General features: G+C 44.2%; 190 protein-coding genes (1 of these 190 cut by a window edge). 115 read left to right on the top strand and 75 right to left on the bottom strand.

What is annotated here, in order from left to right; translation table 11 throughout:
* Positions 1-394 precede the first annotated feature (394 nt).
* Positions 395-1,144 carry an acetolactate decarboxylase gene (locus tag WG943_RS00005; RefSeq protein WP_340405950.1) on the bottom strand — a complete coding sequence of 250 codons (750 nt, stop codon included), beginning with the start codon at positions 1,142-1,144 and terminating at the stop codon, positions 395-397.
* Positions 1,145-1,174: 30 nt separating this feature from the next.
* Positions 1,175-2,503, bottom strand: a complete 1,329-nt coding sequence (locus tag WG943_RS00010) for a type IX secretion system plug protein (protein ID WP_340405951.1) — start codon at positions 2,501-2,503, stop codon at positions 1,175-1,177.
* Between the two features lie 155 nt (positions 2,504-2,658).
* On the opposite strand from WG943_RS00010, the gene WG943_RS00015 reads away from it, so the two are divergent.
* Positions 2,659-3,528 carry an SDR family oxidoreductase gene (locus tag WG943_RS00015; RefSeq protein ID WP_340405953.1) on the top strand — a complete coding sequence of 290 codons (870 nt, stop codon included), beginning with the start codon at positions 2,659-2,661 and terminating at the stop codon, positions 3,526-3,528.
* A 1-nt stretch (position 3,529) separates the two neighbouring features.
* On the opposite strand, the gene WG943_RS00020 is transcribed toward WG943_RS00015, so the two are convergent.
* The 3 genes from WG943_RS00020 to WG943_RS00030 all read right to left on the bottom strand — a co-directional run bounded on the left by WG943_RS00020 (position 3,530) and on the right by WG943_RS00030 (position 6,858).
* Positions 3,530-3,982 carry an OsmC family protein gene (locus WG943_RS00020; RefSeq protein ID WP_340405954.1) on the bottom strand — a complete coding sequence of 151 codons (453 nt, stop codon included), beginning with the start codon at positions 3,980-3,982 and terminating at the stop codon, positions 3,530-3,532.
* A gap of 139 nt (positions 3,983-4,121) precedes the next feature.
* On the bottom strand, positions 4,122-5,477 hold the full coding sequence (locus WG943_RS00025; RefSeq protein ID WP_340405955.1) for a sensor histidine kinase: 1,356 nt from the start codon (positions 5,475-5,477) through the stop codon (positions 4,122-4,124).
* The gene (locus WG943_RS00030; protein ID WP_340405956.1) at positions 5,467-6,858 is read right to left on the bottom strand and encodes a sigma-54-dependent transcriptional regulator; all 1,392 of its coding nucleotides are present in this window, start codon (positions 6,856-6,858) and stop codon (positions 5,467-5,469) included. Before WG943_RS00030 ends, WG943_RS00025 begins: the two co-directional genes overlap by 11 nt.
* Before the next feature lie 403 nt (positions 6,859-7,261).
* Between WG943_RS00030 and WG943_RS00035 the strand changes: the two genes are divergently transcribed.
* A complete protein-coding gene (locus WG943_RS00035; protein ID WP_340405957.1) occupies positions 7,262-9,679 on the top strand; it encodes an ABC transporter permease in 2,418 nt (805 codons plus the stop codon).
* Between the two features lie 33 nt (positions 9,680-9,712).
* Positions 9,713-11,110 carry a S41 family peptidase gene (locus WG943_RS00040; protein ID WP_340405958.1) on the top strand — a complete coding sequence of 466 codons (1,398 nt, stop codon included), beginning with the start codon at positions 9,713-9,715 and terminating at the stop codon, positions 11,108-11,110.
* Positions 11,111-11,230: 120 nt separating this feature from the next.
* Here the strand turns inward: WG943_RS00040 and WG943_RS00045 are convergent, their stop codons facing one another.
* Positions 11,231-11,389: a hypothetical protein gene (locus WG943_RS00045; protein ID WP_340405959.1), complete on the bottom strand. Its 159-nt coding sequence runs from the start codon at positions 11,387-11,389 to the stop codon at positions 11,231-11,233.
* Between the two features lie 296 nt (positions 11,390-11,685).
* Between WG943_RS00045 and WG943_RS00050 the strand changes: the two genes are divergently transcribed.
* The gene (locus WG943_RS00050) at positions 11,686-13,284 is read left to right on the top strand and encodes an alpha-amylase family glycosyl hydrolase (protein ID WP_340405961.1); all 1,599 of its coding nucleotides are present in this window, start codon (positions 11,686-11,688) and stop codon (positions 13,282-13,284) included.
* Between the two features lie 45 nt (positions 13,285-13,329).
* Complete coding sequence (locus tag WG943_RS00055) at positions 13,330-14,082, top strand: DUF2490 domain-containing protein (protein ID WP_340405962.1); 753 nt, start codon at positions 13,330-13,332, stop codon at positions 14,080-14,082.
* 90 nt (positions 14,083-14,172) lie between these two features.
* Here the strand turns inward: WG943_RS00055 and WG943_RS00060 are convergent, their stop codons facing one another.
* Entirely contained in the window at positions 14,173-16,107 is a 1,935-nt protein-coding gene (locus WG943_RS00060) for an ABC-F family ATP-binding cassette domain-containing protein (protein ID WP_340405963.1), read from the bottom strand.
* A 265-nt stretch (positions 16,108-16,372) separates the two neighbouring features.
* Here WG943_RS00060 and WG943_RS00065 point away from each other — a divergent pair, with 265 nt between their 5' ends.
* The 3 genes from WG943_RS00065 to WG943_RS00075 all read left to right on the top strand — a co-directional run bounded on the left by WG943_RS00065 (position 16,373) and on the right by WG943_RS00075 (position 22,345).
* A complete protein-coding gene (locus WG943_RS00065) occupies positions 16,373-16,930 on the top strand; it encodes a 2'-5' RNA ligase family protein (protein ID WP_340405964.1) in 558 nt (185 codons plus the stop codon).
* A gap of 399 nt (positions 16,931-17,329) precedes the next feature.
* On the top strand, positions 17,330-19,543 hold the full coding sequence (locus tag WG943_RS00070; RefSeq protein ID WP_340405965.1) for a catalase: 2,214 nt from the start codon (positions 17,330-17,332) through the stop codon (positions 19,541-19,543).
* 204 nt (positions 19,544-19,747) lie between these two features.
* Positions 19,748-22,345: a M1 family metallopeptidase gene (locus tag WG943_RS00075; protein ID WP_340405966.1), complete on the top strand. Its 2,598-nt coding sequence runs from the start codon at positions 19,748-19,750 to the stop codon at positions 22,343-22,345.
* A gap of 61 nt (positions 22,346-22,406) precedes the next feature.
* Here WG943_RS00075 and WG943_RS00080 read toward each other — a convergent pair whose 3' ends face one another.
* The 5 genes from WG943_RS00080 to WG943_RS00100 form a co-directional block, all read right to left on the bottom strand.
* On the bottom strand, positions 22,407-22,967 hold the full coding sequence (locus WG943_RS00080; protein WP_340405967.1) for a hypothetical protein: 561 nt from the start codon (positions 22,965-22,967) through the stop codon (positions 22,407-22,409).
* 64 nt (positions 22,968-23,031) lie between these two features.
* On the bottom strand, positions 23,032-24,294 hold the full coding sequence (locus WG943_RS00085; RefSeq protein WP_340405969.1) for an outer membrane beta-barrel protein: 1,263 nt from the start codon (positions 24,292-24,294) through the stop codon (positions 23,032-23,034).
* A gap of 144 nt (positions 24,295-24,438) precedes the next feature.
* Positions 24,439-25,410 carry a deoxyhypusine synthase family protein gene (locus WG943_RS00090; protein WP_340405971.1) on the bottom strand — a complete coding sequence of 324 codons (972 nt, stop codon included), beginning with the start codon at positions 25,408-25,410 and terminating at the stop codon, positions 24,439-24,441.
* A gap of 234 nt (positions 25,411-25,644) precedes the next feature.
* Positions 25,645-26,187, bottom strand: coding sequence for an ATP-dependent protease subunit HslV (hslV, locus tag WG943_RS00095; protein WP_219878331.1), 543 nt, complete (start codon positions 26,185-26,187; stop codon positions 25,645-25,647).
* A 197-nt stretch (positions 26,188-26,384) separates the two neighbouring features.
* Complete coding sequence (locus WG943_RS00100; protein ID WP_340405974.1) at positions 26,385-27,323, bottom strand: TolB family protein; 939 nt, start codon at positions 27,321-27,323, stop codon at positions 26,385-26,387.
* Between the two features lie 271 nt (positions 27,324-27,594).
* On the opposite strand from WG943_RS00100, the gene WG943_RS00105 reads away from it, so the two are divergent.
* The 7 genes from WG943_RS00105 (at position 27,595) to WG943_RS00135 (ending at position 32,293) form a co-directional block, all read left to right on the top strand.
* Positions 27,595-28,182, top strand: a complete 588-nt coding sequence (locus WG943_RS00105; RefSeq protein ID WP_340405975.1) for a hypothetical protein — start codon at positions 27,595-27,597, stop codon at positions 28,180-28,182.
* Positions 28,183-28,417: 235 nt separating this feature from the next.
* A complete protein-coding gene (locus tag WG943_RS00110; RefSeq protein ID WP_340405977.1) occupies positions 28,418-29,233 on the top strand; it encodes a metallophosphoesterase family protein in 816 nt (271 codons plus the stop codon).
* Position 29,234: 1 nt separating this feature from the next.
* A complete protein-coding gene (locus WG943_RS00115; protein WP_340405978.1) occupies positions 29,235-29,843 on the top strand; it encodes a hypothetical protein in 609 nt (202 codons plus the stop codon).
* A gap of 309 nt (positions 29,844-30,152) precedes the next feature.
* Entirely contained in the window at positions 30,153-30,500 is a 348-nt protein-coding gene (locus WG943_RS00120) for a hypothetical protein (RefSeq protein WP_340405980.1), read from the top strand.
* Between the two features lie 333 nt (positions 30,501-30,833).
* The gene (locus WG943_RS00125) at positions 30,834-31,262 is read left to right on the top strand and encodes a DoxX family protein (RefSeq protein ID WP_340405981.1); all 429 of its coding nucleotides are present in this window, start codon (positions 30,834-30,836) and stop codon (positions 31,260-31,262) included.
* Positions 31,237-31,467 carry a DUF4287 domain-containing protein gene (locus tag WG943_RS00130; protein WP_340405982.1) on the top strand — a complete coding sequence of 77 codons (231 nt, stop codon included), beginning with the start codon at positions 31,237-31,239 and terminating at the stop codon, positions 31,465-31,467. The genes WG943_RS00125 and WG943_RS00130 overlap by 26 nt, the downstream gene beginning before the upstream one ends.
* 427 nt (positions 31,468-31,894) lie before the next feature.
* Entirely contained in the window at positions 31,895-32,293 is a 399-nt protein-coding gene (locus WG943_RS00135) for a hypothetical protein (RefSeq protein ID WP_340405983.1), read from the top strand.
* Positions 32,294-32,575: 282 nt separating this feature from the next.
* On the opposite strand, the gene WG943_RS00140 is transcribed toward WG943_RS00135, so the two are convergent.
* Entirely contained in the window at positions 32,576-34,273 is a 1,698-nt protein-coding gene (locus WG943_RS00140; protein ID WP_340405985.1) for a pyruvate dehydrogenase complex dihydrolipoamide acetyltransferase, read from the bottom strand.
* A gap of 87 nt (positions 34,274-34,360) precedes the next feature.
* Entirely contained in the window at positions 34,361-35,020 is a 660-nt protein-coding gene (locus WG943_RS00145; protein WP_340405986.1) for a histidine phosphatase family protein, read from the bottom strand.
* Between the two features lie 57 nt (positions 35,021-35,077).
* Between WG943_RS00145 and WG943_RS00150 the strand changes: the two genes are divergently transcribed.
* The 8 genes from WG943_RS00150 (at position 35,078) to WG943_RS00185 (ending at position 43,208) form a co-directional block, all read left to right on the top strand.
* Positions 35,078-35,500, top strand: coding sequence for a hotdog fold thioesterase (locus tag WG943_RS00150; RefSeq protein ID WP_340405987.1), 423 nt, complete (start codon positions 35,078-35,080; stop codon positions 35,498-35,500).
* Positions 35,501-35,682: 182 nt separating this feature from the next.
* A complete protein-coding gene (locus WG943_RS00155; protein ID WP_340405988.1) occupies positions 35,683-36,864 on the top strand; it encodes an isochorismate synthase in 1,182 nt (393 codons plus the stop codon).
* A 178-nt stretch (positions 36,865-37,042) separates the two neighbouring features.
* Complete coding sequence (gene menD, locus WG943_RS00160; RefSeq protein WP_340405990.1) at positions 37,043-38,743, top strand: 2-succinyl-5-enolpyruvyl-6-hydroxy-3-cyclohexene-1-carboxylic-acid synthase; 1,701 nt, start codon at positions 37,043-37,045, stop codon at positions 38,741-38,743.
* 209 nt (positions 38,744-38,952) lie between these two features.
* Complete coding sequence (locus WG943_RS00165) at positions 38,953-39,408, top strand: DoxX family protein (RefSeq protein ID WP_340405992.1); 456 nt, start codon at positions 38,953-38,955, stop codon at positions 39,406-39,408.
* Between the two features lie 267 nt (positions 39,409-39,675).
* Complete coding sequence (locus WG943_RS00170; protein ID WP_340405993.1) at positions 39,676-40,788, top strand: AMP-binding protein; 1,113 nt, start codon at positions 39,676-39,678, stop codon at positions 40,786-40,788.
* 152 nt (positions 40,789-40,940) lie between these two features.
* Positions 40,941-41,714: an SMP-30/gluconolactonase/LRE family protein gene (locus WG943_RS00175; protein WP_340405994.1), complete on the top strand. Its 774-nt coding sequence runs from the start codon at positions 40,941-40,943 to the stop codon at positions 41,712-41,714.
* A 103-nt stretch (positions 41,715-41,817) separates the two neighbouring features.
* Complete coding sequence (locus WG943_RS00180) at positions 41,818-42,756, top strand: DUF1835 domain-containing protein (protein WP_340405996.1); 939 nt, start codon at positions 41,818-41,820, stop codon at positions 42,754-42,756.
* A gap of 41 nt (positions 42,757-42,797) precedes the next feature.
* Complete coding sequence (locus WG943_RS00185) at positions 42,798-43,208, top strand: hypothetical protein (RefSeq protein WP_340405998.1); 411 nt, start codon at positions 42,798-42,800, stop codon at positions 43,206-43,208.
* Between the two features lie 149 nt (positions 43,209-43,357).
* Here the strand turns inward: WG943_RS00185 and hutG are convergent, their stop codons facing one another.
* From hutG to hutU, 3 genes are all read right to left on the bottom strand, one after another.
* Positions 43,358-44,335, bottom strand: a complete 978-nt coding sequence (gene hutG, locus WG943_RS00190) for a formimidoylglutamase (RefSeq protein ID WP_340406000.1) — start codon at positions 44,333-44,335, stop codon at positions 43,358-43,360.
* 82 nt (positions 44,336-44,417) lie between these two features.
* Positions 44,418-45,689 (bottom strand): imidazolonepropionase, encoded by a 1,272-nt coding sequence (hutI, locus tag WG943_RS00195; RefSeq protein WP_340406001.1) that lies wholly within the window; start codon positions 45,687-45,689, stop codon positions 44,418-44,420.
* Between the two features lie 164 nt (positions 45,690-45,853).
* Positions 45,854-47,566: a urocanate hydratase gene (gene hutU, locus WG943_RS00200; RefSeq protein ID WP_340406003.1), complete on the bottom strand. Its 1,713-nt coding sequence runs from the start codon at positions 47,564-47,566 to the stop codon at positions 45,854-45,856.
* A 122-nt stretch (positions 47,567-47,688) separates the two neighbouring features.
* On the opposite strand from hutU, the gene WG943_RS00205 reads away from it, so the two are divergent.
* Complete coding sequence (locus tag WG943_RS00205) at positions 47,689-48,315, top strand: class I SAM-dependent methyltransferase (RefSeq protein WP_340406004.1); 627 nt, start codon at positions 47,689-47,691, stop codon at positions 48,313-48,315.
* Between the two features lie 78 nt (positions 48,316-48,393).
* Here WG943_RS00205 and WG943_RS00210 read toward each other — a convergent pair whose 3' ends face one another.
* Genes WG943_RS00210 through WG943_RS00225 form a run of 4 tightly spaced genes read right to left on the bottom strand, consistent with a single transcriptional unit; the run spans position 48,394 to position 51,513 of the window.
* A complete protein-coding gene (locus WG943_RS00210; RefSeq protein WP_340406005.1) occupies positions 48,394-49,452 on the bottom strand; it encodes an NAD(P)-dependent alcohol dehydrogenase in 1,059 nt (352 codons plus the stop codon).
* 50 nt (positions 49,453-49,502) lie between these two features.
* Positions 49,503-50,420: an SMP-30/gluconolactonase/LRE family protein gene (locus tag WG943_RS00215; protein ID WP_340406006.1), complete on the bottom strand. Its 918-nt coding sequence runs from the start codon at positions 50,418-50,420 to the stop codon at positions 49,503-49,505.
* A gap of 9 nt (positions 50,421-50,429) precedes the next feature.
* Complete coding sequence (locus WG943_RS00220; RefSeq protein WP_340406008.1) at positions 50,430-51,050, bottom strand: 3-keto-disaccharide hydrolase; 621 nt, start codon at positions 51,048-51,050, stop codon at positions 50,430-50,432.
* A 19-nt stretch (positions 51,051-51,069) separates the two neighbouring features.
* Positions 51,070-51,513 (bottom strand): c-type cytochrome, encoded by a 444-nt coding sequence (locus WG943_RS00225; RefSeq protein ID WP_340406009.1) that lies wholly within the window; start codon positions 51,511-51,513, stop codon positions 51,070-51,072.
* 231 nt (positions 51,514-51,744) lie between these two features.
* Between WG943_RS00225 and WG943_RS00230 the strand changes: the two genes are divergently transcribed.
* On the top strand, positions 51,745-54,192 hold the full coding sequence (locus WG943_RS00230) for a zinc-dependent metalloprotease (protein WP_340406010.1): 2,448 nt from the start codon (positions 51,745-51,747) through the stop codon (positions 54,190-54,192).
* A 391-nt stretch (positions 54,193-54,583) separates the two neighbouring features.
* On the top strand, positions 54,584-55,927 hold the full coding sequence (gene brnQ / locus WG943_RS00235; RefSeq protein WP_340406011.1) for a branched-chain amino acid transport system II carrier protein: 1,344 nt from the start codon (positions 54,584-54,586) through the stop codon (positions 55,925-55,927).
* Positions 55,928-56,000: 73 nt separating this feature from the next.
* Here the strand turns inward: brnQ and WG943_RS00240 are convergent, their stop codons facing one another.
* From WG943_RS00240 to WG943_RS00250, 3 genes are all read right to left on the bottom strand, one after another.
* A complete protein-coding gene (locus WG943_RS00240; protein WP_340406012.1) occupies positions 56,001-56,264 on the bottom strand; it encodes a hypothetical protein in 264 nt (87 codons plus the stop codon).
* 220 nt (positions 56,265-56,484) lie between these two features.
* On the bottom strand, positions 56,485-57,213 hold the full coding sequence (locus WG943_RS00245; protein WP_340406013.1) for a LytR/AlgR family response regulator transcription factor: 729 nt from the start codon (positions 57,211-57,213) through the stop codon (positions 56,485-56,487).
* A 3-nt stretch (positions 57,214-57,216) separates the two neighbouring features.
* The gene (locus tag WG943_RS00250) at positions 57,217-58,383 is read right to left on the bottom strand and encodes a sensor histidine kinase (protein ID WP_340406015.1); all 1,167 of its coding nucleotides are present in this window, start codon (positions 58,381-58,383) and stop codon (positions 57,217-57,219) included.
* Positions 58,384-58,645: 262 nt separating this feature from the next.
* On the opposite strand from WG943_RS00250, the gene WG943_RS00255 reads away from it, so the two are divergent.
* From WG943_RS00255 to WG943_RS00265, 3 genes are all read left to right on the top strand, one after another.
* Positions 58,646-58,978 (top strand): hypothetical protein, encoded by a 333-nt coding sequence (locus WG943_RS00255; protein WP_340406016.1) that lies wholly within the window; start codon positions 58,646-58,648, stop codon positions 58,976-58,978.
* Positions 58,979-59,151: 173 nt separating this feature from the next.
* Positions 59,152-60,120, top strand: coding sequence for a 23S rRNA pseudouridine(2604) synthase RluF (gene rluF, locus WG943_RS00260; protein WP_340406018.1), 969 nt, complete (start codon positions 59,152-59,154; stop codon positions 60,118-60,120).
* A 264-nt stretch (positions 60,121-60,384) separates the two neighbouring features.
* Entirely contained in the window at positions 60,385-61,404 is a 1,020-nt protein-coding gene (locus WG943_RS00265; RefSeq protein ID WP_340406019.1) for a S4 domain-containing protein, read from the top strand.
* 180 nt (positions 61,405-61,584) lie between these two features.
* Here WG943_RS00265 and WG943_RS00270 read toward each other — a convergent pair whose 3' ends face one another.
* The 3 genes from WG943_RS00270 to WG943_RS00280 form a co-directional block, all read right to left on the bottom strand.
* Positions 61,585-62,058 carry an SRPBCC family protein gene (locus tag WG943_RS00270; protein WP_340406020.1) on the bottom strand — a complete coding sequence of 158 codons (474 nt, stop codon included), beginning with the start codon at positions 62,056-62,058 and terminating at the stop codon, positions 61,585-61,587.
* A gap of 96 nt (positions 62,059-62,154) precedes the next feature.
* A complete protein-coding gene (locus WG943_RS00275) occupies positions 62,155-63,009 on the bottom strand; it encodes a pirin family protein (protein ID WP_340406533.1) in 855 nt (284 codons plus the stop codon).
* Between the two features lie 255 nt (positions 63,010-63,264).
* Positions 63,265-64,467: a hypothetical protein gene (locus WG943_RS00280; protein ID WP_340406022.1), complete on the bottom strand. Its 1,203-nt coding sequence runs from the start codon at positions 64,465-64,467 to the stop codon at positions 63,265-63,267.
* 221 nt (positions 64,468-64,688) lie between these two features.
* Here WG943_RS00280 and WG943_RS00285 point away from each other — a divergent pair, with 221 nt between their 5' ends.
* Positions 64,689-65,750: a PA0069 family radical SAM protein gene (locus tag WG943_RS00285; RefSeq protein WP_340406023.1), complete on the top strand. Its 1,062-nt coding sequence runs from the start codon at positions 64,689-64,691 to the stop codon at positions 65,748-65,750.
* Positions 65,751-65,811: 61 nt separating this feature from the next.
* On the opposite strand, the gene WG943_RS00290 is transcribed toward WG943_RS00285, so the two are convergent.
* Complete coding sequence (locus WG943_RS00290; protein ID WP_340406025.1) at positions 65,812-66,693, bottom strand: manganese catalase family protein; 882 nt, start codon at positions 66,691-66,693, stop codon at positions 65,812-65,814.
* A 272-nt stretch (positions 66,694-66,965) separates the two neighbouring features.
* Between WG943_RS00290 and WG943_RS00295 the strand changes: the two genes are divergently transcribed.
* On the top strand, positions 66,966-67,757 hold the full coding sequence (locus WG943_RS00295; protein WP_340406026.1) for an FRG domain-containing protein: 792 nt from the start codon (positions 66,966-66,968) through the stop codon (positions 67,755-67,757).
* Between the two features lie 91 nt (positions 67,758-67,848).
* Positions 67,849-68,949, top strand: a complete 1,101-nt coding sequence (locus WG943_RS00300; RefSeq protein WP_340406027.1) for a hypothetical protein — start codon at positions 67,849-67,851, stop codon at positions 68,947-68,949.
* A gap of 98 nt (positions 68,950-69,047) precedes the next feature.
* Here WG943_RS00300 and WG943_RS00305 read toward each other — a convergent pair whose 3' ends face one another.
* Complete coding sequence (locus WG943_RS00305) at positions 69,048-69,422, bottom strand: DUF2116 family Zn-ribbon domain-containing protein (protein ID WP_340406028.1); 375 nt, start codon at positions 69,420-69,422, stop codon at positions 69,048-69,050.
* A gap of 52 nt (positions 69,423-69,474) precedes the next feature.
* On the opposite strand from WG943_RS00305, the gene WG943_RS00310 reads away from it, so the two are divergent.
* The 19 genes from WG943_RS00310 to WG943_RS00400 all read left to right on the top strand — a co-directional run bounded on the left by WG943_RS00310 (position 69,475) and on the right by WG943_RS00400 (position 81,012).
* Complete coding sequence (locus WG943_RS00310) at positions 69,475-70,923, top strand: tyrosine-type recombinase/integrase (RefSeq protein ID WP_340406029.1); 1,449 nt, start codon at positions 69,475-69,477, stop codon at positions 70,921-70,923.
* 168 nt (positions 70,924-71,091) lie between these two features.
* Positions 71,092-71,502 (top strand): ankyrin repeat domain-containing protein, encoded by a 411-nt coding sequence (locus tag WG943_RS00315; RefSeq protein WP_340406030.1) that lies wholly within the window; start codon positions 71,092-71,094, stop codon positions 71,500-71,502.
* Between the two features lie 56 nt (positions 71,503-71,558).
* Positions 71,559-72,059: a hypothetical protein gene (locus WG943_RS00320; RefSeq protein WP_340406032.1), complete on the top strand. Its 501-nt coding sequence runs from the start codon at positions 71,559-71,561 to the stop codon at positions 72,057-72,059.
* A gap of 87 nt (positions 72,060-72,146) precedes the next feature.
* Complete coding sequence (locus tag WG943_RS00325; protein WP_340406034.1) at positions 72,147-72,596, top strand: DUF4844 domain-containing protein; 450 nt, start codon at positions 72,147-72,149, stop codon at positions 72,594-72,596.
* Between the two features lie 97 nt (positions 72,597-72,693).
* Complete coding sequence (locus tag WG943_RS00330; RefSeq protein ID WP_340406036.1) at positions 72,694-73,488, top strand: hypothetical protein; 795 nt, start codon at positions 72,694-72,696, stop codon at positions 73,486-73,488.
* A gap of 151 nt (positions 73,489-73,639) precedes the next feature.
* Positions 73,640-74,023 carry a hypothetical protein gene (locus WG943_RS00335; RefSeq protein WP_340406037.1) on the top strand — a complete coding sequence of 128 codons (384 nt, stop codon included), beginning with the start codon at positions 73,640-73,642 and terminating at the stop codon, positions 74,021-74,023.
* Positions 74,024-74,145: 122 nt separating this feature from the next.
* On the top strand, positions 74,146-74,508 hold the full coding sequence (locus WG943_RS00340) for a hypothetical protein (RefSeq protein WP_340406038.1): 363 nt from the start codon (positions 74,146-74,148) through the stop codon (positions 74,506-74,508).
* A gap of 128 nt (positions 74,509-74,636) precedes the next feature.
* On the top strand, positions 74,637-75,158 hold the full coding sequence (locus WG943_RS00345; protein ID WP_340406040.1) for a hypothetical protein: 522 nt from the start codon (positions 74,637-74,639) through the stop codon (positions 75,156-75,158).
* A 70-nt stretch (positions 75,159-75,228) separates the two neighbouring features.
* A complete protein-coding gene (locus WG943_RS00350) occupies positions 75,229-75,519 on the top strand; it encodes a hypothetical protein (RefSeq protein ID WP_340406042.1) in 291 nt (96 codons plus the stop codon).
* Positions 75,520-75,600: 81 nt separating this feature from the next.
* Positions 75,601-76,068, top strand: a complete 468-nt coding sequence (locus tag WG943_RS00355; protein ID WP_340406044.1) for a hypothetical protein — start codon at positions 75,601-75,603, stop codon at positions 76,066-76,068.
* A 147-nt stretch (positions 76,069-76,215) separates the two neighbouring features.
* On the top strand, positions 76,216-76,464 hold the full coding sequence (locus tag WG943_RS00360) for a hypothetical protein (RefSeq protein WP_340406045.1): 249 nt from the start codon (positions 76,216-76,218) through the stop codon (positions 76,462-76,464).
* A 10-nt stretch (positions 76,465-76,474) separates the two neighbouring features.
* A complete protein-coding gene (locus tag WG943_RS00365) occupies positions 76,475-76,666 on the top strand; it encodes a hypothetical protein (RefSeq protein WP_340406047.1) in 192 nt (63 codons plus the stop codon).
* A 245-nt stretch (positions 76,667-76,911) separates the two neighbouring features.
* Positions 76,912-77,244: a hypothetical protein gene (locus WG943_RS00370; protein WP_340406048.1), complete on the top strand. Its 333-nt coding sequence runs from the start codon at positions 76,912-76,914 to the stop codon at positions 77,242-77,244.
* 7 nt (positions 77,245-77,251) lie between these two features.
* The gene (locus WG943_RS00375; protein ID WP_340406050.1) at positions 77,252-77,584 is read left to right on the top strand and encodes a hypothetical protein; all 333 of its coding nucleotides are present in this window, start codon (positions 77,252-77,254) and stop codon (positions 77,582-77,584) included.
* Between the two features lie 109 nt (positions 77,585-77,693).
* The gene (locus WG943_RS00380) at positions 77,694-78,311 is read left to right on the top strand and encodes a hypothetical protein (protein ID WP_340406052.1); all 618 of its coding nucleotides are present in this window, start codon (positions 77,694-77,696) and stop codon (positions 78,309-78,311) included.
* Between the two features lie 197 nt (positions 78,312-78,508).
* Positions 78,509-78,928, top strand: a complete 420-nt coding sequence (locus WG943_RS00385; RefSeq protein ID WP_340406534.1) for a DUF2867 domain-containing protein — start codon at positions 78,509-78,511, stop codon at positions 78,926-78,928.
* Between the two features lie 202 nt (positions 78,929-79,130).
* Positions 79,131-79,631: a cysteine hydrolase family protein gene (locus WG943_RS00390; protein WP_340406054.1), complete on the top strand. Its 501-nt coding sequence runs from the start codon at positions 79,131-79,133 to the stop codon at positions 79,629-79,631.
* 67 nt (positions 79,632-79,698) lie between these two features.
* Positions 79,699-80,028 (top strand): hypothetical protein, encoded by a 330-nt coding sequence (locus WG943_RS00395; protein ID WP_340406055.1) that lies wholly within the window; start codon positions 79,699-79,701, stop codon positions 80,026-80,028.
* Between the two features lie 618 nt (positions 80,029-80,646).
* Positions 80,647-81,012: a ribosomal maturation YjgA family protein gene (locus WG943_RS00400; RefSeq protein ID WP_340406535.1), complete on the top strand. Its 366-nt coding sequence runs from the start codon at positions 80,647-80,649 to the stop codon at positions 81,010-81,012.
* Positions 81,013-81,150: 138 nt separating this feature from the next.
* On the opposite strand, the gene WG943_RS00405 is transcribed toward WG943_RS00400, so the two are convergent.
* Genes WG943_RS00405 through WG943_RS00415 form a run of 3 tightly spaced genes read right to left on the bottom strand, consistent with a single transcriptional unit; the run spans position 81,151 to position 84,857 of the window.
* On the bottom strand, positions 81,151-82,431 hold the full coding sequence (locus WG943_RS00405; protein WP_340406056.1) for a DUF885 domain-containing protein: 1,281 nt from the start codon (positions 82,429-82,431) through the stop codon (positions 81,151-81,153).
* A gap of 28 nt (positions 82,432-82,459) precedes the next feature.
* Positions 82,460-83,857, bottom strand: coding sequence for an alpha/beta hydrolase family protein (locus WG943_RS00410; protein WP_340406058.1), 1,398 nt, complete (start codon positions 83,855-83,857; stop codon positions 82,460-82,462).
* Positions 83,858-83,915: 58 nt separating this feature from the next.
* The gene (locus WG943_RS00415; protein ID WP_340406060.1) at positions 83,916-84,857 is read right to left on the bottom strand and encodes an AraC family transcriptional regulator; all 942 of its coding nucleotides are present in this window, start codon (positions 84,855-84,857) and stop codon (positions 83,916-83,918) included.
* A 218-nt stretch (positions 84,858-85,075) separates the two neighbouring features.
* Between WG943_RS00415 and WG943_RS00420 the strand changes: the two genes are divergently transcribed.
* The 3 genes from WG943_RS00420 to WG943_RS00430 all read left to right on the top strand — a co-directional run bounded on the left by WG943_RS00420 (position 85,076) and on the right by WG943_RS00430 (position 88,376).
* Entirely contained in the window at positions 85,076-85,969 is an 894-nt protein-coding gene (locus tag WG943_RS00420; protein ID WP_340406061.1) for a transglutaminase, read from the top strand.
* A 197-nt stretch (positions 85,970-86,166) separates the two neighbouring features.
* Positions 86,167-86,805, top strand: coding sequence for a YczE/YyaS/YitT family protein (locus tag WG943_RS00425; RefSeq protein ID WP_340406062.1), 639 nt, complete (start codon positions 86,167-86,169; stop codon positions 86,803-86,805).
* A 107-nt stretch (positions 86,806-86,912) separates the two neighbouring features.
* Positions 86,913-88,376, top strand: coding sequence for an aminoacyl-histidine dipeptidase (locus tag WG943_RS00430; protein ID WP_340406064.1), 1,464 nt, complete (start codon positions 86,913-86,915; stop codon positions 88,374-88,376).
* Positions 88,377-88,448: 72 nt separating this feature from the next.
* On the opposite strand, the gene glgP is transcribed toward WG943_RS00430, so the two are convergent.
* Positions 88,449-90,101, bottom strand: a complete 1,653-nt coding sequence (gene glgP, locus WG943_RS00435) for an alpha-glucan family phosphorylase (protein ID WP_340406065.1) — start codon at positions 90,099-90,101, stop codon at positions 88,449-88,451.
* Positions 90,102-90,381: 280 nt separating this feature from the next.
* Positions 90,382-90,651: a hypothetical protein gene (locus WG943_RS00440; RefSeq protein WP_340406067.1), complete on the bottom strand. Its 270-nt coding sequence runs from the start codon at positions 90,649-90,651 to the stop codon at positions 90,382-90,384.
* Positions 90,652-91,179: 528 nt separating this feature from the next.
* On the opposite strand from WG943_RS00440, the gene WG943_RS00445 reads away from it, so the two are divergent.
* The 15 genes from WG943_RS00445 to WG943_RS00515 all read left to right on the top strand — a co-directional run bounded on the left by WG943_RS00445 (position 91,180) and on the right by WG943_RS00515 (position 112,640).
* A complete protein-coding gene (locus WG943_RS00445; RefSeq protein ID WP_340406069.1) occupies positions 91,180-92,076 on the top strand; it encodes an EboA domain-containing protein in 897 nt (298 codons plus the stop codon).
* A 52-nt stretch (positions 92,077-92,128) separates the two neighbouring features.
* Positions 92,129-93,070 carry a TatD family hydrolase gene (locus WG943_RS00450; protein WP_340406070.1) on the top strand — a complete coding sequence of 314 codons (942 nt, stop codon included), beginning with the start codon at positions 92,129-92,131 and terminating at the stop codon, positions 93,068-93,070.
* Positions 93,071-93,073: 3 nt separating this feature from the next.
* A complete protein-coding gene (gene eboC / locus WG943_RS00455) occupies positions 93,074-93,982 on the top strand; it encodes a UbiA-like protein EboC (protein WP_340406071.1) in 909 nt (302 codons plus the stop codon).
* Positions 93,983-94,083: 101 nt separating this feature from the next.
* Positions 94,084-95,271: a 3-dehydroquinate synthase gene (locus WG943_RS00460; RefSeq protein ID WP_340406072.1), complete on the top strand. Its 1,188-nt coding sequence runs from the start codon at positions 94,084-94,086 to the stop codon at positions 95,269-95,271.
* A 133-nt stretch (positions 95,272-95,404) separates the two neighbouring features.
* Positions 95,405-96,685 carry a metabolite traffic protein EboE gene (gene eboE / locus WG943_RS00465; protein WP_340406073.1) on the top strand — a complete coding sequence of 427 codons (1,281 nt, stop codon included), beginning with the start codon at positions 95,405-95,407 and terminating at the stop codon, positions 96,683-96,685.
* Entirely contained in the window at positions 96,630-98,033 is a 1,404-nt protein-coding gene (locus WG943_RS00470) for an alkaline phosphatase family protein (protein WP_340406074.1), read from the top strand. Before eboE ends, WG943_RS00470 begins: the two co-directional genes overlap by 56 nt.
* 267 nt (positions 98,034-98,300) lie before the next feature.
* Positions 98,301-100,133 carry a glycoside hydrolase family 15 protein gene (locus WG943_RS00475; protein WP_340406075.1) on the top strand — a complete coding sequence of 611 codons (1,833 nt, stop codon included), beginning with the start codon at positions 98,301-98,303 and terminating at the stop codon, positions 100,131-100,133.
* Positions 100,134-100,178: 45 nt separating this feature from the next.
* Positions 100,179-100,454, top strand: a complete 276-nt coding sequence (locus WG943_RS00480) for an SDR family oxidoreductase (protein ID WP_340406077.1) — start codon at positions 100,179-100,181, stop codon at positions 100,452-100,454.
* A 119-nt stretch (positions 100,455-100,573) separates the two neighbouring features.
* A complete protein-coding gene (locus WG943_RS00485) occupies positions 100,574-101,005 on the top strand; it encodes an HYC_CC_PP family protein (RefSeq protein ID WP_340406079.1) in 432 nt (143 codons plus the stop codon).
* Positions 101,006-101,101: 96 nt separating this feature from the next.
* Positions 101,102-104,893 (top strand): efflux RND transporter permease subunit, encoded by a 3,792-nt coding sequence (locus tag WG943_RS00490; protein WP_340406080.1) that lies wholly within the window; start codon positions 101,102-101,104, stop codon positions 104,891-104,893.
* Positions 104,894-105,067: 174 nt separating this feature from the next.
* Entirely contained in the window at positions 105,068-106,534 is a 1,467-nt protein-coding gene (locus WG943_RS00495; RefSeq protein WP_340406081.1) for a TolC family protein, read from the top strand.
* Complete coding sequence (locus WG943_RS00500; protein WP_340406082.1) at positions 106,518-108,284, top strand: efflux RND transporter periplasmic adaptor subunit; 1,767 nt, start codon at positions 106,518-106,520, stop codon at positions 108,282-108,284. The genes WG943_RS00495 and WG943_RS00500 overlap by 17 nt, the downstream gene beginning before the upstream one ends.
* Positions 108,285-108,674: 390 nt before the next feature.
* Entirely contained in the window at positions 108,675-109,298 is a 624-nt protein-coding gene (locus WG943_RS00505; protein ID WP_340406083.1) for a DUF3347 domain-containing protein, read from the top strand.
* 299 nt (positions 109,299-109,597) lie between these two features.
* Complete coding sequence (locus WG943_RS00510) at positions 109,598-112,021, top strand: TonB-dependent receptor domain-containing protein (RefSeq protein ID WP_340406084.1); 2,424 nt, start codon at positions 109,598-109,600, stop codon at positions 112,019-112,021.
* 163 nt (positions 112,022-112,184) lie between these two features.
* Positions 112,185-112,640, top strand: coding sequence for a DMT family transporter (locus WG943_RS00515; RefSeq protein WP_340406085.1), 456 nt, complete (start codon positions 112,185-112,187; stop codon positions 112,638-112,640).
* 13 nt (positions 112,641-112,653) lie between these two features.
* Here the strand turns inward: WG943_RS00515 and WG943_RS00520 are convergent, their stop codons facing one another.
* Positions 112,654-112,875 (bottom strand): hypothetical protein, encoded by a 222-nt coding sequence (locus tag WG943_RS00520; RefSeq protein WP_340406086.1) that lies wholly within the window; start codon positions 112,873-112,875, stop codon positions 112,654-112,656.
* 237 nt (positions 112,876-113,112) lie between these two features.
* Between WG943_RS00520 and WG943_RS00525 the strand changes: the two genes are divergently transcribed.
* The 5 genes from WG943_RS00525 (at position 113,113) to WG943_RS00545 (ending at position 117,908) form a co-directional block, all read left to right on the top strand.
* A complete protein-coding gene (locus tag WG943_RS00525; protein WP_340406087.1) occupies positions 113,113-113,742 on the top strand; it encodes a hypothetical protein in 630 nt (209 codons plus the stop codon).
* A gap of 259 nt (positions 113,743-114,001) precedes the next feature.
* On the top strand, positions 114,002-115,537 hold the full coding sequence (locus WG943_RS00530; RefSeq protein WP_340406089.1) for a TlpA family protein disulfide reductase: 1,536 nt from the start codon (positions 114,002-114,004) through the stop codon (positions 115,535-115,537).
* A 190-nt stretch (positions 115,538-115,727) separates the two neighbouring features.
* Positions 115,728-116,543: a hypothetical protein gene (locus tag WG943_RS00535; protein ID WP_340406091.1), complete on the top strand. Its 816-nt coding sequence runs from the start codon at positions 115,728-115,730 to the stop codon at positions 116,541-116,543.
* Positions 116,544-116,620: 77 nt separating this feature from the next.
* The gene (locus WG943_RS00540) at positions 116,621-116,947 is read left to right on the top strand and encodes a hypothetical protein (protein ID WP_340406092.1); all 327 of its coding nucleotides are present in this window, start codon (positions 116,621-116,623) and stop codon (positions 116,945-116,947) included.
* Positions 116,948-117,032: 85 nt separating this feature from the next.
* Positions 117,033-117,908 (top strand): NmrA family NAD(P)-binding protein, encoded by an 876-nt coding sequence (locus WG943_RS00545; protein ID WP_340406093.1) that lies wholly within the window; start codon positions 117,033-117,035, stop codon positions 117,906-117,908.
* Between the two features lie 250 nt (positions 117,909-118,158).
* Here the strand turns inward: WG943_RS00545 and WG943_RS00550 are convergent, their stop codons facing one another.
* Positions 118,159-118,638, bottom strand: a complete 480-nt coding sequence (locus WG943_RS00550; RefSeq protein WP_340406095.1) for a vitamin K epoxide reductase family protein — start codon at positions 118,636-118,638, stop codon at positions 118,159-118,161.
* Between the two features lie 164 nt (positions 118,639-118,802).
* On the opposite strand from WG943_RS00550, the gene WG943_RS00555 reads away from it, so the two are divergent.
* From WG943_RS00555 to WG943_RS00585, 7 genes are all read left to right on the top strand, one after another.
* Positions 118,803-119,831, top strand: a complete 1,029-nt coding sequence (locus tag WG943_RS00555) for an SDR family oxidoreductase (protein WP_340406097.1) — start codon at positions 118,803-118,805, stop codon at positions 119,829-119,831.
* Positions 119,832-120,148: 317 nt separating this feature from the next.
* The gene (locus tag WG943_RS00560) at positions 120,149-120,595 is read left to right on the top strand and encodes a hypothetical protein (RefSeq protein WP_340406099.1); all 447 of its coding nucleotides are present in this window, start codon (positions 120,149-120,151) and stop codon (positions 120,593-120,595) included.
* Positions 120,596-120,784: 189 nt separating this feature from the next.
* Complete coding sequence (locus tag WG943_RS00565) at positions 120,785-121,246, top strand: GbsR/MarR family transcriptional regulator (protein ID WP_340406101.1); 462 nt, start codon at positions 120,785-120,787, stop codon at positions 121,244-121,246.
* Positions 121,247-121,322: 76 nt separating this feature from the next.
* Positions 121,323-122,678, top strand: coding sequence for a TolC family protein (locus tag WG943_RS00570; RefSeq protein WP_340406103.1), 1,356 nt, complete (start codon positions 121,323-121,325; stop codon positions 122,676-122,678).
* 20 nt (positions 122,679-122,698) lie between these two features.
* A complete protein-coding gene (locus tag WG943_RS00575) occupies positions 122,699-123,754 on the top strand; it encodes an efflux RND transporter periplasmic adaptor subunit (protein WP_340406104.1) in 1,056 nt (351 codons plus the stop codon).
* 28 nt (positions 123,755-123,782) lie between these two features.
* Positions 123,783-126,962 (top strand): efflux RND transporter permease subunit, encoded by a 3,180-nt coding sequence (locus tag WG943_RS00580; RefSeq protein WP_340406105.1) that lies wholly within the window; start codon positions 123,783-123,785, stop codon positions 126,960-126,962.
* A gap of 85 nt (positions 126,963-127,047) precedes the next feature.
* Positions 127,048-127,311: an acyl carrier protein gene (locus tag WG943_RS00585; protein WP_340406106.1), complete on the top strand. Its 264-nt coding sequence runs from the start codon at positions 127,048-127,050 to the stop codon at positions 127,309-127,311.
* Between the two features lie 86 nt (positions 127,312-127,397).
* Here the strand turns inward: WG943_RS00585 and WG943_RS00590 are convergent, their stop codons facing one another.
* The 7 genes from WG943_RS00590 to WG943_RS00620 form a co-directional block, all read right to left on the bottom strand.
* Positions 127,398-128,372: a GDP-L-fucose synthase family protein gene (locus WG943_RS00590; RefSeq protein ID WP_340406108.1), complete on the bottom strand. Its 975-nt coding sequence runs from the start codon at positions 128,370-128,372 to the stop codon at positions 127,398-127,400.
* A 123-nt stretch (positions 128,373-128,495) separates the two neighbouring features.
* The gene (locus tag WG943_RS00595) at positions 128,496-129,788 is read right to left on the bottom strand and encodes a WcaI family glycosyltransferase (RefSeq protein ID WP_340406110.1); all 1,293 of its coding nucleotides are present in this window, start codon (positions 129,786-129,788) and stop codon (positions 128,496-128,498) included.
* Positions 129,789-130,167: 379 nt separating this feature from the next.
* Positions 130,168-131,064, bottom strand: coding sequence for a glycosyltransferase family 2 protein (locus WG943_RS00600; protein ID WP_340406111.1), 897 nt, complete (start codon positions 131,062-131,064; stop codon positions 130,168-130,170).
* A 10-nt stretch (positions 131,065-131,074) separates the two neighbouring features.
* A complete protein-coding gene (locus WG943_RS00605; protein ID WP_340406112.1) occupies positions 131,075-131,650 on the bottom strand; it encodes a DapH/DapD/GlmU-related protein in 576 nt (191 codons plus the stop codon).
* A gap of 50 nt (positions 131,651-131,700) precedes the next feature.
* On the bottom strand, positions 131,701-132,948 hold the full coding sequence (locus WG943_RS00610) for a glycosyltransferase (protein ID WP_340406114.1): 1,248 nt from the start codon (positions 132,946-132,948) through the stop codon (positions 131,701-131,703).
* A gap of 39 nt (positions 132,949-132,987) precedes the next feature.
* A complete protein-coding gene (asnB, locus tag WG943_RS00615; RefSeq protein WP_340406116.1) occupies positions 132,988-134,796 on the bottom strand; it encodes an asparagine synthase (glutamine-hydrolyzing) in 1,809 nt (602 codons plus the stop codon).
* Positions 134,797-134,889: 93 nt separating this feature from the next.
* Positions 134,890-136,110 (bottom strand): glycosyltransferase, encoded by a 1,221-nt coding sequence (locus WG943_RS00620; protein WP_340406117.1) that lies wholly within the window; start codon positions 136,108-136,110, stop codon positions 134,890-134,892.
* A 284-nt stretch (positions 136,111-136,394) separates the two neighbouring features.
* Here WG943_RS00620 and WG943_RS00625 point away from each other — a divergent pair, with 284 nt between their 5' ends.
* Positions 136,395-137,342 carry a glycosyltransferase family 2 protein gene (locus WG943_RS00625; RefSeq protein ID WP_340406119.1) on the top strand — a complete coding sequence of 316 codons (948 nt, stop codon included), beginning with the start codon at positions 136,395-136,397 and terminating at the stop codon, positions 137,340-137,342.
* Between the two features lie 246 nt (positions 137,343-137,588).
* Here the strand turns inward: WG943_RS00625 and WG943_RS00630 are convergent, their stop codons facing one another.
* The 17 genes from WG943_RS00630 to WG943_RS00710 form a co-directional block, all read right to left on the bottom strand.
* On the bottom strand, positions 137,589-138,953 hold the full coding sequence (locus WG943_RS00630; protein WP_340406120.1) for a hypothetical protein: 1,365 nt from the start codon (positions 138,951-138,953) through the stop codon (positions 137,589-137,591).
* Positions 138,950-140,191 carry a glycosyltransferase family 4 protein gene (locus WG943_RS00635; RefSeq protein ID WP_340406122.1) on the bottom strand — a complete coding sequence of 414 codons (1,242 nt, stop codon included), beginning with the start codon at positions 140,189-140,191 and terminating at the stop codon, positions 138,950-138,952. Before WG943_RS00635 ends, WG943_RS00630 begins: the two co-directional genes overlap by 4 nt.
* A 5-nt stretch (positions 140,192-140,196) precedes the next feature.
* Entirely contained in the window at positions 140,197-141,234 is a 1,038-nt protein-coding gene (locus tag WG943_RS00640; RefSeq protein ID WP_340406123.1) for a glycosyltransferase family 4 protein, read from the bottom strand.
* A 47-nt stretch (positions 141,235-141,281) separates the two neighbouring features.
* Positions 141,282-142,460 (bottom strand): hypothetical protein, encoded by a 1,179-nt coding sequence (locus WG943_RS00645; RefSeq protein WP_340406124.1) that lies wholly within the window; start codon positions 142,458-142,460, stop codon positions 141,282-141,284.
* Between the two features lie 90 nt (positions 142,461-142,550).
* The gene (locus WG943_RS00650) at positions 142,551-144,938 is read right to left on the bottom strand and encodes a GumC family protein (RefSeq protein WP_340406125.1); all 2,388 of its coding nucleotides are present in this window, start codon (positions 144,936-144,938) and stop codon (positions 142,551-142,553) included.
* A gap of 21 nt (positions 144,939-144,959) precedes the next feature.
* Positions 144,960-145,748 (bottom strand): polysaccharide biosynthesis/export family protein, encoded by a 789-nt coding sequence (locus WG943_RS00655; protein ID WP_340406126.1) that lies wholly within the window; start codon positions 145,746-145,748, stop codon positions 144,960-144,962.
* A gap of 407 nt (positions 145,749-146,155) precedes the next feature.
* Positions 146,156-147,256 carry a phytase gene (locus WG943_RS00660; RefSeq protein ID WP_340406128.1) on the bottom strand — a complete coding sequence of 367 codons (1,101 nt, stop codon included), beginning with the start codon at positions 147,254-147,256 and terminating at the stop codon, positions 146,156-146,158.
* A 55-nt stretch (positions 147,257-147,311) separates the two neighbouring features.
* Positions 147,312-148,358 carry a glycosyltransferase family 2 protein gene (locus WG943_RS00665; protein ID WP_340406129.1) on the bottom strand — a complete coding sequence of 349 codons (1,047 nt, stop codon included), beginning with the start codon at positions 148,356-148,358 and terminating at the stop codon, positions 147,312-147,314.
* Positions 148,343-149,524, bottom strand: coding sequence for a glycosyltransferase family 4 protein (locus tag WG943_RS00670; RefSeq protein WP_340406131.1), 1,182 nt, complete (start codon positions 149,522-149,524; stop codon positions 148,343-148,345). The genes WG943_RS00665 and WG943_RS00670 overlap by 16 nt, the downstream gene beginning before the upstream one ends.
* Positions 149,525-149,687: 163 nt before the next feature.
* Complete coding sequence (locus WG943_RS00675) at positions 149,688-150,446, bottom strand: hypothetical protein (RefSeq protein ID WP_340406133.1); 759 nt, start codon at positions 150,444-150,446, stop codon at positions 149,688-149,690.
* A 50-nt stretch (positions 150,447-150,496) separates the two neighbouring features.
* On the bottom strand, positions 150,497-151,372 hold the full coding sequence (locus WG943_RS00680) for a hypothetical protein (RefSeq protein ID WP_340406135.1): 876 nt from the start codon (positions 151,370-151,372) through the stop codon (positions 150,497-150,499).
* Between the two features lie 81 nt (positions 151,373-151,453).
* Positions 151,454-153,286 carry a hypothetical protein gene (locus WG943_RS00685; RefSeq protein WP_340406136.1) on the bottom strand — a complete coding sequence of 611 codons (1,833 nt, stop codon included), beginning with the start codon at positions 153,284-153,286 and terminating at the stop codon, positions 151,454-151,456.
* Positions 153,287-153,498: 212 nt separating this feature from the next.
* A complete protein-coding gene (locus WG943_RS00690) occupies positions 153,499-156,489 on the bottom strand; it encodes a LamG-like jellyroll fold domain-containing protein (RefSeq protein ID WP_340406138.1) in 2,991 nt (996 codons plus the stop codon).
* A 62-nt stretch (positions 156,490-156,551) separates the two neighbouring features.
* Entirely contained in the window at positions 156,552-157,460 is a 909-nt protein-coding gene (locus WG943_RS00695) for a hypothetical protein (RefSeq protein ID WP_340406140.1), read from the bottom strand.
* A 62-nt stretch (positions 157,461-157,522) separates the two neighbouring features.
* Positions 157,523-159,325 carry an ABC transporter ATP-binding protein gene (locus tag WG943_RS00700; RefSeq protein ID WP_340406141.1) on the bottom strand — a complete coding sequence of 601 codons (1,803 nt, stop codon included), beginning with the start codon at positions 159,323-159,325 and terminating at the stop codon, positions 157,523-157,525.
* A gap of 630 nt (positions 159,326-159,955) precedes the next feature.
* Complete coding sequence (locus WG943_RS00705) at positions 159,956-163,930, bottom strand: malectin domain-containing carbohydrate-binding protein (protein ID WP_340406142.1); 3,975 nt, start codon at positions 163,928-163,930, stop codon at positions 159,956-159,958.
* 14 nt (positions 163,931-163,944) lie between these two features.
* Positions 163,945-164,901: a hypothetical protein gene (locus WG943_RS00710; protein ID WP_340406144.1), complete on the bottom strand. Its 957-nt coding sequence runs from the start codon at positions 164,899-164,901 to the stop codon at positions 163,945-163,947.
* A gap of 907 nt (positions 164,902-165,808) precedes the next feature.
* Here WG943_RS00710 and WG943_RS00715 point away from each other — a divergent pair.
* The 5 genes from WG943_RS00715 (at position 165,809) to WG943_RS00730 (ending at position 169,535) form a co-directional block, all read left to right on the top strand.
* Positions 165,809-166,102 (top strand): PID-CTERM protein-sorting domain-containing protein, encoded by a 294-nt coding sequence (locus tag WG943_RS00715; protein ID WP_340406146.1) that lies wholly within the window; start codon positions 165,809-165,811, stop codon positions 166,100-166,102.
* Between the two features lie 44 nt (positions 166,103-166,146).
* On the top strand, positions 166,147-166,677 hold the full coding sequence (gene xrtX / locus WG943_RS00720) for an exosortase X (RefSeq protein WP_340406147.1): 531 nt from the start codon (positions 166,147-166,149) through the stop codon (positions 166,675-166,677).
* Positions 166,640-167,125: an XrtX-associated membrane protein gene (locus WG943_RS21210; protein WP_445323615.1), complete on the top strand. Its 486-nt coding sequence runs from the start codon at positions 166,640-166,642 to the stop codon at positions 167,123-167,125. The genes xrtX and WG943_RS21210 overlap by 38 nt, the downstream gene beginning before the upstream one ends.
* 394 nt (positions 167,126-167,519) lie before the next feature.
* The gene (locus WG943_RS00725) at positions 167,520-168,911 is read left to right on the top strand and encodes an undecaprenyl-phosphate glucose phosphotransferase (RefSeq protein WP_340406148.1); all 1,392 of its coding nucleotides are present in this window, start codon (positions 167,520-167,522) and stop codon (positions 168,909-168,911) included.
* A 57-nt stretch (positions 168,912-168,968) separates the two neighbouring features.
* Positions 168,969-169,535 carry a DUF4126 family protein gene (locus WG943_RS00730; RefSeq protein ID WP_340406150.1) on the top strand — a complete coding sequence of 189 codons (567 nt, stop codon included), beginning with the start codon at positions 168,969-168,971 and terminating at the stop codon, positions 169,533-169,535.
* A 64-nt stretch (positions 169,536-169,599) separates the two neighbouring features.
* Here WG943_RS00730 and WG943_RS00735 read toward each other — a convergent pair whose 3' ends face one another.
* From WG943_RS00735 to WG943_RS00750, 4 genes are all read right to left on the bottom strand, one after another.
* Positions 169,600-170,670 (bottom strand): fatty acid desaturase family protein, encoded by a 1,071-nt coding sequence (locus tag WG943_RS00735; protein WP_340406151.1) that lies wholly within the window; start codon positions 170,668-170,670, stop codon positions 169,600-169,602.
* 218 nt (positions 170,671-170,888) lie between these two features.
* The gene (locus WG943_RS00740) at positions 170,889-171,638 is read right to left on the bottom strand and encodes a metallophosphoesterase family protein (RefSeq protein ID WP_340406152.1); all 750 of its coding nucleotides are present in this window, start codon (positions 171,636-171,638) and stop codon (positions 170,889-170,891) included.
* A 3-nt stretch (positions 171,639-171,641) separates the two neighbouring features.
* Complete coding sequence (locus WG943_RS00745) at positions 171,642-172,397, bottom strand: nucleotidyltransferase (protein WP_340406153.1); 756 nt, start codon at positions 172,395-172,397, stop codon at positions 171,642-171,644.
* 232 nt (positions 172,398-172,629) lie between these two features.
* Positions 172,630-173,961: a glycoside hydrolase family 2 TIM barrel-domain containing protein gene (locus WG943_RS00750; RefSeq protein ID WP_340406155.1), complete on the bottom strand. Its 1,332-nt coding sequence runs from the start codon at positions 173,959-173,961 to the stop codon at positions 172,630-172,632.
* A gap of 193 nt (positions 173,962-174,154) precedes the next feature.
* On the opposite strand from WG943_RS00750, the gene WG943_RS00755 reads away from it, so the two are divergent.
* The gene (locus WG943_RS00755; RefSeq protein ID WP_340406157.1) at positions 174,155-175,978 is read left to right on the top strand and encodes a glycosyltransferase family 2 protein; all 1,824 of its coding nucleotides are present in this window, start codon (positions 174,155-174,157) and stop codon (positions 175,976-175,978) included.
* A gap of 80 nt (positions 175,979-176,058) precedes the next feature.
* Positions 176,059-176,997 carry a hypothetical protein gene (locus tag WG943_RS00760; protein ID WP_340406158.1) on the top strand — a complete coding sequence of 313 codons (939 nt, stop codon included), beginning with the start codon at positions 176,059-176,061 and terminating at the stop codon, positions 176,995-176,997.
* 44 nt (positions 176,998-177,041) lie between these two features.
* Here the strand turns inward: WG943_RS00760 and WG943_RS00765 are convergent, their stop codons facing one another.
* Together WG943_RS00765 and WG943_RS00770 are read right to left on the bottom strand one after the other, a co-directional pair.
* Positions 177,042-177,971 (bottom strand): glycoside hydrolase family 25 protein, encoded by a 930-nt coding sequence (locus tag WG943_RS00765; protein ID WP_340406159.1) that lies wholly within the window; start codon positions 177,969-177,971, stop codon positions 177,042-177,044.
* 2 nt (positions 177,972-177,973) lie between these two features.
* A complete protein-coding gene (locus WG943_RS00770) occupies positions 177,974-179,083 on the bottom strand; it encodes an alanine racemase (RefSeq protein ID WP_340406160.1) in 1,110 nt (369 codons plus the stop codon).
* Between the two features lie 136 nt (positions 179,084-179,219).
* Here WG943_RS00770 and WG943_RS00775 point away from each other — a divergent pair, with 136 nt between their 5' ends.
* Positions 179,220-179,756 carry a CopD family protein gene (locus tag WG943_RS00775; RefSeq protein WP_340406536.1) on the top strand — a complete coding sequence of 179 codons (537 nt, stop codon included), beginning with the start codon at positions 179,220-179,222 and terminating at the stop codon, positions 179,754-179,756.
* A gap of 211 nt (positions 179,757-179,967) precedes the next feature.
* On the opposite strand, the gene WG943_RS00780 is transcribed toward WG943_RS00775, so the two are convergent.
* Complete coding sequence (locus WG943_RS00780; RefSeq protein ID WP_340406161.1) at positions 179,968-180,192, bottom strand: hypothetical protein; 225 nt, start codon at positions 180,190-180,192, stop codon at positions 179,968-179,970.
* 295 nt (positions 180,193-180,487) lie between these two features.
* Between WG943_RS00780 and WG943_RS00785 the strand changes: the two genes are divergently transcribed.
* Entirely contained in the window at positions 180,488-181,126 is a 639-nt protein-coding gene (locus WG943_RS00785; protein WP_340406163.1) for a hypothetical protein, read from the top strand.
* A 133-nt stretch (positions 181,127-181,259) separates the two neighbouring features.
* On the opposite strand, the gene WG943_RS00790 is transcribed toward WG943_RS00785, so the two are convergent.
* The 3 genes from WG943_RS00790 to WG943_RS00800 form a co-directional block, all read right to left on the bottom strand.
* A complete protein-coding gene (locus WG943_RS00790; protein ID WP_340406165.1) occupies positions 181,260-182,171 on the bottom strand; it encodes an AEC family transporter in 912 nt (303 codons plus the stop codon).
* Positions 182,172-182,411: 240 nt separating this feature from the next.
* Positions 182,412-183,992 carry a T9SS type A sorting domain-containing protein gene (locus WG943_RS00795; RefSeq protein ID WP_340406166.1) on the bottom strand — a complete coding sequence of 527 codons (1,581 nt, stop codon included), beginning with the start codon at positions 183,990-183,992 and terminating at the stop codon, positions 182,412-182,414.
* A gap of 272 nt (positions 183,993-184,264) precedes the next feature.
* Positions 184,265-186,043, bottom strand: coding sequence for an aminopeptidase P family protein (locus WG943_RS00800; protein ID WP_340406168.1), 1,779 nt, complete (start codon positions 186,041-186,043; stop codon positions 184,265-184,267).
* 295 nt (positions 186,044-186,338) lie between these two features.
* Between WG943_RS00800 and WG943_RS00805 the strand changes: the two genes are divergently transcribed.
* From WG943_RS00805 to WG943_RS00825, 5 genes are all read left to right on the top strand, one after another.
* On the top strand, positions 186,339-188,885 hold the full coding sequence (locus WG943_RS00805) for an ATP-binding protein (protein ID WP_340406170.1): 2,547 nt from the start codon (positions 186,339-186,341) through the stop codon (positions 188,883-188,885).
* An 89-nt stretch (positions 188,886-188,974) separates the two neighbouring features.
* Positions 188,975-189,343, top strand: coding sequence for a response regulator transcription factor (locus tag WG943_RS00810; protein WP_340406172.1), 369 nt, complete (start codon positions 188,975-188,977; stop codon positions 189,341-189,343).
* Complete coding sequence (locus WG943_RS00815; protein ID WP_340406174.1) at positions 189,340-190,569, top strand: YaiO family outer membrane beta-barrel protein; 1,230 nt, start codon at positions 189,340-189,342, stop codon at positions 190,567-190,569. Before WG943_RS00810 ends, WG943_RS00815 begins: the two co-directional genes overlap by 4 nt.
* Complete coding sequence (locus WG943_RS00820; RefSeq protein ID WP_340406176.1) at positions 190,569-191,663, top strand: HEAT repeat domain-containing protein; 1,095 nt, start codon at positions 190,569-190,571, stop codon at positions 191,661-191,663. The genes WG943_RS00815 and WG943_RS00820 overlap by 1 nt, the downstream gene beginning before the upstream one ends.
* Positions 191,660-193,099 (top strand): glycosyltransferase family 2 protein, encoded by a 1,440-nt coding sequence (locus WG943_RS00825; RefSeq protein WP_340406177.1) that lies wholly within the window; start codon positions 191,660-191,662, stop codon positions 193,097-193,099. The genes WG943_RS00820 and WG943_RS00825 overlap by 4 nt, the downstream gene beginning before the upstream one ends.
* Positions 193,100-193,174: 75 nt before the next feature.
* Here the strand turns inward: WG943_RS00825 and WG943_RS00830 are convergent, their stop codons facing one another.
* On the bottom strand, positions 193,175-193,777 hold the full coding sequence (locus tag WG943_RS00830; protein WP_340406179.1) for a short chain dehydrogenase: 603 nt from the start codon (positions 193,775-193,777) through the stop codon (positions 193,175-193,177).
* 95 nt (positions 193,778-193,872) lie between these two features.
* Positions 193,873-194,982, bottom strand: coding sequence for an OmpA family protein (locus tag WG943_RS00835; protein WP_340406181.1), 1,110 nt, complete (start codon positions 194,980-194,982; stop codon positions 193,873-193,875).
* Between the two features lie 261 nt (positions 194,983-195,243).
* On the opposite strand from WG943_RS00835, the gene WG943_RS00840 reads away from it, so the two are divergent.
* The 18 genes from WG943_RS00840 to WG943_RS00925 all read left to right on the top strand — a co-directional run bounded on the left by WG943_RS00840 (position 195,244) and on the right by WG943_RS00925 (position 220,431).
* Positions 195,244-196,491: an efflux RND transporter periplasmic adaptor subunit gene (locus WG943_RS00840; protein WP_340406182.1), complete on the top strand. Its 1,248-nt coding sequence runs from the start codon at positions 195,244-195,246 to the stop codon at positions 196,489-196,491.
* Between the two features lie 12 nt (positions 196,492-196,503).
* Positions 196,504-197,964 carry a TolC family protein gene (locus tag WG943_RS00845; protein ID WP_340406183.1) on the top strand — a complete coding sequence of 487 codons (1,461 nt, stop codon included), beginning with the start codon at positions 196,504-196,506 and terminating at the stop codon, positions 197,962-197,964.
* Positions 197,965-198,067: 103 nt separating this feature from the next.
* Positions 198,068-198,766, top strand: coding sequence for an ABC transporter ATP-binding protein (locus tag WG943_RS00850; RefSeq protein ID WP_340406185.1), 699 nt, complete (start codon positions 198,068-198,070; stop codon positions 198,764-198,766).
* A gap of 4 nt (positions 198,767-198,770) precedes the next feature.
* A complete protein-coding gene (locus WG943_RS00855; RefSeq protein WP_340406187.1) occupies positions 198,771-200,018 on the top strand; it encodes an ABC transporter permease in 1,248 nt (415 codons plus the stop codon).
* Positions 200,015-201,196: an ABC transporter permease gene (locus WG943_RS00860; protein WP_340406188.1), complete on the top strand. Its 1,182-nt coding sequence runs from the start codon at positions 200,015-200,017 to the stop codon at positions 201,194-201,196. The genes WG943_RS00855 and WG943_RS00860 overlap by 4 nt, the downstream gene beginning before the upstream one ends.
* Before the next feature lie 63 nt (positions 201,197-201,259).
* The gene (locus WG943_RS00865; RefSeq protein WP_340406190.1) at positions 201,260-202,642 is read left to right on the top strand and encodes a sigma-54-dependent transcriptional regulator; all 1,383 of its coding nucleotides are present in this window, start codon (positions 201,260-201,262) and stop codon (positions 202,640-202,642) included.
* The gene (locus WG943_RS00870) at positions 202,626-203,933 is read left to right on the top strand and encodes a sensor histidine kinase (protein WP_340406192.1); all 1,308 of its coding nucleotides are present in this window, start codon (positions 202,626-202,628) and stop codon (positions 203,931-203,933) included. Before WG943_RS00865 ends, WG943_RS00870 begins: the two co-directional genes overlap by 17 nt.
* Before the next feature lie 326 nt (positions 203,934-204,259).
* On the top strand, positions 204,260-204,469 hold the full coding sequence (locus WG943_RS00875; protein WP_340406193.1) for a hypothetical protein: 210 nt from the start codon (positions 204,260-204,262) through the stop codon (positions 204,467-204,469).
* A 355-nt stretch (positions 204,470-204,824) separates the two neighbouring features.
* Positions 204,825-205,595 carry a polysaccharide biosynthesis/export family protein gene (locus tag WG943_RS00880; RefSeq protein WP_340406194.1) on the top strand — a complete coding sequence of 257 codons (771 nt, stop codon included), beginning with the start codon at positions 204,825-204,827 and terminating at the stop codon, positions 205,593-205,595.
* The gene (locus WG943_RS00885; RefSeq protein WP_340406196.1) at positions 205,592-207,967 is read left to right on the top strand and encodes a GumC family protein; all 2,376 of its coding nucleotides are present in this window, start codon (positions 205,592-205,594) and stop codon (positions 207,965-207,967) included. The genes WG943_RS00880 and WG943_RS00885 overlap by 4 nt, the downstream gene beginning before the upstream one ends.
* 92 nt (positions 207,968-208,059) lie before the next feature.
* Positions 208,060-209,595, top strand: coding sequence for a lipopolysaccharide biosynthesis protein (locus WG943_RS00890; protein ID WP_340406197.1), 1,536 nt, complete (start codon positions 208,060-208,062; stop codon positions 209,593-209,595).
* Between the two features lie 4 nt (positions 209,596-209,599).
* Positions 209,600-210,838 carry a glycosyltransferase family 4 protein gene (locus WG943_RS00895; RefSeq protein WP_340406199.1) on the top strand — a complete coding sequence of 413 codons (1,239 nt, stop codon included), beginning with the start codon at positions 209,600-209,602 and terminating at the stop codon, positions 210,836-210,838.
* A complete protein-coding gene (locus tag WG943_RS00900; RefSeq protein ID WP_340406200.1) occupies positions 210,828-212,147 on the top strand; it encodes an O-antigen ligase family protein in 1,320 nt (439 codons plus the stop codon). The genes WG943_RS00895 and WG943_RS00900 overlap by 11 nt, the downstream gene beginning before the upstream one ends.
* 40 nt (positions 212,148-212,187) lie before the next feature.
* Positions 212,188-213,123 carry a nucleotide-diphospho-sugar transferase gene (locus WG943_RS00905; RefSeq protein WP_340406201.1) on the top strand — a complete coding sequence of 312 codons (936 nt, stop codon included), beginning with the start codon at positions 212,188-212,190 and terminating at the stop codon, positions 213,121-213,123.
* A 14-nt stretch (positions 213,124-213,137) separates the two neighbouring features.
* Positions 213,138-214,385 (top strand): glycosyltransferase family 4 protein, encoded by a 1,248-nt coding sequence (locus WG943_RS00910; RefSeq protein ID WP_340406202.1) that lies wholly within the window; start codon positions 213,138-213,140, stop codon positions 214,383-214,385.
* An 11-nt stretch (positions 214,386-214,396) separates the two neighbouring features.
* Positions 214,397-215,236, top strand: a complete 840-nt coding sequence (locus tag WG943_RS00915; RefSeq protein WP_340406203.1) for a glycosyltransferase family 2 protein — start codon at positions 214,397-214,399, stop codon at positions 215,234-215,236.
* The gene (locus tag WG943_RS00920; protein WP_340406204.1) at positions 215,233-216,498 is read left to right on the top strand and encodes a glycosyl hydrolase; all 1,266 of its coding nucleotides are present in this window, start codon (positions 215,233-215,235) and stop codon (positions 216,496-216,498) included. The genes WG943_RS00915 and WG943_RS00920 overlap by 4 nt, the downstream gene beginning before the upstream one ends.
* A 522-nt stretch (positions 216,499-217,020) precedes the next feature.
* Positions 217,021-220,431, top strand: coding sequence for a PA14 domain-containing protein (locus WG943_RS00925; RefSeq protein WP_340406205.1), 3,411 nt, complete (start codon positions 217,021-217,023; stop codon positions 220,429-220,431).
* A 114-nt stretch (positions 220,432-220,545) separates the two neighbouring features.
* Here WG943_RS00925 and WG943_RS00930 read toward each other — a convergent pair whose 3' ends face one another.
* Both WG943_RS00930 and WG943_RS00935 read right to left on the bottom strand, forming a co-directional pair.
* Complete coding sequence (locus tag WG943_RS00930) at positions 220,546-221,541, bottom strand: PorP/SprF family type IX secretion system membrane protein (RefSeq protein ID WP_340406207.1); 996 nt, start codon at positions 221,539-221,541, stop codon at positions 220,546-220,548.
* A 5-nt stretch (positions 221,542-221,546) separates the two neighbouring features.
* Positions 221,547-227,375: an Ig-like domain-containing protein gene (locus WG943_RS00935; protein ID WP_340406209.1), complete on the bottom strand. Its 5,829-nt coding sequence runs from the start codon at positions 227,373-227,375 to the stop codon at positions 221,547-221,549.
* Positions 227,376-228,264: 889 nt separating this feature from the next.
* Between WG943_RS00935 and WG943_RS00940 the strand changes: the two genes are divergently transcribed.
* Positions 228,265-230,163, top strand: coding sequence for an Ig-like domain-containing protein (locus WG943_RS00940; protein ID WP_340406211.1), 1,899 nt, complete (start codon positions 228,265-228,267; stop codon positions 230,161-230,163).
* 92 nt (positions 230,164-230,255) lie between these two features.
* On the opposite strand, the gene WG943_RS00945 is transcribed toward WG943_RS00940, so the two are convergent.
* Positions 230,256-230,686, bottom strand: partial view of a PQQ-dependent sugar dehydrogenase gene (locus WG943_RS00945; RefSeq protein WP_340406212.1) — the 3' portion only. It continues 3,109 nt past the right edge of the window; the window shows 431 of its 3,540 coding nt (coding positions 3,110-3,540); its start codon lies beyond the right edge, outside the window — the gene reads right to left on this strand; the stop codon is at positions 230,256-230,258.

Raw genomic sequence — 230,686 nt, forward strand, 5'->3', positions numbered from 1 at the left:
TAAATGGCTACAGCACCTTACACACCTCCAAATAGTTCCTATCCGGATCTTGCAGCGGGAAGTATTTAAATAACTCATCTTCTCCTAAAGTACCCACCTCTACTCCTCCTTCGCCTAGCACCTACCTGGCAAATGCAGCGTTATAAGTTTTAAAGATTGTGTAATTTATGTGGTAATCTTGCTCATAAGTAGAGCATGCGGAGTTTCTAACAGCCTTATACTGGTTAGTCACCTGTATCTAATGCAACCAACGTACCCTTTACATCTTCCTCAACAGGCTTAAGCTCCAGATTCTCCTGATACAATACTTTGGCAGTTGCTATATCAGATACAAGCACTATAACGGTATCTATTCCTTCTAGAAATAGGAATGCTGGCTTCCATTATCTATAAGTTATTCAGACTGTTCCGGAAGGTAAAGCTTAATAACGCCGCTTCTCAGCTTCACTTCATCCAGGTGGCCCATTTTTGTTTTATCTGCTGTGATCAGGTGCATGTGCAGGTAAGTGTCGTGGTGCGTGAATACGGCCTTATGCTCAGTTGAGAAGAAACCTACAATCTCTACCTGCTCATTATCCAACTGGTAGTTTACCTGCCCCTGGTGCGCCTCATCCGGAGAGCTTACTTTTGTACCTTCCGGTAGGTTTACAATATGTATAGTGGCGCTTTGTATTTCGCCTTTCAACCTGAAGGCAAAAGGACGCTGGCTATTCTGCGTAACCTGATCAAGGTAATTTTCGAGTTGCTTTATACTTTGTATACTATCAGGTAAGGCCTGCTCGTGCCACTGCGGAACATTACCATACACAAAAAACGGTGCCTTTGCCTGCTGCACCTCCTCCACTTTCATGGTTGAGTCTGTTAATACTGTAGATTGGTATACTTTACCATCTGCAACCAACAGTTCTCCGGCCAGATACTCCATTGGCCCTAAACCATAAAGATGTTCTTTCGGCTGTATAGTGTCCAAAGCGATGGTGCCTTGCAGTTCACCCTTCCACATCACATTTCGCATAGCTCCGGTTACTTGCACTGGAGTTGCAGTAGCTACTGCCGTTTCTGCGTGCTGATCAGAAGTAGAGCAACTGATAAAGCCAAGGATGCCAGCTAACCCAAGCAGCTGCATGACTTGTTTATTTATCATAGTCTTCCAAAGTATAAGTCAATAATTTGATTACCTCCTGTTAAAGTAAAGCTCCTCATACCCTATTAACAGATCAGCTCTTGTGCCTGGTGGGCGGTAGTAAATAAGTATATCGTAAATGTTCTCAGTAGCGAAGTGGCTGCCTTCAAAATAGCTTTCGTCGGTAGGGGCTGTGGCGTTTGGCTTTAGCGTATAATAATAGTTGTAGTAGCCCTGCTTCAGTAGTATTCTACCGCTATACTTTCCTTCTTCGGAGTTGTAGCGCATCAACGATTCCGGACCCGGCTTCCAATTATTCAGTGCACCTGTAATGTATACCGCACCTGGTGCTTCAGCTGGGGCATTCAGTTCAAAATCAACTACTGCATAATCGCCATTTACTTCACCGCTGCCGTATTGCCTGTTGCCAAAAATACGCATGCCGTTAATATCGGGCTCTTGGCTATACACAGTTGCCTGGCGGCTTTTACCGGGCTCCAGGTCTACAGTAATTGGGTTCGTTTGCAGATTAATGTTTTGCACTCCAATACCGTTAAAATTTAAGCTACGGGTATCAAAAGCTCTAAACTCAGAAAGCCCTTTAAAAAGGTCTTTCGGCTCAAAGAACACGTACTCCAGGCGGCGTTGCGCATCGTGTACAAAAGTTGGTTTGGTGATGGTTTTGGCATTGTCCCAGCGGTAATTCTGGCGAAGTATAGCCTTTACTTCCACGGCAGGGTTCACGATTGGATAATCTTTGTAGAACACGTTAAACTCTACCGGCTGCCTTGCCTCACGGCCACCCGGCCCAAGCGGGGCTCCGAGTTTAGCAGTTACTACAACAGTGTTCTGAAACACCAGCAATCGTTGCGTAAGTAACAGTTTGCCTCCCTCCTCTTGCACCACTAGCAAGTAGTTACCACTAAGCTTTACCCGCGGAACCCTAAAACGGTAATGTACATAGGGCACACGCGTATTTACAGAGTTCTGCACATCGGTTATAAAGAACTCATTAAAGTCGTTTAAGTACTGCGTTTCATTTAAGTTAGAGGGTGTCCAGTTGGCATTGCAGTGCACCAGTTTTACCAGCAGGCGCTGCGGACCAGCGTTTAACCTGTCAAATTCGAGTATCAACGGAAACTCCTGCGAAATTGAAGTTACCGGAGGGTTAAGCACCTGATCTGCATCTCCGGTTGCCAGGTAGGCCTGCACCGAATTTATACTTTCGTGGTACACATAGTCTTCGTAGCGCAATGCAGCCTGTGCTGTTGTGCCAGTCCCGCTGCTTTGCGCCTGCTCCTCCAATGGCACACAGGCAGTAAGGCTGCAACTGAAAAGTATTGCTAACAGGTACTTTGCTCTCAATCTTTTAATTATCATTTTTTAAAACGTTTTCAGCTCTTCTAAGCTGATTTATGTAGATATGGTGTATTGGATAAATAAGTAAGTTAACGCCTGTAAAAAGGTATCAGACATATAAAGAAAATAATTTTCCGGCAATTATCTTTATTACCACAAGCATAAGTACTAAAACTATGGAAAAGATATTGCTGGCAGGTGCTACCGGAAACCTGGGCAAACATTACCTGCAGGCACTTAAACAACAGGGTTATAGCGTAAGGGTTTTAGCCCGATCAAATGATAAAGCACAGGCCCTCTCTCCCATTCCAGACGAAATTTTTATCTCTGATGCCACTCAGGCTCATACTTTGGTTGGGTGCTGCGAGGGTGTAGATGCCGTGATATCTGCTATGGGTAAAAGCATTAGTCTGAAAGATAAAAGTAAGGCTAGTTTCTATGATGTGGATTTTGTGGCTAACTATAACCTGCTAAAGGAGGCGAAGCGAAGCAATGTAAAAAAGTTTATTTATACTTCGGCATTTGGTGCAGCAGCGCACACAAACCTGGCATACTTTAAAGCACACGCCAACTTTACAGAGGCGCTTAAAGCTTCGGGTTTGGCCTATACAATTCTGGAGCCCACAGCACTTTTTTCTGCTTTTGATGAAGTGGTGAGTATGGCGGGTAAAGGCATGATAGGTATTTTAGGCACTGGCAAAAAACCAACGAACCCGGTATACGAAGGCGACCTGGCGAAGGTGGCTGTGCAAAGTATCTATAGCCAATCTCAGGTTGTACCAATAGGTGGGCCAAAAATATACAGTAGACTAGAGCTAGTGCAGTTGTCTTGCAAAGCGGCTGGTTATACCGGTAAAATTCCCTCAGTACCTTTTGGTGTTGTAAAAGCAGTACTGCCTCTTTTAAAACCTTTCAATCGCAATCTGTATGACAAGGCAGCTTTTCTTGTAGCAGTTTCGGAGATAGACTGTGTTGCCCCAACATTGGGTACGCATACATTAGAAGCATACTTAAACCTGGTGCCACAACAGGCTACTAAAGTATAAGTTATACTTCATCAACCAGGTGTGTTTTTACTTGAATACCGGCAACCAACGATTTTTGTACCGGGCATCGGTTGGATATATCCTTTAAGCGTTTGCGTTGCTCAGGGCTTAAATCGCCGTAAAGACTTAGGTGCTTCGTAACCTGAGATAGCCTTGCTTTTTCATCTTCGCATTGCTCGCAGTCGGTGGCATGCACCCGTTCGTGGCGCAGCTTAACTTCGGCTTTCTCGAGTGGCCAGCCTTTGCGCTGCGCATACATGTGTAAGGTAATCACGGTGCAGGCTCCCAGTCCGCTAAGTATAAAATCGTATGGGTCTGCTCCGGGTTTCAGGCCCTGAGAAACACCCGATTCATCAATGGTCATGGTATCTGAACCGGCTATAATTTTAGCCACCATAGGGGCACTGCTTTCTGCTGTTACCGTTACAAAACCCTCTGCTTCTAATACGCTCATAGTTCTAATCAATTTTAAGATTAACGTATAAGTGAAATAAGCTGTAAAGGTTTTATGGGAGCCGGAAAGAAAGGTAATATGGGAATGCAACAACTAGCGCCTTGACATTTAAAAGGTAATCACAACCTGTTAAACATAATTAGAACCGAAGTATAAACCTCGTGCCTTTGCCCAGCTCCGACTGCACAGAAATAGAGCCTTTGTGCAGGCGCATAATTTGCCTTGATAAACTGAGGCCAATACCTGATCCGGTTTTTTTAGTAGAATAAAACGGAATGAATATTTTTGAAAGCGCTTCCGCAGTCATTCCGTGGCCGTTGTCTATTACCTCTATGCTGATGCGGCTGCGTTCATCTAAAAAAGCTCTGAGAATAATTACAGGCTCTGTTTGATCCTGCACAGCTTCGGATGCGTTTTTTATCAGGTTGATCAGCACCTGCTCAATCATACTTCTGTCAGCGGAGAGCAGCAGCCTTTCTTGTGGCACCTCTACTTTTAATTTCACGTGCTTTTGCGCCAGCTGCTCCCGCATCAGGGTTTTCATCTCGTGCAGCATCTCGTTTACGCTGAACATGCTGATCTGCGGCATTGAAATAGCTGTCAGGTTTCTGAAGTCGTTTACAAACTTAATAAGGCCATCAGAGCGCCGGCTGATGGTATGCAGGCATTGTCCTACATCAGCGAGCTCACTCCTTAGCATGGTTATTTCATCTGCCTCGGTGTCGGTGTAGCTATGCAACTCTTCGTAAGCGCTGGCAGAAAGCGAGGCTATAGGCGTAACAGAATTCATGATCTCATGTGTTAGCACTTTTATCAGAGTATGCCAGGCTTCCATTTCCTTTTCTTCCAGCTCACCTTGTATGTTTTGCAACGATGCCAGTCTTATCCTATCACCAAGTATAGATAGCTCTATCACATGGACAGAAAGATTTACCTGGTCGGCACCATGTTTTAAAGGTACCAGTATTTTACTGTTATGCTCCAGTTGCCTTAAGCCCTGCGCCAGTTCCGGGCTCTCCCTCTCCAGTGCCTGTACATGTTGCAGTTGCCCCACCTTTAGTAGCTTTTTGGCGGCATGGTTCAGCAGCATAACAGTACCGTCTGGTTTATAGCTGATAATACCAATGCCAATGTGCTGCACAATCATCTCGAAGTATTGCAGATGCGCCTCTTTCTCGGCACGAACCTCCCTAAACTTATTCATTACCTCATTTAGCTTTAAGGCCAGTTCACGCTGCCGCTTATCCTCTTGCTGTACTTTAAAAAGCTCCGTAAAATCATCATACTTTATAGAGTTTAAAAAGCGTAGAAACTGCTTGTTCGTGCGGTCTTGCAAAAACACAAACAGCCATACCTGAACAAGTATAGCAACTCCCAAGCCAATGGTGGTAAAACGATAATCAGGATTGAAATTAATGCGAGCAAAGAGATAGATTGTAACCGCCAGCAGAAGCACTCGCAGCAAAACCTGAAGCCGGTAGTGGTTAAAGTTCATACTTTTCCAGTCTGCGGTAAAGGGCACCTCTGGAGAGGCCTAGCTCTTTTGCTGCCTTCGAGATATTACCTTCGTGCTTTTGCATGGCCCGGTGCACTGCCTCCCGTTCCAGCTCGTCCAAGTCCAGGCTGTGTGCCTGTAGTTGTGCCGGCGCGTCTGTTAGCTCTGTTTCAGTCAGGAAAAAGAAATCTTCAGCTTCCAGTTCCCGGTTATCACTCATGATAGAGGCGCGCTCCAGGGCGTGCTGCAACTCCCGGATATTTCCTGGCCAGTTATAGCGCTTCAGGCGATCTTCGGCTGATGAGCCCAATCGTTTTACCGGCTGCTTATACTTATGTGCGTAGGTAGCCAAAAAATGCGCTGCAAATACAGGTATATCTTCGAGTCGGTTGCGCAGAGGGGGCAAGTTTAATTCTACGGTGTTAATGCGATACAGCAGGTCCTGGCGAAACTCATTACGCTGTACCATCTCCTTAAGTGGCATATTCGTAGCACAAATCAGGCGCACGTTTACAGGTATGGGTTTGTTTGTGCCTACACGTATAACCTCACGCCGTTGCAGTACCGTTAGCAGTTTTGCCTGCATGGCCAACGACAAATTGCCGATCTCATCCAGAAACAAAGTACCGCCGTTGGCTGCCTCTATTCTACCTATCCTGTCTTCTTTGGCATCGGTAAAGGCTCCCTTTTTATGCCCGAAAAGCTCACTTTCGAACAAGGATTCTGTTACGGCTCCCATGTCTACTGTCACAAAAACCTTATCGGCGCGGCCAGACCGTTGGTGTATGGCTCGGGCAATTACCTCTTTGCCGGTACCGTTCTCGCCTAGCAGCAACACATCGGCATCTGTTTTGGCCACTTTATCGATAATTGAAAAAAGCTGCAGCATGGCTGGGCTTTGTCCCTGAATTACATCTAATTGTGTGGTGTTTACCTGGCTGGCTAGCGTTCGGTTTACTTCTTTTAAGTGGCTTACTTCGTTGTAAGAGTTGCGCAGCTTAGAGGCAGCCGATAAAGTGGCTACCAGTTTTTCGTTTTGCCAAGGCTTAAGTACAAAATCAGTAGCACCTTCTTTTAAGGCTCTTACAGCCATTTCCACGTCGCCGTAAGCTGTTATCATAATCACTACCGCCGATGGGTCGTAACTTAGTATCTCCTTTAGCCAATAGAAGCCTTCCTGTCCGCTGGTAATATCCTGGCTAAAGTTCATGTCCAGCATAATCAGGTCGAACTCTTCATTGTTCATCAGGAAAGGAATCTTTTTCGGGTTCTTTTCCATCACCACCTCTTTGGCATACTTCTTTAGCAGCATCTTTGCCGAGAAAAGTATATCCTCGTTATCATCTATGACCAGAATGCGGCCCAGGTTCTTTTCTTCCATAGTTCGGGTGTTAATGGTTAAGTATATCGAAAATACTATGCCAGACATATAGTACACTAAATATAGCTTATTTAGGAGAAAAGTGTACTGTTTGATGTCCAACTATGGACACTTTTTGTCCGCACATGGACAACTTAGTATAGAGGTGGTTGCCATAACCTGCATAAAAACCACATTTATACTTTTGGCACAGCACTTGGCAAGTATAAAGTCAGATCAACTCCTATTATCTAACTAAACCTGACCATTAGTACAACCTAAAACTATGAAAGAAAATCTAATCGGCACCTACAAGACTATAGTGCCAATTTATGTGCACACTCCTATTTTAAAGGTAGATTTTATGGCTGTTAGGCAAAGTAGCTGCAGCTCACTATTTTTAAATTTCTAAAAAGAAGAGTTTATGTTTAAGATGTACTTCCTTACCGCTTCGCGATCATTGCTTAGGAACAAAAGCTACAGCCTGCTTAATGTCGCCGGCCTTACCTTAGGGGTTACCTGCAGCATCCTGCTCTTCCTGGTTATAAAGTATGAACTTAGCTATGATACCTTTCATAGCAAAGCAGACAAAATATACAGAACTATAACCATATCAAATTACCGCGAAGGCGAAGAAAGAGGCGCTGCTGCCCATTACCCACTGGCAGACCTGCTTCGCAGCAATAATAACCTGGGCTTCGAAAACCTTACACAAATAAGTGGAGAGGAAGGCGGACAGATAAATGTGCTGGGTAACGACGGCAACGTTGTGAAACGCTTTAGAGAAGAGGCTCCCATAGGTTTTGTTGAACCGGAGTTCTTCGATGTCTTCGACTTTGATACAGGTGACACAAATCCGTCTGAAAGTCTTTCTGAGCCAAACAATGTGTTACTAACAGAAAGTATAGCCCGAAAGTATTTCGATGATGAAAACCCGCTGGGCCGCCTTATCAAATTCAACAACATCCTGACCTTAAAAGTAACCGGGGTTATTCCGGATATACCGAGCAACTCAGATTTTCCTTTCGGTATTTTTATCTCTTATAAGTCAACTGAGGCTTACTCACCTTATGGTGATGCCAAGTCGTGGGGTACCCTCTCTACCACACATCAAGTGTACCTGGTGTTGCCGGATGGAATGACGCCAGAAGATGCCACTACAAATCTAAACGCTATTGTAAAGAAGCACATCCCGGAAAAAAACCCAAACCTGCAGGAAGAAACTTACAGCCTGCAGCCATTGGACGACATCCATTTTGATGCCGAGCTAAGCAACTTCAGCAACCGAACCGTAGCCCGTGAGGTGATCTGGTCGATGGCCTTGGTGGGCATATTTTTAGTACTGGTGGCCTGTATTAACTTTATAAACCTAGCTACGGCACAAGCTATAAAAAGAGCACGCGAGGTGGGAGTACGTAAAGTAATGGGCAGCAGCCAGGTACAGCTGATGCTACAGTTCCTGGGCGAAACATTTTTGATTAGCTTAATGGCAACGCTGCTATCGATTATACTTACAGAACTGGCACTACCCTACCTTAACGAGTTGCTTGAACTTGAAATTTCTTTCTCCATATTTAGCGATTCTGCCCTTCTGTTATTCCTGATGGTGCAGCTGCTGCTGGTAACTTTGTTCGCCGGCCTTTACCCTGCACTTATCATGGCTCGCTTTCAGCCGATAGCAGCATTAAAAAGCCGCATCAACACCCAGAAAGTTGCAGGACTGTCATTAAGAAGTGCTTTGGTGGTGCTGCAGTTCACCATTTGCCAGGTACTGATAATCTGCACCATACTTGTAAATGAACAAATGGAGTTCTTTAAAAGCAAGTCGCTTGGCTTTAACAAAGATGCTGTGGTAACGGTATTTTTACCTACAGGCGAGGGTAAAAAATTAGTACCGTTGCGCCAGGAATTGGCAAACCACCCGGCAGTGAAAAAGGTTAGCCTTGCCTCGTCGCCACCTTCGGCCAACTTTACCTGGACGGGTAACTTTAAGTTTAACAACTCTAGTGAAGATGTGCCTTTCCATGCAAACTATAAAATGGCCGATGAAAACTATATTGGACTATATGACATGAAGCTGTTAGCAGGACGCACCTACAAAGACAGTGATTCGGTTGCCTACATCATTAACGAAACTATGCGCCACAAGCTAGGTATAGAAAGTCCGGCTGATGCAATAAACAAGACAATTGCGCTGGGTCGTGGAGAGGTTAAAGGTTATATTATCGGAGTAGTAGAAGACTTTCACCAAAACTCCCTGCGCGACCCAATAGACCCTTCCATTATACTATCAAACCCAAACAACTACTGGTTTTTATCCGCAAAGATTGATATGGCCCGAAAGCAGGAAGCGCTGCAGCACCTGGAAAAAGTATGGAACAAGGCTTACCCGGATGATGTGTTCAACTATGAGTTCTTAGACGAAACCATTGCACGATTCTACCAGGATGAAGCACGCCAGAGTAAACTCTTCAAGATATTCTCTGTGATCGCCATTTTTATAGGCTGCCTCGGATTATATGGTTTGGTTGCATTTATGGCTGCGCAGCGAACAAAAGAAGTGGGTATTCGCAAGGTGCTGGGTGCCTCTATGTTCAACATCACGGTGCTGTTTTCTAAAGAGTTTGTGAAGCTGGTTCTGATTGCATTTATACTTGCCGTGCCGGTGGCTTACTACCTCATGAGCCTGTGGTTACAGGATTTTACCTATCGCATAACCCTGCAATACTGGCCGTTTATACTTGCAGGTGTAGTAACACTTATCATTGCCATTATCACCATGAGCTCGCAAGCAATTAAAGCCTCGTTAACCAACCCAGTTGTTTCGCTTAAAAGTGAGTAATTCAAACGTTAAAATAAAACCACTCCACAAACTATGAAATTACCTTTAATACTACTTTTCTTCCTGCTAACTAATGCTGTATTGGCACAGGATTGCGATTGCGCTACAGAGTTTGAATTTGTGAAATCATACTACGAGCAAAATAGCCCGGCATTTCCTAAAATCAAAAGCGACTCTAAAGCTCACAACAATTATCAGCAACAGGTAAAACAGCTTAGTAAAGCCATCGCCAAAGAAAAATCTGAAGATCGCTGTATTTTATACTTAGAGCAGTATGTAGAACTATTAAAAGACCATCACAGTGGCATCGGCCCTAACCTGAAGCGGCAGGATATTGACTTTTCAAATGAAGATCAGATGAAAAGTTTTAAAGCTGGCAAAACCTTTCAGTCATTCCGAAAAGTACCGGTTGACACGCTTAAGATTCAGGCAGCGCTCAGCACAAAAAACCCGGAAGATGTAGAAGGTATTTACACAAACAGCAGCGGCCTGAACATTGGCATCATCAAAAACAAAAAAGGCAGCTATATTGGCGTTGTACTTAGTAAAACAAGGCTTTTAGAAGTGGGCCATGTACTACTGGAGCTAAAGAAAAAAGATACCAGTACCTACGAAGGTGTTTACCACTTAGGGCTACTAGGCTATAATTTTCAGCACTATTATAAGGAAGTGGAGGTAAAAGAAGGACGCATACCCCAATTTGGATTTTACAAGCAAGACTTTGTAAGCCAGCAACATAAGAAACCTTACGAATTCAAGGAAATTGATTCTCAAACGAACTACATCAGGTTAAGCTCTTTTGATGGAGGTTTGAAAAAGGAATTAAATGCGTTTTACGAAGCAATAGCAGATAAACTGAATAGTACACCATACCTTGTTATTGATCTAAGAGACAATGGCGGAGGCGATGAGCAATGCTACTATAACCTGCTTCCATACCTATACACAAAGCCGCTGGTAATTGATAACGCAGACGTGTGGGTGTCGCCGGAGAACATTAAGCGCTACGAAGAACTGGCAAAAGGCACCTCTACGCCGTTGATCCAGAGAATGAAACAGGCGCAACCTTATACTTTTATTCCGCAGGTTGAAAGCGCCATTAACACCTGGGAGCTTGACAGTACAACTGCTTACCCAAAAAAAGTAGCTGTTTTGTTTAACAGAAATACCGCCAGCTCGGCAGAAGGCATGATTATGTATGCCAAACAAAGCGATAAAGTTGTTACAATCGGAGAAAACTCTGGGGGCTATTTAGGATATGGCAATGTAATGCAGGCAAGCACACCCTGTGGCAAGTATATTTTAGGTTGCACCACAACCAAATATCTAAATAAGTCCAAGTATGAGTATATAGGAATAGAACCAATGTATAAACCTGCGGATAAACAAGATTGGGTAACTTATGCGCAGTCACTTTTTCTAAACCTATAAGTTTAGCTGCATCTTAAGCGAAGCTTATTAACGAGACTACCTGATTCAAAATAGTGAAATCCAGTAAGGCCATACATTTAAGTATGGCCTTACTGGATTTACGCAAAGAAAAAGTATGGCTTAGTATCTTCCTTTCGGAGCAGAATCAGACAGAAACGTGGATTTATACTTCGGCTGACTTGCGATTTTATCATAAGCAGGGCATGAACCTCGCTGGCAGGATACAGTGGCAGAGGCAAGAATAATTAAGCCAAATACTTTAACTAAAGTTGATTTCATGATTATCTAAGGTTGGTTGTTTAAATCTAAATCCTGCTTTTATGGTGCTTGCATGCTGTACACCATTTATAAAGCAAATAAGCTTTTGTATGGCAATATCAATAAATAAGCCCTCTGGGTAAGCAGGGTGCAAATATATATTTATTTTAATATATTGCATTACCCATATTAAAAATAAATTTAATCCTACCTAATTAACTGAACAGATAAGTACTGCCACAACATCTGCCATACATTCATATCCTGAACTGCCTTGCACCGTAAACACAGAATTACAAAAACAAAAATGCATAGCTATGGCGCAGGACAAGTACTTATGGTGGCAAAAGGGAATTATATATCAAATTTATCCACGCTCTTTTCAAGATAGTAACGGCGATGGAGTAGGCGATCTGAAGGGGATCATCACAAGGTTAGATTACTTGAAGTGGTTGGGCGTAAACGCAGTCTGGATATCTCCGATCTACCCATCTCCTATGGCAGATTTTGGATACGATATCTCCGACTATTGTGGCATTCATACGTTGTTCGGTAACATGGCTGATTTTGACCAGTTGCTAACCGAAGTGCACAGCCGCGACATGAAACTTATACTTGACCTGGTGCCTAACCATACTTCTGATCAGCATCCCTGGTTCCTGGAGTCACGCTCATCCAAAGACAACCCAAAGCGAGATTGGTATATCTGGCGCGACGCTAAAGAAGACGGCAGCGAACCCAACAATTGGCTGTCAGTGTTTGGCGGCAGTGGCTGGGAATGGGATGAAAAAACGCAACAATACTATTACCATGCATTTTTAAAAGAACAGCCCGACCTTAACTGGCGCAACCCGGAGGTACAGAAAGCTATGTTTGATGTCATGCACTTTTGGCTGGATAAAGGCGTAGACGGATTTAGGGTAGATGTGATGTGGCACATGGTTAAAGATGATCAGCTACGCGACAACCCTCCCAACCCAAATTATAAGCAACACGAATCTACTTACGAGCAGTTAATACCTGCTTTCTCTACTGACCAGCCTGAAGTGCACGACTTGGTAGAGAAAATGCGTGACATTACCAACTCATATGAGGAGCGTGTGCTGATAGGTGAAATCTACTTACCAATTCATAGGCTTGTAACTTACTATGGCCACAACAACAACGGCGCTCACTTGCCCTTTAATTTTATGCTGATTAACATAGATTGGGATGCAGAGCACATCAAATCAAAAGTGGACGAATATGAAGGTGCACTACCTGAAGGTGGTTGGCCTAACTGGGTAATCGGAAACCACGACCAGCCCCGCATAACCAGCCGGGTAGGCACCTCGCAAGCAAAAGTAGCCGGAATGCTGCTGCTAACCCTGCGTGGCACCCCCACTATGTACTACGGAGATGAGTTGGGCATGCGCGATGTGCCAATACCCCCAGACGAAGTACAAGACCCACAGGGGCTGAACATGCCTGACAAAGACCTTAGCCGCGACCCCGCCCGGACGCCCATGCAATGGGACGATTCTGAAAACGCTGGCTTCACATCCGGCAAGCCCTGGTTAAGAATTGCCGACTCATACCGAAAAAGAAATGTAAAAGTACAACAGGAAGATGAGGAATCGATGCTGCTGTACTATCGTAAGTTAATCACGCTTCGCCAAAAGGAGCCTGCCCTGCATGTAGGTGATTATGTACCTGTACAGGCAAAGCCTCCATTACTGGCATATATCAGGCAGCACGAAAATAAGCGAATCTTGATCGTGCTCAACCTGAGCCATAAACCCTGCGTGTTCAGGCCGCAATACCAAAATTACAAGGGTACAATTGTATTAAGTACAGCCCCTGAAAGAGAAAACAGAAAAGTAGAAGGCAATATCAGCCTTTCCGGTGACGAAGGTATTGTGGTTGCGCTTGAGTAGCTTGTAAGTATAAGGTACTGCTTAGTATACTTATCCAATGTGTCTATGACTCTAAACCGGAAATATTTTTGGTTTATCCTGCTGCTCTGGTTGTTTTACCCGTGGCATTTTACACATGCCCAACAAAAAGAGGTCACAAATGAGTTTGCTGTCTGGAAGGGATTTTTCTTGAACACGCGCATTGCTGCCCGTAACTCAATTTTTACGGACCTGCATCACATTAGCGGCTCCTTTGCCGTTGCCAGGGCAGGACTAACGCAACACCTTCCGCATGGCGTGGATGTTACAGCTGGCTATGCCCGCTTATGGTTAACCGTACCCGGATCTGGTTCTGATGCCTTGGATAGAAACGAGCACAGGCCCTGGATGCAGGTTGCTGTACTAGGTAAAATTGGCTCTAACATTAACCTCGGTACAAGGATACGCTACGACCTGCGGTTCCGGCAACGCGTAGAGGCTGCGGAATTGCTGCCAAAGTATGATCTTACGCACAGAGTACGCTTACAAGAAACTCTACGCCTCAACTTCCCTGGTTTTAAAACAGAATGGATGCTCCCCTACCTGGTTTTAAGCAACGAGATACTCCTGAACTTCGGGGAAAATGTTAGCTACAACACCTTTGACCAAAACCGCCTGAGTCTGATGCTGGGGTTAGAGCACAATTTTTTGCGCCTGCAAACCGGCTATATGCATCGCTTTGTACAGTCTGCTTCTGTGCCAAATCGCTACACCAACAATCATAACTTAACTGTATGGCTGTTTTATACTTTAGACATAAGAAAGAAGACAAAAGAGTAATGCCCTATATTTTATACTTTAAAGCCTGCTTAAAACTAAAAGAGCACCTGCAGTGCGTCAGGTGCTCTTTTAGTTTATACTTTAAGTTAGCTACTCTGCCAGTTTTGCCTCTAGGTCTTCTATTTCCAGCATCAGTTCTTCCCATTTCTCCTGGGCTTTGTCAAGCTCTGCCTTCACCTTCTCAAACTTGGCCGTTACCTCTTGCAGCAGCTCCACGTCGCTGTATACTTTTGGGTCAGCAAGTTCGTTTTCGTGAGTGGCAAGTTTGGTTTCCAGTTGATGTACCTTTTGCTCTACATCGCTTAGCTGTTTGTTTACCTGCTTTAGCTGGTTGTTTAGCTGGTTATATTCGCTTTTTTCGCGCTGCTGCTTTGGCTGGTTTTGCTTTGCCTGTGGTGCAACGGCATTTGCCAGCTGTTTTGCCTCTTTCTCACGCTTCTCCTGGAATTGCTCATACTCATGGTAGGTGCCCGGATACTCCTTCAGTTGGTAGTCCTCGATGTACCAGATCTTGGTAGCCACATTCTCTACAAAGTAACGGTCGTGGGAGATGATGATAAATGTGCCTTCATACTGCTCCAGCGCCTGAATGAGAATATTTACCGACTGCATATCCAGGTGGTTGGTAGGCTCGTCGAGCATCAGGAAATTAGCCTCAGAGATTAGCGTTTTTGCCAGTGCTACACGCGACTTCTCCCCACCAGACAGCACTTTAATCTTTTTGAATACATCATCGCCGGTAAACAGAAACGAGCCCAACAGCGTGCGCAACTCCATTTCAGTTTTTTTGGAACCGGCCTGCTGCATCTCCTGCAGCATCTCGTTTTCTACGTTAAGCGACTCCAGCTGGTGCTGCGCATAGAACGACATAATAACGTTATGCCCCAGCTCATGTTTGCCTTTAATAGGCTCAGTGCCGGCAATAATGCGCAGCAGCGTGGATTTACCTTTACCATTACCACCAATTAAAGCGATCTTATCGCCGCGCTCCACATGCACGTTTGTATCTCTAAAGATCACTTTGTCATCGTAGGCTTTGCTCATGTGCTCGAGGCGCAGAATATGGCGGCCCGGTTGTACATTAAACTTAAAGCTGAAATTTACTTTAGCAGCATCTGGCGCTACATCTTCGATGCGCTCCAACCTATCAAGCTGCTTCATGCGGCTTTGCGCCTGCTTTGCTTTGGTGGCCTTTGCCTTAAAACGCTCAATAAAGCGCTCTGTCTGGCGGATCTGGGCTTGTTGGTTTTCGTAAGCACCTTTCTGAATTTCGTTGCGTAGTGCCTTTTCCTCTACATAAAAACTGTAGTTGCCAGGGTACACATTCAGCTTTGCACCGGATACCTCTACTGTAACGTTTGTTGTGCGATCCAGGAACTCGCGGTCATGCGATACAATTACAACAGCCCCTTCGAAGCGCTCCAGGTACGTTTCCAGCCATTTGATGGAAGGTAAGTCAAGGTGGTTGGTAGGTTCGTCAAGCAGTAATAATGATGGCTTCTGTAACAGGATCTTTGCCAGCATCACACGCATGCGCCAACCTCCTGAGAAAGAAGCCAGCGGTTGCTGCAACTCTTCTGTCGTAAAGCCCAGTCCTTCGAGTATAGCCTCCGCCTCGGCCTGCATGGTATAGCCTCCAAGCGCCTCAAAACGCTCCTGCAGGCTTGCAAGCTTCTCCACCAGGTTATCATGAAAGTTATTTTCAAACTCCACCAGCACCTTGTCGATCTCCTTCTGCAAACTCATTGCCTCATCAAAAGCCTGCATAGCCACCGAAAGTATACTTTCATGCGTTTCGTAGCTCAGCAGGTCCTGGTTCAGGAAACCAATGGTAGTATCCTTGCTCATCTGAATACTTCCGCCATCTGGCCTGTACTCTCCTACAATAATGCGCAGCAGCGTAGATTTACCGGTACCGTTAAGCCCTATCAGGCCAATTTTATCTTTGGGTTTTATATGCAGGTTGGCATCCTCGTACATAGGGCGGCTGCCAAAATGAAAGTTCAGGTTATTAATGGAGATCATGTGCTTAGGCAATAAGTAAGGTACAAAGGTACTTAATTTTGCATGTGAGTTAAAAACATAAGCAGCTTAGATAAAGTGCTTTCATATACTGTCGTATTCAAATAAGGCCACACATACCTGCAATACCATAACTTTAAGTGCTGCAAGAAGTATACTCCTTTCTAATTTAATTACAGCCAAAAACTTATCCTGTATTGAATTAAACATTTACTTTGCAGGATCGTTTTTCTTTTGATATGCTACAGGTCCTAAAAGCCTTACCCCTATGATTGCAATTGCTTCGCTTTTAGACAAAAAAACTACTGAACGCGTAAATGAGCTCACAGAATATTTGGAGACAAAATTCGGGCTCAACAACGTAAAACTCACTCCTTACCCTCACTTAACCATCTTAACTGCGGAGGTTGTGGACATGGAAGAGCTGAAGCAGTACCTGGAAACTACTTGTCTCGAAACAGAAAAATTTAAAGTACGCACCACAGGCTTAGGTATTTTTCCCGGTGAAAAACCTGTAGTGTACATACCTGTACTGAGAACGCCGCCCCTAAATCGCCTACATGAGCGGCTGCATGCTGCTGTTTCGGAGATGAGCTCTGAGATGGGCATTTACTATAACACCAACATGTGGCTGCCCCACATTACCCTGGCCCTCGGCGACACCAGCCCTGAAGTACTTGGTCCTTTGCTTAGCTACCTGTGCCAGTATAATTTTGATTGGGAGATTACTATAGATAACCTGATCATACTGCAGAAGTGCGGCGACTATTATCTGAAAGAAGAAGAGTTCAGGTTTGGGCGCGGTGAACGTGAATTGATCAGTTAAACGTTACTATTACCGATTCTTCTGCGGCAAAAGTATACTTCCCAGTTCATCCTAAGTTTAATTTGCTACTCATTCATATCTTTAAAGTACAATATCAGCAAATTTATTTTATAGCTATCTGTATAAAATGCTTATAGAATTATTACCCTCTTTGTAGTAATTTATACCATATTCTCTGCTCCTCTTGCTACACCTGTACAGTTTGGGTTGTCATTCCTCATAAGTAAAGATCAATTTTAATACATTTTTAATGTAGCAGAAAGTATAAAAAATTCAACTAATAGCTTTTTGTGGTCGTAATATTTTGGACTTATACATAGTTACAAAGCAGGTTTTTCGAAAGCCAGCTAACACCACTAGGTATGTTAATCAACAACTATATACCGCCATCAAGAAGCCATGCAAGAAAAAGAAAACAACCCCAAAAAATCAAACCAGCCAAACAGGAAGGTAGATGAGAACAGTAAAGATAAGCAGCTGGAACAATTCAGAAACGATAACTCTGAGCAGTACTTAACCACCGACCAGGGTGTTCGCATCAATCACACCGACGACTCGCTTAAAGCTGGATCACGTGGGCCAACCCTGCTAGAGGATTTTCACTTCCGGGAGAAGATGACGCACTTCGACCATGAGTCGATGCCGGAACGCGTGGTGCATGCCAGAGGATCAGGGGCACACGGTTACTTCCAGCCTTACGACGACTCATTAAAAGAATTTACAAGAGCGAAATTTCTGACAGACCCGAACACAAAGACTCCGGTTTTTGTAAGATTTTCAACAGTTGTAGGCTCCAGAGGCTCAGCGGATACTGTACGTGACGTGCGTGGGTTTGCTACCAAATTTTATACAGAAGAAGGTAACTACGATCTGGTTGGGAATAACATGCCGGTGTTCTTTATACAAGACGCTAACAAATTTGCAGACCTGGTGCACGCTATCAAACCCATGCCAGACAGTGAAATGCCCCAGGCATCTGCTGCACACGATACCTTCTGGGATTTTGCCTCGCTGATGCCGGAGATCAACCACATGATTATGTGGGTATTATCTGACAGAGCTATTCCGAGAAGCTTCAGAATGATGGATGGGTTTGGGGTTCATACATTCCGTTTTGTGAACGAGGCAGGAAAAGGCACTTTTGTTAAATTCCACTGGAAGCCAAAACTTGGCGTGCACTCGCTTGTTTGGGACGAAGCACAAAAACTTGCTGGTAAAGACCCAGACTGGCTGCGCCGTGATCTTTGGGAGGCTATAGAAATGGGTGATTACCCTGAGTTTGAACTTAACGTGCAGCTGGTACCGGAAGAGGATGAATTTAAGTTTGACTTCGACCTGCTGGATGCAACCAAAATCATACCTGAGGAACTGGTACCCCTAAAGCCTGTCGGGATGATGACGCTTAACCGAAACCCTGACAATTTTTATGCAGAAACAGAGCAAGTGGCTTTTCACCCAGGCAACCTGGTGCCAGGTATAGATGTGACTAATGATACGCTGCTGCAGGGCCGCCTGTTCTCTTATATTGATACACAGATTAACCGATTTAGCAGCGCCAACTTTGCTGAGCTGCCAATTAACAGGCCTGTGGTGCCAGTTCATAATAACCAGGGAGCCGGATTTATGCGCTATACTATCGGCAAAGGCAAAGTAAATTATTGGCCAAACTCCTTAGGTGGTGGCTGCCCCATGATGGCACCTGAAAATAGGGGCGCTTATGTACACTACATGGAGAAAGTAGAAGGCCATAAGATACGTGCCCGCAGCGAAAGCTTTAACGACCACTACAGCCAGGCTACGCTGTTCTGGAACTCAATCACAGAGGTAGAGCAGAAACATATTGTAGATGCTGCTCATTTTGAGCTTGGTAAAGTAGAATCAAAAGAAATACGCCAGCGTATGGTAGGCCATTTCTCAAAAATAGATATAAACCTTGCCAGAATGGTGGCTGCCGGCATTGGCATAGAAGTACCTGAAAACTTTGACCAGAGATCTACGGGTAATTTTGAAGACAATGAGGCCAGCAGAAAGATGAAAAAAGGCAAATCAGTTGATGATACTGCTTTTGTAAGTATGGAACGCCGTGATAAGATAGAAACCGCTAAATCCAGAAAAGTAGCTATCCTGATTGAAAACGGATTTGATTACAACGAGGTGATGCAGGTAAAACAAGCAATTGAGGATGCCGGAGCACATGCCAAAATTGTTTCCAAGTACTTAGGTATGCGCAAAGGCATTAACGGGGAGACAGTTGAGGTGGATAAGAGCCATGTATCAACAGGCTCTATCATGTATGATGCTATTTATATTCCGGATGGCAAAGGAAGTATAGAGGCTTTAATGAAAGAAGGAGATGCACTGCACTTTATTAATGAAGCTTTTAAACATCATAAATCAATTGCGACATCTGGTAACGGTATCATGCTACTTCAAAAAACATCAATCGGCGGCTTTGTATTTGCCGACCCAACATCACGCGATGTAAAAGAGCATAAAGGCGTAGTAACTGCCGGAAACGATGCCGATGCAGATGAATTTGCAACCAAGTTTATAGAAGCGATTAAAAAGCACCGCCACTGGAACCGTGAGGAAAAAATGTCGGTACCTGCTTAAGCATTTCATATTTTAAAGTATAAAAAAGGCGGCTGAAGTATACTTCAACCGCCTTTTTTCATGCTCATCAAAAACTATTAAGCCACCTCTTCATCAGCTATGAGTACAGAAGAGGGTATAATCTAAGTTTAATTAGTGCCCTGAATCTCCCCTACCATTTGTTCCCGTCAATGCTTATCTTTACTTAAGTACAAAGCAAAATTCATGAAATTATCTAATACATTCTCCCTTAAAACCGGAGCATTGTCCATAGCGCTTTTTACGGCTGTGTCGTGCAGCCAAACGGCTACCCAATCGAATGTACTACCCGTAGAAACCGGCGTATCTCAGCGGCTGGCAGAGCACAGAAAGCAGGTGCTGAGCAATATAAATTACAACCTGCACCTTACCATACCCGCACAAAAAAATCAGCCTATTGCCGCCACTGAGGTTATTACACTAACACTACACCAAAACGAGCACCCCTTACAACTGGATTTTAAAGAGCAGGAAGTCAACCTTAAAAGTATAAAAGTAAACGGCAAAACAACACCCATTAATTTCCAGAACGAACATATCCTGATCGATAATAAGTACCTGAAAGAAGGCGAAAATAAACTTGAAATAGACTTTACTGCCGGCAATCTTTCCCTTAACCGTAACGAGGACTACCTCTATACTTTGCTGGTGCCAGACAGAGCCAGAACTGTTTTCCCGGTGTTCGACCAACCAGACTTGAAAGCTACTTTCACGTTGGCCCTAAGTATACCCCGCACTTGGAAAGCAGTAGCCAATGCACCGCTTCAGGATATAGTGGCAAAAGGCGACCAGAAAGTTTACCGCTTCCAAGAATCCGATAAGATCAGTAGCTACCTCTTCTCTTTTGTAGCCGGAGACTTTGACTTAATTACGCGCACTGAGGCGGGTAGGCCCATGAACTTTTACCACCGCGAAACCGACAGCAGTAAGATCAACCTAAGTATAGATCCCATTTTTAAAATCCATGCCGATGCTTTGGCTTTTATGGAGGACTATACGCAGATACCTTACCCTTTCCAGAAATTTGATTTTGTGGCCATACCCGATTTCCAGTACGGCGGTATGGAGCATGTGGGAGCCATTGATTATAAAGCCTCTACCCTCTTTCTCGACGAAGGTGCCACAAAAGACCAACGAGTATCACGCTCTAACCTGATTGCTCATGAAACTGCCCATATGTGGTTTGGCGATCTGGTTACAATGCGCTGGTTTAACGACGTGTGGATGAAGGAGGTATTTGCCAATTTTATGGCTGATAAGGTATCGCAGGTAACGTTGGCAGACGCTAACTATGACCTTAAGTTTTTACTTGATCATTTTCCAGCTGCCTATGGCGTAGACCGCACCACCGGTGCCAACCCCATACGCCAGCAACTGGACAACCTACAGGATGCCGGCAGCATGTACGGCAACATCATCTACCACAAAGCTCCAATTATGATGCGCCAGCTGGAGCGGCTTATTGGTGAGAAGGCGTTTAAAGAAGGAATAAGAGAATACCTAAAAACCTATGCGAACAGCAACGCCACCTGGCCGGAGCTGATCGAGATACTGGACAAGCGTACACCAGCCGACCTGCAGTCCTGGAACCAGGTTTGGGTAAACGAGTCTGGCAGACCTGTAATCGATTACAAGCTGGAGACAGACAACCGCAGGATTACCAATTTCACCATCTCCCAAAAAGGCGAAGACGGCTCAGACAGGCTGTGGCCACAATTTTTCGAAGTGGCGCTGGTGTACAAGGATCGCGTTGAAGAGCTGACAGTAAACATGGACGCGCCTCAGGTAACGTTAAAAGCAGCTATAGGAAAGCAGCATCCTGATTTTATACTTTTCAATTCCTCTGGGCAAGGGTATGGCTTGTTTCCGATTAACGGGCAAAACCTTTCAGCTGTTCCCCTATTAAAAGATCCTGTTATGCGGGCCAGTGCTTACATCAACATTTACGAGAACATGCTGAGCGGCCGTGGAGTTGATCCTAGTCTTGTATTGGCTTTTACGTTATTAGAATCTGAAAGAGAAACAGAAGAACTTAACCTGAAGCTTTTGACAGGCTATACAAGTTATATTTTTTGGAAATTTATAACCCCTGAACTCAGAAATAAGATGGCACCTGCGTTTGAGAAAAAGCTTTGGGATAACATAAATGCTCAAGAAAAATCTAATGCAAAAAAGCTGCTTTTTAAAGCTTACCAAGATATAGCCCTAACTCCAGATGCAATACAACGTTTATACAAAGTATGGCAAACGCAACAGGCACCTGCAGGTATAACACTCACAGAAGATGATTACACGTCGCTGGCACTTGCACTAGCTCTGCGAGATTACCCGAAAGGCAATAGTATATTAAGCGAGCAACTAAAGCGCATTAAAAACCCTGATCGACAAAAAAGACTGCAGTTTCTGATGCCAGCTTTATCGGCTGAGGTGGAAGTACGAGACGCATTTTTTGAGTCGCTTGCCCAGGAACAGAACCGTGAGAAGGAGGCTTGGGTAACTACTGCACTTGGTTACCTGCACCACCCGCTCCGCAGCCACACCTCTGAAAAATACCTGCAGCAAAGCCTGGAACTACTAGAAGAGATTCAGCTAACCGGCGACATCTTTTTCCCGGCTAATTGGTTAAATGCCACATTTAGTGCTTACCAAACACCAACTGCCGCAGCAACCGTGCGTAATTTTATAGAGGCAAACCCTAATTATAATCCAAAACTACGCGGTAAAATATTACAAGCGGCAGATAACCTGTTTCGGGCTGTGAAGCTGTTGAAAAATAATCAATAAAAGAAAAGAGGCTGCCAATTGTGTTAATTGGTAGCCTCTTTTGATTCGATCAATTTATACTTTAAAAGGTGTAGCCAAACAACAACGTAACAGAATTTCTGGCACTTTTAAGGCCAGTAAACGGAGACAGCCCGTTGCCTCTTTCCATTTTAATTTCTGCGTTGAACTTGCTTAAAGCGACACCTGCACCCAGCAACAGCGCCTGCTCATGCTTCCTGAATTCAGACAAGGGTTTTTGGGTTTTAGTACTCTCTGATGCATAAAATTTACGGTACACATGCTGGCTGCTATTATCAGATACCATCAGGTTATTAGCTACACCAGCTGTAATGTAAGGGCTTAATTTGGTATCGGCTAGTTTGTACCTTAAAGAAGCGTTTATGCCCAGGTAGCCCAGTTTAAATTCAGTATCTGTTGATGTATAGTTTTGGCTGGAATTGCTGCTTTTGCTAGTATAGCTGTCTTCTGCTGTAAAGTTTCTGTACACTAAATCGCCTTGTATTGCCCATTTGCCTCGTGCACGTGGCAAAGTTGCCAATAACGATATTCCGGTAGTTATACCTACGCTATTAAAATCAGCATTGGTAAGACCTTCAAATTCATGCTGATTAATTTTAGACACTTAAAAATCCAATAGCACAAGAGTCCCTATAAATGAAGCAATTAGTAAATTACTCAATCAAATATTATCTCAAGCTGTACCCTAATTTAAGGCCTAACATACTTTTAGTTGAGCTAAGCATATGATAGCTAGATACTCCATTTCCGAGTTCATATCTCAATTCAGCCGTCATTTTCTTATAATTTAAACCTACACCTGCTACTATAGCCTGCTCATATGTTCTAATATCTTCTAAGGCTTTACCTTCCGCATCTGGATAATCTGAATAGAATCGTCTTTGGGTTGTTTTCTTATTTGTATATGAAATTCCAAAATTATTCGCGATTCCAATATTCAAATAAGGTTTCAAAGATGCAGCAATATCTAATTTATATCTAATCATAGTATTTAAACCAATACTTGTCATGGAGATTTCACTATGAGATCTTTTGAAATTTTCAGAGGAGAAAATATATTCATAATCGCCTTCAACATGGTAAGATTTCCAAAGGAGCTCATTGTAGACAGACCATTGGTTGTGCAACCTAGGTAATTTCACATCAATTGAAATACCAGCTGCTTGCCCTGAACCAATAAATTTATTCTGGCTAAGCTCATCGAAACCTCTGCCCTTGAACTGCATACTAGTATAAGATCCTCCTGCTAAAATGCCTAATGATGTGATAAACTTTTGACTTTTAGCTGAATATCCTGTTTCATTTCCACTTTTACATTGATTGTAAGATAAAACCAGATTTTGCAGTGATTTAAAGGAAAGATGAGTGTTTTCGATTATACCTGCTCCCTGGCTACAATCTTGCATAATTTCTAAAAGGGAAGTTTTGTAAATTGGTATGTCTAATAGCATTACATTACCTCCTACATTACGTTTTACTTTTCGTAAAATAAGTTCTTGAGGCATATCACTTCCACGCTGAATAAAGAAGTGCTCTTTATTACTTTTGTCTTTGAGATATAACAAATTAAGATAACCCTTTACAATTACCCGTAATAATACAGTATCTACAACAATGACCGGTTCAGCATCAATTTTAATCTCACTAATATTGACAGGTGACTTATCAATGGGCAAAAGATAGCGTTCAAACCAATCCCCAGTAGAAAGTCTTAAGCTTTTCACATCTAGAATATTTATTTTAGAAATATTTGTACCTTCAGCGTTCTCTGAAACCAAGAAAGTTTTTGGGTTTTTACTCCAGTTTCTATCATTAAGAAAGGTGTGAACAGTATCATTATGCTGTGTCACATAATATCCCTTGACAAACTTGGTTTGCCCCACAGACAGAAAGGAAACAAAGAGTAATAAAAGTGTAAAAGTTGTTTTCATATAAGAGTTTAAATAATAAATATGGCAAATATAGTATTTATCACTATAAACACACAATCAATCTACTACTAGAAGTAGCCATAAAAAAACAAAAGCCCGGTAAGCAATGTTACCGGGCTTTTGTTTTATACTCTAAGCGGATTATTACATATCCAGCACCAGAGCGAATATAAGTGGCGCCACAATGGTAGCATCCGATTCGATCATATACTTAGGCGTATCCTTGCCTAATTTGCCCCAGGTTATTTTCTCGTTTGGCACTGCGCCAGAGTATGAACCGTAGCTGGTTGTGGAGTCAGATATCTGGGCGAAGTAACCCCAAAGCGGAACACCGTCGCGCTGCAGGTCCTGGTGCAGCATTGGCACTACACATATCGGGAAGTCACCGGCAATACCACCACCAATCTGGAAGAAACCGATTGTAGATTCTTCTTTAGCTGTATTGGTATACCACTCAGCTAGCTCCATCATGTACTGGATACCAGTTTTTACCGTGTGCACATTCTTCACATCGCCGCTGATCACGTGGCCTGCATAAATGTTACCCAGCGTTGAGTCTTCCCAGCCTGGGCAAATAATCGGAAGGTTCTTTTTAGCAGCCTCCAGCATCCAGCTGTTTTTCGGGTCGATCTGGTAGTATTGCTCCAGGTCGCCACTTAAAAGTATCTGGTAAAAGAACTCATGCGGAAAGTATGATTCACCTGCTTTATCTGCTTTCTCCCAATACTTAAGAACCGTGTGCTCCAAACGACGCATGGCCTCCTCTTCCGGAATGCAAGTATCTGTTACACGGTTCAGGTGGCGGCTAAGTAGCTCTTCTTCGTCGGCGGCAGAAAGCTCACGGTAGTGCGGCACACGCTCATAAAAATCGTGGGCAACCAGGTTAAAGATGTCCTCTTCCAGGTTAGCTCCTGTACACGAAATAGCGTGGATCTTATCCTGGCGGATCATCTCTGCTAAGATAATACCCATCTCTGCTGTAGACATGGCACCAGCCAGCGTTACCAGCATTTTACCCCCGTTGTTGAGGTGTGTTTTGTATCCTTCGGCGGCATCAATCAGCGATGCGGCATTAAAGTGCTTGTAGTGTTTCTTTAAGAAATTTGATACTTCCATTTTAACTAGCTTTAATGAAGCCAATACTGCCACAAACAGCAGTTTGAGCGGCAAAGGTAAGACTTATTTTGATATTGGTTAATCGTTGTTTGGATACTGTTTTAAGTAACCGAATATCATTATTCGTTATTCACCCAGATAAGGTTAATTTGATGCAGCTAAATCAGTCTTTATAAAGCATAAAGCAGAAAAACTAGCTAGCTGTGCACAACAAATAACCTATTGAGAACACGACTATTTAGCCGGCGTTTCGATGATCAGGTTGTGGTTCGTATAGATACATATATCGGCGGCGATGTTCAGGGACTCGCGCACCATTTCTTCTGCCGATAAGTGCGGGGCATGCTTTTTAAGTGCCAAAGCGGCAGCATGCGCATACATACTTCCTGATCCAATGGCAGCAATCTGGTTGTCCGGCTCCAGCACATCCCCAGTTCCAGAAATGATTAGTAGTTCATCTTTGTTGGCGACCACCATCATAGCTTCGAGCTTACGCAGGTACTGGTCTTTGCGCCAGTCTTTAGCCAACTCTATGGCAGCGCGTTTCATGTTGCTTTGGTAAGCATTCAGCTTCTCCTCAAAGCGCTCCAGCAACGTAAAAGCATCGGCAGTAGAGCCAGCAAAACCGGTTACAATCTTTCCATCCAGTAGCTTACGGATTTTTTTCACGTTACTTTTGGCAATGTGCTTGTCCATGGTGGCTTGCCCGTCGGCACCCAGAGCTACTTCTCCGTTATGAAAAATACCGCAAACGGTGGTTGATCTTATTTTAGTCATCTGTTTTTGTACTTGGTCAGGTTAAACATACGCAGGCACAGTTATACTTGCTGCACTTGTGCTTTGTAAAGCTACAGTATCTTCAAACAAAAAGCCAAAGCTATACTTTACGCCAAATTGTCTGCCTACTGCTGCGCCTGAAACTATAGTATGCCTATCTGAAATATCCCTGCACCTATACTTTTGCTCAATGAGGTCTAAAGAATCGAGTTCTTCTTCAGTAAGAGGTTAATATCCTTCATACTTACCCGATAGATATTCGACTGCCCATTCATTACTTCCTGAGCAGCTTCACCAGGTACCTCCTTCCTGAAACTTGCAAAGTATAGGTAACGCCCGTCAGTAGAAAAATGCGGCGTAAAGTCGAAGGCGGCGCTGTTAAGTGAAATGCCCAGGTTTACAGGCGCAGTCCAGGTGTTGTCTTTTAAACGGTAAGATAGGTATATGTCACCCTCGCCCAAGCCACCTTCTCTATCCCATGCTGCCCAAGCCATGTACTTGCCATTCGCAGAGAAAGCGATGTCTCCTTCAAACGCTGAAGAATTAACTGATTCCGGTGCAAGTTCCAGATCGCCGGCAATGCCGTTTTGGTACCTTGCCCTGTAAATATCGGAACTACCTATACCGCTTTTCCGGCCAGAGTTAAAGTATAAGTATCCGTCCTTCCGAAGCTCCGGCCCCAGTTCATCGCCTTTGCTATTAATTTTATCGCCTGTAACCGGTACAGGTGCTCCCCAATCTCCGTTCACCAGCTGCGAGTACCATATATCCAGATCTTTTTTGCCTGTTGTGCCATCTGTAGTGCGGTTAGTGATAAAAAACAATGTTTTCCCGTCCGGGCTCAAGGCCGGGTCAGAATCATTGTAGCGAGCATCAGAAAAAGAAACGGGTACAGGCTCTGACCATTGGCCCTTAGTAAGATGGCTGACCATGATTTTCATACCTTCGAATCCTTGGTGGGCTCTTACAAAGTACATAGTTCTGCCATTGCGGGTAACCAGTGGGTTAAACTCGTTTTGGGAGGTTGAGATAACGTTTTCTGCTACTAATGCTAACCTGGTATGCCCTTTTTGTTGTGCAGATGCTGCAAAGCACAAGACACAGCAGAAAGCTGTGCTGAGAAATACTTTTTTCATAGTTGTAGATTTAGGATCAAAGCAAATGTAGCAAATACATTAACTACGCAGTTGCATATTTAGACAGTCTGCAGCCGCTGCGTCATATACATCAACAACACTACTATAAGCAGGTAACTTCAGGTCATCTCAAACTGCAGCTAAACACGTCTATACAGGGTATTACTTTTACTTAGTGCCCCAATCACGGTATCAGCATATTTAAAATTTGTTTCTTAACTAACGTGCAACCATTTGCTCGTATATAGCATCTAATCTATAAATGCACCTTATGATGAAAACAGGTATAAATTTAACTAAGCTTTTATACTTTTTGGTCCTGCTGTTTTGCTTTAGCTCCTGCGAAAAAGACACAATACGCCTCACGAAATACACTGAAGAGTGGCTACAGACAAAAACAGACACAAAGCTTAACTTCACCAGCCATACCGGAGAAAAAGAAGAGTTAACTGTAACCGTAAAAACAGGCACACATATCCGATCGAACTTATCCGGCGACAGAAAGTATGAATACTACCTGTTAACCTATACCGGTAAGCAAAGCGACTTGGGCCTGATATTAGCAGCTGAGGATAAGTATGTAGACATCATGAACATCGGGCAAACAGAGTTTAACACGAACTTTGTCTCCATTACTACAGGTAAAACTGCTGCAGAGGAGGTGCTGCTTACTTACGATGTTGAAGCTGAATTTATTAACAACCTGGAATTGAATGGCGTTACCTACAATAAGCTGCTGCGTTTAAAATTTAACCTGCCACCCTCCAGACCTGACAAGATAAAAGAGGTATACTATGCTAAGAACCATGGGCTCGTATACTTCCAGACGACAGATGGGCAGTACTGGAGTTTAGATTAAACCCTGGTGCTTTTGCCTATCTTTTTAAAACCATACCGTTGCCTGCTTGTTTAAGTGGATAACTTAACAAAACCGAGATTACGTATTAGTAAGAACAACACTTGTAGTACCAATTATATAGAAGTAGAAAATATACTTGCTTAGCTTCTAGTAGCAGTGTCAAGATGTAGTACGATTACCGCAGACATTACTTGTCTGGTTTATTTTGCTTAACCGCCACCCCCATACTAAAACTATGAAAAAGACGAATTTAATTTCGTTACTGATACTTATTTTACTGGGCACAACTTCCTGCGAAGAGTTATTTGAGTATCACCCAAACCAGATCAGGCTCGAAAGCGACGAGCGCGACCTGACGGCTAAAAACCTTGTCCGCCTACAGAAACAAAACCCTGGCGATACGCTACGCATACTTGTAATGGGCGACACACAGCGCTTTTACGACGATGCCGTTGAATTTGTAAAGCAGGCCAACACGTTTGAAAACATCGACTTTGTAATACACCAAGGCGATATTTCTGACTTTGGCATGACGCAGGAGCACAAATGGGTGCATGATATTATGGAGCACCTGAAATGGCCCTACCTTACAGTTGTAGGTAACCACGACCTGCTGGCCAATGGCAGCAAAGTATACCAGAAAATGTATGGCCCGCTAAACTACTCCTTTACCTACGGCCACACTAAGTTTGTTTTTGTTGATACTAATAGCCGCGAATATGGCTTTGATGGCAGTGTGCCGGACATCAACTGGTTAAGAAAGGAAGTGTACCAGCGCGAAGATGAAGACTTTACCCAGGCTATTGTGGTATCGCATGTGCCTCCCTACGATGCTGATTTTGACGGCAACCTGGAAGATGCGTATCAGAATGTGCTGGAGTCAAGTAAGAAAGTAAAGCTTAGTTTGTTCGGCCATATTCATAACTGGCATTCAAATCATGTATACGACAACCATATTTTATACCACGGCACCACCACTGTTAAAAAAAGAGGGTTTACTTATTTAAAAGTATGGGCAGATGGCTTCGACATTCAGATGATAAATTATTAAGATGAAGCACCTTTATTCGCTCACACTTTTTATACTATTGTTGGCTGCCTTTCCCCCTGCCCTTGCCCAGGAGCCACTCCCTGATTCTGCCATTGTAGTTCCTGCTACTTCACCTTATCATGTAAAGGCGCAGTTTGCGGGCGGCATTGGTTTTGTCTCTGCTGGTGTTGGTCGCAGTTTTTTTCAGGATAAGCTGGAAACAGACCTATTCCTGGGTTACCTCCCCGAGAGTATAGGCGGCGACAGGATAGTGACATCTGCCATCAAAGCAACTTACCGCCCTATAAAACCCTTGCCTTTAAAAACTATAGACTGGCAACCGCTGCGCGTGGGATTTTTGGTAAGTTATACTTTCGGAAGCGACTACTTTACCAAAGAACCCGGCGACAAATACCCTAAAAACTACTATGGCTTCCCGACTGCTTTACACGGCAGCCTGCTGCTTGGCGGCCAGGTAGACCTGACCCGTGTAAAAAAACTACAGAAGTTCTCTGCATACTACGAATTCGGCTCCAGTTTAGAATACATTATCTCCTACATCCAAAACCCAAAGTATCTAGGACCGGGCAAGATATTCAACCTGGCACTAGGGCTTAGGATGAAGTTGTAATATTGGAAGTATATATGTATGTCTCTTTATTTAACATAAAGTCTACACCATTCAGGCCGGTTTTAGAGGTATAAATATACATTTAAGCACAGCCACTAATTACCCACAATTGCTTTGAACAACAATTAACATAAACCTAAAGTATAAACAACTTTAATTTAAAATATTTCAGGATAAAATCGGGCCTAAAAGAATTGTTGATATGTGTTTATCATTGAATCTGGTAACTAACTAATAATAAATTATGAAAATTTATCGGTAATATCTAAGGTTGGATTAACAGCAGGGTTTCTTTTCTTTATTCATGCTTTGATTCCATTTAGCCACGCTTGGCCACTTGTTTGGCCAGGTTTTGCAGGAATATTTTTACTTATGTTATTAAAAAACAAAGGAAAATTAAAATATTTTTCTTATACATTAAAATCTTTATTTAAAACCAGTTCACTATCAGCAGTCATCTTCTTTGTCTTTACCCTTGCGGTTTTATATGTAATAGGTTTTCCAGAGATGAACAAAGTTTCTGATTTGCTGGGTGCTGTTGGTCCCATAATTATTAATAGTTCTTTGATTTTCGGCCTCTTATTAGCTTCAGGGTTAGGAATAATTACTGCAATGATTAGTGGTAGTATTCTTTATCCTTTTATAAGAAATAGATAAAGAATTATTTCTCCAGAGAATATCCTATCTAATAACAACAGTATTGGCACAAGGTGAAGAACGTGCCTACTCGTGCGTATCACAAAAGTGGGTAACAATTTGTAAAAACAATGCTTGAACTTTTGCCAACTCGAAAGTCTATGCTCGCTTGCAACACCTGAATGTGCTACGACAACCAATCTCTCTAGCTCGCACTTTTTTATATACGACATTGAATCGTTAGAGAAGGCAATAGTTAGAATTAGTCGCAAACTCCCCTTATAAACGTCATAATCATACCCTATAAAATGTAAATTTAAGAGTTTAATTTGTAATAAATAAACTCTTAAAAATATGACACTAGTTAGGAAGAATAAAGTTACCTATTGGACGGCAACCGGAATAATATTTCTGTTTGAAGGCGTAATGCCCGCTCTGACTTCACACACAGACCTAGCCATAGAAGGCATTAGGCACTTAGGCTATCCCAGTTATTTTGGAGTAATGCTAACTGTGTTTAAAGTGGCAGGTGCCATAGTTCTTATTCTACCCTTCGTAAAAGGGAAACTGAAAGAGTGGGCATATGCTGGATTCGCCTTTACAACGATTGCGGCCTTTATTAGCCATTGGGTCGTAGATGGCTTTAGCGGCCAAACGCTATTACCTCTTTTAATCTTAGCAATACTAATTACTTCTTACATTCACTATCTTAAATTAGAGACTTTATATCATCGCCAATCTTTAAAGTCAGAGAAATATGTCATATCAAGCCTACCTCAATAATATAAAGGAGAAGACTGGAAAGCGGCCTGAAGATTTTAAAAATCTTGCAGAACAAAAAGGTTATACCCAAAATGGACAGCTTACCTCAGGAACTAAAGCAGGTGATATTATAAAATGGCTAAAGGAGGATTTTGACCTTGGACACGGCCATTCGATGGCAATTTATGCTTTACTTAAAGGTACAAAGAATGAAGAAAGTAAATAACTTCTAGACCTGTTATTAGCAGCAGTTGTGTTTATTAAGCATACTAAAAAGTGAGGCGCCAGAATTTTATCTTCAACTCTCCTCTAGAAGCTGATTTGAACTTCAGTTAAAAAACAATTAAACAATGCACCAACAGCTTTCAGTCATTAAAAAGGCAGGAAGCGGCTTTTGCGTACTTACGGGAAAGGCCGATGAAGGGCATCTGCTTTATTCAATGGATGTTGGCATGATTCACATTGAGTAATTTAAACAGTCTAAAGGGCATACAAAAAGTATAAGATCACGATTTTTAAGTTACATAACTGTCTGAAATATAATTGCATGAAAAAATGCTTAATGACAGCACTGCTGCGGCTACGTCTTGCAAACTGCTATACCTGCCCATAAGCGGTCTTTTAAACAGATAATCCTAAATACAGTCAGGGAAATGACATTAGATGATTTTAAAGCGGACTTGAGAAATTGGAAATTTTCCAGTTATAAAGCAATCAACTTTTCGATTGGGATCTCTGCATTACTCATATACGAATTAATCGGAAGACCATTTTACCGCCCATACATTTATGCCAATAACATAAACGATTTTCACATTGCAGATACTTTAGGAAATACTTTTGGTACTCTGACCACAATATTTTTCTTAGTTGCAATTTTATCAAATGACCCCTCAAAAGGAAATTACTTAATAAAACTTGGAACATTTAGCGTTGTAGTTTTTGAGCTTGCCCATCCATTATTAGGTAAACCAATTGATATTTGGGATATAGGAGCAACAATTCTGACAGGTATGTTTAGTTACTTAATTTACAACCTAATCTTTAGATAGCGGCAGCACCAAATAAAAAGCTCTTTGCTTAAGGATACTGAGATTAAGGCCAATTGATAAACAATTTGTAAGAAATAGAAAATAGCCGCTAACAACATAGAATAGAAAAGCTACAGCCATAGGTTTTTCAGGCTAAGCCTCTCTTTGTTGACTTACTCATCAGGGGATCGTTATTTGGTCCTTTCGTACAGCTTCTATCATTCTAAATAACATTTTCTCTTAAACAAAAATGCCTCTCCGTTGCTGGAGAGGCATTTCCCATACTTTATACTTTATTGAAACTTAAACCAATATTCTCACCGGGTTCTCCAGCATGTTCTTAAACGTTTGCAGGAAGGCAGAACCCACGGCTCCGTCAACCACGCGGTGATCGCAGCTAAGCGTTACCTTCATCATGTTACCGATCTGGATGTTGCCGTTCTTCACAACAGGAATCTGCTTAATACCACCTACTGCCATGATGCAGGCATCTGGCGGGTTGATGATGGCCGTAAACTCCTCGATACCGAACATGCCCAGGTTAGAGATGGTAAACGTATTTCCTTCCCAGTCAGATGGCTGCAGTTTTTTGCTCTTCGCTTTGCCACCCAGGTCTTTAACCTCAGCAGCAATAGCAGAAAGCGACTTGTAGTCTGCGTTGCGCACAACCGGTACCAGCAGGCCTTCTTCTACCGCCACGGCTACACCAATGTTAATGTGCTTGTTGTAACGGATCTTATCACCCAACCACGACGAGTTAACCGCAGGGTGCTGGCGAAGTGCCGCAGCAGCAGCCTTAATTACCAGGTCGTTAAACGATACCTTAACCGGAGATACTTCATTTATACTTGCACGCGCCTCCATGGCCTTGTCCATGTCAATTTCCATGGTCAGGTAGAAGTGCGGAGCAGAGAATTTACTTTCGGCCAGACGGCGGGCAATTACCTTACGCATTTGCGATACAGCTACTTCTTCGTAAGAATCAGAAGGAGCACCTGGTATGGCCTGTGCAGCAGCTGGTGCAGCCTGAGGGGCAGCAGCCTGCTGTGGAGCGGCAGATGGCTTAAAGTTCTCGATGTCGCGCTGTACGATGCGGCCACCCTCGCCGGTACCTTTTACCTGGCTCAAGTTAATGCCTTTCTCACTCGCCATTTTCTTAGCCAGTGGTGAAGCCTTTATACGGCCATTGCTTTCGGCAGCTCCGGCTTCAGCACCTTCGGCAGGTACTTTGGTTTCTTCTACTTTATCAGCAGTTACTTCCTCCACACCGGCTTCAACAGCTTCTTCAGTCTCTGTGGCTTCTTGTTTACCAGCGTCAGAACCTTCTAAAAGAGCTTTATAATCAGCGCCTTCTTCACCGATAACAGCAATAACAGCATCAACTGCTACAGATTCGCCTTCTTTCACGCCAGTATAAAGCAACGTACCGTCTTCATACGACTCAAGCTCCATGGTTGCCTTGTCGGTTTCCACTTCAGCCAGCACGTCACCAGACTTTACTTTGTCGCCTTCTTTCTTCAGCCAGCTTACAAGCACACCTTCTGTCATGGTGTCGCTCATTTTTGGCATGCGAATAACGTTAGCCTTAATGTTGCTGGTATCTACAGTAGTTTTTTTAGCCGGAGCATCAGCTTTGGCAGCTGCTGGCTTGGCTTCTTCTTTCTTTTCTTCTTTTGCTGCTGGTTTGGTTTCTTCAGCTTTTTCTTCTTTTGCTGCAGGAGCACCACCTTTAATTTCGCTAAGCAGGCCGGAGATATCCTCTCCTTCTTTACCGATAATAGCGATCACAGCGTCTACGGGTACAGATTCACCTTTTTTCGGACCGATGTAAAGAAGCGTGCCATCATCATATGATTCCAGTTCCATGGTTGCCTTATCGGTTTCCACTTCGGCCAGTATATCGCCGGAACTTACTTTATCACCTTCTTTTTTCAGCCAAGATGCAATCACCCCCTCAGTCATTGTGTCGCTCATCTTAGGCATCTTTATTACTTCAGCCATAGTATCGTGTTGTTTAGTCGCCTAATTAGGTCAATTCTTATCCGCCCAAAATTAGACCGAAAAATATTTTATTCAAACTATATGCGGCTAATTTGTTCGTAGCTTCTGTAAGCTATCCGGTTCCGGCGTTTTCTCTTTCAGGTGCGTTACATCGCAGTACTTTTTAACTACAAACATACTGCCCGTAAAATCGAGCTGGTACAGGCACAGGTTTTGGTGCAGAAACTGGTCCATGCAGCGCAGCGGGTAATGCAACAAATTGCTTAAAAGTATGCGCATGGCGCGGCCGTGCATGCAAATAAGTATGTTTTTCTCATCGGGCCGGCTCAGCATCAGGTCAATAAAAGGGCGCTGACGTGCCGTAACTAATTCTGGGCTCTCCCCTCCTTCTATGCACACATGCGTTTCGCCATTGTTCCAGGTTTGCAGTACGTGGTAGTAATAGGCATCTTCTTCCGGTGTGATGCGCTGGCCTTCGCGGTTGCCCCAGTTTATTTCGTTTAGCCCTGCGTGCTTCTCATGTGGTATCCCGAGGTTGATAAACTCCTGCACGGATTGTATGCTGCGCTTAAGCGTAGAAGTATAAATTTTATCAAAGGGGATGTCTTTATACTTTTGAAAAAACATAGCTGCCTGCTGCTGCCCTACCTCATTTAAATTAGAATCTACACCGCTGCCCTGCACAATGCCCTGCTGGTTATAGTCTGTTTGCCCGTGGCGGATTATGTATACTTTCTTAATACTCAAAATTCTTCTACTTTTGCCTACTTAGTTTTTAAAGTGCGAATTTAGACATCGCAGCTTATGCACAAAAATCCTATTACGTTAGATACCCTGAATGAGTGGCGAAAAAATACCATGGTAGAGCACCTGGGTATTGAGCTGACTGAATTTGGGGAAGGCTACATCTGCGGCAAAATGCCCGTAGACCATCGTACCCACCAGCCCATGGGCCTACTGCACGGAGGTGCCTCTGTGGCCCTGGCCGAAACGCTGGCAAGCATAGGCGCTTTCCTGCACGTTGACCAAACAACAAAGGCCTGCGTTGGTTTAGAAATCAATGCCAACCACATACGCAGTATACGTGAGGGTTGGGTATACGCCCGGGCAACCGCTATACATATTGGCAGAACCACGCAAGTATGGGAAACCAAAATCACTACCGAAACCGGAGAACCTGTGTGCATTAGCCGCATGACGGTGGCAGTGATAGACAAACCTCGTTGATGGTTTCTGAATTTTTATCTTCAGCTGATAGGTTTTATACCAGGCATAAATTTTAAATGTTGATTTGATCTTTTGAAGCGCTGTATAAGTTTGTCATCGCCCTACTCCCTTTAATGGAGAATGATAAGCGAGGAAATCCAGCAAAATTAGCTCAACACGGCATTATACATAAAAGATTAACCATGGGTGCAGAAACCCGAGAATATACTTTAGAGAACATCTTTCAGGCAGCCATCGCACAAAACAGAGCGGTGGCTGTTTGGCGATTGCCGCTAACAGAGCAGGTCCAGGCTTGTGTATCGCTGCAGCAGGAGTTTACCACGGGCAGTAAGCCTAACCTGGAGCAAAGCCCTTTTGGATTTCTATTTTGCCCCTTTCATACCTCAGGGCAGGAGCAGCAACTGTTTATCAAAGGAGATCTGTGTTTTGATGCCACAACTGGCACATTAACCACCGCCACGGATGCGCCGGCAGATGCAGCACAAAATTATAAAGATGCTCTTCAGAGTATAACCTCCTCCTTTTCAGGCTGGCACAGTTCAGACGCGACACAAGCCTCTTATCAAACGGAAGCTGGTTTTAAAGGTGCCGTAGAAAAAGCGGTAGCAGCCTTTACCAGCGAAGAAATGGAGAAAGTGGTGCTTTCGCGTAATTACAGCGAGACCCTGCCAAACTCTTTTTCTCCTGTTGCTGCTTTTGAAGCCATGCTGCAAGCCTACCCGAACGCTTTTGTGTCGCTGGTTTCGGTGCCGGGTATAGGCACCTGGATGGGGGCATCGCCGGAAGTATTGGTAAGTATAAACGAAGAGCAGATTTTTAAGACTGTAGCGCTTGCCGGCACACAACCAGCTGTAGAAAACGTGGCCGATGCCATCTGGCGGCAAAAAGAGATCGAGGAACAGGGCATGGTGGAGCGTTATATCCTGAGTTGCTTTAAAAGCCTGCGCCTGCGCGAGTACACCGAGGTTGGCCCCCGTACAGTAATTGCCGGAAACCTGATGCACCTACGCACCGATTTTAAGGTAGATTTGAAAGAAGTAGATTTCCCGACGCTGGGCACAGACATGCTGCACCTGCTGCACCCTACCTCTGCTGTTTGCGGCTTGCCTAAAGAACCAGCCCTGCAATTTATACTTGCCCACGAAAGCTATAACCGCAGCTACTACAGCGGCTACCTGGGGCCTGTAAACAGTACCGCTGGCACCCATATCTTCGTAAACCTACGCTGCATGCAACTGCGCAACCAAGAAGCCATACTTTACGCCGGAGCCGGCATTACCGCCGAATCCAACCCGGAGAAGGAGTGGCATGAAACGCAGCACAAAATGCAGACAATGCGAAGGATATTGGCTAATTTTGGATGAGTGACTGAGTGAATGAATAATCTGCTCATGCTGTCATTTCGAACGCGCTGAGAAATCTGGTGCTTTTTGCAATATTTCAGATTTATCACTGCGTTCGAAATGACAAAAAGTCTTTAACAATACCCACAATTCATTCCTAAATTCACTCACACACTCATTTACTCATTGAATTAAGCCCATGATCATCCAACCTGTTGTAAATATTGCTGAAATCTGCGCCAAAAAAGGTGTTGAGAACGTGGTACTGTCGCCAGGATCGAGGTGCGCGCCGCTCACTATAGCTTTTGCACGGCATGGTGGCTTTAATGTGCGAACAGTGAGTGATGAACGTGCAGCAGCCTTTATTGCTTTAGGCATGGCGCTTACAACAGGCAAGCCAACGGTGTTGGTGTGTACATCAGGTACGGCAGCTTTAAACTATGCTCCTGCAGTGGCAGAGGCTTTTTTCCAGCACGTACCACTGCTTATACTTACCGCCGATCGCCCTAACGAATGGATTGACCAGCTGGATGGGCAAACAATTAGGCAACAAAATGTTTATGGGCAGCACATCAAACAAAGCTATACTTTCCCGCTTGATTTTAGCCACCCGGACGCTGTTTGGTTTAGCGAACGAATGCTATCGGAGGCATTGAATACAGCTGTTGCTTTTCCTGCTGGTCCGGTACATGTGAATGTGCCTTTGCGCGAGCCCTTTTACCCAGCCCCTGACGAGGAGCTGAAGTATGACTCACAGGTAAAAATAATTGAAGAGGAGGAGCAGGAATTTATACTTTCTCAGAACGCATCTCTAAAACTGCAGGGAGAGATTCTAAAGTATAGCCGCATACTTGTGGTTGCTGGCCAGGGAAAGTATGATCTGCATCAACAAAAAGGCTTATATGCGTTTACTCAGTCAACAGGTGCGGTTTTTGTGGGCGATACGATCAGCAACATTCACCAAATGCCGGGTGCTGTGCGATACCAGGACGTTTTTCTGGCCTGCCCTGACGCGGAGAAGCTGCAGCAACTACAACCAGACCTGCTAATTACGTTTGGTAACTCCATCATATCTAAAAGCCTGAAACTATACTTACGCAAGTATAAACCGCAGGCACATTGGCATGTTCAGCAAGATGGCCAGGTAGCCGATACATTTAAGTCGCTTACCAAAGTGATTAGGTGTACGCCGCAAAGCTTTTTCTTCGCTTTATCAGGCAGCACCAAAACAAAAAGCGCTTTCCGAAATGCCTGGTTAGGAATGAATGAGAAAGCCGGTGCTTTTTTAGAAACCTATACTTCCGGGGCCGTATACAGCGAGTTAAGTGTGGTAGCTAAGGTACTGCTCCAGTTGCCTAACAAAAGCAACCTGCATCTGGCTAATAGCATGGCGGTGCGCTATGCCAACATCATCGGCTTAAAACCTGATCAGGAAGTGGAGGTATTTGCCAATCGGGGTACCAGCGGCATAGACGGCAGCACCAGCACCGCAGTTGGCTGCGCCCTTACCAGTACAAAAATCAACACCCTGCTTACCGGCGACATGGCCTTTTTCTACGACCGCAACGGCTTATGGCATAATTACCTGCCTCAGAACCTGCGCATCGTACTGCTAAACAACCACGCCGGTGGCATTTTTAGGTTGATAGACGGACCAAAGCAGCAACCGGAATTAGAGCCATACTTTGAAACCACCCAAGCACTAAATGCTGAGAATACGGCCAATGATTTTAAAATGAAGTATACAGCTGTGCGCACTTTAGAGGAGTTAGAGAAAGCGCTTCCGGCTTTTTTTGCAGCAGAGGCAGGTGCAGGCATACTTGAGGTGTTTACTGATAGTCCTGATAATGCGGAGGTATTTGAGAAGTATAGAAGAGCCGTTAGAAGTATAGCGTTTTAGACTACTGCCCCCTCAAAGCATCATTAAAAATTGATCAACTAGCGCCAGCATTCAGCTGCTGACGTAGGGTGCGTGCGAGTTTTTAGATTCGCTTGTGCTGCAGCACCGGGTCCAACCTCCCCAAACTCATCCCCAAATCTACGTCCAAATTATAGTTAAAAACGTTTAACATAATGTTAATCAATTGTATAACTAAACAATTTTCAGCCATGAACTTAACTCACGATATGAACCGCGTAGAACGCTGGGCTGATACACACCATCCTATTTGGGTTGATTTTATTAGAATGGGGCTGGGAATATTTTTATTTGCAAAGGGCATCATGTTTCTAAGCGATACGCCTGCTTTATTCGAAATACTGCGCAAAAGCCAGTTCCCGTGGGTATCTATAGGCTTAGCGCATTACGTAGGATTTGCACATTTGGTAGGGGGCTTGTTTATTGCCATTGGCTTGATTACAAGGGTAGCTATACTTTTCCAGTTGCCGATACTGCTGGGTGCCGTTTTCTTTATTAATCCAGAAAGAGGTTTCTACTCAGAAAACACAGAACTGTGGTCGTCCATTATCGTGCTGGTGCTGCTGATTGTATTCCTGATTTATGGCTCTGGCAAGTTCTCTGTAGACCGTCTTATCCGCAAGCCGAAAAAAGACTGGCTCTACTAGCTCTTTTGCTACCCATGAGGTAGGTTAGCACAGCCTTGCAGGCATAGAAAATCTGTGTGCCTATACTTTCTGATTACTTTCTGATCCTGCCAAAGAACAAGTTCGATACTTGTAAGCCTTTAATATTATTTATACATTCTAAACCCGCTTTGTTTGTTTTAGAGATTCTTCTCTCCCATTTTTGCAGCAGATCGTAAGATTCTAATTTAAATTGAGTTTTACCTCCGTTATGGCGCTTAATGCCATGCGATATATGCTGTGTAACACATGACTGAAGATTTCCTGCTGCTGAACGGTAAAAAGTTTTACTACGACGAAATTGCCAATTACTCTTTCCGAAACAGTATACCCCTGAACGGTTATGAAACGAAAACGCTGGAGTTTTGCCGTAGCTGGCTAAATGGTATTCAGGAATTTCCGATTCAAACGTCCGGCTCTACGGGCACTCCCAAAACCATAATATTGTCGCGGGCCCAACTAGAAGCAAGCGCACGCCGTACCATCAGCCTGCTAAACTTGCAAGAGGGTGATTTGATGCTGGTTTGCCTGAACACAGAATATATTGCCGGTATGATGATGCTGGCCCGTGGTTTTATGGCAGACCTGCAGATGGTGATCGTGGAGCCAATCGGCAACCCATTTACGTTGGTAAACCGCGACGATAAAATAGCTTTCGCTTCTTTTGTGCCGATGCAGCTGCAAACGATTCTGCAAGAGATGCCGGAGGCTTTACCGCAGCTAAATAACATGAAAGGCATTCTGGTTGGAGGAGCACCGGTAAGCCCTAACTTGCAGCGAGAATTACAAAGCATACAGGCACCAGTTTACCATACCTACGGCATGACAGAAACTGCCTCGCACATAGCCCTGCGCCGCCTTAACGGTACGGAGGCTGCCGATTATTACCAAGTGCTGGAGGGTATAAAAGTTGGCTTAGATAAACGTGGCTGCCTTACCATAAAAGGTGATGTTACGGACAATGAATTACTGGTAACCAATGATATTGTAGAGTTACTCACGAAAACACGATTTAAATGGATTGGGCGTGTAGACAATGTGATAAACTCTGGCGGCGTAAAAGTACAGGTCGAGAAAGTAGAGTTGGCAATAGCAGAGGCTTTTGTTGATTTAACAGACTCTCCCCGCTTCTTTATAGCACCGCAACCCGACGAATTATTAGGAGAGAAAGTAGTGCTGATTATGGAAGGTGCAGCTTTTTCTGCTGAAGACGAAACATTGCTGATAGAGCGCCTGCGCAATAAGCTGCCTAAATTTGAGGTACCAAAGGAAGTTTACTACAGCCCCTCTTTCTCCGAAACAGCCACCGGTAAGTTATCGCGCCAGCGCACACTGCAGAAGCTTGGTCTCTTCACGGAATAAGACGAAAGTATAACACAGGCAGGGCATACACCCGTACAAAGTATAAATCAAAAGAATATTCTATGAGATCTATACTTACGAGTGTGTGCTCTTTTTTATGCCTGGTTTTATTAAGTAACTGCAGCGGAGGCTTGTTCTCCTCCAAAGTTCCTGTGCAGCTACAAGAAGCCTGGGCTACAGACAACACCCTCCGCACCCCAGAATCTGCCTTATTTGATCCGGCACGAAACGTAATTTATGTGTCTAACATCAACCAAAATTCTTCTTCAAAAAAAGACGGCGATGGCTTTATATCCACGCTTACTCCTGCAGGCAAGATAAACAACCTGTATTGGATAACCGGCCTTAACGACCCTAAAGGTCTGGCGCTGCACAACAACGTGCTCTATGTGGCAGATCTGGATGAAATTGTAGCCATCTCTACACAATCCGGTGCTGTGCTGGGGCGCTATAAGGCAGACGGGGCAACGTTTTTAAACGATGTGGCTGTTGATGAGAGTGGCAAAGTATATGTAACTGATTCGGCCCAGAAACGCATTTATCAACTAAGGAACGGCCGCGTTACCACTTGGCTGAAGAACACAGAACGCGACAGGCCCAACGGTATTTATGTAGATGGTAACCGCATGGTTGTGGGGTTTAATGGAGATGTCAGCTTTTTGGACCCTGAAACCCAAAGGTGGAGCAACTGGACCACAGGTATAAAATCTGCTGATGGTATTGCCAAAATTGATGAAGGCTTCCTGGTGTCCAGTTGGCAGGGCGAAGTATACTTTGTGAACCCTGAAGGCAAAAATTGGCGCATCCTGGATACCAGCGAACAAAACATAAATGCTGCAGATATCAGCTACTCCGACAGGTTAGGCCTATTGTTTGTGCCCACATTTAAAGATAATCGTGTAGTAGCTTATAGACTAAACCGCTAAGAAAAACGTTTTAAAGATTCCGCTATAATGTTAAAGCAAGGCAGCTGCACATAACTTATGTGGCAGCTGCCTTTTATATTAGAGCATATTTGCCTGTAAAACTATGAAAAAGCTTCCCTCTCTGCACATTCTTAACGGCGATGCCACATTACCAGTATTTGAGAAGGCAAACTTTCCGGGCCAGGTGCTGGTCTGGCGTGAGGTTCTCTCCGAAGGGCCTGCCATTGGCATTATACCTGAGCACGAATTCTGGCAGCACCGGCAAAAGTATATCTGCGAAACTTACCAGGAAAGTACAGAAAACTATAAGCAGAAAGCGCTGAGTGCGCTTTCAAAGCTTGACAATGCACATGCTTTTTTTGAGGTTATACTTTGGTTCGACTCAGACCTGATGTGCCAGGTAAATCTGCTCTACCTGCTGCAGAAGCTAAGCCAGGTTAAACCAGCTGTTGTATCGGTATGCACGCCGGAGGCAGGAAAAAGTATAGGTTATTTAACATCTGAAGAATTGCACCGGATTTTTGAGAACCGCCAGATGCAGACGCAGGAGCAACTTCAGCAGGCAAAGCAACTTTGGCAACTTTATGCAAGTCCAGACCCTTTACAATTACAAAATTACCTGCTCCAGCACAAGCTGCTGTTGCCAGACACAGGAGATGCCTTGCACCTGCACCTCAGGCGTTTCCCGGATTGTACCTCTGGCCTTAGCCACCCCGAAACCGTACTTCTGGAGCTGATAGAAAGCGGTGCAGACACATTTGAATTGATGATGCAGCGGTTTTGGAAAAAGGAACCCGGTTATGGCTTCGGCGACTCGCAGCTACAGCACATCCTGGAACGTTTACAACCCGATTTAATCTCAAAAGCACCAAACCTGCAGCTCACAAAGCTTGCACAGCAGATTTTAAGAGGCAATGCCGCCTTTACTCCTGTACCAAAGTGGCTGGGAGGCACACAAGTAAAGCCTGGCACCAAATGGTGTTACAGTAAAAAGAAAGAACAGCTGGTAATTCAAGAAAATCTGGCCCCAAATATGCAGTAACAGATGCTATACTTATACTTTAAATTGAAAGGAGAAGGAAGATGATGAAAAAGTATGCATTAGGCCTAGGTGCAGGGTTATCCTTAGTGGCTTTAGCTTTAACAACTCAGGCACAGCATCAGAAAATAAACCCTCCGGCACAGGAGCATATATTGGTTACAGCAGACAAGGCAGCAGGCAATGAAAGTAGTAAAGAGACGTTATCAGGCATCCATTTGCTGCCCGCCGCTAAGGGCACTTTCCAGTTGGATTTCTCGCAGGAACTGGACGAGGATGCCACGCTGGAGATAAAAAACCCCGCCGGAAAGGTAGTTTTTAAGAAACCTGTTATTATAGCCGGCAATAAAACAAACTGGAGCTATAACGTAGGCAAACTGAAACCCGATACCTACCTGATAGAAGTGAAAACAAGCGACACTACCTACTGGACAAAGTTTAAAATTTGTAAATAACTTAAAAAAGCCGCCTTCAAAGTATAAACAGGGCGGCTTTTACCTTACTAATGTTATTTCGGACGCTGGTAAGAAATCTGAAATATTATGGTCCTGTAAAATGCTCCAGATTTCTCGAAGTACCTTAAACAACAGGTTCACACCTATTGCTACTGCGCCTTACTCCAGCTGCTTACTACCTGGTAAAGTATAGCCGCACCTAACTTCGCTGTTCTGTTGTCAATATCAAGAGCCGGGTTAAGTTCTGCTATATCTATACTTAACAATTTGCCGCTTTTTGCTACAGTTTTTAATAGCGCCAGTACTACCTCTGGCTGTAAACCAAGGGCATTAACGGCACTTACACCAGGCGCATAGCCAGCAGCGAACACGTCCAGGTCTACGGTTATGTAAACTTTATCAACTGCATCTAAAAACCTATTAAGCTGAGCGGTTAACTGTGGCAGGTTATGTGGCTGTACATCTTCTGCAAAAGTATAATCAACGCGTAACCTATCTGCAGTCTGAAAAAGGATGCGTGTGTTACCGTACTCCTGTAAACCTATTACTTTATACTTTAAGGCATCCCCATGGGCATGGCTTCTATCGGCAATCTGTAAGAAAGGCGTACCAGAACTTGGTTGCTGCGCATAGTTTCTGAGGTCGAAATGGGCATCAAAATTTAGGATACCTAAGGTTTTACCAGCTACTGCACGCTCTAAACCAAGGTAGTGGCCATAGGCTATTTCATGTCCGCCGCCGAGCACCAGTGGCCTGTAACCATGCTTTAATAGTAAAGCTACTTTCCTGCCTAACTGCTCCTGCGCCTCCTCCAGGTGTTGGTTGGTGCAGATCACATCGCCGGCATCAAATAAATGCACATGTTGTGGCAAATGATGCGCAAAAGAAGCCATGGCTGAGCGCAAGGCAGCAGGTCCGGTGGCGGCTCCTACCCTGCCCATGTTCCGGTTCACGCCTTCGTCGCTGCAAAAACCTAAAAAGGCAAAAGCCACCTCTCCTTGTTCTACACCAGGTATGGGTTCAGAAAGGTTTAAGAATTGAATAGCCTGGTGCCAGCGCACACCCTGAGCTCCATCCAGAGAATCGGTGCGGCCAACCCAGGCGTTTTTTGTGGAGGGTTTATACATTTAATCAACTTCCAATAAAACTGCTTAAACAGTTAACACTTACCATGATTTTAGATCCAGAGCTTCAAAATTAGCTAGAGTACTATTGATCATTTAAATCCCCGTTAATTACAGGTTTCCCGCTTTTCCATATTTTACTTGGTCTAAGTTTACCCTGAAAGTATAAAATCTCTTTATAGTCCTGTGTCGGAAAGGCGATCATATCTGCATTATACCCAGCTGCAAGCTGACCTCTGTCGGTCAGGTTTAAAGCCCGGGCTGCACGTGTTGTAATGCCTGCCAGTGTCTCTGCTGTTGTTAGTTTTTCGGAGGCTCCAAGTAAAGCAGCCTGCAATAACAGGTCACCCATTGGTGCGGAGCCTGGGTTCCAATCGGTGGCGATGGCCAGGCAGAGCCCTCCGTCCAACATTTTTCGGGCAGGAGCATAATGCATACCCAAACCCAGTGAGGCACCTGGTAAAACGGTAGCCACTACTCCTGCAGTTCTTAGTAACTCGATTTCGGGCTCTTCGCTTGCCTCTAGGTGGTCGGCACTTACGGCACCAACAGCTGCCGCCACTTTGCTTCCTCCGGTGCTAAACTGGTCTGCGTGAACGGTTATATCAAATCCCATTTTTTTTGCGGCCAGCAAATATTCTGCGGAGTCATCTTCTGTGAAAGCCGTATCCTCCACAAAAATATCTACACGGTTTGCCAGGTTCTGTTCTTTAAGAGTGGGTAGGAGTTCGTTTAAAACAGTTTGCAAATAGGCCTTGGAATCGGTAAACTCTGGTGGGCGCATGTGGGCAGCCAGGCAAGTTGGGATAAGGTCTATGGCGTGATGTTTATTCACCAACTGTATGGCTTCCAACATCTTTATCTCTTCATCCACACTCAGGCCATAGCCACTCTTTACTTCGCAGGTAGTTACGCCTTCTTGCAAATGGCGGTCGCAGCGCTGCTTTAAAAGCTCAACGAGCTCAATTACAGTGGCCTCTCTTGTTTTGCGAACGCTGTCCAGTATACCGCCTCCGCTTTTGGCAATATCCAAGTATGACTTACCAGCTACACGCATGGCATAATCGTTGGCCCTGGAACCGGCAAAGCAGATATGGGTATGGGCATCAATCAAACCAGGCATAAGCACCAGCGGCTCCTCTATTACTTCTACTGCGTAATCGTACTGTTCGGCCTCCTGTGTTAGCTTAATGTAGTCATCAACCCTGATAATCTCCCCGTTGCTTATCAACACACCGGCATCCTCCAGCACCTTCAATTCCTCATCTGCTATGGCTCCACTTTCAGGTAGTTCTGCCATCGTCAGGATCTGAGAGAATGGGCCGAGTAATGTATAGGTTGATGCTGAGGTTTCCATAGATTAATGTATTATATCCTTTAATGTTGATACTGAATTTATATTATTCTTAGTCTATAGCTACTGCCCTTCCTCTGACAAGTTGTGACCTGCCTAGGGAAGGGCAGTAGCTGTAAAGTTTATACTTTGCCTATCCCATGTTTCAAGGTAGAAAAAAGAGAAAGCTAAATCTTCAGCCCGAATTTCTCTGCGTTTTGCTGAGCAGTTTCGTAACCTGCGTCGGCGTGCCGGAAAATGCCCATAGCCGGATCGTTGTGCAGCACACGGCTCAGGCAACGATCGGCACGCTCTGTACCATCTGCTAATATAACCATGCCTGCATGCTGCGAGTAGCCAATACCCACACCGCCGCCATGATGAAACGATACCCAGGTGGCGCCACCCGCTGTATTCGACATCAGGTTAAGCAATGGCCAATCCGAAACGGCGTCAGAGCCATCCAGCATCCCTTCAGTTTCGCGGTAAGGAGAGGCAACGGAACCGCAGTCGAGGTGGTCGCGGCCAATAACGATTGGTGCTTTTACTTTGCCCTCACGCACCAGCTGGTTAAACATTAGTCCTGCCTTTTCACGCTCACCCATACCAAGCCAGCAAATGCGGCACGGGAGCCCTTGAAAAGCAACTTTCTCCTCTGCTTCATCCAGCCACTTAATCATATGCTCGTTTTCCGGGAAAAGTTCTTTTAAGGCCGCGTCGGTTACACGAATATCCTCTGGGTCGCCGGAAAGGGCAGCCCAACGGAAAGGTCCTTTGCCTTCGCAGAACAGCGGACGCATGTACTCCGGAACAAAGCCAGGTATGTTAAAGGCATCCTTCTCACCACCTTGTTGTGCAAACTCGCGCAGGTTATTGCCATAGTCGAAGGTGCGGCTGCCGCGGCGCTGCAACTCCAGCATAAAGCCAACGTGGCGAGCCATACTTTTCAGGGATAAGGCTTTATACCCCTGCGGATCTTTTTCTCTTAAAGCTTTGGCTTCTTCCAGGGTCAGGTTATTTGGGACATAACCATTTATCGGATCGTGGGCAGAAGTCTGGTCGGTAAGAATCTCCGGAGTGATATTATCCTGTATGAGTTTTTCCAGCACATCGCCGATATCACCAACTAGACCAACAGAAATGGCTTCTCCTTTTTCTTTCGCCTCCAGCACCCAAGCCTTTGCCTCTTCGTAGTCGTAGGTCATTTTATCGATGTAGCGGGTTTCAAGGCGCTTCTTAATACGCTCCGGATCAACATCCACACCTAAAAAAGTAGCGCCTGCAATGGTAGCCGCCAATGGTTGAGCGCCACCCATACCGCCAAGTCCGCCGGTTACGAGCAGCTTGTGGCGCAGGTCATCGTTAAAATGAATTCTTCCGCAGGCGGCAAAAGTTTCGTATGTGCCCTGCAAAATGCCTTGTGTACCAATGTAGATCCAACTGCCCGCCGTCATCTGCCCATACATCATCAATCCACGCTCCCGCAGTTCGTTAAAATGCTCCCAGGTTGCCCAATGCGGTACTAAGTTAGAGTTGGCGATCAGCACACGCGGGGCCTCAGTATGCGTGCGCACTTTACCCACCGGCTTCCCCGACTGTACCAGCAAACTCTCATCCTCCTCCAGGTTTAGCAGCACCTCGATTATTTTCTGAGCATCTGCCACAGTACGTGCTGCCTGGCCAATACCACCGTATACTACCAGCCGGCTGGGGTCTTCTGCCACCTCGTCGGTCAGGTTGTTAAGGAACATGCGCAACGCAGCCTCTGACTGCCAGTTTTTAGCATTAAGCACGGGTCCGGTTGGTGGAATGTAGGTGGGATGGTTGGCGTATTTTTGGATAAACTCGCTAACCGAAAGGCCGGAGCGTTGTGCTGTTGCTGATGGGGCTGATATATTCATAGTTGTTGGTTTATACTTTGGTAAAAATTAAATATGCAACAAAAATATAGAAATCGGCAGGAAAAGCTGTATAAATTAGCCTCCGAAGCAATACACTGGAACGCTATTACAACATATAAGACATGTTTCATATACCCTTAACCTCTCTTGCTACGCACTTTGGTGCCATCGATATCTACTTCTTCGACCAGTTGTTGAAAGGCAGAATTACGAAAGGCATGAAACTGCTGGATGCAGGCTGTGGCAGCGGCAGAAATATACAATACCTAATGCAGGCTGGAGTAAAAGTATACGGAGCAGATGCCTCAGAAGAAGCTATCGCAAAGGTTAAAAGTATGGCATCAGAACTAGCTCCCACGCTTTCTCCTAAAAACTTTGCTGTAGCTGACCTGGCTTCACTGCCCTTTGCCAATGCAACCTTTGATGTGGTATTGTGCAGTGCTGTACTGCATTTCGCGAAAAGTGAGGATCATTTTAAAAGTATGACACAGGAACTCTGGCGTGTACTGAAACCGGGAGGCATGCTCTTCTGCCGCTTCAGCACAACTATTTGCATGGAAGGCAAGCTACAGCAGGTAGGGAACAGGCTCTTTCAAATGCCGCACGGGCCCATCTGGTTTCTAGCTGATGAAGCACTTATCTCTGAGCTAATTTCTGATTGGAGAGCTGAAAAACTGGAACCACTTAAAACAGTGCTGGTGGAGCAGGAAAGAAGTATGACCACGTTAGTGCTGCGGAAAGTGGAGTAGCTTTGATTGTAGAATCGGGTCCAGCCAGCCCCTGCCCCTCCTTGTCCACGCAGGGGCTGGGGGTGGCTGGACTCGTTTCTACTGGGAATTCTGATTTAGGGTAGCCATATCTATAACGAATCTATACTTCACATCACCTTTCAGCATGCGCTCATAGGCTTCGTTTACATAGTCAATTGGTATAACCTCTACATCAGAAAGTATGTTATGGGTGGCGCAGTAGTCCAGCATTTCCTGGGTTTCAGCGATGCCGCCAATAAGCGAACCTACAATGCGGCGGCGCTTAAACAACAGGTTACCGGCCATAATTTCTGCTGGAGCTGGTGGTGCGCCTAAAAGTATCATGGTGCCGTCGCGCTTTAGCATCTGCAAAAACGTGTTATAATCGTGCGGAGCAGACACCGTGTTGATAATAAAGTCAAATGTGTTCGTGAGTCTTTTGACCGTTTCTTGCTCCCGGGTGTTGGCAAAATTATGGGCTCCCAGTTCTTGTGCATCTTTCGCTTTTTCAGGGGACCTGCTCAGTACCGTAACATCGGCCCCTTTGGAGGCAGCAATCTTAACAGCCATATGCCCTAAACCTCCTAAACCCACAACGCCAACTTTATGGCCCTCTCCTATTTTCCATTCACGTATGGGTGAGTAGGTAGTAATACCGGCGCAAAGCAGTGGCGCAACACGAGAAAGGTCCATGTTTAGCGGCACCCGCAGCACGTACTGCTCGTCCACTACAATATTGCTTGAGTAGCCGCCTTGTGTTGGATTTATGCCATCTTTACCTATACCTCCGTATGTTGCTACAAAGCCGTTTTCACAGTACTGCTCCAAACCATCGCGGCAGCTGTGGCAGTGGCGGCAAGAATCTACAAAGCAGCCCACGCCAGCCAGGTCGCCTTCTTTAAACTTTTTAACATTGGAGCCAACTGCAGCTACACGTCCAACAATCTCATGCCCCGGCACAGAAGGGTATATAATATCACCCCACTCTCCTTTTACATGGTGCAGGTCCGAATGGCAGATGCCGCAGTAAAGAATCTCTATCTTCACATCGGTTGACCCAACCTCTCGGCGCTCAAAACTAAATGGTTTTAAATCTGAAGTGGGATCGTAAGCAGCATATCCTTTTGCTTGTATCATAGCTTTAATTAGTTAATAGTATAGTTTGTAAAGATATTTTATACGTTAAATTATCTCCTGAAATTTTCCGGATTGCCTTTGTAAATGTTTGCCGGAACACCGCTTACATCTGGTTTAACAGCAAACAATCCCCCGCTTTCCGGATACTTTTCCAGCTTCTCCTCACTCAGCAACTCCCTACCCGATGTAATGTAGAGTGTTTCCAGGCTTGGGCCTCCAAAGGCACATGAAGTTGTATTGATTGCTGGCACTTTTACTTTTTGCAATTGTTCACCAGTACTTGGGTTATACTTTGCCACAGCTGCTCCGCCGTGCAGTGCAATCCACAGATTTCCATCTGCATCTAAGGTCATACCGTCTGGCGAGCCTTCGTCTTTTGGTATGGTGATAATCGTTTTTTCGGTGCTGATACTACCCGTAGCATCGTCGTAATCAAAGGACTTTACCTGCTGGGTTTTGGTATCTGTAAAGTACATCGTTTTCTTATCCAAAGACCAGACAATGCCATTCGAAATAGTTAAGCCGCTTAGTTTGTGATGAATATTACCATCAAGGTCCAGCATGTATAAATCAGCGGCACCTTCTTCAGAATCCAAAGCCATGGTCCCTACCCAAAAACGACCGTAAGGATCGCATTTTCCGTCGTTAAAGCGTATGCCAGTATCTTTTATAGGATTGGTAACAAACGTGAGTTTACCAGTAGAAGTATCGATGTAATGAATGCCGTTTTGTAAAGCTACCAACGCTCCGCCTCCCGCTACTGGTACTACAGTGCCAATGCGCTCCCCCACTTCCCATACTTTGTCTTCTTTTGTTTTGGGGTTGTAAAGGTGCAGCACCTTCCCTTCTATATCCACCCAATACAGCCTTTGCTCAGTGGGGTGCCAAAGTGCCCCCTCTCCAAGCTTAGCTTTGGCATCTAATTCTAAAGTGGCAATAAGTTGTTTAGCTGAGTTGGTATGTGGCATTGGCTTTTATTAGCTGCTGATTTCTTTGATTAGGATGTTTCTGAACCACACTTCATCTTCGTGGTCTTGCAAGGCAATTTTACCGGATTTGTATGTGCCATACCTTGGTATGTTGGCGAATTTGCTATTTGCGATCAGTGCTTTCCAGCTAGTATCCCAAAGTGTGGCAGAGAGTATGGTTTGGCTGTTTAGTAGTATAATTAGGTGACCGTTGTCGCAAATGAGTTCTGTGCTGTTCCATTCGCCAGCTGGTTTAACGGCTCCCTCCTCTGCGGCAATCAGGTCGTATAAGTCTCCGGCCTTGCGCTTCGGTAGTTGCGCGTCCGGGTGGCGTTCATTGTCAAGTAACTGAATCTCCGGGCCAGACATCCAGCTATATTTATACTGCGCTGCGTCTTCCTGCACATAAAACAAAAGGCCGCTGTTGCCACCTCTGCTTATCTTCCAGTCCAGTTTTAAGTGAAAGTTACCGAAGCTCTGGTCAGTTACAAGGTCTCCTCTGTCGTTTGCTGTGGGTACAAAACGGATAGCACCTGCCTCTGCTCGCCACGCTTTTCCAACAGTATCTTTCCCGTAGCGGTGCCACCCTTGTAAAGATGAACCGTCAAACAGAGATTTCCAGTCGCTCATCCAGTATACTTTTTTGTACTTACTGTTTCAGCGACATTATATACTTTGCCATTTCACGGGCGTCTTCTTTGCCAATATTGGGATGGGGTGTCATAGGAACTTGTCCCCAAACGCCGGAGCCACCTTCGATAATCTTACCAGCCAAATAATCATAGGTCTTGTCAGTGTTATCATACTTGTTGGCTACATCTGCATACGCAGGCCCCACCAGTTTTTCGTTTTCGCGGTGGCAGGCAAGGCAGTCTGACTGCGCTATAAGTTTTGCGCCTTTTGCAAACTCTGATACCGGCTCAGCTGCACCACCGGTGGCATCAGCACCTGTTTTTGTTTGCGCTACAGGTCCGGTTACCTGTGTTGTATCTGGCTCATAGCCACTTTCATAGTATCGTTCATGCTCTGACTTTTCGCCACCGCAGGCCAATAAAAGCAAACTACAGCCGAGTATAGCAATTGCATTTCTCATAATTTAAAGCGTTTGTTAAAGACATAGGTTATACCAATGAAGGTACGTTGTGGGATGTATGTGGTTATGTTTACAGCAGGTAGTATGAGTGCTGAATGCAGAATGGCAGTAAGTATGAGATCACGAAGTATAAAAGCAGCCATTGTAGTAGAAGTAACAGCATGACTGGCTTACAAGTCAGCACATTTGCTTATCTTACATCATCAACCTAAACTAACCTTACCATAAAACATGAAATTACCCCTGCTTAAAAGCTTTTGGCTTTTACTCTTACTCTTCTCATCAAGTATAGCCGTAGCGCAAAAGCTGCCAAGTATTGCCTCTAAAACCGAGGGCATGAAACGCTATCCCGGCTACTTTACTTTTTACTACGACGATGCCAGCGGCAAAATTTGGCTCGAGATAGACAAGCTGAACCAGGAGTTTCTGTATGTGAACTCACTACCGGCCGGCCTTGGCTCTAATGACATTGGACTGGACCGTGGGCAATTAGGCAACACCAGAGTTGTATACTTTAACAGACAGGGGCCAAAGGTAATGCTGGTGCAGCCAAACCTCTCCTACCGTGCTACTTCTGACAACCCTAATGAGCGCCGAGCGGTTGAGGAATCCTTCGCACAGTCCATACTTTGGGGATTTAAGGCAGAGGCTGCTGATGGTAACAACATTTTAGTAGATGCTACAGATTTCCTGCTGCGAGACGCACACGATGTAGTTGGAAGTATAAAGCGCAGCCGCCAAGGCAGCTATAAGCTCGACGCCAGCCGCTCTGCCTTATACTTGCCGCGCACCAAAAACTTCCCGAAAAACTCCGAGTTTGAAGCTACCTTAACTTTTACAGGCGGCGAGGATGCCGGACGTTATGTGCGAGAGGTGGCACCGGATGCCAATTCCCTTACCCTGCGCCAGCACCACTCTTTTATCGAGCTGCCAGATAATGATTATCAGCCACGCAAAATGGACCCGCGTGCCGGTTATTTCGGTATCTCCTACTTCGACTACTCTACTCCTGTTGATGAAAGTATAGATAAACGCTTTATTGCCCGCCACCGCCTCCAGAAAAAGAACCCAACTGCCAAAGTATCCGAAGCCGTAAAACCTATTATTTATTATGTAGACAACGGTGCTCCAGAGCCAATCCGGACCGCTTTAGTAGAAGGTGCCCGCTGGTGGAACCAAGCCTTTGAAGCTGCAGGATATAAAGACGCTTTCCAGGTAGAGGTATTGCCTGATACAGCGGACCCGATGGATGTGCGCTATAATATTATTCAATGGGTACACCGCAGCACACGAGGATGGTCGTACGGTGCCTCAGTTACAGACCCACGTACCGGCGAAATTATTAAAGGGCATGTATCTTTAGGATCGTTGCGCGTGCGCCAGGATTTTATGATTGCCGAAGGTTTGCTGGCTCCTTACCAAAACGGAAAACCGGCTAGTAAAGCGATGATGGATATGGCACTGGCGCGAATTCGTCAGCTATCGGCGCACGAGGTAGGGCATACTTTGGGCATCATGCACAACTATGCCGCCAGTTCCAACAGCAACGCCTCTGTGATGGACTACCCGCACCCAATGGCGAAACTTGACCGAGCCGGCAACATAGACTTAAGCAAAGCCTACGAAACCGGCATTGGTTCCTGGGACAAAGTAGCAGTTACGTATGGCTACCAAGACTTCCCGAAGGGTGCCAACGAGCAAAAAGGTTTAAACGAGATTCTGCAGCAAGGCGCAAAGCAGGGGCTATTGTTTATTTCTGACAGAGATGCCAGAGCAGCTGGCGGTGCGCATCCGGTTGCCCACCTGTGGGATAACGGCCAGAATGCTGCCGAGGAGCTAACCAATGTGCTAAAAGTCCGTGAGGAGGCATTAAAGAACTTCTCTGAAGAAAACATAAAACCAGGTGCAGCCATGAGTACCCTGGAGGATGTGCTGGTGCCGATCTATAATTATCACCGATACCAGACTGAGGCCACTGCCAAGCTGATCGGTGGCCTGAACTATACCTATGCTACACGCGGCGACCAGCAGGTAGTAACAGAGCCCGTTGCGAAAAGAGAGCAGCAAAAAGCATTAGATGCTATGTTGCAGACAATCTCACCGGAGGTGCTTACTTTACCCGAAGACATCATCAAACTTATACCACCACGTGCTCCAGGTTTGGGTAATAACCGTGAGTTGTTTACCAAGCGCACCGGCCTTACCTTCGACCCGTTAGCTGCAGCAGAAGCTTCTGCCGACTTTACACTTTCTTTCCTGCTACACCCGGAGCGTGCCTCCCGTTTAGTAGAGTTGAATGCACGCCATAACAGCCTTGGTTTGCAGGATGTAACACAACTGCTGCTAGAGAAAACCTGGAAGAGCCGCCGCGAAAAAGGTTTGCAGGAACAGGTACAGATGCAAACAGAGCAATTGGTACTGACACACCTGCTGGCGCTGGCTCATAACGAAGGTGCCTCTTACCAGGCAAGAGCCATTGCTACTGCAGCCCTGCAGCAGATTAAAGACCATGCAACCCGCAGACACAACGACAGAAGCAGCAGTACATATCAGGCTCACCTGGCCTTTGCTTTGGACCGCCTCAACCGCCCTGTAACTGAAGACCTGAAACCGAGCCGCCCACTGGATTTACCACCCGGTGCTCCGATAGGAAGCGGTGAAGTACTCGGGTGCGAATAATCAATATAAAGTATAAGAGCCCCTGCCAGAGCAATTTTGGCAGGGGCTCTTATACTTTACGCTTACCAGTAATGCTCAATAAATATCCTATCCCGCGCTTGCACTGGGTTATTACTAAGGATACGGTAACTATTTAGTGTCTAATGTATACTTGTAATTACCATTTTTACACTTAAAAATTATCCGGAACGATACCAGTGCTGTAGCATAAGGCTTTAAAATCTACTCCGAATAGTTAAAGACATTCTTGCTATATTTTAAATGTATAATTAGTCAGATTAAACTACTAAAACAGTAAGCTAACAAAACATCAAGTTTAGCTTGTAACTTGAGCCTGCTAATACTTACTTGCAGTTAAGTAATTAGATTATCATCAGTCAGCTTAATTTTTGTGAACACACCTACCCTTTCTTTTAAAGAAACCTTCTTTATTGGTTTAATGCTATTTGCCATCTTCTTCGGAGCAGGCAATTTAATTTTTCCGTTGTCGCTGGGCCAGGCGGCAGGCACTAATTTATTACCTGCTATTATGGGTTTCCTGATGACGGGAGTAGGGCTTCCACTTTTAGGTGTGATTGCCATTGGTATCTCCAAAAACGAAGATGTGCAGTCTATCTCGGCCAAAGTACACCCTGTTTTCGGGCTGCTATTTCCTGTAATTATTTACCTGACCATTGGGCCTTTGTTTGCGGTGCCAAGAACAGGAACAGTATCTTTTGAGATCGGGATAGCTCCCTTTCTGTCAGAGGGACTGAGAACAAGCGGCTGGGGCATGATACTTTATTCGGCAGTGTTCTTTCTTGTTACTTATCTGTTAGCCTTAAATCCAGGAAAAGTAGTAGACCGAATCGGAAAAATCCTTACACCGGTGTTGCTGGTAATACTAGCTATACTTTTAGTTAAAAGTGTAGTAGATCCGTTAGGTAACGTTCAAGTTCCGCTTAGCTCATATGAGAGTGCGCCTTTCTTTAAAGGCTTTCAGGAAGGCTACCTGACCATGGATACCATTGGATCTTTTGTATTTGGTTTGATTGTGATAAATGCCATACGCGCTAAGGGGGTGCAGCAAACAAAGCAGATAGCCAAAGTATGCGCTACGGCGGGCATAGTGGCTGCTACCGGACTGGCTATTGTTTATATTGGGTTAGCTTATGCAGGCGCAACCAGCGTAGAAACGCTGGGCCACTTGGAGAACGGCGGACTTATCATCACCAATGTGTCTAACCAACACTTTGGCCTGTGGGGCAACACGATTTTAGGTATAGCTATAACATTTGCCTGCCTTACAACCAGCATTGGCTTAGTAGTAGCCTGTGCCACCTTCTTTAATAAGTTGCGCCCGTCCATCTCTTACAGAACCTATGTACTGGTGTTAACTATAGTAAGTGCTGTCATCTCAAATGTTGGCTTAACCCAGATCATCTCTTTTTCTATTCCGGTGCTTGTTGCTATATACCCGATCGTTATTGTACTTATTATACTTACTCTGTTTGGCTCTGCGCTAAAAAAGAGACATGCTGTTTATACTTGGGCAGTCCTGTTTACTGGTATCATAAGTATTTTTGATGGTATAGCAGCAGCAGGATTTGAACTAAGCATTACCGCCTATCTTGCCGAATATCTTCCGCTGTTCAGCCTGGGTATGGGCTGGCTGGCTCCTGCTATTACCGGTGGCCTGATTGGGTTTGGCTTATCTTTAAAGAAAAAAAAGACATACGCCTTAAACAAAGCCTAACAGGTATACTTTGTAAAAAGGCGAGGCAGGTATTTTTTAACACCTGCCTCGCCTTTTTACATATTGTTATACTTTATTTTAATTGATCTAACAGTTCCTCTACCTGAATATAACTTAGATAAGGCTCTAGAATGGCAACTTTGTTTGCGTCGGTTTTAAATGTGCTTATAACCTCAGCGTGCTGCCCGGTCCAGCGCTCTACAAACACGTTGTGCAAAGAGTAAAGGGTAACAGTCCACCCGTTATAGATGCGCTGCCCAAGTATAATCCCGTCTTTGTTTAAAGTATCTGTTTGGCTCCGTAATGGCAGCCTATCAAACATCGAAAATTCCAGCATACTAACTTTATAAAAGTAGGCTTATTGGTAAGGATTGAGGCAGTAAAATAGTTTCAAATACAGCTAACTCAAAGTTGGTTGTATTTCTGCCAACATACACATCAGCTAGTTACTTTTAAGTAGTTATACTTTAATAAGCAGTGAAACGGACAAAACAAGTATGATTTTATAAACTTTAAGATAATGCAATAACTGCCTTCTGTGATCTTAAAACTGGTATTCAAAGCTTAACTTTCAGGCACAGATTCTTTCGCAGTTCCCGCTCTACATCATTTTTATAGTACCGCCCTACCGGTAGTTCTTTACCGGCAATTTCTACGTGGCTCTGCGAGAAAGAATCTATTTTATCCTGGGATACAACAAAAGACCGATGTATGCGCAGGAAATTATCTTCAGGTAGCATTTCTTCCAGAGAACTAATGGTTTGCTTGGCGATGATCTGCTTAGAGGGCGTTACAATTCTGACATAATCCTTCAGGCTTTCGATATATAAAATGTCGCTCAGGATCACCTTTACCATTTTGCGGTCTACTCTAAAGTATAAAAACCGATCGTTGGCAGGAGCTATTGGTTCCGTTGCAGCAGTTGCAGGCGCCTCAACACGGTATACTTTCTGCACAGCCTTCAGGAAGCGTTCGAGCGATATTGGTTTTAGCAGGTAGTCTACCACGTCCAGATCGTAGCCATCGAGGGCATACTCGCGGTAAGCGGTGGTAAAAATTACCTTAGGCGGGTTGTGCAACGACTTTACAAAATCAGTACCCAGCAACTGAGGCATCTTAATGTCCAGGAACATCAGATCTACAGTTTGCTGCTGCAGCACCTGGAATGCGGCAATGGCATTGCTGCACTTCCCTACCACCTCCAACATCGGCATAGCAGCAATATGAGATTGCAGTACGGCCAGGGCAGGCGGTTCATCATCAACAAGCAGGCAACGTATTTTCATAGTTTATATAGGTACAGCTGGTGCTGCATTGGTGTAAGGTAGTATAATTGGTTCCTCTTCGGTAGCCTGAACAGGCATAGTCACCTTCTCCAGATTAAGGCTTAAGGATACCATAAAAATTTCATGCTCATGCAGCAGCTTTAATTTGTGCTGACCCGGATAAAGCAGCTGAAGCCGTTTCTGCACATTTTTTAGGCCAATGCCGTGTTTGCCAGGTGCCGGTGCCTGCGCTTCCGGCACGGCGTTCAGCACTTTAAAACGTAGCTTGTTCTCGAGCACATGCAGTTCTATGCTAATCCAGGCCTGGTCTAGTTTTTCGCTGGCGCCATGCTTAAAACTGTTCTCCAGAAAAGGTATGAGCAAGAGCGGTGCTATCAGTTTTCCATCAGGGTTTCCTGTTATGGAGAACGACAGATCCAGCCTGTCGCCGTAACGCAGCTTTTCCAGTTCAATGTAGTTCTTTATAAATCTGATCTCCTTCTCCAGGCTTACCAACGGCACATTACATTCGTACAGCATAAAGCGCAGCAAACCTGATAGTTTTACCACTACCTCCGGCGCTTTAACAGACTGTTCCAGCGTTAGCGAATACAGGTTATTCAGTGTATTAAACAGGAAATGCGGGTGCACTTGCGATTTAAGAATTTGCAGCTCTGCTTTAAGCTTCTCCGACTCCAACAGCTGGTTCTGCCTTTCTTTCGTGTACCAGTGCTTGGCCAGTTTTATTGCTCCAGCAAATCCTGTTATCGTTAAACCGCCCCGCAGGCCACCCATCAGCGCATAATAAAAGGCAGCCATCGAGGTCATCTGCCTGTATGGCCCCACAACATTAAGTGAAACCAGCGCACATGTGGTACCCATTCCCAAAATAGCTAATACTAAGCCAGCTATAAAGTAGGCATACCTGCCCTTCAGGAGAAAGCGCGGGATAAGCAAGTACATAAATGTATAGCTTAGCAGAACCTGTGCTGGCAAAAAAGATAGAGTATCGAAAAAGGCAAGGCGGTAAGCATCCAGATCCAGATTAACGGAAGTAATGTTAGGGCTTGCGGGCTTAGAACCGTAAATAAGTGCAGAGAAGGCGGCAAAGGCAAGCCAGAAGGCTACATGTCGCGCCACGCGATGCCTTAGTTTATCCGAGAATATAAAGTCTGAATCTTGCAGCTGCATAGGCTTTGAGAATACACTTCTACTGTTATACCTAGGTTAATTTACGCAATTAACTCTAGCAATAGTATACTCCTATCTTGATTATAGACAAACGACAAAAAACCGTAGACTAACTGCAACAGAAAACCAGCAATGGCGGCTGTCAACCTGATGCTGTTGAGTGCATGCTGCAAATTTGATCTAAGCGAAAACTCGAGCACGCTTAAAAACAGCTGTCTATCTTTCCGCAACTAATTTATCTGATACACAACAAACTAGAACTATGAAAAAGATGATCATCAAAACCTCGGCCTGCCTTGCATTAACACTGGGTTCATACTTTACGGCCAATTCCCAAAGCATGGAGGCAGCCAAAGAACCGTACTGGGTAACAGAAACAAACGCTAAGCTAAAAAACTACACTATTGTGCGGTTTTACAACACACAACACCAGTTGGTGTATGAAGAAAGGCTAGATGGCGTGCACCTTGATGCAACGCGTAAAAGAACAAAACGCATGCTAAGTAAAGCGCTTCAGGGTGTTATGCAAAACAATATTTTGGCAAGTCAATACTTTAGATCACACCAACCAAAGAAACGCATTGCCTCTACCTAATGCAGCCTTACATTAGCCCCGGTTCTTTTAAAGCCGGGGCTTTTTTGTGTGTTTTGCATCTGAGCCTGCACTGAAAATAGGTAAATAAGCAGCTTTACCGTACTTTTGAAAGTATAAGTATAACATAGAAGCTGGCAGTCTTACCTATAAAGTATGCCAGCCGCAGCACCAACATGGAACCAATCAGACTAAATAAATTTATAAGTGATGCTGGCTACTGCTCCCGCCGTGAAGCAGACAAACTAATTGAGCAGGGCCGCGTGATGGTGAATAACAAACGCCCCGAGGTCGGCGCCAAAGTTACAGCCAAAGACAAGGTTCGCGTGGACGGTAATTTACTGGAAGTTGATGCTGTAGAACCTGTTTACCTGCTGCTGAACAAACCTGCCGGCATCGAAACCACTACTGATACCTCGCAGCGCGATAACATCATCAGATTTGTAAATTATCCGGAGCGTATTTTCCCGGTTGGCCGCCTTGACAAAGATTCAGAAGGCCTAATCATACTTACAAACGATGGCGACATTGTAAACAAGATACTGCGGGCCGGCAACAAGCACGAAAAAGAATATATTGTAACGGTAGATAAGCCCATTAACCACAGCTTTGTAGAAAGAATGAGTGGCGGTGTGGCTATACTTGGGGTAAACACCAAGAAGTGCTTTGTAGAGCAGCTGGGGGCAAACAAGTTCAGGATTATACTTACACAGGGCATGAACCGCCAGATACGCCGCATGTGCGAAACTCTTGGTTACGAAGTACAAACGCTGCAGCGCACACGCATTATGCACCTGTCGCTGGCTAAGATTCCGTTGGGCCAATGGCGCAACATGACCGATGCTGAAGCTGCAGAACTGCAGCGCCTGGTGGCAACATCTACTAAAACTGAAGAAGGATCGGTAAGTAAAAAACGCATGGAGGCTCCTGCTCCAACTAAAAGTAACAAACCTAAGCCACGTAGCGGCGCTGCTTCGGCTGGTAAAACTGGGGGTCGTTCTGGGGGTGCTGCAAAGAGCGGAGCAAAAGGCAACTTTGGCGGAAAAAGCAGTAAACCCAAAAGTGGTACAACCAGTAACAGTGGATCTCGGGGAGCATCTAAAGGAACACCTAAAGGTGGCGGAAGCAAAGGCAGAAGACGATAGCAATCAAGTCTCTCCTACCTATAAGTAGAAGTATTGTTTCGCTTCTCTTAGATTGTAGTTTGTGGCTCAAAAATGAGAGGCTGTAACGGCGCTGCCGTTCTTTCTATAGTATATAGATGAGCAGTTACTACTCTTAACTCCATTCTTAATTGTTAATTCGTAATTTATTATTCCCATCCTTTTCCTGTAATTTTGGCAAATCATTTACTACAGGCGTAAGTATAGGCAACGTATAAACCACAAGCAGCAACGCCATAACAAACCATGGAACCAAAGCGACTAAATAAATTTATAAGCGATACCGGCTTTTGCTCACGCCGTGAGGCAGACAGGCTGATTGAAGAAGGCAGGGTAACCGTAAACGGTAAAGAGCCGGAAGCAGGTATAAAAGTTACGCCGAAAGATAAAGTAAGGATTGACGACCAGTTGCTGAGCGTACGCGACGAAGCGCCTGTTTACCTCGTTCTGAATAAGCCTTCCGGGCTATCGGCTACAGCAGACATGGAGGTGCGCGATAATGTGGTAAGAGCCATTAATCACCCGGCTTCGCTGCTACCTGTAGGTAAACTAGATAGAGAAGATGAAGGGGTGCTGTTTCTGAGTAACGACAGCGACTTTGTAAGAAAGCTGACGAAAATGGATACCAGGCTGGAGAAGGAACTAATCGTGACCGTTAACAAGCCTATCTCATCAGACTTTATAGCAAAGCTTAGTGAGTCATGTGCCTCTTTTGAAGAGGGTACTCCTAAAAAGGCTGTCATAAATAAAGAAGCTACCACGCGGTTCAGAATTGTGCTGGAGCCAGGTATGAACCATACCCTGAAGAAGACTTGTGAGGCATTAGGCTACAAAGTTACTTTTATGCAGCGTGTACGAGTAAATAACATTACGCTTACTAAACTGCAGAAAGGCCATTGGCGCACATTAACATCACAGGAGATAGAAGCCCTGAAACAAATCTCCTCTTCAAAAGCTGTTACGGCCCCTGCTAAAAGCAAACAAGACTACAAGGGCAATACTTCAGGCCTGAACAGAGCCGCCACAGAGAAAGGCGCTTATCAAAAACCAGGTAAGTTGGGAGGAGCAACAGAAACTGCCGGAGCAGGAAAAAGGATTGGTAAATCGAGGCCGGCAACAGCAGGATCCGGTAAAGGTACAAGAGGCGGAGCAAAAGGACCAACTGGTCGTGGTGGTGCTGCCGGAAAACCAGGCGCATCCAGAGGAGGAAGCAAGCCGGCAGCCGGCGGCAGAGGCGCTGCTCCTAAAAGATCATCTAAACGATAAGCAGAAGTATAGCTGCCACAACAACAAAGCCCCCGCAAGTATAAACCTGCGGGGGCTTTGCATTAGGTACTGTACATTTATACTACCTTATCGCTTACCGCTTTAAGTAAACTCCTAAACATGCGGTTGCTGTCAGGCTAAGTTGAGTGCCTCCATTTTTTAGCTTGATGTACAATTTATCTAAAGTTTATCCTGAAGCTTGCTTTCAAAAACAGCTTCGCACTCTTTCTGTTCTTGTTGCTGGTCTAATAGCGGAATACCGGTTTCGCAGTAGCCCTTTAGCATAAACAAGTGCCTCGCCCAATGATAGTTACAGGTAGCATAAAATTCATCCTCTGATACATAGCCGGTGTGCTTAAAATCAAGGCAGGTATAATTCCCCCTATCAGATAAGCTAAAGGTGGCACGTGTACCGGTCCAGGCATCATCATGATTCAGGCATTCCCATTCCACAAAAGTATCAGGCTTAAGCGCCACTACCTTCATGTAGTTTGTTGCATGTCCCTGTAAGTAAAACTCATTTACAAAACCTACTTCTGCCTTAACCTTACAATCTGCTATCCACCATTTAGAAAGTCCTTTCTGTGATGTTAGTGCATCATAAACTGTTTTCCGGTCTGCAGGAATAAGTACCTGGTGATAAACGTTTGCCATACTGTCAAGCTATTGTTATATTTTGAAGATACACGGAAAGAGGGACAAAATTTTATCCTTAGCTAAATAAAGTTAAACCAAGGCGGATTTAGTTGCTCACCCTGCCCAACTACCCATTTTACCTGCCTGATAATCTCGGAAAGCCTCGTGAATTTCCTGCTCCGTGTTCATCACAAACGGACCATGTGACACTACTGGCTCATTAAATGGTTTGGCGTGACCTAACAAAATATAGCTGTCTTCTGTAGCTTCTACTTTAAGTTCTTCGCCTTCATTAGCAAACTCCACTAGGTTAAGCTTTTGTACATTTTCACCGTTGACTTTTACGGTACCGCGCACAACGTAAAAAAAGATGTTTCTTTCAGGTGCTATACTTGTGGTAAAAGTACCTCCTTGCTGCAGCTCTATACTTGCCATGTGTATATCGCTAAGCGATGGTATAGGGCCTCTAATGTTGCCCCAATCACCAGACACTGCATTTACCTTAACTTTGCCGCTATCTTGGGTAGCTACCGGAATTTTATCTTTCTGCAACCCAATGTAATTTGGCTTAGTCATTTTATACTTTGCGGGCAAGTTAAACCACAGCTGCAGAATCTCCATTTGCCCTCCCTCCTGCTTAAATTTTTCAGAAGATACTTCGGCATGTATTAATCCTGAGCCTGCCGTCATCCACTGCACACCGCCTGCTTCTATTACATCTTTACCGCCTCCGGTATCCTGGTGCATAATGTCTCCGTCAAGTATAAAGGTTAGCGTTTCGAAACCACGGTGCGGGTGCGGCCCGAAAGGCAACCCTTGGTTATTAGGCTTATACACCTGCGGCCCATGATGATTCAGGAACAGGAACGGATCAATGTAATTAACTGACTGTGTGGGAAGCGCCCTGTAGGTTACAAGATCTGCAATGGGTGCGCTTATAGCTTTATGTACTTTTTTGATCTTTCTCAGCATATCATTTTGTTTAATGTAGCTACATTAATTATACAACATTTAACCTTAATGGCAAAGAAAAGTTTAAACTGCCATTAAACAAGGATATACTTTTTGAAGGTAATCACCTACAAACATGACACTTTATTTGTCAGTTGGTTTTGTTTATACTTGATTGATTTTGCGCGTGCACATGCTATTCTTACCAACTGCCAAAATTATACTTTAGCTTGTGTTAGCAAGTATCAAAAAGCTGGATTCCTGCCTATCTGCTTAGAGCTGGCGCGTTAGTTTTCTGCCAAAACCACCAATGCCTACCGTTAAATAATGCATGCCGCCGCCAAATCCATCATACTTTTTATAGAACTGGGGGCTGTTAAACGCATAGCGAAGGCGCACAAACCAGAAAGACTCCTCCGGCCCCTGCGATACCATTCTTACCTTACCTGAACGCCCCATTTTAAGATCCAGGTTGGCTCCCAAGGTGTAGGTTGTAGTAAACTTCAAGCCCAGGTCCTCGTAGTCAGGGTTCTTTTCTACCACGCCAGTGGGTGGTGTTATATCCATACCGGCGATACCGGCAAAGGGAGCTAGTTTGATACGCTGCTCATCTACCAGCACATAGCCTATACTTGCCTCCGGCAGAAATACAGTGGCTCGCTCATCTTTCTCCCAAACACCTGATTTAAAAGGAAGTGCCTCTTTGGTGCTGTTAAAACCAATGTAGTCGCGCAGGTAAAGCACCCAGTTCTTATATGATACATCAAAGGCCACTCCAATAGGTACATTTGTATTAAACTTATCTTTTAGCTCGCCGGAGAAAATGCCCACACCAGAAAAAAACTCAAAGCCAAAGCCCCATTTGGCCGGCTTAAGTTCGTAACGAACGTACTGCTTCGTAAAATTGGCGTAAGGGCTTACAGGATAGCGCTGCAGAAACGACGTAGCCATGTGGTTCAGGGTATCCTGCGGTACCAGTTTGTACTCGTCTCCGGCAATGGTGTTGAACAGGTGCATCTCCAGGAAATCTTTTTGCTCCTGTGGCAGCTTGGTCTGTGCAATGTTAGAGGCCATTAGCACTGCAGAGGAGCGTGTTCTTTCTAACATCTTATCGAATAACATATCGCGCTGCGGCACCACTTTCCTGTAAATAGCTCCCACCTCCTCATCAGAAAAATCTTTTGCATCTTGTAACAAACGCTGGTAATCCTCTGTCCAGTACATGATCAGCCAGCGTTCACCGGGGTACAGGGCAAGGTAATCCTTATCTTCTAATCGCTGCAGGCTGTCGCTTATAACTTTCACCGTTGTAAAGTCTTTATCCAGAAACTTATCCAGCAACATGCTTCTGCCTTTATTTATGATTTCGCGTTTGCTCTCATCAAAAGAGACAGCATTTTGCAGCACCTCTTTTTGCTGCGCCACCAGCATTGGTGATAGAAGCAAAAACAAAAGCAGAAAGTATACATTCTTCATAACGTAATATTAATTAAGCTTACAAATATAGCTGATGTTCAAGTCTTAACCTGCAATACTTGTCTGATTAGAGGTTGCATAAAGTTGATTTCTGACACAGCACCAGAAACCTTGTACTTTAAAAAGCTCTACCGGACAATTACCTGCTTTCACAAAGTCCTACCTACTAAAACTAAATATATTAGCCAAAACTAATTAACTTAGCAAAAGTATTACTTGATATGAAAGCAGAAGATTATCTAAAAGGTCGTGGTGCACAGTATAATCCGGCAAACCCATACTTAAAGCAAGAGTATGTAGCAGAGCACATCGAGGGTCTGGATGAGGCAATGGTTTCCAACTCTAAAACGGAGTTCCTGGTGGAGCACCCTAAGAAGATCGTAAACAAAGTGGAGAGCCCCGATATTGGCTTGAGCTACTCGCTTAACCCCTATCAAGGCTGCGAGCACGGCTGCATTTACTGCTATGCCCGCAACACTCACCAGTACTGGGGCTACGGTGCCGGGCTGGATTTTGAGCGAAAGATAATTGTAAAGGAAAATGCGCCACAAGTATTGGCAAAACAACTCGAGAACCCAAACTGGCAAGTTATGCCACTCATGCTGGCCGGCAACACCGACTGCTACCAACCTATAGAGGCTAAAAAGAAACTTACACGCCAGATTCTGGAAGTGCTGCTGCAGTACCGCCATCCGGTTAGTATCATCACTAAAAATGCCCTCATCCTCCGAGACCTGGACCTGCTCACTCAACTTAATAAACTGGACCTGCTGCACGTGAACATAAGCATTACCACTTTAAATGAAAAGCTGCGCCAGAAGCTGGAACTCCGCACTGCATCAGGTACAAAACGCCTGGAGGTGGTGCGCCAGTTAAGTGCCGCAGGCATACCGGTAAATGTGATGGTTGCACCCGTTATTCCAGGCTTAAATGACTCAGAGATACCGCAGATTATAAAGCAGGCTGCCGAGGCTGGCGCACAGCATGCCGCTTATACTATTGTCAGGTTAAACGGAAGTATAGGGCCCATTTTTGAAGATTGGATACAGCAGGCTTTTCCGGACAGTGCAGCCAAGGTGCTTAACCAGATTGCCGACTGCCATGGTGGTAGCCTGAGCGATAGCCGTTTTGGCACGCGCATGCGCGGTGAGGGAAAGTTTGCAGAGGCTATTGCGAAGCTATTTAAGATGAGCAAACAAAAGTATATGGCCGGAAGAAGTATAAAACCCTTTAACTACAGCCACTTCTGCACCAGGGTAGGCAAACAGATGGAGTTGTTTTAGCTGGCACAAAAGAAAAGCGAAAGTAAAACTACCTCCGCTTTTCTACACTTAATCAACTAAACTACATTTTACTCTTTATCTTGTTAATCATGCCGGCTTGTCCGTTCAATTGCTCTACCTGTGCATGCCCCTTTGGGTTTGGTGGGGCCAGGTTTGGCAGGTCGCCCTGTGGCAAACCAAGATCTACTCTAAACTCCCCTTTGCCATCCATAGATTTGCCTTTGCCCCAGCGTGAGTTTCGCATCTCATCTACTGATCCGTCATCGTCGTTAACTTTAGTAGATACAAAAGCATAGTTATACTCGTGGTTCTCCTGAGACTGCGGGAATGAGTTCGGGATAGGGTGTACGCCCTTTAAACCACCCAGTTCTTCCAGCACAGCCAGCCACTGGTTCTGGTGCATGGTATCACGGGCAATCAGGAAGGATAGCATGTCTTTCATACCTGGGTCATCGGTTGCCTCCCATAACCTGGTTGCCAGCACACGGCCAGTAGACTCTGCCATAACATTAGCATACATATCGGCGGCAAGATTGCCACTACCTACCACCCACGATCCGTTAAATGGTACTCCGTTACTGTCTACGGCCATAGCTGCCAAACCCGATGAAAGCACGTGCCTTGGGTTCATGCCTCCCATCACGGCTCCAATAACCTTATCTTTTGCCATCTCCTCCTGCAGCGATACCGGTGCCCCCTCCAGGTTAAGTGCAACTGCTGTTGCCAGCACCTCTATATGCGAAATCTCCTCAGTGCCTGTTTCCATCAGCATGTCGCGGTATTTCTTGGGTCCGCGGCTGCCCCAGGCCTGGAACAGGTATTGCAAGCATACTCTTATCTCTCCTTCTACGCCTCCTATTGCTTGCTGCAGCATATTGGCAAAAGCAGGATTTGGTTTCTCTACACGTACTTTGTACTGTAGTCTGCTATCATGATAAAACATAAGTTTGTTTTTAAAGATTGAACATATATAGGATTTACGGAAGGGCAAAGTGCTTGTTATAAATTAAATTATAATCTATATACATTAAACACTATTTCTATTTATATATAAAGATTTTATATATTTAACCTAGAAACGTGCTGCTGCCACTGTTGAAGCAGTTTGGCATGTTTCTTCGGCAGCAAGCTGCTAAACTTAAAGCTGTTGTTTTAGTATATGCAAAACACGCTACAGCCAGCACCACAGTTGCATAAATCACTTTCAAATTGCTTATGACCAACGAAAACGACATTGTAGTAGAAAACTGGGCAGAGCTACAGAATGCCTTATTCGACCATAGCTGGGACAGCAAAATTGAGCGTTTCCGTTCTTCGTTTGTATACCGCGGTGCTTCTAACCCCGACTTTGATCTGTGCACCAGCATTATGCGCATTGGCAGCAAGTACGAAGAACTGGAGCCTCACCTGTTGCGAAACTTCCGGAAGTATGCCCATACCAGCGCCACCTCCGGCAACTCTGTCTGGAACTGGTTAGCACTGGCACAGCACCACGGCCTGCCTACCCGCCTGTTAGACTGGACCTATTCGCCTTATGTAGCCCTGCACTTTGCCACCGAGAACTTAAACAGATACGACGAAGACGGCTGCGTTTGGTGCGTAAACTATGTGAAATCGAGGGAGTTTCTGCCGCCGCCACTCATGAAGGCCCTGGAAGAAGAAGGCTCTAATGTGTTTACACCGGAAGTGCTGGAGCCGGTGGCACCATCATTTAAGGCGCTTAAAAGCTTTCAGGAAGATGAGTACGTGATGTTTCTGGAGCCGCCCTCCCTGGATGCACGCATCGTGCACCAGTATGCGCTCTTCTCGATGATGTCTGATGTAAAAACAGAGCTGAGCCAGTGGCTGCAAAGGCATCCGGACCTATACTTTCGGGTGGTTATACCGGCTAAACTAAAGTGGGAAGTACGTGATAAACTGGATCAGGCCAATATTACAGAACGTGTACTTTTTCCGGGTTTAACAGGGCTGAGTCAATGGCTGAAGCGGCATTACACCCATAACTGAAATTTTAACTAAGAAATCCGGTAAACAAGCGACATTGTGTAGAGAAACCGCTATATTAAGGGTATAAATTATACTTACACGTTTACCCTTGATGAAGCCGCGACGACTGCACCTGAATACACCCTTGGCCCGCTTAAAAAATTACAGCACAAAATTTAAAGCACAGGATTTAATTAAAAGCTATACGTTACAGGCTGCTGCCATACTTTGCGGTCTGCTACTGCATACGTCCTGCGCACAGGAGCGCGAAGCCGCCTCTGCCCCACTACCCGACCAGCAACCAGTAGTGCTAGATAGCGCTGCAGCACCAGCCGATACACAGGCCACTGCCAGCACTGCCCCTGTTGCTGCCCCGGAAGTGGCACCTGCCGATACAGGTTACAGCTATCCCGGACCAAAGCCATTACCGGGAGCTATACTTCCAAACAAGCGTATACTTGCCTACTATGGCAACCCCTTATCTAAACGTATGGGTATATTAGGCGAGTATCCTGAAGATGAAATGCTGGCTAAACTGGATGCCGAAATCGCCAATTGGGCCAAAGCTGACTCGCTAACGCCTATACAGCCTGCCCTGCATGCTATTGTGGTAACTGCACAGGGTCACCCAAGCGCCGGAGGCAAGTATCGCCTGCGCATGACCGATAAGATGATAGAAGGGGTGCTGGCCATGGCAGCCAAACGCGATGCCATCGTATTTTTAGATGTTCAGGTTGGCCACAGCACCTTACAGGAAGAGCTGCCAAGGCTGGAGCAGTTTCTGAAATTGCCGCAGGTGCACCTGGGCATTGATGCAGAGTTCTCAATGAAAGACGGCAGCGTGCCTGGCCGTAAGATCGGCACATTTGATGCAGAGGATATTAATTACGCTACCCAGTATCTCTCTGATCTTGCCAAAACCAATGGACTACCACCAAAGCTACTCATTGTGCACCGCTTTACGCAAGGCATGATTAAGAACTCCGATAACATCATACTTAGACCGGAAGTACAGGTTGTAATGCACATGGACGGCTGGGGACCTCCTGCCCTTAAAAAAGACACCTTCCGGCGCTATATTAAAAACGAACCGGTACAGTTTACTGGCTTCAAAATATTCTATAAAAACGACACTAAAAATAACTCCCGCTTGATGACACCGGAAGAGGTACTGGCGCTGCAACCTACGCCTATGTATATTCAGTATCAGTAGGATTTTTGAAAGAGTGGTTGCATTGGTGACTGCCATTGGTGCTGCACTTGGTTGTGCATGCTAAAGTGCCCCGCCTAAAGTATAGGCGGGGCACTTTTTTATTTCTCCATATAAGGTTGCCAGTTCACAATCAGCACCTTCTCCTCGGGCAGCAGCAAATAGCCGTAGTCGTAGCAGAAGTGGTAGGTGTTGCCTTTGCTGGTGCGGTAGAGGTGGGTGAAGTGGCGGAAGTCGAAGCCGGCCATTTCCAGCAGCTGTTTGTAGGTGGTGGTCTTTCCCTGTGGGCTCGCCTGCCTTAATATAGTACGGTTGCGGCGCAGTGCGGCGTTAACGCCCTGGATGAGCTGCTCTCCCGCATTCTGACGCCTTTTCTGGTTGTGAACCTGCGCTCTGCATTGATCAGAGCAGAACTGCTTGTCGGCTCTCCCGCTCAGGGCTTTGCCGCACTGCGGGCAAGGTTTGGTCTCATTCATTTGCTACCCGTTTTTAAGGTTTACTATTAACTGGACGTAAACCTGACTACCTATGCTGTATCGTAATATGCCTGTGCTTTACCTGAACACGTTAGAGCACAAAGGAAAACAGTTTATCAGATTATGGTACAAGCCAGACTACCGAATCAACAAAAAGCTGAAGGAGAGTGACTTGGTTAAGTACAGCAAGACCTACAAGTGCTTTGTGGCACACAAGTCACCGGAGGCGATCGAACTGTTGCACAGGCACTTTCAGGGAGTGGCGCTGGTGGATGTGCGCTACCTGAACAGGCTAAAGCGGCTAAGGCCGGCGCTAGGGGCTGTGGTCACATCCGGAAGCCCACGGTTCGAGCCACTGGGGAAGCTGCCCGAACTCCCGGTCATGCGCCTGCAGCCGCTCGAGCACGAGGGAAAGATTTGCATACAGATCTCCTTCCCCTTTAACGAGCATATCTATAAGGTGCTTAAACACAGCGACTGTTGCCGATGGTTAGAGGGGCCGCGTTGTTTCGCAATAGGCTCCTCTTCAGGTGATTTGCACCAAATGCTCGACCAGGTGCAGGGAACGGCCCTGGTGTGGCTCTGCAATACACTTAAAATCAACGACATGTCCGTCATGCGCAGGCTTTGGGAGCAGACATATGTGAAAGCCGAAGGCTACATCACCTGCCCGCTGCCTTACCTGGAGAAGCTGTTCCTGCTGAACTATTCACTTAACACCATCCGGACCTATCACAGTTTACTGCTCCGTTTTATTAACGGGCACAAATCGGTGGTCCTGGAGCAGATCAATGCCTTTTCAGTGGAGGAGATCAACGCCTATCACCGGCAGATGGTGCAGGCAGGCACCTATTCCTACTCCTTTGTGAACCAGAGTATAAACGCTGTCAAGTTCTACTTCCATCGCATACTGGGCAGGCACACCATGGACCTGAGCCACGTGGAGCGGCCCGAGAAAGCCGACAGGCTGCCCACCGTGCTCAGCAGGCAGGAGGTAGGCAGGATACTATCGGCCACCGAGAACCTGAAGCACCGATGCCTGTTGCAGCTGCTCTACGCCGGGGGGCTGCGCATTGGGGAGGTTATCAACTTGAGGCTCACGGACGTGCAGTCAGATAGGAACCTGCTGCTCATACGCGGGGGTAAGGGCAAAAAGGACCGTACCACGCTGCTCTCGCAGAGACTGCTCGAGAGCCTCAGGGCATATTATAAGGAATACAGACCGAAGGTGTGGCTCTTTGAGGGACAATACGGCGGCCAGTACACCACCGACAGCATTCGCAACGTGTTTAGGGACTGCGTGAAAAAGGCCGGTTTGCAGAAGAAGGTAACGCCCCACTCACTGCGCCACTCCTTTGCCACGCACTTGCTCGAGCAGGTAACTAACCTACGCTACATCCAGTCGCTGCTGGGGCACAAGAGCAGCAAGACCACTGAGATCTATACCCACATCACCAGCCACGGACTGGAAAGTATTATCAGCCCGCTTGATAATTTATAGGAATGTTATATATTAGCTCTGAAATGTATAAAGGATGAAACTGAACCCAGAATGGAAGGTTGAAGACCGCAAAAAAGCAGTATCAGCACACTCCAGCTAAAGGGCCAATAACCGGAACTACTCCTTATACACTATAGTTAGCACATATTGCAGTTATAGAAAATAAAAATGAAGAAGAACCCTGCTTTTGATGAGTTGATTTCTTGTATTGTGAATAAGAATAATCAAGAGTTTGCGTCTATATTAGCATCAACATCAATAGACTTAAATACTAAAGGTGAAAAAGGTTTAACCCTTCTACATTTTGCAGCAATACACTTTGCTGTTGAGATTGGTCAGCTACTCATTTCTAAAGGTGCTGATATTAATGCGAAAGATAATTTTGGGAATAATGCTTTGTGGAGAGCTACTTTTGAATCTAAAGGCAGAGGGGAGTTCATAAAGTTGCTTCTAAAGAACGGTGCGGACAGGTATGAAAAAAACGTAAGTGGTATAAGTCCACTTGACTTAGCAAATACTATAAGCAACTATAATGTAAAGCAGTATTTTGAGAACAACACTGGTGCTAACCACACCTAAACTTTAGCTACGCCATAGTTTAGCCCAGTACGTTGGCAGGTATAAGAACTAATAGAATGATTCAGCTAAACGACCCAAAGTGGAAAGAGCTTAAAGGTGGATACCAAACACCTTATGACGCTTCCATTGCCCTAAGTAGACTTGAAGAAACGAATAGCTCTGAAGAAGTAGATGATATACTTGCAGAGCTTTGGGACGAATTGCATCATCAGGGAGATGTTGGTTTAGCTTCTTATTTTGCTGTTCCACATCTAATCAGAATAGCTAGAGACAAAGGTATAATTATTTCAAATGTACTGGGTCTAATAGCGGTCATTGAAATTCAAAGGCACAAGAAGAATCCTCAAATACCTAAAGAATATCTGGAGTCATATTTAAATTCCTTAAATGAAATACCTGAACTCGTAGATTCAGCAAAGAGTAGAGAATGGGACTTGGAATTTACAGCAGCAGCCTTGTCAGCGTTAGCAGCATCAAAAGGACAAATAAAGATAGCTCAAGCTGTGCTGAACTTTGACGATGAAGATGTGCTGGATGAATTTCTTGAAAATTACTAAGAATTAAATCTGCCAACACGGCACAGGCAGTATGTTCGGCTAAGGCCTCACCCATTGCCTGTACAAGTCCGTTGGCAAACATTTAGAATGAATAAATATCTACTAATCTTACTTATCAGCCTCTCCTTCTCCGCATGTGGGCAGACAGTAATAAAGACACCTGAAAACGCTATGTCAAAATTCGAAGAATTTAAAAACAAGGAAAAGTTTGTAGAAGAAAACTCATTCTTCTATCCCGGCATAGCAGACCCTAAAATGCGGCCCGTATTAACAGAGAAAATTAATAAAGCTGCAGACGATTTCAAAGCTGTAGCGGAGAGCCAAAATCCAACAGATAAAGAATATCAGGACAAGATAGAATTAGGTCTTTCAAGATTTTCTGATGTATACATGGACTTGGATACCGAAGATAGAGAAAGGGTATGTACTTACTTCGAAGAACTGATGGATATAGTGGGGTTAGAGAGTTCTGGCGGACATTTGATGAAGTTCATGTATGGGTTTAGCCTTCCAGAGTCATCAGGGACAGAAGAATAAAAACACTTGCCAACAAAGTTCAGCCTGTATGCTCGGCTTCGCCTCGCCCATCGGCTGCACGAGTAACGTTGGTGGCAATTTAGATAAACCCTAAGCTATGACACAAATAATACTTGAAGGGAAATTACTGTTGTATTCTGCTACGGGGACTGAAGGAGGATATTTATCTTTCCAAGACAAGAAATTTACAAATTTAACTTCACCTACTTATGGAATTAGTAATAACTGCATTGTATGGGACAAAGATGATTTATTAAAACAAGGCGTTACATCAAATGCAGAAGTTCTATTAGACGGCAATTGGATAGAATTTCCTGACCCAATTTGGAAAGACAAGGACTTTGAAATTTCTTCTCTTCATTGTGGTGAACTAAATGGAGACTTGAATGCAGATAAACGGCTATCTGAGAAGTACGAATTCAAAATTAAGTACTCAGTAGAAAGACTTGATGAAGCTTATGGTGAAGGCAATTGGAAAATAGATAGAAAGCTACCAAATGTGATATTAAAAGATGGCACACATTTACATTTTGGAGATTCACCAACAACAATACCTTCAAGACCTTATGGTATTCCAAAAGATGGGAAGACTAGAGTTTCAGTTACTTGGAAAGACAATACCATAGAACACAGAAAACTATCTGATGACCTTTTGGTTGAACAGTCAGATTACAAAGGGCTATATATGCTAAAAGAGGGAGATATACTAAAAGTAATGCACCCTAAAACAAAGGATATAATTTGTGAAGGTCAGATAGACCAGATTCCTTTAAAAATATTTAGCCAAACAATAAAAGGACACTTTGACCAAGTTAATAAAAGTGTTAATGGAAACTGTAATTGGGAAATGTACTTTGTTGAAAATTATTTAGCAGAGCTACACAGGAAATAATATAACTGCCACCAACAGTGTATAGCCAAGAGCCTTCCGCTGAAGCTCCAGGCTCTCGGCTATACCAGCGTTGTGTGCTACTATCTTTAAAAAAGCATCATCATTACTTAAAAAGAAATCAGGCTCTGATTCCCCAAAAAATTAACTATAAATGAGACCCGTAGAGTTTGATAGCTTTGCAGAAGATGTTGAAAATGCATTAGCGACAGTTATCAATGAATACAATTATCAAATAATAGCTAAAGACAAAAGCAGCTTTGTTTGTAAGAACAACAATAACTCAATTCATATCTTTTATGAAGGCAGCTCCATTCAGTTTAACATCATAAATAGCAAAGGAGAAGAATATCATGTTTATGAACTATTAAACTTAAAAGGATTTTCTTCATTGGTTCCAGTAGAACCAACAGTTAAACCAGATGAAAACTTCCTGAAAAATATAAAAGACAAACAGGAATTCTATATTGCTGATTTAAAATGGATTAAGACAATAAGCCAAATAATAAGCTTTTATAAAATCCTGTCAGTAGATTGAACAAGAGTTGGGAAATATAGCACCACACAACAAGGTTCATAGTTTAGGCTGCGGTTATACCTTGCCCACACTATGCACAAGACGTTGGCAGTAGTTGAGTAAATTAACTAAAGTCTTTACACATGATAAGTGATTTCTTCGCATACGATATAGCAACAAGTACACTGAAATACACTTCTGAAGGTTCTGCTTATTCAATTCATGTTCAGAATCTTGTTGCTGCTCAATTTTATCCAGAATATAGCTTGATAATAACGACAACACAAGACGGAGAAAAGGAAGAATTGCGTGGTTATTCAACATCAGGAGAGATGATATTTAAACAACCTGCACCTGAACATTATAAGTTCTGGTACTTAGGAAATGACTTAAGAATAGCCTTTACCGAGAAAGATGAATTTGCAGAGAAATCAGGAAGAAGTGGTTGGTGGTTTAAGATAAACCCATTGGACGGAGGATTAGAAAAAGACTGCTGGGCTTATTGAAGAACAAATGTTAACAGTGAATTAGAACAAATTCTGCCAACAAAGTATAGCAGTAAGGCTTGCTGACGCGGCGCCTATGCTACACTAGCACGTTGTACAACATCTATAAATCAAAATAAACTTGCTACATGAAAACAGTTTTAACAGTCACAATCATTGTTTTCTTCGGCTTAACGACCTGCTATGGTCAAGCTAACAGTATTGATTTTTCAAAGTTCCGCTTGAGTGGGTTAGAATACTACTCCAGCAAGCAGGCAATATCAAAAAAGTTTGGTAAACCCAAAAGAGTTGTAGAGCCAGATTATGAATGCGGTTTTTACTCGGAAAGAGAACAAGGGAATAAATACTACCAATTGGACTATGAACATCTTAAGTTCATTGGTAATGATAAGGAGCTGTATGGAATAGAGACAATGGAGTTTAGCTCAAATGGGGACAAAATTTTAGAATACGGGCAATGGGAGCTGAGTGCAAAAACCACTATAAAAGACTTCGTCAAGGTTTTTGGCAAATCAGCATTAGACAAGCCATACAAGCACAATAATGGAGAAACAAGTATTACACTTTTTGCAAAGGGTGCTGACAACGGGATAACTTTCTTTTTTAACTCAGGGCATTTGGTTAGAATTGAACACTTCTCTCCTTGCTAAGAAAGCCATTGTACAACAAAACCTAAAGCACACTTAGGCGTGCCTTAGCTAAATCCGTTGTAACAAATCAATGATAACTAAAAATCCATACTGCAATTTTGAACCTGACCAAGCCAACATCAAGCAACTAAGCTGCGAAGCTTGGAGGTTAACAGAAATTAAAGCTTTAAAAAACGAGAAGTGGATTGGCGGACATTTTAAACTAACAATTTTTAAATGCAGCAAATGTGAGAACTACTGGAAGATAGGTGAAGAATTTGACTCGCACCATGGATATTATAAAGAGGCAATAAAACTAAATGAATTTATGCAGCTAAATGGTGAAGAAATCAGTTTTTCAATAGGTGAATTGCAAAAATGAACTAGTTACAACCACACCCATAAGCCAGCTTCGCCGCCTTATGGCCAAGTCCGTTGGCGGTAATTTGACCAAACTTAAAAAATGAGAAAGATTATTTTATTAGGTGGTATATTTCTTTTTGGAGCGTTGGTTCCTTTTATTCCTTCAATGACTGTGGTGGAATTGTTCTTTCTCTTAATCCCATTTGTCATGGTTTTTTTGATGACCTTATTATATTTGGTAATAACCTTATTCAATAAAAATCTGAACAGTCGCAAAGCTCTTTTTATTTTTTCAGTTCTCCCGGTTTTTATTATAGCCCAATTTTCATCTGGATTTACAATTGACAAGGTTCAACGATTTCGGAGTGATGGGATAATTGCGGATATTGAACAGGTAAAAAATCGGACAGGTAAGTTTCCCGAAAGCTATAGAACATCATTAGGAATTAAATACCAAAAAAAATCGGATCAGGATTCATATCAAATTAGTTATTCAAGAGGATTTATGGTCTTAGAAAAATATAGGTCGAATGAAGGTAAATGGGAGAGTTATGGCTGGAATGACTAAAGAAAACTACCGCCAACAAAATATAAAATCAATGCTCAAACCTGTCTCTAAAAGAACTCTGTGCTCGTTTGCTTAGCAGATTGTCCTGCGGACAATCACGCTCGCCAGCTCGCACTGTTTTTATACGAGACGTTAGCGGGAATTAAAATGACGAAAGATAAACTAAGAGCAGCAATAAAGTTTGCTACTTCAAATGAGCAGGCATTGAAGGAGTCGGCTTATGCAGGTTGTTATTACTGTTTAAGAACTTATCCGTCATCAGAAGTTACACAGTTTTTGGAAGTAGAGAGAACCGCTTTATGCCCAAAGTGTGGAATTGATAGTGTACTTCCATCTAACTCTCCATACGAACTAACAGTTGACACTTTAAAAGAACTCAATAAGTTTTGGTTTTAAACACAAAAGAATGACTGACTTAAAAACTTTTGTTTCGGAAACAATTCAGCAAGTAGTAGAAGGTGTTAAAGAAGCTGGGCAATATCTTAAAGAGAATATTGACTATGAAAGAGATGGCTTTGTGCAGGTTGGCGACGGCACATTGAGTAATATTGAATTTGACATTTCTGTTACATCCACTGAATCATCTAAAACAGAATGAAGAGCTGGTGTTATGATTAAGGTTGTAGATTTTGGAGTAAAAGGTGCAGACAATAAAGAAGCAGTTTCTATGAACAAAATTAGATTTGCTGTATCAGTTAGTCTACCTAAAAGTGCTAACAAAAAGTTTGATTTCTAGAAAAATAAAACCCGCTAACCAAGTGCATAATTTAGGTTTCGGCAATGCCTCCCCCATATTATGGCACAAATCCGTTGGCGGTAATTTAGATAAACTTGGTGAAACCAATGTTAGAAACTGATTCTCTTAAAATCAAAATAGAGAGTATTAAAAAAACGATTGAAGTGTTGGTATCACCCTTGTGCGAAGAAAAATTTTCCGTCATTTGGTACGGTGCTTATGATATAGACCCAAAGCATCTTGTATACTGGATCTGTGTACAATCAGATAGGATGAAGCAGGAGCTTAAAAGTAATCTTTCTCTTATCAAAAATTTAAGAAAGACTCTGGAAGCACAAGATTATCCCATAGCCTCCAGGGAATTTGTTGTGTTTGGTTTTGAATCCCAAGAGACCGTAGATAGGGAGTCAAATGGGCATTGGTGGCACCATTTCAAGTGATTGATTTATGAATTTCAACGACAGAACAGAGTTTTTAGAGTACTTAAGAAACAACCCAGAAGATGGCTCGGCTTTCGAAGGAATTGAAATTAATAAACCATATGATTTGGGGTTTAAAGACTTTGATAATCTCCAGCGTATTTACATCACCTTTGACAAGTATGAAAATTTTTGTTTGTTCTTTCATCCAGAGACAAAGGAACTACTCTTAGGAGATGTGAACACCGGAGGTCATGCTGCAAGATGTAGAGTTGTTAAAATAGAAAGAGACACTATTTTTTCAAGTCCAGATTCTGTGAAGAAGTGGTATGACAGATGGGCTTGGGAAATGTGGAAGTAAAACAACTGCCAACCCAGTGCAGCATTAACCTTCGCTACGCTTCGGCTTTTTCTGCACCAATCCGTTAGCGGTTATTGCATACACGTACCCCACTTCATAAAGGCAGAAAATGTCAATAAATAAGATCCATCACATAGCAGGCCTGACAATAACAGCTTTTGTAGGAATTCATTTATTTAATCACCTGGTGAGCATTGGGGGTGCTGATAAGCATGTTGAAATGATGCATACTCTTCGGCCCTTTTATCGGAACATTTTTGTAGAATCAATTTTATTATTTGCCTTTTTTGTCCAAATTGTTTCAGGCCTAAAACTTTTTAAAGAAAACAGAAAATCAGCAACTTCGCAATTTGATAAACTACAACTCTGGACAGGACTTTATCTGGCGATTTTTTTCATTATCCATTTAAGTGCTGTTTTTAGTGGACGACATTTTTTGCATCTAGACACCAACTTTTATTTTGGAGTAGCAGGATTAAATTCGCTTCCTTTCAACTTGTTTTTTATACCCTATTACGGCCTTGCCATCGTTTCATTTTTCGGGCACATAGCATCAATTCATAGTAAAAAAATGAAACAGTCAATTTTTGGTTTGTCTCCAAACAAACAATCGTTCGCAATCTTAACTTTTGGAATTATTCTGACCATTGTAATATTTTACGGACTTACAAATCATTTTCAAGGAGTTACGATCCCAAAAGAATACGAAGTTTTAATCGGAAAATAAAAAAACGAACCATTAGTGGTCATTGAAATCGACCTTATTCAATATACAGAAGAACATATGAAACGCAATGGTCAGGTATGCAGCATTCCTGCTAAATCAATCTTAAAAAAAGACTCTAAGTTGTATGACTATACTGACAGTTACCAAAGTTTTTTTTCCGACACTGAAGGGGAAATTGACTCAACAAAAATTGGGATATTGTTTTTTCAGGCAAGTCTAAATTGGGGAATACACTATTCGCAATAAGAAACAAAATTGTTGGTTTGTTTGGTTTAAAAACATCAGGACAAACAAGTAACAAGCAGAAACTGCTGGACAATTTTAAATGCGTGCCAGGGGATCAACTTGGCCTTTTTAAAGTATATGACAAAACAGAAAATGAAGTTGTATTAGGCGAAGATGACAAACATTTAGATTTCAGGGTTTCATTATTTTTGGACAAACTTCTGGACGACGCAGACAAAAAAAGTTTGACGATAACAACGACAGTAAAATTCAATAACTTCTTCGGGCGCGTTTATTTTTTGATCGTGAGGCCTTTTCATAAACTTATTGTTCAGGCAATGTTAAAAGGCATTCTTAAGCGAATCGAAAATGAAAAGGCAACCAACCGCTAACAAGGGGTTGATAGTATGCCCGGGTTATATGCAGCCGGTTCATTCTACTTTTTAATTACTTTAATGCTGTCCGAGGGTGAAGGGCAATTAACCGGGCACAACTCAAACCCACAACCGTAAGCTGCAAGCGAACAAGCGACAGTGAGATAGACAATGAAATAGAAAATTGAGTTAATACATAAAAAGAAAAGAAGGACATTCCATGCAGAAAAAGTCTTTAGTGGTAATTGACATTCAAAATGATATTACCAAAAACTACAAAGGAATCATTGACAATGTTAATCGGTCAATAGATTGGGCAGTGGAAAATGAGATTCATGTTGTTTACATAAGACATTATAACTTATCTGACGGCACAAGGACTTTCAAACCTAATACTCGTGGGTCTGAATTAGTTTCGGACATGAAATTAGTTTCCAAAAACATTTTTGAAAAGTCCAAAGGCAACGCATTGACCAGCGAAGATTTTGCTGACTTTATCAAGAAAAATGAAATAAGTGAATTTTACATTACAGGAGCAGACGCCATTGCCTGCGTGAAATCAACTGTATATAATATGTGCAAGGAAAACTACAAAGTTACAGTCTTGTCAGATTGTATTACGAGTTATGACAATAGGAAAATTGACGAAATGCTAGACTATTACGAGAAGAAAGGAAGTGAAGTATTCACACTTGAGGAATTAAAAAAATCCAGCAGCTAACAAGGTGTATAGTGCATTGCTTTCGGAATACGCACTATAAACAAACCATTGTAAGCATTAATAAAGAATGGACTTTCTAATAGAAGATGGCTACTATTTGTCTGATGGCCACGAACATATTAATTGGCATGCAGGACTTAAATTTGAAAGTATAAACTACATTGCTTTTTGGTTTAAGAAAAATAATGTCGTCAACTATGCTGCTAAAGATGGAATAGCAGTATTCGATAAAAGTGAATTTGCATCTGAAGGAGAATATGAACTTATAGGTGATAAGGTTAAGGTCTATATTAACAGAGGAAACAAGTTCGAAGTAAAGCGAACATTTATTGTCATTCAAAAAGGACAAGTAATGGATGAAAACGACGAGATCTACGATTATAAATACTGGAACTAGAAAGCCAGCACTCAACAATAGCTAAACCACACCAAGGCGTGTTTTAGTCTAAGACTGTTGTGCGTCATAAAGATTAAAATTATAAGGATGGATAAGAGAATTGCAATTAAAATAATGTTGTGTCTAGTCGTAGCTATAACGATTTTTCACATGGCTATTCTTTTCAAGGTTATTCCCTATGAAATTACATGGGGTGGTAGATTAAAGAGTGATTCTGAGATGTATGTGTTCGAATCAATATCTTTAGCAATTAATTTCTTTTTGGGTTTCGTTCTTTTAATAAAAGGAAAGTATGTGAAGCAGATTTTACCCCTGAAAATTGTGAACATTGTTTTATGGGCATTTCTGATATTGTTTATCTTAAACACTATTGGAAACATTGTAGCGAAGACAAACTTTGAGAAATACTTTGCAATTATAACGCTCTCTTTCTCTATTCTGATTTGGATTATTCTGAATAAAAGCAATAAGCCACGAAGGCACAACAACACCTATAGTGCATAAACGTACCCTGGTCCAGACGTTAGCAGTCTAACCCCTATCAAAATGGCTCAGCGCCTCCAAAAATTTAAAAAGATAAAGTACAGAAGTATTTATGCTGTTACAGTAGTTGTGTTTATGATTCTCGGTATTTCCTCGAGAGTGTTTTCAGCTCATTTACCATTTTTCATAGCAAATAATGCTGGCGACATACTTTGGGCTGGTATGCTTTACTTTGTTTTTAGGGGCTTGTTTATAAGCAGAACTTTAGGCTGGGCCTTGGTTGCTAGCTTAGTCTTTAGCTTTTTAATTGAGTTCAGTCAGCTGTACCAGGCAGATTGGTTAAACAGTATCAGAAGTACAACTTTAGGTGCCCTGGTTTTAGGCAAGGGATTCTTGGCCGTAGATCTGCTCCGGTACAGTTTTGGGGTAGCTTTAGCCTATTTTGCAGACATACTTATAATAAAGCATTCCCCGGACACTCCACACACAATAAACAGTTAGCCTCACAAGCTGGACCTGCTAAACCATTTCATTATAACCTTCAGGAGAGACTATTTCTAGAATCTGAAGAATGCTGCAAAGCTCTCTTTAACCGGAATAATGAAGGGGTCCAATATTTAAAAAGCTCAAAAGTATGGGCTATACACCCCACTCCTCTCCTAGCACCTGCAACGGCAAAGGACCATACTTTAGATATGCCTCATGAAAGGCTCTAATGTCAAAACCCTGCTGTTGCTTTTCCTGCTGCAGTTTTTTAAGTATAAAGTTCTCTCCTACCTTATAAGTATGCACCTGCACCGGCCACCGAAGCATACGGTCAATTTCTCGCTGGGCAATATCATCCTGGTTAGGGATGTGCTTTTTCCAAAAGGCAAGGGCTTGCTCTTTTGTCCAGCCGTCGTAGTTCAGGCCCACATCCATTACCACCCGCGCCGAGCGAACCAGGTCCCACTCCAGCTTTCCCAGGTAGTCGTAAGGGGTTTTGTAAAGGCCCAGCTCCTGCCCTAGTTCTTCGGTATAGGCTGCCCAGCCTTCCGAGTAGGCAAAGTACCAGAACAGGTTGCCAAGAGGGTTCTGCCCGTTCAGCTGCCGCCGCCTCTCCGACTGGTAATGATGCCCCGGCACGCCCTCGTGCAGCAACAGGAAATCCATGGAGCGGGTGTTGTGGCGCTGTTGGTAAAAGTTATACAGGAAAGTAGTGTTGTGCGCAGCATAAATACCCGGCGGAGAATCTTTATCTACATTTTGGATTTCGGAAAAGTATAAACTGCGGATATCAGAAGTAGTGAACAGCTTTGGCATATGCTGCTGCACTGTTTTATACTTTTGCTTATAACTACTTTCAATTTCTTTCTCTCTTGTAAGTATAAATCTACTGTTGTTAAGATGCTCGTAAAAGCCGGTGCTGTCGTGGGCATAACCTAATTGCGCCTGCACCTGCCGTATTTGCTGCTGCACTTTTATCACTTCCTGTAAGCCAAAAGCCTTTAGCTCTTCCGGCGTTAGGGGCAAGCTTAGGTACTCCTGCAGCCAATACGTATAGATTTCCTTGCCAAGTGGCTGGTAAAGTATACCCTCTTGGGTTGGCGGCTGTGTAGCTACTTGCTTATATTTTTGCTGCAGTGCGATGCGGCGCAGGTTCAGGTCGAGTTCATAGAGCAATTGCCTGTAGTATAGTTTATACTTACCTGTTAGCCGCTCCGGGTTTATACTTTCTGCAGCTGCAGCTGTTTGCCTGAACAGCTTCTCTTGCCTTGCTAGCTCCTGCTCACCTTTTATACTTTGGAGCCGATCTACATAACTAAGTGCAGGCCCAGGCATCTGCAGAGAACGATATGCTGAGGCAAAATCGCGCATGATGGAAAGCAAACGTTCTTCCTCTGTAGGGGCAGGCTGGCTGCTACCTAATAGTATCAGCAAGGGCAAATACAGAACGTATAAAAAAAATTTATTTGCTTCCAAAGTTCTGATTGTTTCTTATTTCTTTAATCCAGCTATCGACCATCTCTACCAGTTCCTGGTTAAAGTTGTTTTGTACATAAGCTCCAAACTGACCGCTTTGCTGCAGGCGCAACAGGTTCTGCATAGTGCCTACTTTTATAAAACCATGGTCGGTGCCGGGCAAAAATTTGTAAGTAGCCGAGCCGGGATGCATTAAGTTAATACTATTTACCAGCAACTGAGAGTTGTTGGGGCTTATAGAGGCAATATCAGCTTCACCGTAAATTACCAGCACATTGGTACTGGCATCGCGCCAAGCCATATTATAGGGTACTTCCTGTATACTTTGCATAAAAGTATAGTGTCGGCCAAAAACCTGGTCATTGCCGTCGTAATCAAAGTTCTGCTCAAAGTATGGCTTATAAGAAGGGTTCTTAGATAACTCCTCCGGCGTCTTCTTCAGGACCATGAACTCATAAGTAAGCGGCCCCAGAACTTTCATGTCCTGGTCTATTTGTACCGGGTCTGTGCCTACTGCTGCTCGTTGCTCTCTAAAAACATCCAGCATGTATTCATACCACGGCTTGCCGGCCACTCCATAAGCAATAATACCTTTTACTTTAGAATCAGAAGCTATAACAGGGGCTGTATTGGCCCCAAGCGAGTGCCCGAACAAGTATACATTTTCCGCATCTACAAAGTCGTAGGTCTTTAGTTTTTTAAGTGCAGCCGAGAAGGCAGCCAACTCTTCCGGAAAAGCAATTTGAGTGCAGGGAGCGCTGCCCTGGCTGTCGCCGGAACCGGGTTTATCCATTTTAAATACCGCATACCCTTTCGCTACCAAACCATCCATCAGCTTGCGCTGCGGGTCGTTTGGCTGCAGGTTATCAATGGAATTACAGCCATAGCCCTGCAGAAAGAACACTGCCGGGTACCTGCCTTTGCCTTTAGGTCGTTTTGCAATAAGGCGGGTATAGCCATGTTCTGTTTTCACCTCATCATACACAAGCTCAGCATTTGGGTCTGTTTCGCGGGGCATTTCCCTTACCTTCTCCTTCAGTGTTATACTTTTACCGTTTCGGATGATTTGCAGCGTTACAGCCTCGCCGGTTTTAAAGGTGCGAGCTTTGGCTACTACATCGTTATGCGTTTTGATGTCAGTATCGTTGATCTTCAGAATTACATCATTGGGCTGTAGCTTTAGTGCAGCGGCAGTGCTGTTGGGAATTACAGCGGCCACTACTCCTCCTGCCGTAGATTTCATTTTATAAACAGATGCCAGCGAGTCGGAAACCGGGGCAATCTGCACGCCCAGGAAAGGGCGGCGCTTCAGGTTCTGAGCCTGAGCTTGAAGTAACAAGCCACAAGTAAAGGCTGCTACAATCAGTAAATTAATCTTTTTCATAGGTAGTTCTGTAGTTTGGCAAACTAAAGATAAGTATAATGCAGCGTGTGCACCGGTATTAAATTGCTAATTTCTGATAATTGAGCTGGTAAACAGATGGTGCCTTGCCCGTGGCTTTCCTGAAAAGTTTACTAAAAGCCTGCACCTCTCTAAAACCACAGGCCACTGCCACTTCTGCTATGGTTAAACCGCCTACCTGCAGTAGTTCCTGTGCCAGCTGTAGGCGTAGATGCAGCAGGTACTGGTAAGGCGATTTGCCAAAGGTAGCTTTAAACTGCCTCAGAAAATGGTACTCCGACAGGCTGGCCACCTCGGCTAACTGTGCCAGGTTTAGGGGCTCGGAAATGTTATCGTGCAGGTAATCGCGGGTGTTAAGCAGGCGCCGGAGCAGTTCCTCGCGGGTAGTTTTTTTACGGGCTGGTACCAGGTGCACGTACTGCTGGTTAGTAGACTGCAACTGGCAAAGTTCTTCGGCCAGGTTCAGGAACAACTCTTCGGTCTGGGCAGTTTCGGTAAACAGATCTTCCTGCAGCAGGTAGCGCAGGTAATCCAGTTTAGGCTTTAAGGTAAGTTTACTTGCCTCAAACACATGTTCAAATACTTCCGGTGCACTGGCATTAATCTCTTCCAGATCAAGCAATTTATCTGTTTGCTGCTGCAGTGTTCCCCACACTTGTGTCACCAGCTCAGAGTTCAGATACAGGCAAAGGCCCTCTACTGTACTAGCTTCATTTACCTCTACTTTGCAGGCGCTGCCGTGGCCAACAACCAACAACTTGCCATCAGTAACAGTATGGCGGCGGCCGTTCACACTATAGCGTTCTCTCCCTGATACAACATACTTCAGGGCATAGCCGTGCTGGTTTATTGTTTCCCCGGAATAAGATTTAAAGAAAGAATGGTAGATATGAGAAGTATCTGCTGGCACAGGCACTGCTGTCTGCCCTTCAACGAGCCGCGAAAAGCTGGGTACAACTGGCCCTGTAGTATTAATTTTCATAGTTAGGTATAAAGTAGCGGTTACTGCCCTTATGCAGACTCTTAAATTTATCTGTTTTTAGCCACTAAAGAAATAATCTGAAAATAATTTAAAATTTATGTAACTTAAAGGAGCAAAAAGGCCTGCCTTTTGCGTTACAATTTAACAGAGCGTTAATGCCAGTCAAATCAGCCGGCATTCTTATTACCAGGCGCCAGAATCTTCTAACTTGAGATCCTATGACGCGATTTTTCCGACCTACTGAATTGCTGAACTTCGCTATACGGTTCATACAGATCATTATTGTATTTCCGATGGCTGGTTTACTTAGCTTCTACATACCGCCCTACAACTCCATGGACTACGAGCTGCACTTTTTACTGTGCCTGATGTTCGCAGCCGCCGTTTCGGTTATTGTTACCAAGATCAGCCGCAAGCTTATCGTGCTTATGTTTATAGGTATGCTGGGCGTAATGGCTTTTAATAAAACCTTTAAAGACCAGACACTCGAAGGCGTTTACAACGATTATAACGCCATGCTGGTGAACATGACCAGCAATCCGCACAAAGTGTCTTACTTTAAGCCGGTAAGAGGTACTTATTTTCAGGACCAGCGCGTGAAAAGCGCCATGCAGCCTACACACCCTAAAGTAAGGGCCTTTGCCGTAGAAAACTCTACCCGCTATTTCCACGACGAGTATTACCGCAAGTTTGGTAAGGCAACCCGTTACTTCTCCCTGTTTAAGCACGTGCGCATGAACTGGAAATATGTAAACGACCCGCTGGGCATGGACTACTACTCACCTCCTACCGAAAGTATGGGCCTGCTAGCCGGCGACTGCGATGATTATGCTATACTTCTGGCATCATCTGTAATGGCAATTGGCGGTGAGGCGCGTATTGTCATATCTCCAACGCATATGTATACAGAAGTTAAGGTAGGCACCACAGACGATATTGATCAGGTTAGCTTTGCCATCAGAACCCTGTTCCCGGACGAGGTAAACGGCGGTAAGATCCACTTCCACGAAACAGGCGGCGACCTTTGGGTTAACTTCGACTATACGGCCAGCTACCCGGGTGGCCCGTTCCTGGAGCCGGAACTTTACAGCGTGATTACATTTAACAAATAAAAGAAAAGGCACTTCTGCTTAAGCCCTTCTGCCCCGGTAGAGGGCTTTTTGTTTTATAATTGGCTGCATCTGGTATACTTCGCAAAAAAGAACAATCCTCATTTCTTTCTGCTTTTGATTTTGTAATCTTGCGCCAACCTGCACAAAAGGTGTTTATATTTGTTATGGGTTGATACTGCCCAAACTTTTTACTTGAGATGAGAGATTGGATTATTCGCTATACGTTCTTCTTTATGGGTCTGCTCTTGTTTGGCTTGGGCAACGCGCTGGCATTTAAAGTAAAGTACCTGGGCCTGCACCCTTGGGAGGTATTGAATGTGGCTTTCTGGCAGAAGTTCGGTTTAACGGTAGGTAGCTGGAGCGTGATTACAGGTTTGTTCCTGGTGGGCGTATCGTGGTTCATGCACCGCAAGTACATCAGCATCGGCACATTCCTAAACGCCCTGCTCATTGGTCCTTTCATGGATTTTTTCCTGTGGCTGGATATTTTGCCTGATAAAACCGGCAGCTGGATAGACTATACATATCTGCTTATGGCCATTGTAATTGGCGGTATTGCCGGAGGCATGTATGTGGCTGGTGGCATAGGAGCCGGCCCGCGCGATGGCTTTATGCTTACCATCTCCGACAGAACAAAGTTATCGGTAAGCAAGGCCCGCATTATGGTAGAATCGGTGGTACTGGTGATTGGTTGGCTAATGGGCGGACCAGTCTTCGTTGTTACCTTTTTCTATACTTTGCTCTTCAGTCCGATCTTCCAGTACACGCTAAAATTCTTCGTGAACATGCGGGAAAAGCTAAGTCCTGCGCCTGCCACCCAGAAAGCTAAAGTATAAACCTTGTACTTTGGATGCCGGATATTCCTGCTAAACTTACTATATTTAACTAAATTGATAGAAACAGGGCCGCTACAAAGTATAAATAGCCCTAAACCATACAAACTATGAGCACAGAAGTGAGAAACCTGGAGCCAAAGAAGCTCTGGAACAATTTTGCAGATCTGAACGCTGTACCACGTCCTTCTAAAAAAGAAGAGCGCGTAATTAAATTTATCAAAGAGTTTGGCGAGGGCCTTGGCCTGGAAACTCACGTGGACGAAGTTGGCAATGTGATCATCAAGAAACCAGCCAGCAAAGGCATGGAAAACCGGCAGACGGTTGCTATCCAAAGCCATTTGGACATGGTGCACCAGAAAAACGCCGACACCAATTTCGACTTTGATACGCAAGGCATTGAGATGTACGTGGACGGTGACTGGGTAAGAGCCAAAGGCACTACCCTGGGCGCTGATAACGGCATGGGGGTGGCCTCTATCATGACGCTGCTGGCCTCTACCGACATTGCTCACCCTCCTATCGAAGCGCTTTTTACCATTGATGAAGAAACGGGCATGACTGGCGCTATGGGCCTGAAAGGCGGTTTGCTGGAAGCGAGTATCATGCTGAACCTGGATACGGAAGACGACCGTGAACTGACCATAGGTTGTGCCGGTGGCATAGATGTAACCGCTACAGGCAAGTATGAGCAGGCAGCAGCACCAGCTGGTGCTAAAGGCTACAGGCTAAGTATAAAAGGCTTAACCGGCGGCCACTCCGGCATGGATATTCACCGTGGCCGTGGTAATGCCAACAAGCTGATGAACCGTGTGCTGTCGCTGGCGGTAGAGCAGTTTAATGTGCGTGTGGGAACCATAGACGGAGGCGGTTTGCGTAACGCTATTCCACGCGAAAGTTTTGCTGAAGTTGCCGTTCCTGCTGAAAAGGAAAACGACTTCAAAGCTTTTTTAGAAGAGCAAAAGACCCTACTTACAAATGAACACAGCACGACAGACCCTAACCTGCAGGTTATGCTTGAAAGTATAGATACGCCGGCACAGGTGGCTGCAGCAGACTTCACAGGTAAGCTGGTACGCGCCCTATATGCCTGCCCGAACGGCATTTACCGCATGAGCCCCGACATCGAAAGCCTGGTGCAGACATCGAATAACGTGGCGCGTGTGCTGGTAAAAGATGGCGAGTTTACCATACTTTGCTTAACCCGCAGCTCCGTAGATTCTGAGAAAATGGATTTGGCCCGCGCCATTAAATCTGCATTAGAGTTAGCTGGTGCCGATGTGAAGTTCAGTGGCTCTTACCCTGGCTGGATGCCAAAACCGGATGCTACCATCGTGAAGCTGATGAGTGACCTGTACCGTTCTAAATTTAACGATGAGCCACACGTAAACGCCTGCCACGCCGGCTTAGAGTGCGGTATACTGGGTGCTAATTACCCGAGCATGGAAATGATCTCCTTCGGCCCAAACATTACCGGCGCACACTCCCCAGACGAGAAAGTACAGATAAGCTCGGTGCAGAAGTACTGGGATTTCCTGCTGGATACACTGGCCAAAACACCTGAGAAAGTATAATTATACTTTAGATACAAAAACGCCGCTCAAGTATAAACCTGAGCGGCGTTTTTATTTTGCACCTACTGATGTTTAGTAATTATACATCTTTTCATAATATTCATGCGCCATTCTGTCGGCATCAAAGCCAGGAATTACATCGCGCATACTTTGTTTTACAATCTGCAGCCACTTGTCAGGGTTACTGTAGTAAGTTGTAATAATCTCCTGCTCTAGTATTCGCATCATGTTCTCGTGGTCGATGTCGTCCTGTACGTGGTCTGGTAACGTGGTATCTACTATCGGAATAATAAAGCTGTTTTCGCCGTGGCGGGAGAATTCTGGAATCCATCCATCCTGAATAGAGAAATTTACCGATCCGTTCATGGCAGCCGTCATGCCGCTGGTGCCGGATGCTTCTCGTGGGCGCCGTGGTGTGTTCAGCCATATATCAGAGCCCTGCTTTAAGAGGCGCGATAGCTGTAATTCGTATCCGGTAAGTACAGCAACATTGTCTCGTTTATAAGACATCTTGATCAGTTTATTAAATATCTGTACGGCACCGTGGTCAAATGGGTAAGGTTTACCAGCCCAAATAATCTGAACCGGAAAATCAGGATTACTAATCAGCCTGAAGAACCTTTCTGCATCTCGTAATAACAAATCGGCACGTTTATAAGCCGCAAAACGCCTTGCCCACACAATAGTTAGCACTTCCGGCCTGAACAGCTTGCCCGCCTGGTTCGCCACCACGTCAAAAAGCTGCTTTTTCATCTCACTTTTTCGTTTCCGCAGTGTGTTGTCATCATCACTGTTCAAGGCTTCCTGCATGGTTTTATCCATCCAGTAAGGTACGTTCTGCGCATTGGTGATGGCCTTTATCTCACACACTCCCTCGTTGTCGTACCACATCGTGCGTGCTACTTCGCCGTGCAACTGCGAAACTCCGTTTGATACTTTTGACAGGCGCAATGCCGCCAGCGTATGATTGAACATCAGGGCGTGCATGCCTGTAATGCGCCTAGCTTCCTCCAAAGGTATGCCGTTAAAGAAGCCCATCTGGTCAAGTAAATGAATATCGTGTTCTTCGTTTCCGGCTTTTTCTGGTGTGTGGGTAGTAAATACCATGTGCCTGCGCACATCCTCCACATTCCGGAACTGTTTGTACAAGTGGAAAGCCAGCGGCAAAGCATGGCCCTCGTTCATATGATAAATATCGGCGCCACCTAATGCCTCTACTACCTTTGCACCGCCAATACCTAACACAATGCTCTGCGCAATGCGGGCCATGGGTTCCGGGTCGTACAAGCGCTGGGTTATTGTCTGAGCCAGGTGGTCGTTTTCGGGTACCTCGGTGGTTAAGAAATACATCGGAACAGTACCGAATATCTCTGGCTTAAGCACCATGGCTCTAACCAGAACAGGATGATCATTTACTTCAACTTCAACTGTTATACCACTATACTCCAAGTAATTATAGTACTTCTTCTGGAAGAGCACGCGCATTGTCTGGTCTTCGCTCCGTTCCTGGTCATAGTAGCCAAACTTCCAGAGCATCCCGATACCAATCATATCCTGCCGCAGATCAAAGGCGCTGCGCATATGAGAGCCAGCCAGAAAACCCAAGCCGCCAGAGTATGTTTTTAGTGCCTGATGTATGGCAAACTCCATACTAAAGTAAGCCACTTTTTTTGTATACCTTTTGTCTATGTCGTGTGGGTGCGACCACCGGTTATATTGCGTCATAATCCGTAAGTGTTTAGTGATGGCATTAGTTTAATATTGTGCTTTTCTACAGTAAACCAATACCTGTCGCAAAATCCTATTTAGTTGTCTACCAGACTTCAGAATAGTTAATTGCATAATACAAGGCTACGCCATTTATACTTAACTTGATACAGTTTTGCCTTATAATTAACGTAAGCATGGCCTCAATTATAAATCAATACCATTCTAAAACAAAAAACCGCAGCGGCCTGATACGTAAGCCGCTGCGGTTTCTAGCACGAATAATATAAGTAGTTGCCTACTTAAGTTCTTCGTAAAGCTTTTTAGATTTTACGCTAAGTGAAAACCAATCGTAGTTGTTGCGGAGCATCTGGAAATTAGATCCCTCCACTACACCATTTATTCCTTTTTCTTCTAACTGTTGGGCAAGCACATTGTCTCTGATTACAAAGCTATCTACAACCAACCCCTCTTTTAAAAAAGAGCATTTCATACCATTGCCCTCGTTCTTGTACAATAAAACGTGGCTTTCACCTAATCCTTCTTTAAGTCTATCTAATTCTTTCATAGTTACTAAAGTTACAACCTTAACACGCTTACTAAAAGCGTATAGTTCAAATTAAAAACAGATAATTTAAAAAATAATCTAGAATTGGGTAAATGGCATTATTTTTTGGGTAAAAATAATTTTTAAGCTAATTTACAGATATCCCTACGCTGTTTATGCTCATTTTTCCTACATCTGCTTAGATGTCTATCTACTTATGTTTCTAGTCTCAACGCTTCCTATATCAAGCATTTATACTTTTCAGACAAGCAGATGCAGTCAGACCATCTCATTAAAACCAAATAAAACAGTGCAATTTAAGTAAACCCAATCCACTACCTTTTCGTAAAAGCCTAAAGTTATTATTGCATTGCTATATAGTATTCAACTTTTGGCCCTAACGATTCACATATCAATGCACCAGAACCAAAGTTTAAGCACGGAACATACCGGCTGTAAGCTATGGCATGGCTGCACCACATATCTTTGTTTAGCCCAAAGCTGAGTATTAAACCGGAACTGAATAGTCAAACCTAAACTTCACCCGTTTTGTACCAGGCAGACATTAACCAAGCCCATTCCTTTTTAAGGGATTTGATTAGCCGAGTTATCTCCACACAAGGTTTGGAGTGGCTTGACCAAAAAGTAACATTGCTTTCTGGGGAGGCAGCTCAGGCTAAAGACCTTTACCTTTCGTTTAGTGCAGCCCCACGCTTTGTTGGCAAAGCGAAGTTAGAGCTAACGGAGCAGGACTTACAAAAGGCAGAGAGTATCAGAGCTGGTTTTAACCCTTCTAACTGGACTGCTGCACAAGCTGCACGCACAATACTTATACTTTCTGTACAGCACCAGAACCCTGAAGTATATCTGCAAACCATAGAAAAGCTGTTTAACACAGCTGATATGGGTGAACTGGTGGCTTTATATGCTGCTCTTCCGTTGATACCACACCCTGAACAATTTAAGAAAAGAGCAGCTGAGGGTGTGCGTACTAACATGGGAGATGTTTTTGAGGCTGTAGCTCTGAATAACCCCTACCCTGCCGACCACATGGAAGAAGATGCCTGGAACCAGATGGTGCTGAAAACCCTGTTTGTAGGCAAACCTATCTACCGCATCTATGGCATCGAAAAACGCGTTAACCCAAAACTGGCGCGCATGCTGAGCGACTACGCCCACGAACGCTGGGCAGCAGGCCGCACCGTATCCCCGGAACTATGGCGTTCTGTTGGACCATATTTAGACGATGCACTGCTACAGGATATCAAGAAGCTATTTGCACAACCCAACGAGCTAGAAAGAGAAGCGGCGGCCCTTGCCTGCACCCAAAGCACTTTTGCTCCTGCACAGGAACTTCTTAATGAGTACGCTACACTAAAAGAGCGGGTAAGCCGCGGCGAAATTACCTGGGACCTGATCGGGAACAGACTTTTGCAGATGAACTAACTAATCCAATTATAATCTATCATCAACTTTTACACTTACAACCTTTAGCCTTATGAACCCACACAACCTGATGCTGATCGATCCGCATATTCACATGACTTCCCGCACCACAGACGACTACCAGCGCATGCGCGAGGCAGGCATTGTGGCAATTATAGAACCTGCTTTCTGGTTGGGCCAGCCCCGCACCGAAGTAGGCTCATTTAAAGATTACTTCAGCAGCCTGGTTGGTTGGGAGCGTTTCAGAGCAAGTCAGTTTGGCATCAAGCACTATTGCACCATCGGCCTTAACTCTAAGGAGGCAAATAACGAAGCGCTTGCCGAGCAGGTAATGGAGCTACTGCCGCTATTCGTGTGCAAAGAAGGCGTGGTAGGCATTGGCGAGATCGGTTATGATGACCAGACTCCTGCCGAAGATCGCTTCTTCAGAGCGCAACTGGATCTTGCTCGTGAGGTAGGCCTGCCAGTACAGATACACACGCCGCACCGCGATAAGAAAGCAGGCACGATAACAAGTATGGAAGTATGCCTGGAGCATGGTATTGCCCCACATATGGTTATTGTAGACCACAACAACGAAGAAACCGTACGCGATGTGTTGGACCGTGGCTTTTGGGCTGCCTTTACTATTTACCCTAACTCTAAAATGGGCAATGAGCGTATGGTGGAGGTTGTAAAACAGTATGGCTCTGAGAGAATTATTGTAAACAGCTCCGCAGATTGGGGTGTATCAGATCCGCTTTCGGTACCTAAAACAGCTTCTTTAATGCTGGAGAAAGGCATCAGCATAGAAGATGTACGCAAAGTATGCTACCAGAACGCCCTGGATGCCTTTGGCCAGAGCGGACAGATGAGTGAGTCGGATTGGCTGACACCAGCTACTGTAGACCAACGTGAGAAATTCTCTGACAACTCTATACTTCGTGGCGGACAGACACCTGTGGTAGGCGAGATAAAAGCCAACAATGTGCTGGAGTCTAACATCGTACGATAAAGCATGATGACACTAGGAGCATACCTGAGGCTAATGCGCCCGGCAAACATTGTAACTGCTGTGGCAGATATCATGATGGGTTTTGCCGCATCGGGTGCATTAGCCTCTATTACTTTATGGGAGAATAGCTTTATGCCAGAATACCTGCAGCCGCTAGGTTGGCTGGTACTGGCAACTATTGGCCTCTATGGTGGCGGGGTGGTGTTTAACGATGTGTTTGATGCCGAACTGGATAAAGTGGAGCGCCCTGAAAGGCCCATACCAAGTGGCAAAGCAAGTATAGCCGGTGCAAGCATACTGGGAGCCATACTTTTGGCTGGTGGTTTACTGGCAGCCTGGCAGGTATCACGTATAAGTGCAGCCATAGCTGTAGCCATTGCCCTGCTAGCCCTGCTTTACGACTGGAAAGGGAAACACAATACATTGTTAGGACCTGTAAACATGGGTGCCTGCCGTGGCGGCAATTTGCTGCTAGGCGTTAGTGCCATACCGGCTATGGTAGAAAGCCTTTGGTTTATTGCTCTTATACCGATCGTTTACATTGCCGCTATCACCATGGTAAGCCGCGGTGAAGTGCACGGAGGTAACACGGCTGCCCTAAAAGCCGCACTACTAATGTATTTGATGGTGTTTATCGGCATCTTCAGCCTTGGTTTGCTCCCGCAGTTTAACCTGCTGTACAGTATTCCGTTCCTGCTGCTGTTTGCTTACCTGATCTTTCCGCCACTGGTGCGCGCTATGCCTGCCAGAGAACCTAAACTGATTATTAAAGCTGTAAAAGCCGGCATACTTTCCCTTATTGTAATGAATGCAAGTATAGCAGCTGGCTTTGCCGGCTGGCAGTATGGCCTGATGGTGCTGCTGCTTTTACCGGTATCTATTTACATTGCCCGAAACTTTAGCGTAACTTAAATGAAGTACCTTTTTAAAGCATCTTGCCTCATTTTCCGCAAGATCAACTCTTACCTACAACTTTAGCTTATACTTCCAATTACCTTTAAATAACACCCCTTATGCACAACACAATAGAACAGGAGTTTACAGTAAAGTTTAGGTATGGGGTATACTTTACACAAAGCCTTTTTGCAAGCGATAACAACTTGCTTACTGATATACTAACACAAAATCATACGTCAGGCTCACTGGCTAAAGTACTTTTTGTGGTAGATAGTGGCGTAGCCAATGCAAACCCGGAGCTGCTGCATCAAATAAACGATTACGCTACCAACCAGGCGCAAAGTATAAACCTGGTGGCTGAACCATTGCTGATTCCTGGTGGTGAAGAATGTAAAAACAACCCGATCTACCTGCAGCAGATACTACAGGCGGTAAATGAGTTTGGCGTTTGCAGACATTCTTACTTAGTAGCTATCGGCGGTGGCGCTATCTTGGACCTGGCTGGTTTTGCTGCTACCATAGCACATCGTGGCATCCGCCACATCCGAATCCCAACTACTGTGCTGTCGCAAAACGACTCCGGTGTGGGTGTAAAGAACAGCATCAACGCCTTTGGCAAGAAGAATTTTATTGGCACGTTTGCCCCTCCGATTGCGGTAATAAACGACAGCAAATTTCTGCTTACCCTGGAAGACAGAGATTGGAGAGCCGGTATATCTGAAGCTGTAAAAGTAGCCTTAATAAAAGATGCCGCCTTCTATCAAAGTATAAAAGAAGATGCCCTTAAACTGGCAAACCGAGACTTGGAGGCAATGCAACGCCTGATTCACCGCTGCGCTGAGTTGCACGTGCAACACATCGGCGGTGCCGACCCGTTCGAAACAGGCTCTTCTCGCCCGTTGGACTTTGGGCATTGGGCAGCTCACAAACTAGAGCAATTAAGCAACTATAACCTGCGCCACGGAGAAGCAGTAGCAATTGGCATTGCACTTGATGTTACGTATTCATACCTGAAGGGTATGATTACACAGGAAGAGTGCCACGACATCCTAGACCTACTGCAGACACTAGGCTTTGAACTCTATACTCCTGAGCTACTCGACCAGCAAGACCCTTTCAGCCAGCTATCCATCGTGAATGGCTTACGGGAGTTTCAGGAGCACCTGGGCGGACAACTTACTATTATGCTGTTGAACAAGATCGGGGAAGGCCAGGAAGTACACGAAATAGATGACCTGCTTTTATTAAAAGCCATACAGCAATTACATGTAAATCATCAGCCGCAGGTACTAGCACAAGCGTAAGTATATGACTGAGGACTATGTGACAAAAGATAAAAGGCTTTAATAGTTATGTTGATGATAAAATCAAAGTCTTTTGTAAAGTGGTCCATCATCAAAATATTAAAAATCTCACCTTATATCACCTTAAACAAGCATGCAGTTAGCTAAAGGATACCACCTCACGTATTGCACCAACATCCACCCCGGTGAAACATGGGAGGAGGTATTCCTTTCGCTAAAGCAATACCTGCCACCGCTTAAAAAAGAACTATCTCCTGATAAACCTTTCGGTATCGGACTGCGCCTGTCTAACCAGGCAAGCGAAGAGATTCTGCTCAACAACAAGCTACAAGAGTTTAAAGAATGGCTGCAGCAGGAAGATTTGTACGTTTTTACGATGAACGGTTTCCCGTACGGTGGTTTTCATCATCAGGAGGTAAAAGATAAGGTGCACCAACCCGACTGGACCACACCCGAAAGAGTTTCCTATACTATTCGCCTGGCAACTATTCTTGCTGAGTTACTGCCAAACGGTATGGAAGGAGGTATTTCCACATCACCTCTATCGTACAAACCCTGGCTTTTGGAAGCCGATAAATCTAAAATGGACTCTGTTTATACTACTTGCACAAATAACCTGCTACAGGTAGTGGAAGCATTGCTGGAGCTTAAACAGAAGAAAAACAAAACCATTCACCTGGATCTGGAGCCAGAGCCGGATGGATTATTGGAAAACTCGAAAGAAGTAATAAATTATTACCAGGAGTGGCTGTTACCATTAGGGGCAAAAAAGCTACTGCAAAGTAAGCAGCTACACACACAGGAGGCAGTTGAGGCTATTTACACACACCTGCAGCTTTGCTACGATGTTTGCCATTTTGCTTTAGCTTATGAAAGGCCTGCTGAGGCATTCGCAAAACTAAAGCACGCCAACATCCGAATTGGTAAAATTCAGTTAAGTGCCGCGCTTAAAACAAACCTGCCAACTGACGTGGAGGTACGTAGCGAAATAGCAGAAACCTTAGCCACTTTAGCCGAATCTACTTACCTGCACCAGGTTGTAGAACGCAGCAGCGATGGCGAAATAACACAATATCCGGATCTAACATTTGCGCTGCAGCATATCAGAAAACCAAATGCCGTAGAGTGGCGCACACACTTCCATGTTCCACTATTTACAGAAGAGTATAACGGTTTGCAATCTACACAGCAAGATGTGGCAGCAGTATTACAGCTCTTACAGGAGCAACCGGTAACGCAGCACCTCGAGGTAGAAACGTATACCTGGGAGGTGCTTCCAGAAGAAATCAAAACAGACCTATCAGAATCCATCTACAGAGAAATGGAGTGGGTTCTGCAAAGTATAAACCACGCACAAGATGCAGAAGACAGTAGTACTGAACGTAGTCGGTCTTACCAAATCACTAATCGGTAAAAACACTCCTTTTTTGGCTAAATGGGCAGCACAGGCACAGCAGGCAAGTATAAAACCTGCCATACCGGCTGTAACTTGTACTGCCCAGAGCACTTATTTAACCGGCAAATGGCCGAGCGAGCACGGCATTGTATCCAATGGCTGGTACTTTAGAGATGAAGATGAGGTAAAGCTGTGGCGACAATCGAACAAATTGGTGCAGGCACCCAAAGTATGGGAAGTTGCCAAAGCAGCCAACCCGAACTTTACTGTAGCCAACATGGGCTGGTGGTACAATATGAACACCACTGCCGACTATACGTTAACACCGCGCCCGCAATACCTGGCCGACGGTCGCAAACTACCCGACTGCTATACCCAACCTGCCGACCTGCGTGATACGCTGCAGGCAAAGCTGGGTACTTTCCCGCTGTTCAATTACTGGGGTCCGAAAACAAGTATAAAGTCGAGCAAGTGGATTGCAGATGCTTCTAAGATAACCGACGATCTGTACAACCCCACGCTTACGCTCATCTACCTGCCCCATTTAGATTACAACCTGCAGCGCCTGGGCCCATCGGACCCGCGCATTGCCAAAGACCTGCAGGAAATTGATGCTGTAGTAGGTGATCTAATCTCATTTTATGAAGCGAAGGGCGCGCAGGTAATGGTATTGTCGGAGTATGGCATTTCGGATGTAAACCAGCCGGTGCACCTGAACCGTGTGCTGCGCCAGCATGGCTATATTCAAGTTCGCAACGAACGCGGCACCGAATTACTCGACACTGCCATGAGCACAGCCTTTGCCGTAGCAGACCACCAGGTGGCGCATGTGTACATCCACGACAAATCTAAAATAGCTGAGGTACAAGCGCTGCTGCAACAGCAGAACGGTGTAGCCGAGGTATTGGCCGGCGAAGAACGCGATAAGTATAACCTGGCCCATGAACGTTGCGGAGAATTAGTGGTAGTAGCCAAGCCTAATGCCTGGTTTACCTATTACTTCTGGCTAGATGATAAAAAAGCGCCGGACTATGCCCGCATGGTGGACATCCATAAAAAGCCTGGTTACGACCCGGTAGAGATGTTCATCAACCCGAAGATTAAATTTCCGGTGCCATTGGTAGTGGGAAAGCTTCTAAAGAAAAAGCTAGGATTCAGAACAGTTCTTGATATCATTCCGCTGGATGCCACCTTGATAAAAGGCTCTCATGGCGTGCTGCCCGAGGATAAAAATGAATGGCCGGTGCTGCTCACAAAGTATAAACGGGAGTTGCCAACTGAAGTGCAGGCTATAGATGTGTTCCATCTTATACTTGCTCACCTGCAGGCAGAAGTACCAAAAGCAAAGGCAATGGAAAACGTATAAGAGGCTGTTTTGATTTTATTGTTGGAAGCGAAAAGGTGGGTTTCCGGGTTTTGGCGAGGCTCCTTTTGAGTGGCATAGCAGCGCTATGGCGCGAAAAAGAGGAGAAGCCAGGTTCCGAGAAATTCCCTTTGCAGCCCAATGAATAAATTCAAAACAGCCTCTAAGAAACGTTTTGCGCTGATACTTTATGATCAGCATTGTCTCGTGCCATAAACAATAATCCCCTTGAGCCGTTTTGTATAGAGCCTGTTACGCACGCGATCTCATATGAAACGAACCTATCAGCCTATCGAAAACTATGGATTGATTGGAAACCTGCACACCGTAGCGCTGGTTTCCAAAGCAGGTTCCTTGGATTATCTCCCCTTTACACATTTCGACTCTCCTTCCATCTTTGCAGCCTTGCTCGACAAAGATAATGGCGGTTATTGGAGCATTGCACCTACAGCCAAAGGCGTACATTACAAACAATTATACTTACCTGATACAGGTGTACTGCTCACGCGATTTTTTACCGACAGCGGAATGGCCGAACTGACAGACTTTATGCCTGTAAAAAAGAAGGAGCAGAATTGTGCTGTGGTCCGCATTCTTAAGATCATAAAAGGCCAGATAGAGTTCGATATGGACTGCCTGCCTCGGTTCGACTACGCACGTGCCAAGCATGAGGCCACCAGGGGGAAAGATGATATCTTTTTCCAGAGTAAAGGCCAGGACGGATACCAGTTCAGGTTTATGAGCAACCAAAATGTCAGGCTTCGCAAAGGTGACGTGCATGGCAAATGGACCTTAAAGCAAGGCGAATCTGCTGTGTTCGCCATAGAAGCTGTGCCGCAGGACGAAAGTATGTTTGAGCGTAAAGACCTGGAACATTATTCAGAGGAGGCGTTTGAGGCTACTGTAACTTTTTGGCGGGATTGGATAGAGCAAAGTACGTACAAAGGCCGCTGGCGGGAGATCGTACACCGTTCGGTCATCACCCTAAAAATGATGACATCACTGGAACACGGCTCCACCATTGCAGCAGCCACCTTTAGCCTACCCGAAACCATTGGCGGAGACCGTAACTGGGACTATCGCTATACCTGGATCAGGGATGCAGCCTTTACGATGTATGCCTTTCTCAGGCTTGGCTTTACAGAAGAGTCCAGGGCCTTTCTAGCCTGGCTGATGGAGCGCTGTAAAGACATGAAAACCGCATCCGACCTGCAGCTTATGTACGCCGTGGATGGCAAAACAATGTTGGAAGAAACAGAACTGAAGCACCTGGAAGGGTACATGGGTTCAAGGCCCGTACGCATCGGCAATGCTGCCTACAAGCAGTTTCAGCTGGATATTTACGGCGAACTGATAGACACCATTTACCTCTACAACAAGCATGGCAAACCAATTACCTACGAGTTCTGGAAAAACGTTTGCCTGTTCGTGGATTACGTTATAGAAAACTGGGAACGGAAAGACCATGGTATCTGGGAAGTACGCCACGATAAAAAAGAGTTTCTGTACTCGAAAATGATGTGCTGGGTAGCGCTGGACAGGGCCATACTTATAGCCCGTGACCGCTCTTTCCCGGCCCCGCTGGATGAGTGGCAGCAGGTGCGCGACAAGATATACAAAGAGATATTTGAGAATTACTGGAGTGAAGAACGGCAGGCGTTTGTGCAGTACAAAGGATCACAAGTGCTGGATGCCTCTGTACTTTTAATGACGCTGGTGCGCATTTTAAGCCCTGCCGAACCCAGATGGAAAGCTACGCTGAAAGCTATAGAAGACCACTTATTATCAGACTCGCTGGTTTACCGGTACCTGCAGAAAGACGGCGCTACAGATGGATTTGACAGCGATGAAGGTACTTTTAGCCTTTGCTCGTTCTGGTACATCGAAAGCCTTGCCAAAAGCGGTGAGGTAGAAAAGGCCCGGCTTCACTTTGAAAAGATGCTAGGGTATGCCAATCACCTGGGTTTATACTCAGAGCAGATCGGTTTAAAAGGAGAACAGCTTGGCAATTTTCCCCAGGCTTTCACGCACTTGGCCCTTATCAGCGCCGCCTATCAACTTAACCGGGACCTGTCTGGTGACAGAGATCACCGCAAACCATAAGTATGAGCATACAAGAAGACAAAAGACTGGAAGACAAAGTAGCCGTTGATACAGGAGCAAGTTCGGGTATTGGCCAAGTATAAAATCAGGGTGAATGCCATCTCACCCGGAGCTATTAAAACAGACATCAACAAAAAAGAATGGGAAAGTGAAGAAGGCCTTAAAATGACGCTTTCTCAGATACCTTATGGCCGCATTGGCGAACCCGAGGATATCGCCAAAGTTGCCACGTGGCTGGTTACAGATGACGCTGATTATATTACGGGCACTACCATTTACGTAGACGGAGGCATGACACTTTTCCCATCATTTAACGAATAGTACATGACAAAAGCAGCACATATTAAGCGCTTAAGGAGTAATACTGTAAAACTTTTTGTTAATTGTGTAAGTTTACTTGCCTCGTGCCGTATACCTTTGCAACAAGTATAACCCAAAACATGAAGTTTTACCGCCAGATCATATTGCTAACCCTTACGCTGCTTGTGCTCGTTTCTTCGACGGGTATGGCGGTGGGCATGCATATTTGTGGCGGCGAACTGCGCGATATTACTTTCTTCGGTATTGAGGCTGATTGCCCGATGGAGAAAGAAAAGGAGGTTGTACCTCCCTGCCATGCTCCTAAACAGGCCGCTGACGACGAAGCCTGCTGCGAAGACCACCAGGTTATTGCAGAGCGGTTGGATGTAGCTGCCAAACACAAAGCCTTGTCGTTTAACAAACTGCAGGACCTCCAGCTGATGGCTGTGATAAAGGCAGTTGTACTTCAGTTTTATACTTCTGATGCAGACCCGGAGCCGCGCTACGCGCTTTACGAGTCTCCCCCGCTGGTCCGCGACATAACGGTGTTGGTGCAGTCCTTCCTGCTATAAATTCCGCTTTTTTCGATGTATACCTGCCTCTGCGGCTGGTATAGTTTGCTGCTGTCTTTTCAGTAGCTATACTTCTTGTATTCAATCGAATAAAGCATGTTAAACAGCATTATAAAATTTTTCCTGGAGCAGAAGCTGGTTACGGTTTTACTGCTTTTACTTATAGTTGGCTGGGGTATTGTAGTGGCTCCCTTCAACTGGAACGTAAATTTTCTGCCCCGCGATCCGGTGCCTGTAGACGCCATACCGGATATAGGTGAGAACCAGCAGATCATCTTTACAGAATGGATGGGACGTTCTCCGCAGGACGTGGAAGACCAGATCACCTATCCGCTTACTACTTCTTTGTTGGGGATGCCGGGTGTAAAAACCATTCGCTCTACCTCCATGTTCGGTTTTTCGAGCATCTACGTCATCTTTGACGAGGATACCGAATACTACTGGAGCCGCTCCCGCATACTGGAGAAATTAAACTCCCTGCCAAACGACCTTTTGCCCGATGAAGTAACGCCAAAGCTCGGTCCGGATGCCACCGCGCTGGGGCAGGTATACTGGTATACTTTGGAGGGCCGCGACGAGAACGGCAAACCAGCCGGCGGTTGGGACCTGCACGAGCTGCGCACCATCCAGGACTATTATGTACGGTATGCTTTGTCTGGTGCCGAGGGCGTAGCGGAAGTAGCTTCTGTGGGTGGTTATATAAAGGAGTACCAGGTAGACCTTGACCCTATTGCCATGAAGGCCAACAACATCTCGATGATGGAGGTGATGACGGCCCTGAAGAATAGTAACCAAGATGTAGGCGCCAATACCGTCGAGATAAACCAGGTAGAGTACCTGGTGCGTGGTCTGGGCTATGTTAAAGACTTATCTGACATTGAAGATGCCGTTGTAAAAGTAACCTCCAACGTACCAATCCGCATCCGCGACATTGCACGCGTAAACATTGGCCCCGCCGACAGATCGATGCTGGGCATACTGGACAAAGGCGGTGCTGAGGCTGTGGGAGGTGTGGTAATTGCCCGCTATGGCGACAACCCATTAGCCGTGATCGGCAACGTGAAAGAGAAGCTGGACGAGATTGCTGCCGGTTTACCAAGTAAAAAACTTGACGACGGACGCACCTCCAAAGTTACCGTAGTGCCTTTCTACGACCGTACACAACTGATCAACGAAACGCTGGGCACGCTCAACTCAGCTATTATACTTCAGATCCTGATCACCATTATCGTGATCATCGTGATGGTGTACAACCTGCGTGCTTCCCTGCTGATATCGGCTCTGTTGCCATTGGCGGTGCTGATGACGTTTATCATGATGAAGTACTTCAGCGTAGATGCCAACATTGTAGCCTTATCGGGTATTGCCATTGCGATTGGTACGATGGTGGATCTGGGCATTATTCTCAACGAAAACATCCTGCGGCACATGGAAGAGGCTCCTCCGGGGCAATCGCTGCTAAAAACGGTGTACAATGCCACTACCGAGGTTGCCACGGCCATACTTACAGCAGTTTCCACGACTATTGTCAGCTTTTTGCCGGTGTTTACGCTGGAGGCTGCAGAGGGTAAATTATTCGGTCCGCTGGCCTTTACCAAAACCTTTGCGTTAGTGGCTTCACTTATCTTCACTATTCTTATCATGCCGGCATTTGCCCATACGGTGTTTGGGCTAAGGTCGAGAAACGTAGCCTGGACCAAGGTGATGAATATCGTATTACTGGTCATCGGATTTATAGCCTTGTTTATACTTCCGCTGGCAGGTGTTACGCTTATACTTGTAGCCATCAATAACCTGCTTAACTACTACCAACCAGAAAAGTATGGCCGATACCATACGTTGGCCATGGTGGGCATTGCGGTTGTGGCGGTTAGCTGGCTGCTGGCATCGGAATGGGTACCGTTGGGTGTATCAGTTAGTTTGATCGTTAACTTCCTGTTCATCCTGCTTATCATTGGATTGGTGCTGGGCACCTTCTCCCTGTTTATTCGGGCTTACCCGCGTATATTAATGTGGTGCCTTGCCAACAAGGGTAAATTCATGACCATCCCTGCTTTTATTATGTTGCTGGGGCTGCTCATCTGGGTTGGCTTTAACAGCGTGTTCGGTTGGGTGGCCAATGGCTTTGATAAGACCGGCTATAACATCAGAACATCCTCTCCCTGGAGAGGGCTGGTGCATACTTTCCCGGGTATGGGCGAAGAGTTTATGCCTTCCCTGGATGAAGGTGCTTTCCTGCTGATGCCTACTTCGATGCCGCACTCTGGCGTAGAGGCCAATAAGCGCATTGTGCAGCAGCTGGATATGATGATCACGGCCATACCTGAGGTTGAAATGACCGTAGGCAAAGCCGGCCGTGCCGAAACGGCCCTCGACCCTGCCCCTATGTCGATGTATGAAAACGTGATCCAGTACAAGTCAGAGTATAAGACAGATGCCAATGGTAAAAAACTCCGCTTTAAAGTAGATGATGACGGAGAGTTTGTACGGGATGCAAGCGGTGAGTTGATCGAAGACAAAAGGGGGGAATACTACCGCCAATGGCGCGACCACATCAGAACACCGAATGATATCTGGGACGAGATCGTGAAAGCAGCCAACATACCGGGTGTTACTTCAGCCCCTAAGCTACAGCCAATCGAAACACGACTCGTGATGCTGCAAACCGGTATGCGTGCCCCAATGGGTGTAAAAGTATACGGCCCCGACCTGAAAACCATTGAGGACTTTAGCCTGCAGCTGGAGCGGCTTTTAAAAGAAGTGCCTTCGGTTAAACCTGAGGCCGTATTTGCCGACAGATCGCTGGGTAAACCCTACATGGAGATTGAGCTGAATCGCAAAGCCATGGCACGCTATGGTTTAAATGTGGTCGATGTACAGGAATATATTGAGGTGGCGATGGGAGGTATGGCGCTGACCACGACAGTAGAAGGCCGTGAACGCTACTCTATTCGTGCCCGCTATGCCCGTGAGTACCGAAACGACCCGGAATCTGTTGACCGCATTATGATCACTACGGCAGGTGGCGCACAAATTCCTTTAGGCGAAATTGCAGAAGTAGTATACCGCCCCGGCCCGATGATGATCCGTGGTGAGAACTCCTTCCTAACGGGTTATGTGCTACTGGACAAGCGAGATGGTTTTGCAGAGGTATCTGTTGTGGAGGATGCGCAGCGTTATCTAAGCCAGAAGATAGAAACAGGTGAGTTGGTAGTACCAGCTGGCGTGAGCTACAAATTCTCGGGCAACTACGAGAACCAGGTACGCGCCGAGAAGCGCCTGGCAATTGTTATTCCGCTGGCTTTGCTGATCATCTTCCTGATCTTATACTTCCAGTTCCGTTCCGTTTCTACTACCCTGTTTATTTTCACGGCCATTGCCATGGCGTTCTCAGGTGGTTTTATGATGTTGTGGCTATACGGACAGGACTGGTTCTTTAATTTCTCGTTTGGCGACACCAACATGCGGGAGTTGTTCCAGATGCGCGGTTTTAACCTCAGTGTGGCTGTTTGGGTGGGCTTTATTGCGCTATTCGGTATTGCTACTGACGATGGTGTAGTAATGGGCACTTACCTGAAGCAGAGCTTTGACAAGCTGACGCCGGAATCAAGACAGGAAGTACGAAATGCAGTACTGCAGGCCGGTATGCGCCGCGTGCGTCCGTGTTTAATGACAACAGCCACTACCCTGCTGGCGCTGCTGCCTGTGCTTACCTCCTCAGGCCGTGGCTCTGACATTATGATACCAATGGCTATCCCAACCTTTGGCGGTATGACGGTAGCCCTGATCACACTCTTTATTGTTCCCGTGCTCTACAGCTGGCGGGAAGAGTTGAAAGTTAAGAAGTATCGAAATGAGCAAAATATATCCCAAACAGATGAAATCTAAGAGAGAAAGACCTTTGCCATGTGCACTTTACGACGGTCCACTGTCCGAGCGTTCAGCGAGTTTGGAGCGTCCCCGAATCAAGTTCGGGATGTACCACTTGATTTTTTGTCCCGAAAGCCTTCGGGGGCCCAGCCGGCGAGGCAAAAGCTGGCAGAAACGAAAAGCAGAGATATAATGAAACATTTTATAAGTAGCATTCTACTCCTCCTTCTATCCCCTATCATACTACAGGCACAAACCCTGGATGATTACCTGATAGAAGCAGGACAAAACAGCCCACAACTCAAGGCCCGCTATGCGGAGTACGAAGCTGCATTGCAACGCGTGCCCCAGGTGGGTGCTTTACCGGACCCGGAGGCTAATTTTAACTTCTTTTTGAAACCCATGGAGCGCTTTATGGGAGAGCAGATCGGCGAGGCCTCTGTGATGCAGATGTTTCCGTGGGTCGGCTCGCTGGGCGCAGCTAAGGACGAAGCCTATTACATGGCCCAGATGAAACTGGCTACTTTCAACGAAGTCAAGATCAACCTCTACCATAGCGTCCATACTTTCTGGGTGAACATCTACCGCATAGAAAAAGAGGCAGAGCTGCTGGAGAGAGAGCTGGAGTTAACCAAAGCTCTGGAAAGAATTGCGCTGGCAAAGTATAAATCAGCTCCAGCCGGCAATGCTTCCGGTGCCTCCAGACAAAGTACGCCAGCTCGTACAAGTATGGGCAGCACCACTGCCACAGGCAGTGGCTCTTCGGCCATGGATGGCATGGGCGGTAACGCAACTGGCAGCACTCCCGCCAGTACAGGTAATAGCAGCATGAGCGGCGGCAGTATGGCTTCTACATCGATGGCAGGTTCGGGTACTTCCATGGTTGATGTTATCCTGATACGGATGCAGGTAAAGGACCTGGAGAACAGGCTACAGCTGCTCCGCGATTCAAAAACGCCACAGGTAATCGCCTTTAACAATATCCTGAACAGAGAGCAGAATGCAGCGGTACAAGTGCCCGACACACTTCTGCCAACGGAGTTGCCAGCGTCGCTTTCACTGATACAGGACTCTATCCGACAGAACCACCCCATGCTTAAAATGTATGAGTGGGACGAGAAAGCAAGAGAAGCACAGTACCGCATGGCACAGCTGATGGGCAGACCAATGATCGGCATAGGCTTGAACTATATGGTATTCAGACCCCGTATGGACGAATCTTCTCAGATGACAATGGGTGGTGAGAACATGGTAATGCCGATGGTATCTGTAACGCTGCCGATTTACCGGGGAAAGTATAACGCAGCCAAACGCGAAGCCGAGTTATCTAAAAAAGCGGCGACTTACCAGAAAGAGGCAACCGAAAAGCAGTTGTTTTCTGAGCTGAGCCAGCTGCTGTACGAGTACCAGCGCACTACCAGCACCTTAAATTTGTTACAGGATCAGATACAACTGAACGAGCAGGCAATCCGCTTACTTACCACCAACTATTCTGTGGCAGGTGCCGGCATTGAAGATATTTTGAGGCAGCGGCAAAGTATACTTAGCTACAAGCAGCAGCAATTGCAGGCCATTGTAGACCAGCAGTCTGCGGTGCACAACATCAGCCGCTTAATGAACACCCATATTTACACCGTATCTCATGACACCACGAAATAAAAGAACCTTAAAATACTTGGCAGTAGCCCTGGGCGGCCTGCTGCTTGGCTGGCTGCTTTTCGGAGGAAGAACCACTGAAGAAGCACACGACCATGCCGGTACAGAGGCTGGCGTGACGGAGTACACCTGCTCCATGCACCCGCAGATCCGCCAGAACGAGCCGGGCAAATGTCCGCTATGCGGCATGGACCTGATACCTGTATCGGCGGCTGGTAGCTCAGGCGAAGCAAGCCCTTATGTGCTGGAAATGACACCGGAGGCTATTGCCCTTGCCAACATCCAGACTACTGCGGTTCAACCTGCCAATGCCGGGAACGAACTTACGCTATCCGGTACCGTGCAGCTGAACGAGCAAAAAGTATCTTCTATTACAGCCAAGTTTCCGGGACGTATCGAAAGGCTGTATGTAAACTTTACGGGCCAGGAAGTACGCAGAGGCGAAAGGCTTGCATCGGTATACGCTCCGGACCTGATCTCGGCGCAGCGTGAGCTGCAGGAGGCGTCTAAGTCCAGAGACCTGATGCCGGAACTGTACCAGGCTGCCAGAACAAAACTAAGGCTCTGGAACCTGTCTAACAACCAGATACAACGCATTGAAAATGCGAATGAGCTGATCACCAACTTTGATATTTACTCTGATGCGGCAGGTGTGGTAACCCAGCGGAGTGTAGCTGTTGGCGATTACGTAAGTACCGGAACAGTTATGTTTGAAGTGGCAAACCTGTCGTCGGTTTGGGTGGTGCTGGATGCGTATGAAACAGACCTTGCCTGGGTAAAAGAGGGCTCGACGGTTAACTTTACCGTACCGGGTATTCCGGGCAAAGAGTTTACAGCAAAGGTTGCATTTGTTACGCCGGTGCTGGATGCCAGCACGCGTGCCGTGCAGGTGCGTGCCGAGGTTGCCAACCCGGGTAATCAGTTAAAACCAGGTATGTTTGCCAACGCAAGTATAAAAACTGCAGCACAGACTAAAACCAGCAGCAGTGCCCTAGCGGTGCCACGCACTGCCGTACTCTGGACCGGCAAACGCTCTGTGGTTTACGTTAAGCTTGACCAAGAAACACCAGCCTTTGAAATGCGCGAAGTAACACTGGGGCCACGTTTGGGGGATTCGTACCTGGTAGAAGGAGGCCTGAGTGCAGGCGAACAGGTGGTAACCAACGGTGTTTTTGCCGTGGACGGTGCAGCCCAGTTAAGCGGAAACTATAGCATGATGTCGGCTCCGGCAACTAAGACTATGGAGGTACCTGCAGCCTTTCAAGAGCAGCTAAATAATGCATTAGAAAGCTATTATACGATGAAAGATGCTTTAGTAGCTTCTGATGCAGCAGCAGCCAGCAAAGCAGCGGCGAGTTTCACAATGGTGTTAAATAAGGTAGATATGAGCCAGCTGGATGGCAGCACTCATGCCAAATGGATGCAGTTACTACCTACTATGGAATCAAGTGCAGCAGCTATCCAAAAAGAAAAGGCAGTAGAGAAACAGCGTAAGAGCTTCGAAACCATATCCATTCACCTGATTGATGCTATCGAAACCTTTGGCATTACAGAAGATGCTGTATACAAGCAATGGTGCCCAATGGCTAATAATGACCAGGGCGCTTTCTGGCTAAGCGATCAAAAAGAAATTCGTAACCCATACTTTGGCCAGACAATGCTAACTTGCGGCGAAGTAAAGCAAACTTATCGCAAAGGCCAGCGTGTGGCAGATGCAAAAGAGCCGGTACCGGCAAGGGAGCATGTGCATTAGCAGGATGGGATGAGGTACACAGGTGTAAACACTGCCCCTCTGAGAGGAATTTGGGAAGACATCATCACCTGCCCTTTAAATATAACTTTGGATTCCCACAGCTTAACTGTCATCCTGAAATGATCTTGGTAGAAAAGGGTTTAAGCATCTGATAATCAGAGTTAAAATAAATATGTTAACTATTTCAACCTAGTTAAAAACTTAGGTACGGGCTTCAAACCCGCACCAAAAAAGAGAGCAAAGACGGATGAAAGATTGTTGCAGAACCGGAGACGAGGAGCCGGAACCAAAGTATAAAATATGGCTGAAACGGCTAGTATATGCCGCCATTGGGGCTATAGTAACTTTAATAACAGTGAATCAAATAAATTACTAATAATAACTACACACATGAAAAAAACAATTTTCGCAGCAGCTGTAATCGCAGCTTTTACTTTCTCGGCTTGCTCTGAGAACAAAACAGAAAACACAGAGGCAACGGAGCAGCAAGAAGATATGGCCCATGCTGAGGCTAGTCAGGCAGACGGAACAGTTGTAGTAGAAACACCGGATTTCGCTAATGTAGCAGAGCCAGTAAAAACACAGGTAGCGCAGTTGGTAGACCAGTATATGAAACTGACAGAAGCCTTAGTAGCCTCTGATGCCGCTGCTGCAAAAACTGCCGCCAACGAAGTACTTACAGTTGCCAAAGCTATGCCAATTGCAACGCTTACCACCGATGAGAAAGCTTATGCAGAAGAACACACAGCCGTAGTGGTGGATCGTGCAGGCAAAATTGCTGGTTCAGAAGACCTGGCCGTGCAGCGCGAAAACCTGGAGTCACTTTCTGAGTCTATTTTTTCTATGGCAAAGGCTTTTGATGCAGCCGATGGTACTTTATACTATCAATATTGCCCTATGGCATTTAACAACAAAGGTGCTTACTGGGTGAGCAACAACGAAGAAATCCGTAACCCATACTTTGGCGATGCCATGCTTTCTTGTGGAAGCAACAAAGAAGTGTATAAAAAGTAAAAGACAATTTAGTTGTTTGTATAAAGCGGGTAACCAATAGGTTATCCGCTTTTTTTATTTACCTCTCCCCCATCTTAAATATTTTATGCTACCCAGGCAACCATTACTACCCTTCCTCCATCTATTCCACTGTAGTCCCTTTAGCGACTGCATTTCCTATCTCGGCCAGGGTCCGGCCGGATTAAGCGACAAAAAACAGGAGTTAGTCTAAAATTACCAACAGTACCTTGCATTACAAAGTACTATAGCTAAATTTGTAGCACAAGATTACCGAATATTACACGAACCAAAATAAAACTATGAAAAAAGTTTATCTCCTATTCTCATTATTACTGTTGCTAGGCAGCAGAACCTTGTTGGCCCAATCCGAGGGATTTTTGACTGGCGCTGTTTTAGATGAAAAACAGCAGCCGGCGGGTTTTGTAAACGTTGCTGTTTTGGATGCAACTACTGCCAAAGTGGTTACCGGTGCCATTGCAGACATGGATGGCAACTTCCTGATCAAGGCACCGGCGGCGGGCAAGTACCTACTAAAGATCAGTGGCCTGGGCTATACCGAATTTCAGAGCTCTGCCTTTGAGGTGAGCGGCCCAAGCTTTTCTAAAGACTTTGGTAAGCTGCAGGTAAAATCCGATACAAAAGTGCTGGCAGAAGTCCAGGTGCAGGCTATGCGCCCTACCGTTACCACACACCCTGATAAAATGGTGGTAAGCGTAGAAGGTACGGCTCTTTCTAGTGGCAGCACTGCCTACGAAGTGCTCGAAAAATCTCCAGGAGTATGGATAGATCAGGATGGCAACATACAGCTAAACGGTAAGGCTGGTGTACAGGTCATGATCAACGGCAAGCAGTCTTTCCTATCCGGTAAGGAACTTCAGAACCTGCTGCAGGGCATGACAGCCGAAAACATTAAAGACCTGGAAATTATCACAAACCCATCTTCCAAGTATGATGCAGAAGGCGCATCTGGCATCATCAACATCAACTTAAAAAAGGCAGTGGTGATCGGTATGAACGGAAATATTTACGCCAATTACCAGTATAACAGGTTAAGTACCTACAATACAGGCGCCGAACTACATCATAAAACAGGTAGATGGAACTCCTTTGGCAGCGTAGATCTGGCTCGCCGTATGACGTACCGTGATGCGGAGATGGCACGAATCTTTGTAACTGAAAACGGCATTAAGAGCAAGTTAGACCAAACTGGTTATGAGGAGTCTGAGCGCTTACAACCTTCTCTGAGATTTGGTACAGACTACGACTTAAACGACAGACACAGCGTGGGTTTAATGGCACGTTTAAACTTTGGAGAAAACAGCGGCAGTTTCGCCTCAGACTCTTACCTCAGAAACGGCAAAGATGAGTATATTCAGGCAGAAAACATTACTGAAGAAGCCTACAAGAACGGTACTTTTAACCTCCATTACATCGGCAAACTCGATACCCTAGGCACTAGTTTATCAGCAGACGTGGACTATGTAAATATTAGCAGCACGACAAATGCTTTTATAAATAACATATCTGAACGCCTTGATCGCAGTGAGCCTGCCAAGTATGAATTTCTGCAAAGCGATAACCCTATTGCCTATAACATTTACTCGGCAAAAGTAGATTTTGGCAAAACGATAGGCAAAGCAAAAGTAGAACTGGGTGCAAAGGCAAGCTATGTAAAATCTGATAACGAGCTACAGTTTTTTGAAGTAGCAGATGGCCAGCGCATCAATGACCCTAAAAGAAGCAACCACTTTGTATACGAAGAAAATATCTATGCCGCATACGCCAATGTTTCCACCTCATTAAGCAAAAACCTGACAATGCAGGCTGGCCTTCGTGCAGAGCAGACAATATCTACAGGGCTACTGGTAACTAAAAACGAAAAGAATGATCGTAACTACCTGGATTTTTTTCCGAGTATATTTTTGCAGCAAAAAGTAAGCGACAACTACCAGATAGGCTACAAGTACAGCCGCCGCATAAACAGACCAGGCTATTTTTCGCTAAATCCTTTTATCTTTTACATCGACCCTTATACTTATGCCAAAGGCAATCCCGATCTTAAGCCACAGTATGTAAATTCTGTTGAGCTAACTCAAACGTTTAAGCAGCAATACAACCTGATACTGGGATATGCGCACACAAAAGACTTTATGGCAGAGGTGCCGGAGCAGAACCCAGAGGATAATACCACTGTTTTTCAGCAGCGAAACGTCAAAAACCTAAAAAGTGCCACTGCAACTTTGGTAGTCCCAATTACAGCTTCTAATAAGTGGCAAATCAACAATAACCTTGTTACCATGTATCAAGAGTACACCACTTTATCTAAAGGAGATGTAATTGTATTAGATAAGGTAACAGCTATCGTGCAAAGTAACCATAGCATTATGCTTCCGAAAAATGTAAAGCTGGAGTTAAATGGTGGGTATCAAAGCCCTGCGGTTTTCGGACTTTACGAGATACAAGACCAGTGGTGGATAGATGCCGGCGTAAAGTATAGTATGCTGGATGATAAACTATCGATCGGATTAAATGCTACCGATATTCTGAAAGGCCGCAAAATGGAAATAGAGACCAACCTGAACGGTAATGTAAATGGCATAGACCAGTACCGCGGTTCTCGCAGCCTAAGATTTAATATACGCTACAGCTTTAATAAAGGCAGCAAGTTTGAAGCTAAAAAGCGCAACAACAACCTGGAAGAACTTAACAGAACCGGCAACTAATAACAGAATAGATAGATGTGAAAAGGCAGCGACTGTTGGTCGCTGTCTTTTTTTGTTTATGTCTTACCTCCTCTTTTAGCAGCACAAGATTTCAATTGCACGCCAAAGCGCTTTTAAATCAGATTTTAGGTTTAACTTTATACTTTGATAAGTGATCTTATTTATGCCTCAAACCAACCTGAACTGGATCCTGTTTTTACCTTTACTGGCCGGAGTTGCCGTAGCAGTGCAAACCTCTTTAAACGGGCAGTTAAGAATTTTAGTAAGTAGTCCGCTACTGGCTGCCCTAATCTCTTTCCTGATCGGTTCGCTTGTACTAACCTTGCTGGTGATAATTACGCGGCAGCAGGTACCTTCTGTAAACCAACTGGCAATTACAGATTGGTACAAGTTTACCGGTGGTATATTGGGGGCGTTTTTTATAGTGGTAATGATTGTATCGGTGCAGCGAATGAGTTTAGCCAACCTACTGGCTATGGTGGTGGCTGGGCAGTTAATCACAGCCCTGTTGCTGGATCATTTCGGGCTGCTGGGCGTTAAGCAGAGTTCTGTTACGCTTACCCGTGCCTTAGGTGCAATTGCCCTGATTATCGGAACCTACCTGATCAACAAAAAGTAATACACAGCTTCTCTTACGGGTTGTAGGTAGACCGGTCGTTTGGCCGCACCAAAAGCCATACTAATAAGCCAAGCGGCCACGCCAGCAACGCTACAATAATAGCCACCAGCAACCCTGGCTTGCCTCGCCTTTCGGCATCCTTATAAGACCAGATAATGCTCCAGATGTAAATAACGAGTACTATAAGGCCTACTATTATCCCAAATATTCCTAATCCAACAGCAAGATCTTCCATAGTATAAAGTGTAACTACTAAATATAATATTAACGAACCATAGTGTTTTTAGTTGAAAACCAACAACCTACAGCAGTATGTTAACTTAGCCACTGTACTTACAGCCAACGTGCATTCGCCGATAACTACAGCCAGGTACTGCAAAAGTATAGCCGGAATGACAGGGTATACTGCTAACATCTGCCAGCCCCACTCGTACCTTTATCATACCCTATAGTATAGAAAGGAAAAAGAATTATGTCGATAAAAGATATATTTAACAAAGTAAAAAAAGAGGTAAAGGTGGTGCAAGGCGAGGAAACCAAAGACAAGCTTTACACTAACGAAAACACCTTTGCTGATGAGCAAATTGCCAAACAGGAGTTTGAACGCGCAAAAACGAAGCTGTTTGATGTGAACAGGTGGTCTGAGTTGAACGGTATTAACTCCACTTTTAAGCTTTACAACCGCCGTGGCCAACCCAGCAGTACTCCTATGCCAGAAGTAGGCTTTTACATCGAAATCATTTTACCAGCTTCTACGATAGATAACTGGGTGCAGATTTCAGACATTACTATTTCTGATAACCTGGCTGAGTTTACTGTTCACCCCAGCGAGAAGCCCAAGCAACTAACTGAAGATGAAGAAGAAGTAGAGCATTTTTTTATAAAAGAAGCTAGCAGTACGTTTAGAGTTGCCCGCGATGGAAATAGGCTGATTGGCTACGAGATTGGAAAAAACGAAGGTATAAACAACCAGGGCGAGGAAGCAGGCAGCCGTGCCATACTTAACACATTAGTAGCAGAGGGAGGCTGGGCACTATTTCAGGAAATGCAATGGGATAAGTTAACCAAATACCTTGTGCACCTAGAAGAAGTTGAAGAATAATTTAATGTGCAGCTTAATCTAACAAAGCACCTTATTAAAGGTGCTTTGTTTTTATATTCAATTTGGTATATTTAACATAAGTAAACATACGTATAGTCGCCAGATTTGGAGGTATAAAAGTATGTTATTACGTTTATCCAGTAGTTAGGCATAATTGCTATACCATCAGCTTGTTCAAACCTCATGTAAATAATTATTTCATTCCAGCGGATCTTGGAGGGAGGTCTGCCAAGTTCAAATCAAAATAGTGATGTCTAAAATGATGAAAACAAATCTCCTTGGCATAATCAGCCTTATGTTCTTGCTAGCATGTAACCAGCCTGTTAGCAGGGTAACGGATACAACTGCTATAGAAGCAGGTACAACAAATATAGTGGCAGGTACAGCTACATTAACAGGCAGCATAACAATTCCGAACGACACCAGCAAGGATAGCATTTATGTAAATGTGTTTATTCCACATCCAATCACAGGAGGGTATGGTCAATATAAAGCGCTTGTAGATCAGTCGGGGAAGTTCTCTGTTGATGTTGATGTTGAAACCGCTGTTTCACTGATTGCCTTAAACTCAAGCTTAAATCCATACAAGCCCCTTTATGCTAAATTGACAAGCGGTGGTGTTACCAATCTCGACATTACTTATACTTCCGATTTTGAAGTGGAAAATATTGACATTACGCCTGCTAATATGACTCAGCATGATATGATCCAAGGCTTAGCGTTCATACCTAAAATGTCTTCTGGTAGGCGTGATAAGGCACCGGAGCCTTTGTATAATAAAAGCACAAATTATTTTCTGAATCATACGAAGACTGTTTTGTCAGAAAGACTTGAGATTTTAAATAAGGATACATTACTGTCAAAGGAATTGAAAGAAGTGCTGTCCAAAGATTTTCTGCTAAACATGTATGTAGAGCATGTCTTTGATTATGATAAAGAAATGATTGAAAATTATGGAAACATAACTGGCGACAGAAGCAATAAACCTGATCTGCAAAAGATTGACAGAACCTATTATCGCTTCCTGAAAGAATTTAAGCTCAACGATCCACAATATCTGCAAGCCTTCGAATTTTCTAATTTTCAAAAAGAGATTCTCCAAAATGAAATAATAGGTCTCCCTGAGATAGCAGAAAGCGATATTCCCTCCTGGCTGGCAAGTGTGAAGGTTATTTTATCGGATTTAGTCGGATTTAACCATGACCCGTACTACGATGTTCTAGCAGCCAATGCTTATGCCAGGCAGCTGACTGAGGAAGTAAGACCGCTAACCGAAAAGCAAAAAGAGCATATAAGAGATTATTGGAAAAACGGCGAGATTGCAAAGATTCTGTTTCGAAAAAACCAGCAGGTTGTAGAATTAGACAAATTCAAATCACCTGCTGTTGTCATTGACATCTCATCCGTTTCGGCCGACAAAGTAATTGAAACAATTGTCGCCAAACACAAGAACAAGGTTGTTTTAATTGACCTTTGGGCAACATGGTGTGGTCCCTGCCTGAAAGCAATGAATGAATTCAGAAGTACAAAGGGTGAATTTCATGATAAGGATGTTGTATTTGTGTATTTAACAGACACGTCCTCCCCTCGGGAGCGATGGGAAGAGAAAATTAAGGGAATAGGCAGTGAGCATTATTACCTGACAGACGCTCAGTGGGAGTACACCATGAACCAGTTTGAGTTCGAGGCTATCCCGGCATATCTACTATACAACAAAGAAGGGGTACTCATCAATAAATTCACTGCCTTTCCTGGAAAAGACGAAGTGAAAGGGATGATTAACGGCCTGCTGTAAATCGAGCTATTGCGAATTGATAATGATCTAAGAAATAAGAAATACTGTGCCTAACCAAGCACATGAGTAAAGCTGCGGCTGAAAGCCTCGCTCACCTCATGTACGAATACCGTTCACTTAATTATTAATGAAGCATATATACCTATTCATATTATGTTCTGCGCTTATTCTGGGATGTAAGTCTATGAAAATGCCTGAGGACAAGGAGTACCAGATGGTTGATTACGTTACGGTTGGTCAGCAATTTTCAAGCATTGAAACTCCCTATATTATCGACTTAAAAAAGGGAAACAAACGATTAGTGTTCATTGGTTGTAGCCATACCCGTGATACAACGTCCACCGAGTTCACCACAATAGAAAAGTATTTTAAAGAGCTTCAGCCTCAAATCACCTTCAATGAAGGCGGGCAAATACCTGCAGCGGTAAATTTTCAGTCCAGAAACGACGCAATTGCCAAGAAAGGTGAAACTGGATTGCTCAAATACTTATCTGATAAAGCAAACATTCAGATGTTGAACGGCGACATATCAGACAGCCTTGAGTTTACCCTTACTCTTAAAGAACACCCTAAGGACGACCTGTTTCTCTACTACATGATAGAAAGGCTCGTCGTACCATATTTAAACAATGCTTATGGCAATAAACCATTTAATGAACTTTACAGCCTGGTAATTGAATCTTGGTTTATTAAGCCTGGGTTTCCACTCAGTGAAGAAGAGAAGAGTATAGCCTATTTCAAGAAACTGTATCAAGAGAAAATGGGCCGCCCTTTTGTCTTGGAAATCAATGAAGATAACTTTGAGAAGTTCGATTACATGAACGGCGGCGATTGCAATTTTTGCGCTATCGGACGAACTTCTAAAAAGGCAAGAGATATAGTACTTCTGGAAAAGATTGATCAAGCTTTTAATCACTATGATCGGGTGATGGTAACCTTTGGTCACGGACATGCAATGGCAATAGAACCAGCACTAAAGCAAATCATTGAAAAAGCTAGAAAATAAATAAGTGTAACAAGACCTATAGTGCATAAACGCACTATAGCAAAACCGTTTATAAAAAATTAACAAAGTATCTGAATGTGATTAGAGAATTAAACTGGCAAGCTGTAACAGAACAAGAAAGGAATAAGGCAATCAATGAGCTGAAAAGTATGATCTTAAACAGCGGCGGGTATATTATAAATTCTATTTTTTTCTCAGATCTAGCTTTAAGCCTTACTATTGAAATTGAAGAAAAGGATATTTTTATACTGCACTCAAAGTTCAACGAGTTTATGACGATTTCAGCACTAGGGTTAGAAAACTTAAATGATAACTCAGATAAGCAATGGTGGATATTTCTGAATGTAACTTTTAACCAAGGCAAAGGAAATTTAAAAGTTGAAGTACCAGAAGTTCCAGGATAAAACAAAACAGGCTATAACCACACCCTTACTTTAGCTTTGCCAACAGAAGCCAAACGCCTCACCCACTACACCATTCAAACTTTATATGCAAAACATACTCATAACAGGCGCAACAGGTAATGTAGGGATAGAGGTAATTAAAAGCTTAAGTAAAATGCAAGGAGCGTATCGCGTTGTTGCTGGTCTTAGAGAAGCAAAGTCTGATAACAGCTTATTTAGGCAACTTGATACCCATACAACATACTTTAATTTTGCTGATGAGTATAGTATAAAAAAAGCATTCCAAGGGTGTGATATTATCTTTCTACTTCGTCCGCCTCAGCTATCTGATGTAGAAAAATACTTTGCACCCCTTGTAAAAATTGCAATAGCTGAGCGTGTGAAGCACATCGTTTTTCTATCAGTACAGGGAGCAGAAACCAGTTCTCTAATTCCGCATCATAAAATTGAAAAGCTAATTGTGCAAAGCGGAATCAACTATACTTTTCTGAGGCCTGCCTATTTTATGCAGAATTTTACGACCACGTTAAAACACGACCTGGTTTACAAGAATAGAATTTGTCTACCTGCAGGAGAGGCCAAATTCAATTTAATAGATGTAGCAGATGTTGGATTAGTAGCAGCCCATATTTTGGCTTCGCCGGAAGCGCACATAAACAAAGCGTACGACCTAACCAATAAGGAACAGCTGAACTTCAGAGAAATGGCATATATCCTCAGCCATGTACTAGAACGAAATACAGCATACATTAGCCCTAACCTGTTATCTTTCTATATCTCAAAAATACAAGAAGGTATCTCTTCTCAATATATCTTAGTCATGATAATGCTGCACTTCCTGCCGCGCTTTCAAAAACCACCTCAACTATCAGATTGGGTAGAGAAACTTACCTCCAAAAAGCCTAGCAGTTTTGTCGAATTTGTAGAAAAGCACAAAGATTTGCTGCAGCCACATCTGTAGTATATAAAGAGCATTCGTCCATGACACAGCTCGTCTTCCACCTGTTTTAAAATGAACTCGGCCAAAGTATAAAAAAAGCATGTGCACAGAAAAATTTTAGAGATTTATCCCTGAGTTAAATACTCTTGAATAACATAAATAAAAACGTATAAAGCACTGTATTAAGGAGATTATAAAACTTGTACAATGCACAAGACAGCAGCAGTCTCAGCAGCATTAATAACAAGTATAACTAACCTGCATCATCTTATTATCCTCGTCTTTTAAACAACCTGCTTAGTGGTACTAAAGCGGCAAAGTTAATTACGGCACCGGCAATACAGTAAATGCAGGCTTTCTTCTGCACAGCCGTCATGTTTACCATATACTGCGCCGCACCGGCTGCCTGACCTAGTACCACCCCTCCCATTGCCACATCAAGCACTCTGGATTGTTTTTTAAATCGTATGGCTGCCATGGCTAACGCCATGGTGGCGGTATACCCTGCTAAGCTAATCACACCATCAGGTAGGCCAAGTATAACCGCATCTTTAGCAGTATTTACTTTATGTGTGTCAAACACCTTTCCCGGTAAATCTGGTAGCTGCTTTATCTTACCCATCTGGAAAAGGGAAATCAAACTGAAATCTAATAACCCCAGTGCCGCCAGTGCCGCAATATCGCGTCGGTATTCCGTAGCTTCACTACTGTCTCTTCTAATTTTGTTAATAATGCTTCTATCTGTTTTCATAGCGTTCGTGTTTTGGTTTTAAAGCCTACGCTACAATATGCACGGGTGTTGTTGCTGTGCTCTGTTGCTTAAAACAAAGGTGCCAAACAGGTATTTTATAAACTTACTATAATGCACAGGCGTAACAAGAGCTAAGAATAAACTGACAATCATACAGATAAACTATGGAAACGACACACAACCCTAGTAAAGGCGTAGTGGTGATAACCGGGGCATCAGCTGGCTTAGGCAGATCTTGTGCCCGTAAGTTTGCCGAGGCAGGCTACGATGTAGGCCTGCTTGCCCGGGGTATCGATGGCTTGGAGGGCGCTAAAAAAGAAGTGCTGCAGTTAGGACGGAAAGCCGTGTATGTACAGGTAGATGTAGCCGATGCACAGGCTGTTGAAGATGCTGCGACTAAAATTGAAAATGAACTAGGCGAAATAGATGTTTGGGTAAACAATGCCATGAACAGTGTCTTCAGTCCCATAAAAGAGATGCAGCCAGAAGAGTATAAGCGGGTAACAGAAGTAACGTACCTGGGCCAGGTATACGGCACGCTCTCAGCTCTTAAAAGGATGCTGCCACGCAACAAAGGCGCTATAATTCTGGTAGGTTCTGCACTGGCTTATCGGGGTATTCCGTTACAGTCGGCTTATTGTGGCGCAAAACATGCCATACAGGGTTTTTTTGACTCGCTTAGGTCGGAACTGATGCACGATAACAGTAAGGTAAGAACATGCATGGTACAGTTACCCGCCATGAACACCACACAATTCGGTTTTGTAAAAACCCGCCTCCCTAACAAACCTAAGCCGATGGGTAAAATTTACCAGCCTGAGGTAGCAGCCGATGCCATACTTTTTGCAGCCGAGCACGACCGCCGCGAAATTTATGTAGGCTATCCTACCGTACAAGCCATTGTAGGAGATAAAATTGCCCCAGAACTAGGCGATTATGTACTTGCTAAAACTGCTTTCGAAGGCCAGCAAACCAATGTACCAGAAGACCTTAACCGGAAACACAACCTTTGGGAGCCTGTTCCAGGAGACCATGGGGCACATGGTGGTTTCGATGCAGAGGCAACTTACTCAAGTCCGCAACTTTGGGCTAGTAAAAATAAATTTAAAATATTGACTGGTGCCCTTAGTCTTGGCGGTGTTGTACTGGGTGCCCTTGCTGCCCAAAAGTGGCTAAACAATAACGAAGACTAAGTAATCTCTTATTTTTTGTGCTATACTTTAATTAAAGTATAGCACAAAATTTGAACACTCAACATCTAGTAAGTAAAACAGTACTATAGCTATATCTTTTGCAGCTTATTTCACACTAAACACCCTTACGGGGGTAGGTAACAACTTTTTAAACTGACTTTAGATCATTACGTGCACCAATGGCATTTAAAAAAAGTTTAAAACCCTATAGTGCAGTAATTTACAATAATAATTTATACATTTGAAATTGCTTATTAGATAAGGATTTTAGATATATACTTAGTGCAAACTATACTTTTAGTTTATTGTAGCTTACTATGAAAAATGAATTAGATTATCTCCTGTACGGCTTTGATACATCTAAAAAGCTCTTGTATAGCAAATGGACTAAGCCCATAGAAAGCCAGCAGTACAGAAAAGGGCTGCAACATCTGATACAGGTAATTCACGATCATGAGCTCACACTCTGGATACACGAAAGCATTCGTTTAAACGATCTCAGCATCGACGACATTAAATGGACAACTGAAGTACTGGCTTTAATTCTTTCTCAAAGCCGCCTCAAGCACATTGGCATTGTACGTCCGCAGGGTTCTACCTCACCTTTACCCGGCTTATCACTCAGAGAAAAAGCTTATCGCATTTATGGCAAGAGCGTAGGCATAGAGTTTTTTGATACCACAGAAGAAGCCAAAGCCTGGATAATGCCCCAACTGCTGCACTATAAACTGCCTCATCTTTCCTGCACTGTAAGCCCGGACTAACTTAGCTTCAGTATTTCAGCTATGGTTTGGATAGAGGAGGTATACACAGAAACAATATATCCTATTTTCATTATATTTGAGCTCATATTATGTATGCCAAAATTCTAGTTCTGTAAATTTTGAACCAAAAGAACTATTCCATACATTTGCATTGTTCTTACTACAGAACACATTAATATTAGGTACAGAATGAATTTATCAGAACAGAAGAAAGCTTTAATAGAGCGCATAGGCATTATGCAGGAAAAAGCAGGGATACAGCCCGTAGCTGGCCGTATTGTTGGTTTGCTGTATGTATCTGATAGACCTGAGCTTACTTTTGACGAAATCCGTGAAACACTGTGCATCAGCAAAAGCGCTACAAGCAACGCTCTTAACCTGCTGCAGCAACTTAACCGCTTAGATTATATAACCTTCAGCGGCGATCGTAAGCGTTACTTTAGGTTGAAGCTTAGCAGATGGCGCGATTTGATAACAAAGGAGATCGACTCTATCACCGACTTCGCAAATACACTGCAGGAAGTAGTAGCAGAGCGTACCAAGGATACCCCAGAGTATAATCAGAGCATTTCAGATTTGGCAGACTTTCTAAAGTACCTGCACGTTGAACTACCAAAGTTGCTGCAGCGTTGGGAAGAAAGCCGTAAATAATTTTTTTAGCCAATTGGTTCTCAAAATACAGAACTAAACAGAAGTAATTAAACTTATATAAATTAAAGTATAAACCGTGATTAAAAAAAGCATACTTGTTGGCATGATGGCGCTTCTGCTCTCCCCGGCTTTCGCACAAAGCCAGCCGGAAGCAAAGGAACTGAACCTGCAGCAGGCCATTAACTACGCGTTGGATAACAACGAGTCTATCAAGAAGGCGTCATACGATGAACTTGGCTCTAAATACCAGGTAAACGAAGCCCGTAGCGCAGGCTTACCGCAGGTTGATGTTAAAGGTTCGGCGGTAAGAACACTGGAAAAATCCATGATTGCGTTACCTGCAGACTTTAACCCGGAGGGAACAGGTCCTTTAATTAGGCCAGTAGGTACAGATAACGTGATCCAAGCTGGTGTCTCTGTCTCGCAACTGCTATTTAACAAGTCATACTTTGTGGGGCTTAAGGCAGTAAAAAGTGCAGAAGACCTGTACCGCATCCGCAAGGAAATGGCTGTTGAAGATGTAATCTATAATGTTGGCAGCGCCTATTATCAGATACTGCAAACTCAGGAGCAATTCCAGAGCATTAACGCTAACCTGCAAAAGCTGGAGCAATTGGAGAAAATCCTGACGCTTCAATACAAAAACGACCTGGTGAAAAAGGTGGATGTTAACCGCATTAAGGTGAACAAGATAAACCTCGAAAGCCAGAAACAAACATTGCAGACGGCTTATGAGCAACAGCATAATGTACTGAAGTTTTTCATGGGCATGCCGTTGGAGCAACCAATTACACTTGCCGGCTCTTCTGATGAGCAATTAATTACAACGCAGCCTGGTCTGGCCGGTGCAGATGTAGCATCTACAGAGCGGGCACAGTTCAAGATTCTGAACAAACAAAAGGAATTGAAATCTCTTGAGATCGAAAACATCAGAGCTGGTTATTATCCTTCCCTCGCTGCCTTTGGCAATTACAATTATCAGTCGCAGTATGATGGCAAAATGATTGGTAACTCGGAAGCCATGTGGTTCCCGAACTCTCAGGTTGGTGTGCAGTTAAACATACCGGTGTTTGATGGTTTACGCAAGAAAGCACAGGTGCAGCAGCGCGAAATTGAGATGCGAAAACTGGACGTGGACATACAGCAGTACAACAAAAATACACAGGTAGAACTTAACAACGCTGTTAGCCAGCTGGGTAATAGTCAGGGTAATATATCAGCCCAAGAAAAGAACGTGGAGCTTGCACAGGAGGTGTATGATACAACAAACCAGCTTTACAAAGAGGGTTTAGCACCGCTTAGCGACCTGCTTAATGCTGAAACAGCACTGCGCGAGGCCATGACTAACCTAAACAACGAGAAACTTAAATACCAGATAGCACAACTCAACTATCTGAAAGCTAAAGGAGAATTAGAATCACTAACTAAATAAGACACACATCAAATATTAAAATGAAGAAGATACTATATATCGTAGTTGTGCTGATTGTTTTGGGTGCCATTGGGTATAAGCTAATGGCCAACAAAGAGCAGATGGCAGCAAACGCAGCGGTTGCAGAAATCAAAAGCGATGCCATTCCAGTAGTGATCACAGAAGTAAAAAAAGAAAAACTTGATAAGTCATTCACAGCACAAGGCAACTTTGCCCCTATCCAGAGCCTGACGCTTTTATCGGAAACACAAGGCCAAATACAGCGTGTGCTAAAGCGCAAAGGCGATAAAGTTAAAGCCGGTGAACTGCTGGTACAGGTAGAGAGCAATACTATGGCCGCTGACCTGGCAACAGCTCAGACAAACGCCGAAAAAGCAAAGCGCGACCTAGAGCGTTTCGAGAACCTGGCTGCCGGTGAAGCTATTACACAAAGACAACTGGAAGACGCACGCCTGGCTGCTAAGTCTACGCAGGCACAGCTGGTGGCTGCCCGTCAGCGCTTAAATAAAACACGTGTAACAGCTCCGATTAGTGGCGAGATCAATGAGATTTATGTAGAAGTTGGCTCATTCCTGAACCCAGGCACTAAGCTCTACGACATCGTGAACGTGGACAAGCTGAAGCTGCAAGTTAAGGCTTCTGAAAGCGAAGTGCTCCTGATTGAGAAAGGCGATAAAGTAAAAGTGAAAGCTGATGCTGGCGCTGGCCAGGAGTATGAAGGCATAGTTACTGCCATTGCCGCAAAAGCCGACCCTACACTGAAATTTGATGTAGAGGTGGAAGTTAAAAACGCCGCTAACAACAACTTGAGAGCCGGTATGTATGGCACTGCCTTCTTCGAGGTAGCTGACCAACGTGATGCCATGCTGTTGCCACGTGAGGCCATTGTAGGTAGCATTCAGAACCCAAGCATATATGTTGCAAATAACGGTGTTGCCAACATGCGCAAAGTAAAAGTAGGCGTGGTGACGCAAGATAAAGTAGAGATACTGGATGGGGTGCAGCCGGGAGACAAAGTGGTACAGAGCGGCCAGATCAACCTGCGCGAAGGCATTAAGGTGTCTGTACTGAAATAATAGTTTCTGATAAAGAGAAAGTATAGAAATGAATATAACCAAATTATCGATACAGCGATCAACCCTGGTGGTGGTGGTATTTACCGTCCTCACACTACTCGGGATTGTCAGCTACCAATCGCTTAACTATGAGCTTTTACCGAAGTTCAGCCCGCCGGTACTTACGGTAAGTACTATTTACCCGGGTGCTTCGCCAAACGAGGTAGAGAACTCGGTTACAAAAGAGATTGAAGACGCTCTCTCCTCGCTGGAGAACGTGAAGGAAATTAACAGTACCTCCCTGGAGAGCTTTTCAATCATCACGATCCAGCTGAACCAGGGAACAGATGTAGACTTAAGTTTGCAGGATGCGCAGCGTAAGATCAACACAATCTTATCAAAACTTCCGGAAGATGCGGATGCACCAACCCTGAACAAGTTTGACTTCGATGACCTGCCGATTATTAAAATGGGTGCCACAGCCAATATGTCGGCTACGGAGTTCTATGACCTGATCGATAAAAAGATCAAGCCTGAGCTTTCAAGAGTGCCAGGTATGGCTGCCATTAAAGTATTGGGTGGTCAGGAGCGCGAGATCAAGGTAAATATCGACGCAAACAAGCTGGAGGCATACAACCTGTCTATCCTGCAAGTGCAGCAAAAGATACGTAACTCAAACTTAGACTTCCCAACAGGTAAGATAAAGCAGGAAAGCGGCCAGACCCAGATTCGTTTGGCCGGTAAGTTCCAGTCGCTGGACCAGTTGCGTAACCTAATCGTACGCGAAGACCAGAATGGTATTGTGCGTTTGTCTGACGTGGCCGAAGTACAGGATACGCAGAAGGACGTGGAAGTATTGACCCGAGTAAACCAGAAAGCCTCTGTAGGTATTACCATACAGAAGCAGTCTGATGCCAACGCCGTGGAAGTAAGCCGCCTGACGAAAGAAGCGCTTGCCAAACTGGAGAAAACCTATGCTGACCAAGGTCTGAACTTTGAGATCGCCAGCGACTCCTCTGACTTTACTTTAGAGGCAGCCGACTCGGTAATGCACGACTTGGTGATTGCGGTTATACTTGTGGCCGTAGTAATGCTGTTGTTCCTGCACTCGCTGCGCAATGCCGTGATTGTAATGATCTCTATCCCGGCTTCCTTGGTGGCTACCTTTATTGCCATGTTCGTGTTGGGCTACTCGCTTAACCTGATGTCCTTGCTGGCACTCTCGCTGGTGGTAGGTATTCTGGTGGATGACGCCATTGTGGTGATTGAGAACATTCACCGCCACATGGAGATGGGCAAAAAGCCTGCACAGGCTGCTTACGATGGTATCCGTGAGATTATGGCTACGGTAACATCTATCACACTAGTAATTGTGGTGGTGTTTATTCCGATTGCTCTTTCTACAGGTCTTGTATCGGACATTCTGCGTCAGTTTGCCGTGGTAGTGGCCGTATCTACAATGATTTCTCTGTTCGTAGCATTTACGCTGATTCCGTTGCTGGCCAGCCGTTTCTCGCGCCTGGAACATATCTCGGATAAGAACATATTCGGAAGATTTATACTTTCATTTGAGCGCTTCCTGGATAGAATCATCGATGGTTTTACTGCTGCGCTGCAGTGGGCATTTAACCATAAGTTTATCACATTAGCCTTAACGTTTGTGCTCCTGGTTGCTTCATTCATGCTGGTGCCGTTCGGCTTTATCGGTTCAGAGTTTATACCTGCCGGCGACCGCGGTGAAGTAAGCTTGCAGCTCGAGTTGCCGAAGAACGCGACGGTGGAGCAGACCAATTTTGCTACGAAGCAGGTGGAGGCATACCTGCAAACTAAGCCTGAAGTTAAGAGAATATTTACTACAGTAGGAACCACGTCATCGTCTCAGCAAGGTCAGAACACAGCCTACAAATCGGATGTGTCGGTTACGCTGGTAGATGTTAAGGAGCGTAGCTTCAGTACTGACCAGTTTAGCCGTCAGGCCAAAGCCGATATCGAAAGCAAGTTTCCGGATGTGGAAGTAACGCCTGTGCCGGTAGGTCTGGTTGGTAACTCGCAGGCTCCGATCCAGATTATCGTTTCTGGCTCTAACCTGGATTCTGTGATGACGTTTGCCGAGCAGCTGATGAGGATTACAGAAGGCGTACAGGGTACAGCCGACGTAGACATGTCTGTGGAAGGCGGTAACCCTGAGATTGAGGTAGTGGTTGATCGTGATAAAATGGCGAACGTAGGCCTGTCGTTGGAGAACGTGGGTGCCAGCATGCAGCTTGCCTTTAGCGGTAACTCCGATGTTACCTTCCGTTCAGGCACTGAGGACTATGACATCAACATCCGTCTGGATGAGTTTGACCGCCGCAGTGTAACCGACATCGGTAACCTGTCTTTTGTGAACAACCAGGGCAAACTGGTGCGCCTGGCGCAGTTCGCGGATATACGCCAGGCTACTGGCCCGTCGCAGCTGGAGCGTTACAACCGTGTAACTTCAGTTAAAGTAGAGTCGCAGGTAATCGGCCGCCCGTCTGGATCGGTGGGTGCCGACATTCAGGCAAAAGTGGCAGCAATTGATATTCCAGCAGGTGTAAGCATTGAGTATGGCGGTAACCTGAAAAACCAGAGCGAAGGCTTCGGTACGCTAGGTATTGCCTTGCTGGCCTCGATCATTTTCGTGTACCTGATTATGGTGGCGCTGTATGATTCTTACGTGTATCCGCTGGTGGTACTGTTCTCTATCCCGCTGGCGATTATCGGTGCCTTACTGGCCCTGGCGCTGGCTGCTCAGTCGCTGAGCATCTTCTCTATACTTGGTATCATTATGATGATTGGTCTGGTAGCAAAGAACGCGATTATGGTGGTGGACTTTACGAACAAGCTGAAAGACGAAGGCGTGGAAGTGAAGGAAGCCCTGACAGAAGCAGTTCGTATCCGTTTCCGCCCGATCCTGATGACAACGCTGGCCATGGTGATTGGTATGTTGCCGATCGCGCTGGCAGGTGGCTCCGTAGCCGCAACCAAAAATGGTCTGGCCTGGGCCCTGATCGGTGGTCTGAGCTCATCCATGTTCCTGACTCTAATCGTAGTGCCGATTATCTACTACGGCTTCGACCGTATACTTGCCAAGTTTGGCTTGGATAAGAAAACAGTGATCGAACTGGAAGATAAATCGCTGGAAGAGCTGGAGCACGAGACCAAAGAACTAGAAGAACGAAAAATGGCGCATGAGTTCGCGCACTAAGATATTTTCCTGATGTAGTGTGCCATGCGTTGCCTTAAAAGCGCGCATGGCCTTACATAACACAGACCCTAATTATCTTTATAATATGAGTACCATGTCATTTACTGCTCAGGCTATTCGCCAGGAAGTAGTCAAAGTTATAAGTTCTTTTAAAAAAATTTCTCCACAGCGTTTGATCTCGGTAAACGATCTTACTGAGCTTGGCTTCGACATTTTGGATGTAGTGGAAATCATACTTAAACTCGAGAAAAAGTATAAACTCACCATCCCGGACGATGTACCGGTCTATTCAGTTGATGACTTTGTAGATTATATTTACAATTATAAACTTTACAATAAGGCCAGCTAAATTTGCTAGCCAAAACAAAGGAGGAGCTTATAAATAAGCTCCTCCTTTGTTTTGGTAATATCTCCTAATCTTAACCTAAAACATTGCTAGGCTTCCAGTTGCTCGTAAAGCTCCTCTACTCTTTCTTGGTACCAATCCTGCTTTTTCACTTCTTCTTCATAGGTTCTAAACACGCCTTCTTCAAGAGATACTTTTGCTTTCCAGCCTAATGCATTAATTCTGGATACGTCCATCAGCTTTCTAGGTGTTCCGTCTGGTTTAGTCTGGTCTGTCAGAATCTCGCCTTCAAAGCCCACTACTCTTTTAACAAGGTTCGCCAGTTCAAGTATGGAGATATCTTCCCCGACGCCAACATTTATCACACCAGCCTCATTATAGTGGTGCATCAAGAATACTAGCGCCTCGGCAAGATCATCTGCATGCAGGAATTCTCGTTTTGGCTTGCCGCTTCCCCATATAGTTACAGCTGCATCGTTGTTATTACGGGCATTAATAAACCTCCTCATCATAGCCGGTAACACATGTGAGTTCTGAAGGTCATAGTTATCGTTAGGCCCATAAATGTTGGTAGGCATCACCGAAATAAAGTTACAGCCATACTGAAGCCGGTACATATCGCACATCTTTATGGCAGCAATTTTGGCTATAGCATAGGCTTCGTTGGTTGGTTCTAACTCGCCAGTAAGCAGATACTCCTCTCTCATTGGCTGCGGACAAAACTTCGGATAAATGCATGAAGAACCAAGCACCATCAGCTTCTTTACGTTGCTTAAATATGCCGCGTGTATTACATTCGTCTGAATCATCAGGTTGTTATACAAAAACTCCGCCCGATACGTGTTATTGGCAATAATGCCACCCACCATTGCTGCTGCTATAAAAACATAATCGGGTTTTTCAGCTTCAAAGAAATCATTAACCAACTTTTGGTTTCTAAGGTCAAGCTCTTTTGAAGCACGGGTTACAATATTCTGATAACCGTTCTTCTTCAGAAACCTTAATACAGCAGATCCTACCATTCCATTGTGGCCGGCTATGTAAATTTTGTCATGCTTATCCATTTTGCAAAAGGGTTTGGTTAAGTGATTTTTTTGACGATAATACTGTTATGGAAGCTAGTGAAGTATACATTTCTTCCAGTAAGACTATTCTAAGTTTTAGAATTTGTGCTGGCTAGAATTATACTAGCTTATAGCAGGCTCGTGTTCTTGCAGAACCTTGATTTCTGGCATGGTTGGCAATAAACAGGATTTTTCAAAGTTCATCATAATCTTATCAATAGATAGATGAGCCTCAGCATAAGCTCTTGCATTAAAAGTTAACTCGCTTGTATCTTCTGTTATCGCCGTTAAAATGCCCTGATTTAGTGCCTGCTGGTTTTCAGCTTCTACCAGGATTCCCATCTTATACTTCCCGAGCAAATTGTGCATACCAGAGCCTTCATTGGCTGTTACCAGAGCCAAACCACCAATTGCCAGAACTGTGTTCAGTTTGGATGGCATAACAAGATCTCCGGCATTAGCTTTCTGCACTATCAGGTGTACATCTGCCATGTTAAGGAATCTGTTAAACTTTTCTATTGGCTGCAATGGGAAAAATACAACATTCTGCAACTTCAGTTCTTCTGCCAATTCTTGCAGTTTTTCTTTGTAAGGCCCTGATCCACATATAATAAATTTAAGGCTTTTAAAGCTGCTGTATTCTTTTGCGGCATAAAGTATAGTCTCTACTCCCTGCTTTTCCCCGATAGCTCCAGAATAAAGTATAATCTTGTCGTTTACATCAAAGCCAAACTCCTGCTTAATCTTATTGCGGTCGTTTATAGGATGGAAGAAATCTAGATCTGTTGTGTTAAAGAATAAAGAAACTGGTTTTTCTGCTTTCTCTCTTACTTTTTTAGCCATTCCCTCCCCCACGCAAGTTACGTTGTCGCACTTGTCAAAAATGAGTTTTTCAACCTTAAACAGCGTATTGATAGCTTTTTCAGACTTAATCATACCTAAGTCTCTGGCAGCTTCAATTTGCAAATCGTGCACGTGGCAAATAAGCTTGGCCCCTCTTATCTTCTTGTAAATTATTCCAAGTATACCTAAGGTTACAGATGGCAATATGGTAACAACATAGTTATACTTTGCACGAGGTAGCAACATCAACAGTAGAAAGAAAGCTGAAATCAAAAAAGTTAAGTCGAGTAAGACTCTTTTTAATCCTGAGGGTTTTGATGGAACATACATAGGACACCTGTGCACGGTAATTTTACCACCTGAATCGAAATGCTCTGTTTCAGATTTATACCAGTATCTGTCCTTATAGTATGGCTCCTGTACCTTCCAAAATGGATAATAAGGATATGATGCGATAACGGTACAATTATAACCGTTCTTTGCCAACCACTGAATCTGTTCTCCACTATACTTCCCGATACCGGTAGGTTCTGGAGAGAAATTATACCCAATAAACAACAATGATTTACTCATATTTATTTTATACTTTAAACAGGTAAAATCTAGTTTATTTATATAAAGGGCAAAACACTTCCAGCTGTCCACATAGCTTGGACATTTCCATCACCATACTTATAACACAGTCAACCAAACCTATTTATATTGAATTAAATAGCCATGCTTGTGTTATAAAATCTTAAGGAATTACCGTTTATAATGAAATGATAATATTATAATTAATCAATTAATACTTCAATTACTTAATATGGTTACATTTAATTAATATTTATAACTATTTATATAAATTTTAAATAGAAAATGTTTAATAATTGTGATGAAGATTAAGTATAAATATGAAAGTGAAGTATCGGTTTGCTGTTATAATGCGAGGCGCCTGTGATCTAAGGACAAGTTAATTTAGCACAGCCTCACTTCCCATAGCATTAGCTTTCAAGCCACCGGGTAGTATTTCAGGAGATTTAGACTCAGCTATATGTAATGCTTTCTCAATTCTTAATTCTCTCATTTTAATCTGAATCAGAAATTCATGATAAGCCATATTAACACAGTAAATAAAACCCGGTGCTCCTTCTAAAAAACCAAAATTTATAAAGTAAGCATGCATAAAGCGTAGTAAAGGCCACCCAGGTATTCTACTTAGCCATGACTTTAATGCTGGGTTTCGTGTGCTTGCGTGGCGCGTGAAAATGTTCTTGAATGGTGGTGGAGAGTATAGTCTGGCAGCAGCCTCTTGGCACGAGTACTTATTATGCCTTTCTATCCATTGCGTCCATCCTTTAGAGAAGCTGTAATGTAAATATGGCTCTTTTATGTATTCAATTCTTCCTTCAACATCAGTTTCTTTCTGTCCGTGTCCGAAGTCCTTGAATCTAGCTTTTCCGATTTTCATAAGCCTGAGTTGCCACTTCGGAAAGTTATCGCAGTTTTTTAGCCAAGTATCTTCCAGCATCATTTTCCAGCAGCAGTAAAATCCGGCTACATCATCAGCAGCATTAAAAATAGCATCATACATTGCTTCCTTAAATGCTTCTGTAACAAGCTCATCGGCATCTAAAAAAAGAACCCAGTCATACTTTATACTAAGGTGATCAAGAGCAAAATTCCGCTGTTTTCCAAAACTTTTGAAGGAGTTATAACTGACAAAAGCCCCGTGAGTATGCGCTATTTCGACTGTTTTGTCTGTACTACCCGAATCCAGTACGTGTATATCGTCGCACCAGCCTAACGAGGACAGGCATTTAGGAAGGTCTTTCTCCTCATTTTTTGTAAGTATGATAACTGTAACCATAGTAGCACTTTTAAGCCTGTAGTTGATAAAATTTCTCTTTTGTATCTTCTGTTATTCTCACTTTGATTGGTTTGCATGGAAAGCCAGAGCAAATCGTCCAGGCGGGCATGTTTTTGGTTACAACAGAACGAGCTCCTATAACACATCCTTCTCCGATCGTTACGCCTGCATGTATAAATGCCTCAGCTGCCACCCATGCATGCTCTCCGATAGAAATTGGCATAGTAACCAGTGGAAAACCAGGCATAGTATAATCGTGTGTGCCTGCGCACAGATGTGCCCCCTGCGATACAATAGCACGGCGACCTATCCTGATTTTACCTTGAGAATAAAGTATAGCTCCGTTTGCAGCACTGCATTGGTCTTCCAGTTCCAGGTTCCATGGGGCCCAGATTTTAGCTTTAGGGTATATGTGTACCCCATCCCCTACTTTCGCACCGAACATGCGCAATATCATGGCTCTCCAGGCATGCATCGGATTTGGAGTATACCGAAACAGTAGTAGTGATACAACACTCCACAAAACTCTGCCTAGGCGGTTTTTTAGTGAAAAAGAAGGTCCGGTAATCGTATCTTGATTATGCATAGTATTATAAAATTATTGCCTAAAGAGTATAAGTGCCTCCCAGAGAAGTTTCAGGATAAAGCCTCCAGAAGCCTCTTGGCATGAGGTCCGATAGCAAAATACTGCTCAAAAATATGGCGAGCACATTCTCCCATTGCCCTCTTGTGCTGTGGTATAAGATCCAGCCACTCTGAAAGCATTTGTTGCGTTCCTTCTTCCGTGTTTGCGGCTACTATACCACCCTGCTCTGTTTCTATCTCGCGCCAGATATTTACTTGGTTTGATATTAGAACAGCCTTTGCACAAGCCAGCGCCTCTACAACAGAAATACCGAAATTCTCCTGGTGGCTTGGAAGTATAAATGCCTCGCAGCCGTGGAAAGCCCCCCACTTTGCGTTACCCGTTAGCATCCCTGTAAAATGAATTGAGTTCTTCAACTCTGATGAGGCTGCTACTAATTGCTGTAGATATTCTCCGTACGCGGTATCTAGTCCAGGACCGGCAATTACCAGCTGCGGCACTTGCTCAGCAGAAAAGAAATCTTCTTCTGCCTCACTGGCATCAGCTAACACATACTTTGATCTGGACTCCAATATCCGTCCATAAGCTTTTATCAACATATCCACCCCTTTCTTCTCATGTACTCTGCCTAGGTACAGGAAGTATGGCCTACCCTCTAGCTGAGGTATTTTAGCGGTAAAAGCATCTTGCATATCGCTAGTATATACAGGAGGCTCAGCGATACCATATCCTATATTGATGGTTTGCTTTGGTTTGTATGGCCTGAAAGGCTGTTGTGCCAGTTCCAGCTCAGCCTCACAGGTAAACAGCACGCCGTCTGCGCTGCTTATGACCTTGTTCTCTATTATTTTCCAGTAAAACCAGTTTCGTATTGCTTTTAATCTGCGTTCCTTAGCCTTCTGGAAGTATGGATCAAGCATGCCATGAGGCATAACAAAAACTTTAGGAATTCGCTTTTCTGAACTACTGGCCTGCTGCTGCTTTAAGTCCTGTATGACCTTTGTTACAGCATAGCTATGATACTGCCATAGCCCATGCACAATTACAGCATCGAAACGATTTAAATTAGTTTGCAGCCAGGGAATCAAATCAGGGGTATAGCACCAAGCGGTTTTGCCGGGCCCGATAGCATGAATGGTGAAAGGGTCTTTGTGCAAGTAATTACTCTTAGGGCTATCCAGGCAAACAACTTCATTATACACACCTAGCTTACCAAGTGCAGGAATAGAGTTTCTGATACCCTGGCATGGCCCACCCTGTGCAGGATCCATACTTGCAATTACACGAAGTATTCGCATCAGTTGTAATTATTTAATTATGACAGTAGCTAAAGTTCGTTATGGCAGAATTACACCGGCTCTTTCGCAGGTGACCGACCTGGATAACCAATGCCCAAGTACACACCACTGCCATACACGGGTCCAGTGGCAACTTCCGTCCAGAAAGGCACAATACTGCTTGTATGGCTCATCAAGTTTAAGGATATCAATCGCTGCCTCTATACCATCATCAGTAAAATCTGCCAGTGGCCCTCGTATCCAGAAATCCATCGGAAGAGCAAAACCTTGTTTAGGTCTATCGTATACTTCGGTTGGCAAGTCATCTTTAAATGCCTCCACAAGCAGTGGTTTAACTCCCTTACCTCTCTTATACTGCTGCGGGTAATGTAACACCTCCTCTACCAGGCAGTGGTCCAGAAACGGTACTCTTATTTCAAGGCCAACTGCCATACTCATCTGGTCGCTGTCACGGAGAAGCATCGGGATCATATAACTCTGAATTTCTGCCCAGGATATTAAGCCCAACGTATCCAAGCCATCAGGAGCAGCAGGAATGAACGGTGAACCATGTTTTAAACTCATGTTACTTAGCATTTCTGCTGAGGTAAAACGGCGCCTGTTAATGGCTAAGTCAGGGACAGTGAAATGTTGAAGCCCAGCTAATTTGCCTCTAATGGCCGGGGGCATAAGCTGGATGAGGCGTTCTTTAACATGGTCAGGAAATGCATTCAGCCATCTGAGTTTAGGAACATCTTTAAAACTTGGATAGCCGCAAAACAACTCATCGCCGCCTAACCCTGAAAGCGCCACTTTTAGTCCGGCCTCACGCACTGCTTTTGAAACTATATAGGTGTTAATGGCATCCACAGAAGGAGCATCAAGTTTACCAACGGCTTCCATTACCCAGCTTAGGCATGTATCTTCGCTTACCTCTAACTCGCAATGTTCTGTACCGGCCAGATTGGCAACTTTTCTGGCTATACTTCGCTCATCATGTGAGGCCTGCTTAAAGCCAACTGTAAAAGTTTTAAGGTTATGCCCCAGCACTTTGCCGGCCACAAGTGTAACAATACTAGAATCGATTCCTCCACTTAAAAAAGCACCAACGCCAACATCAGAAATGATGTGTTCTTCAATTGCTGTAGTTACCAGCTTTTTAACCTGCTGCACACAGCTTTTCCGGCTTGCTGGCTGCTTCCTAATAGTGTTAGTGCAATTCCACCAGTTTTCTTTTTCAACTTTACCGTCGCTGGTTAATTTCATCCAACTGCCGGCGGGCATCAGGTGCACATCTTTAAAAATTTCTCCATGGCCCGGAAATCTACCGAAGCCAATGTACTCGCTTAGTGCATTGGTAGTAGGTATACTTTCGTCTATCTGCAACAGTGGCCTTGCCTCAGACGAGAAACTAAAGCCACCACTGTCGTGCCTGAACCATAAAGGTTTTATTCCCAACCTATCTCTAACGAGTAGCAAACTATCTTCTGCACTATCATGAATAGCAAAAGCAAACATACCTTTAATTAATGCAAGCGACTCCATGCCCTTGGCAGCATATAACTCAATTAATGTTTCTGTATCGGAAGTACCGCGCCAGTTAACTTGCGGTAAAAGCCTGCGCAGCGTCAGGTGGTTATAAATTTCTCCGTTAAATGTGATTATAAAGCGGCCACTCGCATCCTGCATAGGCTGCTGACCAGCCTCTGTTGGCTCAAGTATGGCTAACCTTGTATGGCCGAGATAAACGTTCCCGCTGCTATTTGTCCATTCAGATTCACCGTCAGGACCACGATGCCTGATTTTGCTTAGCGATGGAACTATACCAGGAAGGTTGGATAGCTGAAAGTGCCCAATAATACCACACATAGTACACAGTAGATAAGTATAGCCCTATATACTGATAAGCACATCAATAAGTTGTATTTAAAATATATTAATTATAACTATTTGAAATTGATTTTAACTTTGCATTTGCATTTCTGTCTTACTTATGCCTAGTTTAACTGCAGTATTAAATTCAGTATCAAGTATGTGTTGGTAAATGTATTCTATCTTTCTTAATGATTGTTCAGTATTAAACCTGGCGGCATTTTCTAACCCCCTTTTTACTACCTCTTCTCGTTCATGTTTCCGAAGTAATACGACATGCTCCAGTACATGCGATGCATCTTTGGTCCACTCCTCTATGCATTCGTTTGTTGCAGGCATGCGTGGTATATAAAATCCTGCAGTGCCAGCCACCTCTGTCATTGGGGCATCGTCGGTTGTGATAACGGGACAGCCGCAAGCCATCGCTTCTGCAATTGGCCAGCCAAACCCTTCTGCTAAAGACGGAAACAGTAGCACATTGGCCCCAGCGTATGCGAGGCGCACCATTTCATCCGTAAGGTCGGTTACCCAATGTATATCCTCCGCAAAAGGTGATTGCGCTTGTAGTTCCTGAAGCTGATAAGAGGGCGCTCGGCCAACCATCACAAGTGGTAACTTAACTGAGCTCTTTTTTCGCCATTCGTTATAAAGTTTTATTACACCTGTACGGTTCTTATACCATTCGTTACCCCCAACATGCAATAAATACCCACCCGACAAATTATATCCCGACTCCGCACTCAAAATGGTTCTAGCAGTTGAGACCTTATGCGGGGAAAATTTTCCGTTTAGCCCATTGTACACAACTTCTGATGTAAGCGGAGAATTTGGGAGTAATTTATGAAGATCGGACTGAGTTTTGTAAGACACAGGGATAAAGTGCCTGCCGCTGGAGTAACCATCCCTGATATAACGCTGGTAAAGGCGTCCTGTCCAACTGATGGGGTTCTCCTTAATTTTACCGAGTGCAGACATTTGGGCAAGAAAATCATGACAATGAATAACGTGAGGCCTATCCGACACCAGAGGCACCCAAGGACCTAAAGCATGATCCGTGAAAACAAAAAGAGTATCATGAGCACATTGCTTTAACCGAGTGTGAACCTCGCGCGGAAACAAAATATACTGATCAATGTAACCGAGCCATTTTTTTATACTTGCTGGTGCAGGAAAGCGATGTAAAATTGGCTCCGGACACCAAACCTCGATATTATGCCCATAGCGTTTCATTCCTTCAGCCAACATTCGGGTAAACCGTGGCATGCTTTGAGAACTTAGAAATGTTGGATGTGCAAAGAAGACAATGTTCATGATTTATCTTTTTAGATCATGTTGACCGTTTAACGATAAGCATACTTTATTTATAGCTTATTAAGAACTATAGCATCTGTAACAGTAGTTTGTATATTGTTTGCCCTGTATATTACTATAAATATATAAAAAGGTGACATTTATTGTAACCTTTTTTATTTTTTATTATATTATACACATAAGTATATTCTATTACCGGTCAAATAATTCTGATCCAGAATCACCTGTTACCTTTTAGAGCAACAGGAACATTCTTACAATCACCCCTTTAACCAAAGAAGCATATGAAGCCGCAGATTTCTGTGATCATGCCTGTATTCAATCAGGAAAAATACCTAGCTGAGACCATTGAAAGCGTCTTGACCCAAAGCTTCAGAAACTTTGAGTTTATCATACTTGATGACGGTTCAACAGATAATTCTGCTCAGATAATTAAAAAGTATGCAGCTATTGATGATCGTATTATTGCTTCCTATGAAACTAACAGTGGGAAATCTGCATCAACTAACAAGCTGGTGTCCAGGGCAACAACTGAGTGGTTAGCGTTTTTGGATGCCGATGATGTAATGCTCCCTGAAAGACTGGAGAAGCAATTTGCTTATCACAAGGCACACCCGGAGGTTGATGCTACCAGCTGCCACTGCTTTTACATTAATCATAAAAGTATAATGTATGGCAAACAGCGATATCCTGGGCTCAAAAAACCTGAAGACTGTAAACAGGCTCTGGCAAATAACGAAACAATTATGTGCTCTTTTACAGGCATGATGACCAGTAAAAATGCTTATTTAACTACAGGTGGCTTGCGTACAGAAATGACCCCATGTGAAGACCTGGATTTTTTTAACAGGCTAGTTGAAAAGGGGTTCTCTTTGGTCATTATACAGGAAGAGTTGATGAAGTATAGGTTACATCCTACTGCTGCAACCTCCAGTAACCCGATGAGGATGTACAATATGATGAACTACACTACAAACTGCATCTATCGCCGAAGAGCTGGAAAGCCTGAAAGAACTTTTGAAGAGTATATGGCGATTAAACAGCAGGACTCCTGGTGGACAAGGCTAAATAGGAAGAGATTCACTTACAGTCAACTTTATTTCCGGAATGCGGGCACTTCCTACATATCGAGAGAATACCTTAGATTTGTTTACCTCCTTTTTCTGGCTTCCTTGCTATCACCAAACCATATACTTTATAAAGTAAACAACCTGATTGCCAAGAGAATTTAAGTCTGCCGTTTTAATGATTCTCTTTTAACCGAAAACTAATGTTGCGAAAAACTGAAGGTATAGATACAAACTTGTTAGCAGTAAAAATAGAAAATCCCAATCACTCGCTATGCGAAATAAAGCAAGTGATTGGGATTTAACTTTTCGATTTATTTATACTTTTGGCCCTAATTTAAAATGACCATAATTCTATCATCAAACTGTTCTAAGTTTTAACCGGAGTTTGTTACTTTAAAATCAAAAGGATTATACTTCATTGTCTCCGCTGCATTCTGTGCCCCTCATAGATGCGATGATCAAGCCTCCGATTAAAGTACTGAACCCTAAGGCTGTTGGCTGTGCCCATTGGCTTTGAGGAATCACTAGTAAGCCGAAACTTAGCAGTACCCATGGCAACAAATCTCCGCTTCGCAGCTTAGTGTAAGCAGCCCACGTAACTTTGGCACAAAATCCGAGGCGTAAAAGTATCATGCCCATTCCCATCAGTAGTCCTAACTCTCCGATCAGCCTGCCCCACTCACCTTCTGCTATCAAATATTTTACCTTACCGGCTAGCAACATACTACCTACATTGGTACCCATGCCGATGCCATACCCAAAAAGTGGTATATCTGCGTTACCAGTGATCTGCCCAATCAGTCCGCCCAGGTACCTGTCAACTAGCACTCCTTCCACGCCGCCTTCTACACTGTTTGCAGTTTCGAAACGGGATGTAAATGCCTCGAAAGCAGTTTGAAAGAAGCTGGTTTGGCTTAGTGCGGCTAACGCTATTATGAGTCCGATACATGCCACTATGATGCGTCCTAAAAATTTTGGTTTGAAGGCTACACCAATGACAGTGAACAACATCGTTACCAACACGGAGAAAAGAAGGCTTCTGCTGATGGAGAGCGGTATAGAGGCCAATAACGCCAATGTACCTCCTATCAAAATAAACTTGCTTATTTTTTCAGATCTGATCCAGAAGTAAAAAACAAAAGGCGCTACAAAGCTGAAGAATAAGCTGAGCCCATTTGTAAAAGAAAAGGTGCCGGGTGGTCTGAAATACCCCATTGCTCCACTGAAGCCTGCTCCTTCTTCGCTGCCCCCTAACCCACGGTTTACCCATGCAGACTGAGGACTATAGAATTGCATGGCGGTAAGTATGGCCATCGGAATGGCTATCATTAAAGTTACTCTGCCCAACTTGATAACATCTGCCTGTGTGAATATACGCCCTATCACAAACATCAACGGAAAATGAATCAAAAGTATGCGGGCCCCGAACAAAGCTACAGGTATACTGCCATGCCCAAGAAAAACCGCAGTAAAAATCCCAACAACTCCAATACCAACACAGCCTGCCACATAAGCCGTAAGCGGTAGTTGCCCCCGCTGCCATACACTAAGCACCAGCCATAAAGCAATAGGGTCTCGGACGATAAGTAACGGAGTAGCCAGGCCAGGAAGAAACCATTTGCGAAGGGCGCCTTCCATAATTAAAAGTATAAAGTATAGCCAAACTCCTCTCCTAAGCCACAGGTCCGTCTCTACAAGATTAGATGAATGTACCAGCGGCCGTTGATCCAAGGATAGACTTAGGTTATCTGTTGCTTTGGTGTTTGTGCTCATGCTAATTTATGTACTGCAGCTGCTAACTCTTGTCCGTATACTTCCCATGGCCTGCTTGAGGCAGTTTCCATGGCTGCTTTGCCAGCTTCCCGTATCAGGTCTGCCTTACTAATGAGTTGCTCTATTGCTGCCTTAAGTGCTTCTGTTGAGCCTGCCTCTACTAACCAACCATTATGCCCATGCTGTATAAATTCCGGGCCAGCTGTGCGGTCTGTGGTGATAACCGGTGTACCCTGAGACATAGCCTCTGTAATTACAAGCCCGAAACCTTCGAACAGAGAAGGAAAAACCAGCACGTCATGTGCCTGCATCAGGGCAAGAACTTCTGCATGAGCCATACTAGGTATCCATTTATGTTTAGAAAGCGCGGCATCCAAAACAGGGCAGTCATTACTTGCCTTATTGCCCACTATAGTTAACGCTACGTGGTTGCCGAGTGCCTCTACAGCCTCAAATAAATTGGCTATGCCTTTGCGTTGCGAAAGGCCGCCTACGAACAGCAACTTTAAAGGCCGTTTGCTACTTGCCAATGCATAATCCTTGTTAGTAGCAACCTCCGGAAAGCCATAAGGTATTACATGCACTGGCGGCAGGTGCCCGGGGTATTCTTTTAATGTGCTGGCTGTAAACTGGCTGGCTACAAAAATGTGATCTGCCATGAGGATTTCATCATCTTTACGGGCTAGCTTTGCCTCTGAATCCTGAAAGCCGGTTAGCGTTGCTGCCCACTCCGGCCTAAGCAGTTTTTCGTGCTCCATCAGTTTACGTGCTGCTCTCCAGTACCCGATAGGCAAGTCGTATAAACATTTTAGCCCATGTTTTCTTGCTTCTGAAAATGAAAACTGTGCTCCATCCTCGTAAGCATAAACCGTATTTACACCTTGCCTTTGAGAATCTTTAAGCAGGGCTGCAACACGTTTATCAAAAGTCTGATAGACTTTATCTACACAAAAAGGACCATTTTCGTGTTTGGTGAGGTAAGAGAGCCCTGCTTTTAGAGATAGCAGCCGCGCAACTTCGTACCAGGGCCATTGCTGCGTAACAACTCTTAAACGGGCATCGAAGCGCCTGCGCCTGACTTCTGCCAACGGCCCTATAGCTCCCAGCATATCCAACATACTACCTGGAAAAGAAGCGATGGATGTTCTGAAATTCAGGAGTAACCCTGCTTCATTAAAGCCAACAGCTGCAGCACGCACATTTGCATTTCCGGTAGGGTGTGAAAGTATAACTCCCATAGGTCTTATCTTAGTGCAGCAGTTTTGATTACATTCAGGTACTGGCTTGCCACCTTGTGCGGGTGGTGTGCCTCCAAGTGTATGGCTGCCTCTAAACGTAGTTTGCTCTCCAGTTCAGCATTCTCCACAATTGTTTTGATCGAAGATACCAGTGCATCTACATCGCCACGGGTAAATGTGAGGCCTGCCTTACCCACTGCGTCAGGCAATCCGCCTCCATCTGCCACTATAGGAATGCAGCCGCAGGCCATACCCTCCAGTGCAACGTTACCGAAGGGCTCCTCCCAAACGGATGGAGCAAGTAGATACTTGTGTTGGTTAAGGCACACATTCAAGGCATCTCCGCGTAAAGCGCCGGTAAAGTATACACAGTCTTCCATCTCCAGATCAGATACCAGTTTCTCCAGTTTTCCTTTCTCCGGACCATCGCCTACTATAGTTAAGGTGGGTCTTGGCTCACCGTTGCTACTCATAGTACTTACAATTTTGTGCAAAGCAAGTATAGCCATGTCAGCTCCTTTGTCAGATACAAGCCTTCCCAAAAACACAAAGTCTCTGGTGCGAGGCACCTCCGGTATCATCCTGAACACATTGATGCGATAAGGATTACCAATAACAGTTGCATCTGGCCAGCAACGCTTTCGTACTGCGTCGCTTACTGCAATTACTTCTTTAGCTCGTTTAAACCACACTAGTTTCGCTTTGTCCTGCAACCCCAAGGAGCCATCGTCTCTCGAAACCCATGTGTTTAAAGCAATCACTGTTGGTTTTTTAAATAGAATGTTAGGCCAAGCCAGGCGCATGCACGGGTTATTCTCAAAAACTACATCAGCCCAAACATGTTCTTTAATAAGCTGTAACTTAGTCGGTTTTCTGATGATAGTATAAGGAAACTCTTTTCTGTCAGGGTCTGGTGACCACGTTAGCATATGTACCTCATTCCCTGCCTCATGAAAAGCCTGAGCAAGAATTTCAGAGTTAACTTCGATTCCGCCAACATTCGGAAAAAAAGCATGAGACAGGAATAAAATTTTAAGGGACATAATTGCTTATCGTTACTTGGTCTGGATCTAATTACCTTTGCCGGATATCAGCTATACTTAAGTTCTAGTCTTGAAGAATGATTTTTAGAGCCTTTGCAGCTTGCTTCCTCTAAAGATTCGAGTAAGTCACCTGAGAATTTTTCCGCAACTCCACCAAGCAATGACTTCATTTCTAATCTGGTGCTGCTACATATGCACGCCTCAAAATTACCTGGTACGTATTGCAGTACTCCTGCAAGTGGTATATCATTAATATTATAACTAAAGCTTGTAGGTTGACGCACACAAAGTACGGGCAAACCATGCTCCAGCATAGCGGCAACAGAACCGCTTTTCTCTACCAATACAAGTGGTGTTGTAGAAATGCCAATTGTAGCACCTTGAAATATCCTGGAAATTTGCTCCGTAGACTGTTCTCCTAAAACCTCTACCCTCGCCCCTGCCTCTTGCCATACTTTAGACCAGTGTGCCAGTTCAGCTCCGCTTCTGCCTACTATCTTAAGTATAAGCTCTGCGTTTTGGCTTGCTGCATACTGTACTACTTCTGCTGTAAGCTTATTAACTGGAACACCTGCATGGATAGCACCAAAAGAAACAAGTATAATCCTTTTGCGCTGCTCCGAACTCAACGGCTCTTCATTGTCTTTAACTAGAGGTATATTCCCAAATAAAGGCAAGTATGATGCATCGAGGCCAAGTTTATTTAATTGCGCCTGGTATAGCCTGGTTTGTGTATGTAAAATAGCTGGTTTTAGAGTAGAGATGATGAACTTGATAAGTTGCTTTTGCAGCCATCCCCAAGAGCTTATTTTAAAAGAGGCATTAGCTTCTACTCCCACCCATAACTCATGGAACATTATATGCCAGTTTCTGCCGCGTCCAATTTTAGTTAAAGTATAGGCTAAAGAAAACGGCAAGCCTTTGTTATGAAATGCAAACGGAACAAACTGTAAGCTTAACCAATCAGGATCTAATGCTGCAATCCAAGTCGTCGCACTTACGATACGTGCCTTACTTGCGGCGCCAGCTGGTATACGTAAAACAGGAAGTACCATACTTTCTTCTAACTGCGTTTCTTCAACAGGTTTATGAACGTAGTTGTCGTATAGCGCCATCATCGCAACGCTGTGCCCCTGCTTTACAAGCTCACCGGCAAGTCTGCGGGTATAGTCTCCTACACCATCTTTGCCTTGCTCAAGTGATCCGCATATAAAAGCTATTGTCATGGTAACGATCTTTTAAGGGTGTCGCGGGGCAACTATCGGATTTAATAATACAACTGATACTGTTGATTTTTAACCTTGTCTGGGAAGCTGCTAGATCATGTTAAGTACTTTTTTCTTTTTGGTGTCTGTATAACCGTATCCATAGCTATAGCCATACTTTTGCCCATACTTATTTCTGACATCGTTCAGCACTATAGCCGGCCTGCTTAATTCCTTATTCCTATAAATTTCATCAATGATGGCGATCTGCTTTTTGTAAGTATAGTCTTGCCTTACCACATAAATAGTCGAATCGATCAGCGGACTCAAGCTAAATGCATCTGCTACCAGGCCTACTGGGGCCGTATCGATAATAATGTAATCGAATGATGCTTTAAGCTCGCTGATAAGATGCGTGAGCTTCGGTGACATCATCAGCTCAGTCGGATCGGGAGGAATAGGTCCGGAGCTGATGACATACAGTCCAGGCATATCTTCATATGGCTTAATTATATCGCTTATGGCCACATCATTAGCTATCAGGTAATCTGATATACCTAAGCCTTCTGCCATTCGTAAGTCCTTTGTTAACTTTGGCTTACGCATATCCAGCTCAAGCAGAACAACCTTTTTGCCTGTAAGCACAAGGCTTGCTCCGAGGTTGATGCTGAAAAATGTTTTTCCTTCACCACCCATACTTGAGGTAACCAGTATTGTTTTATTATCTCTGTCTACTGCCGCAAAACGCAACTTCGCACGAACATGTCGGATCATCTCAACCACAGGTGAACGATTACCCGATGTTACCACCAAGGTTTCATCCTCCTCGTTATGCATGATCTCACCAAGGATTGGAGTATGGGTTAGTTGCTCTACATCCTGCTGAGACTGTATTTTAACATTAAGCAGCTCCTTCAGAAAAACACCTGCAAACGGTAAGCCTAACCCTAACAGCAGAGACATCAAATAAATGGTCTGCTTGTTTGGCCTTACAGGATAGCTAGTAGAGATGGCAGGATCAATAACCCGTGAGTTTGAGCCATTTGCAGCCAACGACATGGCAGATTCTTCGCGTTTCTGCAGGAGATACAGGTATAGGTTCTGCTTAATTGACTGCTGGCGGTTTATTTCCAGCAGTTCTCTCTCCATGGTTGGCACCTTGCTAATCTTATTTTGGTAAAGACCTGAATTGGCTCTTAGGTTATTGCTTGTAATGATCAACCCTTTTTTGATGTTTCGCAGGTTCTCTATGATATTGATGCGAAGATCGTCTAGCTGCTCATTTATACTTAACACCAGCGGATTGTTAGAGAAAGCATTTTTAAGAATACGCTCCCGCTCCAGCTGCAACTCATTAAATTTTGCGATCAGCCTTGCCAGAGTAGGGTCTTGGATGGTAAGTGTACTAGGCACCATCCGATATTTGTTATTATCATTTTTAATGTACTCTTCTATTGATTCCAGGATATCTATCTGGATGGCCCACTCAGACAGTTTGCTGTTGTAGCCGTTTGCCTGCGTAAGGTATTGCGACGCTTGTGTGCTTACATCGGTTAGTTCGTTTTTGCGTTTAAACTGCTCCACGTCCTTTTCAACCTCAGTCAGCTCCGTTGTAACATACTTTAAGCGCTCATCTAAAAACTCTATAGTACTGGCAGCTTGCAGGTTCCTATCCTCGATAGCTTCTATGTTATATACTTCAATAAACTTGTTGATTAACTTTTTCCCTTTTTCTGGTATTGGGTCAATCATGCTTATGCTTAGCACACTAGCCCCTTTGCCTATAGGTTGTATTGATATTTTCTGGTTATAGCGCCTGGCTATGTCATTGTTGTTCTGAAATACTACTTTTATCTGTTTACCAACCGGAATTTTAGATGACGTAACACCCGAAGCGGCTACAACAGTAAAAGTGCCATATGGCTTTGAGATTTGCTGGCCAAACCTGAAAAGTTCTCCTTTTTGCTTTGGCTCATTATCACCAAAACTAAACAAGGTCTTGCTTTTAACGTCTTCTATCAATTCGAAAGCAGATGCAGACTTAAGGTGAATTCCTATTGTTTTTCCGAAAGAACTTGAGTCCATCTGGCTAACAATAACCTTAATCGGCACATCCTTGCCGTAGATCTCTACATCCTTTATTCTTCCTTCCACCATATACTTTGTAGAAAGATCCAGTTCCTTTACTACCCGCTGCATAAATGTTAGGGAGTACATTACCTCAATCTCGTTGTTGATGTTTTTGGATGGATTTATACCTCCGAGCTCTCCTAGTGCTCCCGACTCAAAATCATTGCTTACATCTTTTAGCAAAATGGTGCTTGCAATACTATACTGAGGCACAGTGAAGTATAGACAGTAGAAATAAGCACCTCCTAAACCAAACACTCCTCCTATCAAAAAGAGGTACCAATACTTTAAGTACTTCCCTAAAACCTCCCTCAAGTCTTTAGTACCTGGCTGTTCAGATTTTAACGGGAATAATTCTCTATTGCTCATAATCTGTTACCTGTAAATAAATTAAAATACCCGTGTCATTAAGAAAGTAGCTATAGAGAACACGGCAAGTGTTATAGACAAGCCGAACTGCAGATTGCGTCTTCCTGAGCTAACCTGTACAGCCTTTACCTTATCAGGCTCTACATAAATGATGTCGTTCTGCTGTAGATAGAAGTATGGGGAATTAAGAACTTCTTTGCTGTTAAGGTTAATTCTTGTTGTGATACGCTGTCCGTTTTGCTCTCGCATCAGCAAAACGTTTTCTCTTTTTCCAAACTCAGTCATATCGCCGGCAAGTCCTAGAGCTTCAAAAATGTTTATCTTTTCGCTTGGTACCTTAAACGTGGAAGGGCTGTTTACCTCACCTATAACTGTTATCTTAAAGTTCTGGAATTTAATATGAACAATAGGATCACGGGCATAACTGCTAAGCTTTTTTGTAAGTGTTTCGGTAGCTTCCCGCTTAGTTAATCCGGATAACTTTACTTTACCCAACACCGGGAACATAATATTGCCTTCCTTATCGACCAGGTATCCTTCCCCCATTGCAGTGGCCATGCTGCTGCTGTTGCCGGCACCACCTATGCTCGTGTTTATAACTCCTCGGTTAAACAGCACATTCGATTCCGGACTAAGGCTGGTTATGGTAATTTCCAGAAGATCATTGGCTTGAATCCTGGGATCAACATCGTTGGTGATCTGCTCTATGCTCGTAGATTCTTTGTTGATATCACTTAGATAAGTTAGATTTCTGGGAGAGCAGGAAACAATAAGTAAAGTACAAATGATAATAAGGGTTCTGCTTATCATAAAATTAAGGGTTTAGGTACTTTAGCGGAACAGAACTGGTAGAAATAATTCAAATAAATAAAATTTTTATTCTATACGCATATACTTACTGTGTGTTTTAACATAATTAAGAAATATTTTTACTCCAATTAGTTATAATAGCTTTATACATCTATTAGTATAGATAGATAGACCTATATCTTTGTAAAGCTTGAAGCGATTATAACTTATTTGCAATCAAGCACTAGTAAGGATTTTCGATTGATAATGAAGATTGTTAAACTATCTTTTAGTGATTTTAACCTAATAGTTTTTTAGTAGGAATGCAGGTGTTAACCAAGTAACACACAGGAACTTTAGCAAATTAATGCGTCACAAACAGCTATTGCCCAGACAGATAAATACACTAAGCAAAGTTTGTAAGAGTGTTAGTTATGAGCAACCTGAGTTTTGAGAACACGCTTTATAATGGCATCGATGTCACGCCAGTCGTAATAATGAAAAACTTTGCCCTCACTCATGGCTACAAACAAGCCCTTAGGAAACTTAGGGCCTAGGTTAATATTTGTAACCTCAGACCCGTCGCTTGCTAGCGTAGACATCGGGATCTCGGCAATTAAAGTATGGCTATGTGGATTTTTAGCATCTCCTTCCCGTTTGTACACCATAAAGGAGTTTGACTGCTGGTTAGAAATTAATATATAACCAGTAGCGTCTGTGGTAGCATAAACAGATATCCCTTCCATATCTTTTTTAAAGTCGCCGCTACCAAAAAATGCCAGTTCCCGGTTATCATTCTTAGCAGGATCAGCATAGTATTTACGTATACCAGCTCCTTCATCAGAATAATACACATAGCCTAAGGCATCATCAACTGCTATACTTTCGATTTCTTTGCGACCACTAAACTTACCGAACTTGCGTATCAACTGGGCTTTTACCGTTCCGTTTCCGGCATCTTGCAAGTGGTATTGCCATAGATAATTCGTTTCTGGTCCTTCTTTGCGGCTAATGATCGCAAATATTTCGTTATCAGAAGGTCTTTGGTACAAAGCTATACCCATTGGTTTCCTGCTGCTCTCCCCTACAAACACTTCGATGCCGCCATTATCGATTGCCTTCATATCCGGTAAAGTAAAGACCCTGATCCGTCCGGATTCACGTTCGGTTACAACAGCTATGTCGAGAGGTGTGTTGTTTAATTTCAGACCGTACGCGACGTCAACGTTATTAGGGCGCTTAAGCCCGGTTACAACTTTATCTGCTATAATTTTACCGTGCAGATTGTATACATACAAAGCCCCATCTGTTTGTTTATCTGTGCCTATAATCAGGCTTTTGCTAACATCTTCGCTGTTTATCCAGATAGCAGGATCATCGGTATCAAACCTGGTTTCTTCGGTTATAAGTATGGGTTTTAAAGCTGCTTTACCGGCAGAATCTGTAATTCGCTTTTTTTCCTGCGACTGCGCCTGGCAGGACAGAAGTATAAGCGAAATAGCAACAGCTAAATTGATGTATTTACTCATGTGTGGTTAAGCAATGAAAGTATAGGAATCTACAGTAAAGTATAACTGAAGGATATTATTGTTTTGCCGCTGCTAAGGATCGTTTGCTTTTGTCTTTAAATGTTCTGATGCGCAATGCATTATCCACTCCGATTAATTGAGAAAGCCACCTGAACGATGCACCGCCATAAGCGGCAGGAGATTTATATCCTAATTGCCTGATCTGCTGCTTACAGTTTTGTAATAGGTCAGGGTAATTTGGGTAGGAGTTGCAGTAATATACACTAAGCGCTTTTCTTCCCAGTTCACGTGCCGAGTCGTTGTCTAGCTGTGTTTTAAAGCCCTTCACATAGCAACTATAGGAGTACAGCCAGCTTTCAAATACTTGCTTAGAAACAAAGCGTTTACTCACGCTCATGGGTACATCCCTTCTGTAGTAAAACACAGATCCAGGGCAGAAAACAATACCTTCTGAATGCAGGATCACTCTTGAGAAATATTCTCCGTCATTATTGATGAGCACTTTCTCATCCCAGCCATGTGTTTCTTGAATAAGCTTCATTGGCAAAAGCCACATGCCGGTAGTATAATACTTCCCAAAATGATCAAACATTTGATGAAAGTATTCTGCCACCTCCAGGTTTTTGTAATAAAAGGTAAACCCTTCCTCCAGTTGTTTTTGGTTTCCGAGGATATGGCCCATCACTCCACTATACACATACCTGTCTCCGTGCAGTTGGTACATTTTTACCTGCTGCCCGATCTTTTCACTGTCTAAGATATCATCCGCATCTAAAAACTGAACCAGTTCGCCTGTGGCCTTTTCAATGCCAAAGTTACGGGCATAGCAAGGGCCACTGTTCGGTATCAAATAATACTTTATCCTGCTATCACTGAACTGCATTATTACCTGCTCAGAGTTATCTTTACTACCATCGTTTACAATCAAGATTTCAAGGTTACTGTAGGTCTGGCTTAAGCAGCTGGAAATGGTATCGTGAATGTACTTTTCAGAATTATAAACAGGAATAATGATTGTAACGAGCGGGTTCATGGCAACAGCAGATAGTTTGGTGAAGATGAAAAAGTATACATCAGGTAACTTAGTTAAGCTTCTGGACACGCTACAGGTGCAGTAGCTGCAGTCTTTCGTAATCTTTTCAAGTGGCTTTTATATGCCTGGTCAACATTTAAAGCAATATCGTCCCAGTTATAATCAGCCATTACTTTTTCTCTGGCCTCTTTTCCTTTTTGCATCAACATCTCCTTGTTCTCTAATACAGCAATCACTTTTTCCGCCAGCGCAGCAGGATCACCAATGGATACAAGTAAGTCTGGAAGTATAAAATCAGATGGTCCGGGGCAGTCGTAGGCTACAACAGGAAGTCCAGCGCACATCATTTCAAGGGCTCCAAAACCAAAGCTCTCAAGGTATGAAGGAAAAACTCCTATCTGGCAGTCTGTAAGTAACTGCGGCAGGTCTTCCGACTTAAAGCTGGGTATTACTTCGATGGATGCGTGATACTTTTTCGGGAAAAACCGAAGCACCTGATCTGGTGTATTAAACATGCCCCTTGTTCCTAAAAGCTTTAACTGTAGCGTAGGGAAACGCTTCTTCAGTAACTTTAGCACAACAGGAAAATCAAGCGCACCTTTTCTAAAATCATACGTGCCAACAAAAGCAACTTTATAGGGTTCCTCATACTTGTGCGCTATGTTCCCGAAGTACGCTATTCTCTCTGGGGTTATACCGTTGGGAACAATGATAATATTATTCGCATTAAAACCTCGCCTGATGAGTAAATCGCGATCTTTAGTGTTTTGTACCTGAATCAAATCCGTTTGCTCCAGGCAGTATTGAATATGGCTATAATATGCATCTGGATTTTCTTTCTTCCCCTTGAACCATTTAGGAATGTCTTTTAATAAGTAAGACACTCTGGCTCTCAAGTCATACTTTATTTTAGTAAGAGGTTCGTGAAACGCAAGTATGGCTGGCCTGGCAACAAATAATGTTTCTTTGTTAAAAAGGCCTCTATTAAACGGAAGGGTATCATATTCATATAAGACCACATCAAAATACGCAGCATTTTCCACAAAGAACTCCTTTAAGGCTAAACTATGTCTGGCTGCATTGTATCTTTCTTCTGCAGGAATTCCGAGCATTTGCTTATCTACAAGCACAGTTTCCCAGCCAAGTTTTTGAAGGCTATCTGCCAGTTCAATCCTGTTTTTGGTAAACCCTTTCTCAAGAGAAAAATTACCTTTAGAACACAATGCTATTCTCATAAACTACTGCAAATTGTATTATAAGCGCTTATAATTAAGCTTTGGGAGATGAGAAAGAGGAATTTAGACTACTGCAACAGTTAAAAGGTAAGTCAAATTCGCTTCCCAATAATTAAATAAAATATATAATTTATACTATAGACGAAGATTTTCGCAATTGGTTTTATGATAAGCTATAAATAAAATCCTTAATTTTATTTACTTTTTCATAAACACTATCTGCAGCATTTAAGGTAAGCACAGGTATACCTTTTTCCCTGATTACCTCTATGTAGATATTCTTTTCACACAAAGCCTCTTCTCTGGATTTAACCAATTGCTCTGCCGTAAGTGACTTGTCCCGAATCCTAAAATTACCACGCTGAACGGTTCTATCGACAACAGTAGTTACATCACCTTCAAAATAGATTATAGCTGCCGGCAGGTCGATCAGGTCGAGTGCTTTTTCCACTTCCTGATTAAGGTTGTATGATTGTGTATTCTTTAAAAAATAGTTTAAGTTATGAATAAGGCCTTCATCAATTATGCAGAATTTATGAGTCGGCTCTTCAAGCACATGCTGGATCTTTTCAAAGATGCTCCTGATGTAGTTAACTCCATAAAATCGTAAATCCTCGCCGGTAGCATGCTTACTCTTCGCGATATTTTGCCAGAATAATTCCAGCAGCTCAGGACTTATCCGGAAAGGTTGTTCAATTGCCGTTCTTTTCTTCGTTAGCCTGCTTAGTAACTGAGGTTTTATCAGCTTTACCAGATACAAAATTAACTGCTCACGAACTCCTTGCTTATATAATGTTTCTTCGCTGCCTAAAAGCTCGTATGGCACCCAGTTTTCACTATCAGACCACCTCGCTTTTAAAGCATCATAGGTCGTGGTTTTACCAACACCAGGTACTCCAACAAACTCAATGTATTTAGCCATAGTAAATCTATAGTTTTAAGTAGTGCTGTGGCAGGTATTGCCTTTACTGATTACTGTAGTACTGATGCCTTGGCTGCTACGCTGGCTTCTTTAAACTTAAGATTGCTGGCAAAATCGATAATGGCTTGTGCATTATACTTTATGGGTTTAGTGGCATCTATATACAAAACAGGAACACCTTTAAACTCAAGATACTTTATCGTAGCCATTATTCTTTCTCTGCAGCGCTGTGTATATTCCATCAATTCGTTGTGTGCAAGCCCCTTGTGCATATCACGTAAAACTTCTCTGGTCAACAGCCTGTCAGCATTCTCCCGTACATCTGTGTGTATGTAAACAAGTGCGTCCGGTAAGGGCATCACATTCAACAAGCTATAAATCTCCTGCTCTTCTTCAATAGGGTCATCACTTTTATATAATCCCCTGTCAATCATATTCACAAGACCTTCGTCTATAATGATAGTTTTATGGGTTTTGTTTTCTTTGATTACCTGCACCTTTTTGATGATCCTGTAAATCCATTCTGTTTTCTCAAATCTCAGATCCAGACCGTTAGCGCTTTTGCTTTGTTTATAAAAGATGTTCCCCCAACAGGCATTTACATACTCCGGGTACTGCGCAACAAACCGATCGCCTGCAGCTTTGAGCACTTCCGGGTCAACATGGTTTCTGCCGTTCTTTACCTCTTTGTAGATTCTTCTGATAAATTCATAATCAGTCTCGAGTCTCGAGTTCAGGTATTTCTTTCCACCTCTTATACTTGCGATTACTCTCTTCCCAAACGCAGGCAAATCTTCATTACCCATCGGGTTAGCAGTAGAAGCTGTGCTGCAGTTGTAGTGCTTTTTTATTCTTTTTTCCAGCTCCCGAAAGATGGTGGATTTGCCCACACCCGGAGATCCACATAACTCTATAAATTTCGCCATATCTCAGATTATAATTTTTGTAATCATACTTTACACCTTGGTTCTACACCAGAGATAAGTACAGATCTGAAAATGATTAGATTACAAGCTGCTCGAAAGTGCAGCCATGTTTTCCCATGCTCCAATATAGCTTCCCCAAACATCTCTGAAAGAGCTCTTTGCAGGATCAAAGTTCTCAGGAAGATCTCCGGTATAGGTAGCTGGAACACCGGCAACCTCATAAGCCTGCTCTATGCTGCTTGGGTACTCTGTGTACTGCTGCAGAAAAGAAAAGCCCGTACAGTAAAATGCTTGTCCAGGCGTAACAATAATGTTGTCTGGAGAAAAGCCTACATATGCTAGTCCGCGTGCGTGCATGCTGTGAATAACATGCCTTACCTCTGCGCTTTTAGAAGCAATCACCTGTTTCTTTTTATCTTCTGGAAGCTCACTAAGTATATTTTCTTTGAAAGGAATAATCACATAACCTTCTCCACTCGCCAGCAGGGGCGGCACAAAAGGCAACTCATTTGATAGCTCTTTATAGGCAAACAACTCTCTCTGGAAAAACCGTTCTTTACCTACCCGGTACGTTTTCTTAACTGCCAGCTCCCCGTTATACACAATTAACTCCTCCTTAGCTATCGGGCCTGCAGCCATTACTTTTTTCAGACTCCAGCGTGTGGCGTAACGTGCTCTTCTTAACTCAATCTCGCTTTCAATTTTAGAGGTATACTCTTTTCCGAGAAGTGAAATATAGTACCAGGCATCTAACTCATTGTCTGCAGAATGTACCCCGTTATAGTTACCCTCAGCAATTGATGCGTGCACAAACTCACGGAATTTATACTTTGCATTGGGGTTGTTTCTGTTTGTCATGCGGGGTTGCTTCCTCGCCTCTGCTTCTGTTAACGGACAAGGATGGTAATCATATGCCACCACGAAGGCTGCAGGTGTGCCCCCTGATTCTTTATAAGGTCCTTTGTCCCATTTTCCGCCTCGTATATTCAGGGTGCAGGTAACTTTTTCTTCTGCGGAGAGTTCCCGAACATCAATCACATCGAAATGAAATTTATCTTTTAGGAAATTTCTAAAGTCCTGTATGAGGCCATCTTTCAGAAGGCGTTCCCTTACAATGTATACTACCACCTCACCTCCCCTTACATCAGAATAAAGGCTTTCCTGCAGCATGGCCAACTCCGGCTTCAGTTCCACAAGCTTAGAGAGAGTATCTTCTGCAGGCGCAAAATTCTGCTCTTTCAGCCACTTATAAACACCTTGTGCAGTAAGCTCTATTTCGATGCCCTGCTCCTTTGCCTCATCATCAAGTATAGAAGTATAACTGTGCTCAATATCTACAGGTTTTTCACTAAAACCTGGCAAACCGGAGTTACAGCCTTTATGGAAAAGTGCATGGAAAGCAAGCCCAGCAAAGTATGGTAACGGAGCAGGCACGTAGGCGCCTCTGTACATTACCCTGCTATTTATTAATGTATGGGCAATGTTAGCCTGAAAGTATGGAATTCCTCTTCTACAGCCATGTTTGCTTCCGGCTATTGTATATATATCACATTTTAAACCTGTTCCGTTGTCATAAAACACTACCAAATCATTTATGAGGTCACGGTGCTCGTCTTTTATCAGAATGTCCATGTCTTCCCCGTCCGGAATTTCGGGCAGGTTATGCCACCAACGTAACAATACATAATCTACTTTGCGCTGGTGTAGGATATCGAAGAACTCCATTCTGGAAATGCCTTTCCTGATATACACTCTGGGTGTTTTTAGTGGCTTGATAATGGTTCTTCTTAACCTGAAGTAGTACTTTCTTAATAACTTGTTTTGGATGAACACTTGCTTTAAGGGCGTCGGAATTACTTCTCTAACGGCATCAACAAGGATTTTAGAGTACCCTGCTTTCTTTCTCTTTAACATAAGGGTGCTGGCAAAACTGTTAAAAACATGGTGGCTAAACTGCATAGTAATTTCTTGTATTTAATACACGTTACACATTCTTATTTCCCTGAGTAGTATATGTTGGTTTTAAGGAGGCTACAGAACCGTAACCGCCTTAAAACCAACACTTACCCAGTAATCAGTAACTTATATAAATAGCAGGTTTCACCCTGCCTTCATGTCAATTAAAACTACTTCTGCAGCAGCAGCCTTACGGTTTTAGACTTTCCGGCTCCGTACTGTAGTCGTACCAAGTATAGCCCTTTTGCCAGTTCCTGGCCGTTTAGCTCTACGTTTACTTCTTCGCCTGCACCTGCTCTACCCTGAGTAAGCTCTTTTACCACTGCTCCCTTGCTGTCATACACAACCACTAAGTAATTGCCCTCTTCTAAAAGACTAAAGCTTATAGTTGCGACACTGTTAAACGGGTTAGGATAAGCCAACAACTCAAGCTCTGCTTCCTCTGCCTGAGGTACTGCTAGTACTTCCGAGGCTATACTTGTACTGGCTAACGCTGCGCCTGATGCCATTTGATTAATCTCATCTCCACTTAGGGCTCTGTTATAGATCTGCACTTCATCCATTGCTCCTTTTAAACCTCTGTATCCATCAAAACCAGCACCCAAGGTTAGTGGCAGGTTATTTGAATTTATTGGAGGAGCCGAAGAAAAAGACTTGCTGCTATTCTGTATTCCGTTAATGTACATCCTCATCGTAGTACCGTCGTAGGTAATAGCCACATGCAACCAAGTGTTGCCGTTGTTCGGGTACAGTGCATTAGAGTTGAGCCTGTATGTGTCTCTATAAGAGTCCTGATTTATCCTGAAGAACACTTTACCGTTGCTTGCCAGGGAGAGTTCGTAACCATCCTGCGCCTTTTGCTCAGCTTTTTTCACAATGTATTGCGTTGCCGTTTGCTCAGGCTTTATCCAGGCAGCGATTGTAATGGCTCCTGTTATATCCAAAGATGCGTTATCGTCAACTGTTGCGTATTGGCTTGTTCCGTTAAACCGAAGTGCCTGCCCTTTCACTCCTGCTACTCTGCTTGGGTTATTTACGGTGGTTGCTGTATTCTCATAAGTTGAGGCATCAACTAAAGTAGTTCCACCGCTTTCGTCCATCTGCCAATAAGCTACCAAGTTTCCTTCTGGTGTAGGCGTTGGTGTAGTTGTCGTAAAGCTCCAGATAGCGGACCAACTACTGGTACCTCCTGTATTAGTAGCTCTAATTCTCCAGTAGTAGGTAGTGCCTTCATTTAAGCCATTTACTGAAGCATACGTTGTAGAGATGCCACTCTGATCAAACACTGTTGAGGAGAAGCCCAAGGACGTGGAAACCTGCGCCTGGTAACTATCAGCTCCCTGCGAGGCAGCCCATGCCAATATTGGAGATGTACTTACGTTTGTAGCCTGGTTCAAGGGTGAGGTAAGTGCTGGCGCACTGGCAACAGGTGGCGTACTGGCTGTAGTAGTAAAACTCCATATGGTAGACCAGTTGCTTTGGCTCGTAGCGTTAATCCCTCTAACTCTCCAGTAATAGGTTGTGCCCGCTGCTAGTCCTGTAACAGCAACAGAGGTGCTTGTAATACTGCTTTGGTTATAGACAGTGGACGTGAAGCTAGAATTGGTAGAAACCTGAGCCTGATAACTTGTTGCTCCCTGTGCTGCCGACCACGTTAACGTAGGAGAAGCAGAAACACCTGTAGCCTGATTTGCCGGTGATGCTAACTCAGGCGCAGTAGCCATTACCGGTGCCGCCGTAGTGAAACTCCAGACATTAGACCAATCACTTTGTGCTGATCCGTTTATGGCTCGAACTCTCCAGTAATAGGTAGTACCAGCAACAAGTCCGGATACAGAAGCAGATGTTGAGGTGATGCCGCTTTGATTATATACTGTACTTGTAAAGTTTGAAGAGGTAGATACCTGAACTTGATAATTGGTAGCTCCTTGAGTAGCAGCCCACATCAGAATAGGTGTTGTTGATATTTCTGAAGACTGGTTAGCTGGTGAGCTTAGCAAGGGGGCACTTAATACAGGAACTGGTGCAGGCGCACCATCTCTTGCCAGCACACCAACAGCCTGAGAACTAGAGGACGCTAATATCACAACCTCAGAAGTAAAGTTATCTTTTATACTTGTTGCATTATCGTAACTCCCACTTATCAAGCGCATACTTGAGCTAAAGGAGATGTTAGGCACAGATGATTCGTTGTATTCAATGTCTCCGCCGCCGTTGTTGCTTGTATAAATCACTCTTACCTTATTTGATGCCTCGTTAAGCAACACAATCGGCCTGGTGCCTTCATAAGAAACCAGGTGAAGTTTGTCCCAAGAACCCATTGGCCGACGAACTAGTAAGCCAATCTCCGGGTATCTATCATTGTCATAGCTGGTCTTTACTGCTGCATACAGTGTCCCGTCGGATCCGACAGCGAGGTTTATGTGATCATCTGCCATCCCCTTTCCTACATTAAGTGCAGACTGAGAAGCTGGCACCTCGTCTGATGACCAGGAAGAAGGAGCAGCACCATCGGTATGAACCTTAAACCCAAATCTTTTAGAGTTCTGGTTTGACCAAAGCACACCTATTTTACCAGGCATGGCCGTTATAGCACAGATATCATCATCCTTCACATTGCTAGCCAGTACAATAGGAGAGCTCCAGGTAGTATAAGGAGAATCACTCCATCTTACATTTATGTCACTGGTACCGTCGTAAGCTAGCCACATGCGGCCGCTTCCATCAATATCAATGGTGGCAGCCTCTGTACCAGATTTAAGACTTAACCCTACTGTAGAAGTTCTCCTAGACCATAACTCATACATGCCCGAGGAAGTGGAATATTCCACAGACACCAACTCTGAAGAAGGCCCCTGGAACAGCACGATATGCACAGTATTTCCAACCACCTTGCAATCTGCTTTGGAGGAAGTTTTCGTTGATAGTCTCAAAATACTGGTCCAGGTGTTGCCGTCTAGTCGCCAGAGGTATGTGCCGGATGAGTTAGGTAAAATAGCCCAATGCTTTCCGGCGTATGCCCATACTTTGGCTTGCGGTTTTTCTCCGGTATCGGTTGATACAGCCACAGCGTTTAATTTTGTTATGGAAGTAAAGCCTGCCTGTGCAAAGACGTTTACGACCGATAAATACATAATAATGAGTAACGTAAGTTTTTTCATAGCTTTATTGTTTTCGTAGTGTAATAGATGCGGCGGAAAAAAGGGTAAGCTTGTTTGTTGGGTTAGGCCAGGTTATAGCGTTTGGCCTTTTGGACTCCAGTTTCCTGGAAGAGTGCGTCAAATAAATGTGTTACAACTTCGTCTGAGTAAATGCCTCCCCCTCCTTCTGTCCATCTTAACAAATGTTCCCGGTCAACTACGGCAGGGTGTCCCCTCCTAACCAGTACTTCAACTTCTGTATATCCTAGTGCTTTTAATGCTGAAATCCGATGATTGCCTTGTAGTAAAACAAACCGGGTTTTATCTCTATACTTTAGAAAGTAACCGTTTACCGGATCGACACCTGCAAGCCCGGTGCGGTAGCCATTTTTCTTGATAGATTCATAGACTCCAATCAGGCGGTTAAACTCTCTCTGGCCATATTCAGGAGTGTGTGGACCAAAGAAAATCCAGCCATCCTCATCACCGTTATTATTAAAGAACTTTAAGCTTTTGCGCACACTGGTGTGGTTTAGTGCCCACACCCACCGGATTAAATGGTTCTTAGGGGGCCAGTCGCAAAAAGGTTTAAGAGGTACAGAAATGTGATCCAGTAACACTTCATGCACGTTGCGTGGGCAATACCGTTCATATAATTTTGCCAGTGTAGAATCTTCGTACCGCAATTCAGGGTTTTGTTCATACTCTTTCAGGGTTTGCACAAAAGGATGCCAACCATCATTTGCATAAGAAAAACCAAGCCTGGAGGTAACAGTACGCAGCGAAATTTTGAAGGGAATTGTATAAGGATCTTCTGACCTGTTGTGTATGAAGTGAGGCAGTTTACGATGAAACAACTTATAGTTTGAGCGCTTCCAAAGTGCACCTTCTCCCACAAGTTCATATCCAAATTGTCGGGCAAAATATGAGGCACATGGTTTTAGCGTTAAAGAGGAATGGGCACTTCTTATAAGATTTGTCAGCGTATTCATACTTCAAAAATTACTCTTAAATACACATTAGCACTTCACTGGATGTAGTATAGCTGCAGACGTTATACTTCTTGCAACTCCACCATTTTTTGAAACTTCGATGACCTGAGCACAAGCTCATCAAAGGCTCCCTCTGCCACTACTTCACCGCTGTTCATAACCAGAATACGATCTGCATTTTTAACAGTAGACAGGCGGTGCGCTACGATAAGGATGGTATACTTTCCTTTCAACTCCTCTATTCCTCTTTGAATCGCCTCCTCAGTTTCAGAATCAAGAGCAGAAGTGGCCTCATCCAGCACCAGTATATCAACATCTTTGTAAAGTTCTCTTGCAATGGAAATGCGTTGCTTCTGGCCACCGCTCAGGTTAATTCCGTTGTTGCCAAGTATGGTTTCATCCTTGTCGGGTAGCTCCTCGATAAACGATGCCAGTGAAGCCTGCCTCACTGCCCATTTGTATCGTTCAATGTTTTCAGGGCTTGGCTCAGCCCAAAAGCTTATGTTGTTAAAAATGGTATCATTAAATACAACCGGCTCCTGGGTAATGTATCCGATTCTCCTGCTGTAGCTTTCTATGTTTAGCTTTGTAATATTTATGTTATCAACCAGCATCTTTCCGGCATTAAGTGGCATTAACCCTGACAGGATGTTGATTAAAGTTGTTTTCCCGCTTCCGCTTTCACCTACAAAGGCTACTGTTTCATTTTTGCGTACTTTCAGGTTTACATTCTGCAGAATCTGCTGGCCGGAGTACTCAAAACTAGCGTCTATAAGTTCTATCGAATCTCTAAACTTATCCAGCCTTTCTTTTCCGACCTTTTCTCTTGAGTTTTCCAGTTCATTCTCAAAATCAGTCATGTTGTCCATTGATCCGGATACTGCCAGAAAATCATTGTAGAAAGTCTGGAGTTGAATTAATGCTGCAAGCGCACGGTAAAAAAACAAGAGACTGATAAGTATAACGCCCAGGCTGCCGCCTAGCAGTTTAACTTGTGCCAGGATAACAGCACTTACAATTAAAATTAAAATAGGCTCCCGAATAGCGCTGACAAGAGAGTTTAGCTGCCCAATCTTTCGGTTGTTCTCTTCAATATCTTTAATGCTGTCCTTAAGCTTCAGGTTATAAGTATTGATTGCCCTGGTTGCCTTCAGGTATTTAAAGTTTGAGACAAACTGCAGTATCAGGCCCTGGTAGTGGTTGGTGTTTCGGGTAAGATTTTTAGATGATATTTTGGTGGCTTTGTATAGGCGCTTGTAGATAAAGTTTGTTAAACCTCCGCCGATACAAATTAGCAAGGCGAACTTTGCATCCACAAAAAACGCAAACAGCATATACACCACCACCATAATTATCTGCTGAAAGGCCCCAAAATAGCTGAGGTAGGCTTTGGATATGCGCATAACCTCACCGGTCATGGTATTTTGAATTCTGCCTGCATCTGAGGTCACAAACGACTTGTAAGCCATTCTGCTTAAGCCATTCGAAAGGTTTATTCTAATAGCTTTAATAAATGACTGCCTTAGGGTAACATTATACATACCATTTATATAATGTGCTATGCCCTTCAGAATAAAAAACAGCGACATCACCATGAGTACTGAAACAATGTTCAGGCTTAGGCCTATACTCTCCATACCTTGTACCAGAAAGCCCAGTTTACCTAATCCATCCGGATCTACAGTAGAGGAATCATCTATCATTTGCAGCAGGGGTAAGAACATAGCTAGCCCAAGCCCATCTAACACACCTACGCAGATGCTCAAGCCCATGCGTATAAATATTCTATACTTCAGCCGCTTATAAAAGTACGTAAAGCTTGTAAAGTTACTTTTTACAAATTCCTTGATTAAATTTAATAGCATAAACCTATAAGTATAAAATAATCATGTTTCGATTATATAAGCAATACACACTTATACTTTTGATTTTACTTCTTCATCACATAGCTTATATAATGTTTTTGATCAACTTAAAAACTTGAATGTGATGTATGCCTAAGAAATTGTTATGACGTTTTACTGTAATAATTCTGTGCTAAATAGGCTTTATAGCAAAGTATAAATGTAATCTTAGCTAATGCCTTAATCCACCTACCAACGCAACATCTTCTAGTATGTAGAAATAGTTCTGGGTAAAGCTTTATTAAAATTGCTGGGCGTACAGTTACTTCAATCAGCTATCTCACTTCTACCTCACAATAAGGAAGTAACGGTATACTTTATTGGTTCTGCCTTTGCTCCTGGCACGGGGTATTAACAAATGACTATACGTAAGAAGTAAAATAAATATACATAAAGTGAAATATTTTTTAGATGTAAGAAATAATACATATCCTTATATCTATCCATCAGGTTTCTACACCGCAAATATCTAGATACTTTAAACTTTTGGCCTTACCTTAACAAACAGCAGCGCCCCTTAAAGTACCTACTTTAAGGGGCGCTGCTGTTTAATTTAATATTCAGATTATGACGTCAGCTACGAGCGTGTATTTAATCTCTCAGCACTTTAACTACTTTTCTGAAATCTGTCGTTCTACTTACCACCGATACAAGATACAGTTTACCACTTTGTACATTCTGATTCGCCAGGTCTATAGCTAGCACTCCTGCTTCTGCCGTTTCAGTGCAATGGATTCCTCTGTACAGCTCATGTCCCATCACATCATATACTGTAACATCGTATTCCTGCACTTCCTCAGACTCGATGTATATGTTTAGCACCTTATCAAATGGATTTGGATAAACCATTAGTGTGGTCTCCTCAGCTGCCAGCTCCTCAGGCAGGCTTGGCTCAGGATCGGACATTACATCCGGAACTGATGATATTGTACCTTGACTTTGAGAGTATACTTCTATGGCGGAGACCTTGGGCCTGTTGGCGCCCCCCTTGCCGGCCAGGGCGCTGAAGAGCAGGTCGAGCGCGCCGTCGCCCACCTCCACCTCAAAGCTCTCGGCCACGGCCGCGTAGCGCCCCCCGGCCCTTGCGAACACGTCGTAGTCGTCGAGCACCAGCGCCCCCTCGGCCCTGACGTCGAAGACCCGCCGCCCGGCCTCGGTCCAGTAGAGCTCGGCAAAGTGCAGCACCACCCGGTAGCGGCCACCCGCCACCGGCAGGGCGTAGGAGAAGCTGCCGTTGTCCGAGGTGGACGAGCGCTCGAAGCGGTAGAGCTCGTCGTCCCCGGTGCCCGTGATGTCCTCCTTCTTCTTGGAGTACACGTAGCCCGGCGCGGGCGCAAAGTGGGCGTCGGCAGAGAACAAGCCGCCCGAGGCCAGGTACTCCTTGCCACCCGAGTTGATGCGGTAGAGTGCCGTAGCGCCGCCTTTATTATCAATGCCCTCTCCGGTTAAACCTATTACTAATTCTTCGGTGCCAGCATATATTACTTTTAGTTGCGCAGCTTTTGTTCCTAGAAGTGCAGGCGTAAATGTAATTCCTATACTTGCTGATGCACCAGCTTCAAGATTAACAGAACCGGTAAAATCATGCCCGAACTCACTGCTGTTTACGCCAATTAAAGCGACTGATGTGATCTCGACAGTTACAGCAGAATTGTTAGTTATCGAAACCTGTTGTGGATCAGAGGTAGTACCCGCCTGTTGAGAAAAGAAGTGCAAACTTGTTGGCGATGCTGTTATTGTATTTGGACCACCACTTAGGGTAACAGCAGTGTTTCCGGTTTGTCCGGAATGGCTGATTAATAACTGACCGCTTTCAGACTTAATAGCAATAGGGCTGTAGTTAAGGGTAATGCTAAAGTTTCCTCCTGCCGGTATCACCACGGGCAAAGTATAAGATGAAGTATAAGAAAAGGTGCTCGCACCACTAACTGAGATAGCATGAACAACTATAGCCTGACTTCCGCCTTCGTTGGTAACTGTGATGGTATTTGACTTAGTAGTTCCCGCTGCAACTGTTCTAAAATTGATATCAGCAGGTGCCGTAAGTCGGCTTTCATTTAATGCTATACTAACAGGAGTTGTTGGCCCAAATAAGTAAAACGCTTCCTGTGAGCTGAGCTCCACACCCCCTCCTCTGCTTCCGTTGCCAGCTGCAATATAAATACCTTTGTTGTTTACTATAGCTTGGGTAGCGTGTCGCCCTACCTGCAGGTCAGCTATCTGGCGCCATGTATTGGTCTTGACGTTTAGTGCTTCGGTGTGCTTATGTGCTATAGTTTGCGACATACTTTCACCTCCTATTACAACTAGCTCATCCCCAAGAACCACAGTAGCAGTACCTGCACGCTGAGTAGGCAAATTACTTGTTGATGGCAGTGTCATCCAGGCATTTGTCTCAAAATCAAACACATCCACTTCTAGCACTGTAAGACTGTAGGTCTCGCCTGTTGCATGAGACGACCTTCTACCCCCAGCCACATATAATTTACCGTTGATGATGACAGCATTAAAATGATCTCTTGCTCTTGGAGCATCCGGCAGTTTCGTCCAAGTATTGGTTACTGGATCATACTCATCAAACCAAGTAACATGACCTGAACTATGCCCATGGGTTATACCGCTAACCAGGTAAATTTTATCTTTATACACGACGACACCCGCCGAACCTCTATGTCTATCCTCAGGGATGGATGGCCCATTAAACCACTTGTCTGTAACGGGGTTATAGATATATACTTTTGATACAGGCACCTCATTTGGATAGCTACCCGGGAAGGCTCCTATAATATAGATCAACCCATTCATTGTAACAGCCTGGAAGTGATGCAACTCTATAGGAGTGACAGCTTTATCAGTCCATATTTTGGCTATTGGGTCGTATGCCTGCACTGGTTTAATGCCTCTGCCACCTAGTAAATAGAACTTATCGCCTGCTTCTACAAAACCGTTTTCGTGCCTGGCAGTTGGAGCACCAGCAGCGGGTTCAATTATCTGCCACGCACCCGTGGATACAACAGGATCTGTTGTAATGTTTATCTTGTCCCAGGTTGCCGTAAAGTGAGAGGCGTTTCTGGATGTTGCAATAATACCTACAGCCAGTGCCGGTGTACTTTGTATGGCATTAAGAAGTGCTCCGCCAACCTGAATTGGAGAACCTATCGCTGTAATAGCTCCACCGTCTCGGGAGTATTTCGGTTGTACAGTGCCAGTTGCAGGATCTATGGAAAGATAAAACTCTATAAAAGAAGAAGGCAATCCTCCTTCTAAAGTATGTTGATATGCGGCTGGCTGCCCGGCCTCTTCGTAAACCACCTCTATTCCCACACTCCCGTTGTGTGCGTTCATCACAATTTTAAGGTAATTATCCTGATCACCTGTACCAATGTATATCCCCTGCGACTGATCGTTTTGAGGCAGATTTCCGTTAAAGAACGGCCCTAACATACTTGCTTCTACTGTAAATGGCCCGGTACTGGCATTTACATTTATCCCGTACTGGAAAGCGTTTTCCTGTGAGTTTAGTGCGCCTAAGGCATCGCCGCCAGAAACTGCCACAACAGAAAAAGCACCTACTGCGCCACCTGCTATCAGATTACTTTCATCAAAAAGGTTTAGGTAATCATTATCCGGCTGCTTATTGGTCATCAAACCTGTAAAACCCAACCCAAAGAAACCTGTTCCCGGATAGTTGTTAAACAACTCGTAATTAACAGGCAAGTTAGTGCTTAAGCCGTTCTGAGCATCAAGTCCAAATAAATCAACATTATCATTGATACTATCACTATCATCGTCTGGGTTGTTTATATCCGACAGGAAATTCTGGTTAAAGTCAGTGGGTAAGCTGGATGCTGAGCATGGATTTGTGCCATTATCTATCTCATCTGCATTTGAGTAACCATCGTTATCATCGTCTAATGTAGTGCTGTAGATACCTGAACAAGCTACAAAATCGGCAGGCTCGAAGATTGTAATTACATTAGAGCCATAGGTAGCAGCCCAAACTGAGCCCGGAAAAATGTCATTATCGCCTTGCGCGGTAACATCCAGAGGCTGAGAACCAAATCCTGAGGCAAAAGGCAAATCGTTGTTTTGCATTGTGCCGGATTTTTTAGAGTTGGTAACATCGCTGCCATCTTCTGTTAAGGAGATCTTTAATATCTTGCCACCATAATCAGCGGCTAGTAAAGCTCCTTGTAAAGCTCCGTTAAAATTAGAGGCAGTATACTCGGTTAAACCGTTAGTTGAGTTTGGAAAAGTAAGTATAGCCAAATCCGTTTCACCGGGGTTCTGAAAGTCTCCCTCTATCGGGTTAGCCATACTTAAAGGCATAGGAGGCCAGTTGGCCGGCAGCGGGTTTGCCCCAGTTTTACTTGTACGCCACACACCTGTTGTGCCATTGTGAGTATAAAGGCCGGCACCAGCTGGGTTAGCTCTCACAGGTGTTGGATGACCACCGTAGTGGCTCCCAGAAATATAGCTATTGATATTGCCTATATAATGCAAGTTATCCAGGTTGTTCACCTTCGGATCATTTGGCCCTGGACCAGTTGAACCAGGCTCATCCACAACATAGTTATTTGTTACATTTCCATCGGCTCCTTCATTATCAGGATGTCCTCCCCCCCACTGTTCGCTCCATTATCTATTGTGTACATTCTTCCTTCTTTACCAGGAGTTTTGGTAATTACGAGGTCGTAGGCATTCCGATATCCTGGTGAGTATACCTGCACAGGGCCACCCTGCACTATAATTGCTTGGTTTAAACCATCGTTGCCGCCAAATGGGTCATTTACGTCAGTACCATCAGGGTTATTTGCGCGTGTGGGATCATCTAAGGTTGGCAGGTCATACTTATAAGCTGTATTGCCGCTGCCTTTTGTGGGCATGGCATCAATAACATTAAGGTCAATAGAGAGAATTGCTGCAGCTAATGCATACTCGGTAATAAATGCGAAATTATTGGAAGGCGCTCCGGCATTTGTAAAACCTCCAACAGCCACAAAAAGCATATTTGTCCGTTCATCAAACTGCATACCGTTAACTGAATGGTTTTCTTCGGAACGTGGTAGCCCCCTTACCAGATCAACTTTTGTCCAACTGCTGCCATTTCGGGTTAACCGTGATATGATACCAGAGTTGGTGTCCAGGTTTTTGTCTCCACTTCCTGAGCCGCCGCCAATGCGGCTATCACTTGAACTAACATAAAGTATAGGCTGGGCAGAAGTACCCGTAACAAGTATCCCGGTTACCTGCCGTGTATTTACGCTAGATTTAAGTGTTCCATCATCGTTGTAGTTAGGAATTTGATTGATGAGATCTATCGTTTCCGTATCAGTTACAGTATAATCGTTCGGGCCATTGCGTTTTATGGTAAAGGCTTTGATAATCCCGTTTTGCTGTGATACATACAAACGACTATCAGGACCAAATTGCAGGGAAGTAGGGTTTTCAAGTGATATATTTTTAAGGCCGCTTGTTGTAAAGTTATACTGGGCATTAGCCAACATATCCACAGCTAAATCCTGAGATGGTAGCACTGTTTTTTTCTTAACCCTGCCAGGTTCTTGCGCCTTGGTATCATTAATAATAAGCATCGTAAGCAAGAAAGCACATAACATGCACAGCCTACAATAAAGAGCAGGAGTAGTTGAGTTTTTTTGCATAAAACAATGAATATTAAAATGAAGTGCAATGAAGGTTAAAGCTTAAAAAGCTATCCTTGTCAAAATTTGACTACTGAATTTTATATAAAGGAATATGTAGTTATAAAACTATGCCTGTTTATAGGGTTATACTCATGTTTTATACTTTTGTTTATATAAAATATACTTATATTTACAATATATGTATTGTAAAACTTTATGTTTCTAAAAAAATCAATGCTTAAGTATTAATCGGCTTACAATTATATTTCAATTTAAGACCCCAGCTATAAATAAATCTAGTACTTAGTTGCGCACTACCACCTGCTTAATAAAAAGAGAAGCTTTTTGAATAATATTGATGGATTTAGATAACAAGAGGAATGATTTAAATGTAAAATCTCTTTGCACCAGAGACATTCTATTGGTATTAAACCTACTATAGTAGGTATTTAATTTTAGCCTAAATATTAAGATGACTAAGTATTTGTTAACTTCTAAATAAGCCTTACCATAATACATAATAATGCTCACTACTTGCATTAGCCCACCCACAAATAATTATATTATATTAAATTTAAATTAAAAATATTTTATAATTTTTGAATATATGACGTAACTAATACTATAAATAGCCGTTACAGCCATAATAATTGAATAATATCAATAATAATTTTGATTTAAAATTTGTTTATGACAGCTGCAGAAGTCGCTTACTGCGATTTGTGCTGTTGTAAATGTTACTTAGATACCCCTGCCATAAGAATAGCACTTAATCAACATATTTTAAATTTTGACTAAAATGAAAAAACTACTGATTAACTCAATGTTCATTGTAGGGGCACTTCTACTGACAAGTTCTCTTGATGCTTCTGCACAAAGAAACGGACATGACAATGGTAATGGCAATGGGCACGGATACGACGACGGTCCTGGCCAAGGCCCAGGAAATGGCAATGGGTATGGCCACAACAAACCTGGCGGCGTCCCAATTGACGGCGGTGCCAGTTTACTTTTGGCTGCAGGAGCTGCATACGGTCTTAAAAAGGTAAGAGACTATCGTAACAGCAGCAAGAGCGAGAACCTGGATGTGTAGCTAATCAAGAAGGATAAACCATTCATACTATAGTATCTGTTAACATGAAAGAATATAACAAAGTGCTACGATTCTTAATTTTGGCATTAGGTCTTTGCTTTGGATGGTTTATCCTTTACGATTTATGGCTTAGCGGTTTTGACGATTGGTTAACATCAAAAGTTGTATACCTGAGCGTTGGCTTTCTAAATCTGATTGGTTACAATGCCGAAGCCAGAAATATTATGATACAAATTGATGGAAAAGATACGGTTTACGTGTATCATGCCTGCAATGGTATGGTCCTGATGGCCCTTTTCGTTGGTTTTATTATAGCCTTTCCAGGACCTCCCTTAAAAAAGCTTCTGTTTATTCCGGCAGGGCTATTCGTAATTAACCTCCTGAATGTAATAAGAGTAGCTGCTTTAGCAGTAAATGCACATTACTCTAATCATACACTAGACTTTAACCACAAGTATACTTTCACAATTATTGTTTACGCAGCCATCTTTGGCCTGTGGATGCTTTGGGTTAAGAAATATTCAAATTTAGGAAAACATGTTAACACTCAGGCTGTTCCGGTTCAAGCTTCTTAAAGTTATTAGATGGAGTGCTTTTGTGATCTCCATAGCTACTTTACTGTGGCTAGGCATAAATGATGTATACTTTAAATACAAAACTGCCTTAGTTTTAGCAGATTTTTATAACTTATTCAACCATCAAGAGACGAACTCTAATTCATATACTATACTTGTTACGCATAGTAATCAAATTGTAAACCTAATTTATCGGCTAGTGTACGCAGGTATTTGCCTTATTATTATCCATTCACTTTTTTGGAATAGCCAAGTAGCTAAAATCTCTGTTTTCCTTTATGTTTTAGTACTAGCCTGTACATTTTTTCTTTATACACTAGCAGAAGTTATACATGTAGAGGCACTACGGGTAGCTGCATTCAGGATTGATACAATGATTGCTTCTCCAATGCCAATTGTGCTACTTATTCCTGCATTATACCTTACAAAACACAAGCAACCAGAATAAAGACTTTAGCTTTTCTTTTAAATACACCTTTCCAACATCCCTCCCTCCTGAAGCTATTTCTACTTTTAGTACTAGATAATTGCCAATGAGTATTCCTATAAACTTATGGTTTCACTGGAAAATTGTTAATACTCCTGCCTCACAAATAATCAATATTGAACGCATTTTTAATATGATTATATATATTCTTAATATTATTAAATTATTAAGATAAATATGCAACAATTCCTTCTTCTATAAGTATAGTATTTTATAGAATATTTTATAATATCCTATTACTTCACTATACATATTTCCTCATTCAGAAGTCTTATTTAAACGTTAGGCCCATTCGGCTACCGAGTATATATGACTCTAAATAACTTATTATAATACATTAACATAAAATTGTACTATGACAAACAGATACTCTACTTTATTTAGATGGATTAATGTCGTAGTGGACTATATCCTCTTAAATTTAACGCTATACTTTTGCTTTTTACTAGCTGATATTGATTTAGCGTGGTCTAATGTTTATGAGCAGAGATTAACGATTGTGCTCCTTAATTTCTGCTGGTTCTATAGTTCTAATATATTCGGTATCTATAATTACATACTTAGACGAGATGCTGTGCCTGTTATGTCTGCCAACATTAGTGCATTATGTGTTTTTATAGCAATGGCCGCAGTTATTAAATTAACGTTACCCCATATCTATATTCCGCCTACACCTTACCTTTACTATTTCTCCCTTTTCCCGGCGCTTATTCTATTATGGAGAACGCTTTTCTTACTTCTTAGAAAATACAACAGGCGCCACTGGCTTAGATCCAGTAGTATTGCGGTAGTAGGCACAAGCAGTGCTGGCTTGGAGTTCTGCCATTATGTTAAGGCAAACCCTCAGCTAGACCTGCATGTGACTGGCATATTTAGTGACGATCAAACTAATGTACCACCACAAATAGACTGGTTAGGACACATAGAGGACTGTTTTGAATTTGCTCAGGCAAACAAAATAAAGGAGATATACTGTGCCTTACCCGCTTCCGAGAGTAAACGTATCGAAAAATTGATGCAGGAGGCCGACAAGCACATGGTGCGGTTCCGGATCGTGCCGGACATCAAGGGCTCGCTGCACCGCAAGTGCATGGTGGAGCTCTTCGGCTACGTGCCCGTGCTCAAGCCGCGGCAGGAGCCGCTGGAGAACAAGGCCAACGAGGTGGTCAAGCGCGCCTTCGACGTGCTCTTCTCGGCGCTGGTGGTGGTGGTGCTGCTGAGCTGGTTCGTGCCCCTGATGGCCCTCGTGATCAAGCTCGACTCGCCCGGCCCGGTGTTCTTTAGGCAGCTGCGCTCGGGCAGGAACAACCGCCCCTTCCACTGCCTCAAGTTCCGCAGCATGGCCCTCAACCCCGACTCGGACAGGCTGCAGGCCACTAGGGCAGACGCGCGCGTCACCCGCGTGGGCCGCTTCATCCGCAAGACCAGCATCGACGAGCTGCCCCAGTTCCTCAACGTGCTGCTGGGCGACATGTCCGTGGTCGGGCCCCGGCCACACATGCTCCAGCACACGCGCGACTACTCCCAGCTGATCGACAACTACATGGTGCGCCACTTCCTCACCCCCGGCATCACCGGCTGGGCCCAGGTCAACGGCTTCCGGGGCGAGACCCGCGAGAGCGGCGCAATGCTCAACCGCGTGAAGGCTGACATCTGGTACCTGGAAAACTGGTCTATTTTACTTGATCTGAAAATTGTATTTCTTACAATATGGCAGGTTCTTAAAAATGATGATAAGATATTTTAAAACTATTGAGCTCAATTATAAGGTCTGCAGAAAGTATAATTTGTTTGCCTAATAAGTATGTCTCGACTTATCAAACAGCTTCCAAGTCCAGACATACTTATTAGGCAAAGTGCGTATACACCAAAAACTAAAACAAACTTTATGCTGTACGATCAGAGTAATTACATTTGGAAAGCAGTAGGAATGGGTGCAGTGGCGGGTATGAGAGCCATGTCGGCACCGGCATTGCTAAGCGATGAGTTAAGTAAGTTACCATCTGCCAGCCTTGCGCACAGCCCTTTGCACTTTTTGCAGTCAGATGCAGTGGCTTCAGGTTTAAAATTATTTGCCGCCACAGAATTGTTAGGCGACAAAATCCCAAATGTACCGGATCGAATCACACCTCCATCTTTGGCTATAAGAGCTATTTCTGGGGCTGTAGTTGGTGCCACCATATTTACAGCAAACAAAGACAGCACATCAAAAGGAGCAATAATTGGTGCAGCAGCGGCCATAGCAGGAACGTTTGCAAGCTTTTACCTCCGCAAGGCGATTAAAAAGTATACGCATCTCCCAGACTCACTAAGCGGTACAATAGAAGATGTACTCATGTTCGGAAGCGGATTGGCCATCACAAAAGCATAAAGAGAAGAGGCGCAGCAATCAATTGCTGCGCCTCTTCTCTTTAGCACTTGAATGTAATCATACTTTATGCCCTTGATAGCTGCTTTAAGTGCGATACATGCGATGCAACTGCCATGCGCATTTTAGGAATGTTATGGTAAGGAATATTAAAATCGTTGCAGGCTTGAGCTACAATTTTGCTTAAGGCCGGGTAGTGCACATGTGAAATCTTAGGAAACAGGTGGTGCTCTACCTGAAAGTTAAGTCCGCCCGAAAACCAGGTAACCAGTTTGTTGTTCGTAGCAAAATTGGCAGTTGTTTTGAGCTGGTGTATCGCCCATTCATCTTCTATTTTGTTTGTAGTTTCAGAGACCACTGGAAAATGAGTTTCACGCACCGTATGCGCTAACTGAAACACGATACTCATCACAAAACCTACTACAAGACCATAGGCAAAAAAACCTACTAACCACGGCAAGAAACCTACTAAATAAATAGGCAGCACTGCAAAGAAAATAATGTGTACAGCTTTAAAAGACCAAAAACTGATATGATCTGAGGTCTTCATCTTCTTTAGCGGCATTGAACCAACTTTCTTTGTGAAGTACTTCTGGTAATCAGAGAAAAAAGCCCAGTAAAAGAATAACATCGAGTAAGCTACCCAAAAATAGAAATGCTGAAATCTATGAATTTTGCGAAATTTCTGGGTTTCGCAAAGCCTTAGCAGCGGACCAGCATCCAAGTCATCGTCTACGCCGTCAATGTTAGTATAGGCATGGTGAATTACATTGTGTTTAGTGTTCCACATAAACTCGTTTGCTCCAAGTAAGTTCAGAAACAGGCCAGCAATGTCGTTTAGCTTCTTCACCTTGCTAAAGCTACCATGAGAGCCATCGTGCACTATATTAAAGCCAATGCCTGCCGTAATCATACCTAACACTACGCACTCGAACAATGCCAGCCATGCGCTTTCAGGTGTAAAAAAAACGACGTGGGTGTAAATCAGCAACAATCCTAAGGTAAGGATGATGGCTTTTGTGTAAAGCTTATAATTACCTGTAGTTGAAATACCTTCTTCTTGAAAGTAATTATGTATTCTTCGCTTTAACTCAGCGTGAAAAGAGTCTTTTTGAGACTGGAATTTTGGCGCAGCCATAAATTTTTAGTTTAGTTTGATTCAGGCTGGATTAAAGTATTCCGACCCAAAAGGGTGTAAAGGTAGATTAAATTTTGGAAGTATTTACTGAAGCCAGCAAAGGAACAGTATGTTACATACTAATCTCCTGACTACTAACACAACTTTCTAACCTTTGATTGCATCTAAAGATACATTACAGGGAAAACTCTTAGAGTACTAACCTTAAAACAGCACATTTATACTTCTAATATAAAATAAGGCTGCTCATATCCTTCCTTTAAAAGTATGGGCTTTGATACGTTAAATATCTTTACTCCTTTTGATGTTTCTCCTTTTAAAGTGCCGATATGTGCATGCCCGTGAAATGCAGCCACTACATCGCGGCGGTTCAGCGGATCTGCCAGCCTGGAAGAGCCGAGAAAGGGGAAAATCTGCTCTGGCTCTCCTACTACTGTTGCCTTAATTGGGGCGTAATGCAGCAGAACTATCTTCTTAATGTTTTCATTCTCACTATCTAGTCTGGCAAGTGCACCGTCGAGTTTTAAAGCTTCGTCTACAGCTTCCTGTACAAAGTTTTTAATCATAGGCTCCCCGAACATACCCAGCATACCTTTATCAAAACCTCCCCCAAAACCCTTTACACCTGCAAAGCCAACTCCCTCAATTACAATACAGTCTCCGTCTAATACATGCACATTCTCCCTCATCAGCGCTTTTCGAATACCTTTATGATGGTCACGCTCATAGTCGTGGTTACCTAATACAGCCACAACAGGTATCGAACAAGCTTTCAATTCATGGGCCAGCACATCGGCTTCAGCCACTCTTCCGGTATCGGTCAGGTCGCCGCACAATAGCAGTACATCCGCCTTTTCAGATACTTCCTTAAAATAATCTTCCCACTTGCCTGTATCGTTTTCCCGCACATGTATGTCGCCAACGGCTGCAACGCGTATTTTAGTGTCTTTGCTTTTCTTAGTCGTCATTATTTAAACTGATCTTATAGTTACCACCTTGTATTCCCAATCGGTGATATCAATTGCATACTGTGTTTGGTCTATTAACGGACCTCTGCAGATTTTCTCTATTGGAGCCGGCATATCAAACTGCTCTCTTGCCCTTACCAGCAACTCTTCGAACAGCCACTTTGGTATCAGGTCTCTTTCTGAAGGATATACAAACTGGAACGACATGAACTGAGCCAATAGCAGCTGCCAATGTGTATCCATATGCGACCAAAGCCACTTCCAATCTAACTTGCTTCCGTAGCGTAATATGATGTGATTAATGTCTGCACCATCGTAACGCTCTCTGTTCTGCACATACAGCTTAGACCAGATCAGGGTTTCAGCAGGTATCACCCGAACTTTAATATCCAGCAGTTCACTTTTTACAGACCTCTCAAACCAGGCATCGTCTACAGCGCAATGGTTTCCTGGGTTATTAAAAATGATATCCATGAAATGCTCACCGCTTTTTGCTTTTGCAAGCCAGCGGGCATCAGTTAGTTCTGTCTCATACCCTTGCTCCTTAAAAACTTTAAGAATTTTAGGGCAGTCGCCGGACCTGCAGAAAATATCAAGGTCTTTTGTATCGCGCATGATGTCGGTGTAAAGTCGAAGCGCAAAACCTCCTCCCACCAAAAAATCTATTTTGCTCTCAGCAAGTATACTTAAAGCTTCACGGTAAAAATCATGCGCTTTTTGCTGGTGCAAACCTTCCTGTAACTCTATTACTTTAGCCATTCTTATCTAAGTCCAAATTAAAAACAGGGCAGAAAAATTGACAACAAATATTAACTATTTTGCATTTTTCAAATCTTTCAATTTCCCTTTAAATAGAAACTTTTACTCATATTAAATAGGGTTTGTTGCCATAACACACTTCTAAACCATAACTTATTTAAATAAGAGCAGTTTCAGATTGCCTAAGTACAACTATTTAAAATTGAACTTATAAAAGTATAAGGTTATACAATTAATAATTCATTACATAGAAAGGCACATTGGCTGTTGCCAGATTTTTGTTGCCGTCTCGCACGTAAAGGTATAGCCTATAAGCCCCCTCTTTTTTAGGCGTTTTAAGAATAAGCTTCTCGTCTTTGATGTTAGAAAGTAATTCTGGCAGCGGATCTGGCGTGACTTCATTGCCCACGTTGCCATCTTCTGATTTTATCTCCGGCAACACTTCCCAGTGTAACTGTAGCGAATCCTGTTCGGGGTCAAAAGTATAAGCTGCTCCAAGATAGGTTTGCTCAGGGCGCAGGTATATCTGATCGAATGCATACTGATGATTAAGCTTTACATATGCAATATAGGGCGCTTGGTTTAGGGGCTTTTTGCCGCTCCATAGTTCCTGCATCACATGCACCATTTCTGTTTCATCACCATTTCCATCCATCATGCTAAACCAAGTAGGCGTTGTTTCCTGCTTTTTGCCCCACATAAATACATAGGAGCCCAAACACTGTGCGGTATCTTTTAAGATAATCTCATTGTAGAACTTTCTGGTAAATTCTGCTTTTTCGGAGCTGGTTTGCTCGATAGGTGCATCCCACCAGGTAAGGTAAGACTCCCAGTAACCGCGCCCGCCAAATTCCGACACTACATAAGGACCTTCCCAATCTGTTTTAGCCAATTCATCATGCAAGTTGTGTAGTCCGGCAAAAGAGTTTATTGAAAGTACATCCAGGGCCGGGCATCTTTCAGCAATCAGATTAACTATTTTCTTTGGCACGTTCATCACGGTGGTGGTGGTTGGATGGTCGGGGTCCACTTCATGAATCATTTCGGCAATACCATTTATAGCATCCCATACTTTAACATTGGACCCTTCAGCGTATAACTCATTCCCGACACCCCACATCAGCAGCGCCGGGTGGTCTTTATACTTCAGCACAATCTGTTTTAACTCCTCACGCTGTTGCGCTACCAAATCCTTATCATAGTAGTTAAATCCTTCCCGCTCCCGCTGCATCCATAGACCCAGCGTAACTGTTAAGCCATTTTTATGTGCTTCATCCAGTATGCGTTTTGCGTCATCGGTATGCCATACCCTAACTGAGTTTCCGCCATACGCAGCAATACGGTTATAATGGTCGTAGCCTGCAGCACCTTTAATAAAGTAGGGTTTGCCATTGCGATATAAGATAAACCGGCCATCCTTTTGCTTAACCACTTCTACTTTGCGGTTTTGGGCCACATATTTGTCCAGGCCAGTAGGTTTAGAGGAGCATCCAAACCAGAAAACAAAGAAGGCTATTGCAACAGAAGCAACAGAATACAACAAAGAGTGCCTAAACTTTGACATGTTTATATAATATATGACTTATGGGTGAATAAAATATAATATAGGGTGAAACTTCAACTTTTAGAAGTATGGCAAGTATAGGTACGATGGTAGGGTCTAGATGTTCAATGTTACGAGGTTGTGAGTATTGAGACATACCCGAAGAGGAACCTGAAATGAAAGAAATTTACCACCCCATATTAAATCTTTTTGCATGATGTTTTCTACAAATCCGAAGCATCAGGTTAAACAGCATCAACTGCCGGATAATGATCACGCTCCTAATCCTAAGGACGTTCAGGCAATTCGGTTCATGATCATACTTGGCCTTTTTACAATGGGTCTTTTCTTGTACTGGTTTCTGGATGAAGACCATGTGGGATATGGGCCTTTGTTTTGGTTGCTTACCACTGCACTTGGCTTTAAACTGCTCCGCACGCTGCACGAGTGGTATCATTACTTTGATGTAAGCGTTCCGGTTAAGCCCCGTTTAAAAACAAAGTATAAAGTAGATATACTTACCACAGCCTGCCCCGGAGAGCCGCACAGTATGATCATAGGCACACTGGAGGCTATACAAAAGATAAAGTACCCACATACCACCTACCTTTGCGACGAAGGAGATGATCCTGCTTTGAAAGCTGCTTGTGAGCGGCTGGGGGTAAGGCATGTAACCCGAACCATAAAAAAGAATGCCAAAGCTGGCAATATAAACAATGCATTAGAGAGGTATGCCACCGGCGACATATGCTTGATCCTGGACCCGGACCATGTACCGCAGCCTGAGTTCCTGGATGAGGTGCTGCCATACTTTGAGGACCCTGATATAGGCTTTGTGCAGGTAGTACAGGCATACAGCAACCAAAAAGAAAGCCTGATTGCCTATGGTGCTGCAGAGCAGACCTACAGCTTTTACGGCCCCATGATGATGGGCATGAACAGCTATGGTACGGTACAAGCCATTGGTGCCAACTGCACCTTCCGCAGAAAGGCACTTGATAGCATTGGCGGCCATGCAGCTGGTTTATCCGAGGATATGCATACGGCTATGCAACTGCATGCTAAAGGCTGGAAATCAGTGTATGTGCCGAAGATACTCACAAGAGGGTTAGTGCCTGCAACGCTAGCTGCATACTATAAACAACAGATTAAATGGGCCCGCGGTACTTTTGAGCTGCTGTTTGAAGTATACCCTAAACTGTTTCCGCAGTTTACCTGGCGCCAAAAAATACATTACTTTACACTGCCGTTATATTACCTTTTCGGCGTCTTTAACCTGTTCGATTTCCTAATTCCGGTACTGGCGCTTGTACTTGCCGAGTTTCCGTGGTATGTGTCGTTAGGTGAGTTTGTGGTCATGTTTATGCCGTTCTTTCTTATATCCATCTGTATCAGGCAATTTGCGCAAAGGTGGTACCACGAAAAGAACGAGAAAGGCTTTCACTTATTCGGGGGTATACTTCGAACCGGTACCTGGTGGATATTTGCCCTAGGTTTTATCTACTCTGTTTTCCGTGTAAAAGTCCCTTATATTCCAACTCCCAAAGACGATAAACCTCAGAATAATTTCTGGCTCAGTTTGCCTAACATACTGGTTTGCCTTGTAAGTATTGGTGCCATTATGTACAGCCAGTACAAGTATGGCCATGTGTACATAAACCCTTATGTGCAGATGATGTCGATGTTTGCCTTAACGAACTTTGCCATTGTAAGCGTTATTGTAGTGATTGGGCAAGAACGGTTTATGGAATGGGTACGCCACCATTTACTGCATGCCTCCATACTTCAACCCGCGCTTATGCCGTTGCGCTTGCTTATTCACCGCACACGCCACGGTTTTTACGATGGCATTCGTTACATGGCTTATGTAATGGTAATAGTGGCTGCTCTAATCTCGGCTAGCTATACTTTTGGCAGAGACCAATTAAATTATTTTATGGATATAAGTGCAGTAAACGCCCAGCCAAATGCCATAACACCCGAATCTTTTTCCAGCTTTTTTAAAGAAGATAAACCAAGTCCTACAAACAAGGATTAGGGCAATTTCTCTAACCCCAGCACTTCGCTTCCGTTTAGATAGAGAGTAAAATGCTATTTACAACCTAAAAAACGAAAGCTATGAATACAAATCAGCCAGATCAGTATGGTATGGGACAAGGGTATCGCACCCGCAGATCAGAGCGTTACAGACACCCTGAGCAAGACAGTGGGTATCGTTTTGATGATTACGGCGCGTCTGCAAGAGGAGGCTATGGCAACGAAAGCTATGGCGGCACCTTTGGTAACCAAGGCAACGAAATGGGAGGCTCCAGAAACGTAAGCGGCCGTGGCGAAATGTACAGCACATCGCGTAACTTTGGAAATATGGGTAGCTACGGTGGCGCACAAGGCTATGGCAGCAGCAGAGGCGGCTATCCATCGCAGCGCGACGAAGGCTCCAGCTCTCTTTACCACTACGAAAGCGGCATGGGCTCCCGGTCCGGGCCATCTTCCCAAGAACGTCGTTCCTACGGCCCTAGTAGCAACTACGACAGCCACGGTTCCGGCTATCGCCATGACGATAATCCAGAAGATCTGTATGGATCAAATGTCTCCAGAAGATTTCAAGGTTCAGATCAAGGCCGCTACGACTTTGGGCGCGACCGCTCGCAAAACCGCTCTGGCATGAACGACAGCAGCAACTACTGGGATCGTGACAATTTTGGTTCATCCTCAAACTATGGCGGCTCAGAAGGCAGCTATATGGGCAGTGGCTACAACCGCAGCACCAGAGGCTCTAGCATGGGCGATTACGGCTCTATGGGATCTTATGACAGCGGTTATGGTAGTGGAGACAGCTATTCAAGCAGCAGCTACGGAGAGCGCCAGCAGCACGATCCTTATGCCCGCGACAGGGAAAATTCCCGCATACACCACCCAGACAGCGACTATGACTACGATCCTAACCATGCTTTTGACACCCGCAAGCGAGCTGACTTTATAGGCAGCCACAACAGGAGCAGAACCTGGGACCGAGACCATGATAGAAACAAGAGTAGAAATTTTGACAGGTTCTAAAAACAGAAGATACTAAAAAGGCGCAGCTCGATAGCTGCGCCTTTTTACTTTTTAGCCACTGATGGCTGAATGCAAAAACTCTTTAATTCACGCATGCTACCATAAAATATATTACAGTCTACGCTCCCTTTTATTCCATCTATGGCTCCTTTATCTGTATGTTGCCAGAATGAGAGTAGTGTACGTTCATCGCGTTGCAGCGCCAGCTCTTTCACATTATAGTGGGCAATCCAAAGCGGGTACTCATCAAAATATCCCTCCAGGTAATCTCTGTAAAAACTGTAGCCTGTGTAAATGATCGGCTTTGCACCATAGGTTCTTTCTACCTTTACTAACCATTCTTTTAAGTCTCCGCGAAAGTGGTTAAGCGGCATTTTACCTCTAACTTCCACATCCAGCACAGGCGGCAGGTCGCCGGGGCCTAAAGTTACGGTGCTTATAAAGTTCTTTGCCTGCTCATCCGGCTTTACATGAGGCAGGTAAAAATGATAAGCCCCTCTGATAATGCCGGTCTTCCCGGTGCTCTCCCAATTGCGGTCGAAATGAGTATCTTTTAGTTTGGCGCCTTCTGTGGCTTTCAGAAAAGCAAAAGAAACATCGTTTGCTTTTACTTTTTCCCAGTCTATTTTACGCTGATACCGCGATACATCTATACCAAGCAAGGTATTACCCATGGGGCTATGGCCTTCTGGCCATGCAGGCTCCTGCTTATCCGCAAAAAACTCTACATACACTATCCCTATGGCTATAGCCGCCAACACAGCCACTCCTATCCAGAATGGTCTCGTTGATTTGTCTGCCTTTTTTTTGCCGCGAGGTTTTCTTGGTTTAGGTGATTTTTTAGGTGCTGCCGTACGCTTAACGGTGTCTTTATACTTTGCAGCAGGCTTCCTGATCTTTTTAATACTTGCCAGCGCAACTTCTTCCTCGTAAGTAGCCTTACCATCCGGCCACATATCTAACTGCTTACCCATGCCTATACAAGCTGCATTACACCAGACATATGTTCCAGTTGCTCACCCTCTGTGGTCATATAGCCCTTCATCAGATCTGCAGTAAGGCAGGAGTGTACTGGTAAAACACCCATTATGTCACCAATTTTATACTTTTCAAACATCTCCGGGGTGGCCCGCACAATACCGTGCTCATGGCTCAGAGAAGCTAGTTCTATACCGTCTAAAGGCTCAGACCAACCCTCCTGTTCTAACGCAACCACTCTGCCGTAAATAATGGATCCGTCTTCCAAGGCAAGGGAGTCTTTTGAGAAATGAACACTGCCGCCGTAAAGTATGATCTCGTGCCTATCGGGGTGTTTCGCTACCACAGGGCAGGCCATGCAAACTGCTATATCCTCAAAATTGCAGGAACCGATATGCTCTTGTGTAAGGTCATAAAACACGAAGTTACCCGGCCTGATCTCATCTACTCCACTTAAATCATCCAAAACACTGCACGAAGGTGTATCGCCAAGCGACAGCTTTAGGTCTGGAAACTGCATTTTATAGTGATCGCGCAACAGGTGCAGCAGGTAAACAGAGGTGTTATGTATGGTTTGAATAGCTTCCGTATCTGTCTGCTTGTAAGTATGGCCGTCGTGTGTCAGGAAACCCTCAAAGTGTAACTGTTCGCTTTGCTGTATTGCGGCTAATATTTCATCCAACTCGCTATGAGCATGAGGCGAGATTCCGGTGCGGTGATAGCCAGTATCGATCTTCAGCCATACTTTTACCTGATGGTTTAAGCCCTGCGCCAATGCTTGTGCTGTTTCTAAGTTCACCAATACCAGGTGCAGGTTCACCTTCGAAGCAAGCTCATTTATACTTTCCCTCTCCAGGATATTCGCCGGAAAGGCAACCACAATATCACTCCAGCCGTGGCGGGCAAAATACTGCGCCATCCTAATAGAGGATACTGTAATAGCATCAATACCAAAATCCCTGAACCACTCCCCCACCTGTGCCGACTGATGCGTTTTAAAGTGCGGGCGCAGGCGAACTCCGCTGGTTCTGGCTTTATCTACCATCCTTTGGATGTTGTTCAGGGCCTTCTTTTTGTCCAGTAGTAGCGTTGGTGTGGTTATTTTCATCGGTACAAAGGTATTGTTTTGCAGGATGCTGTGAAGGTACTAATCTTTAGCCAAAAATCCTGTGCCCAGGTATAGCTCTTGTTTTGATATCTCTTTTAAACATTTCAGCTTACCTTTGCAGAAACAAATTCTGGCTATGAGCTACCTTTACCTGAAAGCGCTGCACATTATTTTTGTAGTAACCTGGTTTGCCGGGTTGTTCTACATTGTGCGTTTGTTTATATACTTTGCTGAGACTGCCGAAAAACCGGAGCCAGAGCGTGGTATACTTCAGAAGCAGTTCTCCCTGATGCAGAAGCGCCTGTGGTACGGCATTACCTGGCCTTCGGCTATACTTACCCTTATTTTCGGAACCAGCATTGTGGTTACCCTTCGCCTGTACGACCCGTTCCCTAGCTGGCTTATATGGAAAATTGCTTTTGTATTAGGTTTATACATTTACCATTTCCTTTGCCACAAAATTTTCAGGCAGCAGCAGCTGGGTATCATCAAGTATACTTCCACACAGCTCCGCATCTGGAACGAGGTAGCCACGCTTTTCCTGATCAGTGTTGTGTTTTTAGTAGTGCTTAAAAGTGCTTTAAGTATGGTCTGGGGTATTGTTGGGCTTATACTTTTCTCAGTTGTGCTAATGCTGGCGATCAGGGTTTATAAGAGGGTTAGGGAGAGGTAAGAGCCAGAGAGATACAAGCTGCTATTCTATCGAGTTAATGCTTTTCCTCAGTTCTATTTGCTGATAGTTGCACTTCTGGCTTTGGTGCCCTCCTAGGCCGGGAAGCCTCGCCTTTGCGCATCGCACTATCTATTTAAGCTGCCTAACGGCTGCCCTATCGGGCACCGCAACAATAGAAGGCGCTCAACGCAAAGGCTGGAAAGGACACTACTTAGCCAGCGGCTTCTGTAATTTGAAAGAAAGTATAAATTCTGATTTGCTCGGACAGGTCGCGACCTGTCCGCACTATGGCCGCTGCTACAAAGTATAAACTTATACTAAAGCAACAGCAGGGATTCCCCTCCTCGGAGGGGCCAAGGGTGGGTTTTGTACTTGACTTTGAAGCTACGGCCTTGGCCAGGTGCACCAAACGACGGTCCACTGTCCGAGCGGTCAACGAGTGGGGGTAGGGGCCCTCGAGAAAGGAGCATCTTGACTTTTTTTGCACTTCCCTCCTTTGTTCAAGGAGGGGTGCCGCAGGCGGGGTGGTCTATTGTGTCAAGACAAAAAGTAGGGCCCAGCCGGCGAGGCGAAAAGCTGGCTACAAGCACAAAACTCCTCTAACACAAGAAAACTTTCCAGCATTATTAAATTAAAACGATCGAGAAATCAACTCAACATATACTTAACAGCTTAAGGTCATCCTGTCTTCTTCCATCATAATTCCTTATCTTTGTACAAAGCACATACTTATGAACAACATCGCACTAAAGGCTAACGAGAGAGAATTAATAAAACTGATACGCTTTTTTAGCAAGCGTGCCACTTTATTAATGGAGACAGGAGAACTGAGCCAAGAGCATGAGCAGTTAACAGCAGCATGTCAAAACCTGGAACAGCAGCTTTACAAACATGCTGAAAACCGCGCTGCTATACTGGATAAGCGTGAGCGCCTGGAGAAAGTAATAGAGGACAACGCTTATTGCCCGAAGTGCCAGAAAGCAGATATGCTGAAGAAAAACGGTGTCGCCGCTAATGAACACGGTTGGAAGTGCAACACCTACCGCTGCCGCCGCTGCAATACCACCTTTACCTGGAACAAACCAAACAACCCATGGCACATGGCCGAGTTTCTGGAAATGTACATTCAGGAGTTGGAGCAAGGCCTGCAAACGCAGCTAAACGAAGAAATTAGGCAGCACACTGAAGCCGCCATACCGCAACTTCAGGACAGTCTCTTTAAACTTCGCCCTGTATTGCAAACCTCTGATGAAGAAGTAGAGGCACTGGCTACAAAAGAAAAGGAAATGGACCGGATGATCCACCAGTTCAAGAACTACCTCATGATCGAGAAGATCAAGTTAGATACTTACGAAGAACCAGAAGAGTAGCCGTGGTCATTTGTTGCTGATTTTAAGAAGAAGGACTATTTTATTGTGTATCGCAGGCACTGGCAAGCAAAAAGCAAAGTACAGTCTCTTTACTTTTACTAATCTCCAGCAACTAATTATAACTTAGCAACAACTATATTCCTTGCACAAGCCAATACCAGAAAGCCAGCGTGATAAACGAGATTGGTATGCCAAAACCTATCATCATGTTGGCTAGTTTAGGCTTTAAGCCATAGGTTGCCGCCACTATACAAGCTGTAATCATGGGTGCCATGGCCGCTTCTACAATAGATATCTGGATAATCTCTCCACTCAGCCCCAAAACACCTACATACAAGGTATAAATTAAAAGCGGAGCAAGTAAAAGTTGATAAGTGAGCCCCAGTGCTAAGAACTTCCAGTGTTTGCTGCGCCGCTCAATACGCAACTGCATACCCACCGAAACAAGGGCCAAAGGTGTAACAGTACTACCCAACCGCTGAAAAACATCTTTCATATCAGCGTTAAAATGCAGGTTGAATAGGTTTAAAAGTATAGCCAGCACAAACGTAAAAAAAGGCGGGAAAGTAGCTATTTTCCTGAAGATAGCACTTACACTGGCTGTACCCTTCGAGAAAGCAGCTGCCACCGCAATACCCACCGTAGAAAGTATAAAAAATGACCCCGGCTGATCGATAAGTATAGCCGTTTTAAGTCCTTCGGGCCCGTAAAGCGCCTCTATCACCGGGAAACCTATAAACGAAGTGTTACCCAAACCGGCAGTGAGTATAAGGCAGCCAGTAAGTTTCTTAGACCAGCCAAATACCTTACCCATACTCCAGAACAAGAGCGCTGAACCAGCAAAGCAGATCCAAGCCACCCCTACTGGCAGCAGCACCGTACGGTCTAGTTTAACTTCAGGAATAAAGTATAAAGCCAGCGCAGGCAATGAAATATAAATGATGAACTGGTTGAGCACCAGCGGCGTATTCATCGGGAAATTGCGCACCCGTTGCAGCAGCACCCCCAGCACCAGGCAACCAAACAAAAGTATAAAACTGCTCATTTTTTTATGGCTGCTAACTGGCAGCCCAATGTATATGCCGCAAAGGTATAGCTATTTTAATTGTTGAGAGCCAATTGTTGAATGTAGGTGAGAAAAGTACCTGTCGCTTCTGCTTTTGCCAGAAATGACAGGTAGTAAAGTCTTAAGTTGGCAGCAGCAAAAGCTTATTTCTAAAATTACACGCCACCTCTATTTAATATATTATTTCAACCTGAATCAAATAATACACTATCAAACTGCTTACTGAATCACAATGCGCCTTACTACGCGGGTATCACCGGAAACTATACTTAAAAAGTATACTCCTGCGGCAAACTTGCCTGTGTCTAGTTGCAGTTTATTGGCTGCTCCTGCTATAACAGTTTTAGTAACATCCAGCACGTTAGCAGACTGTGCATTGGTAAGTATAAACTGCACCTCCTTACTTTTAAGATCAATGATGTTAATGTTCAGTACTTTAGAAGCCGGAACAGGGTATACTTCCACAGCTCTATCCAGCGCTTCACGCTCTGCTGAAGTTACGGCTCCTGTGTACGTCAGTTTGTAGATCGCACTTGCTCCGTCATCCGAAATATATAGGTTACCCTTTGCATCGATGGCAATATCATTTGGCCGGCTGTATGCTTCTGTAGAGTCAGAGTTCAGGAAGCCACCTACTAAATCCATTTGCTGGCCAGGCAGGCCGTTCTGCCACGGAAAGTATATAATTTTATAACCTGTTGCCTTTGAGCGGTTCCAGGATCCATGCAGGGCAACCAGTGCCCCGTTGCGGTAAGCCTGTGGGAACTGTGTGTTCTGCGTGAAAAGTATGCCAAGTGGAGCAGAGTGAGCCTGTATACCTTTGCTGATGCGGTCCATGCCGTTGCAGTCCACAGTGTTGTTTGGGTTAAGCTCTACATCGTTGATAAAGGCCATGTTGTCCATCCCCTGGCGTAGATCAGGGTTACAGAACGGCCAGCCGTAGTTACCGCCGTCGCGCACCAATGTAATTCCTTCGGGTGGGTTATTATCTACATAACTCTGCACCACTTTGCCATAGTTGCCGGTATTATCTTTAAACGGGTAAGCAATATTGTCGCGCTGGTTCAGGGTTACCCATAGGTTGGTGGTGCCCGGCACAAAAGCCAGTCCTTCTGCGTTACGGATTCCCTCAGCAAATAATCGGCCGCCAATGCCGTCGGCATTGTACTGGTAAATAGCCCCTCGTTTAGGGTTGCTCTGGGTATCCTCTATACAGGCATTACACGTAGAGGCAATGGATACGTATAATTTGTTGTTGCTGTCCAGCGCTATGTTTTTAAGTACGTGACCATAAGCACCTTTTAGTTCGGCTAAACTTTCGTCGGGTAGGTTGGCTACCACAACTTCACGGTTTTGCCCTCTCCTGTCGCCGTTTGTATAAGTATAGCGATTTATCTGGTTCTTCTCAGCTATGTACACGTACTGCGTGTTGCCAATTTTGTGAAACACAATATCATGCGGACGCTGTAAACCATCTACATAATCAAAGTCTTCTACTCCTCCATCAGGCAGTTGGCGCAGCACTTTCACTTTACCACCCCAGGGCATTGCCACAAATAGATCGCCATTGGGAGCCACTGCCATAAAACGGGCACCGCTTACCCTAGCGTATACTTCAAGCTTAAAATCAGGGGGTATGGAGGCAAAACGATCATCGGCAAAAACACCGGAACGCAGGTGCTGCGGCACTTCTACCTTTACTGTTACAGCAGCTGGACGGGGTGTTTGAGATTGTGCTACTACAGGCATGGCCAATACTAGTGCAGCAGCATATAGTTTATGTAAAAATCTAAAAGGCATAATTTGTAAGGATAGTTTTCAAATACCCTTTTAGTATGATTTAAAGGAAAGGTTGCGGCAAAGGTGTACAATTTAGTTGGTGCCTCTGGCTCAATAAAATAGCTAAATCTACTAAAGTATAAATCTGTCGCTTAAGCCAAAGTATAAAGTAGTGGATAAAATTGAAGGTAAGGGCTGATGTGTAATCAAAATAAAACATTAGCCACTAAGCAAAAAAAAAAGCGGCTATACTTTCTAAAGTATAGCCGCCTTCATCAATAAGAAATAAACAATTAGATTGGCTTCGCTTTCTGTTTTAACCAGGCCAGTTCGTCTTCAGTTAAATGAGGTGCCAGCTTCTCCACTACCAGCTGGTGATACTCATTCAGCCATTTTACCTGGTGAGCCTCCAGCAGTTCCTTCTTAACAGGCGCGGTGTCAATCAGGGCCAGCGTTAGGTGCTCAAATGCATAGAATTCTGCAAAATCATTGGTTTCGTCCTGCACGGTAAGCACTAGGTTTTCGATGCGGATGCCGTGTTTGCTCTCGCGGTAAATGCCTGGCTCTACTGAAGAGATCATGCCTAACTCCAATGGCACATCTGTTGGCGTTGGGTTAAGCACATGCGGCCCTTCGTGCACATTCAGGAAAAAGCCTACGCCATGACCTGTACCGTGTCCGTAGTTGCGGGCATAATCCCAAAGCGGTTTACGGGTAATGGCATCAATCTGGTAACCTTTCGTGCCTTTCGGGTAGCGGGTAGTAGAACCGTCAATCATGCCTTTCAGCACTAAAGTATAATCTATACTTTCTTCTTCCGTTAAATTACCCAATGATACTACGCGTGTGATATCGGTTGTTCCGGAAGTATACTGTCCACCAGAATCCAGGAGGAAAAGCCCGTCAGCCTGTAATTCAACATCGCTTTCCGGCGTAGCCTTGTAATGCGGTAGTGCGCCATGCGCTTTGTAACCGGCAATGGTATCGAAGCTTTCGCCAACAAACCCCTCCTGCTCTGCACGGAATTCGCGCACTTTATCAGCTACAGATAGTTCGGTAATTTTTGTTTTACCAATGTTCTCTTCCAGCCACTTAAAGAAGCGCGTTAAAGCAACGCCGTCTTTTATCATAGTATGGCGGGTGTGCTCGGCCTCTACTTCGTTTTTCTGAGCTTTAAAAAATGTAGTAGGATTTGTATCCTGAACCACGCTTACCGACTCAGGCAATTGCTTATAAAGCGCGTAGCAGTTACGGCGAGGGTCCACGAAAATAGATGTATTGGCAGGCAGTTCGGTTAATACTTGCTCTATGGCCTCGTATTCCTTCAGCTTTACCCCAGCCTGCTGCAGTTTTTCCTGATCTGCTGTGCTTAACTTGCTTTGGTCTATAAACAGCATACATACCTCCTGGCTGATAAGTGCAAAGCTCAGCACTACGGGGTTACACTTTACATCAGAGCCACGCATGTTAAACAACCAGGCCATATCGTCCAGTGAGGAGATCAGGTGGTACTCTGCTCTGTATTTTTTAAGCGCTGCTCTCAGTCTGTCAAGTTTGCTTTCCAGCGACTCTCCTACTAAATCTTCTCCTACTAAAAAAGCCGGAGCTGCTGGTAAGGCAGGCCTGTCTTTCCAGATTGGGTCAAGGTAATCGCGGTTGCTGTTTATGTTAATACCTAAAGGCGCCAACTGTGCTTGCAGTAGCAGCGCCAGGCTCACTGAAATAAGTTTTGCATCGTAGGCTACAGTTTCGCCTTCTTGCAATCGCTCTGCGAGCCAGTTTATATATTCTGGGGCATTCTGTACTTTAAGCTTAGCCAACTCAAAGCCTGTTCCTTTTAATTGCTCATTAGCCTGTACAAAATAGCGTGCATCCGTCCATAAGTGTGCTGTATCGTGGGTAATTACCAAGGTGCCTGCCGAGCCTGGGAAGCCTGAAGCAAAGGCAATGCATTTATACCTGTCTGGTAGGTACTCGCTTATGTGCGGATCAGCTGATGGAATGATGTAGGCACTAACGCCCTCTTCTTTCATCTGGCTGCGGATGGCTGCTAATCTTTCTTTGTAGGTCATGTATAGATCAGTTTTCGGTTTGAGGCAAATTAAGGAAAGATAAGGAAAGATGCCTCAAATCTTTCATTTTTACTTGTTCCGGTTATACTTCTTCACTGCACATTACACTCCCTTCAATTTGAATAAAAAGTAGGCCTTGTAATTTGAAAAATTCGCCTTGAACTCTCTCAAAACTTCAAAAAAATGACCAAATTTGTACTTCCATTTATTTTGCTATCAAGTGTTAAACAAGTTTTTGGCTTCAGGCTCTCGGAATTTAAAAGTTAAGATATTAGTAAGCCTTGGCCTTACACTCTTGCTTGCCCTCCCTATTCAGCTTTTCTCTCTTGAGTTAAACAAAGACCTGCAGCAAACGCAGGACCTAGTATCGCGCACACATGAGATTATGCTTAGTCTTGAGGATGTAAACACAGAGCTTACAATTCTGGAGAGTAACATTAGGGGTTATGTTATCAGCAAAAACAACTCCTTTCTTACCAACCACAGCGAGTTAAAGTATGATATACTGGCAAAACTTGACACTATCCAGCAGCTTACCTACGACAACCCCTCTCAACAACAGAGAATCGCTAAAATACGACCTTATATTAACGCGAAAATAAAGTTCACCGATTCTATTATTGTGCACGCTGAGTCTACTGGCACTGACATGATCAGTTCCGGATATGGAAAGCAGTTGATGGACAACATCCGTGAGCAACTTAATACTATTGAAAAAACCGAAACCGACCTTCTACAACAACGGATAGAGCAAAGCAAAGACCTGTCTGATTATGTAAACATCATTAATGTAATCACCACACTACTGATTGTGCTGATTATACTGGCGGCAGTGGTGTTTATTTTTATCGACATCAATAAGCGTGAAAAGTTAGAGTCTGAAATACGTGAAAATGAATCGAGGCTAAAGCAGTTTTTTGAGGCACTCCCAATTGGAATTACTGTTAGAGACGCAGCCGGAGACCTCTTTTTCACAAATAAACAAGGACGGAAAACGCTGCAAAAGATTTTCCCGGAAAGCTCCTTACACAACCTGCAACAACTGGTAAAAGAACAAAAAGTACTTAAGGCAGGCACAGACGAACTGTACCCTCTGGAAGAAATGCCGGTAATCAAGGCACTTTCAGGTACAAGCTCCACGGTAGATAATATTGAGATCCGCAACCAGGACAACAGCATACTGCTTTCAGAAACGGCCAGCCCTGTTTACAACAGCAAACAGGAAATAGTTTATGCCATAGCCACTTTTGATGACATAACGAATCGCAAAAAAGAGGAGTTTGAGTTAAAACAGGCCAAACAAGCAGCAGAAGATTCTTCACTGGCAAAAGAACGCTTCCTGGCAAACATGAGCCACGAAATACGCACACCGATGAATGCCATACTTGGGTTTACAAACTTGTTGCACCGCTCACCGCTGGATACAGAACAGCAGCAGTTTGTAGAAGCCATTCGATCTTCGGGTGAGAACCTGCTCACAATTATTAACGATATCCTGGACGTATCAAAAATACAGGCAGGCATGATGCAACTGGAGGCAATACCGTTCGGCTTGAAATCGCTTTTCGAGTCGCTGCAGGTGCTGCTGCAGAACATTGCCCGCGACAAAGGATTAAAGCTTACTGTAAACTGCCAGGAAAATATACCGTGGCTGCTGATCGGGGATCCCGTAAGACTGACACAGATCATGTATAACCTGATTCAAAATGCGATAAAGTTTACCTCGAAGGGTGGCGTTTCTGTAGATGTGCGAGTAAAAGAGCAGGCCCAGGACCAGAGTTGGATAGAGATTTCTGTTTCAGACACCGGCATTGGCATATCACAAGATAAACTCGATAGTATATTTGAGCGCTTTAGCCAAGCAACTACAACCACTACCCGCGAGTTTGGTGGCACGGGATTGGGTTTAACAATTGTAAAGAGTCTGGTTGAGTTGCAAGGCGGAACTATAAGTATAAACTCTACATTAGGCAAAGGCTCTGTATTCACTGTTCTGATACCTTACAAAAATGCCTCCGAAGATGATATTATACTTTACAGCGAACAATCTCATTTAGAAGAAGGTACGATTCAGCGTAAATTGCATGTGCTGGTAACAGAAGATAACCTCCTGAACCAAAAACTTGCCTTTCGGGTTCTGAGCGATATGGGCTTTACCGTAGAAATAGCCTCAAATGGCAGCGAGGCAGTAGAACTGCTTAAAGCCGGCAGGCACTTTGATGTTGTTTTAATGGACATACAAATGCCTGTAATGGATGGATATGAAGCAACAACCTTGATAAGAGAAAAACTGAACATGAATGTCCCGATTATGGCGATGACCGCACACGCCATGAGTGGAGAAAAGGAGAAATGCTTGGCCTTTGGCATGAATGATTATTTATCAAAACCATTTAAAGCCAAAGAGCTGCAAAGCAAAATCTACATGTTGCTTGGTGCAGATGCTATATTGTTAGAAGGAGAGCATCCTGCAGCAGTATCTGCGCCTGCTATTTACGATCTAGCCTATCTAATGAATATGGCTGGCGGGAATATTGATTTTGTTAAAGAAATGGTAAACCTGTTTCTGACACATACACCTGTAGAATTAGGCAAGCTTAAAAATGCGATGAACCATGCGGATTTAATACAAGTGGCAGAAATTGCACACAAGCTTAAATCTTCTGTAGGCATGATGGGCATTAAAAGTATGGAAGAAGCATTAAAGCAGCTTGAGCAAAATGCTAAAGTTGCTGCTGACCCAAGTATTATGGCAACACGCTACGAAGAGGTTGCCCTACTTGGAGAAAAAGCCATAAACGAACTGATATCCTGGGCTAAAGTTTCGGAAGTGGAGGTTTAATTCTATAGTTTGTAAGAAGAGTAAACAGTAGTACATTAGTAACAGGTAGATTTTCTGCCGAATTTTATAAATAAAAGAACTACCGTATTATGATTTTGATAGTTGAGGATGATGAAATGATACTGAGGGCGCTGGAGTTCAGGTTGAAGAAAGATGGATACGAAGTAACAGCAGCCAGAAACGGCAAAGAAGCAATCGATTTCTTAAAAGCATCAGCCTTTAAACTCGTTATTACAGATCTGATGCTTCCATTTGTTATGGGCATGGAGCTCCTTACTTATATCAAAACGAATCATTCGAATGTTCCTGTTATAGTACTGTCTGGGGCTGATGAAGAAACTACTGTGATTGATGCCTTTAAACTAGGCGCCGACGATTTTATTGCCAAACCATTTAGTCCGGGTGAGCTGTCGCTGCGGGTAAAAAGACTTTTAGTACGCCAGCCATACGTTGGATGAGAAACTCACAGATAGTAAAACTGCTAGCCATTACTTTATTTCTAATAGCAGGCTCAGTTAGTGCACAAACAAGTGTTAATGTAGATTCGCTGTTTCAGCAGGCACAAAAGGCAGCACAACAAGGCAACTACCAACAAAGTCGCAAACTGGCTAGTCAGGTACTGCAGGCTGCACCTAACTATACGGATGCGGCCATACTTATTGGTAGCACCTACACCTGGGAGCAAAAGTATGATTCTGCCCGCATTGTACTAAAACCACTTCTAACAACGGCTCCATCGCGCGCTGATCTGTACTTGGCGCTCAGCCAATTATCCCTCCAAAGCAAAGAGCAACCGGATGTTATTCTGGCTTATGCTAATCAGGGATTAGCTCTTGCACCACAATCGCAGGAACTCATGCAGTATAAGATAGAGGCGCTGATCCAACTAAAAAAGTATAAAGAAGCAGGTCAAATGCTGGAGTCACTGCCTGTTAAAAGCAGGTATTACGACAACGCTAAAACTCTATTGCAGAACCTGGCAAGAGTAAACAGCCTTCAAACCGAATATCAATACGCTACATTTAGTACCGATATACCAGACTGGCACCTTGCTTCTTTGGAGTATACACGCCTTATTAAACCCGGAAGTATAAGCGCCAGAGTAAATTATGCTAACCGCTTTGAGCAGCAGGCACTACAGGGCGAGGTAGATTTCTGGCCAAGGCTAAGCGAAAAGACCTATCTATACCTGAACGCCGGCTTCTCTTCCAGTGAACTTTTCCCTGATTACCGTGCAGGCCTTGAAGTATACCGAAAGCTGCAGCAGAGCTTTGAAGTTTCTGTTGGAACGCGCGCATTAGTTTATCCCCAGCAGACTGTTTGGCTTTACACAGGCCATATTGGCAAGTATTGGGGTAAATACTGGGCAAGCTTTAGGCCATTTATTCAGCAGCATCAGGGAGAGGTACAAACTACAGGTATATTGCAGCTTAGAAGATACCTTAAAGATGAAACGCAGCATTTCACATTGACTTTAGCAAAAGGCAGCACACCTACCAACCAGGTCGGGTTACAAGAGATTAACAGGTTAGATGCCAGCCGAGTGGGTATAGAAAGCAGGTTTAGGCTGGGGAGCAGCTTTTATTGGGGCGCCCTGCTACAATACGAGTACGAAGAGTTAAGTAAGGAAAGCGCCCGCAACCGCTACACCACCGGTTTATCATTGCAATACAGGTTTAAATAATGCAGGAAACTATACTTAACATACTTCCTACTGTTAATAATCAATTGGTTTGGTTTAACCTGTACCTTACCGTTGGTTTTATAGGCGTAACGTTGGGGCTTTTTGCATTTATACTTTTAAGCAGGTTGCGCGATGGCTTCAGGTTTGCACACCGAAGAAGAATTGAGAAAGATATCCAAAGCTTTCTTACCTCCTACATTTTCGAAGACCACACCGACGAGGAAGACCTGACAGCTTTTTCCAGGCAGTATATTCAAAATAGAGCACACCGCCAGATTGTACTCGAAAACATTGTATCGCTGCACAAAAACCTTATCGGTGAATCTGCAGACAAGCTTCGCCACCTTTACCAATTGCTCGGCTTACAGCAGTATTGCAAGCAGAAACTTTACTCCGGTTCCTGGCATAAAATAGCCAAAGGCATCAGCGAACTGGCTAATATGGGTATTCATAAGTACAGCGAACTGATCAGAACTTTTATTAACCACCCCCACCCTACGCTTCGCTCTGAGGCACAGGTGGCATTGCTAAAGCTAAAATCTGATGCACCCTTTTCGTTTTTAGATGATCTGAAAGAGCCCCTGCTGGACTGGCAGCAACTGCAGTTGGCACGGGCCGCCCATAAATCGCAACTTTTATCGATACCTAACTTTGAGCGTTGGCTAGGCAGTGAAGAAGAAAGTATTGTTATATTCTGCCTCCGCATGATTTCTTCTTATGGGCAGCACAATGCGGCTAATGCCATACTTGCCTTGCTGCAACACCCATCAGTCAAAGTACGCGAAGAAGCTATTATTACGCTGCGGCAACTAGAAACATTCGACGCTGTACCAATACTTACCAGCATGTTTGCAAAAGAAAGCACCAATATCCAGCTAGAAATTTTAAAGGCACTTCCTGCTATTGGTGATCATCAAAGTATACCATTCTTTGAGCAAGTAATGAGCATAGAGAACAGGCGCCTGCAATTGGCCGCTGCAAGAGCCTTATGCCAGAGCGGCCAGGAGGGCAAAAACAAAGTACTTGCCATAAAAAACGATCCGGAACATGCGTTGCAGCAACTGGCGGCAACTGCCTTAAGCTATCAAGTATGATAACAGAAACAATGGGCCAGTATATCAGCTATACGGCTGTTTTCTTTAATCACCTGGTGCTTGTTTATGCCTTGGGTATTAGTGCGAGTTATGTGGTGTTGGCTATAATGTCGGCTAGAGCCATGAAGCAGTATAAAGAACGTAACAGCTTTGTAGACTATCGCACCATACTTGCCTCGCAATTTTCACCTTCTGTATCGCTTATAGCCCCGGCCTATAATGAGTCGATGACGATTGTTGACAACGTGCGTTCGCTGCTGGCCCTGCACTACAATAACTATGAGGTAATTATTGTAAACGACGGCAGCAAGGATAATACACTGGCGCTCCTGATCGATGCTTATAAACTGGAGAAAATTGATCTGCTACCTGACAACCAGATCAAAACAAAACAGGTTCGGGGAATCTATAAGGCAAAAAACCCGGCATACCATAAACTGGTGGTGGTGGATAAGGAGAATGGCGGTAAGGCTGATGCGCTTAATGTTGGTATAAACGTTTCGTTGAACAAACTGATTGCCTGCATTGATGTGGATTGTGTGCTGGAATCGGACTCGCTGCTAAAGCTTGTGAAGCCGTTTATGGAAGAGAAAACGCCGGTTATTGCCACAGGTGGCGTCATTCGCATTGCTAACTCCTGCGTGGTAGAAGATGGCCGCCTGGTAAAAGTTGATGTGCCCGATAAATTTATTCCGAGAGTACAGGTATTGGAGTATTTCAGGGCATTTTTGATGGGACGTATGGCTTGGGCCCACGTTAATGGTTTGCTGCTGATTTCGGGTGCTTTTGGCATGTTTGATAAGGCCACTGTAATAAAAGCAGGCGGTTATAACCACAACACCGTTGGCGAGGATATGGAACTGCTCGTGCGTATGCGCCGCATGCTTTACGAAGAAAAAAAGCCTTGCAAAGTAGCCTTTATACCAGACCCGCTTTGCTGGACGGAGGCTCCCCAGACTTGGGATATCCTGAAAAAACAACGTAACCGCTGGACCCGAGGCACTGCCGAAACGCTGCTGCTGCATCGCAAAATGATCCTGAACAAACGCTATGGTATACTTGGCTTAGTAAGCTTACCTATGTGGGTGCTGTTCGAATGGCTGGCCCCGTTGATTGAGTTTTTGGGATTGGTGTTCTTTTGTGTACTGGCTATACTTGGCTATGCAAATTGGCTATACTTTTTCTCTTTTCTGGGGCTGGTGTATTCTTTTGCTATCATGGTATCGGTATTCGCCATCTTATTTGAAGAGCGTTCTTACCAACAGTATAAACGGCCGGGCCATATGCTTAAGTTGGTGCTCACAGCCTTGCTGGAACCCTTCCTCTACCACCCGATTACAGTTTGGGCAGCCGTAAAAGGTAACTACGACCTGATAACCGGTAAAAAAAGCTGGGGCGAAATGACGCGTGCCGGTTTCGCACAGAAAAAGAGCTAAAGTATAAACTTCAACTCAAAGTATACATCAAAGCGCCTGCTCTAAAAGTATAAGCAGGCGCTTTGATGTTGTATGCTAGTATACTTTGATAATCTGCCCGGTAATAATACCTTCTATACTTTTAATATAGGCATTTACAACCTTATCCATCGGTACCGGATTGTGGCCCGGAAAGTAACCGCCAATTGCATCCATAGAGTCCTCTACAATACCCGGGCTGATAACATTGATCCGGACTCCTTGTTGAAACATTTCCCCTGCAGCCCCAATCACGAATCCATTTACAGCACCGTTTACAGTACTTAATACAGCACCCATGTGTATCGGGTCTTCAGCAAGTATACCAGAAGTTAATGTTATACTTCCGCCTGAGTTTAAAAACTTTTGGCCAATCAGCGCCAGGTTTATCTGCCCCATCATTTTGCTGCGGAAGCCTTGGTAAAAATGTTCTTCGCTCAGGTCTTTAACCGGGGCCATAGGAGCACCGCCTGCTGCTATCACAATAGCATCTACTTTTCCTATCTTTTCAAAAAGTTCCTCAATAGAGCGAATCGTAGTCATATCAAATTGCACATCGCCGCTTTTTGTGCCAGCAGTTATTATTTCGTGCTTATCCTGCAGCCTCCACGCTATGCGCTTTCCAATAGTTCCGGTACCTCCTACCAATAAAATTTTCATAGTTTTCAGATTTTGTTTTAGATTATGTTAAAGTAAAAGCTGCAACCCGCTGCATAATTTAAATGTTTACCAAGGCGACTAATTTCTGCTGCCCTTCACCTGTTCCTTAGTTCAATCTCTACCCTTCTGTTTAGTGCCCGGTTCCTCTCAGAGTTGTTGTCTACTTTTGGTCTGTTCTCTCCATAACCTTCGTACGCAATTCTTGCTTGGTTTATACCTTGAGTAACCAGATATTCCATCACTGCCTTTGCTCTTCTGATAGAGAGTTGCAAGTTATCTTCATCTGAGCCAACATTGTCTGTATGGCCTATAATGCGCACTGCTATATCAGGCTCGGTTTTAAGAAAGGCAGCTAGCGAATCAAGTGTCGGGAAAGCAAGTGGCAATACCACATGGCTGCCTGTTTCAAAATTAACGTCGCTTAATGTAATGGTAGTACCCACTGCAAAAGGAAAAGTAGCTGCTTTTGGCGTTTGCGGTTCTTTTGGTGATTTCTCTGACTTGGGTACCACGCTAATGTTGTCATAACAATAGTATGTGCCCTGTACTACATAGTTGCTGATAGTATCAGTTTCTGGCGGGTTCATGGCTTCCAAAGCCTGCTTATTTGCCCCTATAAAATTGCCGATAGTAATATACCGTTCGCCGCCCTTCGCTTTGTATATACCTGAAACCTTTACCCACTCCCCCATATTGCTAAGTACAGGATTTGCGGATGAGCTCATGGAAAGATATGGAACAGTTTGACCTGTAAGCGCATGCTCCTCTATACCGTATACTTTTCTAGTCGAGGGTAATCTTTTCTTGGTAAAGTATACAGTTATTTCTTCTATGGCGGGTTCTCTTACAGATGCTTTGATGGTGTAGAGGCTCACAATGTATTCCTTATTTTTCTTTAGAGGCCTGCGAAGCTCTGCCTGTGTTAACTCACTTGATGATTCGCTAAACCAATGGCACAGACAAAGATCTCCGAACTGTATGCTTGCAACACTTCGCGTTGGTAAATCTGCAAGGTAAGAATTATAGTATGGCGGATACTGAAGCACTTTATCATACTTTGACGCCACATCTGGGGTGCCGCTCACTTTTCTAAAACCTACAATGCCATCTTTAATTGTTTCCAGGCTTGGGTTTTTAACCATGTTCTGAGCACCAGCATGATACCAAACGCAATAAAACAGGAAGAACAGCAACAGAGCTTTCATTTCAAAAACTACGGCAATTGCCAGTTATAAGTATAATTAAGTCATCACTTTATCAACTGAAGCACGAAATTAAATTTACAGTCAGTTGCACTTAACATCCTGTCATCCCCACTCAAACAAAACCGCACAACCTGTTCAATTCTGAACATCTCTTAATGGTATAAAAAATTAAAAACAAACTATAATGATCTGATTTACAACACATTACTTAATTGGCACTTAAATTGGCTATATAGCTCCGAGCAAGTACAAGATAAAACTATGGATCGGGAGCTATCATCTAACACCATTAAAGCCAATAAACGCAAGCGCCTCTCACAAATTTCGGCAGCCATTGCAGTAATAGCAGTTGCCATTTTTGGGTTCAGGAGTTTGATTACGCCAAGTATAAGCCGTGACGAGATACGCACTGCGGTGGTAGAAAAGGGGCAGGTGTTAGCTACCTTAACTGCAACCGGTGTGGTAGTGCCTGAAAAAGAGCAGGTAATTACCAGCCCGATACAGGCTCGCATTGAGCAGGTAGTTCGCAGCAGCGGCGAACAGGTACAGCCCGGCGACCAGATACTGCTGCTGGACCGCTCATTTACACAACTGGCTTACGATAAGCTAAAAGACGAGCAGCAGCTAAACCAGCATAAAAGTGTGCAGATGCGCCTGCAGTTACAAAAGACACTTAACAGCCTGGAGTCGCAGTTAGAGATTAAGCACATGAACGTAAGAAGCCTGCAGGCTAGGTTAGATGATGAAAAATACCTGTTAAAAATTGGGGGCGGCACCCAAGAGCAGGTAAAGCAGGCAGAACTTAACCTTAAGATAGCACAGCAGGAGTTTTCGCAGCTAGAACGCGACATTGCCAGCGAACTTGCATTGCTAAAAGCTGACGAGCAGGAACTAAGTTATACTTTGGCCATGCAAGGCAGATCCATAGAAGAGCTTAAACGCAAAATGGAACAGGCCGAAGTAAGGGCCGGCAGCAAGGGCGTGGTAACCTGGGTAAAAAACGAAATAGGCAACAGCGTTAATGCCGGAGATGTAATTGCACGCCTCGCCGACCTGAGTAGTTTTAAAGTAAAAGCCTCTATTGCCGATACTTACGCAGAGCAGCTACAAGTTGGCAACCAAGCAAGCCTACGAGTAAATAACACCAACCTAAATGGCACCATTGCAGCCATAGAACCAACCGTAACTAATGGCACTATTACCTTTTATGTAGTGCTGCCCCATGAGGCACATAAGCTGCTAAGGCCCAATTTGAGGGTAGACGTGCAAGTCATCACTGCCACCAAACCAAACACCCTACGCGTTAAAAATGGTCCATACTTTAGAAGTGCGTCCGGTAACCAAGTCTTTATACTTCGGGAGGATGAGGTGGTACGGGTGCCTGCAACCATAGGAGTTAGCAATACTGATTTTGTGGAACTGGAGAATGGTGTAAATGTCGGTGATGAGGTGGTGATATCCTCCATGAAAGAGCACGAGCACCTTAAGAGAATGACACTGAAGAAATAGCCAGAAAGAACTATGAAATTTACATTTATACTCTTTTCACTGTTTGCGCTTATCTCTAGCAAAAGTATGGCACAGATTGCAGCAAGGGAGTTAAGCCTACAGGAGGCAGTTTTACTGGCGCAGGAGCAATCTACAGAGGCACGACAGGTGGAAACAAGCCGTGAAAACAGCTACTGGCAATGGCGCAGCTTTAAGTCCAATTACCTGCCACAGCTTAGCCTGGCCGGTACACTACCCGACTTTAGCCGCACTATTACGCCGGTAACGCAACCAGATGGCACCCTTGCTTTCCAGCCGGTCTCTATAAACAGTTCTGATGTGGGTGTGTCGCTGAGCCAGGTGATAAGCCCAACAGGTGGCCGTGTGTTTGTAACTTCACTGATGCAGCGATTTGATGATTTTGATCGTGACCAAACCCGCTATAACGGTAATCCGGCCATCATAGGTCTGGAACAGCCGCTGTTCGCCTACAACGCGCTTGCCTGGACTAAACGCATTGAACCACTTAGGTACGAAGAATCAAAAAAGCAATTCACAGAAGACAAAGAACAGCTAGCCGTAAAAGCAACAGATTTATACTTTGACTTGCTGCTGGCACAGGTTAACCAAAGTATAGCCACTAAAAATCTGGCCAACAACGACACGCTTTACCAGGTAGCGCAGGAAAAATATAATCTGGGCCGCCTCTCCAAAAACGATTTACTACAGTTGCGCCTGGCTGTGCTCAATGCCGATCTGGCGCTTGCTCAGGCAAACCTCGATGAGCAGACGGCCCTGCTGGCCCTGAAGAACTTTCTAAGTATAAAAGATACCGACCACCTGATCCTGTTGGTGCCACAACCTGCAACGGAGGCAACTGTAGTAGCAGAATTAGCCCTGGCAGAAGCTAACGAAAACCGAAAGGAGAGCACAAGCTTTAAGCGTAGGCTGTTAGAGGCCGAAAGCCAGGTTGCCAAAGCGAAAGGAGACAATAGTTTTAATGCCAGTCTTTTTGCCACCTTTGGCCTTACCGATCGAGGAGACTCCTTTACCGATATCTATAACCAACCAGACAACCAGCAACGTGCCCGCATTGGGTTCAGTATGCCGCTGTTAGACTGGGGCCGCCAACGTTCCATCACAAAAGCGGCACAGCTAAACCAGCAATTGGTAGAGTACACCATTAATCAGGAGCAGACAAACTTTGAGCAGGCGGTGATTACGCAGGTAAACCGGTATAACATGCTAAAAAACAGGATTGCCACCACCGCAGAAGCCGATGCCATTGCCGCAGAGCGCTATGAGATCGCCAGAAACACCTTTCTGATCGGGCGCATCAGCATCACAGACCTAAACATTGCCTTGGCAGAAAAAGACCAGGCCCGAAGAGCCTATATCTCCTCGCTTGGTGCTTTTTGGACAGCTTATTATCAGCTGAGAGCCCTTACGCTATTTGATTTTGAGCAGCAGCAGGCGATAAGCTACAAGAAGTAAAGGAGTGGTGTAAGATTAACAAAATACTGCAGGAATAAACAATTTAACCATTCAACAACCATCAATTAGCAAATAACTACCAACGAATAACGATATTAGAACTATGATCACGCTATCAAACATCGAGAAAGTCTACCAAACCAAAACCATTGAAACGGTAGCCCTGCAAAACGTGAACCTGCACGTACCAAAAGGAGAGTTTTTGTCCGTTATGGGGCCATCCGGTTGCGGAAAGTCTACTTTGCTAAACACTATGGGCCTGCTTGACATGCCAAGCAGCGGCACCGTTGAAATTGACGGGCAGGTTATCCAAAGCTACAAAGACAAAGAACTGGCCCACATCCGGAACGAAAAAATCGGCTTTATTTTCCAGAGCTACCATTTGGTTAATGACCTGAGCGTACTGGATAATGTGGAGCTGCCCCTCCTCTACCGCAGCGGCATTTCGGCTTCAGAGCGCAGTAAAAAAGCTAAACTTGCTTTAGAGAAAGTAGGCCTGAGTGCTCGCACCAAACATTACCCTAACCAGTTGTCGGGTGGTCAGCGCCAGCGTGTGGCCATTGCTCGTGCTTTAATCGGGCAGCCGCAAATTATACTTGCCGACGAACCTACCGGTAACCTGGACTCTGTGATGGGTGAAGAGATCATGAACATACTCCTGGACCTGAATAGAGTAGATGGCACTACTATTGTGATGGTGACGCACGACGAAGGTATGGCCTTGAAAACAGAACGCCTGGTTCGCTTCTTCGACGGGCAGCAGGTATCTGATTCTAAGGTATTTGACTACGCTAACTTATAAGGCCATGCTGAAGAACTACCTTAAAATTGCCTGGAAGGTGCTCTTGCGGCGTAAGTTTTTTACCTTCATCAGCCTCTTTGGCATCAGCTTTACACTCATGATTTTGATGGTGGCCACCGCTATGGTAAACCACCTGTTTGGACCCGGAAATCCCGAGCTTAAAACGGATAGAATGCTCTACGTGAGCAGGCTGAAAATGACGGGCGATGGCAACACGTTAGGTACCAATCCGGGATACTACTTTCTGGATAAGTATGTGCGGCCGCTTAAAACACCACAGGACGTTACATTCTACACAAGAGAATACAGCTATAACTCCTACGTTAACAATCGAAAACTACCATTGGATGTACGTTTTACAGATAGCAACTTCTGGAATATACTGGACTTTGAATTTATAGAAGGGATGCCCTACAACAAAGGAGAGGTAGATGCCATTGGCAGAGTAGCCGTCATAAACGAAGCCACCCGGCAAAACTACTTTGGCAAAAACGTAGCTGCTCTTGGTAAAGACATTGAAGTAGACAGGACAAAGTATAAAGTGATAGGTGTAGTTAAAAACGTAGCGGCAAACCGTATTTACACTTACGCCGATGTGTGGCTACCTTATACAAACATCAAAGAAGATTACCGTCAGCCCCAGTTTGGGGGTAGCTTCGAAGCTATTATTCTTGCCGGTTCTCCTTCTGATATGGACAGAATAAAAGCGGAGTTTAGGCAGGCTACCACGAACTTAACCATACCAGGCCCTGATGCTGCCTATTATAAAAATGTATACATTTATCCAGACACGTTGGTAGAGTCCTATATCAGAGGTATAACCAGTGCTGAGGGAGAAATAAACATTGCCTTATTCTTTACCTGGGTCTTTCTGGGAATGCTCATTTTCATGCTGCTGCCCACTATCAACCTGGTAAACATCAACATTAGCCGCATCATAGAGCGTGCCTCAGAAATTGGTGTTCGCAAGGCGTTTGGTGCGTCGTCTGCAACTCTTGTTGGGCAATTCCTGGTAGAAAATATTATCCTGACCCTGATTGGAGGTGCACTTGGCCTGTTGCTGGCACAAGCGGTGCTGTATTTTATCAATAGCAGTGGCATAATACCTTACTCCAGCCTAGCTATAAACTTATCTGTTTTTGCCTATAGTTTATTAATCTGTATTGTTTTTGGATTCTTGTCCGGTGTGTATCCGGCTTATAAAATGTCTAAGCTGCACGTGGTAGCAGCCCTGAAAGGAGGTAACGTATGATCCGCCATTTATTTAAACTGATGTGGAACAGAAAGCGGGGTAACTTTCTGATGATTGTGGAGATATTTTTCTCCTTTCTGGTACTTTTTGGTGTATCTACCCTATTGTTATACTTTTATACAAATGCTACCAAGCCATTGGGTTTTAAATACGACCATGTATGGGTGTTGCAAACCTATAGCCACGACATGCCCGATGCAGAAATACGAGTGCGGACAGGGGAATTGGTAAAGCAGCTGAGAAACCTGCCACAGATCGAACACGCCGCCCTGGCAGGCCCCAATGGGCCATATACAAGAAGCTCGTCCAATACTGAGTTGACCCATGGAAACTTACAGCTAATATCTAATGTGATAACAGTGCAGGATAATGCATTTAAGGATGTTATGGGAATAGAGATGGTTAGCGGACGTTGGTTTACTGATCAGGATGCTTTCTCTAACAGGATGCCTATTGTAATTACCAAAGATGTGGAGGAGGCTTTTTTCCCAGGTGAATCGGGAATTGGAAAAACAGTTATGCGCGGCGACAGAGAAAGAACCATAATCGGGGTGATTACTGCTTTTAAACCTACTGGAGAAATGGATGACCTCACCAGCTCATACTTTGAGAGAACAGCGTTAGAGGATACTGCTTCAAGGGCTATGAATACAATTTACCTCAAGATAAAACCAGGCACCAATCCTCAGTTTGAAGAAGAAGTATTAGAAATGGCCTCCAATATCGGCACCGGCTGGACATTGGACCTGCAGCAGGTACCCGATATGCGCCGCTCATACCTGAAAGAGATTCTGACTCCGATGATTATATTCGCTATTGTCTGTGCCTTTCTGATTTTAAACGTGGCGTTAGGGTTGTTTGGAGTTTTGTGGCACAACATAAACAAGCGTCGTTCCGAAATTGGTCTTCGCCGTGCGTTGGGTGCCTCAGCAAGCAGTGTTTATAAGCAGTTTATTGGGGAGATTATGGTGCTTGCGACCTTTGGTCTTATAGTGGGTTGCTTCTTTGCCGTACAGTTCCCGCTGCTGGGTATTATACAGGAGGTTCCCTCCGAGACTTTTGTAAAAGCAATACTTACTTCTGTATTACTGATTTATACTTTAGTAATTATCTGTGCACTGTATCCGAGTAAACAGGCCGCGGCCATACATCCAGCTATTGCCTTACACGAAGATTAGGCTGCAACTGCGTCATTTATCTTAATAAAACTTATATTTATACTTCTAATTCGCCCATAAACCATGATCCTGATAATAGATGATGACGTAGCGATACGTGCATCGCTTAGCTTGCTGCTAAAGCAGAATGGCTTTAAAACCAAAGAGGCGTCCTCTCCCGAGGAGGCGCTTCTGTTGGCTGAGCAGCATGCCCTGAAGCTTGTGATCATGGACATGAACTTCTCCATGGATACCACCGGCCACGATGGATTGGCATTAATTGAGCAGTTCAAAAAAATATACCCTCAGCTTCCGGTTATACTTATTACTGGTTGGGGCTCTATCAGCCTGGCCGTGGAAGGCATGCGTTTGGGTGCAGCAGATTTTATTACTAAACCCTGGAGCAATGATTATTTACTGCAGGCGGTGCATACGGCCCTTAGCCTTTCCGAACAGGCGTCCGAAGGCAGTGGGGAGTCACTTACACGCAAAAAGCTGGACCAGCAGTATGATTTCCGAAACATTGTTGGCCAAGACCCACAGTTGCTGCAGCTTCTAAAAAAAATAGGGCAAATAGCGCCCACCGATGCCTCTGTTTTAGTTGAGGGCGAAAGCGGAACAGGAAAAGAACTGATAGCGGAGGCTGTACACCGGAACAGCCTCCGTAAATCGCAGCCGTTTGTAAAAGTAAACTTGGGGGGCATCTCCTCTACCCTTTTCGAAAGCGAAATGTTCGGCCACAAGCGGGGTGCCTTTACCGATGCCAAATCTGACAGAGTGGGGCGTTTTGAGATGGCCAACAAAGGCACTATTTTTCTGGATGAGATTGGAGAACTAGACATGAACAGCCAGGTAAAGCTGCTGCGCGTGCTACAAGACCGAACTTATGAGGTACTTGGCGACAGCCGCTCACGCAAGTTAGACATCAGGGTAGTGTGTGCCACCAACCGTGATCTGGCAAAGCTTGTGGAAGAAGGAAAGTTTAGAGAAGACCTTTACTACCGCATCAACCTGATCAAGGTAAAGCTGCCGCCCTTGCGCGAGCGCGAAGAGGACATTCCGCTACTGGTGCAGTACTTTGTAGATAACCTGAAACAAATTTACAACCGGCCAGAGTTGAAAATAGGCCAACGGGCACTACTGTGGCTAAAAAGTCTGCATCTTTCGGGTAACATCCGGGAGTTGAAAAACTTGGTAGAAAGAACTGTGCTTGTTGCAGAGCAGCCGGTGCTGGAGGCTGAAGATTTCCAGGCGCAGGCGCAGCAAAGCCCATCTAAACCCGGCGACAGAACATTGCCAGCCGTTGGCTCCATGACGCTAGATGAAATGGAGGCCTCCATGATAAAGAAATCCATGGACCACTATCACAACAACATCAGCAAAGTGGCAAGAGCCTTAGGATTAAGCAGAGCTGCCTTGTACCGCCGACTTGAGAAGTTTGATATCCCTTATGACCTTGCGCAGTAAGTTTATACTTTTTGCAGTGTTGGTGCACGTACTATTAGGAGTGCTTGCATGGCACCTGCTGCTGGAGAATAAGTACCTTTTTCTAGGGATGGAGCTGCTTATACTTTGCTCTGTTTTTGTCACATTCCAATTATACAGATCCTTCTTTAAGCCACTGCACCTAATCCGGGCCGGCATTGAGTCTATAAAGGACAAAGACTTCTCCTCTACTTTTACTGCTGTTGGTCAAAAAGACCTCGACGACTTGGTAAATGTATATAACCGCATGATCGGGCAGTTGCGCCATGAACGTGTGGCACAGGCAGAAAAGCACTTCCTGCTGGAGAAATTAATTCAGGCCTCACCGGCTGGCATCATACTTCTGGGCTTTGATAATCAAATAGAAAGTATAAACCCTGCTGCAGAACGATTTCTGGGGCAGCAACTACCCGAACTGCAGGGCAAGCACATAAGCCAGCTACCCGATGACTGGGGCACGCATTTGCAAAAGTTGCCAACAGGGCAATCTGTAACAATTAGAATACATGGCACCTGGACATACCGCTGCCACCGTGCCCATTTCCTGGATCGTGGTTTTCAGCATTACTTTATACTAATAGAGGAGTTAACCGAAGCCATACTACAGAACGAACGGCAGGCTTATGAAAAAGTGATTCGGGTAATGTCGCATGAAGTTAACAATACTACCGGAGCCATTAACTCCATACTTGGCTCTTTGCAGCATTACGCCAACCAGTTGCTACCCGATGATAAAGCAGATTACGAACATGTGCTTCAGATTGCCATTGACCGCAATACAAACTTAAGCCGGTTTATGGCTAATTTTGCTGATGTAGTACGCCTGCCTATGCCAAACAAAGAAGCCACAGATGTACATGCACTCCTCCGCGACCTGCACCGGCTCTTAAAACCCGAGCTGGAGAAGCGTCACATTCAGTTTAATGAGAAACTGGCAACTATGCCCCTGTATGTATCACTCGATAAAAATCAGATGGAGCAGGCACTACTCAATATCTTTAAAAATGCAATAGAAGCCATACATGAAAACGGTGAAATAGAAGTGCACACGCAAGTAAACCCTCCAAGAATTGTAATCAGCGACAATGGCGAAGGGATTTCAGATAAAGTGAAGCAAAACCTATTCACCCCATTTTATACTTCTAAAAAAACTGGCCAAGGTATAGGCTTAACTATGGTACGGGATATACTTATGCACCATGGCTATACTTTCTCCCTCAAAAGCAATGGTAATGGCCACACCGAATTCACGATCAACATGCATAAATCATAGCACCAACACACACTATATCAACAAATTACACTAGCAATAAGTAATCAATATAATCCTAGTCTTTTTAAAAGCCCAAATATACTTAAGCAACAAGACGTAGCTCATATAACTGCACTTGTAATATTCTCCTATACAATGAGAATCTAATATTTTAATTATCATTTATCTGATAATTTGTTACCAGACACGCATTTATATTATAATTATTTTAATATACCGATTCATATTCTAATGAATGTAACCTTCAGAATAATTTTTTCGTATGGCGGCGGTGTTTCGTTTGAAAATTATTTGTAGATTGTATCTATAGTTAACAGGTTATCATTATGGAATACAATATTATAGTTGCTCCTGATTTAGAAGTTTTAGCAACTGAAGTAGCGGGTTTTATACCGATGGGATGGAAATTGAAGGGTGGAATACTGGAGCACATGGATGGCTATGCGCAACAGTTAGTACGTTACCCGGGTGCAGTAGCCAGGGCGCAGCGTAAGCCTGCTATTATTAAAAGCAGAAGAACCAAATGGATTGAATAGCCAAACCTAAAGATATTAAAGCCAAAGGTAAACCGTTTCGGGGCATAGCATAAAAGCTTGCACTGAAACGGTTTTTTATTTTTGAACTTTTTAAATATAGCTTATACTTATTAAAGTATTTTAGTCCTAATCTCACTACTATTCTCCTACCTTCTAAATTCTCTAAAAACTTCACTTACTGCTTGTAAAGCAAGTTACAATATTAATTTAACGGAATATTTTCTCTTTTCAGCATCTTTTTCTGCCAGCCTAAGTATATATGGCTGAAATAATTTTTACACCTAACGGATTGCACATTTCACGCTATTGCGTTGGGTCGCCAGATCCGGCTGATTAACACCCTTAATTGTAAAACATGAGAAAAATTCTTTGCTACCTGCTGCTAATCTTCGTAGCTGCATCCTGTATTTCGAAGAAAGAGTTGGTTTACATGCAAAACGAGAAACTTAAAACAAATACACCAACCAACTTTACCACTACCTATAAAGAGTATCAGTTACAGGCAAATGATGTACTATCTATTAAAGTATTAAGTGTACAGCCAGAACTGTCTAATCTCTTTAACATTACAGACCCTAATAATGCCTTTGGCATGGCTAACCCTAGTAGCCTTTTTTTAAGCGGCTACTCTATAGATAAAGATGGCAATGTGAAGTTACCTACCATTGGCGAGGTAAAAGTTGGCGGCTTAACAGTAACCCAATCGCAGGCCCTTATTCAGCGCAACCTCGATAAATATGTTAACGATGCCACAGTAGTTGTAAAACTTTTGAGCTTTAAAGTGAGTGTGTTAGGAGAAGTACGAAACCCTGGCTACTACTACGTGTATAATGAACAAGCGAACCTTCTGGAAGCTTTAAGTATGGCCGGCGACCTTACCCAAGGGGCCAGCAGAGAGAATATAAAGTTGATACGTCAGAAACCAGGCGGCACCGAGGTGGTATTACTAGACCTCAAAGACCCAAACCTCGTACAATCTCAGTACTACTTCCTCAAGCCAAATGATGTGCTTTACATCGAACCACGTAAGACACAGATAAAGAGGGATAACCTTGTTGTTGTAAGCGCAATTCTAGGTGTACTCTCTACGGCAGGTTTAATATTAAATTTTGTTAATATAAAATGAAAAAACCAAATAAAGAACATGAAATAGACCTAAGAAGTTGGCTATTTAAGTTCAGATCGAGATGGTACCTATTTGCAGCATTTACCATCCTGGCGCTTGCAGCGGCCTTTGTTTACATAAAGAGTTCTGAAAGAATTTATGCTTTTCATGCCACCTTGTTGCTCGGAGACCAGCAAACAGGTTCTAAAAAAGCACAGGAATTGCTAGAGTTGCTTCACGTACAGGATAAAGGTATAAAAGTAGAAGACGAAATCGGCTTACTTACGTCTGCCGACATGATCAAATCTGCACTGCAAAAACTAGATTTCTCAACTTCTTATTATAAAGTGCCTGACCATTGGCTTAACAGTGGCTTTGACCTTATTAAGGAAGAGCAGTTTGAAACAACACCTTATATCGTAGAGCTCGATACTTCTGGCGTACAGCTAGTGGATATACCATTTGAGGTTAAGGTGCTTAACGATAAGGAGTACGAGCTTAGCGTTGAGGGAGAAAATGTACCCCGTTATGACTTTAACAAGCATAATGTATTAGGGTATGTTCCTTATATAAGCTTTACTAAAGTACTTAAGTTTAACGAACCTTATGAGGATGAGAATATAAAATTTACACTAACCAGAAATAACAAGCAAAGCGGCGCACAGCTGGCTAAGAAATACTATTTTGTGTTAAACAGTCTGGATAGCCAGGTTGGCCAGCGCCTGTCTACACTGCACATTGAACCAATAGACCGAGATTCCCGTGTGCTGCGCTTAAGTACTAAAGGCTCCATACCAGACAAGGAAATGCTTTTCCTGAATACGCTGATGGAGGTTTATGTTGCCCGCGATTTGGAAGAAAAGAACATGAACGGCCGTAAGACGCTTGAGTTCATCGACAACCAGATTGCCTCACTTACAGATTCTCTTAAACAAAGTAAGCAGGCATTGTCTTCTTTCCGTTCAGCTAACAAAATTTCTAACATTGATGCGCAAGCAAACAGCACTTATGAGCGTTTGTCGCAATTAGAGGTAGATAAAGTTAAACTTTACACCGACAGGCAATATTACAGTGCCATCCTGGAAGAAATTGAGAACAACAAAGGCTTTACAGAAGCGGTGTCTCCGGCAGTAGCTGGTGTTCAGAACCCGATTCTGGCTAACCTGTTCCTCGAGCTATCTGACCTGAACAAGCAAAAGGCAGGCTACAAAGCAAGTGCAACCCAGATCAACCCAATGCTGAAAGAGGTAGATGGTAAGATCGCTAGTATAAGAAGCGCTATTGTAGCCAACCTGAGAAACCTGATAAGCTCTGCCGACATCTCTATAAGAGAAACAGAAAAACGAATTGCCTCCCTAGAAGCAACACTGGCTAGGCAACCGGAAAACGAGCGCCGCCTTGCTGATTTGAAAGGACAGGCTGATTTTATTGATAAAAAGTATGAGTTCCTGCAGGAGAAACGTGCCGAGGCCGCTATCTCGTTGGCAACCAACACTACCGATAAGAAAGTAGTAGACCGTGCATCTTTCTGGGGTGCAGGCCCGGTAAACGCTCAGCCTCGCATAATCTACATGCTGGCGCTGATTATTGGCCTTCTTATACCCGCTGCATTTATTGTACTGTTCGATAACATGGATAATACCATTCAGGGTAAGAACGACATTAGCTCTATTACGAACATTCCTTTCTTGGGTGTAATCGCTCACGGTACAAAGTCTGATAAGCTGGCAGTTAAAAACAATCCTAAATCAGCCATTGCAGAGTCGTTCAGGTCTATCCGTATCAACCTGCAGTACCTCATGGCTGACACTAATTTTAAAGTAGTTGGCGTTACCTCCTCTATCTCCGGCGAAGGCAAGACATTCTGTTCTGTAAACCTTAGCAGCGAGTTTGCGGCATCTGGCAAACGAACCATACTTATAGAGTCTGATATGCGTAAGCCAACTTTTGGCAAGTACTTTAATGTGAGCGATGCAGTTGGCCTGTCTACTTACCTGAACCAGGACATGCCACTTGAGGAAGTGGTGCAGAAAACGGATAACCCTAACCTGGATATTATTCCGTGTGGACCAATTCCAGACAATGCGCTTCACCTGCTGGAGATGCCTCGCATGCAGCAGCTGGTAGCAGAGTTGCGCCATAAGTATGATTACATCGTGATCGACACACCGCCTATTGGCTATGTATCAGAGTACTTTATACTTATGAAACACATGGATACAAATATTTATGTAGTAAAGCATAAGTACACCAATAAAGATCTGCTAAACCAGGTAAACGAGTTGTATGCTGCTAAAAAGATAAAGAACATACACATCGTAATTAACGACCTTAACTTCGATAAAACATACGAGTACGGTTATAAGCGTAAGGCCAGCTATTACTATGTATAGCAGGTTGCTGAAACCACAACTTTAAATATATGAGGCGCCCACTTTCATTTTGTTGGTGGGCGCTTTTAGTAAAAAGCAATTGAGCAGCCGGGATGAGTAAAGGATTAGCTTCTAAAGCATTTAGTGGATTAAAATGGACTTCTGCCTCCACTATAGTCAATGCAGCCATGCAGATAGGCTATACTTCGGTGATGGCAAGGTTGCTTGCGCCAGAGGCTTTTGGTCTTGTTAGCCTGGCAACAGTTATACTTGGTTTTGGTAATTACTTTGCCACCATGGGCCTGAATCAGGCTGTTATTCAGAAAGAAGAGCTTACAAAAGCCAATATCAGGGCGGCATTTACAACCTCAGTTCTATTAGGATTTGTATGTACCATTGCCATGTGGCTGTTTGCCCCTACTGCCGCTGTTTTTTTCGAGAATGAAGAGGTAACGCCTGTTGTTCGTGCGCTATCATTTATGTTTTTAATAAATGGTCTTGCATCTACTGCCATTAGCATACTACAACGAGAGATGCGTTTTAAAGCCATCGGTATATTAGATACCATTTCGTATAGTATATCATACTTGATAGTTGGCGTTGTGCTGGCTTACATGGGCTTTGGTTTCTGGAGCCTTGTGTATGCTACTATTACACAGATGTTCCTCTCCTGTGCTGGGTCCTACTTTATGGTAAGGCACTCTGTAATACCAACTTTTGCATGGTCTGCCTACAAACCGCTTTTCAGCTACGGCAGCAGAATGTCTTTTTTGGGTGTACTGGAGTACGTTTACTCGCAACTGCACATTATACTGGTAGGCAAGGTATTGGGCATGCACAAACTGGGTATTTACACCAGGGCGCACATGCTGGTAAATCTGCCGATGTACAACATTACCCGTACCCTATCTAAAGTCATTTTCCCTTCCTTCAGTAAGCTGCAAAACGACATCAAGAAGCTAGGGCAAGTATACTTATCCAGTATAACTCTGTTGGCAGCCGTGCTGATCCCAATATGCATGGGAATTTTGGTAACTGCGCCGGAGCTTGTCCGAATTGTGCTCGGAGAGCAATGGGGCGAGTCTATACCAGTGCTGCAAGTATTGAGTTTGGCTATTCCGATAGGGTTTATCACGATGTTTTCAGGTATAGTATGCGATGCCAAGGCAGAGCTTAATCTTAAAATTGTAATCACAATTATTTACATGGTGGTGCTGGTTGGCCTGTTTATGTTGCTGCGCGGCTATGGACTAGTAGGTTTTGCCCTGGCAGTATTGTTCGGGGAAATCATCAGGATGGGGCTTTTTCAGTTCGCCATGAAACGTATTTTGGGTGTATCCTTCGGAAGCCAGCTGCGTTGTTATATACCAGGTGTTCTGAACGGTGTTGTTATAGCTGTAGCCGTACACCTGTTAAGCTTATTTTTAAGAGAGATGGAACTGCCTGTTGTAGCCATATTTGCTATACAACTGGCAGCCTGCGGCATACTGTTTTTGCTGCTAACACTGCTGTTCCCGCATAAGGTACTAAAGGCTGAAATCAGTCTGGTACTAAATAAAATGGGTTTACAAGGCAATTCAGCCAGTTTTACCGGGCGCATCATCTCCAAGTATAAAAACAGTTTTATAAACGAGCCGGAAGGAGTTTGAGACGATGAATAAGAACTTTACCATTGGCATATCCGGGCCTATAAATCTGGGCTTGCTAGATTGGAACATAGATAAAACACAATTACCCCCAACAAATCAGTTTCCGCTTACATCGCACCTGATAAATGCCTTGCTTAAGCGCGGGTACAAAGTAATTGGCTACACCAATTCTAATAATATTACAGAACCCCTTGTGCTGGAGGACGGTAACCTTACCGTTTGCATAGGTAGAACCAAACCGCAGGCAGGCAGACGCCTTTTTGATTTTGAGCGCCAAGAGCTATTGGACCATATGGTGGCCCGCCCTGCTGATATTATATATGCATTCTGGAGTTATGAATACTCCTGGGCCGGCTTGGATAGCGGTATTCCTACTATTGTAAGTGTACACGATGTGGCTTCCCGTATCTTCTTCACACAGCCAGATATTTTTAGGCTGGTGCGCTGGTATATGAACTACCGGGTATTGTCTAAAGCAAAGTATGTGGTGGCTAACTCAGATTACACGTATAAGCAACTGTCTGGGGCAGTGAAGCGAAAAACCAAAATAGCCTATAACTTTTACGACACTTCCTTTGAGAAAAGTATACCTAAGGGCTTGGAGAAGCAAAACTACATTGTATCAGTTAGTATGGGCTTCACCAAACGCAAAGGCGTACCAGCGTCATTGGAGGCATTTGCCAAACTTAGAAAAAAGTATCCAGATCTGGAGTACCACCTGATAGGCGTGGATATGGAAGAAGGTGGCTATGCACATCAGTATGCCCTTGAAAAAGGGTTAGCAGATGGTGTGCAGTTCCTGGGCCCGCTGCCTTTTGAGGAATTGCTGCGCCAGGTAGCGCAGGCAAAGGTGCTGGTGCACGCTTCTGTAGAAGAGTCTTTTGGGATGGCAGTGTTGGAGGCTATGGTAGTAGGAACACCAGTTGTGGGTGGCAAAAAAAGCGGATTCATACCACATCTTTTAAATAAAGGCAAAGCAGGCATGCTCTGCAACGTAGATAAACCAGCTGACATAGCCGCAGCCACTAATAAGCTACTAAAAGACGAAGCTTTTGCTCAAAAGATAACCCAAAAGGCAGCAGCCTTCGCAAAAGATAACTTCTCCGAAGAGGTAGTAGTGGACAAGCTGATACGAAATATGCAAAAAGTGCTTCTGCAGGAAACATCTGTAAAAAACAGTAAAGCAAATGCTCATCCTCAGAAGCTACCAAAAGATAAGATAGCGACTATTCATGAAGTTTAACTACAGCGTTTTATTTACAGCTCCGCTCGTCCTTATTATGCTAATGGATGAAATGTTCCTGGAGCTGGTCTCGCAGAAAAACGAGGTGATGAAGGGCGTATTTTTGGCTCTCATGGTTAAGTTTGCTGCAGTGGTATCGATGGGGTACAGCCTGTACAATATAAAATACATGTCGCCGTATATGCGCGTCATGTTTATACTTACGTTCTTATTTGTGCTGGGCATGGTATTCGAAAGTATGCTCAAGTATAGCACGCCACTTGTGTATCCTCACGTGTTCCTGAAGGTGTTCCTCTTCTTTTATACTTTCTTTATTTATACCTACTACAGAAAGAACGAATACTTTAACCTGGAACATATTATCTGGTTTATACTTATTGGTTTTTGCCTGAACGTGGTCACCGTTAACAGAGAGTCGCTAAGTATAGCAGCCTTTACCAGCCACGATAGGGGAGTTTATGCCACCTCTGTATACATGATCGTGATTCCTTTCCTGTACTTTATGAGTAAGTACCTGTTCAAAGGCGGTTTGTTTAACATGGGGATGGCTTTCCTGGTCCTGTTCATGATCGTCTTTTTCCAGCACCGCACCGTCTGGATCACAACGATATGGGTACTGGGGATTTATGTGATGCTTGTTAAGTTTAAGTCTATTACTGAAGTAAACTTTAAGAAGCTTATCCCGCTTGGAGTAACTGTTTTCATCGTCGGCTTAATCAGTAGTGTTTTTGTGTTTTCCATGAACCCTGAGATTGTGGAGAAGTTCCAGTCCAACTTCTCTGATATTGAAAACATGGACTCGCAGGGTACCGGTGGTTGGCGCTACCAGCAATTTATGTCTTACTGGCCTTTTGTGGTAGAGAACCCCATTTGGGGCATGCGCTTCGAAGGTTTTGAACTTCCGATACAATTCTGGCGAGAAGACATTAATCAGCCCGTATTTGAAGACGGAAACGGGCATTTCTTTCATAGTTTTTACATGGATGTGCTGTTCTATATTGGCAGTGTGGGCTTATTGCTTTACTGGCTGGTTAAGTTCTACGCCATTCACAGAGGTTTCAGGCTAAAGCACCTGGGGCAGGAACAAATCGTACTGCTGTCGTTTATCAGCAGCGGCTTTGTGTTCGGTATATCGTATATACTTCCCTACTTTTTTTACGCTATACTTGGCCTTACCATCGCTTACCTAGACTCACCTTCTGAAGACAATGTAAGCTACCTGAAAGATTTTGCCAAAAGAAGAAAAGACTATATCAAGAGACTGCGATTACAGCAAAATAATGTACCTGAGTTGATAACCACAAGCTAAAAATAGCAGTACTACCATATATAAAACCCTTATTACAAATATGAGTATTACTACTCCTAACGAACCATTGCACACTCCGGTGTTGCTGATCATATTTAATAGAGCAAATACCACCCAACAGGTTTTTGACCGCATTAGACAAGTAAAGCCTAAAAAGCTTTACGTAGCCGCCGACGGTCCACGCCCCCATGTACCCACCGATGCGGAACGCTGTGCCGAAACACGCCGCATTGTAGAGCAGGTAGATTGGGACTGTGAAGTAAAAACGCTCTTCCAGGAAAAGAACCTGGGTTGCGGCGTAGCTCCCTCTACATCTATCTCCTGGCTTTTCGAGAACGAGGAAACCGGGATTATACTTGAAGATGACTGTGTGCCCTCTAAAAGCTTTTTCTGGTTTTGCCAGGAGGTGCTCGAAAAGTATAAGCACGACACCAGGGTGATGCATATAAGCGGCAATAATTACCTGAATGGCTGGCGCCGCGATAACGATTACTCTTATTACTTTTCTGATAAAGTAAATGCCTGGGGATGGGCTACCTGGCGCCGTGCCTGGCAGCTTTTCGATTTTCACATCCCTACTTACTCAGAACTAAAACAGAAAGGCTACCTGAACGGCATTTTCCTGAACAAGCTGGAAGAAAAGTATAGACTTGGCCAACTAGAGAAAACATACGCCAACATACAGAAAGGCGATGTGTGGGATTACCAGTGGGAGTTTACCGTATACAGCAACTCTGGCCTTTGCGTAATACCGGAGGTAAACCTGGTACGTAACATCGGTTTCGGCGAAGATGCCACCCATACCTTTAACATGCACGATAAAAACGCTTATGTACAGGAGAAAGAAATAGCTTTCCCGTTGCGTCATCCGCGCTTCGTGCTACGGGACATCGAGTCCGACAAAAGAAACTTTAATTACCTGATTAAAAATAAGGTTAGTTCCAAGCTGAAAGCATTATTCAACTTCAGCCTGTAACTGCCTCACAACCTATGAAATTACTTTTATCAGCATACGCCTGCGAACCGAACCGTGGCACAGAACTGGGCAATGGCTGGAATTGGGCGCTGAACACTGCCAAACTGGGCCATGAAGTATGGTGCCTGACTACGGTAGAAGGCAGAGCTAATATAGAGAAAGAAGTAGAAAAACTAAATTTGCCCAACCTGCACATCGTGTTTGTGGAGGTGCCCAAACTAATAGATAAGCTGTTCCAATATCACCTGGGCTTTTACCCGCATTACTTATATTGGCAGCAACAGGCGTATAAAAAAGCAAAAGAGCTTGATAAAGAGATAAACTTCGACTTGGTGCACCATGTAACCATTGGCAGTTTACAACTGGGCACAGCGCTGTGGCGATTAAATAAGCCACTCATTTTTGGTCCGGCTGGCGGCGGACAGGAGGCTCCAAGGGCCTTCAAGAAGTACTTCTTCGGCTGGTGGAAAACAGAAGTCGTTCGCTCCTGGATAAGTAAACTGTTGCTACAGGTAAACCCGGATGTACGCAAGACCATGCGCCATGCTTCACTGGTACTTACTACCAATGAAGATACCTTTAACATGGCACGAGACAACGGAGCATTAAACCCACAGATGTTTCTGGATACCAGCCTGCCGGAGAGCTTTTACCCGGAAGCATACCCGGAGAGAACATCTTCTAAAGAGCTGCAAATACTGTGGGTTGGAAGGCTATTTGCCCGTAAAGGCTTACCGCTTGTGCTGGAGGCACTTGGTAAAGTAAATCCTGCCGTACCGTTTAAGCTCACCATACTCGGCGATGGCCACATGCACGACATGGTTCCGGACCTGATTAGAAAGTATAACCTACAGGATAAAGTAGACTGGAAAGGCCAGGTGCCGTGGGATGAAGTGAAACGCGCCTACACAGAGAGTGACCTGTTCATGTTCTGCAGCCTGCGCGATTCTTCTGCCGCCCAATTTTTAGAGTCGATGGCTTATGGGTTGCCTATACTTACCCTGGACCTTCATGGCGGAAAAAATCTTGTTCAGGATAACGCTGGCATTAAAGTTTCCGTAACTACACCGGAGCAAACAGTTGCCGAGCTGGCAAAGGCCGTGGAGCACCTGTATTACAATCCGGAACTACGCGAGGAGATGGGCAGAAATGGTTATGCTTTTTCAAAGTCCCAGACCTGGACCGTTAAAACAAAACATATCAATGAGTTCTACAACAAGTATACATTAGCCGATACTGAAGAACTAACTGTTATACCTTAGCCCTTTATACAATGATACATATCGTTATACCCGTTTTTAACCGCAAGCATTTTACAAAAGAGTGTCTACTGTCGCTGCGCAGGCAAACCAACACATCTTACAAAGCAATTGTAGTAGATGATGGCTCTACAGACGGTACAGCTGATATGCTGGCAACCGAGTTCCCGGAGGTGGAGGTACTTTTTGGAGATGGAAACCTGTTCTGGACAGCCAGTGTAAACATGGGTATCAAACATGCACTCCAGCAAGGCGCTGAATACGTGATGACGCTTAATAATGACCTGGAGGCAGCGCCGGATTTTATAGAAAAGACTTATAAATGGATGGCTGAGAAGCCAAACGCCATTATCGGTGCCCTGGAAATGGACGCAGCCACCCGTGAGCCGGCCTTTGGAGGCGAGATCATCGATTTTAAGCTGAACAAAGTAAGCTACTTACTTCAGGATCTACCAAAAGAAAAGCAAGTAGGCATCCATAAAGTATCGCAACTGCCCGGCCGTGGTTTGCTAGTACCAAGAGCTGTATTCGAGAAAATCGGTTTACTGGACCAGGACAACTTCCCGCACTATGTAGCTGACTATGACTTTACCCACACCGCCTTGCGCAATGGGTTTGAGCTATACTGCAACTACGACGCTAAAATTTATACTTACCCCGAAGAAAGCGGTGAGCGCAAAAACCGCCAATCGAAGTCAATTAAGAACTTTTACAAGCATTTGTTCGATATAAAAGGAGGTGGTAACCTGCGCGATTTCACAAGATTCACATTAAAAAACTGCCCGAGCCCTTATATACCATACTACCTGGCTAATGGCTACGCCAGACGTATATTCGGGTATATCTTAAAATGATTTATACTTTCGCTGTAAATAAAACCAGTTTATACTTTGCCGCATTCTGGAGACGAAAAGTTTCTGGGCTGCGGCTTATACTTTTTATGCTCGTGCTACTGCTGGCCTCTATTGCTCTGTTCAAAGCTATGAAACAGTCGCCGCATGCAGCAAAACAAGGCTACACCGGTCCAATCATTATCACGAAAGGGGGCGTTTACACTGGAAACTGGGAATCCAAAAGCTCAGATGTTCCTACGCTGGATATCCGAACAAAAGAGCCTGTCATTATTGAAAATTCCAAGATAAGAGGAGCTGGCCCATTAATACGCTCATTGGGCTATTCGGCAAACATTACAGTTCGCAACACAAAAGGCTACGGCATCACTCCTACCCCCTATTCCGACTATAAAAAGCCACGTCGTTTTCTGGCGGCAGATCACTTCAGAAACATTGTAGTAGAGAATTGCTACATGGAAAACACAGCAGGCATATACTTGGGCCAACGCTACGAAGGTGACGGTACACCCCAAAATACAGTAAGTCTTAAGTTTAACAAAGTAAAAAACATAGACGGCCGGATTTATAATGGAGTGGCTATAGCGCAATTTGTACAGTTTAACTACCGTGGCGAAGCACCACATATCGAAATTGCCTGGAACGAGATAATTAATGAACCTGATAAGTCAGCCGTAGAGGACAATATCAACATCTACAACTCACGGGGCACACCTTCCTCGCCTATACGCATTCACAACAACTACATACAGGGAGCTTTCCCATTTCCTGCCACTTCAGATAAGTATTCCGGCGGGGGCATAATTACAGATTCACCTGATGCAGACTCAACAATTGCCACAGCATACGTTAAGGTTTATAATAACCAACTGGTAGGCCTTGGCAACTACTGTCTGGGAATTGCCGGCGGCAACAACATTGAGATGTATCGAAACAGGGCGATTGTTTCAGCCAGGTTCAGAGACAACAGCCTTTACAAATGCTGGACTGGAGGTATATGGGCTAAAGATTATTACAAGATGAACGCTACCTTCAACAACAAAATGCACAGCAACACACTGGGCATTGTAGGGCAAACCGGCACTTGGCGAAATGAGATCATGGACAGTACTTTTGTAGCCGCTGCTACTTTTTCTAACTCTATTATAGCAGGTGAGATCACTCCTGAACTGGAAATAAGAGAATACAAACGCTGGCTTAACAAACTTGATCAGAACAAGATAAAGCTTGGTCCTACTTCTGAGTCTTTTACAGATGCTTTCTAATATATAGGTTCTAATTTGTACTTATCAAAAGAAGTCAAATAAATACAGGGTATTAAAGTATACATATATTTATACTTTAATACCTTTCATAATATCTGAAATATATTTTAATTTTATATTATTTTGAACTGTAATATTAACTAAATAAAAGGGTACATACACCCTCAAAAACAGCTCTTTTAAAATATAACTAATTTAAGCACTGCAACTTTTTTAAGTCACGTCATCAACATAAAACCCTGCATTAAACTCTAAATTAAGCGTTTTTACCATTTAAATTCTATAACTTTTCCATATCACTATAATTTTTTTAAGAATTTAATGAGAATATTGTAGCATTTATAAAAAAATCTCTCCTATATTTGCAACAACTTATATATGAATAGATTAGCCACACACTAAAACAAAAGCATTAAAAAAGAGAAGTTGTCTACAGTGTTGATTCTGCGCCAACAGCATCAGGTCACAAACACTTCTTGAGTTATTAGTAAAATTAAATTTCAACTTTTTTAGCCAAATTAGATGAAAAACCTTTCCTCTTACACAGGGAAGAGCGTTGGAAGGACGTATTTTGCCTTCTTGCTTACTTTAGTATTGTGTGTACTATTCCCAATTTCTGACTCATTAGCTCAAACCTATAGCGGCCCGATCGTTATTACCAAGGGCGGCACTTACACTGGTAACTGGGAGTCCCGCGACTCGGAGGTTTCCGCTGTCGAAATCCGCACCTCAGAGCCAGTAGTGATTGTTAACTCAAACATCCGCGGCGCTGGTCCTCTAGTGAGATCATTAGGTAACTCTGCCGATATCACTATTAGAAATACAAACGGTTACGGCATTACCCCAACGCCATGGGTGAGCTACAAGAAAGCCCGTCGCTTTTTGGGCGTGGACGTGTTCAGAAATATCGTGGTGGAGAACTGCTACATGGAGAACACGGCTGGCATCTACATCGGCCAGCGCTACGAAGGCAATGGCACTACTGCTAATACGATTAAGATCCGCTATAACAAGGCCAAAAACATTGATGGCCGTGTATACGGCGGCACCACTTTCGCTCAGTTTGTGCAGTTCAATTACCGCAACGTTGCACCACATGTTGAAGTAGCCTGGAACCAGGTTGTGAATGAGGCGGGCAACTCGGCCGTAGAGGACAATATCAATATCTACAACACCAAAGGATCAACAAGTTCTCCTATTCGTATCCACAACAACTACATCGAGGGAGCTTATCCAATTCCGCATACTAGTTCAACCTACTCAGGCGGTGGCATCATCACTGACGGTGACGGCGATATTTCTATCGCGCCGGCTTATATCGAAGCTAACGACAACCAGGTTATCAACATGGGTAACTACTCTATGGGTATTGCCGGCGGTAATAACATCCGCTACCATCACAACCGTGCTGTTAGTTCAGCTAAATTTAAGGATGGCAGCAAGTTTACCATGTACTCTGGTGGCCTGTGGAGCAAGGACTACTACAAGAAAAACACCACCTTCAACAACTCAGTGGATAATAACGTGGTGGGCATCACAGCGTGGGGTGGCTACGCAAACGACCGCAACGACTTTACTGTGAAGGAGAATGCCTCATTTACAGACAACACGCAATTATCGGGTGGCGCTATTACGCTACAAATGGAGGCAGACGAGTTTGCACGTTGGAACCAGAAGCTACAGCAGAACGGGATTGTACTAGGCCCAAATGGCTCAGCTGTTACTGCACCTGCTCCTAATCAGGCTCCGAATGTAGCCATAACTTCGCCTACTGCAGGCGCTACTTTTACCACCGGCACAGCAATAAACCTGACAGCCAACGCAACAGATGCAGATGGCAAGGTGGCTAAAGTAGAATTCTTCGCTGGCTCAACAAAGCTAGGTGAGGCTATACAGGCACCTTATACTTTTAATTGGACTAATGCAGCAGCAGGCTCATATGCTTTAACTGCCAAGGCAACAGACGATAAAGGTGCTACTAAGACTTCAACTGCTGTAAGTATAACAGTTTCAGCTGCAGCGGCCATAACGATGCCTCCTGCTACTGGCACGGGCGGCACAGGCAAGATTACAAGAGAATTCTGGTCAAATGTTACTACAGAAAATGTTAGCCAATTACCAGTTACCACAGCCCCTAACAGCGTAACAGAACTTACCATCCTGGAAACACCAAGCAACATAGGCGAAAACTATGGCCAGCGTATTCGCGGTTATGTTACAGCTCCAGAAAGTGGTCAGTATACCTTTTGGATTGCAGGTGATAACAGTGCAGAGCTGTGGCTGAGTACTTCTGAGGATCCTGCTAAAAAAGCTAGACTTGCTTCCGTAAACGGTTGGACCAACCCAAGAGAGTGGACAAAGTACGCTTCGCAGCAGTCGGTGAAGGTGACGCTGGAGGCCGGTAAGCGCTACTACATTGAGGTACTGCATATTGAAGGTTCAGGCGGAGACAACCTTGCTGTGGGCTGGCAGTTACCAGGCGGAGCGCAGGAGCGTCCAATTGCAGGCAACAGACTTTCACAACTAGGCAGCACAGCACCAATTGCAACGGCTCCAGAACCAACACCAGCTCCGACTCCTACGCCTGCTCCAACACCAGGTACAGGTAAGATTACAAGAGAATATTGGTCTGGCGCGGCGGGTGCTGGCGTGGCAAGTATACCTCTCACTAAAACACCAACAAGTATTACTGAACTTACCTCTTTTGAGGCACCAACCAACATTGGCGACAACTATGGCCAGCGTGTAAGAGGATTTGTGACGGCTCCTGAAAGCGGCCAGTATACTTTCTGGTTAGCTGCAGACAACGGCGCTGAGTTGTGGTTGAGCACTTCTGAAGATCCTGCTAAAAAAGTAAGAGTAGCTCATATAGATGGCTGGGCAAACCCAAGAGAGTGGACCAAGTACGCTTCGCAGCAGTCGGTGAAGGTGACGCTGGAGGCCGGCAAGCGCTACTACATCGAAGCTTTGATGAAAGAAGAAACAGGCGGTGACAACCTGGCCGTGGGCTGGCAGTTACCTAGTGGTACTCAGGAGCGTCCGATTGCAGGCAACAGATTATCGCCAATGGGCAGCACTGCGCCAGTTGCAACGGCCCCTGCTCCAGCACCTGCTCCTGCTCCTGCAACACCATCACTGGTTACCGGCAAAATAACGAGAGAGTATTGGGCAAGTGTAAACACAGAAAGCATCAGCCAACTGCCACTAACAAGAACTCCGAATAGCGTAACAGAACTTACCAGCTTAGAAGCACCGAGCAATATCGGCGACAACTATGGCCAGCGTATACGAGGCTTTATTGTAGCCCCTGAAACCGGACAATATACTTTCTGGATTGCAGGTGATAACAGTGCTGATTTATGGTTAAGCACGTCAACTGATCCAAGCAAAAAGGTGAAGCTAGCCTATGTAAACGGCTGGACTAACCCAAGAGAGTGGACCAAGTACGCTTCGCAGCAGTCGGTGAAGGTGACACTGGAGGCTGGTAAAGCATACTATATTGAAGTGCTGCACGTGGAAGGTGCCGGAGGCGATAACGTAGCAGTTAGCTGGCAATTACCAAGCGGTGCAAAAGAAGCTCCGATCGCTGGAAAACATTTAGCACCATACTCTACCCAAATCGCTGGCATATCTGCTGCATCTGCTGTCGTATCTGCTGACGAGCCGCTTTCCTTTGAAGGTACAACAGCTTATCCCAACCCTTTCAGAGACATGCTTACACTGGATTTCGGAGGCAAAGAAGTAAAGCTACAGCAGGTAATACTGGTAAATCAGGCTGGTAAAGTTGTTTACGAAGAGAAAGAAAATCTTGAACTAACAGGCAACAAATTAGAGCTGAATCTATCTAACCTAAACATTAAGCGTGGTTTATACTTCCTGAAGTATACAGATACACTAGGCAACAGCAATACGATAAAAGTAATTAAAGAATAACACAATACATTCATCTAACAGAAAGGCGCCTATAATTTATGGGCGCTTTTTCTTTTGTATACAGATGGGTATCTAACTTAAATAGTGTATCCTGCAAAAGATTAGGAGCACCGGTTACCATACCCACTCTGGGCATAATATCTTTCTGGGGTTATTCAGCTTAAAACCTAGCACTACCTCATGGCTATTTGCACGTGCTTTGCTTAAATCCGAAGAGACAAAATCATAAGAGTAGCTAATGTCAACTAGATGATTTAGGTATACACCTGCCATTACGGCAACTGCATCTTTGTGCCTGTAAGACACTCCTCCCCACACCCTTTGCGCATAAAGCCCCTTTAGGTTAAAATCAACTGCCGACTGCTTATTCTCTGCCACTTTCATCATTACGGACGGCGTAAGATCAAGCCTATCAGAAACAGGCAGGCGCAGCCCACCGGTTAAGTAGTAGTGTGGCTGCATCAGCGCACGAGGCCCGTCTTGGGAGTTGTAAACATCGTTTCCGGTATGTACAAGCTGTGCTCCGGATACACCTATAAAAAAGCTGGAAGTATACAACCACATCCCGACACCAAGATCTAACTTAAGTACATTAAGACCATCCGCATGTAAAAAGGGATCATCTTCGGTTTGCATGTTGACATCCTTTTTATCTATATGAAACTGAGTAAACCCGCTATATACTCCGCTAGCCAGGTTAACCGACTGAGACAAAGGCAAGTGATAGGCGTAATTCAGGTTAAAAGATGATGTTCGTAGCAGCCCTGCTTTGTCTACCTTTGCGATGGCCCCTACCCCATGGTGCGGCCTTACTCTGTACGCACTGCCATTCCTCCTCTTAGATTTGAAACCATTCTTCATGGTAAGTGTGCTTTTATCCTGCTTGTTAAGAGCTGCATTCACACTGGCATAGAAGGTAACAGGTGCTCCCTCCACTCCTATCCACTGACTCCGGTGTGCGGCACGCACATCAGCATAGCTTTCTATACCCGCCACCGCAGGGTTTAGTAGAAAGTTATTTTGCATATACTGGCTTAGCTGTGGCCGTTGTTGCCCAAGAACCTTACTACACAAAACACAAAGTATAATTACGGTAAAAAATGCTCTCATACCTTTTATTTTATAAGTGTGATGCTACCTGAGATTGGATTCTCGTTTTTATTTAGTTTGATGATGTAGTAGTAAGCAGCCATTGGCAGCTTAACTCCCTGATAAGTGCCATCCCAAGGTTCTCTGTACCCAACTGACTCAAAAACCTTGGCTCCCCACCTGGTAAACACCTCGATATGGCAGTCAGGATAATGTTCTATGTTTTCGATAAACCAAGTTTCGTTCACTCCATCCCCATTCAGGGTAAGTGCATTGGCTATTTTTATGGCAGGCAGCACAGTTACTGTAACTTCATCTGTTATTATACACCCGTCTGCAGTAGTTATGGTAACTGTATAGGTTGTGGTTTGCTCAGGAGAGGCCACAGGGTCAGCAATGTCCGGGTTTGACAATCCGTCGGCTGGAGACCATTTATAGGTTACACCACCTTTAGCAACTAACTGGGCTATCTGTCCACTTATAATAGTTATGTCAGGTCCTGCATCTGCAACAGGCTCTATAACAGAAACTGTTACTTTTGTTCGTTTACTAGCACAGCCATACTGGTTCACAGTCTGCACATAGAAATCTGTAGTGGCTATCAGAGGCTCAGTGATATAAAAGTTGCCCACCTGCAGCGGTATCCCTCCCACTTCCTGGTCAAACCATTCAAGCCTATCGGTTGCTGCGAAGGCAGTAGCGGCAAGTGTGGCTGTTGTACCGGGGCAAACCCTTGCTCCATTAGCTGTTGGCGAGGCAGGTTGAGGCTGCACTGTTATCAAAACGGCATAACTTATACTTTCCTGGCAAGGCAACGAGATAACTTTCCTTCGGAACCAGGTAGTGCGGCTTAGCTCACCTGGCGCGTAAGTGGCTGCATTGTTAGTACCTGCTGCAGGTGCGAAGCCTGTGGTGGCGCTTGTCGTACTATATTCCCATAGGTAAGTATAACTACCGCTACCGCCTGTTGGTACAGACCCATGTAAAATACCAGGCTTTGTGCCGGCGCATATAAGCTGAGGAGACCCAATCGTATTGTTTGCAACCGGCGTATTTACCGTAACTTTAACAGATGCGCTTACAGAGGCAGCACATGGGCCAGCCGTTACAATGCGCCTGAACCAGGTATTCCTGTTAAGTGGTCCTGGAGAATAATCAGCCTCGTTCGCCACACCAGGTGCCGATTGGAAGTTTACATTGTCTGAGCTCATTTCCCAGCTATACTTATACTTGCCGTCACCACCCACAGGTGTTGTTCCATGTAAAGTGGCAGGCATCGTTCCCTCACAAACTAATTGGTCGGAGTTGATTATGTTGTTTGCCACTGGCTGCACTACCGTTATCTGCACTGCAACCGACACACTGGTACACCCTTCGGAATAAACTACTCTTCTGAACCAACTTGTAACTGGCACCTGGTCCGGAGTATAATCTGCTTGGTTGTTTATACCGGCTGCCGGAGCAAAACCGCCTGTTGCGCTGGTGGTACTGGTTTCCCAAACATAAACATACACGCCATTTCCGCCTGTTGGAGTTGCGCCTTTTAATACTGCTGCTGTTGTACCCTCGCAAATAGCCTGCGGCATAAAGATGGCATTATTAGCAATTGGAGGCGTAACCGTTATTTTAATTGGAAAGCTGTAACTGGAAGCACATGGCCCTGCCGACACTACGCGCCTGAACCATGTGGTTTCTATGATAGCGCCAGGAGTATAGTTTATACTTTCACGATCACCAGGTGTTGGCGCAAAGCCTGCATCGGGGCCAGAGGTGCTGCTTTCCCAACGATAAGTATAGTTCCCGTCTCCGCCCTGCGGATCGGAGCCAAATAAGGTGGCAGGTGTAGCTCCCACGCAAATAAGCTGGTCCTGAGATATACTGTTGTTTGATATCTCCTGGTTAACTGTTACAAGTATAGGCTCACTAAAATCTGCACAGCCTCCGGAAGTAACCACCCTTCTGAACCAGGTGGATTGGGTTAAGGTTTGTGGCTGGTAGGTTATACTACTGTTTTTACCAAGAGCAGCTGTAAATACTGTTCCCCCAGTGCTGCTTTCCCAAAGGTAAGTATAAGAATCGTTACCGCCTGTTGGTGCAGAGCCAACCAGCGCTGCCGGCACAGTACCTGTGCAAATTGTTTGTGAACCTACCAGAGTGTTATTCTTGATAACAGGCAGTACAGTTATTTTTAGCTCATTACTTGCCAAAGCGTTACATGGTTCAGAGAGAACAGAGCGCCTAAACCAAGTTGTTTGCGTCAGGGCCTCTGCGTGGTAAGTCGCAGCATTATTTACACCTGCTGCAGGTACAAACCCATCATCAGGTCCTATCGTGCTGCTTTCCCAGAGGTAAGTATAAACACCACTGCCACCAGCCGGTACAGATCCATTTAACAAAGCAGGCGCTGCGCCAGCGCAAACAGTTTGCTCACCAGTTATGGTGTTCTGGCTAAGCACGGCGTTAACTGTTACTTTAGTAGCAACGCTATAATGCTCTACACAAGGCCCTGAAACTACCTTTCTTCTGAACCACGACGTTTGATTAAGTATAGCTGTAGTATACTCCTGCTCATTGTTCTTGCCGGGTGCCGGTACAAAACCTTCGTTTTCGTTCAGGGTGCTTACCTCCCATAGATAGATATAACTACCATTTCCTCCTGTTGGCTCATTAGCCGCAATAACAGCGGAGTTGCCTCGGCAAATAGTCTGATCCTGGGCTAGGACGTTATTGGCAATATTCTCGTTAACCGTGATCTCGACGGAAGCCGACGCGTTAGAGCAGATATTGGAAAGTACCACGCGCCTGAACCAAGTGGTTTTAGTAAGTATACCTGGCTCGTAGCCTGCTTTTTGATTATCGCCAGGGGCAGCTGTGAAGATCCCGGTAGGGCCGTCGGTGCTCATTTCCCAGCGGTACGTATAGCTTCCATCTCCGCCGGCTGGTATACTTCCACTAAGCGGCAAAGGCATCGAACCTGTACAAATAGTTTGAGGTGCACTGATGCTGTTGTTTGTGATAAGCCCGTTAACTGCAATCTGCACAGGATCGGACACACTTTCGCACCTGCCTGAAATAACACGACGCCTGAACCAGGTTTCCTGCAACATGATACCCGGTTCATAATCTTTGGAAGAGTTTACTCCGGTTGCAGCGGTAAACACCTTATTGTCTGCGCTCTGCTCCCACAGATAAGTATAAACTCCGGTACCGCCTGTTGGTGTTGAGCCCATTAGGTCCTGGGCTTGCTCTCCAGTACAAATCGCCTGATCACCGGCAATGGTGTTGTTCTCTACTACCTGGTCAACGGTTACGGTAACTGCTACTCTGCTACTTGGGCAACCCTGGCTGCCTTTTGTATGCACGTAATAGGTTACAGTTGCCTGCAGCACAGGCGTTTCATAGCTCGAACCTACATGTATGGGCGTTATACTTGCTACATCATCAAACCATTCATACACACCAGCAGGACTATCCACTTCAAGTACTACCATATTACCGGCGCATACTGTTTTCCCGGGTACAACAGGAGCATCAGGAGTCGGATTAACAGTAATCTGCACAACATTAGAGATGGCATCGCAGCCACTTGTATTAACTTTTCTTCTGAACCAGGTAGTCTGGGTAAGCGCAGGCGGAGAGAAATCACTTTCTGATGCACCTGAAATCGGCTTAAACCCAGAGGCAGCATCTGTAGTACTTAACTCCCAAGTATAAGTGATGCTCTGACCACCAGGGGGCACCGACCCGGTAAGTATAGCTGGTGTGCTGCCTGCACAAATTGTCTGATCCTTACTGATGGTATTAGCAACAGGAGGAGCAATGGTGATCAACTGCGTGGCTTCTTCTGAATCGCCGCACTCATTAGTGGCAACCAGTGTGACAGTATAAACCCCTTCTTCCGGAAAGTTAATGGCAGGAAACTGAGATTTAGCGGTTGTACCATTTACAAACGTAGCATTGCCAGTTACCTTCCAGGTATAAGTTACTATACCACTGTTATTTTCTGTGAACTCCGGCTTATGAGCAGCATCAGAAGCATCAAAGGTTATGGTTAGTGGGCTGCAGTAGCCCTGTTTATCAGGTAGCGAAACCGTTGGTTTATCCTTTACAACCACCTTTTGGGATACCTTGCTTGAGTCGCAGTCGTTGTATGCCTTAAGAGTGATGATATACTCCCCGACATCTGTAAAATTGAATACTGGATTTGTGCTGGTAAGTGTGCCGCTGGCAAGGGTAAAGCCTGTTTTTGGAACCACCGACCAGGAATACAATAATTCATCTCCAGTAGAGGTATTAGTGGTTGCTACCTGCAGATCTTTACAACCCTGGTCAGGTGTTATGGTAAAGGCAGCTGTTGGAGGCGTAATTATCTTAATCACTTTGGTAGCAACACCTACAGCACACCCGTTGCTAGATGATAGGCTAATAGTATAAGTACCAGGCTTTGTGAAGATGATGTCTGGGTTTTCTGATGCACTTGTTGATCCGGATGTAAACTCCCAACCATTTGCCGGCGATATACTCCAGCTGTAATTGGAATTACTGTTGCAGGCACCTGAATTGGTAAAGTAGCTTCCCGCTACAGAAGTATTTTTAAAACTTATAACTTCGTTTGTACAAACGGCTACATCAGGGCCCGTGAAACCTGCCTGCGGAGGTGCAGCAATTTTGATAGATCCTACAACTATTGGCGTTGTACCGCAGGGATTCTCAGCCACAGCAGTTAAGGTAAACGCATCTCCGGACATGCCACACGAACCCCGGTTAAAAGTATGGGTAAGGCTCTCTGGTATATTCTCTTGTGTAAAAGTATAAGCAGGCGTGCCATCGTTAAACTGGAAAGTATACTTTGTAGCCGGAGAGTTATCTTTTACGCCACTTATCGGGAAAGTATAGGTTACTGGTGCACAACCAACCGTATTACCCGGACTACCTACCGATAAACTGGGGTTACTCCCATTATAGGCTTGGTAAGTTGTTGTTGATGTACAGCCTGAACTTCCGGTAACAGTATATGCAATGGTAAAAGCACCCCGCTTCCGGTAAGTATGCGAGGCCGTTGTAAAGCTACTAGGGAATGTTTCTGCAGGCGAGCCATCTCCCCAATCAATTTTATAACTCTGGTTTATACTTTTTGTCGCTGATCTGTTCTCTACATTAACTGTGTAATTTATATCCGTAGGGTTAGAGGCACACCGTACAAACGGAGTATTATAATCACCTGCATCCACATCAACCAGTGTAGCATCGGGCCCCTCTCTCACTGTTATCTCTTTTTCTACTATTTGCTCACAGCCAGATTTGTTTGTTACTGTTAGCTTTACAGTATACTTTTTTGATGAACCTATAAAGCCTTTATAAACATGTGTCGGGGATGCATCAGAACTTGTATTCTTTGCATTTGAGTCAGGGTCTCCAAAGTCCCAGGCATAAGTTAAGCCCTCTCCGGTTGATGTATTTGTAAACTTGATGGCAGAACCTGCGCACAAATCGCCAGCCGGCACTGTAAAGCCAACTACCGGGTAATCAGCTACTGTCACTATTGTTGGCGAAGAGGTTGTAACAGTCGCTGGCATACAGATAGGTTTATTATCGATGCGTACAGTATAGCTGCCAGACTCTGTAACAGTATAAAATTCTCCTTTTTGCCCAGATACTTCGCTTCCGTTTCTATACCAAGTATAGGCGAAACCCTTCTGATCAACTGTAAGTCTTACACTGCCACCAGCACAAATAGTTAAAGGGCCATCTGCGCTAACAGTTGCTTTACACTGGAACATACTCTGAGACCTGCCTTCTACCACAACGGTGAAGAAGATAAGAAATACGAAAGCTCTAAGCAGTAAAGAGATCATAAGTATCTGTAGGATTAGTAACACCTGCACAATAGTATGGCTACAGCACAATCAGGGTTTAATGACGAGATACGTTATACATAAATAAAAGTATATATAATAATAAAATAATTATATATTAATTTGAAGAATACTTAAATGGTAGTTAAGGCAGGTATATTTGCTGAAATAACTAATTCAACATGAACAGCTGATCACCAATTATATTCTTCAATCAAAGAGTGGGTTGTTAATGGTAATTTGGAGAACCAACAATGATATATGGATTATATACCAAAATGATTAGCTTATCTAAGTACCTTATTTTAAGGTATAACTGTAGATAACCTTCCCTATTTGAACTACTTGTAACCAGTTGCAGCCTTGACTATAATTGGTATGAAATAAGCTATGTCTAAATCATTAACATAACGGGAAGCAAGTATATAACAATAGTTATATTTATATACTGCGCATAAGATTCAAAGAAAGTGCACTTCAAAGCTTTATCTGCACTTTATCTTTCTTTTTGCAGCCTGTATCATCAGCAAAAACATGAAACCCACATGCTATATGATTATTCCATTAAAAACAACTTTCAAGCAGCTTTTACGTCACACAAAAACAAGCCTGTATTAACTCTATAACAAGCTTTTGAGACTGGAATAAATTTAACTATTCCCACATGCTATAATTTTTTTAAGAAAATTAATTTAAAAGCTTGGTATTTATAAAATTTTCCAGCCTATATTTGCAACGACTTAAATATGAATCAATTAGCCACACACTAAAAGTAAAGTAGTTAAAAGAAGGTCATAAGCTAATCTGTAATGTGCGCCAACACAACCAGATATAAAAGCAAAGACCATATTATTAGTAAAATTAAATTTCAACTTTTTAGCCAAAGAAGATGAATTCACTAACCTCTTATTCACATAAGAGAGCTAGCCAGGCAATCCTTGCCTTTATGCTCACTTTAACCTTGTGTGTACTTTTCCCAACTTCAAAATTATTTGCCCAGTCTTACAGTGGTCCGATCGTTATCACCAAAGGTGGTACCTACACTGGTAACTGGGAGTCCCGCGACTCGGAGGTTTCCGCTGTCGAGATCCGCACCTCAGAGCCAGTAGTGATTGTTAACTCTAACATCCGCGGCGCTGGTCCTCTTGTAAGATCATTGGGCAACCAAGCCGACATCACCATCCGCCACACAAACGGCTACGGCCTAACTCCTACTCCGTGGAAGGATTATAAGAAAGCTCGTCGATTTTTGGGCGTGGACGTGTTCAGAAATATCGTGGTGGAGAACTGCTACATGGAAAACACGGCAGGTATCTACATCGGCCAGCGCTACGACGGCAACGGTTCTGCCGCCAACTCGATCAAGATTCGCTATAACAAGGCCAAAAACATCGATGGCCGTGTGCACGGAGGTACTACCTTCGCACAGTTTGTGCAGTTCAACTACCGTGGCGTAGTGCCCGGCGTAGAAGTGGCCTGGAACCAGGTTGTTAACGAGGCCGGCAATTCTGCGGTGGAGGATAACATCAACATCTACAACACCAAGGGCGAGGCTGGAAAGCTAATCAAGATCCACAACAACTATATTGAGGGTGCTTACCCTATTCCGCACACTGGCACCAAGTATACTGGCGGCGGTATCATCACTGACGGTGACGGCGATATCTCTATCGCGCCGGCTTATATCGAGGCTCACGACAACCAGTTGGTAAACGTAGGTAACTATGCCATGGGTATTGCCGGCGGTAATAACGTGCGCTACCATCACAACCGCGCCATCAATTCGGCCACCTTCAAGAATGGCAGCCGCTTTACTTTCTATACCTCTGGACTGTGGAGCAAGGACTACTACAAGAAGAACACCACCTTCAACAACTCTCTTGATAACAACGTGGTGGCCATCAATGCATGGGGTTACACCAACGATCGTAACGACATTTCTGTTGCCGAAGACGCTGCTTTCACAAACAACACGTTCTTACCTGGCACTGTTACGCTACAAATGGAGTCTGACGAGTTTACACGTTGGAACCAAAAGCTGGCACAAAACGGAGTTAAGCTTGGGCCAAACGGTACAGGTGCTACATCACCGGCTCCGGCTCCAGCACCAGCTCCAGCGCCTACTCCTGCTCCGGCACCAACTCCTGCTCCGGCACCAACTCCAAATCAAGCTCCAGTTGTGGCGATCACTTCACCAACTGGTGGCGCTAAGATAACTGTAGGAAAAGCAATTGCTATTACGGCTAACGCAACGGATGCTGACGGCAAGGTAGCTAAAGTAGAGTTCTTTGCTGGCTCAACAAAGTTGGGCGAGGCGGTTAAGGCTCCTTTTACATACAACTGGACTGACGCAAAAACAGGTACACATAGCTTAACAGCCAAAGCAACAGACGACAAGGGTGCAACCAAAACTTCAGCTGCCGTTTCGATAGTTGTAGAGCAAGCACCAGTCGCTACAACGCCACCAGCTGGCGGAACTGGAGGCTCTACTGGTGGTGGAACTGGTACTACTGATTCTGACATGAAATTTGATAACAGAACAGCTTATCCAAATCCATTCAAAGATGTTGTTATACTTGATCTTACTGCCAAAAAAGTAGCGCTGCAGCGTGTAGTAGTGCAGAACCAAACAGGTAAAGTAGTTTATGAGGAGAAGGGTAACTTGAATCTTGTAAACGATAAACTGGAGATTAACCTGTCTAGCACAAGATTAAAAAGTGGTTTATACTTTATCACATATACTGATACACAGGGTAAAACCGAATCGGTAAAGGTGATTAAAGAATAACAAAGTATAAAAGCAAAAAAAGGCGCCTGCATTAACAGGCGCCTTTTTTTGCTTTTATACTTTGCCACTGGCTCTACCAGTACGTTTGCAAATTATTTTACAATAACTACTTTTCGGCTAATACTTCTGTCTGGGGAGGTAAGTACCAGATTATACAACCCGGAGCTTAAGTTAAGTTCGGAGGTAATTTTAAGCTGCACAACACCTTTAGATGTGGCTACTGCCTCTTTCACAAATACTTGTTTGCCCGTTATGTCTGTGAGTATAAGTCTTGTTGCTTCTCCTGGTAACAGATCAGTAACATAAATGCCCATATCACCGCGGTTGGGGTTCGGGAACACCTCAAAAGTACCAGCAAAGTTTTCATTATCAACAATTCCAAGTGCCTTGCTGCCGCAGTAGCTACCATTGCCGCTGTTATAAGTAGAAGCCACCTCTTCGGCAAGTATAGCGCGGTTATATACTTTAAGCTCGTCCAGGTCTCCGGCATAATGGTAACCATGGTCTAGCTGCATGTAGCCGA

It is taken from the genome of Pontibacter sp. H249 (assembly GCF_037892465.1).
Lineage (GTDB): Bacteria > Bacteroidota > Bacteroidia > Cytophagales > Hymenobacteraceae > Pontibacter.

Bases quoted from the DNA above. Each gene is read 5' to 3' on its own strand.
- WG943_RS00005 (WP_340405950.1), bottom strand. From the start codon at position 1,144: ATGATAAATAAACAAGTCATGCAGCTGCTTGGGTTAGCTGGCATCCTT.
- WG943_RS00010 (WP_340405951.1), bottom strand. From the start codon at position 2,503: ATGATAATTAAAAGATTGAGAGCAAAGTACCTGTTAGCAATACTTTTC.
- WG943_RS00015 (WP_340405953.1), top strand. From the start codon at position 2,659: ATGGAAAAGATATTGCTGGCAGGTGCTACCGGAAACCTGGGCAAACAT.
- WG943_RS00020 (WP_340405954.1), bottom strand. From the start codon at position 3,982: ATGAGCGTATTAGAAGCAGAGGGTTTTGTAACGGTAACAGCAGAAAGC.
- WG943_RS00025 (WP_340405955.1), bottom strand. From the start codon at position 5,477: ATGAACTTTAACCACTACCGGCTTCAGGTTTTGCTGCGAGTGCTTCTG.
- WG943_RS00030 (WP_340405956.1), bottom strand. From the start codon at position 6,858: ATGGAAGAAAAGAACCTGGGCCGCATTCTGGTCATAGATGATAACGAG.
- WG943_RS00035 (WP_340405957.1), top strand. From the start codon at position 7,262: ATGTTTAAGATGTACTTCCTTACCGCTTCGCGATCATTGCTTAGGAAC.
- WG943_RS00040 (WP_340405958.1), top strand. From the start codon at position 9,713: ATGAAATTACCTTTAATACTACTTTTCTTCCTGCTAACTAATGCTGTA.
- WG943_RS00045 (WP_340405959.1), bottom strand. From the start codon at position 11,389: ATGAAATCAACTTTAGTTAAAGTATTTGGCTTAATTATTCTTGCCTCT.
- WG943_RS00050 (WP_340405961.1), top strand. From the start codon at position 11,686: ATGGCGCAGGACAAGTACTTATGGTGGCAAAAGGGAATTATATATCAA.
- WG943_RS00055 (WP_340405962.1), top strand. From the start codon at position 13,330: ATGACTCTAAACCGGAAATATTTTTGGTTTATCCTGCTGCTCTGGTTG.
- WG943_RS00060 (WP_340405963.1), bottom strand. From the start codon at position 16,107: ATGATCTCCATTAATAACCTGAACTTTCATTTTGGCAGCCGCCCTATG.
- WG943_RS00065 (WP_340405964.1), top strand. From the start codon at position 16,373: ATGATTGCAATTGCTTCGCTTTTAGACAAAAAAACTACTGAACGCGTA.
- WG943_RS00070 (WP_340405965.1), top strand. From the start codon at position 17,330: ATGCAAGAAAAAGAAAACAACCCCAAAAAATCAAACCAGCCAAACAGG.
- WG943_RS00075 (WP_340405966.1), top strand. From the start codon at position 19,748: ATGAAATTATCTAATACATTCTCCCTTAAAACCGGAGCATTGTCCATA.
- WG943_RS00085 (WP_340405969.1), bottom strand. From the start codon at position 24,294: ATGAAAACAACTTTTACACTTTTATTACTCTTTGTTTCCTTTCTGTCT.
- WG943_RS00090 (WP_340405971.1), bottom strand. From the start codon at position 25,410: ATGGAAGTATCAAATTTCTTAAAGAAACACTACAAGCACTTTAATGCC.
- hslV (WP_219878331.1), bottom strand. From the start codon at position 26,187: ATGACTAAAATAAGATCAACCACCGTTTGCGGTATTTTTCATAACGGA.
- WG943_RS00100 (WP_340405974.1), bottom strand. From the start codon at position 27,323: ATGAAAAAAGTATTTCTCAGCACAGCTTTCTGCTGTGTCTTGTGCTTT.
- WG943_RS00105 (WP_340405975.1), top strand. From the start codon at position 27,595: ATGATGAAAACAGGTATAAATTTAACTAAGCTTTTATACTTTTTGGTC.
- WG943_RS00110 (WP_340405977.1), top strand. From the start codon at position 28,418: ATGAAAAAGACGAATTTAATTTCGTTACTGATACTTATTTTACTGGGC.
- WG943_RS00115 (WP_340405978.1), top strand. From the start codon at position 29,235: ATGAAGCACCTTTATTCGCTCACACTTTTTATACTATTGTTGGCTGCC.
- WG943_RS00125 (WP_340405981.1), top strand. From the start codon at position 30,834: ATGACACTAGTTAGGAAGAATAAAGTTACCTATTGGACGGCAACCGGA.
- WG943_RS00130 (WP_340405982.1), top strand. From the start codon at position 31,237: ATGTCATATCAAGCCTACCTCAATAATATAAAGGAGAAGACTGGAAAG.
- WG943_RS00135 (WP_340405983.1), top strand. From the start codon at position 31,895: ATGACATTAGATGATTTTAAAGCGGACTTGAGAAATTGGAAATTTTCC.
- WG943_RS00140 (WP_340405985.1), bottom strand. From the start codon at position 34,273: ATGGCTGAAGTAATAAAGATGCCTAAGATGAGCGACACAATGACTGAG.
- WG943_RS00150 (WP_340405987.1), top strand. From the start codon at position 35,078: ATGCACAAAAATCCTATTACGTTAGATACCCTGAATGAGTGGCGAAAA.
- WG943_RS00155 (WP_340405988.1), top strand. From the start codon at position 35,683: ATGGGTGCAGAAACCCGAGAATATACTTTAGAGAACATCTTTCAGGCA.
- menD (WP_340405990.1), top strand. From the start codon at position 37,043: ATGATCATCCAACCTGTTGTAAATATTGCTGAAATCTGCGCCAAAAAA.
- WG943_RS00165 (WP_340405992.1), top strand. From the start codon at position 38,953: ATGAACTTAACTCACGATATGAACCGCGTAGAACGCTGGGCTGATACA.
- WG943_RS00170 (WP_340405993.1), top strand. From the start codon at position 39,676: ATGACTGAAGATTTCCTGCTGCTGAACGGTAAAAAGTTTTACTACGAC.
- WG943_RS00180 (WP_340405996.1), top strand. From the start codon at position 41,818: ATGAAAAAGCTTCCCTCTCTGCACATTCTTAACGGCGATGCCACATTA.
- WG943_RS00185 (WP_340405998.1), top strand. From the start codon at position 42,798: ATGATGAAAAAGTATGCATTAGGCCTAGGTGCAGGGTTATCCTTAGTG.
- hutG (WP_340406000.1), bottom strand. From the start codon at position 44,335: ATGTATAAACCCTCCACAAAAAACGCCTGGGTTGGCCGCACCGATTCT.
- hutI (WP_340406001.1), bottom strand. From the start codon at position 45,689: ATGGAAACCTCAGCATCAACCTATACATTACTCGGCCCATTCTCTCAG.
- hutU (WP_340406003.1), bottom strand. From the start codon at position 47,566: ATGAATATATCAGCCCCATCAGCAACAGCACAACGCTCCGGCCTTTCG.
- WG943_RS00205 (WP_340406004.1), top strand. From the start codon at position 47,689: ATGTTTCATATACCCTTAACCTCTCTTGCTACGCACTTTGGTGCCATC.
- WG943_RS00210 (WP_340406005.1), bottom strand. From the start codon at position 49,452: ATGATACAAGCAAAAGGATATGCTGCTTACGATCCCACTTCAGATTTA.
- WG943_RS00215 (WP_340406006.1), bottom strand. From the start codon at position 50,420: ATGCCACATACCAACTCAGCTAAACAACTTATTGCCACTTTAGAATTA.
- WG943_RS00220 (WP_340406008.1), bottom strand. From the start codon at position 51,050: ATGAGCGACTGGAAATCTCTGTTTGACGGTTCATCTTTACAAGGGTGG.
- WG943_RS00225 (WP_340406009.1), bottom strand. From the start codon at position 51,513: ATGAGAAATGCAATTGCTATACTCGGCTGTAGTTTGCTTTTATTGGCC.
- WG943_RS00230 (WP_340406010.1), top strand. From the start codon at position 51,745: ATGAAATTACCCCTGCTTAAAAGCTTTTGGCTTTTACTCTTACTCTTC.
- WG943_RS00240 (WP_340406012.1), bottom strand. From the start codon at position 56,264: ATGCTGGAATTTTCGATGTTTGATAGGCTGCCATTACGGAGCCAAACA.
- WG943_RS00245 (WP_340406013.1), bottom strand. From the start codon at position 57,213: ATGAAAATACGTTGCCTGCTTGTTGATGATGAACCGCCTGCCCTGGCC.
- WG943_RS00250 (WP_340406015.1), bottom strand. From the start codon at position 58,383: ATGCAGCTGCAAGATTCAGACTTTATATTCTCGGATAAACTAAGGCAT.
- WG943_RS00255 (WP_340406016.1), top strand. From the start codon at position 58,646: ATGAAAAAGATGATCATCAAAACCTCGGCCTGCCTTGCATTAACACTG.
- rluF (WP_340406018.1), top strand. From the start codon at position 59,152: ATGGAACCAATCAGACTAAATAAATTTATAAGTGATGCTGGCTACTGC.
- WG943_RS00265 (WP_340406019.1), top strand. From the start codon at position 60,385: ATGGAACCAAAGCGACTAAATAAATTTATAAGCGATACCGGCTTTTGC.
- WG943_RS00270 (WP_340406020.1), bottom strand. From the start codon at position 62,058: ATGGCAAACGTTTATCACCAGGTACTTATTCCTGCAGACCGGAAAACA.
- WG943_RS00280 (WP_340406022.1), bottom strand. From the start codon at position 64,467: ATGAAGAATGTATACTTTCTGCTTTTGTTTTTGCTTCTATCACCAATG.
- WG943_RS00285 (WP_340406023.1), top strand. From the start codon at position 64,689: ATGAAAGCAGAAGATTATCTAAAAGGTCGTGGTGCACAGTATAATCCG.
- WG943_RS00290 (WP_340406025.1), bottom strand. From the start codon at position 66,693: ATGTTTTATCATGATAGCAGACTACAGTACAAAGTACGTGTAGAGAAA.
- WG943_RS00295 (WP_340406026.1), top strand. From the start codon at position 66,966: ATGACCAACGAAAACGACATTGTAGTAGAAAACTGGGCAGAGCTACAG.
- WG943_RS00300 (WP_340406027.1), top strand. From the start codon at position 67,849: ATGAAGCCGCGACGACTGCACCTGAATACACCCTTGGCCCGCTTAAAA.
- WG943_RS00305 (WP_340406028.1), bottom strand. From the start codon at position 69,422: ATGAATGAGACCAAACCTTGCCCGCAGTGCGGCAAAGCCCTGAGCGGG.
- WG943_RS00310 (WP_340406029.1), top strand. From the start codon at position 69,475: ATGCTGTATCGTAATATGCCTGTGCTTTACCTGAACACGTTAGAGCAC.
- WG943_RS00315 (WP_340406030.1), top strand. From the start codon at position 71,092: ATGAAGAAGAACCCTGCTTTTGATGAGTTGATTTCTTGTATTGTGAAT.
- WG943_RS00320 (WP_340406032.1), top strand. From the start codon at position 71,559: ATGATTCAGCTAAACGACCCAAAGTGGAAAGAGCTTAAAGGTGGATAC.
- WG943_RS00325 (WP_340406034.1), top strand. From the start codon at position 72,147: ATGAATAAATATCTACTAATCTTACTTATCAGCCTCTCCTTCTCCGCA.
- WG943_RS00330 (WP_340406036.1), top strand. From the start codon at position 72,694: ATGACACAAATAATACTTGAAGGGAAATTACTGTTGTATTCTGCTACG.
- WG943_RS00335 (WP_340406037.1), top strand. From the start codon at position 73,640: ATGAGACCCGTAGAGTTTGATAGCTTTGCAGAAGATGTTGAAAATGCA.
- WG943_RS00340 (WP_340406038.1), top strand. From the start codon at position 74,146: ATGATAAGTGATTTCTTCGCATACGATATAGCAACAAGTACACTGAAA.
- WG943_RS00345 (WP_340406040.1), top strand. From the start codon at position 74,637: ATGAAAACAGTTTTAACAGTCACAATCATTGTTTTCTTCGGCTTAACG.
- WG943_RS00350 (WP_340406042.1), top strand. From the start codon at position 75,229: ATGATAACTAAAAATCCATACTGCAATTTTGAACCTGACCAAGCCAAC.
- WG943_RS00355 (WP_340406044.1), top strand. From the start codon at position 75,601: ATGAGAAAGATTATTTTATTAGGTGGTATATTTCTTTTTGGAGCGTTG.
- WG943_RS00360 (WP_340406045.1), top strand. From the start codon at position 76,216: ATGACGAAAGATAAACTAAGAGCAGCAATAAAGTTTGCTACTTCAAAT.
- WG943_RS00365 (WP_340406047.1), top strand. From the start codon at position 76,475: ATGACTGACTTAAAAACTTTTGTTTCGGAAACAATTCAGCAAGTAGTA.
- WG943_RS00370 (WP_340406048.1), top strand. From the start codon at position 76,912: ATGTTAGAAACTGATTCTCTTAAAATCAAAATAGAGAGTATTAAAAAA.
- WG943_RS00375 (WP_340406050.1), top strand. From the start codon at position 77,252: ATGAATTTCAACGACAGAACAGAGTTTTTAGAGTACTTAAGAAACAAC.
- WG943_RS00380 (WP_340406052.1), top strand. From the start codon at position 77,694: ATGTCAATAAATAAGATCCATCACATAGCAGGCCTGACAATAACAGCT.
- WG943_RS00390 (WP_340406054.1), top strand. From the start codon at position 79,131: ATGCAGAAAAAGTCTTTAGTGGTAATTGACATTCAAAATGATATTACC.
- WG943_RS00395 (WP_340406055.1), top strand. From the start codon at position 79,699: ATGGACTTTCTAATAGAAGATGGCTACTATTTGTCTGATGGCCACGAA.
- WG943_RS00400 (WP_340406535.1), top strand. From the start codon at position 80,647: ATGATTCTCGGTATTTCCTCGAGAGTGTTTTCAGCTCATTTACCATTT.
- WG943_RS00410 (WP_340406058.1), bottom strand. From the start codon at position 83,857: ATGAAAAAGATTAATTTACTGATTGTAGCAGCCTTTACTTGTGGCTTG.
- WG943_RS00415 (WP_340406060.1), bottom strand. From the start codon at position 84,857: ATGAAAATTAATACTACAGGGCCAGTTGTACCCAGCTTTTCGCGGCTC.
- WG943_RS00420 (WP_340406061.1), top strand. From the start codon at position 85,076: ATGACGCGATTTTTCCGACCTACTGAATTGCTGAACTTCGCTATACGG.
- WG943_RS00425 (WP_340406062.1), top strand. From the start codon at position 86,167: ATGAGAGATTGGATTATTCGCTATACGTTCTTCTTTATGGGTCTGCTC.
- WG943_RS00430 (WP_340406064.1), top strand. From the start codon at position 86,913: ATGAGCACAGAAGTGAGAAACCTGGAGCCAAAGAAGCTCTGGAACAAT.
- glgP (WP_340406065.1), bottom strand. From the start codon at position 90,101: ATGACGCAATATAACCGGTGGTCGCACCCACACGACATAGACAAAAGG.
- WG943_RS00440 (WP_340406067.1), bottom strand. From the start codon at position 90,651: ATGAAAGAATTAGATAGACTTAAAGAAGGATTAGGTGAAAGCCACGTT.
- WG943_RS00450 (WP_340406070.1), top strand. From the start codon at position 92,129: ATGAACCCACACAACCTGATGCTGATCGATCCGCATATTCACATGACT.
- eboC (WP_340406071.1), top strand. From the start codon at position 93,074: ATGATGACACTAGGAGCATACCTGAGGCTAATGCGCCCGGCAAACATT.
- WG943_RS00460 (WP_340406072.1), top strand. From the start codon at position 94,084: ATGCACAACACAATAGAACAGGAGTTTACAGTAAAGTTTAGGTATGGG.
- eboE (WP_340406073.1), top strand. From the start codon at position 95,405: ATGCAGTTAGCTAAAGGATACCACCTCACGTATTGCACCAACATCCAC.
- WG943_RS00470 (WP_340406074.1), top strand. From the start codon at position 96,630: ATGCAGAAGACAGTAGTACTGAACGTAGTCGGTCTTACCAAATCACTA.
- WG943_RS00475 (WP_340406075.1), top strand. From the start codon at position 98,301: ATGAAACGAACCTATCAGCCTATCGAAAACTATGGATTGATTGGAAAC.
- WG943_RS00485 (WP_340406079.1), top strand. From the start codon at position 100,574: ATGAAGTTTTACCGCCAGATCATATTGCTAACCCTTACGCTGCTTGTG.
- WG943_RS00490 (WP_340406080.1), top strand. From the start codon at position 101,102: ATGTTAAACAGCATTATAAAATTTTTCCTGGAGCAGAAGCTGGTTACG.
- WG943_RS00495 (WP_340406081.1), top strand. From the start codon at position 105,068: ATGAAACATTTTATAAGTAGCATTCTACTCCTCCTTCTATCCCCTATC.
- WG943_RS00500 (WP_340406082.1), top strand. From the start codon at position 106,518: ATGACACCACGAAATAAAAGAACCTTAAAATACTTGGCAGTAGCCCTG.
- WG943_RS00505 (WP_340406083.1), top strand. From the start codon at position 108,675: ATGAAAAAAACAATTTTCGCAGCAGCTGTAATCGCAGCTTTTACTTTC.
- WG943_RS00510 (WP_340406084.1), top strand. From the start codon at position 109,598: ATGAAAAAAGTTTATCTCCTATTCTCATTATTACTGTTGCTAGGCAGC.
- WG943_RS00515 (WP_340406085.1), top strand. From the start codon at position 112,185: ATGCCTCAAACCAACCTGAACTGGATCCTGTTTTTACCTTTACTGGCC.
- WG943_RS00520 (WP_340406086.1), bottom strand. From the start codon at position 112,875: ATGGAAGATCTTGCTGTTGGATTAGGAATATTTGGGATAATAGTAGGC.
- WG943_RS00525 (WP_340406087.1), top strand. From the start codon at position 113,113: ATGTCGATAAAAGATATATTTAACAAAGTAAAAAAAGAGGTAAAGGTG.
- WG943_RS00530 (WP_340406089.1), top strand. From the start codon at position 114,002: ATGATGAAAACAAATCTCCTTGGCATAATCAGCCTTATGTTCTTGCTA.
- WG943_RS00535 (WP_340406091.1), top strand. From the start codon at position 115,728: ATGCCTGAGGACAAGGAGTACCAGATGGTTGATTACGTTACGGTTGGT.
- WG943_RS00545 (WP_340406093.1), top strand. From the start codon at position 117,033: ATGCAAAACATACTCATAACAGGCGCAACAGGTAATGTAGGGATAGAG.
- WG943_RS00550 (WP_340406095.1), bottom strand. From the start codon at position 118,638: ATGAAAACAGATAGAAGCATTATTAACAAAATTAGAAGAGACAGTAGT.
- WG943_RS00555 (WP_340406097.1), top strand. From the start codon at position 118,803: ATGGAAACGACACACAACCCTAGTAAAGGCGTAGTGGTGATAACCGGG.
- WG943_RS00560 (WP_340406099.1), top strand. From the start codon at position 120,149: ATGAAAAATGAATTAGATTATCTCCTGTACGGCTTTGATACATCTAAA.
- WG943_RS00565 (WP_340406101.1), top strand. From the start codon at position 120,785: ATGAATTTATCAGAACAGAAGAAAGCTTTAATAGAGCGCATAGGCATT.
- WG943_RS00575 (WP_340406104.1), top strand. From the start codon at position 122,699: ATGAAGAAGATACTATATATCGTAGTTGTGCTGATTGTTTTGGGTGCC.
- WG943_RS00580 (WP_340406105.1), top strand. From the start codon at position 123,783: ATGAATATAACCAAATTATCGATACAGCGATCAACCCTGGTGGTGGTG.
- WG943_RS00585 (WP_340406106.1), top strand. From the start codon at position 127,048: ATGAGTACCATGTCATTTACTGCTCAGGCTATTCGCCAGGAAGTAGTC.
- WG943_RS00590 (WP_340406108.1), bottom strand. From the start codon at position 128,372: ATGGATAAGCATGACAAAATTTACATAGCCGGCCACAATGGAATGGTA.
- WG943_RS00595 (WP_340406110.1), bottom strand. From the start codon at position 129,788: ATGAGTAAATCATTGTTGTTTATTGGGTATAATTTCTCTCCAGAACCT.
- WG943_RS00600 (WP_340406111.1), bottom strand. From the start codon at position 131,064: ATGGTTACAGTTATCATACTTACAAAAAATGAGGAGAAAGACCTTCCT.
- WG943_RS00605 (WP_340406112.1), bottom strand. From the start codon at position 131,650: ATGCATAATCAAGATACGATTACCGGACCTTCTTTTTCACTAAAAAAC.
- WG943_RS00610 (WP_340406114.1), bottom strand. From the start codon at position 132,948: ATGCGAATACTTCGTGTAATTGCAAGTATGGATCCTGCACAGGGTGGG.
- asnB (WP_340406116.1), bottom strand. From the start codon at position 134,796: ATGTGTGGTATTATTGGGCACTTTCAGCTATCCAACCTTCCTGGTATA.
- WG943_RS00620 (WP_340406117.1), bottom strand. From the start codon at position 136,110: ATGAACATTGTCTTCTTTGCACATCCAACATTTCTAAGTTCTCAAAGC.
- WG943_RS00625 (WP_340406119.1), top strand. From the start codon at position 136,395: ATGAAGCCGCAGATTTCTGTGATCATGCCTGTATTCAATCAGGAAAAA.
- WG943_RS00630 (WP_340406120.1), bottom strand. From the start codon at position 138,953: ATGAGCACAAACACCAAAGCAACAGATAACCTAAGTCTATCCTTGGAT.
- WG943_RS00635 (WP_340406122.1), bottom strand. From the start codon at position 140,191: ATGGGAGTTATACTTTCACACCCTACCGGAAATGCAAATGTGCGTGCT.
- WG943_RS00640 (WP_340406123.1), bottom strand. From the start codon at position 141,234: ATGTCCCTTAAAATTTTATTCCTGTCTCATGCTTTTTTTCCGAATGTT.
- WG943_RS00645 (WP_340406124.1), bottom strand. From the start codon at position 142,460: ATGACAATAGCTTTTATATGCGGATCACTTGAGCAAGGCAAAGATGGT.
- WG943_RS00650 (WP_340406125.1), bottom strand. From the start codon at position 144,938: ATGAGCAATAGAGAATTATTCCCGTTAAAATCTGAACAGCCAGGTACT.
- WG943_RS00655 (WP_340406126.1), bottom strand. From the start codon at position 145,748: ATGATAAGCAGAACCCTTATTATCATTTGTACTTTACTTATTGTTTCC.
- WG943_RS00660 (WP_340406128.1), bottom strand. From the start codon at position 147,256: ATGAGTAAATACATCAATTTAGCTGTTGCTATTTCGCTTATACTTCTG.
- WG943_RS00670 (WP_340406131.1), bottom strand. From the start codon at position 149,524: ATGAGAATAGCATTGTGTTCTAAAGGTAATTTTTCTCTTGAGAAAGGG.
- WG943_RS00675 (WP_340406133.1), bottom strand. From the start codon at position 150,446: ATGGCTAAATACATTGAGTTTGTTGGAGTACCTGGTGTTGGTAAAACC.
- WG943_RS00680 (WP_340406135.1), bottom strand. From the start codon at position 151,372: ATGGCGAAATTTATAGAGTTATGTGGATCTCCGGGTGTGGGCAAATCC.
- WG943_RS00685 (WP_340406136.1), bottom strand. From the start codon at position 153,286: ATGTTAAAGAGAAAGAAAGCAGGGTACTCTAAAATCCTTGTTGATGCC.
- WG943_RS00690 (WP_340406138.1), bottom strand. From the start codon at position 156,489: ATGAAAAAACTTACGTTACTCATTATTATGTATTTATCGGTCGTAAAC.
- WG943_RS00695 (WP_340406140.1), bottom strand. From the start codon at position 157,460: ATGAATACGCTGACAAATCTTATAAGAAGTGCCCATTCCTCTTTAACG.
- WG943_RS00700 (WP_340406141.1), bottom strand. From the start codon at position 159,325: ATGCTATTAAATTTAATCAAGGAATTTGTAAAAAGTAACTTTACAAGC.
- WG943_RS00715 (WP_340406146.1), top strand. From the start codon at position 165,809: ATGAAAAAACTACTGATTAACTCAATGTTCATTGTAGGGGCACTTCTA.
- xrtX (WP_340406147.1), top strand. From the start codon at position 166,147: ATGAAAGAATATAACAAAGTGCTACGATTCTTAATTTTGGCATTAGGT.
- WG943_RS21210 (WP_445323615.1), top strand. From the start codon at position 166,640: ATGTTAACACTCAGGCTGTTCCGGTTCAAGCTTCTTAAAGTTATTAGA.
- WG943_RS00725 (WP_340406148.1), top strand. From the start codon at position 167,520: ATGACAAACAGATACTCTACTTTATTTAGATGGATTAATGTCGTAGTG.
- WG943_RS00730 (WP_340406150.1), top strand. From the start codon at position 168,969: ATGTCTCGACTTATCAAACAGCTTCCAAGTCCAGACATACTTATTAGG.
- WG943_RS00735 (WP_340406151.1), bottom strand. From the start codon at position 170,670: ATGGCTGCGCCAAAATTCCAGTCTCAAAAAGACTCTTTTCACGCTGAG.
- WG943_RS00740 (WP_340406152.1), bottom strand. From the start codon at position 171,638: ATGACGACTAAGAAAAGCAAAGACACTAAAATACGCGTTGCAGCCGTT.
- WG943_RS00745 (WP_340406153.1), bottom strand. From the start codon at position 172,397: ATGGCTAAAGTAATAGAGTTACAGGAAGGTTTGCACCAGCAAAAAGCG.
- WG943_RS00750 (WP_340406155.1), bottom strand. From the start codon at position 173,961: ATGTCAAAGTTTAGGCACTCTTTGTTGTATTCTGTTGCTTCTGTTGCA.
- WG943_RS00755 (WP_340406157.1), top strand. From the start codon at position 174,155: ATGATGTTTTCTACAAATCCGAAGCATCAGGTTAAACAGCATCAACTG.
- WG943_RS00760 (WP_340406158.1), top strand. From the start codon at position 176,059: ATGAATACAAATCAGCCAGATCAGTATGGTATGGGACAAGGGTATCGC.
- WG943_RS00765 (WP_340406159.1), bottom strand. From the start codon at position 177,971: ATGGGTAAGCAGTTAGATATGTGGCCGGATGGTAAGGCTACTTACGAG.
- WG943_RS00770 (WP_340406160.1), bottom strand. From the start codon at position 179,083: ATGAAAATAACCACACCAACGCTACTACTGGACAAAAAGAAGGCCCTG.
- WG943_RS00775 (WP_340406536.1), top strand. From the start codon at position 179,220: ATGAGCTACCTTTACCTGAAAGCGCTGCACATTATTTTTGTAGTAACC.
- WG943_RS00785 (WP_340406163.1), top strand. From the start codon at position 180,488: ATGAACAACATCGCACTAAAGGCTAACGAGAGAGAATTAATAAAACTG.
- WG943_RS00790 (WP_340406165.1), bottom strand. From the start codon at position 182,171: ATGAGCAGTTTTATACTTTTGTTTGGTTGCCTGGTGCTGGGGGTGCTG.
- WG943_RS00795 (WP_340406166.1), bottom strand. From the start codon at position 183,992: ATGCCTTTTAGATTTTTACATAAACTATATGCTGCTGCACTAGTATTG.
- WG943_RS00800 (WP_340406168.1), bottom strand. From the start codon at position 186,043: ATGACCTACAAAGAAAGATTAGCAGCCATCCGCAGCCAGATGAAAGAA.
- WG943_RS00810 (WP_340406172.1), top strand. From the start codon at position 188,975: ATGATTTTGATAGTTGAGGATGATGAAATGATACTGAGGGCGCTGGAG.
- WG943_RS00815 (WP_340406174.1), top strand. From the start codon at position 189,340: ATGAGAAACTCACAGATAGTAAAACTGCTAGCCATTACTTTATTTCTA.
- WG943_RS00820 (WP_340406176.1), top strand. From the start codon at position 190,569: ATGCAGGAAACTATACTTAACATACTTCCTACTGTTAATAATCAATTG.
- WG943_RS00825 (WP_340406177.1), top strand. From the start codon at position 191,660: ATGATAACAGAAACAATGGGCCAGTATATCAGCTATACGGCTGTTTTC.
- WG943_RS00830 (WP_340406179.1), bottom strand. From the start codon at position 193,777: ATGAAAATTTTATTGGTAGGAGGTACCGGAACTATTGGAAAGCGCATA.
- WG943_RS00835 (WP_340406181.1), bottom strand. From the start codon at position 194,982: ATGAAAGCTCTGTTGCTGTTCTTCCTGTTTTATTGCGTTTGGTATCAT.
- WG943_RS00840 (WP_340406182.1), top strand. From the start codon at position 195,244: ATGGATCGGGAGCTATCATCTAACACCATTAAAGCCAATAAACGCAAG.
- WG943_RS00845 (WP_340406183.1), top strand. From the start codon at position 196,504: ATGAAATTTACATTTATACTCTTTTCACTGTTTGCGCTTATCTCTAGC.
- WG943_RS00850 (WP_340406185.1), top strand. From the start codon at position 198,068: ATGATCACGCTATCAAACATCGAGAAAGTCTACCAAACCAAAACCATT.
- WG943_RS00855 (WP_340406187.1), top strand. From the start codon at position 198,771: ATGCTGAAGAACTACCTTAAAATTGCCTGGAAGGTGCTCTTGCGGCGT.
- WG943_RS00860 (WP_340406188.1), top strand. From the start codon at position 200,015: ATGATCCGCCATTTATTTAAACTGATGTGGAACAGAAAGCGGGGTAAC.
- WG943_RS00865 (WP_340406190.1), top strand. From the start codon at position 201,260: ATGATCCTGATAATAGATGATGACGTAGCGATACGTGCATCGCTTAGC.
- WG943_RS00870 (WP_340406192.1), top strand. From the start codon at position 202,626: ATGACCTTGCGCAGTAAGTTTATACTTTTTGCAGTGTTGGTGCACGTA.
- WG943_RS00875 (WP_340406193.1), top strand. From the start codon at position 204,260: ATGGAATACAATATTATAGTTGCTCCTGATTTAGAAGTTTTAGCAACT.
- WG943_RS00880 (WP_340406194.1), top strand. From the start codon at position 204,825: ATGAGAAAAATTCTTTGCTACCTGCTGCTAATCTTCGTAGCTGCATCC.
- WG943_RS00885 (WP_340406196.1), top strand. From the start codon at position 205,592: ATGAAAAAACCAAATAAAGAACATGAAATAGACCTAAGAAGTTGGCTA.
- WG943_RS00890 (WP_340406197.1), top strand. From the start codon at position 208,060: ATGAGTAAAGGATTAGCTTCTAAAGCATTTAGTGGATTAAAATGGACT.
- WG943_RS00895 (WP_340406199.1), top strand. From the start codon at position 209,600: ATGAATAAGAACTTTACCATTGGCATATCCGGGCCTATAAATCTGGGC.
- WG943_RS00900 (WP_340406200.1), top strand. From the start codon at position 210,828: ATGAAGTTTAACTACAGCGTTTTATTTACAGCTCCGCTCGTCCTTATT.
- WG943_RS00905 (WP_340406201.1), top strand. From the start codon at position 212,188: ATGAGTATTACTACTCCTAACGAACCATTGCACACTCCGGTGTTGCTG.
- WG943_RS00910 (WP_340406202.1), top strand. From the start codon at position 213,138: ATGAAATTACTTTTATCAGCATACGCCTGCGAACCGAACCGTGGCACA.
- WG943_RS00915 (WP_340406203.1), top strand. From the start codon at position 214,397: ATGATACATATCGTTATACCCGTTTTTAACCGCAAGCATTTTACAAAA.
- WG943_RS00920 (WP_340406204.1), top strand. From the start codon at position 215,233: ATGATTTATACTTTCGCTGTAAATAAAACCAGTTTATACTTTGCCGCA.
- WG943_RS00925 (WP_340406205.1), top strand. From the start codon at position 217,021: ATGAAAAACCTTTCCTCTTACACAGGGAAGAGCGTTGGAAGGACGTAT.
- WG943_RS00930 (WP_340406207.1), bottom strand. From the start codon at position 221,541: ATGAGAGCATTTTTTACCGTAATTATACTTTGTGTTTTGTGTAGTAAG.
- WG943_RS00935 (WP_340406209.1), bottom strand. From the start codon at position 227,375: ATGATCTCTTTACTGCTTAGAGCTTTCGTATTTCTTATCTTCTTCACC.
- WG943_RS00940 (WP_340406211.1), top strand. From the start codon at position 228,265: ATGAATTCACTAACCTCTTATTCACATAAGAGAGCTAGCCAGGCAATC.